Raw genomic sequence first — 172,994 nt, 5'->3', positions numbered from 1 at the left:
CTGATCGCCCCCATCGCCATGGAAGACGGCCTGCGCTTCGCCATCCGCGAAGGCGGCCGCACCGTCGGCGCAGGCGTCGTGTCGAAAATCCTCGTGTAACAACCTTCAGGGTTCGAAGAGGGAGGCCGGATGGTCCGGCCTTCCTCCTATCAACTCCAACGCCGCGAAAGGCTATCTCAATGCAAGGCCAGAATATTCGCATCCGGCTCAAGGCGTTCGACTACCGCGTTCTGGATGCCAGCACGCAGGAAATCGTCAACACCGCCAAGCGGACCGGCGCGCAGGTGCGCGGACCGATCCCGCTGCCGAACAAGATCGAGAAATACACCGTTCTGCGTAGCCCCCACGTGAACAAGAAATCCCGCGACCAGTTCGAGATCCGCACCCACAAGCGGCTTCTCGACATCGTCGATCCCACCCCGCAGACCGTGGACGCGCTGATGAAGCTCGATCTCGCGGCCGGCGTGGACGTGCAGATTTCGGTTTGAGGAGGGCAAGATGATGTTGCGCTCTGGTGTGATCGCGAAAAAAGTCGGGATGACCCGGCTTTTCATGGAAGACGGCAAGCAGATCCCTGTGACCGTCCTTCAATTGGACAAGCTTCAGGTGGTGGCACAGCGCACCCCTGAGAAAGACGGCTATTCGGCCGTGCAACTCGGTGCCGGAACCGCCAAGGCCAAGCGCACGACGCAGCCCATGCGCGGCCATTTCGCGGCGGCCAAGGTCGAGCCCAAGCGCAAGATCGCGGAATTCCGCGTGGCGCCGGAGAACCTCATCGCCGTCGGCGAGGAGATCACCGCCGATCATTACTTCGCGGGGCAGTTCGTCGATGTGTCGGGCACGTCGATCGGCAAGGGCTTTGCCGGTGCGATGAAGCGCCACAACTTCGGCGGTCTGCGGGCCAGCCACGGTGTGTCGATCAGCCACCGCAGCCACGGCTCCACGGGTCAGTGTCAGGACCCCGGCAAGGTCTTCAAAGGCAAGAAGATGGCCGGTCACATGGGGGCGGCGCGTGTCACCACGCAGAACCTCCAGGTTGTCCGCACGGATGCCGACCGCGGCCTGATCATGGTCAAGGGCGCGGTGCCCGGCTCCAAGGGCGGATGGGTCACGATCAAGGATGCGGTCAAGAAACCGTTCCCCGAGAACGCGATTCTGCCTGCGGCGCTGAAATCCGCTGCTGAAGAGGCTGCACGCGCCGCCGAGGAGGCTGCCGCTCTGGCCGCCGCCGAGGCCGAAGCCGAAGCCAAGCGTCTGGCCGAGGAAGCCGCCGCGACCGAGGAGGCCGCCCTCAAGGAGGCCGAGGCCGCAATCGAGGCCCAGAAGAAGGAAGGCGAGGAATGAAACTCGACGTGATCACACTGGACGGCGGAAAGGCCGGCTCGGTCGATCTGGGCGAAGACATCTTCGGCCTGGAGCCGCGTGCCGATATCCTGCACCGCGTCGTCCGCTGGCAGCGCAACAAGGCGCAGGCCGGCACGCACAAGGTCAAGACCCGGTCCGAGACCAGCTATTCGACCAAGAAGATCTATCGCCAGAAGGGCACCGGTGGCGCACGCCACGGCGACCGCAACGCGCCGATCTTCCGCAAGGGCGGCATCTACAAGGGCCCGACTCCGCGCAGCCATGCGCATGAGTTGCCCAAGAAGGTGCGCGCGCTTGGCCTCAAGCACGCACTGTCGGCCAAGGCCCGCGCAGGCGAGCTTGTGGTGATCGACATGGCCTCAGGCGATGGCAAGACCAAGACCCTTGCCAAGCAGATCAAGGATCTGGGCTGGAAGCGCGCGCTGATCATCGACGGTGCCGCGGTCAATGCCGAATTCGCTCGTGCGGCGGCCAATATCGAGGGGCTCGATGTGCTGCCCACGATGGGCGCGAATGTCTATGACATCCTCAAGCGTGACACGCTCGTGCTCACGAAGGCGGGTGTCGAAGCACTGGAGGCTCGGTTGAAATGAGCGCGAAACCCGAACATTACGACGTGATCCGCAAGCCGGTCATCACCGAAAAGGCGACCATGGTTTCCGAAAACGGGGCCATCGTCTTCGAGGTTGATATCGCGGCCAACAAGCCGCAGATCAAGGAAGCGGTGGAATCGCTTTTTGGCGTCAAGGTGAAGGCAGTCAACACCACCATCACCAAGGGCAAGTCCAAGCGCTTCCGTGGCATGCTTGGCCGCCGCAAGGACGTCAAGAAAGCCTATGTGACGCTCGAAGAGGGCAACACGATCGACGTGACCACCGGTCTCTGACGGTCGGATTGAAATGACAGGGGGCCCTCGCTTTTGCGGGGGTCCTTTGTTTTGGGGGGATCAGCCGCGGGCAACCTCACCCGCATGCGCCACCGCCATTTCGCCCTGCGCGCGCACTTCCCAATCCACTCCGGTCGCGCGAACCCGAAACACCGCTGTCGCCATCGTGTTCTCGTCGTCGGGATCGTCGGGCGCGGTGCGAAAGACGGGCAGGCCGGGGCCGCCCGTATCGCGCAGGATGGCAAGCGGGTTCAGGATGCCTTGGGCCAGAAGGGCCGTGCCGCGCGCCTGCCGGTCGGCAGAGGAGCGGGTGATGCTCTGCCCCTCGGGGCCAAGGTGCAGGTGGAGGGCGTGATTGGCATGGACCTGCGGTTCGCGCACCTCCACCACCGAAACCGCGCCACCACCATATTCCACGCTCAGGAGGCGTGCATCGCCCGCCTGCGCAAAGGCCATGTGGAACCCGCCGCTGTCATTGTTGGCTTTGAAATGCGCGGCCGCCTCGTCAAGGGAGTGACACCCAAGCGCCGCGCGTCCCAGTGCCATGCGCGGCACCCCGGCCACGACGCCGCGCAGCCGGATATTGTTGACCGCCTGCACCAGCCCGGCTTCGGTCATGGCGAAGGTATGGCCGGGGATAGAGCCGGGATAGCAGAACGAGGTAAAGCCGGGTGCGCCCACCGGCGTCACGTCGGCAAGGAAGACGTGGCCGTGAAACCCCGGTAGCCCGTCCTCGTTATGGGCAATCACCGGCTCCGGACCCGGCAACAGCACCGTGGTGCAGCCATCGGGCGCGTTCGAGACGAGATCGCCGCGACAGTTCCACGCGAGCACCTCCGCGAAGGGCAGGGCAAGGCCCTCGGCCAGCCCCTCAAGCTCCGCCCATATTGCCGGAAACCGCGTGCGCAGCCCGTCCCCCATGCGCGCCACCGCCGCGCGGTGGTCTGGCGCGGTGACGGCCTGCCAATAGGGCGCGCCGATCAGCACCTGATGCACCGCCGCGCGCCCCGCCTCGCCCAGGGCACGCCCCACCTCGCGCGGGGTGCCGCGCGCGGTGATGCGGCCCAACTCGGGCGCGCCGCTCATGCCATCACCGCCTCGGCCAGTCGCATCGCCCCCTGACGCACCGGGTCGGTGGCGGGCAGGCCGGTCTCGTCCTCGACGGCGCGCAACGCGGCCTCGGCCTCGGCCACGCTCAGCCGCGCGGTGTTGAGCGCGATGCCCACCACCCGCGCGGGCGTGAGAGCGCCCGCCGCGCGCGCCACCGCCTCGTTGAGGGCGATCACCTCGCGCAAGGGCGGCACGCGCACCTCGTCCAATGTATCGAGCGCTGTCATCCCCGCCCGGTGGCACAGGATCATCCGGTTGCAGCAACTGCCGCGCATCAGCGGCAAAGTTGCCGTGCTGCCCGGATGCAAAAGCGAGCCTTGCCCCTCGATCACCACCACCTCATGCGCGGCGGCCTCCATCACCATCCGCTCGACCATGCCGCCCGCGTGATCGACGCGCACCGCATCGAGCGGAATGCCGCGCCCGGTGATGGCGATGCCGGTCTGCCCGGTGGCCAGAAACGCGGCGTCGCGCCCCATTTCCTGCAAGCTGCGGGTCAGCTCCAGCCCCGCCGTCATCTTGCCGATGGCCATGTCGGTGCCGACCATCAGCACGCGGATATTGTCGAGCTTTGCCGCGCGGGCCATGGCGATCGGGGGCATGTCGCCCTGCGGCACGCGCAGGTCCCAGACCCATTGGCCCGGTTTCAGATCGGGGCCGAGAACCGGCTCCAGCCGGTCATGCATCCCGTTGACGACGCTGAGGCCATCGGCCACCGCCTGCCGCAGGATCGCCATCCATTCGGGCGGCACGCGGCCCCCCGACGGCGCGGTGCCCAGAACCAGCACCTCCGCGCCAAGCGCCTCGGCCTCCTCCAGCGTGGCCACCACCGGCACGTCGCTGTCGAGCGGGCAGAGATCACGCACGCGGCGGCCCGCCTGTGTGCTGTCGATCACCGCCGCCACCGGGTTGCGGCCATAGCGCAGGATGCCCTCGGCCATCTTGGCGTTGAGCTGGCCCATCGTGGCCTCGGCATAAAGCGCAATGGGTCGGGACGCATCAAGCATGGTTCAAGGCTCCTCCATGGCCGGGGCGGTCCTCGGGCAGGGTGACGCCATCCACGAAAGGCGCGCCCTTGGCCGGGTCCGGGTCGAGATTGAGATGGGAATCGAGGTCGATATAATCGAAGAGCGCCGAGAGCGAGGCCCCGGCGGCGATGGCGACCGAGCTTTCGCCCATGCAGCCGATCATCGTCTTGAGGCCAAGCGCGCGCGCCGTGGCGACGATGCGCAGCGCCTCGGTGATGCCGCCGCATTTCATCAGCTTGAGGTTCACCCCGTCCACGGCATCGGCATAGGCGGGAATGTCGGAGGCAAAGCGGCAGGATTCATCGACAAAAACCGGCAAGGCACGATCCTTGAAGAGGGAGGGCAATTGATCCTCGGCCCCGCGCACCAGCGGCTGTTCGACATATTCCACCCCGCGCGCGGCGAGCCAGCCCATCATGTGGCGCGCATCCGCCAGCGACCAGCCGCCATTGGCATCGACGCGCAGGGCCGCGCCGCTGCCCTCTGCCGCCTCCAGCACGGCGGCGAACATGGCCTTGTCGGCCTCACAACCCTCGGGGCTGCCCAGCTTGATCTTGAGCGCGCGCGCGCCGCGCGCGAGCAGAAGCGGCACCCGTTCGCGCACCACTTCGGGCGGGTTGATCCCCACCGTGACCGAGGACACCACGCCGCGCCGGGGCAGGCCGAGCAGGCGGAAAAGCGGCATCCCGGCCTCCTTGGCGCGCAGGTCCCACAGCGCCATGTCGAGGGCAGCCAGCGCACAGGGCGCGACACCCGCCGCCTGCGCCGCCTCCCATGTCTCATGAATCGAGCCGGGCAGGCCATTTGCGCAGAACGCCTCAAGCTGTGCCTGCCCCTCGGCCACGGTCGCGGCCCCCTCTGATGCGCCGGGGGCCATCTCGCCCCAGCCGGTCAGCGCCCCCTCGGTGACCGAAACAAAGAGGTTCTCGCCCCCCGTGATCTCGCCCCGCGAGATGCGCAGGGGGAACCGCTTTTTCAAATAAAGCGTGGTATAGCCGATCTTCATTGCGCACCTTCCGTGATGCCGGTGAGAAAACTCGTGAGGTTACGCCCGAGCGCGTCCGAGACATAGCCGCCCTCCTGCACCAGCAGAAGCGGCAGGTGAAGCCCTGCAATCGCGGCGGCGATGGCGCGGAAACCGGGGGTGGTGACGCGCAGGCCCTGAAACGGGTCATCCTCATGCGCGTCAAGGCCAAGCGCCACCACGACCACATCCGCGCCGAAATCCGCGATCCGCTCCAGCGCCGTAGCAAGGGCCGTCATATAGCCCGCATCATCGGTGCCGCGCGGCAGCGGCAGATTGAGGTTCGCGCCCAACCCCGCGCCCGTCCCGCGTTCCTGCGCATGGCCCCAGAAGAACGGGTAGAACCGCGCAGGATCAGCATGGATCGAGACGGTCAGCACATCACCGCGTGCATAAAAGATGCCCTGCGTGCCGTTGCCGTGATGCACATCGACATCGAGGATGGCGGGGCGCAGGCCGCGCGCGCGCAAGTGTTCGGCGGCAATCGCGGCGTTGTTGAGAAAGCAGAACCCCCCCGCCAGATCGCCGAAGGCATGATGCCCCGGCGGACGGCAGAGCGCATAGGCCGCGCGCGCGCCGCCCGCCAGTGCCGCCGCGCCGGAAAGCGCGGTTTGCGCCGACCAATAGGCGGCCTCCCATGTCCCGGCCCCGATCGGACAGGCGGTATCGGCCTGATGATAGCCCGCCTGCCCCACCGCCGAGCGCGGATAGCTGTCGGAGCGGCCCGCGGGGTGGACATTGGGGATCACCTCGGGCCCCGCCCCCTCGATCCGCTGCCAGCGGGTGTGGATGGAGCGCAGGAAGGTGAGGTATTCGGCGCTGTGAATGGCGGCGATCGGGCCTTGCCCGTGATCCTCGGACGCATGGATGCGCAGCCCTGCCGCCTCGGCGCCTTCGCGCAGGATATCGACGCGGGCGGGCACCTCGGGGTTGGGCAGGATGGCACCATTGGCCATGAAGTGACGCGGGTCATGGGCGGATTGGCGGGGGTCGAGAAACGCTTTCATGATTGCTCCATCAATCGGGTGAGGGCGTCGCCGGAGAGCAGCGCGTTGCGATCCGCCGCGCGGAGGACAAAGCCCAACCGGTCATAGAAAGCGCGCGCGCCCGTGTTGCCCTCATAGACAGTGAGGCGCAGCGCAACCGCCTGCCAGTGCGCCGCCCCTTCCTGTGCCGCAGCGGCCAGCAGGCGGCGGCCAAGCCCGGTGCCGCGTGCGGTCTCGCTCACCCACAGGTCCGACACGAAGGTGACCGTGCCGCCGAGCGAGGTGCTGAGATTGGGTTGCGCCAAAACGGCCCCTTGCGCGCCCGCCAGCAGGGCAAAGGCACGGGGGGAGGGGCCGAAAAGCGCCGCCTCAAGCGTCGCCGCCTCCATGCGAAAGGGATCATCGAGGTCGCGCGCGAGCGATTGCAAGGCGTGCATGAGCGCGGGCATGTCCTCGAGGTTTGCCACCCGGACCACGTCAGAACCGGACATGATCCGCTCCTTTCAGCCCCAGCATCGCGCGCGCCTCGTCAGGTGTCGCCACCTCGCGCCCCAGCCCTTCGACAAGGTCGCGCACCATCTCCACCTGCTCGGCATTGGAGCGCGCCAGTTGCCCGCGCGCGATCATCAAACTGTCCTCGAGCCCCACGCGCACATGCCCGCCCATATCCGCCGCCATTTCCGCCATCGGCATCTGGTATCGCCCGGCGGCCAGCACCGAGAAGAGATAGTCCTCGCCAAAGTAGTGATCCGCCAGGGATTTCATATGGATCAGGTTCTCGGGCAGGGCCGCCATGCCGCCCAGAACACCGAACACGAACTGAATGAAGACCGGCGCGCGCACAAGGCCACGATCCATGAAATGGCGCAGCATGGTCAGGTGGCCGGTATCGTAGCACTCGAACTCGAACCGCGCGCCGCGCTCCTCGCCCATGAGGCGCAGGACCGCCGCGATATCGCGCGGCGTGTTCTTGAACACCAGATCGTCGGAGCCTTCGAGAAACGGCTTTTCCCAGTCGAAACGCCAGTCGGTGATCCGCTCCGCCATGGGATAAAGCGCGAAATTCATCGTGCCCATGTTGAGCGAGCACATTTCCGGCTCTGCCGCCAGCGGCCCCTCAAGGCGTTCGTCAAGGCTCATGACCGCGCTGCCGCCCGTGGTCAGGTTGACGATCGCCGCGCAGCGCCGCGCGATCTCGGGCAGGAACTCCATGTAATGCGCGGCCCGCGCCGAGGGGCGGCCGGTTTCGGGGTCGCGCGCGTGCAGGTGCAGGATGGCCGCCCCCGCCTTGGCCGCCGCGACCGCCTGATCGGCGATGTCCTCTGCCCGAAACGGCAGGTAGGGCGACATCGAGGGCGTGTGGATCGAGCCGGTCACGGCGCAGGTCAGGATGATCCTGGACATGCTACAGCCCGCACTCGGCGGTGAAACGGTCAAGCGCGCGGGTGAGTTTCTCCATGATCTCGTCCACCTGTGCAGGCGTCACGATCATCGGCGGTGCGACAAGGAAATGATCGCCCTCATGCCCGCCCCGCGAGCGCCGGGAATAGATGATCAGCCCCTCGTCATAGGCCGCCTCCACCAGCCGGTCATGGGCATCCAGATGCTTGGGCAACGGCGCGCGGGTTTCGCGGTCCGCGACCAGTTCGAACGCCTGCAAAAGACCCATGCCGCGCACGTCGCCGACGATCTCGTAGCGTTGCATCAGCGCCTCCAGCCGGGACCGCAACAGATCGCCCATGGCCATGGCGTTCGCCATCATGCCCTGGCGCTCGATCTCGTCGATGACCGCCAGCCCCGCCGCGCAGGCCAGCGGGTTGCCGGCATAGGTGAACCCGTGCGGATAGCTGCCGTGGTCAAGCACCGCCTCCACGATGCTGTCACGCGCGATCAGCGCGCCAAGCGGCATGTAGCCCGCGCCGAACCCCTTGGAAATCGTGATCATGTCGGGCACCACGCCCCAGTGATCGCCCGAGAACCAGCGCCCCGTGCGCCCGCCGCCCGAAATCACCTCGTCATGGATCAAGAGCACGCCGTGCCGATCGCAAATCTCGCGGATGCGCCGCATATATCCCGCAGGCGGCATCAGCGCCCCGGTCGAGGCCCCGCCGATCGGCTCGACAATGAAGGCGAGCACCGTCTCGGGGCCTTCGCGCAGGATCTGCGCCTCCAGCATGTCGGCGTAATGCTCGCCCGTCGCGGGGTCATCGAGCGGCAGGCCGTCAAGCCAGGCGCGCGGCGCGGGGATTTTCGGCATCGCGGCCATCATCGGCGCATAGGGCGCGGTCATCGGCGCATAGCCCGTGACCGAGAGCGCCCCAAGCGTGCAGCCGTGATAGGACGGAAAGCGCGAGATCACCTTCCACCGCTGCGCCTCGCCCATGGCAAGCGCATGGCTGCGCGCGAGTTTCAGCGCCGATTCCACCGCTTCCGATCCGCCCGAGACGAAGAACACCCGCCCGAGCCCCTCGGGCGCGATCCCCGCCAGCCGCTCGGCCAGTGCCTCGGCCGGCTCGGTCTCGAAATGCAGCCGGTAGCCGAAGGTTGCCACCTCCATCTGCGCGCGCATCGCTTCGAGCACCGCCGGGTTCGAGTGGCCGATATTGCACACCATCGCCCCCGACGAGCCGTCAAGCCAGCGCCGCCCGTCCACCGCGTCGATATAGACGCCTTCCGCGCGGGCAAGGCGCGGCCGCCTGCGCCGGGAGCCGTAGAAAAGCCGCGATGTGTCCTGCATCATGCCACCCAGAAGGCCTTTTCCAGATCGGTGAAATCCGACGACGGCCCCTCGTATTTGTTGCGCCCAAGCTCCAGCACATAGACATAATCCGCGATCTTGAGCGCCTGACGGATTTCCTGATCCACGAGCAGGATCGTCAGCCCCTCGTCGCGCAGATCGGTCAGCATGTCATAGACCTCCTGCGCCAGCAGCTTTGACAGCCCCGCCGTCGGCTCATCGACCAGAAGCATTTTCGGCTCGGCCATCAGCGTGCGCCCGATCTCGACCATACGTTGCTGGCCGCCCGACAATTCGCCGGTGGCCTGCTTGCGCTTGTCACGCAGCGCCGGGAAGCGGTCGTAATTGGCCTCGATCTTGCGGCGGATCTGCGCGCGGTCGCGCCGGAACGTCCAGCCGCCAAGCTCCAGGTTTTCCTCCACCGTCATGTCCTTGAACACGCCCGGTTGCTGCGGGATATAGGCCAGTCCCTCGTTGATGCGGCGATGGGTGGGGATGTCGATGATGTTCTTGCCCTCAAGCAGCACCTCGCCCTGAAACGGCCGCAGAAAGCCGAACGCGGCCTTGAGTGCCGTGGATTTGCCCACGCCATTCGCGCCCAGAATAGTGGTGATCTGCCCGCGCCGCGCGGTCAGGTGCAGATCCGACAGGATGTTGAGATCGCGGTAATAGCCCACCGACAGGTCGCGCAGTTCCAGAACGGCCTCGGTCATGCGGCGTCCTCCTCGTCGTCGCGGCCCAGATAGGCCTCGATCACGGCGGGGTCGTTCTTGACGTCCTCGGGTTTGCCATCGGCAATCAGCTCGCCGAAATTCAACACGATCAGCCGCTCCGACAGGGCAAAGATCGCGTCCATCTGGTGCGAGATGAGGATGATCGCCTTGCCCTCGGCCTTCATCCGCCGGATATAGGCATAGATCACCTCCATCAGCTTGGGATGCACGCCCGCGAACGGTTCATCGAGGATGATCACATCGGGGTCGAGCATCAAAAGCCGCCCCAGTTCCAGCAGCTTCTGCTGCCCGCCCGAGAGCGCGCGCGCATACTCGTTGCGCAGGTGGTCGATGGTGAGAAACTCCAGCACCTCGGTCGCCCGCTCGGTCAGCGCGCGCCCCTGGCTCATATGGCCGAGCGCCAGCGCGGGCACATAGAGGTTTTCCAGCACCGTCATGCGCCGGAAACTGCGCGTCACCTGGAACGTGCGCCCCAGCCCCGCGCGCGCCACCTCGTAGGGCTGCAACTGGTCGATGCGCTGCCCGTTGAGATAGACCGTGCCCGAGGAGGGCGTGATCGCGCCGTCGAGAATGTTCGTGAGCGTCGTCTTGCCCGCGCCATTGGGGCCAAGCACACCGATCAGTTCCGGCCCGTTCACCTCCAGATTGACGCCCTTGAGGACGTGCAGCCCGCCAAAGCTCTTGTGCAGGTTGGTGACCTTGAGATGGATCATGGCTGCGCCTCCCCTGCGCGGCGTTTGGCGATGGTTTCCTCGGCCACGCCCGCGCGGGCGAAATAGTCGATGAGCGGCGCGATAAGGCCGTTGCGGAAAAACCGCAGCACCACCATGAGCAGCACCCCGAAGAACACCAGCCGCCATGTGGTCATGTCCACCGTCACCCCGCCGATGGAAAAGCTTGTGCGCATCAGCTCGAGCATGACCTGAAGAAAGATCGCCCCAAGCGCGGCGGCGACGAAGTTTTCCACCCCGCCGATCACGGCCATCGCCACGACAAGTGACATTTGCAGCAGGAACAGCATGTTGGGCGTGACGATCTGGATGTAATGCGCCTGCACCGCACCTGCCGCCGCGGCCATGGCGGTGGTGATGGTAAAGACAAACACCTTGTAGCGCGTGGTGTTGACGCCCAATGCGGCGGCGGCATCGGCATCCTCGCGCAGCGCCCGCACGAAGAGGCCAAAGCGCGAGCGGGCGAGCCATGTCAGGATCAGAAGGCACAACAGCAGCAGGCCGAACATGGCATAATAGGGCGGTATCTTGTCGGTGCGGGTGAACTCGGTGCCAAGGATCGTGACCCCGTCATCGAAGAGCGCCGGAAGCACCATCCCCGCCTGACCGCGCGTGATGTCGATCTCGGCCGAGATCACCGCCTTGATGATTTCCGAGAAACCCAGCGTGAAAAGCGCGAGATAGGCCGCGCGCAGCCGCAGCACCAGAAGCCCCACCAGCAGCCCCGAAAGTCCGCCTGCCACCGTGCCCAGCACGATCCCCAGAAGCACCGGCATCCGCCAGACCCGCACGCTGTCGCCCCATTCGGTGATCGCTTGTTGCAGGCAATCCTGCGTCAGCGTGGTCGAGGTGACGCCGATGGCGTTCTTGATCACCAGCCAGTTGCCGAAGAACGCAAACTCGGTGCAGGTGCCGGTGGGCGCGGCGGTGATGTAGAAATAATGGCTGAAAAGCGCCGCGCCATAGGCCCCGATCCCCATGAAGGCCATGTGGCCAAAGCTGAATTGCCCGGCATAGCCTGCCAGCATCGACCAGCTTGACGCGAGGATCGCGTAGAAAAAGCCGGTGATGAGGACATGCATGACATAGTCGTAATTGCCGCCCGTATAGACCAGCGGGAAGGCCGCGAAGAAAAGCACGAGGCAAAGACCGGCGATATTGGGAACCTGTCGCATCTCAGCCTCCCTGCCCGTGCATGCCCGACGAGAACCGCCGCCCGAATAGCCCCGTGGGCCGCAAGAGCAGCGTCAGCGTCAGCACGATCATGCCGTAAGCCGGAATATAGGAGGCGGCCTTTTGCGCGTCGGGGATGCAGCCCGTTCCCGCCGCCTCCACCAGCCCCACCATGATGCCGCCGACAAAGGCACCGGGCAGCGAGCCGAGGCCCCCCAGAACCACGATGACGAAAGACCGCATCGCCGGAATGGCCCCCACCTGCGGCAACCAGGAAAACGCCTGCACCAGAAGCGCGCCCGCCAGCGCCGCGATCATCCCGCCAAGCGCAAAGGCCAGCATGTTCATGCGGTTGGGATCGATGCCCGCGATGGCGGCGGCGTCGCGGTCCTGACTGACCGCGCGCAGCGCCTTGCCGGTCCAGGTCCGGTGCAGCAGGTAGAGCAGCGCCAGCAGGACGAGAATGCAGGTCACGGCTGCGGTGAAGCGCGGATTGGAGATCGAGACCGTATCGAACAGCGTGAGATTGCCCCGGCTGGTCTCGATCACCGGTGTCTCGGTCCCGGCGGGCCATTCGAAGCGCGGGAAATCGATGAACCGTTGCACCTTGACCGGGCTCGCCCCATGCACCGCCTGCACGAAATACTGCATCGTAAATGCCAGCCCGAAGGTGGCGAGGATGCCGTATTCCACCGGACGATCGATCTTGCCACTATACATCGGCGTGAGCATCGCCCGCTCGAAGAGCGCACCGATGCAGAAGGCGATGAAACAGGCTCCGAGCACGCCCATGAGCGGCCCCGCCTCGGGAAACCACACGACAGTGATGTAGTAAACGAGCATCCCGCCGATCATGTAGAACTCGCCATGTGCAAAGCTGACCACGCCAAGGATCGAGAAAATCAGCGTCAGGCCAAGCGCCATAAACCCGTAGATGATGCCGATGATGATGCCGTTGGTGATCTGGCTGGCGCGAAAGGCACCGTTGGCGACGCAGTTGTTTTCCGGATCGGCGAAGGAAAACGCCGCCGCGATCAGCACCACCGCCAGCAGTGCCAGCGCCGTGGTGAGCTTTGCGCTGAGCGCGGGCGTGCGCAGCCACAAAAGGCCAACGCCCACGGGGCCAAGGGCCGCGCCCGCCATTGCGCCCGCAAACGGCACGTTGGACGTGTCGAGATCGCGCGCGAGATAGCGACGACGCAAGAGCACCGCGCCCAGCACGCCCCAGCCGATCATCCAAAGAATGACGGTCCAGAAGATTTCGGGTGTCTGCACGGATCAGTCCTCCGTTGGCACGGTCGGCGCTTCAAGCGGAACGGTCGGGCCGGGAGGGGTTCCCGGCCCGGACCCGCTTACCGGTTGACCCAGATCGGCTCTGCGGTCTTGTAGGCCTCGGGATAGACGATCGCCGCATCGGTCGAGGCCTGCCCCTCTTTCTGGAACTGGATGATGGTGATGGCCGGATCGGGCCACTGGTGCCACCATTCATCGCCCTTGCCGTCCTCGGACGGGTCACGCTTCAACCCGTAGTCGAAATAGATCCGCCCCAGCGTGCCCTCGTGGCTGATGCTCTCCAGCGCGGTGACGATGGCATCGCCATCGGTGCTGCCCGCCTCCTCGATCGCCTGTGCCAGAACGGCGATGGAATCGTAGGCCTCCATCGCGTAGCTTTCCACGTCCGACTTGCCGGTCTTGGCCTTGTAGGCGGCGGCAAAGGCGCGGCCCTTGTCGGTGAACTGGCTTTCCGGCACGCCGATGCGCTGGACAAAGGCGTATTGCCCATCCGGCACGTTGGTCCAGTAGGTGCCCGATTCAAGTGCGTCCTGCCCGGTCTGGAACGGCAGGTCCATCGGCCCTATCCCTGCATCCGCCGCCTGCTGGGTAAAGTTGAAGGCCGCCTCGCCGGTCACCAGCGTGATGATCATGTCAGGGTTTTCCGCCTTGATCCGCTCGACGATGCCCGCGTAATCCTGCGTGCCGATATCGACCGAAAAGATCGTCGCGGCGACGCCGTTGGCCTCAAGCCCCTTGGCCGTTTCCTGGCTGGCGGGGATGCCGTAATCGGTGTTCTCGGTCAGGATCGCCACTTTCTTGACGTCCGGCAGGGTCAGCGCGAACTGCCAGTTGATGTTCGAGGTCCAGGAGGACAGCGGCGCGATGCGGAAGATGTATTTGTGCTTGTCGCCGGTGATGGTGTCGTTCCACGTCTCGGCAAAGACCACCGGCACGCCGCGCGCATCGGCCACTTCCTTGGCCGCAACGCCCACCGAACTGTGATAGCCGCCGCCGATGGCGACAACGTTGTCCTGGGTGATCAGGCGTTCGGTCACGGCGGTGGCGCGCTCGGGCAGGCCCTCGCTATCGGCAAGCACCACCTCGATGGGGCAGCCCAGAACGCCGCCCGCCGCATTGATATCGGCCTGCGCGAGCATCATGGCGTCACGCATCGCCTCGCCGCCGACCACGGTGCCCGGGGCCGAAAGCGGCGCGAGCGCGCCGATCTTGATCGGGCAGTCCTGCGCCAAGGCCGCGCCCGTGGACAGCGCAAGCGTCGCCGCTGACAGCATGAGGCCGCGCCGTGTCAGAATGCTGGTCATCTCAAGTCTCCCTGTCTGGTCCGGTGTTGGTCCCGGAATTGGGGCGCATCACGCGCCTGTGACGTCACGTTGCGGCAGTTGCCGAGGCCCTGTCTTTCGTTTATCCGTCATTTTCATCTGAAAACAGACATAAGGATGCGTTCGGGTGGACCCGTGCAGCAAGGCGAAGCCGGACGTGCCGCAATTCGAGGCACTGACGCCGCGCACCGAGACGGCTCTTTCGGTGGGTATCCTGCTCTGGCCCAGCTTTCCGATGATGTCGCTCGCGGGGCTGGTCGAGAGCCTGCGTCATGCTGGCGATCACGGCGACGATTCGCAGCCGCGCTATGCGCGCTGGCAGATCGTCGGCGCGCCGGGGTCTGCGATACGGTCAAGTTGCGGGATTCCGGTGCCCGCGACCTCGGATTACGTCCATCCCGGCCGGTTCGATCATCTCTTTGTCATCGGCGGCCTCTTGCGCGACATGGAGAGCGCGCCGCCGCGCCACCGCGATTACCTGCGCGCCGCGCGGAGGGCAGGCGTGCCGTTGGTGGGGGTCTGCACCGGCAGTTTCGTGCTGGCGCGGGAGGGGTTTCTCGATGGCCGTCCGGTCTGTGTGCATCCCTATCACCGGGGAGATTTCGAGGCCGCCTTTCCCGGCCACCGCTTTGTCACCAACCGCGATTTCGCGGCGGCGGGCGATGTCACGACGGTGCTGGGAGGCGTGTCGATCCTGCCGCTGATGAAACGGCTGATCGGCGCGCATCTGGGTCCCGATCGCGCCGCCAAGGTCGAGCATCAGATGACCTTGCCCACGCCCGAGGCCCCGCCGGTGATGATGCCGCCCGAGGGGGCCGAGCGGGGCGCGATCACCGATCCGCGCATCCAGCGCGCGCTCGTGATCCTCGACGCCGAGGCGAGCCGGACCCCCCCCATCGCCGCACTGGCGCGCACGCTTGGCCTGAGCGAACGGCACTTCCTGCGGCTCTTCAAGGCGCAGGTGGGCATGGCACCAAAGGCGTATCTGCTGGAAACCAAGCTGCGCGCGGCGGTCTGGATGCTGCGCAACACCGCGCGCTCGATCACCTCGGTGGCCTATGCCGCAGGCTTTGCCAGCGGCGCGAACCTTGCCGATCATTGCCGCAGGCGGCTTGGGAGAACGCCCGGTGCGATCCGGCGGGGGGTGGGGTAGATGCGTCTGGCGTGTCCCGTGCCTGTCTTTCGTCCGGTGGTCATGATCGCCGCCCGGCCTTGCAATCGAACGGGCCTGCACAGGCGACAGGTTTCAGAGAAGGGGCGGGGGCGGGCATGACGATATCGAGGGATCACGGCGGCAATCTTGACGCGGCGCGGCAGCGTTTTGGCGGGGCCATGGCCGAGTGGCTGGACCTCTCGACGGGGATAAACCCGGTGCCCTATCCGATGCCCTGCCTGCCCGAACGCGCATGGACCGCCTTGCCGACGCGGGACGACATGGCGGCGCTCAGCGCCGTGGCGGCGGCCTGTTACGGGACGCAGGCCGAGGTGGTGCCGCTGGCGGGCGCACAGGGCGCAATTCAGGCGGTGCCGTATCTTGGGGCGCGCGGTGCCGCGCGGGTGCTGGGGCCAACCTATAACGAACATGCCGCTGCCCTTCGCGCGGCGGGTTGGACGGTCGAGGACGTGAGCGCGCCCGAGGCGCTGGCCGGGGCCGATCTGGCGGTGGTGGTCAATCCCAACAATCCTTGCGGGCGGCGGCACACGCCCGACGCGCTTCTGGCGCTGGCGGATCAGGTGGGTCTCCTGTTGGTGGACGAGAGCTTTGCCGACCCGGAGCCGGACCTGTCGCTGGCCCCCGTGCTCCATCGCGCGGGAAACGTGATCTTGCTGCGGTCCTTCGGCAAGTTCTACGGGCTGGCGGGGCTGCGGCTGGGCTTTGCGCTGTGTGACGGGGCGCTGGCCGGGCGGCTGCGCGAGATGGCGGGGCCATGGCCCGTTTCCGGCCCGGCGATTGCGGCGGGGCGGGTGGCGCTGGGGGATACCGGCTGGCAGGCGGCGACCTGCGCGCGGCTCAGGCGCGATGCGGCGCGGCTTGATGCGATGGCGGCGGCGGCAGGCTGGCGGCTGATCGGCGGCACGCCGCTCTTTCGCAGCTATCACGTGGCGGATGCGACGGCGGCGCAGGAGAGCCTTGCCCACGCCCGGATATGGAGCCGGATTTTCCCGTGGTCGCCGACATGGATCCGGCTTGGTCTGCCGGGGACGGAGGGGGGCTGGGCGCGGCTGGACGCGGCGCTCAGCGCAGCGCGTCCCTGAGCGCGCACACGCGGTCGGCATTGTCGCGGGCGAGCCGCCCGTCAGCGTGCCAGAGGCTGTTTTCGAACCCCACGCGCAGCTTGCCGCCCGCCGCATGCGCGGCCAGAAGGCACGCGGTTTCTGACCGGCCAAAGGCGCAGACGGCCCAATCGGCGGGGGCCTCGCGGGTGCGCAGGCGGTCGAGGAAGGGGGCGAGGTCGCGCGCGTCGCTTTCCTGTCCGGCGCTGTAACGGCCCAGCACGAAGATGAGTTGCAGATCGGGGGCTGTCAGTATGTCGGGCGGCAGGAGCCGCGCGAGCAACTCGAAATCGCCGGCATCGTAAAGGATATGCTGCACGGCAACGCCACGCGCGGCGCAGGCGGCGTAAAAGCCCGGTGCCGCCTCGGCCTCGGCGGCCATTTCGCGCAGGGCGACCGAGACGAGATCGGCCCCCGCCTCAAGCGCCACGGCGCGCTGATGCGGGGGCGCGTAGAGGCCCGCGGCCTCGGTCGTGATCTGGAGCGTCATGGCGGGGACGGTTTGGCGCAATTCGTCCAGCGCTTCCCGATAGGCCCCGGCGTCAAGCAGGTGCCGCCCCGCGCCGTCCCGCAAATGCAGGTGCAGCCCGTCCGCGCCCGCGTCAAGACAGGCTTGGGCCGTCTCGACGATCTCGGGCAGGGTGACGGGCAGGGCGGGATGATCGGCCTTGCTTCGCCGCGCGCCGGTCGGGGCGACCATCAGCCGGGGCAGCGGCGTCATGGCAGGACTTTGCGCAGCGCGGTGCCGAGTTTGCCGACCAACTCCTCGATCTGGGCGTCGTCGATGATGAAGGGCGGCGCAAGCAGGACGTGATCGCCGTGCCGCCCGTCGATGGTGCCGCCCATCGGATAGCAGATCAGCCCGGCGTCAAAAGCGGCGGCCTTCAGCGTCTTGTTGATCGCACGTTCGGGGGCAAAGGGCGTCTTGGTGGCGCGGTCCTCGACGATCTCGAGCCCGCGGAACATGCCGCGCCCGCGAATGTCGCCGATATGGGGATGTTGGCCAAAGGCCTCGTTAAGGGCCGCGTTCAGCCGCTCGCCCATTTTTGCCGCGCGCGCGGTCATGCCGCCTGTCGTGAGCTTTTCCACCACCACATCGGCGGCGGCGCAGGCGATGGGATGGCCGATATAAGTATGGCCATGCTGGAAAAATCCCGTGCCCCCTTCGATGGCGGCATAGATCGCGCCCGAACATAGCATCGCGCCGATCGGCTGATAACCCGCGCCGAGGCCCTTGGCGATGGTGACGATGTCGGGGCGCACGCCGTCCTGCTCGCAGGCAAAAAGCGTGCCGGTGCGCCCCATGCCGCACATCACCTCATCGAGAATGAGCAAGATGCCGTGACGGTCGCAGATCTCGCGGATGCGCTTGAAATAACCGGGCACGGCGGGCACGGCCCCAAGGGTCGCGCCCACCACCGGCTCGGCCACGAAACCGATGACGTTTTCCGGGCCGACGCGGTGCAGTTCCGCCTCAAGCTCATCCGCCACGCGCAGGCCGTATTCCTCGGGCGATTCGCCGTCCGCGCGCCCGCGATAGTCGTAACAGGGCGCGATATGCGAGGTCTCCACCATCAGCGGCGCAAACGGCTCTCGCCGCCACAGGTTGCCCCCCGTTCCAAGCGCGCCCAATGTGTTGCCGTGATAGCTCTGCCTGCGGGCGATGAAGCGGGTGCGGCTGGCCTCGCCCTTTTCAAGGAAATACTGGCGGGCGAGCTTGAGCGCCGCCTCCACCGCCTCGGACCCGCCCGAGACGAAATAGACCCGTTCGATCCCCTCGGGCGCATGGGCGATGAGCCGGTCTGCCAACCGCTCGGCAGGCTCCGACGTGAAGAATCCGGTATGGGCAAAGGCGATCCGGTCGGCCTGATCCTTGATGGCCTGCGTCACCTCGGGGTCCGAATGGCCGAGGCACGACACCGCCGCACCGCCCGAGCCGTCGAGATAGCGCTTGCCGGTCGCGTCGATGATATAGGCCCCCTCGCCGCGCGTGGCGACGGGCGGGCGGGCGCGGGTGTGGCGGGGAAAGACATGGGTCATGGCGGCATCCTTTGATGGGTGGCACCAGTGAAACAAATGAATCAAGTGTTGACAATAGATGAAACGAATGGAACGACTTGTTTCAATGAATATCCGGGGGGACCATTCGGCGGCGTCGTTCGAGGAGCGTATTGCCCGCAATTTCGACCGCCTCAGCGACAAGCTGCGGCAGGCGGCGGAATATGTGGCGGCGCATCCGGTGGACATCGCCACGCGGTCGCTGCGGGCGGTGGCGCAGGAGAGCGGGCTTGCGCCCGCCACCTTCTCGCGGCTGGCGCGCGCGCTCGGATACGACAGTTTCGAGGCCCTGCGCGAGGCGATGCGCGCCAAGATCGGGCGGCGTGTCAACAGCTTTGCGGAGCGCGCCGAGCGGCTTCAATCGGCGCATGAGGCGGAACAGACCGGGTTTTTCGAAGCTCATATCAGCGCCTGCCAGAGCAATCTCCAGACCTTGGTGCGCGATGTGGATTTGTCCCTGCTCGAGCGCACGGTCGAGCGGCTTCACGCGGCGCGCAACGTGGTTCTGTTCGGGGCGCTTGGCTCGACCGGGGTTGTGGAATACCTGTCCTACATGGCGAATTTCTGCGCGGGCAACTGGTCGATGGCGGGGCGCATGGGGGCCTCTCTCGGGGCCACGCTGACCGGGCTGGACGGGCGTGACGCGCTGGTGATCGTGACCAAGCCGCCCTATGCTGGCCGCGCCATCGAGGCCGCGCATATGGGCGCCGCGCAGGGTGCCTTTGTGGTGGTCATCACCGACAGCCCGGCCTGTCCCGCGCTTGGGCAGGCATCGGCGGGGTTCGTGCTGCCCACCGACAGCCCGCATTTCTATTCGTCCTACGTGACCACCCTGGCCTTCTCGGAGGTGCTGGTGGGAATGCTGGTCGGGCGCGCAGGCAGCGCGGCCCGGACCCGCATCGCGCAGGTCGAACAGAGCAGCCGCCGTCTCGGAGAGGTCTGGGACGGCTAAATCTACCGTAACGACATCAATCAAAGGGAGACTATGATGTTCAACAGGTTCAAGTTCACGATGACCGGCGCGGCGCTTGTCGCATTGATGGCCCCGGCTGCCATGGCCGAGGAGTTCATCACCATCGGCACCGGCGGCGTCACCGGGGTCTATTACCCTACCGGCGGCGCGATCTGCCGGCTGGTCAACAAGGACCGCAAGACGCACGGCATCCGTTGCTCGGTCGAATCGACCGGCGGCTCGGTCTACAACCTCAAGACCATCCGCGCAGGCGAGCTCGAATTCGGCGTCGTGCAATCGGACTGGCAGCATCATTCCTTCAACGGCACCTCGGACAATTTCGCCGCCGATGGCCCGTTCGAGGAGCTGCGCGCGGTGTTCTCGATCCATCCCGAGCCGTTCACCGTGGTGGCCCGCGCCGACAGCGGCATCAAGACCTTTGACGACCTCAAGGGCAAGCGGGTGAACCTCGGCAATCCCGGCTCGGGCGCGCGCGGCACCTTCGAGGTGGTGATGGAAAAGATGGGCTGGAGCGCGAGCGATTTCGCACTGGCCGCCGAACTGCGCCCCGCCGAGCAGAGCCAGGCGCTGTGCGACAACCAGATCGACGCGATGGTGTTCACCGTGGGCCACCCCTCGGGCACGATTCAGGAGGCCACCACCGCCTGTGACAGCGTTCTGGTGAACGTGACGGGCCCGGCCATCGACGCGCTGATCTCCGAGAACGCCTATTACCGCAGTGCCACCGTGCCCGGCGGCATGTATCGCGGCACCGACGAGGACGTGGCCACCTTCGGCGTGGGCGCGACCTTCGTGACCTCTGCCAATGTCTCGGACGAGGCGGTCTATACGGTGGTCGCGGCGGTGTTCGACAATTTCGACGATTTCCGCGGGCTGCACCCGGCCTTCGCCAATCTTGATCCCAAGGAAATGGCCAGCGCCGGTCTCTCGGCGCCGCTGCATCCCGGTGCGGCGAAATACTTCAAGGAAAAGGGCCTGATCGACTGATCGGCCAATGACCCCGGCAGGGGCGGTGCGCCGCCCCTGCCGTTTGCGTTTGGGAAAATGACCCCAATCGCCTAACGTTGACAGACTGCGGACCAAACGCGGCGCGACAGGGAGATGTGACGATGACCAGCGAGACAAATGGCAAAGGCCCGCTGAGCGAGGCCGAACTACAGGAACTGGTCTCTTCCAGCGATGGCGGCGCGCGCAATCCGGCGGGTTCGGTGGGACTTTTCCTCGCGGCCATGGCTGTGATCTGGTCGCTGTTCCAGATCGCGCTCGCGTCGCCCATAGCCAATTCCCTGCTGCCCGGTTCGGTTCTGAACAATTCGCGGCAATTCCATCTGGCCTTCGCCATCTTCCTTGCGTTCATGGCCTACCCGATGTTTCGCAGCAGTCCGCGGTCCTACATCCCGGCTTATGACTGGGTGCTGGCGCTGATCGGCACGTTCGTCGCGCTTTACGGATATTTTTTCTACGACAAGATCGTGCGCAGTGGCGGGTTGGCCGATGACACCGACAAATGGGTGGCGCTGGTTGGCCTTCTGATCCTGTTTGAAGGCGCGCGGCGCGCGCTCGGGCCGGCCATGGCGCTCATCGCCACGATTTTCCTTGCCTACGTGTTCTTCGGCGCGTCCGAATGGGTGCCCGAGGTGATCCGCTGGAAGGGGGCAAGCCTGCAAAAGGCGATGAGCCACATGTGGATCACCGGCGAGGGGGTGTTCGGCATCGCGCTGGGCGTCTCGACGCGGTTCGTCTTTCTCTTCGTGCTGTTCGGCGCGCTCCTCGACAAGGCGGGGGCGGGGAATTACTTCATCAAGATGGCCTTCGGCGCGCTCGGGCACCTGCGCGGCGGTCCGGCCAAGGCCGCCGTTGTCGGCTCTGCCGCGACCGGCCTCATCTCGGGGTCGTCCATCGCCAACGTGGTCACCACAGGCACCTTCACCATTCCGCTGATGAAGCGGGTGGGCTTCACCTCCGAAAAGGCGGGCGCGGTCGAGGTGGCAAGCTCTGTCAACGGGCAGATCATGCCGCCGGTGATGGGGGCCGCTGCCTTCCTGATGGTGGAATATGTGGGGATTTCCTATGTCGAAGTGATCACCCACGCCTTTCTGCCTGCCACGATCAGCTATATCGCGCTGGTCTATATCGTGCACCTGGAGGCGGTGAAGCAGAACATGCCGACGATAGGCGACCGGGTGGTGAGCCTTGGGCGCACGGTCGGGGGGATGTTCGCGTTTTTCGCGGGCTTTGCGGCGCTGTGCTACGGGGTGCAATTCCCGATCCGTTGGGTCGTGGCGGCGGTGCCCGAGGGGTCGGCGCTGATCCTGTCGGGACTGTTGTTCCTGTCCTATCTCGCGCTTTTGTGGCTGGCGTCGGGGGTGCCGGATCTCGAGCCTGACGATCCCAACGCCGAGGAAGTGAAGCTGCCGGACGTGGGCGAGATATACAAGGCGGGGCTTTACTATCTGCTGCCTATCGTGGTGCTGGTCTATTTCCTCATGATCGAGCAGAAATCGCCCGGTCTCTCGGCGTTCTGGGCCTCGGCGCTGCTGTTTGTGATCCTGCTCACGCAGCGACCGCTCAAGGCGCTTTTTCGGGGCGAGAGCGAGATGGCCAATGCGTTCCGCGCCGGTGTCATGGACCTTGTGACGGGCCTCATCGCGGGCGCGCGCAACATGATCGGGATCGGCCTTGCCACGGCGACGGCGGGCGTGATCGTGGGCACGGTGACGCTGACCGGTGTCGGGCAGGTGATGGCCGATCTGGTGGAATTCCTGTCGGGCGGCAATCTCGTGCTCATGCTGATCATGGTGGGTCTTCTGAGCCTTGTCCTGGGCATGGGCCTGCCGACCACGGCCAACTATATCGTGGTCTCCTCGCTCATGGCGGGGGTGGTGGTGCAGCTTGGCGCGCAATCGGGGCTGATCGTGCCGCTGATTGCCGTGCATCTTTTCGTGTTCTATTTCGGGATCATGGCGGATGTGACACCGCCGGTGGGGCTGGCGAGTTTCGCGGCCTCGGCGGTGTCGGGGGGCGATGCGATCAAGACCGGCATTACCGCGTTCTTCTATAGCCTGCGCACCGTGGCGCTGCCCTTCGTGTTCATCTTCAACACCAATCTCTTGCTGATTGATGTGACGCTCTTTCAGGGGATCATCACCTTCATTGTGGCCTCGATCGCAATCCTTGTGTTCACGGCGGGCACGATGGGCTGGTTTCTCACGAAGAACCGGATCTACGAGAGCGTGGCGCTGGTGCTTGTGGCCTTTGCGCTGTTCCGTCCCGATTACTTCATGAACCGGATCCAGCCCCCTTTCGAGATCGTGGAGCCTGCGCGGCTTGAGCAGGCACTCGATGCTGCCCATGCAGGTCAGGATTTGCGAATGGTGGTGGCGGGTCCGGATTTCATGAGCGGACAACCGAAAGAGACGACGCTGGTCCTTTCGGTGACAAGCGATGCCGATGGCGCGACCCTGTTGCAGGAGTTCGGGCTGGTGCTTGTCCCCGAAGGCGACCGGGTGCTGCTGGAAGAGCCGTCGTTCAGTTCGCCCTTTGCCGAGACGATGCAGGGATATGATTTCTATGGTGACGAGCCGGTGATCATCGTCTCGGTCAAGGCACCGGTCGATCAGTGGCCGCAGGAGTTGATGTTCATTCCGGCCCTGGTGCTGTTGGCGCTTATCGCGCTGTTGCAACGCGCGCGGCTGGGCCGGGAAGAGACGGAATTCAAGAAAGGAGCCACGGCATGAGCGGTCCTGTCCTTTGTGCCCTCGACGTCAGCAACCCGCATCGGGATGACGAGGTTCTGCGCCGCGCGGCGCAGATTGCCGCGCTTGACGGCGCACAGCTTGACGTGATCACCGTGGTGCCCGACTACGGCATGAGCGTGGTGGGCAGCTTCTTTGGCAGCGGCCATCACGACACGCTGGAGGCCGAGGCCAAGCGGCTTTTGAACGCGCTTGTGATCGAGGTCCTGGGGGAAGAGGCCAACAAGACCGTGCGCCACCTCGTGAGCACCGGTAACGCCTATGACGAGATCCTGCGCGCGGCCAAGGTTGATGGGGCGGCGCTCATCGTCATCGGCGCGCACAAGCCGGATTTCAGCGATTATCTGCTTGGCCCCAATGCGGCGCGCGTGGTGCGGCACGCCAAATGCTCGGTGATGGTTGTGCGGTAGCGACGCGCCCCTCAGATCGCCGAGGAATGGCCCTCGGCGTTCATCTCGTAGGCGTCGAACTTGCGGGCGATCATCCGGGTGAGCGGACGCGCGTCGGGTGGGATGGCGAGGCCGGTCTCGTCGAGCCGCAGATGTCCGGCAAAGGCGCGGTCAACCTCCGAGAGCATCGTGTGAAGCGCCTTTGGGGTGATGGCGAAATCGCGGGTGATCTCGGCGGCCTCCACGCGGAAATCGCACATCAGCGCCTCAATGAGCCGCGCGCGCAGCCGGTCATCCTCGGAAAAGGCATGGCCCCGGGTGGTGGAAAACCGCCCGTCGCGGATCGCTGCGGTATGCGCGCCGGTGGCGGGTGCGTTCTGCGCATAGCCTTGCGGAAAGCGCGAGATGGACGAGGCACCAAGCCCGATCAGCACATCGGCGGTGTCGTCGGTATAGCCCTGGAAATTCCGCCGCAGCCGTCCGGCGCGCTGCGCCACGCTCAGACCGTCGGAAGGGGTGGCAAAATGGTCGATCCCGATCTCGTCATAGCCGTCCCAGAGAAACAGCCGCCGCGCGGTCTCGAAGAGGGCAAGGCGCTCTTGCGGGGTGGGCAGGGCATCGGACGGGATCAACTGCTGCCGCTTGGCCATCCACGGCACATGCGCATAGCCATAGAGCGCCACGCGGTCCGGGCTGAGCGACAGAAGCTTTTGCACGCTTTCGGTGATGCGCGCGCGGCTCTGATGCGGCAGGCCGTAAAGGATATCGGCGTTGAGGCTCTGGATACCGCGTGCGCGGATCTCTTCTGCCGCCTGCCGGGTGATGTCATAGTCCTGGATCCGGCCGATGGTTTTCTGGATCTCGTCGTCGAAATCCTGCACCCCGATCGAGGCGCGGTTCATCCCCGCCGCCGCCAGCGCATCGAGGCGCGGCCCGTCAATCTCTCCGGGATCGATCTCGACCGAGAATTCGGTCGTCTCGGTAAAGGGCGCGATCTCGTGAATCGCCCCGGCAAGATCGGTCATCATCGCAGGCGACAGAAGCGTGGGCGTGCCGCCGCCCCAATGCAGCCGCGACAGGCGCACGCCCGCCGGCAGGGTGCGGCCCAGCATGGCGATCTCGGTCTTGAGTGTCTCCAGATAGGCCAACACGGGCGCGTCCGATTGCGTGCCCTGCGTCCGGCAGGCGCAAAACCAGCATAGCCTGCGGCAGAAGGGGACATGCACGTAGAGCGAGATTTGCGCGCCCTCCGGTATCGCCCTGATCCAGTTGACAAAATGGGCCTCCCCGACCGCCCGGTTGAAATGCGGGGCCGTCGGGTAGCTTGTGTAGCGCGGCACCTTGGCATCAAAAAGACCCAGACTGCCCAGTTTGGTTTGCGTATCCATGCGCCAAGGATTACGTTTGAAACACCTGAAGTCCTTGACCCAGATCAATTGCGGGAGCCTGACAGTGGCAACGCTTGGAAAGATTGCGGACACGCACGCGCTGGAATGCGCCGATTGTCCGATCCGGCACCGGGCCGTCTGTGCGCGCTGCGAACCGGACGAGCTCGACCGGCTCGACGCGATCAAGTATTACCGCAGCTTCGAGGCCGGGCAGACGGTGATCTGGTCGGGCGACGCGATGGATTTCGTGGCCTCGGTGGTTTCGGGCATCGCCACGCTGACGCAGACCATGGAGGACGGGCGCACGCAGATGGTGGGCCTGTTGCTGCCCAGCGATTTCGTGGGCCGTCCGGGGCGGTCGCGCGCCGCCTATGACGTTGTGGCCACGACCGATATCGTCATGTGCTGTTTCCGCCGCAAGCCGTTCGAGGAAATGATGGTGCGCACGCCCCATATCGCGCAGCGCCTGCTCGAGATGACGCTTGACGAGCTCGACGCCGCGCGCGAATGGATGCTGGTTCTGGGCCGCAAGACGGCGCGCGAGAAGATCGCCTCGCTGCTGGCGATCATCGGGCGGCGCGATGCCGCGCTGCATCTGGGCGGCAAGCGTGGCCCGCTCACCTTCGATTTGCCGCTCACCCGAGAGGCGATGGCCGATTACCTTGGTCTCACGCTCGAGACGGTCAGCAGGCAGGTCTCCGCGCTGAAAAGGGACGGGGTGATCGTTCTCGAGGGCAAGCGCCGCGTCACCGTGCCCGACATGAACCGCCTGCTGGAAGAGGCGGGCGACGACAGCGATGGCGGGATGCTGTCCTGAGCGCCGCAATCTGACAGGTTTGTGATCTGCGTTCCTGCGCGGGGCTGTTTTTCTGGCGTAACGCTGGCGTTACAGATGCGCCAGGATCTGGAAGCGGAGAGGGACCATGGCGAAATCCACCAAGCGCCGCGTGCGCAAATCGGCGGCTCAACCCGCGGCGGACAGTCCCCTGTCGCGCCGCGCGCTCCTGTCACGGGCGGGCTATGGCGCGGCCGGGGTTCTTGTCCTTGGCGGGGCCGGGCTCTGGGGGCTGCGCCATGTGCAGGCGGTGCAGGCCGAGCATGATCTGGACCGGGTAGGGCAGGGCGTTCCCGCCATCGTGCAGGTCCACGATCCGCAATGCCCGATCTGCAACGCGCTTCAGGCAGAGGCGCGCAAGGCACTGAGCGGCATGGGCGAGGGGCAGGAGGTGATCTACCTCGTCGCCAATATCCGCACCCCCGAGGGCACCGGCTTTGCCGCGCAATACGGTGTGCCGCATGTGACGCTGCTGCTGTTCGACGGTGCCGGGAACGTGCAGGAAACGTTGCGCGGCCCGCATGAGGCCGGGGCCCTGCGCGCGGCCTTTGCAAGGCTTGCGCGTCACGGCTGAGCGCGCTCAGAGCGCCGTCTTGCGGCTCTCCTCGAGATAGATTTCCCGCAACCGGCTTGCCACCGGCCCCGGCGTCCCGGCCCCGAGCGTCACACCGTCGATCTCCACCACCGGCAGGACAAAGGCACTGGCGGAGGTCACAAAGGCCTCGTCCGCCGCCATCGCCTCGTCGATGGTAAAGGGCCGCTCCTCGACCTGCATCTGCGCCTCTTCGGCAAAACGCAGCACGGCGGCGCGGGTGATGCCGTGCAGGATGTCGTTGGAAAGCTGCCGGGTGATGATCCGTCCGCCCTTGACGATATAGGCGTTGTTGCTTGTTCCTTCCGTCACATGGCCGTCCTCGATCATCCATGCGTCATCGGCGCCGGCCTTTCGGGCCATCATCTTGCCCATGGAGGGATAAAGAAGCTGCACCGTCTTGATGTCGCGCCGACCCCAGCGGATATCCTCGATGCCGATCACCTTGATGCCGCGCCGGGCCACCGGATTATCGGCCAGCCCCGGCTTCGACTGGGTGAAGAGCACCAGCGTGGGCTCGGTCGTCTCGGGGTCGGGGAAGACGAAATCGCGGTCGCCATCGCTGCCGCGCGTGACCTGAAGATAGATCAGCCCGTCGGTGATGTCGTTGCGGCGCACCAGCTCGCGGTGGATCTCCAGAAGATCGTCGAACGCCGCCGGTTTTTTCATGTCGAGCTCACGCAAGGAGCGTTCCAGCCGCGCGACATGGCCGGGAAAATCGATCAGCTTGCCGCCCAGAACACTGGTCACCTCATAGACGCCATCGGCCATCAGGAACCCGCGATCAAAGATCGACACGGTCGCTTCGGTCTCGGGCAGGTAGTCTCCGTTCACATAGACGGTGCGCATGGTCTTATCCCCAAAGGGCCGCCTCGGGCGGGTGCACCCCGGCGGCGTCATATCTCAAAGCGTGGTCCCGGTCTTCGGCCAGAAGCAGCGGGCCGTCAAGGTCCGTCACCATCGCGCCCTGTGCCACAAGCGTCGCGGGGGCCATGGCCAGCGAGCTGCCCACCATGCAGCCCACCATCACGCCAAAGCCCTGTGCGCGCGCCGCCGCGCGCAAGCTGAGCGCTTCGGTCAGCCCGCCGGTCTTGTCGAGCTTGATGTTGACCACGTCATATTTGCCCATGAGGCCGGGCAGACTCGCCCGGTCATGGCACGATTCGTCGGCACAAAGCGGCACCGGGCGGGCGAGGCCGACAAGCGCGTCATCCTCGCCCGCGGGCAGCGGCTGTTCCACCAGCGCCACGCCAAGGCGCACCAGATGCGGGGCCAGATCGGCATAGACCGCAGCACTCCAGCCCTCGTTTGCATCGATGATGATCCGCGATTGCGGCGCGCCGCGCCGCACCGCCTCCAGCCGGGCCATGTCGTCGGGCGTGCCCAGCTTGATCTTGAGAAGCGGGCGATGCGCATGTTTCGCCGCCTGCGCCTGCATCGCCTCCGCGCTGTCGAGCGAGAGCGTATAGGCCGTGATCTCCGGCCCCGGCACGGGCAGCCCGGCCAGGTCCCAGACACGTTGCCCGGTCTGTTTGGCCGCGAGATCCCATAGCGCGCAATCCACCGCGTTGCGCGCCGCGCCGGGTGGCAGCAGGTCCTGGAGGGTGGCGCGGTCAACCCCATCGGGCAAGCCCTCGATCTGCGCCGCCACACTGTCCGGCGTCTCGCCGTAGCGGGCATAGGGCACGCATTCGCCGCGCCCCGTTGCGCCCCCCTCAGAGACCGTTACCGTCAGCACCTGCGCCTCGGTCCGCGAGCCGCGACTGATGGTAAAGACCTGCGCCAGCCGAAAGCTCTCGCGCGTTACCGTGATCTGCACGCCGCCCCCCGTTTCACTGTTCCAGAAATACTCACTCTCAGATCGCCGCCAGCGCCGCCACCAGTTTCTGCGCGCCAAAGCGGTAGGGGTCGGTGGCGGGCAGGCCCATCTCGGCCTCCACCCCGTCAAGACAGGCGCGCGCCTCCGCCTCTGTCATATGCTGCGTGTTGATCGAGACGCCCACCACCTGACAGGCCGGGTTGGCGATCCGCGCCAGCGGCAGGGCGGTGTCGCGCAACTCTGCCAGCGAGCGCAGCGCATAGCCCGGCAGGCCGCGCATATGCGCCCGTGTCGGCTCGTGGCACAGGATCAGCGCATCGGGCTGCCCGCCATGGATGAGCGCCAGCGTCACCCCCGAATAGGAGACGTGAAAGAGGCTGCCCTGTCCTTCGATCAGGTCCCAGTGATCGGGATCGTTGTCCGGCGTCAGCCATTCGATCGACCCGGCCATGAAATCGGCCACCACCGCGTCGAGCGGCACGCCGTCGCCGGTGATCAGGATACCGGTCTGCCCGGTGGCGCGGAACGTGGCCTTCAGGCCCGCCGCGCGCATTTCGCGCTCCATCGCCATGGCGGTATACATCTTGCCGACCGAGCAATCGGTGCCCACGGCAAGGCAGCGCTTGCCGGTGCGTTTCTCGCCGTTGGCGATGGGATAGGCCACCTCCGGCACCCGCACGTCATGCAGCGCGCGCCCCGTCGCCTCGGCCACGGCGGCAAGGTCAGGCTCGTCGCGCAAGAGATTGTGCAGCCCCGACGCAAGGTCGAACCCCTCTTCCAGCGCCGTGACCAGCACCTTTTTCCAGGCCGGGCTGATGACGCCGCCGCGATTGGCCACGCCCACCACAACGGTCTTGACCCCGGCCGCCTTTGCCTCTGCCAGCGTCATGTCGGGCAGGCCGAGGTCGGCCCCGCAGCCCGGCAGGCGGACCTGTCCAAGGGCGTTCTCGGGCCGCCAGTCGCGGATGCCGATGGCCACCTTGGCGGCGAGCATGTCCGGCGCATCGCCGAGGAAGAGAAGATAGGGCGTTTCGATCATGGCGGGGGCTTTCCTGTCCTGCGTTCGTGGCAAGGATGACTCAGAGTTTGCGCCATGTCCTGCCTGATTCAGGCGCGGGCGCTGGATTTGCGCATGATTCTTCGTGTAATTGGCCATTTGATCGAATATTGTGCGAACCGTCCGGGGGCCGGTTGCCGCAGTGCGGCAGATGCGGCTTGCGAAACGGGGTGCGATTGCATACCCAATCCGCGATGACATGTCCCAACCCGAAGGAACCCCCGAGATGAGCTTTCGCCTGCAACCGCCCGCGCCCGCCCGCCCCAACCGCTGCCAATTGTTCGGACCCGGCTCCAACCCCAAACTGTTCGAGAAAATGGCGGCTTCCGAGGCGGATGTGATCAATATCGACCTCGAGGATTCGGTCGCGCCCAGTGACAAGGAGATTGCCCGCAAGAACACCATCGAGGCAATCAATACGGTCGATTGGGGCAACAAGTATCTCTCGGTCCGCATCAACAGCCTCGACTCCCCGTTCTGGTATCGCGATGTGGTGGATCTTCTGGAACAGGCGGGCGACCGGCTCGACCAGATCATGATCCCCAAGGTCGGTTGCGGCGCGGATATCTACGCCGTTGACGCGCTCGTCACCGCCATCGAGGCCGCCAAGGGCCGTGCCAGGCGGATCAGTTTCGAGGTGATCATCGAATCCGCCGCCGGGATCGCCCATGTCGAGGAGATCGCCGCCGCCTCGCCCCGGCTTCAGGCCATGAGCCTTGGGGCGGCCGATTTCGCCGCCTCCATGGGGATGCAGACCACCGGCATCGGCGGCACGCAGGAGGATTACTACATGCTGCGCGAGGGGCAGCGGTATTGGTCCGATCCCTGGCATTGGGCGCAGACCGCCATCGTCGCGGCGTGCCGCACGCATGGTCTCTTGCCGGTCGATGGTCCGTTCGGCGATTTCTCGGATGACGAGGGCTTTCGCGCGCAGGCGCGGCGCTCGGCCACGCTCGGGATGGTGGGGAAATGGGCCATTCACCCCAGGCAGATCGCGCTTGCCAACGAGGTGTTCACCCCCTCCGAGGCCGCCGTGCAAGAGGCCCGCGAGATCCTGACCGCGATGGAAGAGGCCAAGGCGCGCGGCGAGGGGGCCACCACCTACAAGGGCCGTCTGGTCGATATCGCGTCGATCAAGCAGGCCGAGGTGGTCGTGAAACAGGCCGAGATGATCGCCGCGCGCTGACCCACGCCAAAAGGCCCCCCGTGTCGCGCGGGTTCCCCTTCCCACGCCCGTCATCCTCCGGCTCGACCGGAGGATCCCCGTGTGGCCGGGGACCCTCGGATCAAGTCCGAGGGTGACGGTTTTATCATGCTCCCCGTCATCCTCCGGCTCGACCGGAGGATCTCGTGCGGCCGGAGACCCTCGGATCAAGTCCGAGGGTGACGGGGAGTGGGGGACCCTCGGATCAAGCCCGAGAGGGTGACCGGGCAAGGGTGTCGCGTCACAGGTCGAGCGCGCCTTGCGCTCGCGTGTCCTGCTCGCGCGCGGCCTTCTTGTAGGGGCTGCCGTGGCGCAGGGGGGTGTTGACGGCGCGCGGGCCTTTTTCCATCGCCTCTTCCACGGTGATGATTTGCAGGCGGGGGACGGGATCGAACCCCTCCACCTGAAACGTGCCCGCGCCGCGCGCCCAATCGAGCATCGGCTTGGTCGGCGGGGTCAGCGTCAGAAAGATGCCGATCTGCGCCTTTTGCTCGGTCACGGTGGCGTCGAGATCCTTGACCATGGCGACGCCCACGTTTTTCCCGCCCTTCACGCTGACGATCGCCACATGTTCCTTGGCGGGGCCAAAGCGGAACAACCCGTCAATGCCGCCATCGGCGCCCTTCTTGCCGCCGCCCTGCGGATAGGCCTTGATCAGGCCGCAGGCCCATTTCTCGAATTCCTTCTTGGTCTTGTCGTCATCGTCAAAGAATTTCTGCGCCCCGCCGATATCCTGCGGCACGCCGTGGACGGTGAAGTCCGCCTTGCCCTCGAACGCATCGAAAAGCCGGGTCTCGATCAGGTTGATGGCCAGATGGGTGATGTCGATGCCGATCCATTGGCGGTTCAGCTTTTGCGCCGCGTGAACGGTGGTGCCGCAGCCGCAGAACGGATCGAGCACCACATCGCCCTCATTGGACGAGGCATTGAGGATGCGTTCGAGAAGCGCGACGGGCTTTTGGGTGGGGTAGCCGAGGCGTTCTTGGGCTTGGGAAGATAGAGGGCCAATATCGTCCCATATATTCCCGACGATTTGCCCCTGCATCTCATCGAGGTATTTTTTGACTCTGATCCGGCCAGTTGGCTTAGATGGAAAAATCAAACGACCGTCGGCGTCAAGTTGCTCCATTTTTTCACGGGATACTGTCCAGCCATTAGCATGAGGTTGAAATCCTTTGTATTCGTAGGTGAGATTTGGGCGCGGACTTGGACTTCGGAGATTTTCGCTTGAATATCTCCGCCCATCAGGATCCCTGAATCGAAAATTCCGTTTTGCATATTCTTTGGAGTAAGGGCGATACTGTTTATTGAAAACAGCAGCCTCAGATTTCCCGTAGAAAAATATGGTGTCCGTGAGATATGCAAAACTATTTTTGGCATCGTTGTGCGCGCTTGTCCGCTTCCAAACAATCTCATTCCGAAAGTTCTTCGCCCCGAACACCGCATCCAGCAATATCTTGAGGTAATGGCTCGCCGTCGGGTCGCAGTGCAGGTAGAGCGATCCGGTGGGGCGCAGCACCCGGTGCAGTTCCACCAGCCGCACGGCCATCATCGCCAGATAGGCGGTCATCGGGTTCTTGCCCAGAAACCCCACCATGGCGTCGAGCATCTTCGCCGCCTCCTGATAAGGGCTGTCGCGCAGCTCAATGAGCGCCTGCCCCGACACCATGTCATCCCAGTGCCAGGTGTCGTCAAAGGCCGCGATCTGCGCGCCCGAGACCTGTCCCGATTCGTCCTTGAAGAGGTGCGAATAGGTGGCGTTGGAGTTGAACGGCGGGTCGAGATAGATGAGGTCCACCGATCCGTCCGCGATATGCTCGCGCAGCACCGTCAGGTTGTCGCCGTAATAAAGGTGATTGCCCATGCTGCCCGTTCCCTGCCCGCTTTGCCCCGCCAGTCTGGCGCGATCCGGTTAAGGCCGAGTTTATGCGCGGCGGCGGGCGGCTGTCCATGGGCCTGCGGCCCCGTCATCCCGCGCGCCCGTCATCCCGCGCGCCCGTCATCCTCTGGCTTGACCAGAGGATCTGCTGCGGCAAGAGACCCTCGGGTCGAGCCCGAGGGTGACGGGAGAGAGGGAGACCCTCGGGTCAAGTCCGAGGGTGACGGGAGGGTGGGAGACCACCGGGTCAGGCCCGAGGGTGACGGGAGAGTGGGAGACCCTCGGATCAAGTCCGAGGGTGACGGGAGAGTGGGAGACCCTCGGGTCAAGCCCGAGGGTGACGGGGGAGAGGGGGGCCCTCGCCGCGCCCATTTCGCCGCAGTGCAGCATTGACAGGTGACAATCCCGCGCGCGGCCCCTATAAGGCGCGCAAATCGCACCCATCACACAGGACAGACCCCATGAGCACCCTCGTTTTCGGCCACAAATCCCCCGACACGGATTCCACCGGCTCGCCCATTCTCTGGGCCTGGTATCTCAACGAGGTCAAAGGCCAGAGCGCCGAGGCCGTGTTGCTGGGAGAGCCGAACACCGAGGCCGCGTTCCTCCTGCGCAAATGGGACCTGCCCAAGCCGCGCCTCATTGCGGATGTCGAGGACGGTCAGGCCTGCGTCGTGGTCGATACCAACAACCCGGCCGAATTGCCCGCCAATATCAACGGCGCGGATGTGCAGGCGATCATCGACCATCACAAGCTCGTCGGCGGGCTGGAAACCAAGGGCCCGATCGACATCACCATCCGCCCGCTGGCCTGCACCGCGACGCTCATGCTCGACCTGATGGGCGCGGATGCCGCGCAAATGCCCGACTGGGCCAAGGCCACGGCGCTGACCTGCATCCTGTCGGACACGCTCGAATTCCGCTCGCCCACCACCACCGGGCATGACCGCGCCGTGGCCGAGCGTCTGGCCGCCGATCTGGGCATTTCCATCCCCGACTATGCCGCCGAGATGTTCGCCGCGAAATCCGACGTCTCGGCCTTCTCCGATGCCGAACTTCTGCGGATGGATTCCAAGGAATATGAGGTCGGCGGCAAGAAATTCCGCGTCAGCGTGCTCGAGACCACCGCGCCGGCCATCGTGCTCGACCGCAAGGCGAGCCTGATGCAGAGCATGAAGACTGTCGCCGCCGAGGACGGTGTCGATCAGGTGCTTCTCTTCGTGGTGGATATCCTGAATGAGGAGGCGACGCTTCTGGTGCCGAACGATCTGGTCAAGGCGCTGGCCGAGAAAAGCTTTGGCGCGTCCGTGTCGGGCGATGCGGTGGTCCTGCCCGGCATCATGTCCCGCAAGAAGCAGATCATCCCCAATCTCGCGCTCTGAGGGCGGAACGATCCACGAAAAAAGGCCCGCGGGTGGGACACTCCCCGCGGGCCTTGTCGTGTCCGGAGGGGATGCTCAGCCCCGCCCGGCTTCGATCACGTCCTCCACCGTGCGCAGCCCGGTGCGCGGGGCCTGAACCAGCACCGCCATGTTGCCCGGCTTGTGCTCGTTGCGCATCATCTTGGTGTGCGCCTGCGGGATCTGATCCCACGAGAAAACCTCTGACATGCAGGGATCAAGGCGGCGCTCCACCATCAGCTTGTTGGCTGCCGCCGCCTGTTTGAGATGGGCGAAATGGCTGCCCTGAAGGCGCTTCTGGTGCATCCACATGTAACGCACGTCGAAGGTGCAGTTGAACCCGGACGTGCCCGCGCAGATCACCACCATGCCGCCCTTCTTGCAGACCAGCGACGAGACCGGGAATGTCGCCTCGCCCGGATGCTCGAACACCATGTCAACGCTGACGCCCTTGCCGGTTATGTCCCAGATAGCCTTGCCGAATTTCCGCGCCTCCTTGAGCCAGGCGTTGTATTCGGGCGTGTTCACCTTGGGCAACTGCCCCCAGCAATTGAATTCCTTGCGGTTGATGACCCCTTTGGCCCCCTGATCCATCACGAACTGCCGCTTGCTCTCGTCCGAGATGACGCCGATCGCATTGGCCCCGGCGGTATTGGCAAGCTGAATGGCATAAGAGCCAAGCCCGCCAGACGCCCCCCAGACAAGCACGTTCTGCCCCGGTTTCAGGTCATGCGGCGCATGGCCGAAGAGCATCCGGTAGGCGGTGGCCAGCGTCAGCGTATAGCACGCGCTCTCCTCCCATGTCAGGTGGCGGGGGCGCGGCATGAGTTGCTGCGCCTGCACGCGGGTGAACTGAGCGAACGATCCGTCCGGCGTCTCGTAGCCCCAGATCCGCTGCGTGGGCGAGAACATCGGATCGCCGCCGTTGCATTCCTCATCATCGCCATCATCCTGGTTGCAATGGATCACCACCTCGTCGCCCACCTTCCAGCGGTTGACCTTCTCGCCCACCTTCCAGACGATGCCCGACGCATCCGAGCCTGCGATGTGATAGGGCGCGCCGTGGCCGTCAAACGGGCTGATGGGTTGGCCCAGACCGGCCCAGACGCCGTTGTAATTGACGCCCGCCGCCATCACCAGAACCAGAACCTCGTGGCTGTCGATCTCCCATGTATCGACCACCTCCTGCTGGAACGAGGTTTCCGGCTCGCCATGCCGCTCGCGGCGAATGGCCCAGGCATACATCTGCTTGGGCACATGACCGAGCGGCGGCATTTCACCGATTTCATAGAGGTCCTTTTCAGGCGCGTCATAGGGGGCAATGCGGGTATTGCTGTCCAAGGCCATGCTCCGTCTCCTGTTCAATATGCCGCGATGCAGAATCGCGGCGGTCTGATCACCGGGATACTGGCGCTTTGGTAATATTGCAATAGCTATGCGGTCAAGTTTTGTAATTTTATGACCCAGCAGATGCAGAAAAATCAGTCGGTCCTCGCCGCATCTGCAAAAAGGTGGGCGATGGATCGGGCGTAATAGGCCACCATCTCCTCTTGCCCTTCGACAACCCGGATCTGCCCGCCGTCGACGTCCACCATGCCCCGTTTGCGCAGCACCTGTAATCCGAACCGCGCCGCATATCCCAGGTCGTCACGCGGCAGGTGGATATGCGCCTCGGGCACCGCCGCGAGCATCGCGGCGACGCGCGCCTCCAGTGCCTCGCGGTCCAGAGCGCCCCCCGCCTCGGTCACCGCCCGCGCCACCAGCGGCACCGGCAGCACGGGCACCACCGCGCCGATCCGCGCCGAGAGCGCGCGCGCCAGTCCGCGCACCTCGCTCATCGGTTCGCTTCGCTGAAATTCCCGCAGCGAGAGCGGCGCGCCGAAACTCACCGCCGCATAGCCATGCCGGTGATAGCGCCCGCGTAACCGCAACCAGACCTGACCCATGATGAACCGCAAAATAACCGAGATACGCGCCGGAAACCGACGCCCGCCCGCCTGCCGTGCCGCCACCAGCAGCCGGTCTTCGAACACCCTGTCGTAATTGATCGCAACCGGCACAAAGACCACATCGCGCCCGCCGGGGCTGCGCTCCTCGACGATATATTTGAGAAGGCCAAGCTTGAGCGGTTGCAAGCCGCCGTCAAGGCTGAGGCCGCCCTCGGGAAACATCGCCTGCGTGACCCCGCCATCCGTGGCCATCCCGACATAGCGCGCCAGCACCCGGCGGTAGAGATCCCCGCGCGAGCGGCGGCGGATGAAATAGGCCCCCATCGCCCGGATCATGCGGCTGAGCGGCCAGACCCGCGCCCACTCCCCCACAGCATAAGAGAGCGCCGAGCGTTCCGCCGCCAGCCACGTCACCAGAACATAATCCATGTTGGAGCGGTGGTTCATGACGAAAACCACCGTCGCCTCGGGGTCGATCTTGCGAAACGACGCCTCGTCGAAATGCCCGAGCCGGACGCGGTAGAGCGATTGGCTCAAGATCTTCGCCACGCGGATGGCAAAACCGAAATAGAGGCTTGCGCTGAAACTCGGGACGATCTCGCGGGCGTAGCGGCGGGCGCGCTCGAAGGCGACGCTCTCGGGAATGGCCTCGGCGCGGGCGTGTTCGGCCACGGCGCGCAACACGGCCGGATCGTAGATCAGCCGCTGGATCATGTCGTATCGCTGCGCAAGCTTGAACGGCTCGATGGGCCGCTCCAGCCGCTCATTGAGCTTGGCCACCGCCCGTTCCAGCCTGCGGCGAAAGAACCAGCGCACCGAGGGAAAGAGGAAATGCGAGGCAAAGGTGACGGCGGCGAACCCCACCAGCACGATCAAGGCCCAGAGAGGCATTTCCACGACACGTCCCATGCGCGTCACTCAAGCAGGGTTCGGGCGCTTGGTAAATGATCATTGAACGCACACGGCGACGCGGGTGCCCACCCCATGGTCGATGTCACGGCAGCGCCCCGCCCGCGCCATGGCGCAGGTCGCTACCCTGACACGACCCCCGATGCCCCGGCCTCACTCCGCCGCGACGCGGATGACCGGCTCCATCCGGGCGAGCGCTTCGGCAGAGAGATGGCATTTCACCTGATGGCCCGGTGCCAACTCTCGCACGGGGGGCACCTCGCGCTCGCACAGCCCCCCCGGCACCTCCGGTTTCCACCGGCAGCGGGTCTGGAACGGGCAGCCGGGCGGCGGGTTCATGGCCGAGGGCACGTCGCCCTCCAGCACGATATGGGTCTTCTTTACCCGCGTGTCCGCAATGGGCACCGCCGACAGGAGCGCCTCGGTATAGGGGTGATAGGGCGGCGCAAAAACCTGATCGGTGGTGCCCAGTTCGACCACATGGCCCAGATACATCACCATCACCCGGTCGCTCAGATAGCGCACGATGCTCAGATCGTGGGAGATGAACAGCAATGTCGTCTTATGTTTGCGCTGGATCTCCATCAAGAGATCGGTGACCGCCGCCTGCACACTCACATCCAGCGCCGACACGGGCTCATCCGCCACCACGATCCGCGCGCCGCCGGCAAAGGCGCGCGCGATCCCCACCCGCTGTTTCTGTCCGCCCGAGAGCTGGCGCGGCATCCGCCCGGCAAACTCGCGCGGCAGCTTGACCAGATCGAGCAGGCGCAGCATCTCGTCGCGGCGTGCCTCATCCGTGGCCCCAATGCCGAATACCTCCAGCGCGCGGATGATCTGGCGGCCCACGCTCATCGACGGGTTGAGCGTGTCGAACGGATTCTGGAACACCATCTGGATATCGGCGACCGTTTGCGTGTCGCGCTTCTCGATGGGGGTCTGTTCTATGTTGCGGTTGTCGAGCAGGATCGCGCCATCCGTCGCCGTCTCCAGCCCCATCAGCAGCTTGGCCAGCGTGGATTTTCCGCAACCCGATTCGCCCACGATCGCCAGCGTCTCGCTCTCCCGGGCCTCGAAACTCAGGCTTTCATTGGCCTTGACCACCCTTTTCGCGCCACCACCGCCAAAGAGCGCATTGGCCGCAACCTCATAGTATTTCCGCAGGTTCTCGATCCGCAGCACGACCTTGCCGGGCGGGGTGGCCGCGACCGTGCCGGTCTTTTCCGGTGGCGCGCTCCAGTCGATTTCGGCCACGCGCAGGCAGCGGGTGAAATGCCGGTCGTCCCCCTCGATCCGGGCCATGGCAATGTCGCTTGCATCGCACTGGCCTGCGCGGAAGTAATCGCAGCGCGGTCCGAAATTGCAGCCCTCGGGCCGCTCATGCGGCAGTGGAAAATTGCCCGGAATGGCCTTCAATGGTTGTGCGTTCTTGTCCGTCCCCGGCAGCGGAATGGACCGGAACAGAGCCTGCGTATAGGGGTGCTGCATCGCGTCGAAGACATCGCGCACGCTGCCCGTCTCCACCGCCTCGCCGGAATACATCACGCAGATACGGTCGCAGGTCTCCAGCACGAGGCCAAGGTTATGCGAGATGAACAGCATCGAGGTGCCGTATTTGCGGCCGAGATCCTTGACCAGATCGACCACCGCCGCCTCGACCGTCACATCGAGTGCGGTGGTCGGCTCATCGAGAATGAGCAGCGAGGGCTTGGACATCAGCGCCATGGCGATGACGATGCGCTGTTGCTGCCCGCCCGAAAGCTGATGGGGATAGCTCTCGAGGATGCGCTCGGGATCGGGAAGCTTGACATCGCCCACCACCTCCAGCGCGCGCGCGCGCGCCTCGGTCGCGGAAATGCCCTCGTGGATCATCGGCACTTCCATGAGTTGCCGGCCCACCCGCATCGCCGGATTGAGCGACGCCATCGGCTCCTGATAGATCATGGCGATCTCGCGTCCCCGGATGGCGCGCAATTCCGCCGCGCTCATCGTGCCCAGATCGCGCCCCTTGAAGCGCACCGTGCCGCCGACAATGCGCCCGTTCACCCCCAGATCGCGCATCACCCCCAGCGCCACGGTGGATTTTCCGCAGCCCGATTCGCCCACCAGCCCCACCGCCTCGCCGGGATGCACGGTCACGGAAAAATCCATCACCGCCGGGATTTCGTGCAACCGGGTGAAGAACGAGATCGACAGGTTCTCGATCTCGAGGATCGGTCCGTCATGCTCGACCATGCCTGTCTCCTTCACTGTTCCACAAATACTCAATCCCGCAGGCTCTCCTCGCGCAGACCGTCGGCCAGCAGGTTCAGCCCCAGCACGAGGCTGAGAAGGGCTATGGCGGGCGGCAGGGCGGGATGCAGATACATCGACAGAAGCTTGCGCCCCTCGTTGATCGTGCTGCCCCAGTCCGGGCTCTCGGGGCTGAGGCCGAGACCGAAGAAACCGAGCGTGCCCAGAAGGATCGTCGTATAGCCGATGCGCAGGCAGAAATCCACGATCAGCGGCCCGCGCACATTGGGCAGGATCTCCCACAGCATGATATACCACGTCCCCTCGCCCCGCGTCTGCGCGGCGGCGACGTAATCACGTGTCTTGATGTCCATGGTCAGCCCCCGCACGATGCGGAACACCGTCGGTGCGTTGACAAAGACCACGGCGACGAACACCACCAGCAGGTTGGGCGGAAAGCTCACCAGGCCGAACGGATCGGCGTCCCAGGCAATGCCGGCATAAAGCCATGTGCCCACAACCAGCGTCACGCCCACATAAAGATTGCGCGTCGCGGGCTGGGTATAGAAGCGGGAATTCCACAGCAGAACGAGAAAGATGATGGGAAAGACAAAGAGCACGGCGGCCATATAGACCGGAATCCCGGTCTGGATGATTTCGGGCGTGACCAGCAGGTAGAAGAGCAGGATCACCGGAAAGGCAAGGATGAGATTCGCCAGAAACGACAGGACCGTATCCAGCCGCCCGCCGTGATACCCGGCAGGCAGGCCAAGCGTGATCCCGACCATGAAGGCGAAAAGGCTGGCGAAAGGCGCGATCTTGATCACCTCCCAGGCCCCCACCACCATGCGGCTGAACACGTCGCGCCCCAGATTGTCGCCGCCCAGCAGGTAATAGGGATAGGCATTCGGGTCAGGCGTGCCCATCATCTGCGTGAAGGGCGTGCCCGGTCCCTTGTTCTTCATCGAGGCCGACTGGTCGAGCACGTCATGGGTGAGGACCAGATCGAACGCGCCCGCGAAGATCCCGGTATAGGTCCAGAACATGACAAGGCCGAAACCGGCCATGCCGATGGGGCTGTCAAAGAGCTTGCCATAGAGCCCCAGCCGCCGCTTGAACGTGATCGACAGGGCAAAGGTGGCGACAAGCGCGATCCAGACGGGCAAAAGCTGCGTAGCGATGCGCAGGATGATCTCGCCCCAGCTCAACAGCTCCATGGCAGCCTCCTGCTTGGTCCGGCCTGCCCGGCCACCGTTTTCGCCGTCATGCTCCGGCTCGACCGGAGCATCTCTTGCGGCGATGCGCGGCGCGCACGAGGGTGCCCGGTCAAGCCGGGCAATGACGGGCTTTGTGGGGGAAACCGCGCGCTCATGTCACGCTGATCCGGGGATTGAGATAGACATAACCGATATCGGAAATGAGCTGCGTCACCAGCACCACCACGACCGACACGACCGACACAGCCAGCAGCAACTCGATGTCGTTGTTGCTTGCCGCCTGCACCAGCGTCCAGCCGAAGCCCTTGTAGTTGAACAGCGTCTCGACGATCACGACTCCGTTCAAAAGCCACGGGAATTGCAGCATGATCACCGTGAAGGGCGCAATGAGCGCGTTCCTGAGCGCGTGTTTCAGCACGATATTGGGGAAACTCACCCCCTTGAGCCGCGCGGTGCGGATATATTGCGCGGTCATCACCTCGGCCATGGAGGCCCGCGTCATCCGCGCGATGTAGCCCATGCCGTAAAGCGCGATGGTCAGAACCGGCAGAAAGAAATTTTCGAATGTCGGATTGTCCACGGCACCCGTTGCCGTGCCCTTGAACCATTGCAGCCCGACGGCGGAGCTTGCGAAAACGGCGATGAAGAGCACCCCCGAGACATATTCCGGCGTCGCCGTGGTGGTGATGGCAAAGGTCGAGAGTGTGCGGTCGGTGCGCGAGCCTTCGCGCATCCCCGCCAGCACGCCCAGCATCAGCGCCGAGGGCACCATCAGCACCATCACCCAGAGCATGAGCCAAGCCGTGAGCGCCAGCTTTTCGCCGGTGATCACGCCCACATCCTTGCGGAACACGGTCGAATAACCCCAGTCACCCTGAAGGATACCGCAAAAGCGCGCCGCCTCCTCGGGGGGCTGCCCCGGTTCGATGCAGCGCCCGCGCGTCACGCCCTCCTCCTCGATCACCCAGCCGGGCCAGACCCCGATCCATCGCCCGTATTTCACCAGCATCGGATCAAGATAGCCGTTGCGTCCGAGGTAGCTTTCGACTTCCGCATCGGTCATGCGGAAATTGCCCTGCGTCTTGGCCAGCTTTTCGAGGTTGGGATAGAGGTTGGTGAGGAAAAAGACGATGAAGGTCAGGCAAAGCGCCGTCAGAACCATGACGCCGACGCGGCGCAGGATGAACGTGACCATTTCTCGCCCCCTGTTGGCGTTTTCCAGCCACGCTAGGCGACAGGGGCGGCCCGGTCCAGCAAGATTTGCGACATGACCCGTCCGAAAACGACCCCCGGCCCCTTGGCGGGCCGGGGGCAGCGGCTCAGACGAGCGATTGGGGATCGACGGTTTCAATCCCCAGCGCGTCGCCCACGGCGGCGTAGGTGAGTTGGCCCGCGTGAACGTTGAGACCATTGAGCAGATGAGGGTCCTCGGCACAGGCGCGTTTCCAGCCTTTGTTGGCCAGCGCCAGCATGAACGGCATGGTGGCATTGCCCAGCGCCAGCGTCGAAGTGCGGGCGACCGCCCCCGGCATGTTGGCCACGCAGTAATGCATGATCCCGTCCACCTCGTAGATCGGGTCCTGATGCGTGGTCGCCTTCGAGGTCTCGAAACAGCCGCCCTGATCAATCGCCACATCGACCAGCACCGCGCCGGGCTTCATGCTGGCGAACTGGTCGCGGCGCACCAGCTTGGGCGCGGCGGCACCGGGAATCAGCACGGCGCCGATCACCATATCGGCCTGCGGCAGCAACTCTGCCAGCAGACCGGCAGAGGAATAGCCGGTCTTGAAACTACCGCCGAACACATCGTCGAGATAGCGCAGGCGCGGCAGCGAGCGGTCGAGCACGGTCACATCCGCGCCCATGCCCGCCGCGATCTTGGCCGCATGGGTGCCGACAACGCCGCCGCCGATCACGATCACGCGCGCAGGCCCCACGCCCGGCACGCCGCCCATCAGCACGCCGCGCCCGCCATTGGCCTTTTGCAGCGTCCACGCCCCCACCTGCGGGGCCAGACGCCCCGCCACCTCGGACATGGGGGCGAGAAGCGGCAGGCCACCCGCGCGATCCGTCACCGTCTCATAGGCAATCGCGGTGCAGCCCGAAGCCAGCAGGTCGCGCGTCTGCGCCTCGTCGGGCGCGAGATGCAGGTAGGTAAAGAGCAATTGCCCCTCGCGCAGCATCTTGCGCTCGGCAGCCTGCGGCTCCTTGACCTTGACGATCATGTCGGCCTCCGCGAACACCTCCTCTGCGGTGGCGATGATGCGCGCGCCCGCCGCCTGATAGGCGGCATCGTCGAAGCCCGCACCAAGCCCTGCGCCGGTCTCGACAATGACTTCATGGCCTGCGCTCACCGCCTCCTGCGCGGCGATGGGCGTGACGCCCACGCGGAATTCCTGCGGTTTGATCTCTTTCGGGCAGCCGATCTTCATCTGGGTCTCCTCCCATGTCCATTGCGGACAGGGTGCCGCAGATCGCGCGCAAGGTGGTTGATATTTCTCTCGCCAGACGACGATTGTTGTGAATTAAATCCTGTTTAAGCCGTCATTCTTCGAAAGGTCTTGCGCGCATGTCCCTCGACCCAACCGACCGCCGTATCCTTCAGGTGCTTCAGCGCCGCGGGCGCATCTCCAATGCGGACCTTGCCGAAGAGGTCAATCTCTCGGCTTCGGCCTGTCATCGGCGGGTGCAGCGGCTGGAAACCGAAGGCTATATCAAGGGCTATGTCGCCCTGCTCGACGCGCGCAAGCTGCGCGTGCCCGCGGTGATCTTTGTCGAGATCACGCTGACCACGCAGGCCGAAGAGGTGCTCGAGGCCTTCGAGAAGGCCGTCGCGCGCGTGCCCGACGTGCTGGAATGCCACCTGACGGCGGGGGCGGCGGATTATGTGCTCAAGGTCGTGGCCGAGGATACCGAGGATTTCGCGCGCATCCACCGCCAACACCTCGCGCGACTGCCCGGCGTGGCCAAGATGCAGTCGAGTTTCGCGCTTCGCACGGTGTTTTCCACCACCGCCTTGCCGATTGACGCATGAAAAACCCGCTCCGGTGACGGAGCGGGCCAGGTGTCTGTTGCCGTGAGTGGTATTTCACTACTTGAATATGTCGGGGATGCCGAGGATCGTCCACCTATTCGGGCGCATAGGCTGGCTCATGTCATGCCCTGCCCGGATGCGCGATTGTGTTCCAATCAATGTTGCCAAATGCGCGGCTTTGTTCTTATTGTTGTTACAGTGCCTGTCTACGCCTCTTTTCGCCGCAACCATGCCTGATCGGCGATCAGTAGAAATAGAATGTCTTGCCACCACAACACTCGAAAGGGACCGGAGCATGAACAAACATCTTCTTGGAGCGTGCCTTGCCGCCACCACGGCGCTTGCGCCCGCCGGGGCCAGGGCCGAGATCACCATCGACTGGTGGCACGCCATGGGTGGGGAACTGGGTGAAATCCTCGAAAGCATCGCGGCAGGTTTCAACGAGACCCAGTCCGAGTATCGCGTCGTGCCAAGCTTTCGCGGGACCTATACCGAGACGATGACCGGTGCCATCGCCGCGTTCCGCGCGGGCGAGCAGCCCCATATCGTGCAGGTGTTCGAGGTTGGCACCGGCACCATGATGGCCGCCGGGGGCGCGATCTATCCGATCCATCAGCTCATGGCCGACAAGGGCGTGCCGTTCGATCCGTCGGCCTATCTGCCGGCGGTGGTGGGCTATTACACCGATCCGAACGGGAACATGCTGTCCTTCCCGTTCAACAGCTCGACCCCGATCATGTATTACAACAAGGACGCTTTCGCGGCGGCCGGGCTTGACCCCGAAGCGCCGCCGCGCACCTGGGCCGAGATGGAATCGGCCTCGGTGAAGATTGTCGAATCGGGGGCGGCACCTTGCGGGTTCACCACCTCCTGGCCAAGCTGGGTGATGCTGGAGAATTTCAGCGCCTGGCACAACATCCCGCTTGGCACCAAGGAAAACGGCTTTGGCGGGTTTGACACCGAATTCGTCTTCGACAACGACGCCGTCGCCCGTCACTGGGACAACCTCAAGGCATGGCAGGATGCGGGCGCGTTCCGCTGGGGCGGCCCCGGCTCCGGCCCCGATGCCTTCCCGGCCTTTTATGCGGGCGAATGCGCGATGGTGTTCGGTTCCTCGGCCAGCCGCGCGGGCGTTTTGCGCAATGCCGAATTCAACGTCGGCTACGGGATGCAGCCCTATTATGACGATGTGGCGGGCGCGCCGCAGAACTCGATCATCGGCGGCGCAACGCTGTGGGTGCTCACGGGCAAGCCCGACGCGGACTATGACGGCGTCGCGCGGTTCTTCGAATACCTGTCGCAGCCAGAGGTTCAGGCATCGTGGCACCAGCAGACCGGCTATCTTCCGATCACGCAGGCGGCCTTCGATCTGACGCGGGAGCAGGGCTATTATGACGCCAACCCCGGTGCCGATATCTCGATCCGGCAGATGACGCTCAACGCGCCGACGGAAAATTCCAAGGGGCTGCGGTTCGGCAGCTTCGTGCAGATCCGCGACATCATCTCGGAGGAGATGGAGGCGCTGATGGCCGGCTCCAAGACCGGCGCGCAGGCAAGCGCGGACGCGGTGCGCCGCGGCAATGACCTCTTGCGCCAGTTCGAAGCGCAGGCGCGCTGAACCGAACGACCCTGCCGCGCCCCCGGATCCGGTCCGGGGGCGCGGTCCTTTCGCTCAACGGGGCGCGCGCCGATGCAGACCAAACGCATGACCTTCCCGACGTCGTGGCTGCCCTATGCGCTGCTGGCACCGCAGGTCATCGTCACGCTGATTTTCTTCATCTGGCCCGCCAGCCAGGCGCTTTATCAATCCTTTCTGCGGCAGGATGTTTTCGGTCTGCGCACGGAATTCGTCTGGTTCGACAATTTCGAGCGGCTGCTCGCCGATCCGCTCTATCTCAACTCGCTCAAGGTCACGGCGGTGTTCAGCGTCGGCACCACGTTTCTGTCGATGTCGCTGGCGCTTCTCTTCGCGGTGATGGTCAACCGCATGATCCGCTCGCGTGATGGCTATACCACCTTCCTTGTCTGGCCCTACGCGGTTGCCCCGGCCATCGCGGGGGTGCTGTGGTGGTTCATCTTCAATCCCGCCATCGGGATTGCGCCCTATGTCTTGCAGGGTCTCGGCTATGACTGGAATCACCGTTCCAGCAGCACCGATGCGATGCTGCTTGTCATCATCGCCGCCGCGTGGAAGCAGATCAGCTACAATTTCCTGTTCTTCCTGGCCGGGCTTCAATCCATTCCCCAATCGCTGCTGGAGGCGGCGGCGATCGACGGGGCAAGCCGCACCAAGCGGTTCTGGACCATCGTGTTCCCGCTTCTGTCGCCGGTCACGTTCTTTCTGATGGTCGTCAACGTGGTCTATGCCATGTTCGACACGTTCGGCGTGATCCATGCCACCACCGAGGGGGGGCCGGCGCAGGCCACCAACATCCTTGTCTACAAGGTCTATCGCGACGGGTTCGTGAACCTCAATCTTGGCTCTTCCGCCGCGCAATCGGTGATCCTCATGGCCATCGTCGTGGTGCTCACCGTCATCCAGTTCCGCTTTATCGAGCGGCGCGTGAATTACTGAAAGGGGGCTGCGATGGTCGACAACAACCGCCTTGGCGATCTGCTCGCCCATCTTGTCCTCATCCTCGGGGTCGCTGTGGTGGTGTTTCCCGTCTATGTGGCGGTCATCGCCTCGACCCATCCGCCCGGCACGTTCGTGCGCGGGGTCATGCCGCTCTTGCCCGGGCCGAACGCGCTCGAGAACTACAAGACCGTGATCCTGGAGGGGCGCTCGCGCGCGGGCACGCCGCCCATCGGCGGGATGCTGTGGAACAGCTTTGTCATGGCCATGGCGATCACCATCGGCAAGCTGTCGATCTCGCTCCTGTCGGCCTTTGCCATTGTCTATTTCCGCTTTCCGTTCCGCATCTTCTTTTTCTGGGTGATCTTCCTGACGCTGATGCTGCCGGTCGAGGTGCGCATCGTGCCGACCTTTCAGGTGGTGGCCGATCTGGGGATGCTCAACAGTTTCGCGGGGCTGTCGATCCCGCTCATTGCCAGCGCCACGGCGACGTTTCTCTTCCGGCAGTTCTTCATGACCGTGCCGGAGGAATTGATGGAGGCCGCCCGCGTCGACGGGGCGGGACCGATGAAATTCTTTCGTGATATCCTCGTGCCGCTGTCGATCACCAATATCGCGGCGCTGTTCGTGATCATGTTCATCTATGGCTGGAACCAGTATCTGTGGCCGCTGCTGATCACCACGGACCCGGCCTATTACACCATCGTCATGGGGATTCAGCGCATGGTGACGGGCGGGGACAGCGAACCGCTCTGGCATCTGGTGATGGCGACGGTGGTGCTTGCCGCGCTGCCGCCGATCCTTGTCATCCTGTTCATGCAGCGCCTCTTCGTGAAGGGGCTGACCGAGACGGAGAAATAACGCATGGCCTCGATTACCATGGAAAACCTCGGCAAGGTCTATGCGGGCGATGTGCGCGCCGTGACCGGGGTAAGCCTCGATATCGCCGATGGCGAGATGATCGTGCTGGTCGGACCCTCCGGCTGTGGCAAGTCCACGCTTCTGCGCATGGTCGCGGGGCTGGAGACGATCACCGAGGGCACGTTGCGCATCGGCGACCGCGTGGTGAACCGGCTGGAACCGGCAGAGCGCGATATCGCCATGGTGTTCCAGAACTACGCGCTTTACCCGCACATGACCGTTTACAACAATCTGGCCTACGGCCTGAAAAACCGGCGCATGGCGCGCGCCGAGATCGAGCGCCGCGTGACCGCAGCGGCCGAGATGTTGCAGATCGGCGCGTTTCTCGACCGCAAGCCGCGGCAGCTTTCGGGCGGGCAGCGGCAGCGCGTGGCCATGGGCAGGGCGCTGGTGCGCGAGCCTGCGGCGTTTCTCTTCGACGAGCCGCTGTCGAACCTCGATGCCAAGCTCCGGGTTCAGATGCGGGTGGAAATCCGCCAGTTGCAGAAGCGGCTTGCCACCACCTCGCTCTATGTGACCCATGACCAGTTGGAGGCGCTGACGCTGGCCGACCGGCTGGTGGTGCTCAATGGCGGGCGGATCGAGCAGACCGGCACCCCGATGGAGGTCTATGCGCGGCCCGCCACCACCTTTGTCGCGGGCTTCATCGGCTCTCCGGCGATGAACATGCTGCCTGCGGACTGGCTGCGCGGTGTCGTGGCGGCGGATGCGCTCGCGCACCTGCCGGCCGGGGCCGACCTGATCGGGCTGCGCCCCGAGGACATGTCGCTTGCCCCCCCGACCGACGGGGGCCTCACGCTTGAGGCGCGGCTGATGCTGCTGGAACCGGCGGGCGCGGAAAGCCACCTGCATGTGCGTTTCGACGGGCTGGACGACATGTTCGTCGTGCGCCTGCCGCATGTGCCCGCCGTCGAGGAGGGGTCGCGGCTGGCCTTCAGCCTTGCGCGCGAGGCGTTGCATCCGTTCGACGCGACAACCGGCCTGCGGCTCTGACCGGCGCTTACTCCGCCCTGTGTCCGGGCAGGGCCGGCTCGGTTTCGGGGGCCATCTCCTCGAAATCGAAATTGTCCAGGCGCCGCGCGCGCCTGCCCGCCTTGTCGGCGGAAATCTTGATGTCCGAGATGTCCTTGGCCGCCTGATGGAAATGCCGGTCGAGGTTTTCGACGCGGTTGCCCAGCCGGTCCACATCGGCAAAGAGAAGCCCCAGCTCCCGCCGGATCGCGCCCGCCTGTTCGCGCATCCGGGCATCCTTGAGGATCGCGCGCATGGTGTTGAGCGTGGCCATGCAGGTCGTGGGCGACACGATCCAGACCCGCGCGGCGAACCCGTCGCGCACCACCTCGGGGAAATTGGCGTGCAGTTCCGCATAGACCGACTCGGAGGGCAGGAACATCAGCGCGCCATCGGCGGTTTCGCCCTCGAGGATGTATTTCTCGGAAATGTCCTTGATATGCTTGCGCACGGAGGTGCGCAGAAAGCGGGCGGCCGCGACCAGTTCGGTTTCGGTCGTGGCACGGCGCAGGGCCTCATAGGCCTCCAGCGGGAACTTGCTGTCGATGGCAATCGGCCCCGGCGGGTTGGGCAGGTGAATGAGGCAATCGGCGCGGCGACCGTTCGAGAGCGTCGCCTGAAGCGTGTAGCTGTCCGAAGGCAGCGCCTTGGTCACGATATCGGTGAGCTGTATTTCGCCAAAGGCCCCGCGCGTCTGCTTGTTGCTGAGGATGTCCTGCAAGGACAGCACATCGCCCGACAGCTTGGTGATATTGTCCTGCGCCTTGTCGATGGTTTGCAGGCGCTGCTGCAATTCGCCCAAGGATTGCGCGGTGCGGCGGGCCGAGCCTTGCAGGTTCTCGGTCATCTGGTTGCCCACCTCGGCAAGGCGTTTTTCCATCAGTTGCAACATGTGCGATTGGCTGGCCGCCTGCGCCTCGGCAACATGGGTCAGCCCGCCGGCAAGCTGGTGCTGCCCGTCCGAGAGCCCCTGCACGCGCGCGCCAAGCTGCATCATCTGCTGCGCCAGCGGCTCGGCCAGACGGGCCGAGCGGTTGGCGGCGCGCAAGGCGGCGATGAGCAGGACGAGAAAGAGCAGGAGCGCGCCCGCCCCGATCAGCCCCGCAAGCGTTGCCGGGTCGGCGGTGTCAAAGGCATAGGGACCGATCTGGATCATGTGCGCCCGAACAATCGCTCGATATCCGACAGGCGCAATTCCACATAGGTGGGGCGGCCGTGGTTGCACTGGCCGGATTTCGGCGTGCGCTCCATCTCGCGCAAAAGCGCGTTCATCTCCTCGCCCGACATGCGGCGGCCCGAGCGGACCGAGCCGTGACAGGCCATGCGCGACAGCACCGCGTCGATGCGCGCGCGCAGCGCCCCGCTATCCCCTGCGTCGCGCAGCTCATCGAGGATATCTCGCAGGAGTGCCGAGGCATTGAGCGGGCCAAGAAGCGCCGGGGTCTCGCGCACGGCGACGCTGCCCGCGCCGAAGGGCTCGATCACAAGGCCGAGCGTGGCGAGGTCCCCGGCATGATCCATAAGCGTGGCGCAATCGGCCTCGGGCAGATCGACGATTTCGGGGATGAGCAGCGCCTGCGCCGCGATGCCGCTTTCGGCCTGCGCCTTGAGGCGCTCGTAGACCAGCCGCTCATGGGCGGCGTGCTGATCGACGATCACCATGCCGCTTTCGGTCTGGGCGATGATGTAATTCTCGTGGATCTGCGCGCGCGCCGCGCCAAGGGGCAGGGCGGTGGCCGGGGTCTCTTCGCCCCCTTGCGGGGCCTCTTCAACCCGCCCGCTCCACGCTCCGGCGATCTCGGCAAAGCCCGGTGCCTGCGCCTGATAGGCAAGGCTGCGCGCCTGAGCCGAGGGGCGATCCATCTGGTAGGGCTGCGCGTGCGCGGGCGCGCGGAACGCCCCCAGCGTGGCCCCGGCCACGGTCGAGGAGGCGCGATGCCCCGCCTCGGCCAGCGCGTGGCGCAAGCCCGACACGATGAGGCCGCGCGCAAGGCCGGGATCGCGAAACCGGACCTCGGATTTGGCCGGGTGGACGTTCACATCGACAAGATGGGGATCACAGTCGATGAAGAGCGCCGCCGCCGGGTGCCGGTCGCGCGCGAGCACGTCCTGATAGGCCGCACGCAGCGCGCCCGCCAGCATCCGGTCGCGCACCGGGCGGCCATTGACGAAAAGATACTGCGCCACCGCCGCGCCGCGCGAATAGGTCGGCAGGGCAGCATAGCCCGAAAGGCGCAGCCCCTCGCGGGTGGCGTCGATGCAGAGCGCATTGTCGGTGAACTCGCGCCCCATGATCCGGGCAAGCCGGTCCGAGAGCGCATCGAAGAGATCGCCCGTCTCAGCCTCGGCGCGGAACATCACGCGCCCCTCGCCACCGCCCGAGACATCGCGCAGCGTCACCGCCACGCGGGGTGCTGCCATGGCAAGGCGCTTGACGGTATCGGCAATCGCCTGCGTCTCGGCGCGGTCCGAGCGCAGGAACTTGAGCCGCGCCGGCGTGGCGTAGAAGAGATCGCGCAGCGTGATGGTGGTGCCGGGGCCACGCGCCGCCGGTCTGACCGCGCCCAACTGCCCGCCCGCAACGGTGATTTCCGCCGCATCATGACCCCTCGCGCGCGACGTGATCGTGAGCCGCCCCACGGCCCCCAATGACGGCAGCGCCTCGCCGCGAAAGCCGAAGGAGTGTATGTCGAGCAGGTCAGAGCCGTCGATCTTGGAGGTCGCGTGACGGGCAAGCGCGAGCGGCAGATCCTCGGGCGCGATACCGCAGCCATCATCGGTGATGCGGATAAGCGTCTTGCCACCATCGGCGACCGCCACCTCGATCCGGGCGGCCCCGGCATCCAGCGCGTTTTCCATCAATTCCTTGACGGCAGAGGCCGGACGCTCGACCACCTCGCCCGCCGCGATGCGGTTGATCGCGGCGTCGTCAAGCTGCCGGATGCGCGGGGGGGCAGCGCTTATCTTGGGGGCGGGTGTGTTCATGTCACAAAACTTAGCATGAAGCCGCGCGATTCTGAAAGCGTCGCGGCCAAGAAAAACCCCGGGCGCGGACGCCCGGGGCAAGCTCTCTGAGGGGTGATCGGGAGGAGGAGAGAGGGATCAGCCCTTGGAGAATTCGGGGTAAGCCTCCATGCCCAGTTCCGCCATGTCGAGGCCGTTGATCTCTTCTTCCTCGCCCACGCGGATGCCCATGGTCGCCTTTAGGATGAGCCAGACCACCAGCGAGGCGACGAAGACAAATCCGCCGATCGCCGCGATGCCGAGGATCTGCGTGCCAAAGCTCGCATCGCCATTGTAGAACGGCACCGCCAGCGTGCCCCAGATGCCCGCAATGAGGTGCACCGGGATCGCGCCCACGACGTCGTCGATCTTCATGCGGTCGAGCATCGGCACGGTGATGACGACGATCACGCCACCGATGGCCCCGATCCACAGTGCCCCGAAGAGCGAGGGCGCCAGCGGTTCGGCAGTGATCGACACCAGACCCGCCAGCGCGCCGTTGAGCACCATCGTGAGGTCGGGCTTTTTATACATCACCTGCGTGAGGATGAGCGCGGTCACGGCACCGGCGGCGGCGGCCATGTTGGTATTGGCGAAGATGCGGCTGACATCCGTCACGTCACCGACCGTGCCCATGGCCAGCTGTGAGCCGCCGTTGAAGCCGAACCAGCCCAGCCACAGGATGAACGTGCCGAGCGTCGCCAGTGCAAGGTTCGAGCCGGGGATCGGGATGACGCGGCCCTCTTTGGAATACTTGCCGATGCGCGGCCCGAGGATGAGCGCGCCCGCTAGCGCCGCGAACCCGCCTGCGGCATGAACGAGGGTGGAGCCCGCGAAATCGGCGAAACCCGCCTCCGACAGCCAGCCGCCGCCCCACTGCCACGATGCTTCGATGGGATAGAGCACGCCGGTCAGCACCACGACGAAGATGAGGAACGGCCACAGCTTGATGCGCTCCGCCAGCGTGCCCGAGACGATCGAGGCTGTGGTGGCGCAGAACATCAACTGAAAGAAGAAGTCCGAACCGACAGAGGCATAATCGAGCGACGCCGCCGCCGCCTCGAGCCCCACCGGCTCGAGCGACGTGATCGAGAACCACGGCCCCATCCAGCCCGCGATCCACCATCCATCGCCGGGATACATCAGGTTGAACCCGATCAGCCAATACATGATCGCGGCGATGGAAAAGAGCGCGATATTCTTGGTCAACTGCATGGTCACGTTCTTGGAGCGCACGAGGCCCGCCTCGAGCATGGCAAAGCCCGCCGCCATCCAGAACACCAGAAACCCGCCGATGAGAAACAGCAGCGTGGTAAAGATATAGGGGTTGATGTCGGGCGCGGCCTCGACCGCCTCCGCCGCCTCCTGCGCCAGCCCAAGGCCGGGCAGGAGCGCCACCAACGCGGCGATGCCAAGTGTCTTTTTCAGGGTCATTTTCTTGTCCTTTCCCTCGCGCAACTCAGAGCGCGTCGTCATTGGTTTCGCCCGTGCGCACGCGCAGGGCTTCCTGGAGATCGAGCACGAAGATCTTGCCGTCGCCGATCTTGCCGGTGCGCGCGGCTCGGGCGATGGTCTCGACCACCTGATCGGCGAGGCCGTCGGTCACGGCCACCTCGAGCTTGATCTTGGGCACGAAGTTCACGGCGTATTCGGCCCCGCGATAAATCTCGGTATGGCCCGACTGTGCGCCAAAGCCCTTGATCTCGGTGACCATCATGCCGCGCACACCGATGCCGGTGAGCGCCTCGCGAACCTCCTCGAGCTTGAATGGTTTGATCGTTGCGATGATGAGTTTCACGTCTTCCCCTTTCCCTTGGGCGCGCGTGATCCGTGCGCTTTGCAGGTGCAGCAAAATCGGTGTGGGGCGTTTGGGGAAGGGAAAGCCGGGGGGCACGGGCGCGATTTCCCGCCTCGATGCGCAAAATATAGGCATATCAGATGATGTGATTGAAATTTGTGCAACAGTGGAACGCGGCGGCGCGACACCGGGTCTCTACATCCGGCGCAGGGCGCGGTAGAGTAGGGCTTCAACGACAGGGCCGGGCAGGGCAATGGGCACGACAGGACGACGCAAACCGCCACTCGTGGCGCCGAAACGCACAAGGGCCGCCAAGCCCGCCCCGCGCAAGACGCCCGCCCGCAAGCCGCGCCGCGCGGCGCGGTCGCGCAACCCGGTCGTGCGGTTTATTGCGGCGATCCTGCGCTTCGTCTGGCGGATCGTCTGGGGCATCGGCTGGCGGGTGACGGCGGTGCTCTTGCTCGTCGTGGGCATGGCCGTGGCCTATCTCTACACAGGTCTGCCGGAATATCAGGCGCTCATTGACGGGCGCGCGCGCGGCTCGGTCACGATCCTCGACCGCGAGGGCGAAGTCTTTGCCTGGCGCGGCGACCAGTTCGGCGGGGTGGTGACGGCGGATACGGTCAGCCCGCACCTCAAGAACGCCGTCATTGCCACCGAGGATCGCCGCTTTTACCTGCATCCGGGCATCGACCCCATCGGCATCGCCAGCGCCATCCGCATCAACCTGCGCGAGGGGCGCGGGCCGCTCTCGGGCAATGGCGGCTCGACCATCACGCAGCAGACCGCGAAACTCTTGTGTTTCGGTCAGAACTATGACGCCGAGAAATGGGAGAGCGAGGCCGCCTATGTGTCGTATTGTCGGCAAAGCTCGCTGCTGCGCAAGGGGCGTGAGGCGCTTTATGCACTGGCGATGGAGGCGAAATATTCCAAGGATCAGATCCTCACGATCTATCTCAACCGCGCCTATCTGGGCGGCGGGGCCTACGGGGCCGAGGCGGCCGCGCAGCGTTATTTCGGTAAATCATCGGCCAATCTCTCGCCCGCCGAAGGGGCGATGATCGCGGGGCTTCTGACCGCGCCCTCCACACTTGCGCCGACCGCCAATCTGGAACGCTCGCAGAACCGCGCGCGGGTGGTGGTGCGGCTGATGCAGGATCAGGGCTATCTGGGCGATACCGACGCCGCCGTGGCGCTGGCCAATCCGGCACAACTGTCCGAGGCGGCAGAGCGGCGCGCGGGCGGCTATTTCGCCGACTGGATCATGGCCTCGGGACCGGAATTCCTGACCCGCGACACCACCGAGGATGTGGTGATCCGCACCACGCTTGACCAACGGCTTCAGCGCGCGGCGGAAGAGGCGCTGCGCGCGGTTTTCGACGAGAAGGTGTCAGAGGGTTCCAAGGCGCAGGCGGCCATCGTGGTGATGAGCGCCGATGGTGCTGTGCGCGCGATGGTGGGCGGGCGCGACACCACCGTGATCGGGGCCTTCAACCGCGCCACGCAGGCGCGGCGGCAGACCGGCTCGGCCTTCAAGCCCTTCGTCTTCGCCACGGCACTTGAACTCGGTTACAGCTACGATTCGGAGGTGGTGGACGAACCTTATTGCCTGAATATCCCTGGCTCCGGCCGTTGGTGCCCGGAGAATTATACCCGCGATTTCAAGGGCCGGGTGACCCTGACGCAGGCACTGGCGCAATCCATCAATATTCCGGCGGTCAAGATATCGGAAAGCGTCGGGCGCGATCTGGTGCGCAAGGTTGCCTCGGATTTCGGCATCGACAGCGATCTGGCCGCCGGGCCCGCGCTGGCGCTCGGAGCTTCGGAAAGCACGCTGATCGAGATGACCGGGGCCTATGCGGGCATTCTCAACGGCGGCTCCTCGGTCACGCCCTACGGCCTGACCGAGTTGCGCCTGATGGGCGAGGACGCGCCGCTGATGACCCGGCAGAGCGGCATCGGCGAGCGGGTGATCCGCGAGGAGGCGGCGCGCGAACTGATCTACATGATGACCAAGGTGATCGAGACCGGCACCGGCGCGCGCGCGCGCCTGCCGGGGCGCGAGGCGGCGGGCAAGACCGGCACCACGCAGGCGGCGCGCGATGCGTGGTTCCTGGGCTTCACCGCCGATTACGTGGCGGGCGTCTGGATGGGGTATGATGACAACACGCCGCTCAAGGGCGTGACCGGCGGTGGCCTGCCGGCGGAAATCTGGCGCGAGACGATGCTGCGCGTGCATGAGGGGCTGGAGCCGCGCCCCCTGCCGATGCTGCGCCCTGCCCCCCGGCCTGCGCCCGCGCCCGCGCCTGTCCCGCAGCACCGCGCGCCGGTGACAAGCGGCAACCCCATCGAAAACATCCTGCGCAGCATCTTCGGCAATTGAAAACGGCACCCGAAGGGGTGCCGTTTCGCGGGATTTCCGGGGCGCTCAGCCTGCGCGCTTGATGTCCTCGATCAACGCATTGATATCGCCGTTGCGCCGGTCGAGCATGGCACCGATCTCTGTGCGTTCGCTCAGCCGCAGGCTGATCCCCTCGATGATCATGTCGAAGAACAGGTCCTTGCCCGAGCGGTCGGAGACCAGAAAATTCACCTCGAAAGGCGATTCGCCGCGCAGATAGGCCATCGACTTGACCTCGTGCCAGGACTTGACCTGCCGCACGCCTTGCACCTCGATGCGCCCGCCGATGAACTCGTTGAAGCGCTTGCCGTATTTGCGTGCGACATAGCCGCGGAACGCCTCGGTATAGGCGCGCAACTGCGATGCGGAGGCACGATTGGCGTCAGCCCCAAGGGTCGAGCGGGCGATGATGTTGACATCGGCGTAGCGCGAGAAGATGCGCTCGAAGTCCGACACCATCCGCGACAGGGGTTTGCCAGTGGCAATCACGCCGTTGATATCGGAAACCACCTGATCGATGAGGGCGCGCGCGCGCGCCTCGGTCAGGGCGAAAGCAGGCAGCGCGAACCCGCTGAGGCCGAGCGCGGCGGTGCCGGTCACAAGCAGGCGGCGACGGGTAAAATCATTCATCATACGGGTCCTCTACAAGGGCGGATGCTGGCGCACCGCCCGCTCCGTCATAGGGATCAGTATAGGTATCGTCGTCGGTGCCGCCAAGTTTGAACCGGCGATTTTGCAGGAAGATCGACCGCGACAGCGCGTAACTATCCGCGCTTTCATAGAGAATCTGATCGATCGTATCAGAGAATTTATCGCGCCGTGACAGGCCCGAGGCAACGCCTGCCGCCGTGCCGGCGAGGCTCTCGGGAGAATCGATCACATACGTGAGCGGGTTGGTGAAGAGATCGACGAACATTCCGTAGGTGTCGCGCGTGGTCGACGGGCCAATCACGGGCAGTTCGATAAAGGCCCCTTCACGCGCGCCCCAGACATGCAGCGTCTGGCCGAAATCCGTGTTGGAGGGCGCCGCCATCCCCATCTCGCTTGCCGGATCGAAGAAGCCGCCAAGCCCGACAGTGGTGTTGACGACAAAGCGCGCCGTGTCCTGGAAGGCCGCGCGCATGTTGAGTTGCAGCACGTTGTTCACGACATCGGCGGGCAACGAAAGGTTCTCGGCGAAGCGGATGACCACCGTCTCGATATCGTCGGGCACTGCCGTGGCGTAGGCATGCGCCACGGGCCGCAAAAGCGAGCGGTCGAACCCGCGGTTGAACTCGTGCATGCGCCGGTTCTCGGCCTCATGAGGGTCGAACACGTCGCGGCTGGCCGCGTCAGGCGTCGCACAGGCCGCCACAAGCACGAGGCAAAGCATCGAGACCATCCCGGCAAAACGGCGCTGGAGAGGGAATGTCATTGTCGGCAAGGTCATATCCACAGGCTCTGAGTCATCATTGGCGTTACATATCCGAATCCTGGTTCAAACCCAGTATTGATATCACATCCTTCACATTCCTGTGGCAGAATGGCGACAGGCAACGTATGGACGGATCACAAAAATTCGTGTTCAAACTGTCATTGCCCGAGACTAGAACAAGATGAGCAGAAATGCGACTTGAGAAAACGAGGATCGAGGCCGGGCGTGCGGAATTGCGCGGCGTGCGTCGCCAGAGCCGCGGGCTTTACTGGTTCGTCGGTATTTTCAGCGTCTTCGCCAACCTGCTGATGCTGACCGGACCGATCTACATGTTGCAGGTCTATGACCGCGTGCTCTCCAGCCGGTCGGTGGAGACGCTGATCGCGCTCTCGATCCTTGTTGTGTTCCTTTACACGGTCATGGGTGTGCTCGATTTCGCGCGCGGGCGGATCATGGCGCGGGTTGGCGCGCGGTTTCAGGCGGCGCTTGACCGGCGGGTCTTTGATGCGGTGATCCGCAAGTCGGCCCTGACCCCCGATCCGCGCACGGCAAGCGGGCTGCGTGATCTGGAATCGGTGCAGCGCCTGATGAGTGCGCCGGTGCTGCTGGCGCTTTTCGATATGCCCTGGGCCCCGGTCTTCATCGCCGCGATCTGGGTGTTTCATCCCTGGCTCGGGATGCTTGCCATTCTTGGCGGGGCGCTGCTGATCCTGGTGACGATGGTCAATCAGGCCGTCACGCGCCACCCGTCGCAACGCGCGGGCATGGCCGGGATGCAGTCCGAAGCCGAATCGGACCGGCTCCGGCTCGAGGCCGAGATGGTGCAGGCAATGGGGATGCGCGACGCCGCTTTTGACCGCTGGCAGAAGATCCGCGATGTGGGATTGCGCGAACAGGTCCGCGCCGCCGATCTGGGCGGCACCTTCACGAGCGGGTCCAAGGCGTTCCGGCTGCTGTTGCAATCGGCGATGCTGGGGGTGGGGGCGTTTCTGGTGCTGCGCGGCGAGCTGACACCGGGCGCCATGATCGCGGGCTCGATCCTTCTAGGGCGCGCACTTGCCCCCATCGAGATGGCCATCGGCCAATGGCCGATGGTGCAACGCGCCATGCAGGGATGGGACAATCTGGCCGAGTTGCTGGGCGAGGTCCCGCCCGAGGCCCCGCGCACCGCGCTGCCGCGGCCCAAGGCGGCTCTGGAGGTCAAACAGATCACCGTGCTGCCGCCGGGCGAGAGCGTGCCGGTGCTGCGCGGCGTGAGTTTCATGGTCGCGCCCGGTCAGGCGCTTGGCATCATCGGCCCGTCGGGGGCGGGCAAATCGACGCTGGCGCGCGCGCTCACCGGCGTCTGGCGGCCTGCGGCGGGGTCCATCCGGCTTGACGGGGCGGCGCTCGATCAGTACGCGCCATCGGTTCTGGGCGGGCTGATCGGCTATCTGCCTCAGCGGGTTCAGCTTTTCGACGGCACCATCGCCGAGAACATCGCCCGGCTTGCGTCCGCGCCCGACGATGCCGAGGTGGTCAAGGCCGCCAAACGCGCCGATGCCCACGAGATGATCCTCAAGCTGCCCGATGGCTATGACACCCGCGTGAGTGCCGCGAGCGGGCGGCTCTCGGGCGGCGAGATGCAGCGCATCGGGCTGGCGCGGGCGATGTATGGCGATCCGGTGATCCTCGTGCTCGACGAGCCGAACGCCAATCTCGACAATGCCGGCAGCGAGGCGGTCAACCGCGCGATTCGCGGTTTCAAATCCTCGGGGCGCGCCGTTGTCGTGGTGGCGCATCGCCCGGCGGTGATCCGCGAATGTGACCTGCTCCTGATGCTGGAACAGGGTCAGGCCCGCGCCTTTGGTCCGCGCGATGAGGTGCTGAAAAGCGTGGTCAAGAACCACGAGACGCTGGCCGAGGCCGAGGGCGCACGCGCGCAGGGGGGAATGCAATGAGTGCGCCCGCAGCCTGGTCGGCGCGTGGCCCGCTGGTGGCAGGGCTCATCGGCCTTGTCGTTCTGCTTGGCGGGTTCGGCACCTGGGCCGGGCTGACGCAGATTTCCGGCGCGGTCATCGCCTCGGGGCGCATCGAGGTGGATCAGAACCGGCAGGTGGTGCAGCATCCCGATGGCGGCGTGGTGGCCGAGATCGTGGTCAAGGAAGGCGACCGGATCGCGGAGGGGCAACCCCTCTTGCGGCTCGACCCGGCGGAACTTGCGTCGCGGCTTGCCATTGTCGAAACGCAGGTGGCCGAACTGATGTCGCGTCGTGCGCGCCTTGAGGCCGAGCGCGACGGGCGCGACACGCTCCGCTTCGATCCGTTGCTTCTGGAGTTGACGGCTGTCAACGAGGACGCGGCCGCGCTCATGCGCGGCCAGAAGATGCTCATGGCCGCCCGCGCCGAGACCATCGCCGCGCGCATCGAGCAGCTTGGCAAGCGGCGCGAGCAGACCGTCGATCAGATCGCCGGGATCGAGGCACAGCAGGAGGCGCTTGACCGGCAGTCGGATTTGATCGCCCGCGAGCTTGCCGATCAGCAAACGCTGCTGGATCGCGGGTTGGCGCAGGCGTCACGGGTGCTGGCGCTGCAACGCGAGGCGGCGCGGCTTGACGGGACGATGGGCGAGCTGACCTCGCAAAAGGCGCAGGCCGAGGGGCGTATCACCGAGCTTGATCTTGAAATCCTGCGGCTGAGCAGCGACCGGCGGGAGGAGGCGATCACCACCTTGCGGGATTTGCAGGTGCGCGAGCTTGAACTGCGCGAACAGCGCCGCGCGCTGCTCGACCAGATGGAGCGGCTGGAGATCACCGCGCCGGTATCGGGCATTGTCTACGATCTTCAGGTCTTTGCCCGCCGCTCGGTGATCCGCCCCGCCGAACCGCTGCTCTACATCATCCCGCAGGATCGCCCGCTCGTCATCAACGCGCAGGTGGACACGATCCACATCGACAAGCTCACTCTCGGCCAGGAGGTGACGCTGCGGTTTTCCGCGCTGGATCAGCGCACCACGCCGGAGCTTTTTGGCGAGGTGGTGCAGATCTCCGCTGACGCCTTCGAGGATCAGGCGACGCGCGTGCCCTATTACCGGGCCGAGATCGTCCTCAGGGAGGGCCAGATGGAGCGGCTGCCCGAGGGCGTGACGCTGGTGCCGGGGATGCCGGTGGAGGCGTTCATCCGCACCGAGGACCGCACGCCGATTGCCTATCTGGTCAAGCCCTTCACCGATTATCTTGCCAAGGCGTTCCGCGAGTGAGGGGGCTTTTCATTGCCCGCGCGCGCCGCTAGCGTGCGCGCGGACCGCGACAGGAGACAGCGACATGAGCCAGTTTGAATCGAGACTTGCCGAGATGGGCGTGACCTTGCCGGAGGCCCCGGCACCCGCCGCCAATTACGTGCCTTTCGTTCAGGTGGGAGACATGCTCTATGTCTCGGGTCAGGTCGCCAAGGATGGCGACACGCTGATGACCGGCAAGCTTGGTGCCGACATGGACGTGGCGGGCGGCGCGGCGGCGGCGCGGGCCTGCGCGATTGCGCTTCTGGCACAGGTCAAGGCGGCCTGCGGCGGTGATCTGGACCGGCTGGTGCGGGTCGTGCGGCTCACGGGCTTTGTCAACTCGACCGCCGATTTCACCCAGCAACCGGCGGTGATCAACGGCGCGTCGGATTTTCTGGGCGAGGCGCTGGGCGACGCGGGCAAGCACGCGCGCGCCGCCGTCTCCGCCGCCTCGCTGCCCTTTGGCGTGGCGGTCGAGATCGACGGGATCTTCCAGATCAAATGAGCGCCCTGCCCGAAGCGTTCAGACGCTTGCCGATTGCGCATCGCGCGCTCCACGATGTGACGGCGGGCCGGCCCGAGAACTCGCGCGCGGCGATCCGCGCGGCGATTGCGGCGGGCTATGGCATCGAGATCGACCTGCAAACGAGCCGCGATGGGCGCGCCATGGTGTTTCACGACTACGATCTCGGGCGGCTCACGCCCGAGACGGGGCCGGTGCGTGCGCGCGATGCGGCAGAGCTGGCGCAAATCCCGCTAAAGGGCGGCGATGAGGGCATCCCTGACCTGCCCGAGGTGCTGGCGCTGGTGGCGGGCCGCGTGCCGCTCCTGATCGAGTTGAAGGACCAGCACGGCCAGATGGGTGTGACCGATGGTGTGCTCGAAGCGGCCACCGCAGAGGCGCTCGTCGGTTACAAGGGGCTGGTCGCGCTCATGTCGTTCAACCCCGAGATGGTGGTGGCGATGGCCGATCTTGCACCAGAGCGGGCGCGCGGCATCGTCACCTGCGCCTATACGCCCGAGGACTGGCCGCTTCTGCGCGAAGAGACCCGCGCGCGGCTGCGCAGCATTCCCGATTACGACCGGGCGGGTGCCAGCTTTGTCAGCCATGACGTAACCGACCTTGCCAATCCGCGCCTTGCCGAATTGCGCGCGCAGGGGGCCGCGATCCTGTGCTGGACCGTGCGCAGCCGCGAGACGGAGGCGCGCGCGCGACAGGTGGCGGACAATATCACGTTCGAGCGGTATCTGGCGGACATCCCCGCTTGATCCAGAGCGCCTGCGCGCCAGATAGGACAGTCGGCATGACCGACACCGCGATCACCATAACGCTCCATGACCGCATCGCCGAGATCGGCGCGGCCGACTGGGACGCGTGCGCCTGCCCCGAGGCGGCGGGCGGTGCGCGGCCAGAGGATCCGTTCACCACCTACCGGTTCCTCTCGGCGCTGGAGGATAGCGGCTCGGTCGGGCGCGGCACAGGCTGGCAACCGCAATACATGCGCGCCGAGGCAGGCGGCACGGTGATCGCCGTCGCCCCGCTCTATGTCAAATCCCACAGTCAGGGCGAATATATCTTCGATCATAGCTGGGCCCATGCCTATGAACGCGCGGGCGGGCGCTATTACCCCAAGCTGCAAGGTGCGGTGCCCTTCACGCCGGTGACGGGGCGGCGGCTTCTGGCGCGTCCGGGGTTCGAGGCGGCGGGGCGCGCGGCACTCCTGCAAGGGGCGCGGGACGTGGCGGAGCGGCACGGGGTCTCCTCGGTCCACCTGACCTTCTGCACGGGTGAAGAGGTGGCGGCGGGCGAGGTGGCGGGCTATCTCGCGCGCCGCACACAGCAATATCACTGGCAAAATCGCGGCTATGGCAGTTTCGACGCGTTCCTTGCCGATCTCTCGTCGCGCAAGCGCAAGGCCATCCGCAAGGAGCGCGCCCGCGCCAACGCCTTCGGAGGCGAGATCGTGGCGCTGACCGGCGATGCCATCCGCCCCGAACACTGGCAGGCGGTCTGGGCCTTCTATCAGGACACCGGCGCGCGCAAATGGGGCACGCCCTATCTGCGCCGCGCCTTCTTCGATCTGGCGCATGAGCGGCTCCGGGGGGATATTCTGCTTTTGCTCGCGCTACGCGGCGGCCGCCCCGTGGCGGGTGCGATGAACCTGATCGGCGCCTCGGCGCTTTATGGCCGTTACTGGGGCTGCATCGAGGATCACCCCTGCCTTCACTTCGAGTTGTGCTATTACCGCGCCATCGCGTTTGCCATTGAAACCGGGCTGCAAAGGGTCGAGGCTGGGGCGCAGGGCGAGCACAAGCTGGCCCGCGGCTACCTGCCCCGGCCCGTCCATTCGCTGCACTGGCTGCGCGATCCGGGCTTTGCCGAGGCGGTGGCGCAGTATCTCGAGGCCGAGCGCGCCGCCGTGGACGAGGAAATCGACATATTGACCGGGTATGGTCCGTTTCGCAGGACCGTCATGGAGGATCACGAATGACCGAGAAACTCAGCGACACCGCGCGCAAGACCACGCTTCAACCGCTTCTGGAAAACGGCTGGGCCATGGTCGAGGGGCGCGACGCGATCACCAAGACCTATCACTTCGCCGATTTCGTCGAGGCCATGGGCTTCATGACGCGCGCGGCACTCTGGGCCGAGAAGTGGAACCACCATCCCGAATGGCTCAACGTCTACAAGACGGTGGAGGTGACGCTTGCCACCCATGACGTGGGGGGCTTGAGCGCGCTTGACGTGAAGCTTGCGCGCAAGATGGACGGGCTCGCGGGCTGAGCCGCCGGATTTGAGTATTTGCGGAACGATGAAGGACGGTGAAAGGGCCCGGATGCGCGTGATCTTCATGGGGACGCCGGATTTTTCGGTGCCGGTGCTCGATGCGCTGGTGGCGGCGGGGCATGAGGTGGCGGCGGTTTACTGCCAGCCGCCGCGTCCGGCCGGCCGTGGCAAGAAGGATCGCCCCGGCCCGGTGCAGGCGCGCGCCGAGGCGCTCGGCTTGCCGGTGCGCCACCCGGTCAGCCTGAAGGACGCCGGGGCGCAGGCGGACTTTGCCGCGCTTGGGGCCGATGTGGCGGTGGTGGTGGCCTACGGGCTCATTCTGCCGCAGGCGGTCCTCGACGCGCCGCGCGCGGGCTGTCTCAACATCCACGCCTCGCTCTTGCCGCGCTGGCGGGGGGCCGCGCCGATCCACCGTGCGATCATGGCGGGCGATGCCGAGACGGGCGTTTGCATCATGCAGATGGAGGCGGGGCTCGATACCGGGCCGGTTCTGCTGCGCGAGGCGGTGAAGATCGGAGCGCAGGAGACGACCGGGCAATTGCACGACCGGCTGTCGATACTGGGGGCGCGGCTCATCACTGAGGCGCTGGCACGGCTGCCGGACCTGGTGCCGGAGCCGCAACCCGAGGAGGGCACCACCTATGCCGCGAAGATCGACAAGGCCGAGGCGCGGATCGACTGGACACGCCCCGCCGCGGAGGTGGACCGGCGCATCCGGGGCCTGGCGCCTTTTCCCGGCGCATGGTTCGAAATCGCGGGCGAGCGGGTCAAGGTTCTGGCCTCTTGTCCGGGGCAGGGGCAGGGTGCGCCGGGAGAGGTGCTGGATGCGGCCCCCACCGTGGCCTGTGGCATCGGCGCGGTACGGCTTTTGCGCTTGCAACGTGCGGGGCGCGCGGCGCAGGATGCGCCCGAGTTCCTGCGCGGCATGATGCTCGCGCCGGGCACGCGGTTGGGGTAAGGCGATGTTCCTGCAACTTTTCGGTACGGTGGTGATCGCGGGCATCGTCGGTTACGTGAGCGAAAAGAGCGGGTTCACCCGCAATGGCTATCTGCCGTCGATCATCATCTGCGTGGGTGGCGCGTTCCTGTTCTACTTCGTCCGGATCATGTTCGGCATCCGCTTCGGTGCGCCGGGGGTGGATGCGATCCTGTCGTCGGTCGGCGCGCTGATCATCGTGCCGACCCATTGGCGAAACCGGAGGTAACGGGCATGGGCATCATCGGGCTTCTGATCGTGGGTGTCGCGGCGGGGTTTCTTGCCACGCGGCTCATGCGGGTGGAGATGGGGGTGGTCCCGACCGTTCTTTTGGGCATCGCAGGCGCGCTCATCGGTGCGGTGGTGATCCGCATGGTGCTGATGATCACCGGACTTCTGGGCGGGCTGATCGGCGCGGTGCTGGGGGCGATGTTGCTGGTTTACCTGTGGAAACTGGTCGGCGAGCGGCGCTAGGGGTGCCGTCGGGTGCGCGGTGGCGTCAACGCCGGGTCCCTCGCGCAGGGCGCGCGACAGGGACTTGCGTCAGGCGCGCGATCGGTCAGGTCATGCCGAGGGCCTGCTTGTACATTTCGAGCACCGCCTCTTCCTCGGCAATGTCGTCCTTGTCGCGCTTGCGCAGCGCGATGACCTTGCGCATCACCTTGGTGTCGTAACCGCGCCCCTTGGCCTCGGCCATCACCTCCTTTTGCTGGTCGGCGATGTCTTTTTTCTCGGCCTCCAGCCGCTCGAACCGCTCGATGAACTGGCGCAGTTCTTCGGCGGTCACGCTGTAGCTGGTGTCTGATGTCATGTCGTTCATGGGGGCCTCCGCTCGGGTCAGGAGGTAGACCTAGCCGCGCCGCGCCGCGCGCGCAAGGCTCAAGCGGCGCTTGCGCGGCGGGTCGCTTTGGCCTAGGCGACGGGCGGCGCAAGTGGAAGGAGAGCCGTCATGGAAATGCTGGTCTGGGCCGGGGCGCTCGTGTCGCTGGCCGGTCTTGCAGGGTTGGTCTGGTGCATCCTCAAGGTCTGGCGCGCGCGTCGGGCGGGGCTTTCGGATGCGGACCTGCGCGCGGCGGTGCGGGCGGTGGTGCCGCTCAACATGGGGGCGCTGTTCCTGTCGGTGATCGGGCTGATGATGGTGGTCCTCGGGATCATGCTGGGCTGATGTCCGCAGCCCTGCGCCCGAAATAACCCAGCCCCTCCTTGATCCGGGTGAGCAGCGCCGGGTGTGGTGACCAGAGCGGGGCAGAGAGCGGCGCGAGCGCCTTCATGTCCTTGAGCAGCGCCATCAGCCCGCGCGCATCCGCCTGACAGAGCGGGCCGCCCGCCTCTCGCGACTGGCCGAGCGCGTGCACGGCGAGCACGTCGAGATCGCCCGGACGCAGCACCGCGCCAGAAGTGATCAGCCGTTCGGCGGCGTTGACCAGCGCGGCGTGGAGCGCGTGTTCGGGCGACACCCCGCCGGGGAGCGGCGCTGTGCGGTCGCTGCGGGGCGCGCGCGGACCCTCGGGCGGATGGTCGTAGAAGCCGCGCCCGGAGGCGCGCCCGACCGCGCCGCGCGCCAGCCGTTCGGCCAGCGGGCCATCGGTGCCGGGGGCAGGCAGGCCGAGACGCGGCGCAAGCGCAGCAAGGCGCGCCTGCACGGCGGCGAGACCCTCGTGATCCATCAAGAGGCACGGCCCCCGGGCAAAGCCGAGTGCGGTTGCGCCTGCATCCACCTCGGCCACGCCGACCCCGGCGCGCAGGAGCGCCAGCGCGGCCAGATCGAGCGCGCCCTGCAGAACATGGCCGATGCCCGGTCCTGCCGCAGGCAGCGTGGCGCGCACAAATCCGATCTGCGCCAGCGTAAGCAGCCGTGCCAGACCGGCCACATCCGCCGCCGGAACACCCGGCGCGACGCCCAGTTCGGCAAACGGCGTCCTGTCCGAGTAGCGCAGCCACAACCCGTTCGCCGCGAACCCTGTGCCGGTATCGAGCCGCAGCCGCGCGGCTCTGGCCGGGGCGGGTGCGCCGACCTCGATCCAGAGATCGGCCCAGCCGTCGCCCGGACCCTCATCGGGCACGCGGCGAAGCTCGCAGCCCGCCGCGCCAAGCCGGTCGCCAAGCGCGCTCGGAACCGGGCCGGTCAGGGCAATCCGGCGGATCATGCGCGGGTTCGCCAGGCGCGCCTCGGGCAGGGCGCGCGCGCGTGCCTCGGCCACATGGACATGGCGCATGGCGCGCGCGCTGCGGCTTTGGGCGCGTTCCTCGAACAGCACCTCCTCGAACGCCAGGCCCTGCGGCAATGGCAGGAGTTGCGCCGCCTCGATCGCCCGCAGGATGTCGGCGGCGGCCGCGTCAACGGTGCGCAGGTGCTGGCGCACGGTGGTAATGGCCTTGTGATAGCCCGCCGGATCGGAGAGCCCGCGCGGCGCGGACGGATGGGCCATTCCCTGCGCGATACGTCTGGCGAGGGTTACGGCCGCCCCTTCGGCATCGGCGGTCACGATGCTCTCGAACATCGGGCGCAGCCGGGCATCGGTCGCGCGCACCGAGCGACCGGAGAGCATGAGTTCAAGGGCCGCCTGTGCGCCGACAAGGCGCGGCAGGCGTTGCGTCGCGCCCGCGCCGGGCATCATGCCAAGACTGATTTCCGGCAGGGCAAGGCGCGCGGCCTCATGGGCAACGCGGGCATCGGCGGCCAGCGCCAGCGACAGCCCCGCGCCGAGCGCATTGCCATGGAGGGCGGCAATCACGGGCAGGGGGCACGCGGCCACCGCGCGGCAGAGCTCCGAAGGGGATGGGGCCACCGGGGGCGCATCATATTCGGAAAGATCGACCCCCGAGGAAAACCCCTCGCCTGCGCCCGCGATCACGATGGCCAGAGCAGCACCGGAGGCCGAGGTGTCGGCCAGCGCGGTGATCAGCTCGGCGCGCAGCTCCGGTGCAAGCGCGTTGGCCAAAGGCCGATTGAGGCGCAGCACCACCACGCCGTCGCGTTCCTCGCGGTCGATATATCCATTCACCCCGGTTCCGTCCGTGACTTGGCCCCTTGTCAATTACTACGGCTTATCGGTGCGGGCGCAAGTCTGGCGGTTCGGGCGCGGTCAGACAGGCATATTGTCGAACTCGGCCTCGATGGCCTCGCTCAGCAAAGTCTCGTGCAGGGTTTTGATGCGCGCTGGCACAGCGTGGCCTTCATTGCGCAGGCTGGCAATCACGCTGCGCACTTGCGGCTCAAGCGTGTAGCGGGTGTCGGGCGCGGCGGCCCGGACGAGGGTCTGGAGACGGTCAAGCTCCGCTGTAAGATAGGTCATGGCAGTCCTCCCAAGCAGGCCTCAACCATAGCGTGTTATGGCCTCGCGCGAAACGGATATCGCATCCGCGCGACGGAATTGTGAACAGCGTCACGAAATTTGGGCAGCGCAACGCTGACAAAGCGGGGTTTCGGGCAGAATATCGAGCCGCGCGGTCGATATCTCCTCGGCGCACCGGGTGCAGGTGCCGTAACTGCCCGTGCGTATCCGGTCGAGCGCCGCGCGGATGCGCGCGATCTCCGCCTCGCCCGCCTGTCCGAGATGTTCCAGAACCTCGTCGCCCTCGCGTTCGATGGCGTCGTCGTCCCAGTCGCTGTCGCGGGGGGCGTCAAGCTCGGCCTCGATGGCGTGGAGGCGCGCGTCCAGTTGGTGCAGGCGGCGCAGAAGGGCGTCGCGGTAGATGGTGGTATCAAGCATGGCGGTCCTCCCTTTGCGCGTCAGACTCGCATGTTTGCGGATTTTCGGCCTTGACCCATGTCAACCGGGGCTCTCGGCGAGCGGTTGGGGCGCATCCTGCCCCGGTGCGGATTGCGTCACCGGCCCCGAGAGCCGCAGGGCGCGCCAGCCCTCGCGCTGGCCAAGTCGTCCCTCGGCCACCCCGTGCCCGCCCGGGGCCACAAGCTGCGCGGAGCCCAGGCTGTCACGGGGCAGGCTGAGCCGGTCCCCCGGCTTGAGCGTCATGGCCCTGCGCAGCGGCAGGTTGAGCCGGGCAAGCACCACTTCGAGCACGGCCGGGGCCGCAAGCGCGATGGTGGCCAGATCCGATGTGGTCTCCGCGCGGCGGGGTGTCGCCATGTTCCCCGCGCGCGCCGGCGGCGCAGCAAGGGCCGGGGGAAGAAGCAGGTCGAGCCGCCCGTTCCGGGTGCCCTGTTCAAGGTCGACGGTGATGCGAAAGAGGTCAAATTCGGGTGCGGGAAGAAGCAGCGCCAGCGCGCGCCCGTCATCGACCCGGTCGCCATAGCGAAAGCCGCTCGGCGGTTGGGGCGGGTGGCCCGCCGCCATTTCCGCGTCGAAGCCCGCAAGCACGGCGTCGATGAGCGGGGCGACCATGGCCGCGTCGGTGCGGGTGGCGGGGCGCGGGCGCACCGAGCCCGGCAGCACCTGCCCGATCGTCTGCACTTCGATCACCCCGGCCATGAGCGCCAGATCGAGCCGCAAGGCCCCGCGCGCGCCGCCCGTCCCGTCGAGGAGCATGAAGAGCCCCTCCGCCCCCAGTGCGCGCTCTATCTCGCCCGCCTCGATCCGGCGCTGTTCGACGGTGGCCACGGTCAGCGCGAGGCCGAACAGCGTATCGGCCGCGCGCGCCAGCGACAGGCGCAAGGCCTTCACCGGCGACATCACGCGCGGATCGCTGGATTCGCGCGTGGCGCGGGTCTTGCGTCGGAGAACCGATGCCTGTTGCAGGACCGTCATGGGCGGGGCCGTCCACATTCTGTGTCGATCCCCATCACCCTAGCGGCCAGGCCTTACCATTTCGTTTACACGGCTTCTTGCGCGGCCACGCGGTCGGTCATGAGCGGCAGGGTCACGCGAAAGGCCGCGCCCTTCTGACCCGGCAGGTAGGAAACCTCGCCGCCGAGCCGCTCCATGATCTCGCGGCAAATGGCAAGGCCGAGCCCCGCGCCGCTTGCGCGGGTCTGGCCGATGCGCGAGAATTTCTCGAAGATCACGGCGTGTTTGTCGGTGGGGATGCCGCTGCCATTGTCGACGAAATCCACCACAAGCTGACCGTCCGAGACCGTGACCCGAATATTGAGGATCGCGGGCCTGGCATCGCAATACTTGCGCGCATTGCTGATGAGGTTGATGAACACCTGCGCCAGCCGGTCGAGATCGGTGGTCAGGTCAACCTGTTCGTTCGCGCGCACCCGCCGGATGCGGAACCCGTCCCCATCGCCGCCCGCCGCGCGCACGGACCGGTCCAGCAGCGCCTCGAGCGTGCCGGTCTGGATATTGAGTTCCACCTGCCCGTTCTCCAGCACACTGAGGTCCAGCAGGTCGTCGAGCAGCCGCGTCAGGCGCACGGTCTCGTCATGGATGATGGTGGCGTATTTGCTTTGCTCGTCGGGGCTGAGATCCTCGGTGTCGCGCAGGATTTCGGAAAACGCCCGGATCGAGGTCATCGGCGTGCGCAGCTCATGGCTGATCTGGCTGAGGAAGCCGTCCTTTTGCACCGAGATCTGCGTGAGCGTCTCGTTGGCCTGCCGCAACTGGCGTGCGGTGCGGGCGAGTTCCTGCGACTTGGCCTCAAGCTGGCTGGAATATTCCATGATCTGCGCGGTTTCATCGGCCACCGCCATCAGGTCCTCGACCGAGACAGCCGCCCCGCCCACGATCTGCCCGATCATCGCATGGGCGGTCGCCGCGCCCACCGATCCCGCCAGCGCGCGCTCCAGTTCCTGAAGGAAATCGGGGCTTGGTTCGGGCAGGTAGCCCACCACGCCCTGTCGTCCGGCAGCGGCCGCAAAAAGCGCCTGCGCCTCGCGCGCGCCCATGATGCGCTGCGCCATGATCAGCAGGTCCTCGCTCTGGGCCATGCCGCCGGACCAGCCACCCGGCGCACTTGGATGGTCAAAGGAATTGACGAACTGCGCCCCTTGCAGCCGTTCGAGCGGTTGCGGAAAACTCAGGAGCGACCCCAGGATGAAGGCCGAGACATTGAGCAGCAGCGACCACATCAGCGCGTGGATCACCGGGTCCATGCCCTCGGCACCGAAAAGCGCGCGCGGGCGCAGCCAGCCTTGCCCCCAAAGCCCGTGGTCGAACACCGTCTGCGGCAGAATCGCGGACGGTCCGAAGCTGGGCAGGAACAGGCAGTAAAGCCAGACCGCCGCGCCAAGGACCAGCCCCGCCAGCGCGCCCGTGCGTGTCGCGCCGCGCCAGAACAGCCCGCCCATCAGCGCGGGCAGGAACTGCGCCACGCCGACAAAGGCGATGAGACCGATCGCCGCCAGCGCCGTGCCGCCCCCCGACATCCGGAAATAGACATAGCCCAGAAACAGCACGCCCCCGATGCTGAGCCGCCGCGCCATCAGCGCCACGGTGCGCACATCGCCCGAGACAACCGCCGCCATGCCCGAGTAATGCAGCCAGAGCGGCATCACCACATGGTTGGAAACCATCGTCGAGAGGGCGATGGCCGCCACGATCACCATGGACGTGGCGCTGGAAAACCCGCCGAGGAACGACAGGATCGCCAGCCCGTCGCGGCCCTCCATCAGCGGCAGGGTCAGCACGAAGAGGTCCGGGTTGGCCCCTGCGGGCATCATGTCGAGCCCCACCACCGCGATCGGCACCACGAAGAGGCTCATCAGCATGAGATAGGCCGGGAACGCCCAGGCGGCGGTGCGCAGGTGCTCGTCCGCCTCGTTCTCGACCACCAGCACCTGAAACATGCGCGGCAGCGTCAGAAAGGCCATGGCCGACAGCATCGTGAGGCCGACCCAGCGGCTCCCCGAAACCTCGAAACGGGCAATGGCGGAGGTCTCGATCCGGTCAAGCGTCGGCCCGATGCCGCCCGAGAGCCCCCAGACAACGAACACGCCGACCGCGAGCAGGGCAAAGAGCTTGACCACCGCCTCGAGCGCGATGGCCATGACCACGCCGTGGTGACGCTCGTTGGCATCGAGATTGCGCGTGCCGAAGAGAATCGTGAAGAGCGCCAGCCCCCCCGCGACCCAGAGCGCGGTGGATTGCATGTCCGGCAGCGTGCCTGCCTCCGGGTCTGTCCCGGCAAAGGCGGCAAACGACAGCGTGACCGATTGCAGTTGCAGCGCGATATAGGGCGTGGTGGCCACAACCGCGAGCACCGTCACCAGCACCGCAAGCAGGTTCGACTTGCCATAGCGCGAGGAAATCAGATCGGCGATGGAGGTGATGCGCTGGCTGCGGCCCACCCGCACCAGCCGCCTCAGCGTCCACCACCAGCCGACCATGACGAGGGTGGGACCGAGATAGATCGTGACGAACTCAAGCCCCGAGCGCGCTGCAAAGCCGACCGCACCATAGAATGTCCAGGCGGTGCAGTAGATCGAGAGCGACAACGTATAGACCACCGAGGAGCGTAGCCAGCTTCCCCGCCCCATCATCGCCGCACGATCCGCCGCGAAGGCGACCGTGAAGAGCAGCACCACATAGAGCAGGCAGACCAGGATCAGCAGGTTGAGAACGGTCATGCTCCACCTGGTCCCTGGTGCTCGTTGCGCGTGTCGTCACGGTCGTTCTCGTCAAGGCGCAGATGACGCGAGATGATCGCGGAGGTGAGGATGAGAATCACCCACAGGCCGAAGATATAAACCAGGGATTGCACCGTGCTGTCGGAGGCCGGCGACCCCTTCCACAGCAGCGGCAGGCAGAAAAGCACCCCGCCGATGAGCGGCAGTATCCGCGCCGCATCCGCCACGCGCCGCCGCCGATAGCTGCGCCGGGCAAGAAAGAGCGGGGTGCGCTCGGGGCTCACGTCTGTGCCAGCGCGCGCACGGCGGCGAGCATATCGGCATTGGAAAAGGGCTTGGTCATGTAACGGCTCGCGCCCGCGCGCTCGGCCAGTTCGCGGTCACGGGTCTGGCCGCGCGCTGTCAGCATCAAGACGGGTGTGGCGGCGAAATCCGAATCCTCGCGGATTTCGCCCAGGATGTCATAGCCGCTCTTGCCCGGCAGCATGACGTCGAGAATGATCAGATCGGGCGCGCGGCGGCGCACCGCCTCCATGGCGTCATGGCCATTGGCATGGGTCTTCACCTCCCAGCCGTCGCGCGACAGGATGAAACTGATCGCCTCGATGATATTGGGCTCGTCCTCGATCAGCAGAACCTTCTTGCCCATGCACCGGCCTCCCCTCCGTTGCAGGTGCGCATCGCACCCGCGCTCACTATTCTCCATTCCCGCCCGCCCTGTCAAAAGCCCTCTGACAGGATGGACGGTTCGCGCCGCGCGTCGCAGTCCCTGATCGGGCAGATGCGGCAGCTGACGCCGATGCTGCGCACCGCGCCACCCGCCTCGCCCGGATCGGGGCGCAACAGCATATGCGCCCGCATGGTCGCGGGGCGGTCAAAACTGCCCGGCCCCGAGGGTGCCGCGACCGCCAGCGCCAGCACCGTCTCGGCCCCGCGTCCGGCCTGCCGCACCCGCATTCGCAGGGGGGCCATGGGCTGTGCCATTGCCTGATACAGCGGCCAGAGCGCGCAGGCCCCGGTCAACCGGGGGATGGCAAATCCATTGACCGGCTTGCGAAAAATCATCGTGCCCGAGGCATCGCAGATCACAAGGCCGATCGGCCCCGCCACCTCTTCGGGCAGCGCGGCAAGGCGGCGGAAGATGCGCGCAAGCCCTGCACCGGTTGCCTCGGCCAGACGGTCCGGTTCGGTCCCGTGCCGCGAGATCTGCGCTTCCAGCACGGGCAAGGGCAGGGCGCGCGCGTCCTCCAGATACCGCAAGAGAACGGTCTCCAGCAGCGTTTGCGCGGGTGCCGAGAGGCCCTTTTGCGCCTTGGCCGCAACCAGCCGCGCCACATCCCCGGGCTGCGCCTCCGGGGCTTCAAGCTCGGAAAAGTGATAGCCCCGCGCCGCGAGCACCGCGTGCATCTCGTCTTGCGGCGAGGTGAGATCGGCGTCGCGGTTGGGGGCGGCCTCCAGATAGCGCACCAGTGATTGCGCGCCCTCGGTCAGCCGCCCGGCATCCTCGTTGATGTTGCGATGGAAGCGCCCCTGCCATTCGGGTTCCAGTGCCTCGGTCTCGACCAGGATCGACGAGGTGGCGCGGATGGCCGTGACCGCCGAAATCACCTCGTGGAGCGAATCAGCCAGAAATGGATCATGCGCGAGCCGGTCGGTCAGCGTGTCGATCGTGCGCTCCAGGGTCTCGGTCCGACGATGCAGATCGACCACAAGCCCGGCCCAGCCCGGAAAGCGACCGACGAATTCCTCGATCCGGTCGCGCTCTGCCGTCTCACTGTCGCTTGCGGCCTCGCGCAGCGCGCCCACCACCGCCGCTTCGGCCCCTTCGGTCAGGCGTGACGGCTCCACCTTCAGCGCCTCGGCCAGCTTCAGGAGGGTCTTGCCGCCGATTCGGCGGCGGTTGTGCTCGATAAGGTTGAGGTAGGATGGCGATATTCCCGCATGCCGTGCCAGATCGCTCTGGCGCATGCCGCTCAGCAACCGCCTTTCGCGGATCCGGGTGCCGATCATGAGCCGTTCTGGCATTCGGGGGTGTCGCTTTCCATGAGGCAGAGCGGGGTGCAATTTTTTTACAATGATGCCGTGTGGTTTGTCTAATCATTTACAGGCCAACATGCGCACGCTTTCACGTGACGGCAGGCTCGTTATTGACGAGGCCATCTTCATGCCCCAACCTCTGACCGGGTGAGAACCGCAAAGAACCCGGCAATGCCCCGAAATCACGTCGCTACGGGCGACGCAATCACCCAACGGACAGGACAGGCAGGCCATGACGCGCAGCGCCGCAATCGACACCGTTTCGGCCTATTTCGACAACAACGGCTTTCAGACCGAACTTGCCGATCTGGTCGGCTTTGAAACCGAGAGCCAGACCCCCGATCAGGCCCCCGAGCTTGCCCGCTATCTGGCCGAGGCCATGACGCCCCGGCTTGCTGCCATGGGCTTTCGCTGTGTGATCCATCCCAACCCGGTCGCCAATGCCGGTCCCTTCCTGATTGCCGAGCGGCACGAGGGCGATGACCTGCCCACCATCCTGAGCTATGGCCATGGAGACGTGATCCGCGCCCAGACCGATCAATGGCGCGCGGGCCTCCACCCGTTCAGGCTCGTCGAAGAGGGCGACCGGCTCTACGGGCGCGGCACCGCCGACAACAAGGGCCAGCACCTGATCAATATCGCCGCCCTTGATGCGGTGCTTCAAACCCGTGGCGCGCTTGGCTTCAACTGCCGGATCGTCATTGAAACCGGCGAGGAAACCGGCTCTCCGGGGCTTGCCGAGTTCTTCACCGCGCACCACGACAAGCTGTGCGCCGATGTGCTGATCGCCTCTGACGGGCCGCGCCTTCAACCTGAGACGCCGACCATGTTCATGGGCTCGCGCGGCGGTGTCACCTTTGACCTGAGCGTAGAGTTGCGCGAGGGGGCGCATCATTCGGGCAACTGGGGCGGCCTTCTCAGTGATCCGGCGATGATTCTGGCGCAGGCGCTCTCGGTCATCACCGATGCCCGTGGCCAGATCAGGATTCCCGAATGGCGCCCCGACAGCCTGACCGACGATGTGCGCACCGCCCTGCATGGCCTGCCGATCGAGGGCGGCGACGGCCCCGCCATCAACCCCGATTGGGGTGAAAAGACCCTGACCCCGGTGGAGCGGGCCTATGGCTGGAACAGCTTTGCCATCCTTGCCATGACAAGCGGCGTGCCCGAGGCCCCGGTCAATGCGATTTCCGCCCTTGCCCGCGCCACCTGTCAGTTGCGCTATGTGGTCGGCACCACGCCCGAGGACATTCTGCCCGCCCTGCGGCGCCATCTGGACGCGCATGGCTTTGACGCGGTGCGCATCACGCCGCATGACCGGGGGTTCTTCCGCGCCACGCGGCTTGACCCCGGCCACCCTTGGGTCAAGTTCGTCGCCGCCTCTCTGGAGCGGACATCCGGGCAGGCACCGCATATCCTGCCCAATCTCGCCGGGTCGTTGCCGAATGACTGTTTCGCCGATATTCTCGGCCTGCCGACCGTCTGGGTGCCGCATTCCTATCGCGGCTGCTCGCAACATGCCCCGGATGAGCATGTTCTCAAACCCGTCTGCCGCGATGCGCTGCGCCTCATGGCCGGGCTGTTCTGGGATATCGGAGAGGGCGGCACGCCGACGGGCCAGGGCGGCTGAGCGTCACCGGATTTGTGCACACAGGGCAGGTATTCGCGCCAGACCATGCCAGACGGGACAGACCTGCGCGCCCGCGCACATCCCTGTTGCACCCATGGCCGCTTGCAGCCGCGCGCGCACTGTCTAGGTTGTCGCGCAAATGCAAGGACATGCCATGCCCGCCATCGTCGAGGTGATCAACCTCCGCAAGACCTACAAGGACGGGTTCACCGCGCTCTGCGGTGTCGACCTGACGATTGCCGAGGGTGAGATTCTCGCCCTGCTCGGCCCGAATGGCGCGGGCAAGACCACGCTCATCTCGGCGCTCTGCGGGATCACCATCCCCACGGGCGGCACGGCGCGCATAGGCGGGCATGACGTGACCTCCGATTACCGCGCCGCGCGGCGTCTGGTCGGGCTGGTGCCGCAGGAGGTGGCGCTGGAACCCTTCGAGAAGGTCATCAACACCGTGCGATTCTCGCGCGGTCTGTTCGGCAAGGGGCGCGATGAGGCCCTGATCGAGCGCATCCTGCGCCAGCTCTCGCTCTGGGACAAGCGCGACGCCCGCATCCGCGAACTCTCGGGCGGCATGAAACGCCGCGTGCTCATCGCCAAGGCGCTCTGCCACGAGCCGCGCGTGCTCTTCCTCGACGAGCCGACGGCGGGTGTCGATGTCGAGTTGCGCCGTGACATGTGGGAGGTGGTGCGCGGGCTCAAGGCGCAGGGCGTCACCATCATCCTGACCACCCATTACATCGAGGAGGCAGAGGCCATCGCCGACCGCGTCGCCGTCATCAACAAGGGCGAAATCCTGCTGGTCGAGAACAAGGCCGACCTGATGCGCAGGATGGGCCGCAAGACCCTGCGCATCGACCTTGCCACGCCGGTCGCAGAGGTGCCCGCGGCGCTGGCGGACTATGATCTTGAGCGGATAGATGACGGGCATGTGTTGCTTTACCATTACGACACGCGCGGCGAGGGCACCGGCATCACCCGCCTGTTGCAGGCGCTGGCGCGCGAGGGTCTGAGCCTGCGCGATATCGAGACCCGTCAAAGCAGCCTCGAGGAGATCTTCGTGGGCCTTGTGCAGGAGGATGCGGCATGAACCTGCACGCCATCGCTGCCATCTATGTCTACGAGATGAAGCGGTTTTTCCGCACCATCTTTGAATCGCTGCTGTCGCCGGTCATTTCCACCACGCTCTATTTCGTGGTCTTCGGCGCGGCCATCGGCGGGCGCATCGACGAGGTGGAAGGGGTGAGCTATGGTGCCTTCATCGTGCCGGGGCTGATCATGCTGAGCGTGATGACACAGGCCATCTCCAACGCCTCTTTCGGCATCTATTTCCCGAAATTCATCGGCACGATTTACGAATTGCTGTCTGCCCCGATCAATTTCTTCGAAATCGTCATCGGCTATGTCGGGGCGGCGGCGACGAAATCGCTGCTCATCGGTGGGGTGATCCTGCTCACCGCCGGGTTCTTTGTCGATCTCGAGATCCGGCACCCGGTGATGATGCTGGCCTTTCTGGTGATGATCTGCATCAGCTTTGCGCTTTTCGGCTTCATCATCGGCATCTGGTCCGAGAATTTCCAGCAGTTGCAATTGATCCCGCTTCTGGTGATCACGCCGCTGGTGTTCTTGGGCGGCGCGTTCTACTCGGTCTCGATGCTGCCCTCGGCCTGGCAGGTGGTGACGCTGTTCAACCCGGTGGTTTACCTCATCTCGGGCTTTCGCTGGTCGTTCTTCGGGGTGGCCGATGTGGCCGTGGGCTGGAGCCTGATGGCCATCGCGGTTTTCTTCGCGCTTTGCCTTGCCGTGGTGTGGTGGATTTTCCGCACCGGCTATCGGATCAAGGCCTGAGAGCCGGCCATGCCCAGACCCTCACCGGCGTCTTGATGCTGTCGGGCCGGATCAGCGCAACCTTGTGCAGGATGCGGGCCTCCTCGTTGGCATCGGGGGCCGGGTCGGGATCGCCGAAGGCGGACCAGGCCGCTACCATGGCCTGCCATGTGAGCGCGCCCGTCTCGTCCATCGACGGCAACGCTGGACAGCGAGACGCAGGTTGATGTGAAGGCGCGGGTCGATCACCGTGACGTCGCCGGTCTCGGGGTCGCCCGGATCGATGCGGTGAAGGCCCGAGGTGACATCAAGGGTGAGATTCGAGGCCGTCAGCGCCCCCGGCGGCGCGCCGACATGCGGTCATCGACAGATCGACAACGATTTTCATGCCACCACCATCGCGCCGATGCCCCCGGCCGTTGTGCCCGTGGCCCAGACCCGCCTGACGCCGACAGGCAGGATCGTCAGTCAGTCAGCGACATTGAGCGAGGCGTGCCAGAGAAGGCGCGGACACTTGGCAGACACCCAAGTGTGAAAATTTTCGGACAGCCCTGATTCACCCTTTCCGCACCGGGAGAAAATCGGTATAAACATTCGCGTAACCTCAGAGGGAATTAAAAAGTCATGACCAAATTCGGGACCATCATACTCGCAACCATTTTCGGCGTGACGTCGGCTGTTTCGGTGGCGGCACAGGCGCCCGTTGTTCGTCAGGGCAATGAAACCGCCCTTCAAATGGCGAACCGGATCGGTGCCTGTGCGGATGGCAGTTCGATCGTGAGCGCCAACTATGCCGACAACGGAACGCTGCTTCAGGTGCGTTGCGCAGGTGCGGGTGGCGATCTTTCCGGCGGCCTCGGCACTGGCGGCGCTGTCGCTCTCGGTGTGGTCGGCATTGCCATCGTTGCGGCGGCCGCGTCTGGCGGCAGCAGCGGCAGCAGCACGAGCGGCACCAACTGATCCAGCATAATAGGGTTGGCGGCACCGTAATGCGGGTCGCCAGCCTTTGACCATTTCGGACTGTAAGTGTGCGGCCAGCAATGCTGCACATCTACGTTTGTGCGTTAACCAAGGGCCGTTTTCAAATCTGGTCGGTCGTTCATAGAGCGACTTGGCGGTCATGGAAGCGGTTGCGAAAATGAGCGGTTTTCTCTCGATTCGCGTGATCTCGCTATTCCCGACATCTTCCAGTACGATAACAGGACCCCGCAGGCCCGTATCGCTCAGTCGGTCAATCTGTGTGCCGCTGCTGTGCAACGCCGGATCAAGCGGATGGAAGCGGCCGCGGTGATTTCCACCAATGTCGCGGGGGTCAATCCGGTGACGGTGGATCACGGGATCACAGTCTTTGTTGAAATCGAGATGGAAAGCGAGCGCGCCGGGCAGATCGAGGCCGCCAAGCGCCTGTTCGCCACCGTGCCCGAGGTGCAGCAATGCCATCACGTCACTGGCAACACGGATTTCATCCTGCTTGTGGTGGTCCGCACCATGGCCGATTACGCGACTTTGACGCGGCGGCTTTTCTTCGGCAACAACACCGTCAAGCGTTTTCGCAGTTCTCTGTCGATGACCGGTCTTGATCAGCTTGAGCCCGAGATGACCCTCTGGCGGCACGTTTTGCACGCTTCCCGGTGCCTTCATGTCCGCCGAGGACAATTTCGAGATCGTGCTGCGGGGCATGGGGGGCATGCCGCGCGCCCCGACCAGAGCCGCGAGACGCTTGTCGCGGCCGGTGACATGGTGATGGCCCTGCAAACCCTCGTCGCGCGCCGTCTTGACCCGACCGATGCCGCCACCGTGTCGGTCACCGACGGCACGCGCAACGCGCTGCCCGGCATGGCGCGGATCCTTGGCGATGCGCGCAGCTTTGTGCCCGAAGTCTCGGCCATGATCGAAAGCCATCTGCGCCGCATCGCCCGAAGCACGGCGGCACCGGCCATGGGGTCGGAGGATTTCGCGCGTTTTCTCGATCATGTGCCGGGATGTTTCGTTTTTCTCGGCAACGGCGCGGCGTCAAAGCCGCGGCACAATCCCGGCTATGATTTCGATGACCGGGGCCTGATTCACGGCGCGCGGTTTCATGCCGCGATGGCGCGCCACCGGCTGCCGCCCGCCTGACCGTCAGAACGCCTTGAAGGTCAGCGTGGTCTCGGTCCGTTCGATCCCCTCGATATCCAGCAGGTTGTCGTTGATGAACTTGCCGATATCCTCGCCCTCGGGGATGTAGAGCTTGAGCAAGAGGTCGAAGGGCCCGGAGGTCGAATAAAGCTCGGAATGGATCTCGCGCAGCGCGATGGCCTCGGCCACGCGGTAGGACTGGCCGGGCTTGCAGCGGATATTGATGAAGACGCAGCGCATTTCGGCTCTCCCGGTCTGAGGTCACTGGCCGGAGTATTTCCGCAACGCGCGCGATTGTCCATGACCTCAGGCCGGGGTGAGGATGGGCCGCAAAAGCGCCAGCGGATGCGCGCGCAAGGACAGGCGCAACGCCGCGTAATCCTCGATCATCTCTTCGCCAAGGCTCATCTTGGGCAGGTTTGCCGCAGGCTCGTCGATCCCCTCGCCGTCAAGGTCGCGCGCGAAAAGCGGCAGCGGATCGGGGCTGCGGATCGCGCGCGCCTGCCAGAGCGCATCGCGCCGCGTGAGCCCGCAGGCGGCAAAGGCATCGGCCTCGGCCAGCCGCGCGATGAGCGCGGGCGCCAGCCCCGCGCGCCGCCACAGATCCTCGGGGCCAAGATAGCCGTTGCCGCGCGCCGCCGCGATCCAGTCAACCTCGGCGCGCGCCAGCCCCCGCACCTGCCGCAACCCCAGCCGCAGCGCCAGCCCGCCGCGCCCGTCCGGCTCTGGCGTGTTGTCCCAGCACGAGGCGTTGACGCAGACGGGCCGCACCGTCACGCCATGTTCGCGCGCATCGCGCACGATCTGCGCGGGCGCGTAAAACCCCATCGGTTGCGAATTCAGGAGCGCACAGACGAATATTGCCGGGTGATGGCACTTGATCCAGGCGCTGGCGTAAACGAGCAGGGCAAAGCTTGCTGCGTGGCTCTCGGGAAAGCCGTAGCTGCCGAAGCCCTCGATCTGTGAAAAACAGCGCTCGGCAAACGCCATGTCATAGCCGTTCTGCGCCATGCCGCGCAGGAACCGCGTGCGAAACTCGCTGACATTTCCGTGCTTCTTGAAGGTGGCCAGCGACCGGCGCAGGCGGTCGGCCTCCTCGGGGGTGAACCCCGCGCCGATGATGGCGATCTGCATCGCCTGTTCCTGAAAGAGCGGCACGCCCAGCGTCTTGCCCAGCACGCGGCCCAGCTCGTCCGAGGGGAATTGCACCGGCTCCTCACCATTCCGCCTGCGGATATAGGGATGGACCATGTCGCCCTGAATGGGCCCCGGCCGGATGATCGCCACCTGAATCACCAGATCGTAGAAGGTGCGCGGCCGCATCCGGGGCAGGAAATTCATCTGCGCGCGGCTTTCGACCTGGAACACGCCCAGACTGTCGGCACGTCCCAGCATTGCGTAAACGCGCCCGTCCTCGGGCGGCAGGGTGGCGAGGCTGTAGCGTTGCCCGCGATACTCGGCCAGCAGGTCGAACGCGCGGCGGATGCAGGTCAGCATCCCCAGCGCCAGCACATCGACCTTGAGAATGCCAAGCGTGTCGATATCGTCCTTGTCCCAGCAGATCACCGTGCGCTCGTCCATCGCCGCGTTCTCGATCGGCACCAGCTCGTCCAGCCGGTCGGCGGCGATGACGAACCCGCCGACATGCTGGCTCAGGTGACGCGGAAAGCCGATGATCTCGTCCACCAGATCGAGCGTCAGGGCAAGGCGGCGGTCGCGCGGGTCAAGCCCAAGCTCGACCAGCCGCGCCGTATCGGGCCGCCGCCCGCCGCCCCATATCTGCGAGGAGATTGCCGCCAGCAGGTCCTCGGGCAGGCCCATGGCGCGGCCCACCTCGCGGATGGCGCGCTTGGCGCGGTAATGGATCACCGTGGCGCAAAGCCCGGCGCGGTGCCGCCCGTAGCGCGCGTAAATCCACTGGATCACCTCCTCGCGGCGCTCATGCTCGAAATCCACGTCGATATCGGGCGGCTCGTCGCGGGCCTCGGATACGAACCGCTCGAACACCATGGTGCCGATCTCGGGGGAAACGCTGGTCACGCCCAAGCAATAGCACACCACCGAATTGGCCGCCGATCCGCGCCCCTGACACAGGATGCCGCGCGACCGGGCAAAACCCACCACCTCGTTGACGGTCAGGAAATAGGGCTCATACCGCAACTTGGCGATGAGGGCCAATTCGTGCTCCATCATCGCGCGCACGCGGTCGGGCGCGCCCTGCGGATAGCGCCAGCCAAGCCCCTCTTCCGCCAGCCGCCGCAGCCGCGCGGTGGGGGTCTCACCCCCTTCGGCCTCGCTGGGATAGTCGTGGCGGAGCGCGTCGAGCGAGAAGGTGAGACGGTTGGCCAGCGCGGCGGCGCGGTCCACCGCGCCCTCGTGCCCCTTGAAAAGGCGGCGCATTTCCGCCCCTGAGCGCAGCCGCCTTTCGGCATTGGGCAGGGCGTGACGGCCCAGCCGCTCCACCGTCACCCCCAGCCGGATCGCGCTCAGCACATCCGCCAGACGACGACGGTGGGCGCGGTGCATCAGGGGACTGGCAGCGGCCACCGTGGGCAGGCCCAGCCGCGCCGCGACCCGCGCCAGCCGGTCAAACCGCGCCGCATCACGCCCGTCGTAATGCGGGCGCATGAGCAGGTGCAGCCGTGCGCCAAACCGCGCCCCCAGCCGCCGCGCCTGATCCTGCCAGCCGGATGCGCTCTCGGGATGCAACAGCAGATGCAGCCCTGCCGCCCCTTCCAGCACATCGCCGAGGCTCAATTCACAGCCCCCCTTGGCCGCGCGCCGCCGCCCCAGCGTCAAGAGCCGGCAAAGCCGCGCCCAGCCCGCACGGTCCTCGGGCAGCGCGGTGAGCGTCAACCCATCGCGCAGCACCAGCCTTGCGGCGGGGATGAGGCGGGGCGTGTTGGCCCAATCGGGTGCGGTGGGGCAGGGCGCAGGCGGGCCGGTCACCCCCTCCCGCGCCTCCCACGCCTGCCGTTCGCGCACCTGCCGCGCGATCTCGCGCGCGCGGGCATGGGCACGCACGATGCCCGCCACGGAATTCACATCGGCAATCGCCACTCCCGCAAGGCCAAGGGAGGCGGCACGCTCGATATACTCCTCGGGATGGGCGGCCCCGGTGAGGAAGGTGAAATTCGAGGTGGCGCAAAGCTCGGTGAACATCGGAATCGATTCGGTCAGGCAGCGATGGAGTCAGTATGTTCACTTTTTGTTCAGATGTGGAGTCGGGCACTTCCTCACGACAGAGGATGAACAAGAAAGTTGAAAACTTTCTTGAACGGAATTTTTTGAAAATTCCGTTTGCCAACGACGCCGAAGCCGGGACGCGCCGCTACTTTCAACGCCCGTGGCTTTGGTCATAGCCGTTGCGCGCCGGGCCTTGCCAGCCGTCCAGCGCCCCGGCCCGGGGTGCGAACACCTCTACCTTGAGCGGAAAGCACGCCGCCGCATCGCTGGTATGCTCCGAGGAACAATCGCCACCGGGACAGGCGCTCAGCGCGCCCAGAAGGTCGATCTCGGCGAAAAACTCCAGATAGTCGCCGGGGCGAACGGGGCTGGCCTTCATGAAATACTGTCCGGTGTCGCGGGTAAAGCCGGTGCACATGAAGACGTTGAGCACGTCATGCACATGCGCTTCCGCCTCTGCCATCGGCACGCCCAATTCATCCGCCAGCGCGCGCGTCAGGTTCGAGTGGCAGCAATGGTGATACTGCACCCCCGAGAGAAGATTGCCGGTATAGGGATCGCAGCGCGTGCCGATCACATCATGGACCGAGCCGCCATGCTCGTCGATGCCATACCAGCCCAGCGTATCCTCGATGATCGTGGCCATGGGGCGCAGATGGGGGAAGGAGGACCAGAGCCGTTCGCCGGTGGTGACATGGGTGCCATGCAGCGCCCGTGTCTTGCCGGAATAGAACCGCTCCGACAGGTCATGTGCATTCCACAGGTTGAGATCGCCCACCTGAGGGCCGTCAACGCTCTTGATCCGAAAGAACTGCCCCGCCGCCACGCGAAAGCAGGCGGCCTCGCGCGGCGGCGCGATTGCCTCTGCGATCTTCTCCGCCCCCTCGCGCGCGGCACGGTAAAGCGCAAGATCGGGCCGTGGCAGGGTTTCGTTCGGGTAGCAGATCACCGGCGGGATCGCGCGGCGGGCTTCGGCATCGGCGGGGGCTTGGGTCATGGGGTTATCGGCTCCGGTGTGGGGCATGACAAACCCTGGGCGCGTCCCCGTCGCTTGTAAAGACCTCTGCGCCACAGGCCACGCAGTGCCAGCGCACCCGCAGATCGCAGCCGCTCAACCGGTATTCCCGCCAGCGACAGCCGCGCGTGGCGCGGTTGGAAAATATCGCCACAAGGACAAAGGCGACGATCAGCCCGATGACGATCAGCATCCGTTACGCTTTCGCCATCGCCTCGACCATCGCGCCGAATTTCGAGTAGCTGTCCGTCTGGTCCTCGGGGCGCGAGCCTGCCGCCGGATGCCCTTCGGGCGCATCGGCATAGTCGAAATTCACCCCCGTGCCCTCGATGATCCGGTTCATCATGTTGAACAGCGCGCAGACCTGCACCGCCTCATAGAGCGCGGCCTCGGACCAGCCCGCGTCATAGACCGCCTGCGCGTCCCGCTGCACCAGCTTGCTCGGCAGGGTGTTGAGCTTGGCCGCATAGGCCAGGATCGGACGCAGTTTGTCGTCCACCGGCGCCGTATCGAAATCCGCGATCAACGCGTCGATCAGATCGCCGTCGATCCCGAACACCTCGGCATAGGCCCGATGCGCCCCCGCGCAAAAGGCGCAGGCGTTGAGCGCCGAGATATAGGTGGCGATAAGCTCGCGCTCGCCCAGGCTCAATTCCCCCTCGCTGCGCAAGAGGCCGTCGGTATAGTCCATCAGGGGCCGCACATTCTGCGGAAAGCGCGCATAAAGGTCCTTGAGATGCGCGGGGTCGGGCAGGCTTGGCAAAAGCGGCATGTCGGGTCTCCTTTGGACGTGATTGACCACTGTCATACCCAAGCGGGCGCAGGATTTACAGAAGCGGGCGGGATGTTCTCACCCTTGTGATCGCGCGTGCCTGTCGGCTTGCACATGCCTGACAAATCGCTCTCGGACACCATGACGGACGATGCGACACTACTACTGACCGTTTCACACCGCGTCGTCCCGCCTGCGCCGCACACCCCACCCCCGGCGGTTTGACGCCTGTGGGTTTGAAACATTCCCTTTCGCCCGCGCAGCGCCGCCCCTATAACGACAGGCGCTCCGGACCGTGAGTCGCGGGGCTCATCGCGTTCATGGACGACAGGGCACAGGCGCATATGTCTATATTCGATAGGATTCCGAGCCTCTTCTCCTCGGACATGGCGATTGATCTCGGCACCGCCAACACCCTTGTCTATGTCAAAGGGCGCGGCATCGTGCTGTCGGAGCCTTCGGTCGTGGCCTATCACATCAAGGACGGCGTGCGCAAAGTGCTGGCCGTGGGCGAGGATGCCAAGCTCATGCTGGGCCGCACACCGGGCAGCATCGAGGCCATCCGCCCCATGCGCGAAGGCGTCATCGCCGATTTCGACACGGCCGAAGCGATGATCAAGCATTTCATCCGCAAGGTGCACAAGCGTTCGACCTTCTCCAAGCCCAAGATCATCGTCTGCGTGCCGCATGGTGCGACCCCGGTGGAGAAGCGGGCCATCCGGCAATCGGTGCTTTCGGCGGGCGCGCGGCGCGCGGGTCTCATCGCGGAACCCATTGCCGCCGCCATCGGCGCGGGCATGCCGATCACCGATCCCACCGGCAACATGGTGGTCGATATCGGCGGCGGCACGACCGAGGTGGCGGTGCTGTCGCTTGGCGATATCGTTTATGCGCGTTCGGTCCGCGTGGGCGGCGACCGGATGGACGAGGCGATCATCAACTATCTGCGCCGCCAGCAGAACCTGCTTGTGGGCGATTCCACCGCCGAGCGCATCAAGACCACCATCGGCACCGCGCGGATGCCCGATGACGGGCGCGGCACGTCGATCCGCGTGCGCGGGCGCGACCTTTTGAACGGCGTGCCGAAAGAAATCGAGGTCAGCCAGGCGCAGATCGCCGAGGCGCTGGCCGAACCGGTGCAGCAGATCACCGAAGCGGTGATGACCGCGCTCGAGGCGACGCCGCCCGATCTTGCCGCCGATATCGTTGATCGTGGCGTCATGCTCACCGGGGGCGGCGCGCTTCTGGGAGATCTCGATCTTGCGCTGCGCGAGCAGACCGGGCTTGCGGTGTCGATCGCCGAGGACAGCCTCAATTGCGTGGCACTCGGCACCGGCAAGGCGCTCGAATTCGAGAGCCGCCTGCGCCACGCGATTGACTATGACAGCTGAGACGCCCACCTTTTGCTTCGAAGGGGGAGCCATTGGCCAGCGACCGGGGACAGAGCGAGGATTTTAGCGGCCCGCTGAAGCGCCTGCTTCTGGCGGTGCTGATCCTGTGTCTTGTCGCAATCTTCCTCATCTGGCGCATCGACAGCCCGCGGGTCGAACGCTTCCGCGCGCAGGTGGTGGACAGGGTGGTGCCGCAGATGGATTGGGCGATGGCGCCTGTTACCGGGGCGGTCAAGGTGCTGCGCGATTTTCAGTCCTACCAGCGCATGTATCAGCAAAATCAGGACCTGCGCCGCGAATTGCAACAGATGAAGGCGTGGAAAGAGGCGGCGCTCCAGCTTGAGCAGGAAAACGCGCGGCTGCTTGACCTGAACAACGTGCAACTGGATCCGCGCCTGACCTATGTCACCGGCGTCGTGATGGCCGATAGCGGCTCTCCGTTCCGGCAATCGGTGCTGATCAACGTGGGCGCGCGCGACGGCATCATGGAAGGCTGGGCGGCGATGGACGGGCTGGGCCTTGTCGGTCGCATCTCGGGACTGGGGCAAAGCACGGCCCGCGTCATTCTGCTCACCGACACCTCAAGCCGCATTCCCGTCACCGTGCAGCCCTCGGGCCAGCGCGCGCTTCTCATCGGCGACAATTCCCTTGCGCCGCTGCTGGATTTCGTCGAGGCGCCCGATCAGGTCCGCCCCGGCGACCGGGTGCTGACCTCGGGCGATGGCGGGGTGTTTCCGGCGGGCCTTGTGGCGGGGCAGGTCTTTGCCGATCCGGGCGGGCGGATGCGCCTGCGCATCGCCGCCGATTATGAACGACTGGAATTCCTGCGGGTTCTGCGCAGCTTTGCCCGGGAGCGGATCGAGGATCCGGGCCACCTTATCGCGCCGCCTCAGGACGCCACGCCCGCTGAGACGGCGGAGGCGACCAATGGTTGAGACGGCAGCCCTTCACCTCTGGCTCATGCGCGCAATCTATATGGGGATCGCCGGGGCGCTTGTCTTTCTGCACCTTCTGCCACTGGACACGCGGCCGCCGGGATGGGCGGGGCCGGACCTTTTCATCGCGCTTACCTTCGCCTGGGCGGTGCGGCGTCCCGATTATGTGCCGCCTCTGCTGGTGGCGGGGCTGGCGCTCATGATGGACCTGCTTTTCCACCGGCCACCGGGTCTCTGGGCGGCGTTCACGCTGATCGGCACCGAGGCGCTCCGTCGCCGCGCACCGGGCCTGCGCGACCGCACCTTCGCGGCCGACTGGGCGGCGGTGGTCGGCGTTCTGGTGGCCGTCACACTTGGGTATCGGTTTGTGCTCACGGTGTTTGTGGTCGATCAGCCCCCGCTCGGCCTCAGCCTGATGCAACTGCTCTCGACGCTGATTGCCTATCCGCTGGTGGCGCTGGCCTCGCATGTTCTGCTGGGTGTGCGCAAACCCGCGCCCGGCGATATGGCAACGGCGCGGCGGCTGCCATGAGACGCCCTACCCGAGATACCGCCGAGAGCCATCGCCGGATCACCCGGCGCGGCCTTGTGGTGAGCGGGGTGCAACTGGCCGTGCTCGGCACGCTGCTCTTTCGAATGCGCCATCTTCAGGTGGATCAGGCCGACGAATTCCGCCTTCTGGCCGATGAGAACCGCATCAACCTCCAGCTTCTCGCGCCCGCGCGCGGGCGCATTTTTGACCGCGAGGGGCGCGTCATCGCCGAGAATGTGCCGGCCTACCGCATCACCGTCACCCGTGAACAGGCGGGCGACGTGGAGGAGGTGCTGGCCCGTCTTTCCCGTCTCGTGGCGCTCGATCCCGGCGAGCTTGAAAAAGCCCGCCGCGATCTGCGCGAATTGCGCGGTGACACGCCGGTGACGGTGGCCGACCGGGTGGATTGGGAGGCGATCAGCCGCGTCGCTGTCAACGCCCCCGCGCTGCCGGGCGTGACGCCCGAGGTGGGGCTGTCGCGTCGCTACCCGCTGGGCGAGGTCTATGCCCATACGATCGGCTATGTCGGCGCGGTGAGCGCGCGCGATATCGAGCGGCTCGATGCGCCCGAGGCGCTGTTGCGCCTGCCGCGCTTCCAGATCGGCAAGCTCGGGCTGGAGGCGCAGCAGGAAGAGCTGCTGCGCGGCAGCGCGGGCGCCCGCCGGGTTGAGGTCAATGCCGCCGGTCGCATCATGCGCGAGCTTGACCGGCAGGAGGGGCGCCCCGGTGCCGATATCCAGGTCACGCTCGACAACGCGCTGCAAGCTTATACGCAGGCGCGTCTTGCCAATGAAAGCGCGGCGGCGGTGATGGTGGACTGTGACAGCGGCGATATCGTCGTGAGTGCTTCCAGCCCGAGCTACGATCCCAACCTTTTCGTGCGCGGCATCTCGTCTGCCAATTACCGCGCCCTGCTGGAGGACCCGTTGCGCCCCCTGCCCAACAAGGCGGTGCAGGGCATCTATCCGCCCGGCTCGACCTTCAAGATGGTCACGGCCCTTGCCGCGCTCGATGCGGGGCTCATCGACTTCAACGAAACCGTCTATTGCCCCGGCCACAAGGAGGTCAGCGGGCGGCGCTTTCACTGTTGGAAGCGGGGCGGGCATGGTAATGTCAATCTTCATGCGTCTTTGCGCGACAGTTGCGACGTCTATTATTACGAGCTAGCCCTGCGCGCCGGGATCGAGCGCATTTCCGCCATGGCCGAACGGCTGGGCGTGGGGGTGCAATTCGATCTGCCAATGACCAGTGTCGCCAAGGGGCTTGCCCCGTCGCGCGAATGGAAACTGGCCAATCGCGATCAGCCCTGGGTCGTGGGTGACAGCGTCAACGCCTCGATCGGGCAGGGCTTCGTGCTGGCCTCGCCGCTGCAACTGGCGGTGATGACGGCGCGGCTGGCGACCTCGCGCAGCGTCATGCCCCGGCTCATCAAGACAATCGACGGGGTCGAACAGCCCTCGGGCCATGGCGAGCCTCTGGGCCTGAACGAAAACCACCTGCGCGAGATCCGCCGCGCCATGTTCGCCGTCAGCAACGACAATCGCGGCACCGCCTTTCGCAGTCGCATCGCCGAGGACACGCTGCGGCTGGCGGGCAAGACCGGGACCAGCCAGGTGCGCAACATCTCGACCGGGGAGCGCGCGACCGGCGTCATCAGCAATAAAAACCTGCCCCGCGAACAGCGCGACCACGCGCTGTTCGTGAGCTACGCGCCCTTCGACGCCCCGCGCTACGCCGTGGCCGTGGTGGTCGAGCATGGCGGTGGCGGGTCCACGGCCGCAGCCCCCATTGCCCGCGACATGACGCTCCAGGCGCTCTATCGGGGCGATCCACCGCTCGAGGCCTATCCGGCGGCCGACCGCCCACGCATCCGCACCCAGCAGGAAGAGTTGCGCCGCCTGATGGCGCGCCCCGCCCAAGACCCGAGCGACCGCGCATGAGCTACCTGGAATATTCCGTCAAGTCGGCCCCTGCGGGGCCGCGCAAGATCCTCTATCTCAACTGGCCTCTGGCCCTCCTGCTCGTGACCGTCGCCTCGGTGGGCTTTCTCATGCTCTACTCGGTGGCGGGCGGAACCCTCTCGACCTGGGCCGAGCCGCAGATGAAGCGCTTTGCCCTCGGCTTTGCCGTGATGATTGCGGTCGCGCTTGTGCCGATCTGGTTCTGGCGCAACATGTCGCTGCTGGCTTATCTCATATCGCTGGCGCTGCTCATTGCGGTGGCCCTTGTCGGCGTCGAGGGCAAGGGCGCGCAACGCTGGATCGACCTTGGCTTCATGCGCCTGCAACCATCCGAACTGATGAAGATTACCCTGGTCATGGTGCTCGCGGCCTATTACGACTGGCTGCCGGTCTCGCGCGTGTCACGGCCGTTCTGGGTGCTGCTTCCGCTTGCCCTCATCCTGACCCCCGTCGCCATGGTGGTGCGTCAGCCCGATCTCGGCACCTCGATCCTGCTGGTGATCGGCGGCGGCGCGATGATGTTTCTCGCGGGTGTCCACTGGGCCTATTTCGCCACTGTCGTCGCGCTCGGGGCGGGAGCGATCTTTGCGGTCTTCACCAGCCGGGGCACCGATTGGCAGCTTCTGGAGAATTACCAGTATCGCCGCATCGACACCTTCCTCAACCCCGATACCGACCCGCTTGGCGCGGGCTATCACATCACCCAGTCCAAGATTGCCCTCGGTTCGGGCGGCTGGACGGGGCGCGGTTTCATGCAGGGCACGCAATCGCGGCTCAACTTCCTGCCGGAGAAACACACCGATTTCATCTTCGTGACGCTGGCCGAGGAATTCGGCTTTGTCGGCGCGGTCTCGCTTCTGGCGCTTTACGCACTGATCATCCTGTTCTGCATCGCCACTGCGCTCAGCAACCGCGACCGGTTTTCCTCGCTGCTGACGCTTGGTGTTGCGGTCACGTTCTTTTTGTTCTTCGCCGTCAACATGGCGATGGTGATGGGGTTGATGCCGGTCGTCGGCGTGCCGCTGCCGCTGGTCAGCTATGGCGGCTCGGCGATGCTGGTGCTCATGCTGGGATTCGGCCTTGTCCAGAGCGCGCATGTCCACAAACCGAGGTAAGCCATGACTGCCAACGTCCTCTTTGCCGCCGGCGCGGAACAATGGGCCATTTACAGAGTGCCCCTGCTCGACGCGCTCGACCGTCTGGGCGTCGCGGCCCGCGTTGCGACCGACTTTCCCGCCGATGAGGTGGATTACATCGTCTATGCGCCGGGCAGTGCGGTGCAGGATTTCACGCCTTTCACCCGCGCGCGCGCCGTGCTCAATCTCTGGGCCGGGGTGGAAAAGATCGTCGGCAACCCGACGCTGCATCTTCCGCTGGCGCGCATGGTCGATCACGGTCTGACCCAAGGCATGGTGGAATACGTGTCCGGCCATGTGCTGCGCCATCATCTGGGGATGGATGCCCATATCCTGCGTCAGGACGGTGTGTGGCGGCCCGATGCCCCGCCGCTGGCCCGCGACCGCCGGGTAAGTGTGCTTGGTCTCGGCGCGCTAGGGGCGGCCTGCGCGCGGATGCTTGTCGCGCTCGGTTTCCCCGTCACCGGCTGGAGTCGACGGCCTCGGGAAATTGCCGGTCTGCGCTGTCTTTCGGGCGAGGACGGGCTGCATCGGACGCTGGCAGAGGCCGATATCCTCGTGTTGTTGCTTCCGCTCACGCCCGAGACCGAAAACCTGCTCGATGCCGCGCGTCTTGCGCTTTTGCCGCGTGGCGCGGTCATCGTTAACCCCGGTCGCGGCCCGCTCATCGACGATGACGCGCTTCTCGCGGCGCTTGACAGCGGTGCGCTCGGTCATGCCACGCTCGACGTGTTCCGCGTCGAACCCTTGCCGCCGGCGCATCCCTTCTGGGCGCATCCGCGCGTGACGGTGACACCCCACATCGCCTCCGAAACGCGCCCCGACTCGGCGGCTGAGGTCATCGCCGAGAACATCCGTCGCGGCGAGGCGGGCGAGGCGTTCCTGTATCTGGTGGACCCCGAGGCAGGCTATTGAACGCGCGTCATCCTCGGGGTTGACGCGGCTCTTGTGTCTAGCGCAAGCGCGGCGGTCGCTCGGGATCAGACCCCGGTGCGGCCGGGACAGCCGCCGCCGCTTGAGGGACATCGAACCGCAAGCCACAGCCCGCCATCCGCGCCAGAACCGGATCGTCCGCGCCGAAAAAGCCCACGTCGAGCGCCGCCGCCTCCAGCCCCGAGAAGGCCAGCACCTCCGAGACCGCCCGCGCCAGTGCGCCCTCCGATCCCGGCACGGCACCGACAAAGCCCAGCAAATGCCCCTGTGCACCGCCCTCGTAACGCGCGGCCACCAGCCAGGCACCCTCTGCCAGCCCGGCCATGCTCGCCAGCCGCGCGTCGAGCGCGCGCAGCAGTGCCTCGGGCAGGCCCTTGGGCACGCGGAATTCGACCGGGCGCGCGGCAACCTCCTCGGGCATCTCCGGCAGCATTTCCGTCAGCCAGTCCACCGCCTCGGCGGGCAACAGGATCGCCGAGGGCGCAACCCCGAGGTTGAGGCCAAGCCCCACGCCCTGCCCGCTCAGCATCCCCGCAAGCGCGCGGCCCGAGACCACGGCATAGGGCGCGGCCCCTTCGGCAAAATCCGCCAGCCGCGCCTCACCATCAAAGGCCAGCACGCACGGCGCGCCCTCAGGCTCGAATATCGCCGGGTCGATCCGGTCGCCTGTCGCCTCGCGCGCCAGCAGCAGGCACAGCTCGCTGGCCGCCAGCACCTCGTAGAAATGCCGTCGCGCGCCCTCATCCTCGGGCGCGGCCATCATCCGCGCATGGGCCTTGTCAATCGGGGTCACGTCTGCCCTCCAGCACCTGCCTCACCTCGGACCGCAGCGCCGGGAGCACCTCGGCCTCGAACCACGGGTTTTTCCTGAGCCAGGCGGTATTGCGCCAAGACGGGTGCGGCAAGGCGAAAATCCCCTTGCCGTGATCTCGCCAGCGCCGCACCGTCTCGGTCACGCCCGCCTTTGACCTCAGATGATAGCGATGCGCATGGCCGCCCACCAGCACCGTCAGGCGCACGGCACGCAGATGGGCCATGACGCGGGCGTGCCATGTCCGGCCGCAGACGGGCGGCGGCGGCAGGTCGGCCCCCTTGGCGTCATAGCCCGGAAAGCAAAAGGCCATGGGCACGATTGCCACCCGCTCGCGGTCATGGAACTCTGCCGCGCTCAGCCCGAGCCAAGCGCGCAACCGCGCGCCCGAGGGATCGTCGAACGGCTTGCCGGAGGTGTGAACCCGAAGGCCCGGCGCCTGCCCCGCGATCAGGATCTGCGCATGGGGCCGGAACCAGACCACCGGGCGTGGCGCATGGGCGGTGGCCGTGGCAGCGAAGCGGTCGGCGCAGAGGCGGCAGGCGCGGATCTCGTCACCAAGGCCGCCCGCGTCAGGCAAGCGCAACCCCCGCCGCGCGCATCGCCCTCTCTGCCGCGGCGAGCGAGCCGTCAAGGTCGATCGCGCGGGTAAGATCGCGCTGCACGGTGACGTCATATCCCAGCCGCGCGGCGTCGAGGGCCGAATAACACACGCAGAAATCGAGCGCGAGGCCGACAAGCGTCAGGGTCGTGACCCCGCGTTCCTGCAAGTAGCCGTGCAGCCCCGTCGGCGTGGTCCGGTCATTCTCGAAGAACGCGGAATAGCTGTCGATACGGGGATTGCCGCCCTTCCTGATGATCAAATTCGCCCGGTCGGTCACGAGTGCTGGATGAAAGGCCGCGCCCGCACTGCCCTGCACGCAGTGATCCGGCCAGAGAACCTGTGTGCCGTAAGCCATCTCCACCGTCTCGAACGGGGCCTTGCTCGGATGCGCGGTGGCGAAGGAGGAATGGCCCGCGGGGTGCCAGTCCTGCGTCAGGACAACTTCGGTGTAATCCTCCATCAGGGCGTTGACGCCGGGCACGATCGCATCGCCCTGCGGCACGGCGAGCGCGCCGCCGGGGCAGAAATCGGCCTGAATGTCGATCACGAGCAGTGCATGGGTCATGGCCCGCATGGGTAAGCGCGCCGCGCCCATGCGTCAATCCCGGCTCTTGCCGTGCGGGCGCGGCTTGCGTAAATCCGCCCCATGTATCGCATCGCTGCCCTCTATCACTTCACCCGTTTCGATGACCCGGCCGCCCTGCGCGCGCCGCTGCTTGCCCTGAGCGAGGATGCAGGCGTGTGCGGCACGCTCTTGCTGGCGCGCGAGGGGATCAACGGCACGATCGCGGGGCCGCATGATGGCATTTCCCGCGTGCTTGACCATATCCGCACGCTGCCGGGATGCGCCACGTTCGACTGGAAGGAAAGCACCAGCGAGGCCGCCCCTTTCGGGCGCATGAAAGTCCGCCTCAAGCGCGAGATCGTCACCATGGGCGTGCCCGATGTGGACCCGCGCGCCGGGGTCGGTCACTATGTCGCGCCCTCCGAGTGGAACGCGCTGATCGAAAGCCCCGATGTCGCGGTGATCGACACGCGCAACGCCTATGAGGTGGCCATCGGCACGTTTCGCGGTGCGGTCGACCCCGGCACCAAGAGCTTTCGCGACTTTCCCGCCTGGTGGGAGGCCAACAAGGCGCGCTTTCACAACAAGCGCGTGGCGATGTTCTGCACCGGCGGGATCCGCTGCGAGAAATCGACGAACTACCTGCTCGGTCAGGGGGTCGAAGAGGTCTATCATCTCAAGGGCGGGATCCTCAAATACCTCGAGGAGGTGCCCGAGGCGGACAGCCTCTGGCACGGAGACTGTTTCGTGTTTGATGGGCGGGTGTCGGTCGGGCACGGGCTGCGGCGGGGGCCGCACCTTCTTTGCCATGCCTGCCGCCGTCCGATCCTGCCCGAGGACCGCGCGCACCCGGACTACGAGGCGGGGGTGGCCTGTCATCATTGCGCGCAAGAGACAACAGAGGCCGACAAGGCCCGTTTCCGCGAGCGGCAGCGGCAATTGCGCTTGGCCGCCGAACGTGGTGAGCGTCATATCCGCTGGATCGCCGAGGGCTGAGCCAGGTCAGGTCACCTCGAACAGCTTGTCGCGCGATGTCTGGCCACGCACCAGCACCAGCCGCGATTTCGCCACCCCGAGCGCTTTGGCCAGCAGCGCCTGCACCGCAGCATTGGCCTTGCCATCCTCTGGCACCACGGTCACGTAGGCGCGCAACGTATCGCCCTCGACCGTCAGTCGCGTGCGCGCGGCCCGGGGCGTCACCCGCACCGCGATGCGGATTCCGGGCGCGGCGAGGTTGGAGAGATCGGGAATATCCAAGGCCAGCCACCCTTCGAGGACTGCTGTCCATGCCAACAGCCCGGACTTTACATCCGATAACGGCGCGCACCATCCAAAGCAAGCGATCCACGACCGAAACAGGGCGCGGCCTGGCAAGGCAAGGGCTAGTCATCCTCGGCCCCGGCCTCATCGGGACGGATAAGGGCAATGTCTCCCGCCGCTTCAAGCCGGCGCACGGCGTTGACCACCTCGGTTTGCGCGGCCTCGGCGTCGCGCGGTCGCACGCGGTCACGCTCGGCGATTTCCTCACGCAGGGCGTCGGCCATGCGTTTGGACATGTTCGCCAGCAGGAAGTCGGCGACCGGGGCCAGATCCCCGGCCTGCGCCCCCGCGAGCGCGGTGACGAGCGTGGACTGATCCACCTCGCGCAGGATGCGCGGCACGTCGGTGGGTTTGACACGTTCGGGCAGGTGCACGAAGGTAAAGATCGCGCGCCGCACCAGTGCCGCGAAATCCTGATCGGTCTCTTCCAGCCCCTCGAGCACCTCGTCGCGGATCGCCGCCGCCGAATAGTTCAGAATCGCGCCGACCCGGGCCACCGCGCCCTCGGCAAAGGCGGTCTCGGGCACGTCCTGCAACTGCGCGGCAAGCGCGAGGCCGATCCGGTCCACCGCCTCGGGGCTGACCGCGCCGGTCTGCGAGATCGCATAGGTGATGCGGCGCGCCACCGGTCCCGGCAATAGCCCGAGCAACTCGGCCGCGCGCGCCACCTCGAGCTTGGAGAGCATCACGGCAGCGACCTCCGCGCTCTCACCCTCGATCACCGGCACGAGCGCCGCAAGATCGGTGCGGCGCACCAGTTCCCACGGGTCGCCGTATTGGCGCACGCCCGCCTCCTTGCGCAGGCGTGCGGCGGTCTGCGCGCTGATCCGGCCATCGAGCGCCGAAATCGCGCCCGCCACGCCGCGCGGAAAGGTGAGGCCCATCCCCTCAAGCTCGCGCGCGAATTCGGCGACCACCTCGGCGAGGGTGCTGCGGTCGACATAGCGCATGGACCCCATCTGCGTGGTCAGCCGCGCCTGCAACCCCTCCGGCAACTCCTTCAGCGGCACGTCCGCCCCCTCGTTCACGAGAAAGCGCACGATGATCGCGGCCTTTTGCGCGCGGCTGAGATGCGCCGCCGCCCCTTGCCGCGCCGGGGCCTCGATCCGTGCCGGTGGTGCGCCCATGATGCCCTGTGTCCTTCGTCCGAAGATCACCTTAGACCGGCATCCCTGAACAAAGCCTTAACCCGGCCCCGGTTTCTTCTGGCCTCAAATATCCCGGGGGGTTCGGGGGGCTGGCCCCCCGGTCTCAGCCCTCTTGTTCGGCGAGCCACCGCTCGGCATCGAGCGCGGCCATGCAGCCCATCCCGGCGCTGGTCACCGCCTGACGATAGACATGATCGGTGAGATCGCCCGCCGCGAAAAGCCCCGGCACAGAGGTGCGGGTGCTGCCCGGTGCCACCTTGACGTAATCGCCGTGATGCATCTCGACCTTGCCCTTGACCAGTTCGCTGGCAGGGGCGTGGCCGATGGCGATGAACACGCCCTTGCAGGGGATTTCGGTGATGGCATCGGTCTCGACATGACGCACCCGCACGCCCTCGACGCCTTTGGGGTTGTCGGTGCCGGTGACCTCTTCGAGCGTGTGAAACCAGAGCGTCTCGATCTTGGGGTTCTTGAACAGCCGATCCTGCAATATCTTCTCGGCGCGCAATTCGTCGCGGCGGTGAATGAGCGTCACCTTGGAGGCGAAATTGGTCAGGAAGAGCGCCTCTTCCACCGCCGTGTTGCCGCCGCCGATCACGACGATCTCCTGCCCCCGATAGAAGAACCCGTCGCAGGTCGCGCAGGCCGAGACGCCAAAGCCCTTGAACGCCTCTTCGCTCTCCAGTCCCAGCCATTTGGCGCGCGCCCCGGTGGCGAGGATCACGGCATCGGCGGTATAGGTCGCGCCGCTGTCGCCCTTTGCCACGAAGGGGCGGCTTTCCACATCCAGATCGGTGATGATGTCGCCGACGATCTCGCAGCCCATGGCCCGCGCATGGGCCTCCATCCGCACCATCAGGTCGGGGCCCTGAACCTCGGTATCGCCGGGCCAGTTCTCGACCTCGGTGGTGGTGGTGAGCTGCCCGCCCGGCTCGATCCCCTGCACAAGGACGGGCGAGAGCATGGCGCGCGCGGCATAGACCCCGGCGGTATAGCCGGCAGGGCCGGAACCGATGATGAGGCAGCGGGTATGGCGGGTATCGGACATGGGGGGCCTTTCCTTGGGCGGCGGTTCGGGCGGAGATATAGCGGCGGCGCGGGCGGCATGAAACCCCCGGCCGCAGCGGGCTGATGGAAACTATCTTGCGCATGGGTGAAACATTATTGCGCATTGGCGGGCTGCTGCTATAACATCCGCGAAATCAGCAAGGGGAAAACCTATGGCGGGTGCCCGTCTCGATCCGATCGACCGCAAGATCCTGGCCGAGTTGCAGGCCGATGGCCGGATGACCAATGTCGAACTGGCCCGGCGCGTCGGCATCTCCGCGCCGCCCTGTCTGCGGCGGGTGCGCGCGCTCGAGGAACAGGGGTTCATCCGGGGCTATCACGCCGATATCGACCCGCGCGAACTGGGCTTCGAGGTGCAGGTCTTTGCCATGGTGGGCTTGCAGAGCCAGGCCGAGGCGGATCTCTCGGCCTTCGAGGCGCGGTGCCGCGCCTGGCCCTTGGTGCGTGAGTGTCACATGCTCAACGGTGAGGTGGATTTCATCCTGAAATGCGTGGCACCGGACCTTTCGACCTTCCAGCGCTTCCTGACCGAAGAGTTGACGGCGGCCGACAACGTGGCGAGCGTCAAGACGTCTTTGGTGATTCGCGGCGCCAAGGACGAGCCGGGCGTGCCGTTCGACATCCTCGAGGCGCGGCTCGATCAGCCCGCCTGAGCGGCGCGCTCAGACCAGATCGGCCAGTTCGGGCGCATCGAGCGGCAGGCGCATATGCGCGAGCGGGCCAAAATCCTGAGGTGCGGCGACGTGGGGAAAGGCGCTCATCACGTGCCGGAGCGTGGCGGGCTCAAGCGACCGCTCGAAACCCGCGCCGGGATGAAAACTCTCGGTCTCTATGCCGTTCACGGTGATCACGGCGTGCCGCCGCAAGGCGATGTGATAGAGCGTCACCGGCTGTCGTGGTGTCAGGCGAAACGCGGTCATCCCGTCAGCGAGGGCATGGGCAGGCGTCAGAACCCGCTCGGCCCCGATCCGCGCGCGCAGGCTGCGCGGGCGCGCCATCAGGCGCGCGCCCGGTCCCATCATCAGATCGGCAAAGGGCCGTCCGATCCCGTAGGCATCCGCCATGATCCGGGTCAGCGGCCCCGGCGTGTCGCTCTCCGGGTGCAGGGCGGTGCTGCCGATCCAGAGCACCGGCAGCGCGCCCTGACCTGCGGTGGAGACGCTATCGCCGGGCAGAAGGTCCTCGATGGCCGTCGGCCCGCGTGGCGTCTCGATCAGCGCGCCGCGCGCAAAGCCGCCATGCGCCGCATCGAGCAGGGGCAGCGCGGGCAGGGGACGTTCGGTCTCGCTGACCGTGCCACCGAGATCAAGCCAGAGACAGCGGTAGCGGCGCGTCGGCAGGTCGTCGGAGCGAAGGGACAAGGGGCGCGCAGAAGGCGCACCAAGGCGGGGTATCGTCATGCTCAGTCCCTCAATTCAGGCAGCCCGATGCCGCAGCGCCCCCGCAGCCGCGATCACCCGACAGAGTTCGGTTTTCCCTTCTTGACGGGCAATCTGGGCAAATCTGGTCCCGTCCCGCAGATTTTCCGTGTCACTGTCTCCGCAGACCGACCAAAGCGGTGAGAAATACAGGATTGTCCGCCAGAAATCATGCGTTGACGCCCATGCAAAAAGCCGCCCCGAGAGGCGGCTTTCGCAGGTTGCTGACAGAGGATCCCGCAGGATCAGTTCTGTGCGTAATATTCGATGACGAGATTCGGTTCCATCATCACCGGGTAGGGCACATCCGAGAGGCCCGGCTGGCGCACGAAGGTGGCGACCATCTTGGAATGATCGACCTCGACGTAATCGGGCACGTCGCGCTCGGCCAGTTGCACGGCCTCAAGCAGCACCGCCATCTGTTTCGACTTGTCGCGCACCTCGATCACGTCACCCTCTTTCACGCGGTAGGAGGGGATGTTGACGCGCTGACCGTTCACCGTCACATGGCCGTGGTTCACGAACTGGCGCGCCGCGAACATGGTCGGCACGAACTTGGCGCGATAGACCACGGCATCGAGGCGGCGCTCCAGCAGGCCCACCAGATTTTCACCGGTATCGCCCTTGCGGCGCTCGGCCTCGGCAAAGATGCGGCGGAACTGCTTTTCGGTCAGGTCGCCATAATAGCCCTTGAGCTTCTGCTTGGCGCGAAGCTGGAGGCCGAAATCGGAAATCTTGGCCTTGCGGCGCTGGCCGTGCTGGCCGGGGCCGTATTCGCGCTTGTTGACAGGCGATTTGGGGCGGCCCCAGATGTTTTCGCCCATGCGGCGGTCGATTTTATACTTGGCAGACGTGCGTTTGGTCACGGCTGGTCTCCTTCTGAGTTGTCAAAAGGGCGTTGTCCTCTGGATTGCTCCCGACAGGCATCCCCTTGCGGGGGCCACCAACACCAATGAAGCCGCGCTTATATATGTCCGCCCTGTGGTGTCAACCGTCCCTTGCGCGCGGGCGAAGGCGCGTGTTCAGATATGCGCGACACGGGATGGAGAGATAGCATGAATCTGGCAAGACTGGCGGCAGAGGCCGAGGCGCGCGGCACACCGGTGCGCGCAGGCTTGATCGGCGCGGGCAAGTTCGGCTCGATGTTTCTGGCGCAGGTGCCGACGATCAAGGGCCTCGCGGTCGCGGCCATTGCCGATCTGGACCCTGACCGCGCGCGCCGCGCCTGCCGCACCGTGGGCTGGGACGAAGGCCGGGTGGCGGCGACCGCCTTTCTTGATGACGGCGCAGCACTTGCCGTGCGCGACGATGTGGATGTGGTGATCGAGGCCACCGGCCATCCGCGCGCGGGCATCGCCCATGCGCGCGCCGCCATCGCGGCGGCCAAGCATGTGGTCATGGTCAACGTGGAGGCGGATGTGCTCGTGGGCCCCGCGCTTGCCGCCGAGGCACGGGCGGCGGGCGTGGTCTATTCGATGGCTTACGGCGATCAGCCCGCGCTCGTTTCGGAAATGGTCGACTGGGCGCGCGCCACCGGCTTTCACGTCACCGCCGCTGGCAAGGGCACCAAATACCTGCCCGCCTATCACGAAGTCACCCCCGACGACGTGTGGTCGCATTACGGGCTGACGGCGCAAGAGGCCGCAGAGGCGGGGATGAACCCGCAGATGTTCAACTCCTTTCTCGACGGCACCAAGAGCGCCATCGAGATGGTCGCCATCGCCAATGCCTGCGGTCTCGACGTGCCCGAGGCGGGCCTTGCCTTCCCGCCCTGCGGTGTCGATGACCTCGCCCATGTGCTGCGCCCGCGCGACCTTGGCGGTCAGCTTGCGGGGCGTGGCATGGTGGAAACGGTGTCATCGCTCGAACGCGACGGCCGGCCCGTGTTCCGCGATCTGCGATGGGGGGTCTACGTGGTGTTCGAGGCCCCGAACGATTACGCGGCGGCCTGTTTCCGGCAATACGGCTTACCCACGGACAGCACCGGGCGCTTTGCCGCGATGCACAAGCCCTATCACCTGATCGGGCTGGAACTCTCGGTCTCGGTGCTGAGCGCGGCCCTGCGCGGCGAACCCACCGGACAGGCGCGCGAGATGCGCGGCACCGTCGCGGCGGTGGCCAAGCGCGATCTCAAGGCAGGCGAGGTGCTCGACGGCGAGGGCGGCTATACCGTCTGGGGCAAGGCGCAGCCGGTGGCGCAGGCGCGCACGGCCCTGCCCATCGGCCTTGCGCATGGCGTGGCGATGCTGCGCGACGTGGCGCGCGGCACGGTGCTCAGCCTTGACGATGTGGCGCTTGGGGTCGATCCGGTGGCCGATCTCTATCGCGGTTTGACCGCCACCTGAAACGGCAAAGCGCCGCCCCCGGCTCAGCCCTTCCCGATCCTCGGCTCGGTGCCCGCGCGCAGCCGCGCGATATTACCCCGGTGCCGCCACAGGATGAGCGCCGCCAGCGCGATGGCCAGCACCACCGCGCCGCCCTGCCCGAGGATCAGCATCCACACCGGGGCCGTCACCGCCGCCACCAATGCCGCCAGCGAGGAAATCCGCATGAGCACCGCCGTAGCCAGCCATGTCAGGCACGCGGCCACCCCCACCGGCCACGCCAGCGCCAGAAGCAGGCCGAGGAATGTCGCCACACCCTTGCCCCCGGCAAAGCGCAGCCAGACCGGGTAGCAATGGCCGAGAAAAGCCGCGAACCCCGCGATTTGCGCCGCATCCTCGCCCGCAACGGCACGCGCCAGAAGCACCGCCACCGCCCCCTTGCCACCATCAAGCAGCAGCGTGAGCGCGGCCGCCGTCTTGTTGCCGGTGCGCAGCACGTTGGTCGCGCCGATATTGCCCGATCCGATCTCGCGCAGATTGCCCAGCCCCATGAGCCGCGCCAGCACCATGCCGAAGGGGATCGAGCCAAGCAGATAACCGATCACCGCCCAGAGCAGGAGGGCCGAGGGGGTGCTTTCGATCAGGGGCATCAGGGGGCCTCGTAAACGCAGGTGCCAGCGACATAGGTCGCCATGACCTTACCTTGCAGGCGCGCGCCGTCAAACGGCGTGTTCTTGGACTTCGAGCGCAGTGCGAAGCGGTCGAGGATGAAGGGCTTGCCCGGATCGAAGCGCACCAGATCGGCGGGCGCGCCGAGGCCGAGCCGCCCCGAGGCAAGGCCGAGCCGCTTTGCCGGGTTCAGCGACAGAGCGCGCCAGAGCGTCGGCAGGTCGAGCGCCTCGGCATGATAGAGGCGCAATGCGGCAGGCAGCAGCGTCTCGAGCGCCACCGCGCCGCTCGCCGCCTCCTCGAAGGGCAGGCGCTTGCTTTCCTCGTCCTGCGGGGTGTGCATGGAACTGATGATATCAATCAGCCCCTCGCGCAGCGCCTCGATCACCGCCTGACGGTCTTCTTCGGCGCGCAAGGGCGGCTTGACCTTGAAGAAGGTGCGGTAATCCGACACGTCCAACTCGTTCAGCGTCAGGTGATGGATGGATGTGCCCGCCGTGATATCAAGACCGTTGCGTTTGGCCCTTTGCAGGGCTGGCAGGGCACGCGCGGTGGTGATCTGATCGGCGTGATAGCGCGCGCGCGTCATCTCCAGCAGGGCGATGTCCCGATCCAGCCCCATCCGCTCGGCCATGGGCGAGACGGCGGGCAGGCCGCGCAGACTGGCGAATTTGCCGGAGGTGGCTGCCGCGCCCGCGCTCAGGCCGGGGTCCTGTGGATGGCCGATCACCAGCGCGCCGAGGCTGCGCGCATAGGTCAGCGCGCGGCTCAGAACCTTGGTGTCGCGCACCACGTGGTCGCAATCGGTGAAGGCCACCGCGCCCGCATCCATCAGAAAGCCGATCTCGACCATCTCGCGCCCCTCGCGCCCCTTGGTGAGCGCGGCCATGGGCAGGACGGTGACGGGGGCGGCCTCGTTGGCGCGGCGGCGGGCGAATTCGAGAACTTCGGGGGTGTCGATGGCGGGCGTGGTGTCAGGCCGGGTGACCATGGTGGTGACCCCCCCCGCCGCCGCCGCGAGGCCCGCCGAGCGATAGCTCTCCTTGTGCCGCTCGCCCGGCTCGCAGACCTTGACGCCGATATCGACGATACCGGGCGCGAGACACTGCCCGCCGCAGTCGATCACCGCTTCGGCCTGCGGCCTGTCCTCGCCGGTGCCCCGTCCGGCGATCACGCCCTTTTGGACCAGGAGCCAGCCGAGTGTATCCGTCCCCGCCTCGGGGTCGATCAGGCGGGCATTGGTGAAAAGGGTGGTGGTCATTCTCCGTCCTCGGCAGATATGCGCCTTAAGAGACGCGCGACATGGGGTCGGAACGTGTCATGCAGACGAATGGCGTGACGAACAAGCCATTCGTGCTGCCCTGACCAGTCGGCCTCACTACCAACCTCTGCATCAAGCGCATGACATATTCTGGCGTCCTGCTTGTCCGGCAAGGCTTGCCAGTCGAGCGCGGTCCCGAATGTCTGTTCGATCACATCCTTGTTGGCTTGCAGGGCCGCGAAATCCCGCTTTGCCCATTTTCCGGTCAGATAGATTTCGACGCGCACCCAGTTGTCCCGCGTATTCATGGCCATTCCGAGGAGCACGCCGGTCTTGCCGATCCCGTGGACAAGCCATGATTGCGCTGGGGCCGAGACCGGGCGCAGCGGGCCGCCCTTCTGGGCGACAAGTGCCTGAACCCCTTGCCAGTATCGTTGTTGCAGCGCGCGCGTCGGTGTCAGCGCCTCTTCGACCGAGCGTTTGGCCGAGGCTGTGCTCCGCGACCAGTCATTCGGCTTGCTCACCACGTTGAACTTGGGCGCGGCGGGGCTGTCGCCGATGCGCCACAACTCCACCTCCAGCGCGAAGAAGCGCACCTCGCTATCGGTGATCTCGTTGAGCCAGTCCATCGCCGCGCGGTGCTCGTCGGCCACCCGCGCGGCGATCCAGACGATGGTGACGGCATCAAGCCCCGCCGCATAGGTCATCAACTGCCCCAGATGCGTGTGATCGGTGCGCTCCAACTGGTTCTCGACCAACACCCAGCGATCCGAGAGCGTATCCTTGCAAAGGATATCGGCGCGGAACGGCCCGACATTCTGCTCCACCGCCTCAAGTTCCAGATCAATACCCAAGGTCTCACCAAGCAGCGCAAGATTATCCTCGCGCGCCAGCCAAGGCGTGAAATCCTGCGCCTCCGATTGCCAGATGTCGCGCAACTCGACCCTGCGCAGCCTGCCCAGTTCGCTCATCCCGCCAGCCAAACCATCACCACGGTCAGCGCCACCAGCACCAGAAGCGCCAGCATCGCGATCTTGCCGGACATGCGCGGGTCTTTCGGTTCCTGCATCATTCCCTCCCCATCGCCGCGCGAATCCGCGCCTCGGTTGCGGCGCGATTGGCCTGATACTTGATCAGATGCTTGTCGCCCGAGGCGGTCACCACCTGCACGGCACTGCCCAGACCGCGCACGGCTTTGATATCCGAGAGACGCACCGCGCGGGTTTGCGGGCCCAGGAGCCGCCGGTCGGTCAGATCCCAACGCGCCTTCAATTCATCCGAGGCCACGTAAAAACCGCGCACCGCAATCGCCGCAAGACCCCCCACAGCGCCAGTCCAGACATGCGGATTGCCGATCGCCCAGAGCACCGCCATGCCAAGCGCCATCGCCCCGGCCGCCAGCCAGGCATGATCGCGCCAATAGGTCGCGCGGTCGGGATGAAAACTCCGGGTCACGCGCTCGCCGTCCTCGAGCGCGGTGGTGGGCGTCATGGCATGGATCAGACCCTCGCTCATGCGCCCTCCGCCAGCCAGAGCACCAGCGCCGCAAGCACCGCGAGCCCGAGGAAGAACACCAAAGCCGCCAGGCGGGCGGCCCGTCCTGGCCTTGCGTCGCCCTTGGTGCCAGTCACGCCCGCCGCCCCGCCCGCAGGCAACGGCGCGAATCGCACCGGCGCGCGCGCTTCCTCGAACCGCCCCACAAGGCGCAGCGCCGCCCCCACCGAGAGCCGCAGCGCGCGACCCTGAAAGGCGCGCGACGGCAGCAAGAGGGCGCGCCCGCTCAGCCCGTCAAGCTGTGCGCGCATCGGCCCGATCTCGGCCTCGCCGATCCCGTGCCCCTCGGCGAGGTAAGCCGAGAGCGTCATATCCTGCAAATCCGCCATGTCGAAAAGCTCGATCTCGTCACGGGCCAGCCCGTCGGCCCCGAGTGCCGAAACCACCTCTTGCTCGGTCAACGCCTTGTCCATCACCGCGAAGACCCGCAGCACATGCGCTTCCTGCGCCGGGATATCGAGCGTGACGCTCACGCCGCGCGCCGCGCCCGCAGGCCCTGCGCCAGAAGGTCCATGGCCGCCATGCGCACCGCGACACCCATCTCCACCTGGTCCTGTATCACCGAGCGGTTGATGTCGTCGGCGATCTCGCCGTCGATCTCGACACCCCGGTTCATCGGGCCGGGATGCATCACGATGGCGTCCGGTTTCGCAATCGCCAGCTTCTCGGCATCAAGCCCGTAGCGATGGTAATATTCCCGCTCGCTGGGGATGAATCCGCCATCCATCCGCTCTTTCTGAAGGCGCAGCATCATCACCACATCGACCCCCTCAAGGCCTGCGCGCATGTCGTCGAAGACCTCGACGCCGAACTCGGCGATCCCGGCAGGCATGAGCGTGGGCGGCCCGATCAGGCGCACCCGGTTCTCCATCTTGCCCAGGAGCAGGATGTTCGACCGCGCCACCCGGCTATGGGCGATATCGCCGCAAATGGCGATGCTCAGCCGGTGCAGCCGCCCCTTGGCGCGCCGGATCGTCAGCGCATCAAGCAGCGCCTGCGTGGGATGCTCGTGCCGCCCGTCGCCTGCGTTGAGAACCGCGCAGCGCACCTTTTGCGCCAGGAGATCGACCGCGCCGGACTGGGGGTGACGCACCACAAGCAAATCGGGATGCATCGCGTTGAGCGTGAGCGCCGTGTCAATGAGCGTCTCGCCTTTCTTGAGGGAACTGGCCTGCATCGCCATGTTCATCACATCCGCACCCAGCCGCTTGCCCGCCAGCTCGAAACTGGCCTGCGTGCGGGTCGAGGCCTCGAAGAACATGTTGATCTGCGTCAGCCCCTTGAGCGCGTCGCCATGCTTGGCCGCGCTGCGGTTGAGCGTCACATAGTCCTCTGCCAGATCGAGAATGGCGGTGATGTCGCCGGGCGCGAGCGGTTCGATCCCGAGAAGATGCGCGTGGGCAAAGGTCATGCCGCCTCCTTGCGAATTCCCTCGCTTATAGAAACGCGCGCCCGCATCGGCAAGCCACGGCCCGGCTTCACTGTTCCACAAATACTCAAGCCCCGCGTGCCGGATGCGCGGCGGCGTGGCCCCTTTCGCCCGCCCGCGCCCCGGGGTAGCCTTCGGGCCATGGAATCGACCCTGACCCCGGAGGCGGCGCTGGCGAGCCTCGCCTGGCAGATCGAGCTTGGTGCGACCGAGGCGATCGGGGACGCGCCGCTCAACCGTTACGACCTGCCCGAAAAGTCCGCGAAACCGGCGACGAGGACGGCCGGTGCATCCCCCGCGCCCGCGCCACAGGCGACTGACCCCGTCGCCGAGGCCGAAGCCACCGCCCGCGCCGCACCCACGCTCGACGCGCTGCGCGCTGCCATGGCCGCCTGGCCGCATTGCCCCTTGCGGCAGGGCGCGCGCAGCCTTGTCTTTGCCGATGGCCGCCCCGGTGCGCGGGTTATGATCCTGGGCGAGGCACCGGGGCGCGAAGAGGATATCGCGGGCCGCCCCTTCGTGGGTCGCGCCGGTCAGTTGCTCGACCGGATGCTTGCGGCCATCGGGCTTGACCGGCATGCCGAGGACCCGGCGCGCGCCGTCTACATCACCAATGTCCTGCCCTGGCGGCCACCGCAGAACCGCGACCCGCAGCCCGAGGAAATCGCCATGATGCGCCCTTTCGTGGCACGCCATGTCGCACTGGCCGCGCCCGATCTGCTCATCCTCATGGGCAACATAAGCTGCGAGGCAGGGCTGAACCGACGCGGCATCACCCGTCTGCGCGGGCAGTGGGCCGAGGCGTTCGGCCGACCCGCCCTGCCGATGTTCCACCCCGCCTACCTTCTGCGCAATCCGGCGGCCAAGCGCGAGGCCTGGGCCGATCTGCTCCTCCTCGGATCGCGGCTGAGCGAGGCGGCGGAATGATTGTCGATCCGCTCACGCTCTTGGCCTTTGTGCCTGCCGGTCTTGCGCTCAACCTCACGCCGGGGGCGGACATGATGTTCTGCCTCGGTCTCGGCCTGCGGGCGGGCCCGCGCCCCGCCCTCGCCGCCAGCGCGGGCATATCTGCGGGGGGCATGGCGCATGTCACGCTGGCGGGACTGGGCCTTGCGGCCATGATCGCGGCGTTTCCGCTGGCGCTCGACGTTATCCGCTGGCTGGGCGTGGCCTATCTTCTGTGGCTGGCCTGGGGCGCACTCCGGCAGGGACCGATCCGGACGCAGGCCCGCACGATGGGCGCAGCCCGCGCGTTCCGCGAGGGTATGGTGGTCAACCTGCTCAATCCGAAGGTCATTCTTTTCGTGCTCGCCTTCGTGCCGCAATTCGTCGATCCCGCGCGCGCGATCCTGCCGCAATTCCTTGTTTTCGGGCTCATTCTGGCGGCAGGCGGGTTTGTCATCAACGGCCTCGTCGGCGTCTTTGCCGGTGGTCTGGGCCGCCACCTTGCCACCTCGCCGCGCCTCGCGCGGGCCCTGGGGATCGCCTCGGCCACGATTTTCACCGCTTTGGCCATCCGTCTGGCCGTCATGCAAAGGACCTGACCCCATGTCGCGTATCGACGAGACCAAGGATTTCATTCCCGTGCGTATCGCGCTGCTCACGGTGTCGGACACGCGCGACCTGACGCAGGATCGCTCCGGCGACGTGCTGGCCGAACGGATCGAGGCGGCGGGGCATCTGCTGGTGGACCGCATGATCGTGCGCGACGAGCGCGACCAGATCGCCGCGCATCTGCGCGAATGGATCGCCGATCCGGGGGTCGATGTGGTGATCTCGACCGGCGGCACCGGCCTCACGGGGCGCGATGTGACCGTCGAGGCGCACCGCGATGTCTACGAGAAGGAGATCGACGCCTTCGGCACGGTCTTTGCCATGGTCTCGATGGGCAAGATCGGCACCTCGGCGGTGCAGAGCCGCGCGACGGGCGGTGTGGCGGGGGGCACCTATCTCTTTGCCCTGCCCGGAAGCCCCGGTGCCTGCAAGGATGCCTGGGACGAGATCCTCCGCCTTCAACTCGATTACCGTCACCTGCCCTGCAACTTCGTCGAGATCATGCCCCGTCTCGACGAGCATCGGCGCCGGAAATAGCGCGCGCGCCCGTATTACAGGGGCGTGACTTGGTTTTCGCCCCGTCGCGGTTACATTGTCGAGGGTGCCGCATCCCGGCACCATGTCTCTAGGGTCCGCGTCATGCGCTTTCTTCGTCAGGGGCTTCTCGGTCTCTTTCTGCTCTCGGTCACACTCGGGCTTCTGGCCTATGCGGGCCAGACCCTGCGCCTTGCCGTCGAAGAGCGCGCAGGCCGCGAGGCGCGCGTGCCCGAGCGGCGCGAGCGGGTCTTTGCCGTGCGCGTGATCCGGCCCGAAGCCGAGACCGTGGCACCCACCCTGACAGCCTTCGGCCGGATCGAGAGCCGCCGCACGCTGGAAATCCGGGCGCAGGCGGGGGGTGTCATCACCGAGCTTGCGCCGGGCTTCGTCGAGGGCGGAACTGTCACGGCGGGGCAGGTTCTGGCGCGCATCGACCCCGCCGATGCAGAGGCCGCACTGGCGCGCAGCAAGACCGATCTGGCCGATGCCCGCGCAGAGGAGCGCGAGGCGGTGCGGGCGCTGGACCTGGCGCATGACGAACTGGCCGCACGGCAGGAACAGGCCGAGATCCAGACCCGCGCGCTGGCGCGGCAACGCGATCTGGAATCGCGCGGCGTGGGCACGCTGACGGCCATCGAGGCCGCCGAATACAACCTCGTTCAGGCGCGGCAGGCAGTGTTGGCCGGTCGGCAGGCGCTGGCGCTGGCCGAGGCGCGCATCGATCAGGCCGCCACCGCCACCGCCCGCGCAGAGCTTGCCCTGTCGGAGGCCGAGCGGCGGCTGGCCGAGACACGCATCACCGCCGGATTTTCGGGCACGCTGAGCGAGGTGAGCGTGGTCGCGGGCCGCCTTGTCTCGGCCAATGAACAGCTTGCGCTTCTGGTGGACGGGCGCGCGCTCGACGTGGCGTTTCGCGTCTCCAACGCGCAATATGCCGAGTTGATCGACAAGAGCGGCGCGCTGCGTCCCGCCCCCGTCACCGTCACGCTCGAGAGCGGCGCGGCGCGGATCACAGCCACAGGGCGCGTCGCGCGCGAGGCCGCAGCGCTGGCCGAGGGCGAAAGCGGGCGCATGATCTTTGCCACGCTCGATGACGCGCCCGCGATGAAGCCGGGCGATTTCGTGACCGTCACCGTGAAAGAGCCACCGCTTGGGGATGTCGCGCGCCTGCCTGCCTCGGCGCTTGGCCCCGATGGCGCTGTGCTGGCGCTCGGTGCCGATGACCGGCTGGAACGGGTGCCGGTGACGCTGTTGCGGCGTCAGGGCAATGACGTGCTTGTGCGCGCCGGGGACGTCGCGGGCCGCGAGATCGTGACCGAGCGCAGCCCTGCCCTCGGTGCGGGTCTCAAGGTGCGCCGCCTCACGCCCGAGGCCGCCACGTCAGGGGCGGAAGAGGGCGCGGCCAGCAGCGCCGCGCGCCGCGAGCCCCGGATGGGGGGATAGCCGGGTGGCGGGCATCCTGTCGTATTTCACGCGCCACCGCACGGCGGCCAACCTGCTTCTGGTGGTGCTGGTGGCGCTTGGCCTTCTGTCCCTGCCCAAGATGCGGGCGCAATTCTTTCCCGATGTGGTGGTCGACAATGTCACCGTCTCGATCACCTGGGAGGGGGCCAGCGCCGAGGATGTGGACAGCGCCATCGTCCAGCTTGCCGAGCCCGCGCTCTTGTCGGTCGAGGGGGTGACGCGGGCGCGCAGCACCTCGCGCGAGCAAAGCGCCAGCATCGTGCTCGAGTTCGAGCCGGGCTGGGACATCGGCCGCGCCGCCGACGAGGTTCAGGCCGCGCTCGACCAGATCACCACATTGCCCGAGGAGGCCGAGGAACCGGTGGTGCGGCGCGGAGCCTGGCTTGACCGGGTGACGGATGTGGTCATCACCGGGCCGATGGAGGCACAGCAACTGGCGCGCATCGCCGATGAATTCGTGGCCCGTCTTTTCGCCGTTGGCGTCACCCGCGCCACCATTCAGGGTGTCGCCGCGCCCGAAACGCTGGTCGAGGTCCCCGCCCGCGCGCTCATCGCCCATGACGTGACCATGGCCCAGATCGCCGCGGCCATCGCCGCGCGCGTCGATGCCGATCCCGCAGGCGATGTGACCGGTGCAAATGCGCGGCTGCGCACCGGCACCGCCACGCGCGGCGCGCCCGAGATCGCCGCCATTCCGCTGCGCCTCAACCCCGACGGCAGCGCGCTGACCATCGGCGATGTGGCGACCGTGCGCGGCGGCGCGGTCGACCGGGGGCTGGCCTATTTCGTGGGCGACCGCCCCGCCATCACCGTGCAGATCAGCCGCTCGGCGCAAGGCGATGCGCTGCGCATTCAGGCACAGGTCGAGGAGGTCGCCGCCGAGATGCTGCGCGCCCTGCCCGAAGGGGTGGAGATCGGCCTCGTGCGGACGCGCGCCGAGGCGATTTCGGGCCGTATCGCCATGCTGCTCGACAATGCCGCCATGGGTCTGGCGCTTGTCGTCGGGCTGCTCTTTCTCTTTCTCAACGCGCGCACCGCCTTCTGGGTGGCGGCGGGGATTCCGGTGGCGATGCTGGCCGCGCTGGCGATCATGTATGCCGCCGGTCTCACGCTCAACATGATCTCGCTCTTCGCGCTGATCATCACGCTGGGGATCGTCGTGGATGATGCCATCGTGGTGGGCGAACATGCCGATGCGCGCCACCGCAAGCTGGGCGAGCCGCCGATGGTCGCCGCCGAACGCGCCGCCGGGCGCATGGCGCTGCCGGTCTTTTCGGCCACGCTGACCACGCTGATTGCGTTTTTCGGGCTGGCGGTGATCGGCGGGCAGTTCGGAAGCCTGATCTATGACATTCCCTTCACGGTCATCGCCGTGCTGGCGGCCAGCCTTGTGGAATGTTTCCTGATCCTGCCCAACCACATGGCCCATGCGCTGACCCATTCCGTCAAAGAGCACTGGTATGACTGGCCAAGCCGCGTGGTCAATCGCGGCTTCGGAGCCTTTCGTGACCGGGCCTTTCGCCCGCTCATGGCGCTGGTGATCCGCGCGCGCTATGCGGTCATTGCCGGGGCGATCCTGCTTCTGGCGCTGCAAGTGGGGGCCTTCCTGCGCGGCGATGTCACCTGGCGGTTCTTCAACGCGCCCGAACAGGGCAGCGTGACGGGCAATTTCGCCATGGTGCCGGGGGCCACGCGTGCGGATGCGGTGGCGCAGATGCGCGCGCTGCAAGAGGCGGTGCTCGCGCTCGGGGCGGCGTATGAGGCCGAACACGGTCTCAACCCCGTCGAGCATGTCATGGCGCAGGTGGGTGGGGCCGCGGGGCGCGGCATGGCCGGGACCGACACCCGCGACGCCGATCTGGTGGGGGGTATATCCATTGAGCTGATCGACCCCGATCTTCGCCCCTATTCCAGCTTTGCCTTCGTCGCCGACCTTCAGGATCGTGTGCCGCGCCTGCCGCTCACCGAAGAGCTGAGCTTTCGCGGCGCGCGCTCGGGCCCCGGCGGCGACGCGCTCGACATCGCCCTTTACGGGGCCGAGGCGGAGGTGCTCAAATCCGCTGCCGAGGCACTCAAGACCCGGCTCGCGCGCTACCCCGAGGTCTCGGCGCTGGAGGACAACCTGGCCTGGGACAAGGCCGAACTGGTGCTGGAACTCACCCCTCACGGGCAGGCGCTCGGGTTCAGCATCGACGAGTTGGGCCGCACCCTGCGCAACCGCGTGAACGGCATCGAGGCCGCCACCTACCCGGACGGGCCGCGCTCTGCCGCGATCCGGGTGGAACTGCCCGAGGCGGACCTCTCGGCGGATTTCCTCGACACGATGCAATTGCGCAGCACCAGCGGTTATTACGTGCCGCTTGCCGATATCGTCCATGTCACCACGCGCACCGGCTTTGCCACCGTTCGGCGCGAGAACGGGCTGCGCCATGTCAACGTGACCGGCGACATCTCCGAGGACGACCCCGAGCGCGCCGCCGAGATCATGCGCGTGCTCGAGGCCGAGATCCTGCCCGAGATCGCGGGCATCCATCAGGTGGAATACCGCATTGGGGGGCTCTCGGAGCAGGAAAACGAGTTCCTGTCGGACGCACGGCTTGGCCTGATGCTGACGCTTCTGGGCATCTATCTCGTGCTGTCGCTGGTCTTTGCAAGCTGGACGCGGCCCATGGTGGTGATGGCGGTCATCCCCTTCGGCCTTGTGGGCGCGATCTGGGGGCATATCCAGTGGGATGTGCCGCTGTCGATGTTCTCGGTGGTGGGGCTTCTGGGGATGACCGGCATCATCATCAACGATTCCATCGTGCTTGTGACCTCGATCGACGACCATGCGAAGGGCCGTGGCCTGATCCCCGCCATCATCGAGGGGGCGGCGGACCGGCTGCGCCCCGTGCTGCTGACCACGCTGACCACGGTGCTGGGGCTGGCGCCGCTTCTCTTCGAGCGCTCGACACAGGCGCAATTCCTCAAGCCGACGGTGATCACGCTTGTTTACGGTCTGGGCTTCGGCATGGTGCTGGTGTTGCTGGTGGTGCCGGCACTTCTGGCCATCGGGCGCGATCTGGCGCGGCCATGGGCGGCGCTGCGCCGGGGCTGGCGGGTGCCGGGGGCGGCTTTGGTGCTGCGCGGGGCGGCGGCGGGGCTAGCGCTGTGGTTCGCCGTCACGCTTGGCCCGGTTCTGCTCACGGGTGGCTTGCCCGAGGCGCTCGCAGTCTTGCCGCTCTCGCCGCTGGCGGGGGCGCTGGCCCTCTTCGTCACCGGTGCGGCGGTGCTGCTGGCGCTCCTCGCGGCGGGCATCGCGCTTCTCCCCGGATCGGTCTTGCGCCGGTCCTGATCCGGCGCTACCCCTCGATCATGCGGATCCTGCGCGACCACAGCTTTGCCACAGGCACCGATCGGGGTGCCTCGGTTGCCATCGGCAATTTCGACGGGGTGCATATTGGCCACCGCTCGGTGATCGAGCTTGCGCGCAAGGCGGGCGCGGCCGTTGGCGCGCCGCTCGGCATCCTGACCTTCGAGCCGCACCCGCGCGAGTATTTCGCCCCCGACGCGCCGCCCTTCCGGCTGATGAGCGCCGAGGCGCGCGCGCACCGGCTGGAAAAGCTGGGGGTCGAGTGGCTCTATGAGTTGAGCTTCAACGCCGCCATGGCGGCGCTCTCTCCCCGCGCCTTCGCGCAGGAGGTGCTGGCCGACGGGCTTGGCATTGCCCATGCGGTCGTGGGCGCGGATTTCTGCTTTGGCAAGGGGCGGGCGGGCAATGCCGCGATGCTGCGCGATTTCGGCGCGGACATGGGCTTTGGCGTGACCATCGCCACGCTGCTGGAGGGCGAGGGCGGGCAGGTCTCCTCGACCGCGATCCGGGCCGCACTTGGGGACGGCCGCCCGCGCGACGCCGCCGCCATGCTGGGTCACTGGCACCGCATCGAAGGGCCGGTGGTGGGCGGCGAACGGCGCGGGCGCACGCTTGGCTATCCGACCGCCAACATGTCCATCGCCGGTCTGCACCCGCCCAAATTCGGCGTTTATGCGGTGCTTGTCGATGTGCTCGACGGGCCGCACAAGGGGCAGTATCACGGCGCGGCCTCGCTTGGCGTGCGGCCGATGTTCAAGGGCGAGGCGGCCAATCTGGAGACATTTCTTTTCGATTTCTCGGGCGATCTCTATGGCGCGCATCTCTCGGTGGGCCTTGTCGACTATCTGCGCGCTGAGGAGACATTCCCGAGCCTGGAGGCGTTCATCGCGCAGATGGATGCCGATTGCGCCCGCGCTCGCAGCATATTGGCCACGATATGAGCGATCCCATCGACCGCAGCGGCCTCCGGCCCCGCTACTGGGAGACGGTGCCGCTTGCCCGCATGACGCAGGCGGAATGGGAGGCGCTTTGCGACGGATGCGGCAAATGCTGCATGAACAAGCTTGAGGATGACGAGACCGGCGAGGTTGCATTCACCCGCGTCGCCTGCCGCCTCTTCGACGATACCACCTGCCGCTGCGGGCAATATCCGATCCGCCATCAGTTCGTGCCGGAATGTATCTCATTGAAGCCCCACACCATCGAGCGCCACGCCTATTGGCTGCCCGAGACCTGCGCCTACAAACTGCTCCATCAGGGCAGGCGGCTTTATGACTGGCACCCGCTGATTTCGGGCACCGCGCAGAGCGTGCATGATGCGGGCGTGTCGATGCAGCACCGCACCCTGCCCGAACACGAGGTCCCCGAGGAGGACTGGGAAGATCACATCATCGAGGAGCCAATCCCATGAATTTCGCCTCCGACAATGCAGGCCCCGCCCTGCCGCAGGTCATGGATGCCATGATCGCCGCCAATGAAGGCTTCATGCCCTCTTACGGCGAGGACGCGCTGATGGACCGGGTGCGCGACCGGCTGCGCGCGCTGTTCGAGGCCCCGCAGGCCAGTATCTACCTTGTCGGCACCGGCACGGCGGCCAACGCGCTTGGCCTCGCCACGCTGTCGCAGCCCTGGCAGACGGTGTTCTGCACGCCGCTCGCGCATATCCATGTGGACGAGTGCAACGCGCCCGAATTCTTTACCGGCGGTGCCAAGCTCAGCCTTGTGGGCGAGGCCGACAAGATGACGCCCGCCGAGTTGCAGGCCGCCATCGCCGCCTGGCCTGCCGGTGACGTGCACGCGCCGCAATACGGCCCGCTGGCGCTCACGCAGGCGACGGAACGCGGGCGGCTCTATAGCTGCGCCGAGATCGCCGCGCTTTGCGACGTGGCGCGCGCGCACGGGATGCCCACCCATCTTGATGGCGCGCGTTTCGCCAATGCCATCGCCGCGCTCGGCTGCACCCCCGCCGAGATGACCTGGCGCGCGGGGATCGACGCGGTCAGCTTTGGCGGCACCAAGAACGGCTGTCTGGGGGTCGAGGCGGTGATCTTCTTCTCGCCCGAGAACGCCTGGGAGTTCGAGCTGCGCCGCAAACGCTCGGCGCACCTGTTTTCCAAGCACCGGTTTCTGTCGGCACAGATGCTGGGCTTTCTCGAGGGCAACACCTGGCTTGACGCGGCGCGCACCGCCAATACCCGCGCCGCCTATCTGGCCGAGGGGCTGCGCGGGGTGGCCGAGGTCGATTTCGCCTTTGAGCCGGAGGTCAACATGATCTTTGCCCGCCTGTCGCGCGCCACCCACCGGCGGCTGCGCGCAGCGGGGGCCACCTATGCGCTCTACGAAGGGCCGCTCGACGAGGGCCCCGGCGACACGCCGCTTCTCGCGCGATTCGTCTGCGACTGGTCGATCACCGAAGAGACCATCGACCGGTTTCTGGCGCTTCTGCGCGGCTGAAAGAGCTCAGGCCGCGCCGTATTCCACATCGGTGACATGGGCGAGCCAGTCCGCCGTGCGCCCGTCCTCGGCCTCCTGGATCGCCAGATGGCACATCATCCGGTCAGGTGCCGCGCCGTGCCAGTGCTCTTCGCCGGGCGGAATCCAGACCGTGTCGCCCGCGCGGATCACCTCCACCGGACCGCCCCGCGTGCCGATCAGCCCGAAGCCCGAGACGACATGCAGCGTCTGGCCCAGAGGATGCGTGTGCCAGGCGGTGCGCGCGCCCGGCTCGAACGTGACCCGCAGCGCCCGCACCCGTGCGGGGGCAGGGGGCGCGCTCACCACCTCCTGCCAGACCCTGCCCGTGAAATAGGCCGGTTCGGCAAGGCGGCTGGCGACGCTTTCGGTCCTGATGATTTCCATGGCTCTCTCCACTGTGCATATGTGGCGATCCTAGAGCGCGGGCGCGCCGATGCAATGCGCGTATTTCACGCCCGAATCCCTTGACGCCCCCCGGCTTTGCGCCTAAAGACCGCTGACGGAATTCGGGGCGCTGCCTGTGGCGGTGCCCGTTTGTGTTAAGAAGGGCCTGCACGCGCCCTCACCCCAGGACGAGGATGACCCCATGTCGCGCCGCTGCGAACTGACCGGAAAAGGCCCGATGACGGGCAACAACTCCAGCCATGCCAACAACAAGACACGTCGTCGGTATCTGCCGAACCTCAACGATGTGACGCTGCAATCCGAGACCCTGAATCGCGGTATCAAACTGCGGATCTCGGCCCATGCCCTGCGCAGCGTCGATCATCGCGGCGGGCTCGACGCCTTCCTTGCCAAGGCCAAGGACGACGAACTGTCGGCCTCCGCGCTGAAGGTCAAGAAAGAGATTGCCAAGGCGCAGGCCGCCACCGCCTGATCGCTCCCGGCACGTCATGACACAGCCCTGCCGCACTGCGGCGGGGCTGTTTCGTTTTGTCGCTTGGCAGTGCGCCACGCGCGGGCCTATACCTGTCGCGATGATCCGCTTGCGCCTCCTCACGGCCCTCGGCCTCTGCCTCTTTCTGGCGCTGACCAGTGTCACGCTGGCCGTGGCGCGGGGCACGCCGCTGCCCGTGGGCGAGGTCGTGCTCTGCACCGGGGAGGGCACCCTCACCGTCCGCGTCGATGCCCAGGGTGCGCCCGTGGCCCCGCCGCATATCTGCCCCGAGTGCCTTCTGGCCTTTCACGCCACCACCCCGCGCGATCCGCTGCCCGCGCCGCACCCGGCCGTGACCTTCGCGCGCTATCCGTTTGCCGGGGCGGCCCATGTGATCCCGTTGCTCCCGCCCCCGGTGCGCGCGCGCGCGCCGCCCCGACAGGCCTGATCCTCTTCTCTCATCATCAGACCCAAAGGAGCGACATCATGTCCCTGAAACTCAGTCTTGCCGTCACGCTCGGCCTTGTCCTTGCCACGCCTGCCCTTGCGCAGGAAATCCACATCCTTGACACCTATGCCCGCGCCGCCAGCCCGATGGCCAAGACCGGCGCGGCCTTCATGCTGATCGAGAATATCGGCGATGCCGGTGACCGGCTGATCGGCGCGAAATCCCCCGTCGCGAAAATGGCCCAACTCCATACGCATCGTGAAGAAGGGGGCGTGATGAAAATGGTTCATGTCGAAGAGGGCTTCGATCTGCCCGCCGGGGAAACCCTCGTGCTGCAACGCGGCGGGAGCCATGTGATGTTCATGGGGCTGACCGAGAGCTTCGAGCAGGGCAAGGAAATTCCGCTCACCCTGATCTTCGAGAAATCCGGCGAGATCACCGTCGATGTTCCCGTGGACCTCACGCGCAAGGCCGAAGGGCACGGGCACGGCAACTAACCGTCGGACAGGAGCCCGGCAACCCAGCCGGGCACCTCTCTTGACGCAGGGCCCTGCCGCCGCTGGTGGAAATCGCCCGCGACGGCGGAGGGCTCCGGATTGATCTCGATGCACTGCGCCCCTGCGCGCGCCGCCTCCTGCGCGAAACCGGCGGCGGGCCAGACCTGACCCGAGGTGCCGATGGCCGCGAAGAGCGACGCCTGTGACAGGTGGCCCAGGACCTCCTCCATCCGGTAGGGGATTTCGCCGAACCAGACCACATCGGGGCGGCAGGCGTGCGCGCCGCAGTCCGGGCAGGCGTCGCTCGTGGACATGGCCAGCGGGGCCTGCCAGCGATGGCCGCAGACGGCACAGAGCGCACGGGAAAGCTCGCCGTGCATGTGGATCACGTCGCGGGTCCCTGCCGCCTCGTGCAACCCGTCCACGTTCTGCGTGATGATCAGGACCTTGGCGCGCGCTTCGGCCTGCAACCGGGCAAGCGCCAGATGCGCTTCGTTGGGCCGCGCCTGCGCCGCCTGCGCACGGCGTGCATTGTAGAACCGGTGCACGAGAGCAGGGTTGCGGGCAAAGGCCTCGGGCGTGGCCACGTCCTCGATCCGGTGCTGCGCCCAGATCCCGCCCGCATCGCGGAAGGTGCCAAGCCCGCTCTCGGCGGAAATGCCCGCGCCGGTGAGAATGACGATCTTTTCCATCGTGCCCTCCTACCCTATCTGTGGCAAAGCGGAGGCCCCATGACCACCCGGATTCTGTTCGTCTGTCTTGGCAATATCTGCCGCTCGCCCGCCGCCGAGGGGGTGTTTCGCGCGCTTGCCCCCTGGACCGTCACCGACAGCGCGGGCACCTCGGGCTGGCACGAGGGGGATCCGCCTTACGGCGCGATGCAGGAAGCCCTGCGCGCTCGGGGGATCGACATCTCGGACCTGCGCGCGCGACGCGTGCGGGCCGAGGATTTCGAGCGGTTCGACCTGATCCTTGCCATGGATGCCGAGACGCACGCCGACACCGAGGCGCTGCGCCCTGCGGGCAACACCACGCCCTTGCGCCTGTTCAACGCTTACGCGCCGGATTGGGGCGCGGATCATGTGCCCGATCCTTATTATACGCGCGATTTCGAGGGGGCGCTGGACCTGATCGAAGCGTGTGCGCGCGGGCTTCTGGCCGATATCCGGTGCTGACCGGGCAAGACCAGGAAAATCGGGGAATTTTCCTGGTTCTGCCTTGGGGCAGGGGGGTGATTTCGGATTTTCCGAAACCCCGCTTCACGGCTTGCAAAAACCCCGTCATGATCGCGGCAATGTCCTTGCCGCGCGGCCTGTGTCCTTCCATCCATAGGGCAGAGGAGCCTGTGCCATGACCATCACCTATCTCAAGACCGCCACCGAGACCCCGCCCGAGACCCAGGCGGATATCGCCGACACGGTGCGCATCATGCTGGCGCGGCTGCGGGTGGGGGGCGCGCAGGTGGCGCTGGAATATGCCCGGGTCCTTGACGGCTGGCAGGGGGCTGTCACCGTCAGCCGCGCCGAGATCGAGGCGGCAAGCGCGCGGGTGCCGCAGGCCCTGCGGGAGGATATTGCCTGGGCGCATGACAACATCCGCCGCTTTGCCGAGGCACAGCGCGCCACCGCGCGCGACATGGAGATCGAGCTGCGCCCCGGCCTGATCGCAGGCCAGAAACAGATCCCCGTGCAGGCGGCGGGGTGTTACGTGCCGGGCGGGCGCTATAGCCACATCGCCTCGGCGCTCATGTCCATCGCCACGGCGCGCGCGGCGGGCGTGCCCGACATCACCGCCTGTTCGCCGCCCTCGGGCGGGGCGGGCATCCCCGATGCGCTGCTTTACACGATGCACCTTGCCGGCGCGTCGCGCATCCTGTGCATGGGCGGGGTGCAGGGCATTGCCGCCATGGCCTTTGGTCTTTTCGGTGCGCCGCGCGCCGATATCCTTGTCGGTCCCGGCAATGCCTACGTGGCCGAGGCCAAGCGGCAGCTTTTCGGCCCCGTCGGCATCGACATGGTGGCGGGGCCCACCGACAGCCTGATCCTTGCAGATGACAGCGCCGATCCCGGGACCGTCGCCGCCGATCTTGTGGGGCAGGCGGAGCACGGGGCCAATTCGCCGGTCTGGCTCGCCACCACGCATCGCCCGCTTGCCGAAGCGGTGATCGCCCGCGTGCCCGCCCTCATCGCCAGCCTGCCCGACCCCAACCGCAGCGCGGCGCAGGCGGCCTGGGGTGATCTGGCGGAGGTGGTGCTCTGCGATACGCCCGAGGAGATGGCCGCCCATGCCGATGCCCGCGCGCCCGAGCACCTGCATGTGCAGGCCGAGGGTCTCGATTGGTGGCTTGGCCGCCTGACGGCCTATGGATCGCTCTTTCTCGGTGAGGCGACCACTGTGGCCTTCGGCGACAAGGCGGCGGGGCCGAACCATGTCTTGCCCACCTCGGGGGCGGCGCGCTACACAGGGGGGCTGTCGGTGCACAAGTTCCTGAAAACCGTCACCTGGCAGAAGGTCGCGCCTCAGGCGCTTGACCAAATCGCCGGTGTGACGGCGCGGCTGAGCCGTGCCGAGGGGATGGAGGGGCACGCGCGCAGCGCAGATATCCGCATGGGCGCGGGCCGTCGTGCCCTCTCCTCAACGGGCTAGGACACGCGCATGAAGACAGTCGGGATTCTTGGCGGCATGGGACCCGAGGCCACCATCCTGCTGATGCAAAAGGTGCTGGCTGCGGTGCCCGCGCACGACGACGCGGATCACGTGCCGCTTCTTGTCCATCAGAACCCGCAGGTGCCGAGCCGCATCAAGGCGCTGATCGAGGGCGGCGGAGACGATCCCGGCCCGACGCTTGCCCGGATGGCACGCGATCTGGCCGCAGGCGGCGCAAAGGCCCTCGCCATGCCCTGCAACACGGCCCACCATTATGCGCCCGCGATCCGCGCCGCGTCCGACCTGCCCTTTCTCGACATGCTGGATCTGACCGCCGCGCATCTGACGCAGAGCGGCGCGCGGCGCGTGGGGATGCTGGCCTCGCCCGCAACGCGGCTGGCGGGGGTGTTCGACGCGCCTTTCGCCACCCGTGGTCTGACACCCGTCTTTCTCGAGGACGACGCGGCGCTTCTGGGAATTATCCGCGCCGTCAAGGGCGGCACGCCGCTCGGCCCTTTGCGCCCCCGTCTCCGGGCCGAGGCCGAGGCGCTTTTGTCACAGGGGGCCGATCACCTGCTCATCGCCTGCACCGAATTGTCGCTGATGACCGATGCGCTGCCCGAGGGGGTTTCGAGGACCGACAGCCTCGATTGCCTGACATCCGCAATTGTGGATTTTGCCCAAGGCTGAGGCCGGTCTATTCCGCCGCGCGGCCCGCGACCTTTTCGAGATGCAATCGCAGATGCTCGGCCTCGTAGCGGGCTTCGCGCAGTCCCTCCATGGTGGCCGACAATTCCGCCTCCGCCTGGCTGAGCTGATTGGTCAGTTCGGCCTCGCGCTGTTGCAGATAGGTGATGGCCTGATCGCGGGTTTCCTCGGCCTCGTGCAGTTCCTGCGCCAGCCGCTCCAACTCTCCCACATCCGACGCCTGCACCCGCACGAAACGGTGCACCAGCCAGTTGGCGAACCACCCCATGCAGAACGCCACGAAAAGCACGATGGCCGTGGCGATGATGAATTCAGTTCTGTTCATCCGCGGATGGGTCCTGACTGTCCGTGACGACTGCGCCTTCTTCCCCCGTATCCTCGAGGCTTTCAAGCCCTGTCTGCACCTCGGCCACGGGCTCGGGGCGAATCACCCGAAATTCGATCCGACGATTGGTCTCGCGCCCCTCTTCGGTGTCGTTATCGGCAATCGGGCGGCTCTCGCCATAGCCTTTCGCGTCGATCATGGATGTCAACACGCGGCGCAGGCGCAATTCATCGAGCACCGCGCGCGCGCGCTCGAGGCTCAATTGTCCGTTCATTTCCTCGCGGCCCTGGCTGTCGGTATGGCCGCCGATTTCCATGCGGATCTCGCCACAGGCCTTGAGGATGTCGGCGATGGCATCGAGGATCACGGCCCCTGCGCTGTCGATCCTGGCCGAGCCCGGCTCGAAGCCGATCTTCTGCGCGCTCTGCACCTCGGCGACCTGCGTCTCGCATTCCTCGGGGGTGGGCAGGCTTGCCAATGGATCAAGTTTTTTCTGATAGGTCACGTCGATGGAAAATTTCTCGGTTCCGTCAAGGCGGTCGGCCAGCAGCTGCGCAATCTCGGACCCGGCGGATTTGCGCCCGGTCTTGCCCGTTATGTCCAGCCGCTCGGGGGTGACGGTCACGGCGCCGTTCTCGAGGTGGCTAAGCGCCTCAAGCGCCAGAAGCACCCGCATCGGCCAATCGCGTGGCAACCCCTCGGCCACCCGCGCCGTCGTGTGCACGGCACCGGAGGAAAACCGGGCGCGCGCAAAACTCGTGACCGTCTCGCGCATCCGTTCGCTGTCCACGCGCCCGCGCAACAGCACCTGCCCTTCGGGCGAGAGCGTGGCGATGAATTCGGGTGCCAGCGGCGCGCTTGCGTCCGGCAGCGGCGGCAGCGTGGCATCGAGCGCGAACACCTCGGGCAAGGCCACCTCGAGCGCGCCCACCACATCATCAAAGAGGACCTGATCGGTCCCCGCCTCGGCCAGCAGCGCAATATCGGCATCGGTGAAGGTTACACTGCCCGCGCCCAGCTTTGCCAGTGCGGCAATCGCCTCTTCGGCGGCGCGCGCCCATTGCGGTGCCGGCACGCCCATGCCCACGACACATTCCGCGCGCGCGCTCAGCCCGACGCGCCCGGCCGCGCGCAGGATGCGGTCGCGCGCCTCGTCGGTATCGGCAGAGCACGCATCGAAGCGCGCGCCGCGCTCGTCGATCACAAAGCGCAGGGTAAAAGGCGTGATCACCGGGCGGGGGGCGGAGATGTCGAGCGCAAGCACGACATTCTCGGGGGGGCGGCGGGCCAGATCGATCTCGACCCGGTTCTTCTCGGCGGCGCTGTCCACCATTGCGGTGATCTCGACGCGCTCGGCGGTCACGGAAATCTTGCTCCGCGGCAAAAGCCCGAGCGAGCGCACGGCATAGCGCAGCGCGGGCCGCCATGTGGCGGGCGCGGGATAATCGGCGGCATCGAGCAGATCGGCCACCGGCGCGCCATTGGTCGCCTCGGCAATATCTTCCATGAACTTTTGCCGGTCGAGGGTCGCAGGCACGAGACCGATCAGGGAAATTCCCCGCTCGTTGCGCAGGATCTCGATGGCGAATTGTGGCGTGGCGAGCACCTCGCCCTCTGCCACCACGGTCTGATCGAGCACGCGCGCCGCGTCCACCACCGACCCCGCCACCGAGAGCGCGGCAAAGCGCGCGGCCTCGCTTGGCGCGGTGCCGGCCAAAAATACCTGAAGCCCGTCGGAGCCGACCTCGGCCCAGTGCATGCCGCGCGCGTCGAGCGCATCACGCACCGCGCTGCGGGAGCCGTCCTCGATGGCGCTCACGGCAAAGCCTGCTGCCACGACACAGAGCACGCCCGCCCCGAGAAACGTCCCGCCGATGGTCAAGAGAGTGGAGAGGCGCATGCGCGGCGGCCTTGGTCGTTGAAACACGTCCCGTCTTAGGCGCGCGTCCGGCCAAGCGCAATCAGACCAGAAGCGCACCGGCGAAAAACAGCACAGGCAGAAGCCCTGCATCGCGGTTGGAGCGGAAAAGATGCAGGAGGCGCGCTGTATCGTCGAGCCTGAGCCGGCGCAATTGCCAGTGCATGTGCCATCCCATCGCCCAGACCCCGCCAAGCGCAAGCATGAGCGCCACGGGGTTCGGCGGGCCTGCCAGAATGATCGCCACCGCCATGAGCGCCACCGTCGCCACCAGAAACCGCCGCAGCCAGCGCGGAGAATTCTCGCCAAAAAGCCGTGCCGTGGATTTCACCCCGATGAGCGCGTCATCCTCGGCATCCTGATGGGCATAGATCGTGTCATAGAAAAGCGTCCAGGCGATCCCGGCGAGATAGAGCACCACCGATGGCACCTCCAGCCGCCCCGAATGCGCGGTCCAAGCCAGTAGCGCGCCCCAGTTGAACGCAAGGCCAAGAAATACCTGCGGCCACCACGTAAACCGCTTGGCGAAGGGATAGACCGCCACCGGCAAAAGCGCGAGCACGCCAAGCGCAATCGCCGCCGTGTTGAACGTGAGCAGGATCAGGAACGCCACCAGCGCCTGCGCCCCCATCCATAGAAGCGCGCCGCGCACGCGCACCTGTCCCGAAGGGATGGGCCGCAGGGCGGTGCGCGCCACAGAGCCGTCGATGTCGCGGTCGGTGATGTCGTTCCAGGTGCAGCCCGCCCCGCGCATCAGCACCGCGCCGATGCCGCAGCCCGCGAATATCCACGCGTCATGCCAGCCCGCGCGCCCGTCTGCCAGCATCGCCAGCAACAGCCCCCACCAGCACGGCAACAGCAACAGCCACGTGCCGATAGGCCGGTCGGCGCGGCTGAGCCGGAGGTAGGGGCGCGTGGCCTCGGGGGCGCAGCGGTCCACCCAGTTGCCCGCATAGGCATCGGCGACGGCCTTTGTCGCCTCTGGTGTCCGGTTTCCCTCGCTCATATGCTGGCCTCATGACAGGGGACAAGATCAGGCTTTATCTAGAGCACCCGCTGGGGGAAGGGCAAACCCTTCCTCTGAGCCAGCCGCAGGCGCATTACCTCTTCGGGGTGATGCGGCTGGGGCCGGGGGACGGAGTGCGCGTGTTCAACGGGCGCGACGGCGAATGGCGCGCGGTGGTGGCGGAGGCGGGAAAGCGCGGCGGGCTTCTCACCTGCGACGTGCAGACCGCGCCGCAGCGCAACCCGCCCGACCTGTGGCTGATCTTTGCGCCGATCAAGAAGGCGCGCACCGATTTCATCGTCGAGAAAGCCGCGGAGATGGGGGCCGCGCGCATCTTGCCGGTGCAGACCGATTTCACCAATTCCGAGCGTATCCGGCAGGACCGGCTTCAGGCCCACGCCGTCGAGGCCGCCGAGCAATGTGGCGGCACTTTCGTGCCCGAGGTGGCCGATCTCACGCGCCTTGACCGGCTGCTTGTGGACTGGCCCGAGGACCGGCACCTGATGTTTTGTGACGAGGCGCTTGTGGGCACCGCGCCCGCCTTGCCCGGTGGCACCGGCGGTGCGTGGGCCGTGCTGATCGGCCCCGAAGGTGGATTTTCCGGGGCCGAGCGCGCGCGCCTCCACGCCTTGCCGCAGGCCCATGCCATCAGCCTGGGGCCGCGCATCCTGCGCGCCGATACCGCCGCCGTTGCCGCGCTCACGCTCTGGCAACTGAGTTGCGGGGACTGGGGATGAGCCTTGTGCGCCCCGGCGCGTCCCATACCCTGCGCCGCTGGCGCGAGGTGCTGGTGGCGCTTGGTCTGGCCGCGCTTGGCCTGTGGTGGGCGCTCACCGGCTTTGGCCTCCTGGCATGGCTGGGCTGGGCGTTGCTGGCCGCGGCCGCCGCGCTTGGCCTCGCCGGGGTGCAGCGGGTGCGGTTTCGCCGCGGTGCGGGCGGGCCGGGGGTGGTGGTGGTGGATGAGGGGCTGATTGCCTATCTCGGCCCTGTCACCGGCGGCGCAGTGGCACTGTCGGAGATCACCGCGCTGGGCCTCGATCCCGAGGGGCCGCATTGGGTGCTCAGCCAACCGGGTCAGCCCGCATTGCGTATTCCGCTCGATGCCGAAGGGGCGGAGGCGCTTTTCGATGCCTTCGCCGCGCTTCCCGGCCTGCGCACCGAGCATATGCTGGCGCGGATGCGCCGCCCCGGCCCCGCGCCCGAGACGATCTGGCAGCGGCACATGCGTTCGACATCCTACCCAAGGCTGCATTGACACCCGCGCGGAATACCGCCAACTCTGGCCCCCGACAAAAACGCACGCCGTTCAGGAGACCCGAGCATGTCCATTCCCCAATCCGGCGGCGGGCCGATCGAGCATCAAAGCCAGCTTGCCGAGTATCTGGCGAGCGGGTGCAAACCCAAATCCGACTGGCGCATCGGCACCGAGCACGAGAAATTCGGCTATTGCAAGGACACGCTGCGGCCTCTGCCCTATGAGGGGCCGCGCTCGATCCTTGCCGTGCTCGAGGGGCTGCGCGACGGGCATGGCTGGACCCCGGTCGAGGAGGGGGGCCACCTCATCGGGCTGGAAAAGGACGGCGCGAACGTGAGCCTCGAGCCGGGCGGGCAACTCGAACTGAGCGGCGCGCCGCTGGAAACGATCCATCAGACCTGCGACGAGGTGAACGATCATCTGCGCGACGTCAAGGACATCGCCGACAAGGTGGGGGTGGGCTTTATCGGCCTTGGGGCAGCCCCGATCTGGATGCATGACGACATGCCGCTCATGCCCAAGGGCCGTTACAAGCTGATGGACAGCTATATGCAAAAGGTCGGCACCATGGGCCGCAGCATGATGCGCCGCACCTGCACCGTGCAGGTCAATCTCGATTTCTCATCCGAGGCGGACATGGTGCAGAAATTCCGCGTGGCGCTGGCGCTGCAACCCGTGGCCACCGCGCTTTTCGCCAATTCACCTTTTTTCGAGGGCAAGCCTAACGGGCACAAATCCTGGCGCGCGCGTGTCTGGCGTGACCTCGATGCGGCGCGCACGGGGATGCTGCCCTTTGTCTTTGACGAGGGCTTCGGGTTCGGGGCCTATGCAGAGTATGCGCTCGATGTGCCGATGTATTTCGTCTACCGCGACGGGCGTTATATCGACGCCTTGGGGCAAAGCTTCCGCGATTTCCTGCGCGGCGAGTTGCCTGCCCTGCCGGGTGAGAAACCCACCCTCAGCGATTGGGCCGATCACCTCACCACCATTTTCCCCGAGGCGCGGATCAAGAAATTCATGGAGATGCGCGGGGCCGATGGCGGACCGTGGCGCAGGCTTTGTGCGCTGCCGGCCTTCTGGGTGGGGCTGATGTATGACCAATCCGCGCTCGATGCCGCCTGGGACCTGTGCAAATCGTGGGATGCCGAGACCCGCGACAACCTGCGCGTCGCGGCCAGCGTGGACGGGCTTCAGGCGAAGGTGGGGGGCATCGACATGCACAGCCTCGCGCGCGAGGTGGTGGACCTGTCCCATGCCGGGCTCAGGGCGCGGGCGCGGCCCGGTGGCGGCGGCATGATTCCCGACGAGACCCATTTCCTCGATGCGCTGCGCGAGAGTGTCGAGAGCGGCCGCACCCCCGCCGATGACCTTCTCGCCCGCTATCACGGCGACTGGCAAGGCGATCTGAGCCGCATCTATGCCGATTACAGTTACTGAGCGCGACTCGCGGCCGCGCGGCGCAATGCCGCAACTGCGAAATGGCCGATTCAGGGAAAATCTTGCGTGAAAGTCACTAATCTGTAGCATTTCAATCCGTTCGGCTTGCGAAACGGTCGATTCCGGGAAAATCGTGAGGCGAATCCCTGTTAGTTTTGAATACCGGGCCTTGAATACCCGGATGACGAAACAAACGAGGGAGACCCCAGAATGTCCGATAAATTCGTCGTCGGCTACGACGGCAGCGTGTCGGCGCGGCGCGCGCTGGAATTCGCTGTCGAGCGGGCCCGCGCGCAGGGCGGCACGATCGTGATCGCGCATGTGCTTGAATGGTCGCCGTATTCCTTCCTGAGCGCCAGCGAGCTGGAAGAGCGCCACAAGCGCCGCCGCGAAGAGATGGCCCGCGCCGAGGAGATGCTCAACAAGACCGTGGTGGCCGAGCTGAAAGACGCCGGGATGCCGGTCGAGGTGGTGATCCGCTACGGCAGCACCGGCTGCAATCGCTTTATCGGGGATTTCACGCTTACCGGCGAGGGGCTCGCGTTCGGCGCGCTTGGCTCGACGCTGATGGCCTGTTCCGACGCGCTTATGGCGCAAGAGCGGCAGATGCTCGACGCGCTCGAAAATGTCCGAAGGTTCGATCTGGGCGCTGACGGTGCGCTGCATCTCATTGGCGGGCCGCGCGACGAGGTGTTGATCGAGGTCGTGCGCTGAGGCGCATGGCTGCGACTGGCCCGCGCCGGCGCATGATCTGACGGGGCAGCGGTTGGCGTCGCCGATGTTCACATGACCGGGATCGGTATTCTTGCCCTTGTCGCGCCGATGCGATTTTGGAATAAGACATGCGTCAGGCTCAGGAGAATGTCATGCCCGCGCGCATCTACAAACCCGCCCGCAACGCAATGCAGTCGGGCACCGCCAGGACCAGGCATTGGGTTCTCGAATTCGTGCCCGCCAAGGCACGCGACGTCGATCCGCTCATGGGGTGGGTGTCGTCCGGCGATACCCAGGCGCAGGTGCGGTTGCGCTTCCCGACGAGGGAGGCCGCGCTCGAATATGCCAAGGATCACGGCATCGATGCCGTGGTGCAGGAACCCAAGCCCCGCAAGCCCAATATCCGCCCCGGCGGTTACGGCGAGAACTTTGCCACTTCGCGGCGGCAGGTCTGGACGCACTGAACCGATTCCCATGACCGATTTCCGTGCGGCCGGGACCGGCGTCGCCCTGTCCGCCTGCCGCGTCAGGGGGCGGGCGCCGGGGGCGGCCCGCCCCCGGCGCAGGAACGCACAACCCGCTCAGGCGAGGCTGCGCGTGACCTCCTCGCGCTCGAAGATCTCGATGACATCGCCCTCGCGGATATCGTCGTAATTTTCAAAGGCCATGCCACATTCCTGACCGGACTGCACCTCGGCCACCTCGTCCTTGAACCGCTTGAGCGTCTTGAGCGTGCCCTCGTGGACCACCACGTCGTCGCGCAGAAGGCGAACACCGGCCGAGCGGCGCGCCACGCCCTCGGTGACGAGGCAACCCGCCACCTTGCCCACGTTGGAGACCTTGAAGACCTCCTTGACCTTGGCGTAGCCGATGAATTTCTCGCGGATCTCGTTGCCCAGAAGGCCGCTTGCCGCCGCTTTCACATCGTCCACCAGGTCGTAGATCACCGAGTAGTAGCGGATTTCCACGCCCTTCTGGTTGGCGCTGTTGCGGGCGGGCGCGTTGGCGCGGACGTTGAAGCCCAGAACCGGCGCGCCGGACGCCTCGGCCAGACCGATATCGGATTCGGTGATCGCGCCGACGCCGGAATGAAGCACGCGGACGCGCACCTCCTCGTTGCCGATCTTTTCCATCGCCTGAACGATCGCCTCGGCAGAGCCCTGCACATCCGCCTTGACGATAATCGGCAGTTCCTTGACGTTCTTGTCTTCCCTGGCCTTGGCCAGAAGCTGCTCGAGCGAGGCGCCCGCCCCGGCGGCGGCGCGTCTCTCCTTGGCCTTCTCGTGGCGGTAAGTGGCGATCTCGCGCGCCTGCGCCTCGGTCTCGACCACGTTGAGAACGTCACCCGCCTCGGGCGTGCCGTTGAGGCCCAGCACCTCGACCGGTGTGGATGGACCGGCCTCCTTGATGCGCTCGCCCCGGTCGTTGACCAGCGCGCGGACCTTGCCGTATTGCTCGCCCACGACGAAGATATCGCCCTGCTTGAGCGTGCCTTTCTGAACCAGAACGGTGGCGACAGGGCCGCGGCCCACGTCAAGCTGCGCCTCGATCACGGCACCTTCGGCGGCACGATCCGGGTTGGCCTTCAACTCCAGGATCTCGGACTGAAGCGCGATCGCCTCGAGCAACTCGTCAAGACCCTGCCCGGTCATGGCCGACACCTCGACATCCTGCACGTCGCCCGACATCTTCTCGACCACGACCTCGTGGCGCAGAAGATCCGAGCGCACCTTGTCGGGATCGGCGGCGGGCAGGTCGATCTTGTTGATCGCCACGATCATCGGGACGCCTGCGGCCTTGGCGTGGTTGATGGCCTCGATGGTCTGCGGCATCACCGCATCATCGGCGGCCACGACCAGCACGACGATATCCGTCACATGCGCGCCGCGTGCGCGCATCGAGGTAAAGGCGGCGTGGCCCGGCGTGTCGAGGAAGGTGAGCAGTGTGCCGCTGTCGGTGGTGACCTGATAGGCCCCGATATGCTGGGTGATGCCCCCGGCCTCGCCCGCGACGACCTTGGCATCGCGGATTGCATCGAGAAGCGAGGTCTTGCCGTGATCCACATGGCCCATGATGGTAATGACGGGCGAGCGCGGCTTGAGATCCTCGGGCTTGTCGTCGACCGCGTCGATCACGTCCTCGACATCCGAATCACTGACCCGCACGATGCGGTGGCCGAATTCCTCGATGATGAGTTCGGCGGTATCGGCGTCGATCGGTTCGTTCTGCGTCACCATCATGCCCATCTGCATGAGCGACTTGACCACGTCGCCGACGCGCTCGGCCATGCGGTTGGCAAGCTCGGAAACGACGATCACCTCGGGCAGTTGCACGTCGCGCACGACCTTTTCGCGCTCCTGCATCCCGCCCATGGCCTTTTGACGCGCACGCTCCTGCTTGCGCTTCATCGCGGCCATGGATTTGTGGCGACCGCCTTCGCCCGCAAGCGCCTGATTGAGCGTGAGCTTGCCGGTGCGGCGGCCATCGTCGCCTGCTGTCCGGCTCTTGTTGCGGCGATTGTCGCGGTCATCTTCTTCGCGGCGGCGCGGGGCAACCGGGGTCGGCCCCTTGGCCGGGCCGGGACGCTCTCCGGTATCGGGCGCGGGGGCGGGGGCGCTCTCGCGTGCCTTGGCCTCGGCGGCCTCGCGCACGCGGATCTCGTCTTCCTCGGCTTTCTGGCGCGCGCGGTCCTCGGCCTCGCGCTGCTCGCGCTCCTTGGCTTCGGCCTCTTCGCGGCGGCGCTGGCGGTCTTCCTCGCGGGCCTTTTCCTCCGCCTCGCGGCGGATGGCATCCTCGGCCTCGCGTGCCTTTGCGGCGGCGAGTGCCTTCATCCGGCGTTCAAGCTCGGCATCGGAAATCCCCGCAGGGCGCTTGGTGGCCCCGGAGGCGGCGACGGAGGGTGAGCTGCCCACGCCCACGGACGCGCCCGGCTTGGGCACGACCACGCGCTTGCGTTTGGTTTCCACCACGACGTTCTTGGTGCGTCCATGGCTGAAGCTTTGCTTCACGTTCCCCGCACGGGGACCGCCACGCACACCCAAGGGTTTCTTTCCGTCGTTGTCGCTCATTTGCTCTTACTTTCCTTTCCGGCGGGCAGTCCCGCCGTCCGAGACGCGCAGACCTTTCAGTCTTGCCGCCTCCTCTACAACACGTTGCGCCAAACCTCCATAGCCCAGCACGGCGTGGATCGTGGTTTGACGGCTGAAGGCCTGACCAAGCTCGTCGGCGGTCAGCCAGCCGATATAGGTGCCGCCTTCGGGCGTGCTCAGGCCCGATTTGCCGCGCTCCGAGCCATCGCTGGCCTGAAGCAGAACCCGCACCTCTTCGCGCGCGAGCCGGTCCTTGACCTTCTCATACCCGGCCACCGCGCCCCCGCCCTTGCGCGCAAGGCTGATGAGGTCGATCACCCGGCGCGCGATCAGCGCCTCGACCTGCGCGGCCAGCCCCTCGGGCACCGTCACCGGCTGTTTCGCGGCGCGCGCGAAAAGCCCCTTGGTCGCCGCGCGCTCGATGGCGGCGCGGTCCGGCACCACATAGATGCCACGCCCCGGCAGCTTGGCCGCGATGTCGGGCACCACCGCGCCATCAGGCCCGATCACGAAGCGCACGAGCGCCGATTTCGGGCGCACCTCGCCCGTGGCGATGCACTTGCGTTCGGGACCGTCCGCGCGATCCTTTGGGTGCCCGCCGCGACCCATGCCTGACCCCGGAGCCTGACGGATCAGGCCCCGGCCTCCTCTTCGCCGCCCTCGACCGCTTCGGTCTCGGGCAGAAGATCATCGGGGTCCACCCAGCCCAGCATCACGCGGGCGGTCATCACCATGTCCTGCGCCTCTTCCAGCGAGATGTCGAAGGGCTCCAGTATCCCGTCATCCTTGACGCGCGCGCCCTCTACCGTCGTCCAGCCGCCGGCCAGTTCCCAATCGGCGCAGGTGGCGAAATCCTCCAGCGTCTTGACGTCGTCCTTGGCCAGCGCCAGCACCATCTGCGGGGTCAGCCCCTCGAAGCCGATCAGGCTGTCCTCGGCCCCAAGGGCACGCGCCTCCTCAAGCGCCGCCGCAGCCTGCGCCTCGATCACGTCGCGCGCGCGCGCCTGAAGCTCTCCGGCGGTCTCTTCGTCAACCCCGTCGATGACCAGAAGTTCGTCGACCTCCACATAAGCCACCTCTTCGAGATTGGTGAACCCCTCGGCCACCAGAAGCTGGGCAAAGAACTCATCCAGATCGAGCGTGTCCATGAAGAGCCTGGTGCGCTCCTCGAATTCCTTCTGGCGGCGCTCGCTGTCCTGCGCCTCGGTCACGATGTCGATGTCAAGCCCGGTCAGTTGGCTTGCCAGCCGCACGTTCTGCCCGCGCCGCCCGATGGCAAGCGAAAGCTGATCCTCGGGCACCACCACCTCGATGCGCTGCGCGTCCTCGTCGATCACGACCTTGGCCACCTCGGCGGGTTGCAGCGCGTTGACAAGGAACGTGGCCTGATCCTCGTTCCACGGGATGATGTCGATCTTTTCGCCCTGAAGCTCGTTCACGACGGCCTGAACACGGCTGCCGCGCATCCCCACGCAGGCGCCGACCGGGTCGATCGAGCTGTCATAGCTGATCACGGCGATCTTGGCGCGGCTGCCGGGATCACGGGCGACAGCCTTGATCTCGATGATGTTGTCGTAGATCTCGGGCACTTCCATCTTGAACAATTCGGCCATGAATTGCGGATCGGTGCGCGACAGGAAGATTTGCGGCCCGCGCTGCTCGCGGCGCACATCCTTGACATAGGCGCGCAGACGTTCGCCGGGACGATAGGCCTCGCGGCCGATCTTTTCGTTGCGGCGCAGAACCGCCTCGCCATAGCCCTGAAGCTCGACGATGATATTGCCGTATTCCTCGCGCTTGACCACGCCGTTGATGATGGTGCCTGCGCGATCCTTGAACGCCTCGTATTGGCGGTCGCGCTCGGCTTCGCGGACCTTTTGCAGGATCACCTGCTTGGCGCTCTGCGCGGCGATGCGGCCCATTTCCACCGGCGGCACGGCCTCGTGGAACGTGTCGCCCACCTGCGGCGTGCCGGCCTCAACGGGGTCGATGCGCACGCCGTCGCGCATCCAGAACTCGTCACGCCCCGGCGTTGCGGCGATGAAATAGGCCTTGGCCTGCTCAGGCGTGAATTCGGCCTGATAATTCTCCAGCGCCGCTTCCTCGACCACGGTGCGCACGCGGGTAAAGGCGGCGCGGCCCGTCTTGCGGTCGATCTTTACATGGATGTCCATTTCCGAGCCGTAGCGGCTCTTGGCGGCGCGGGCGAGGCTCTCTTCCATGGCTTCGATCACGAGGCCGGGGTCGATCATCTTTTCGCGGGCCACCGCCTCGGCGGTCTGCAACAGCTCAAGCTGGTTGGCGGATGTGATTGCCATGGTCTCAGTCCTCCTCGGAACCGCTCTCGGTTTCTATCTCGTCAAATTGCGTCTCGTCGATCACGCCTGCGGCCTTGCGCGCGCGCAGCATCTCGCGGATCAGCTCGTCGGTCAGGATCAGCTTGGCATCGCTCAGCCAGTCGAAATCGAGGCCGATGGTGCCTTCCTCGATATTGATCAGCACCTCGTTGCCCTCGACCCCCGCGAGCACGCCCTTGAAGCGTTTGCGCCCGTCGATCAGTTCGGCGGTTTCAAGCCGCGCCTCATAGCCCTCGAAGGCCTCGAAATCCTTGAGCCGGGTCAGCGGCCGGTCGATGCCGGGGCTCGACACTTCCAGCGTGTAGGCGTCAAGGATGGGGTCCTCCACATCGAGGACGGCGCTGATGGCGGTGCTGATGGCGGCGCAATCGTCCACCTCGATACCGCCCTCGGGCCGGTCCGCCATGATCTGAAGCAGGTGGGTCTTGCCGCCCATGAGGCGCACGCGCACAAGCTCGAAGCCCATGTCCTCGATCACCGGGGTGATGATCTCTGCCAGCCTTCGGTCAATGGCGGCCTTTGCGATGAGGTCGTTTGTCATGTCGTCCAAGCACAAAAAAACGGGCGCGCGGCCCGTCCTGTTTCCCGGTGGAACCATCGGAGACCCCGAGGTGCCGCTGTTGAACGTTCATATAGGCCCCCGTTCCGGGCTTTGCAAGCGCCGATTTCACGCGGGCGCGCCCCAGCCGTCTGACTGCATTTCGCGCAACCGGCTGGCGGTGCGCTCGAACTCGAAAGAGCCTTCGCCCTCGATATAGAGAAACTCCGGGTCCGCCGCCGCCGAGCAGATCACCTGCACGCGCGCCTCGTAAAGCGCGTCGATGAGGGTAACGAATCGTTTCGCCTCGTTGAAATTCGTTCGGCCCAGTTGGGGGATGTTCTCCAGGACCAGCAGGCGAACCGACTGTGCGAGCGCGAGATAGTCGGCAGGGCCGAGCGGGCGGCCGCACAGATCATAGAACGCGGCGCGCGCAACACCGTTGTGAAAGGCGGGGACCTCCACTGCGCGCCCCTTGACGATGATCTCGTGGGGCGCGGCCTGACCGCCGGTCATGTCCTGCCAGATGGTTTCGATCACGGCCCGATTCGCGGACGTGAGCGGGGTGAACCATGTCTGCGCGCCCGCCAGCCGATTCTGGCGGTAATCGGTGGCGCTGACCATTTCATGCACGACCATCCGATCTTTCAGCAGCGCGATGAAAGGCAGGAAAAGCTGCCGGTTCAACCCGTTTTTGTAAAGATCGTCGGGCACGCGGTTGGATGTGGTCACCACCACCACCCCGGCGGCGAAAAGCGCCTCGAAGAGCCGCCCCACGATCATCGCATCGGTGATGTCGGTAATCTGCATCTCGTCGAAGGCCAGCAGGCGAACGGATTTCGCCACTTCGGCCGCCACCGGGGCCAGCGCGTCGGCCTCGCCCCGCGCGCGCGCGGCGTGAAGGCCCGCGTGTATCTCCTGCATGAAGGCGTGGAAATGCACCCGCCGGTTGGGCACGTCCAGCGTATCGACAAAGAGATCCATCAGCATCGACTTGCCGCGCCCCACGCCGCCCCAGATGTAAAGTCCCTTGGGCGGGTCTGGCGCGCGGCGGAACCATCCCTTGGGCGGGGTCTCGGCAAGGGCGGCGCGGATGCGTTCGAACTCGGGCAGGAGGGCCTCTTGCGCCGGATCGGGCGTGAGCTTGCCCTCGGCGACAAGCCGGGCATAGAGATCGGGAAGCGTTTCCATGAGCGTTCGCATACCGCGATGCCTCTTGGGCGGCAATGCTCAGCCGCGTTCCGCGAGTCGCCGCATGACGCCCACAAGTTCGGCGCTGATCCCCGGCTCCGAGAGGGCGTGACCGGCGAGCGGCACCATCCGCAGATCGCAGGCAGGCCAGAGCGCGGCCAGCCGGTGCGCGGCGGCGGGCGGGCAGATCATGTCATAGCGTCCCTGCACGATGGTGCCGGGGATATGGGCGATGCGGCCCATGTTGGCATGGATATGCCCGTCCTGATCGAGAAAGCCGCGATTGAGGAAATAGTGATTCTCCAGCCGGGCGAAGGCACGCGCGTAATCGGCGGGACTGTCGCCGCCCACCCCGGTGGAATGGACGGTGGCCAGTGCGTTTTCCCACGCCGACCACGCCTTGGCATGGGTGATCTCCTGCGCCATGTCACCGGAAAAGAGCCGCTTGTGATAGGCGCCAATCATGTCGCCGCGCTCGACCTCGGGGATGAGGGTTATGAACCGCGCCCATGTCTCGGGCCAGAAGGCCGCAGCCCCCCCGCCATAGAACCACTGAAGCTCGGCCTCGGTCATGGTAAAGACGCCGCGCAGGATCAGGTGGCGCGCGCGGTCGGGATGGGTCTGGGCATAAATCAGCGCCAGCGTCGCGCCCCAGCTTCCGCCGAAGACGAACCAGCTTTCGAGCCCGAGCGCCTCGCGGATGCGCTCGATATCGGCCACCAGATGCCATGTCGTGTTGGCCTCGACGCTGGCATGGGGCTTGGATCGACCACAACCGCGTTGATCGAAAAGCACGATCCGATACACCTCGGGGTCGAAATAGCGCCGCATCGCCGGGCTTGATCCGCCCCCCGGCCCGCCATGCAGCACCACCACCGGCAGGCCGTCGCGCCGCCCCGACTGTTCGACATAGATCGAATGGCCGTCGCCCACATCGAGCATCCGCCGCTCAAAGGGCTCGACGGGGGGGTGCAGATATTGCACTGCGCTTTTATGGCCCGAGACTTTGTCCATGGATGTCCTATATATCGCCCGTCACCAATTGAGCCACACGGAGACCGGAATGCAAGTCGCGCAGAGCACAATCGATCCCGCCGAGGTCGCCAAATTCGAGGCGATGGCCGCCGAATGGTGGGACCCGAACGGCAAGTTCAAGCCGCTGCACATGCTCAACCCTTGCAGGCTCGACTATATCACATCGCAGATCGCCGCCGAGTTCGACCGCGACCTCGGCACCGCGCGGCCCTTTGACGGGCTGCGCCTGCTCGATATCGGTTGCGGTGGCGGCCTGCTGAGCGAGCCGATGGCGCGGCTTGGTGCCGATGTGGTGGGGGCCGATGCCGCGCCGCGCAACATCCCCGTGGCGCAACTCCATGCCGAACAGTCGGGCCTTGTCATCGACTACCGTCACACCACAGCCGAGGACATGGCCGCAGCCGGAGAGCGGTTCGACGTGGTGCTCAACATGGAGGTGGTCGAACATGTCGCCGACCCGCTGACCTATCTGCGCGCCTGCCACGATCTGTTGAAGCCCGGCGGGCTGCATATCTGCTCGACGATCAACCGCAATCCGAAAAGCTTTGCCATGGCCATTGTCGGCGCGGAATATGTCATGCGCTGGCTGCCCAAGGGGACGCATGACTGGTCGAAATTCATCACGCCCGATGAGCTTTACGATCTCTTGCGCAAAGCGGGTCTCGATCCGGTGGACCGCAAGGGGTTCGTCTTCAACCCGATCACCTGGCAATGGCGCCTGTCCGCGCGCGACCTGAGCGTGAATTACGTCACCGCCAGCCTGCGGGCGGCCTGAGCCGCCCGTCAGGGGTGCGCCCTACTTCTTGAGCGCGTCGCGAATTTCCATGAGGATATCAAGCTCGCTCGGGCCGGGGTCTTCTGCCGGGGCCGCTTCCTTGGGCTTGGACGCCACATCCTTGGCACGGTTGACCAGCTTGACCAGGATGAACACCACCCAGGCGATGATGAGGAAATTGATCACCGCCATGATGAAGCGGCCATAGGCAAAGACGGCGGCACCCGCCTCTTCGGCGGCGGTGATGGAGGCATAATCGCCCGAGCCGAGAACGATATAAAGGCCCGAGAAATCAATGCCGCCAAGAAACAGGCTGATGATCGGGTTGATGAGATCGGACACCATCGAGCCGACAATCGCGGTGAACGCCGCGCCGATGATGATGCCCACGGCCATGTCCATGACATTGCCCTTGGCGATGAATGCCTTGAATTCCTGAATCATGTCCGTCCCTCTTGTGACACTGATACCGGGTGACTTCGTCCACCCACGGCGCGTGTTTAGCATATGTCACACAAGGGCCAGCGAAAAATCTTGCCGCGCGGGCAGGGGAAAGATCGCGCCGCGCTCACCCTCTTGCACGCGCCCCGACCCTCGCCTAGCGTGCGCACGGACGCCCTGACGGAGATCGCCATGCACCTTCCCCTGACCGAGACCGACGCGCTTTTCTACCTTCACCATGGGCCGTCGCGGGATGGGGCCGCCACCTTCGTTTTCGTCAACGCGCTGACGGGGTCCACCGATGCCTGGGAAGCGGCGGTAGCGCCCGCGCTGCGCGCGCAGGGCTTCGGCACGCTGAGCTACAATTTTCGCGGGCAGGCGGACTCGCCCTTCGATCCGGCGCTGGCGCTGACCGAAAGGGTGATCGTCGCGGATCTGGAGCGGTTGCTGGCCGAGGTTTCCCCCGCGCGGCCCATCCTTGTGGGCCTCTCCATCGGCGGGCTTTACGCCGCGCGCGCGGTGCTGAACGGTGCGCAGGTGCAGGGTCTCGTGCTGCTCAACACGTTGCGCGAGATCGGGCCGCGCATCGACTGGGTCAATACCGCCATGGCGCAAATCGTCGAACATGGTGGCGTGTCGCTCTTTCTTGACGCGCTCTTTCCGCTGCTGGTCAACGGCGATTTCGCCGCGAAGGCGCGGGGCAATTTTCTCAAGGGCGGCTATGCGCCGCTGCCACCCGAGCATGGCCACATGAACCTGATGCGCAACGCCGCCCATGCCGACTGGGCGCTCGATTACAGCACCCTCACCCTGCCGGTTCTGGTCATCACCGGGCTTCAGGACCGCGTCTTTCTGGACCGCGAGGTGGTGGACAGGCTCTATGCCACCCTGCCCGATGCACGGCGCGAGGACTGGGCCGAGGCGGGCCACCTGCTACCACAGGAAGCGCCCGACCGGCTGGCCGCAAGCCTTGCGCGCTTCGGCGCGGAGACCTGCCAATGAACATCCCCGAGAAATGGGCCTATCCGGCGGTGATGATCGGCGTCGCGGGGCATGCCAGCAGCGAGTTTTTCGCCAAGCTTTCGGGCGTGGCAGGGCCGGAAACAAGCGTCTGGCGTTACCTGCTGGGCGGCTTCGGCCTCATCCTCTGGGCGCTCTGGGACCGGGACAGCCGCGACCTGATCACGCCGCTGCGCAAGGAGGGGCTCAATATCGTCTGGCTGTCGCTGATGGGCGTCACCGTCACCTATCTCTTCTTTCACTGGGCGCTCGATTACGCGACCGTCATTCAGGTGGCCACGGTCACCACCACGATCCCGATCTTTGTCGGCATCGCCAACTGGGTGGTGAACGGCGTGCATCCCGGCACGGTCAAGATGATCACCGGCCTGCTTGCGGTGCTGGGCATTGCGGTATTGCTGACCGATGGCGCGCTGGCCGCGCTGGCGGGCGAGGCGGGCACGCTGCCGGGCGTGCTTCTGGCCATGGGCTGCGCCGCGCTCGGCTCGTTTTACGCGGTGCTGATCAAGCCGGTGATGGGGCGCCACGGCGGGCTCAAGATCATCGCGCTCACGATGATGATCGGCGGCATCGGCCTGTGGTTTCTGGTGGGCGCGGCCTGGGGGACATGGGTCAACCCCCTCAGCATCGTTGAGAAACCGGCACTTGCGGCCTGGTCGCTGGTGGTGCTCGCGCTCTGGAACACCACGATCACGCAACTCATGTGGTTCGGCGGGCTGTCGGCGGCACCCGACATCACCCGCGCCTCCTATCTCTTCTTTCTCAAGCCGATCATCGCGGCGGCGCTGGCGGTGCTGATCCTCGGCTCCTACCCGACGCTGTTGCAGGTGCTGGCCATCGTGCTCGTCACCGCCTGCGTGGTGGTCGAGCTTTACTGGCCACGCCTGCGCGCGCTCGGGCGGTCCTGATCGTCGCGTGACACAAGCTGCCCTGTGCTGTGCACTGGGCCGCTCTTGGGCTGAAGGGGAACGATGCGCGGCGGCGCGTTCCGCGCCTTTGTTCCGCGCGAAGGCAAGACGTCAACGACAGAAACAGGCTATTCACCCCGTCAGCACGCGCGCAAAACGCCTTGTCTCAGGCCGCCCGCGTCTCGATCACCGCGCTTTGCTCCAGCGTGCGGTGGACCGGGCAGCGGTCGGCGATCTCCATCAGGCGCGCGCGCTGTTCCTCGCTCAGGTCGCCCTCAAGCCGGATGGTGCGCACGAAACGGTCCACCTTGGCCTCGGCGCGGCTGTCGGCGTCCTGCGCATGAACCTTGTGGTGGCAGATATCGACGCTGACATGGGCAAGCGGCCAGTCCTTGCGCCGCGCATACATGCGGATGGTCATCGAGGTGCAGGCCCCCAGCCCCGCGGCGAGAAACCCGTAGGGCGACATGCCGCGATCGGTGCCGCCATAGGCCGCAGGTTCATCGGCCAGCATGTGATGCGAGGGGCCCGCGTTCACGTCCTGCAAGAAACCCTGCGCGTCGGCCTCGCTCACCCGAACGATCCCTTCGGGTGCGCCGGGCGGAGGGGCGGGCGGCGCAAGGTCGAGATACCGCGTGGCCCAGGCTGCGATCACCTTTGCTGCGTATTCGGCGTCACCGGCATCGGTGATGAGGTGGTCGGCATCGTCGAGGGTGACAAAGCTCTTGGGGTGTTTCGCGGCCTTGAAGATCTCGGCGGCGTTCTCGACGCCGACGGTGGCGTCGCGCGGCGCGTGCATCACCAGAAGGGCGCGGCCCAGCCCCGCGATCTTGTCGCGCAGGGTCTCGGCCTGCACATCGCGGACGAAATCCCGGCCAATGCGGATGGGCCGCCCGCCAAGCGTCACCTCGGCCACGCCATCCTCTTCGATCCGCTCAAGCGCGCCTGCGAAATTATGGGTGACATGGCCGGGATCGAAGGGCGCGCCGATGGTGACGACCGCGCGCACGCTCTTGATTCGTCCCGCCGCCGCCAGCACCGCCGCGCCGCCAAGGCTGTGTCCGACAAGCAAGCCGGGGGCCATGCCGCGCGCCGAAAGTGCCTCGGCGGCGCGCTCCAGATCCTGCACGTTCGAGGTAAAGGACGTGTTCTCGAACTCGCCCCCCGAATGGCCCAGCCCGGTGAAGTCAAAGCGCAGCACGGCAATGCCCGCCCCCGCGAGCCGCGCCGCGATGCGCCGCGCGGCGGGGATGTCCTTGGAGCAGGTAAAGCAATGCGCGAAAAGCGCCGTTGCCAGATGCGGCCCCTCGGGCAGGTCGAGACGGGCGGCAAGTTCGTGGCCGTCATGGCCGGTGAAGGTCAGGCGTTCGGTGGGCATTGCGCATCCTTTGTCGCTTGTCGTCCGGGAGAGTAAGCAGCCCGCCCCGCGCCCGCCACCCTTGGCCCCCGCAGGTCACGCGATGGTGAGGGATGCCGGGGATTCGCTTCAAATCCTTGGCATTTCGCGGGCGGCGCGCCACCCGCTGTTAACCTGCTTCGGCCATCCTGAGCGCGGGTCAAAGGAGAGGGCGGGTCATGTCCTGGCAGGTGCGCACGGGTGCCGATGTCTGGCGCTTTACGGCGGTGATCTCGGGGGTCGTTCTTCTGGGCAGCATCGGGTTGCGCTTTACCGTGTTGCCGATGGATCTGGCGACGCGCACGCTTTTGCCCGGATCGGCCATGGCGCTTGTGCTCGCGGCCCCGATCGCGTGGTTCGTGGGCCAGCGGATGCGCGAGGTGGCCCGCCTGGGTGACCGGCTCGAACATGCGCTGCATCACGACATGCTGACCGGGGTTCATACACGGCTCAGCTTTTATCAGCGGGCCGGGGCAATGAACGGCGGCACCTGCGCCGTGATCGTCACCGATATCGACAATTTCAAGGGGTTCAACGACCGTTACGGCCATTTCGCGGGCGATCAGGCGCTGCGACAGTTCGCGGCCATGCTGACCGCCAATTGCCGTGCCGCCGATCTTGTCGCGCGCTTCGGCGGTGAGGAATTCGTCATCGTCATCATGGGGGCCGGGGCCGATGAGGGGCTTGCCGTGGCCGAACGTCTGGCCGCGCGTGTGCGCGCGAGCCCGATCTTCTTTGGCGAGCATACGCTGCGCCTGACGGCGAGTTTCGGGGTTGCCACCCTGCCGCCCGGCGGCGACATGGACAGTGCCATCCAGCAGGCCGACCGCGCCCTTTACCGCGCCAAGCATGCGGGGCGCGACCGGGCCTTCATGTTCGATCCCGCGCAGGACGGCGCGGCGATCCCGATGGGCACGGCGGCGGAATAAGAGGATCAGCCTCCATCAGCCCCGGCCCAGCAACGCCTGATCGAACGGGTAGCGCGTCAGGTTCTCGTATCCTGTTTCGGTGATGAGGACCTGATCCTCCAGCTTGATCGAGAAATCGCCACCGACCTCGCCCACCAGCGCCTCGACACAGAGCACCATGCCCGGCTCGAGCACGTAATCGAACGCCCCCGGCACGGCCATGTCGGGATAGGCGACCAGTGGCCACTCGTCGCACAGACCCACACCATGCATCATGCAGCCATATTTCTGCGCCTGGTATTTTTCGGCCAGTCGGTGACAGTTGGCGCTCAGCTCCGGGATGCCGATGCCGGGGCGGAGCAGGTCCATATTCGCCATGATATGCTCATGTGCGTGCTGCATCGCCGCGACCATGTCGGGCCGGGGCGCGGCATCGCCGATCCACCATGTCCGGCTGATATCGACGCAGATCCCGTAGCTGCCGATCAGGTCGGTATCGAAGGCCACGATCTCGTTCATCTTCACGACACGCGGCCCGCATTCCTGAAACCACGGATTGGTGCGCGGCCCCGAGGCCAGAAGCCGCGTCTCGATCCATTCGCCGCCGCGCCGGATGTTCTCGGCATGGAGCACGGCCCAGATATCGTCTTCGCAGGTCCTGCCGTCGCCGACAGTCGCGCGGGCGAAATCCTCCATCGCGCGCACGGCGGCCTCGCAGGCATGGACCGCGCAGCGCATCGCCCGGATCTCGTCGGGATTCTTGACGGCGCGGGTCTTTTCGGTGACCTCCTCGCCCTCCATGATCATGAGCCCCTGCGCCTCGAGCGCGCGCAGCCCGTGCAGCATCACCTTGTCCACCGCCAGCCGCCGGTTGCCGGGGCTATGCTCGGCCAAGAGCGCGGCAACCTCGCGGGCAAAGATGTCGGCGGCCACATCCACCTTGTCGCCCCGGTCGAAATAGAAAAGATCCGCGCCCGAGCGCACCTCGGCCACGAGCGGGTTGAAGGACGAAAGAAACGGCGCGTTCTTGTAATCCCAGAGCACCATATGCCCGTCGGCGCACAGGAGCAGCGCGCGAAACGGGTTGTGCGTGTTCCAAAGCTGCATGTTGGTCGAATCGGTGGCATAGCGGATGTTGAGCGGATCAAAGAGCAGGAGACCGGCGTAGTCGCGCGCCACAACCGCCGCCGTCAGCCGCGCCCAGCGGTGCCGGCGCATCGCCTGCAAATCGGGCAGCTCCAGTCCTGCCACCGCCCATTCGTCATAGGCCAACCGCGTCGGCCCGATCTCGACCCGGTCGGGATCGTCAGGCGTGTTGTCGCCCCGGCGCGGGCCACATGTCGGGTCGATCTTGCGCGTATCGCGGTAAGGGGTGTTCATGACAGGGCCTCCCCCGGCCATGGTCGGACGGTCGCGCGCGGCCCGCATCCCCGGTTGCGACATGGCGAGGGGTCGTTTTCGGCGCAGGTGACGCAGGGTCGCGCTTGTGCCGCGGCGCGGGGCGGAGATGATCGCGGCCGAGACCCGAAGGGAGAGGACCATGACCACCATAATCGAGGACTATGTGACGCGCCTCACCCCGCTCGCGCGCGGGCGCATCAAGGGGGTGGCGCGGCTCGACATCGCGGGTCACGGCAGCGTTCTTCTGACCGAGGCAGGCGCAGAGGCCGGGGACGGCCCCGCCGATGTGGTGCTGAGCGCGCGCGACGAGGTGTTCCGCGCGATCCTTGCGGGCGAACAGAACCCGGTGATGGCCTACATGTCCGGCAAGCTCAAGGTCGAGGGCAACGTGCAGCGCGCGCTCAAGGTATCGGGCATCCTGACGGCGGGCTGATCCGTTGCGTCACCGGTCCTTGCCATCATCCGCGCCGCCTGAAGACGCGCCCGTCCGGCACCGGGACGCGATATCGTTTCAAGGCGGCGGCCACTCTGACCGCGCGCGGATCGCGCCTGTTTCGGTTTGCCGAGACGGGGACGCGCAAGGCTTGCCCTTCTGCCCTGCACACGCGACACTATCGCCGAAGAGGCAAGAGGTGACACATGGCCGGGCTGGAAGAACGGATCGCGCAAGCGCGGGGCGACGTGCCCGCCGATCTGGTCTTGCGCGGCGGCACGGTCTTTGACCTTGTCACCGGGGCGATGATCGCGGGGGATGTGGCGATTTGCGACGACACGATCGTGGGCATCGGCGCGGACTATGACGGTCTGCGCGTGATCGACGTGGCGGGCCTCATCCTTGTGCCGGGTTTCATCGACACGCATCTGCATGTGGAAAGCTCATTGGTCACGCCGCTGGAGTTTGACCGCTGCGTGACGCCCCATGGCGTGACCACGGTGATCTGTGACCCGCACGAGATTGCCAATGTGCTGGGCGTGGACGGCATCCGCTATTTTCAGGAGGCAAGCACGCGGACGGTGATGGATCTGCGGGTGCAGCTATCGTCCTGCGTGCCCTCGACGGATATGGAAACCTCCGGCGCGGCGATCGGGGCCGAGGATCTGCGCGCCCTGATGGGGCATCCGTCGGGTATCGGGCTGGCGGAGGTGATGAACTATCCCGGTGTGATCCACCGCGATCCCGGCATGATGGCCAAGCTGCGGCTCTTCGAGGGGGGGCATGTGGACGGCCATTGTCCGCAGCTTTCGGGGCGCGATCTCAACGCCTATTGCGCGGCGGGCATCCGGACGGAGCATGAGGCGACGACAGAGCCCGAGGCGCGCGAGAAGCTGCAAAAGGGGATGCGCGTGCTGATCCGGGAGGGCTCGGTCAGCAAGGATCTGGAGGCGCTGAGCGGTCTGCTCACGGAGGTGACGGCACCCTACATGTGCCTGTGCACCGATGACCGCAATCCGCTCGACATCGCCGAGGAGGGGCATCTCGACCACATGATCCGGGCGCTCATCGCGCGTGGTGCAAGCCCGCTGGCCGCCTATCGCGCGGCGTCCTTGTCGGGCGCGGAGGCGTTCGGGCTGCGCGACCGGGGGCTCATTGCGCCGGGGCGGCGGGCGGATATCGTGGCCGTGGGGTCGCTTGCGGCCTGCGACGTGCGGCGGGTGATCTGCGGCGGCGTGGTAGCGGATGCGGCGGCTTTTGCCGCGCGCGGGGACGTGACCCCGGTGGGGCGGCACTCGGTGCGCGCGCCGCGCGTGACCGCAGAGGCGTTCCGGGCGGCGGGCAACCGCGAGGCGACGGATGTGATCGGCATTCTCGAGGGCAAGATCCTCACCGCGCATCTGCACGAGGATGTGCCGATCAGGGATGGCGACAAGTGGCCGGACCCGGCCCGCGATCTGGCGCGCATCACCGTGATCGAGCGGCATGGCAAGAACGGCAACATCGCCAACGGCTTTGTGCGTGGCTTCGGGTTGCAGGCGGGGGCGATAGCCTCGACCGTCTGTCACGATCACCACAACATCGCCTGCGTGGGGGTGGATTACGCCGACATGGCGCTGGCGGCCAATCGCCTGTCAGAGATCGAGGGCGGTTTCGTGGTGGTGCGGGACGGCGCGGTGCTGGCGGAATTGCCGTTGCCGGTGGCGGGGCTGATGAGCCTCGCGCCCTTCGAGGAGGTGCGCGACCGGCTGGTGGACCTGCGCGCGGCGGCGGTGTCGCTGGGCGTCACCTTGCGCGAGCCGTTCCTGCAACTGGCCTTTCTCGCGCTGCCGGTCATCCCCGCGCTCAAGATCACCGACCGGGGGCTGGTTGATGTGGTGCGGTTCGAATTGATCGGGTAGCCCCCGCCGCGCATGGCACGGCGGGGCCGCTGCCTCAATTCGGGATCTGCCCGGTGATCCCCTCGACATAGAAATCCATGCCCAGGAGCGTGCCGTCATCGGCCACTTCGCCCTCGGCGAGCCACACGCTGCCGTCCTGTTTGTTGAGCGGGCCGGTGAAGGGGTGATACGCGCCGCTTGCCATGGCGTCTTTCAGCGCCAGCGCCTCGGCCTTCACATCCGCGGGCACGGCGTCGGTGATCTCGCCGATGCCGACCATGCCGGGGCCGATGCCGTCCCAGGTCTCGGTCGTCTCCCACGTCCCGTCGATCACCGCCTGGGTGCGGGCGATATAGTAGGGGGCCCAGTTGTCGATGATCGAGGAGACGCGCGGGAAGGGCGCGTATTCGGCCATGTCCGAGGCCTGCCCGAAGGTCACGACATTGCCGGCCTTCTCGGCGGCGGCCTGCGGGGCGGTCGAATCGGTATGTTGCAGGATCACGTCTGCACCCTGCTCGATGAGTGCCTGCGCGGCGTCGGCCTCTTTTGCCGGATCAAACCACGTATAGGCCCAGATGATCTTGAACTCGACATCGGGGTTGACCTTCTTCGCGTGGATATAGGCCGCGTTGATGCCGCGGATCACCTCCGGGATGGGATAGGAGGCGATATAGCCGATGATGTTGGATTTGGTCATCTTGCCCGCGATATGGCCCTGCACCGCGCGCCCCTCGTAGAACCGCGCCGAATAGGTGCTGACATTGGGCGCGGTCTTGTAGCCGGTGGCGTGCTCGAATTTCACATTGGGGAATTTCGCGGCGGTGGCCAGCGTCGGCTCCATGAAACCGAACGAGGTGGTGAAAATCAGGTCCGCGCCCTGAAGCGCCATCTGCGTGATCGCGCGCTCGGCATCGGCACCCTCGGGCACGCTTTCCTGATAGACGGTCTCGACGGCATCGCCGAAATGCGCCTCGACGGCGAGGCGGCCCTTGTCATGCTCATAGGTCCAGCCGCCATCGCCGATGGGGCCGACATAGATAAAGCCGACGCGGGTCTTGTCTTGCGCGACCGCCCCGGTCGCTAGGCCAAGCGCAAGCGCGGCGGTGGTGAACAGGCGGGTGATGGTCATGTGGGGTCTCCTTGTTGTGGTCATTGCGAGGCGTGAAAGCTGCGGCCCAAGGATGCGGGCGCGCGGGATTTGTCGCGGGCCATGATGACCAGCACGAGGATGGTGATCAAGTAGGGCGACATCGAAAGATATTCGACCGGGATGGCAAGCCCCGCCGCCTGAAGGTTGAGCTGCAACACCGTGACCCCGCCGAAGAGCCACGCCCCGAGCAGCACGCGGCCCGCCTTCCACGACGCGAACACCACCAGCGCCAGCGCGATCCAGCCCGCGCCCGAGGTCATGCCCTCCGTCCATTGGGGCACGCGGATGAGGCTGATATAGGCCCCGCCCAGCCCCGCGCAGGCCCCGCCGAAGAGGATCGCCAGCACCCGCACCCGCACCACCTTGTAGCCGAGCGCATGGGCGGCGTCGTGGTTCTCGCCCACCGCGCGCAGGATCAGCCCGGCGCGGGTATATTTCAGCACCGCCCAGACCACCGCGACCAGCGCCAGCGCCAGATAGACCATCAGATCGTGGGAAAAGAGCACCCGCCCCAGAAAGGGCAGGTCGCTGAGCGGCCCGAAATCGAGCCGGGGCACTGGCGGCGGCTTGATGCCCTGATAGCCCTGCCCCAGAAGCGACGACAGCCCCAACCCGAAGAGCGTCAGCGCCAGACCGCTCGCCACCTGGTTGGCCAGCGCCAGTTGCGTGAGCGCCGTGAACAGCAGCGCCAACACCGCGCCGCCCGCCGCCGCCGCCACGAAGCCCATCAGCGGCGAGCCGGAATTGACCGCCACGGCAAAGCCGCAGATCGCGCCGGTGATCATCATCCCCTCGACGCCGAGATTGAGCACGCCCGCGCGCTCCACCACCAACTCGCCAAGCGCGGCGAGCAGAATGGGCGTCGCCGCGACGATGATCGCTGCAAGCAAAAGGGCCGGGTCGATCGCGCCCATCACGCCGCCTCCCTCTTGTGCATACGGATGCGGTAATTCGTCAGCAGGTCCACCGCCAGCAGGAAAAACAAGAGCATCCCCTGGAAAAGCTGGATCGCGGCGGCGGGCAGGCCCAGCGTCGATTGCGCCATCTCGCCGCCGATATAGGTGAGCGCCATCAACAGCCCCGCCAGCGCGATCCCCACCGGGTGCAAGCGGCCCAGAAAGGCCACGATGATCGCGGTAAAGCCATAGCCCACGTTGAAATCAATGCTGATCTGGCCTGCGGGGCCTGCCACTTCGAACATGCCCGCCAGCCCCGCGAGCGCCCCCGCCGTGCCAAGGCAGAACACCACCAGCCGACCGGGGCGCACACCTGCAAAGCGCGCCGCGCGCGGGGCCTGCCCGGCCAGGCGGATGTGAAAGCCAAGGCTGTGACGCGAGAGCAGGATATAGGCCGCGATCACCGCGATAAGCGCCGCGGCCACCCCCCAATGCATCCCCGTTCCGGCGATCAACTCGGCATTATGGGCGCTATCGTATTGGCGCAGGTTGCGCGAACCGGGAAAGCCGCGCCCCTCGGGGTTTTTCATCAGCCCGAGCGCCATGGCGGCCAGCAATTGTTCGGCCACGTAGACGAGCATCAACGACACGAGGATTTCGTTGGTGCCAAAGCGCAGCTTGAGCAGGGCCGGGATCATCGCCCAGGCCCAGCCGCCGAGCGCGCCCGCCAGCACCATCAGGGGAAAAATCAGCGCGCTTTCATACGGATAAAAAGCCAGCGCCACGCCCGCGCCCGCCAGCGCGCCGACGATGTATTGCCCTTCAGCGCCGATATTCCAGATGCCCGCCCGAAACCCGAGGCTGAGACCGATGGCGATGAGGATGAGGGGGGCGGCCTTGATCAGGAGTTGCGGGCGGTAATAGAACGAGAACTCGCCGAAGAGCGGCTGCCAGAAGATCGTGGCGATGGCCTCGACCGGGTCCTTGCCCAGCGCGGCAAAAAGTGCGCCGCCCGCGATCATGGTGATCAGCACCGCCAGCGGCGGGGTGGCGAAGGTCCAGAGCCGCGAGGGCTGCGGGCGTTTCTCCAGCCTCAGCATGGCGCGGGCCTCGTCGTCGCAGGGGGGCGCTGCCCCCGTCGCCCTGCGGGCGCCTCCCCCGGGATATTTCGGGCCAGAAGAATCCGGGCGCGGGCATGGCGTTTCTTCTGGCGGCAAATATCCCCGCCGGAGGCCCCGGTCTCTTTGTGCAAGAGCTCAGACACGCGCCACCTCCATGCCATGCGCGCCGCCCATCATCAGGCCGATCTCGTCGAGGCTCAGGCTGGCGGTGGGCCGCGCCTCCGACAGGCGCCCCTCGTTGAGCGCGGCAAAGCGGTCGGTGATTTCCAGAAGTTCGTCGAGATCCTGGCTGATGCACAGGATCGCAGCCCCTTGCGCCGCGAGGTCGATCAATGCCTGACGGATGGCGGCGGCGGCGGCGGCATCGACGCCCCAGGTGGGCTGATTGACCACCAGCACGCGAGGGCGTTGCAACACCTCGCGTCCGATCACGAATTTCTGGAGGTTGCCCCCCGACAGCGCCCGCGCCGCCGTCTCCGGCCCCGGCGTGCGCACGTCGAATTCCGCGATCACGCGGGCGGCAAAGACGCGCGCCGCCCCCCAGCGGATAAAGCCGTGGCGCGTGAGCTCCTCGCGCGTGGCGGCGCTGAGCAAGGCGTTTTCCGTCAGGCTCATGTCCGGGGCGGCGGCGTGGCCGAGGCGTTCCTCGGGTGCCGCAAGAAGGCCCCGTGCCCGGCGCGCGTTGGGACCAAGCCGACCGATGGGCGCGCCGTCAAGCCGGATCGTGTCCGCTTCGGTCAGCCGTTCGCCCGAGAGCGCGGCCAGAACCTCGTCCTGGCCGTTGCCCGCCACCCCGCCGATGCCGAGGATCTCGCCCTGCCGCAGGGTGAAGGACACATCGCGCAGCGCGGTGCCGAAGGCCGAAGGGGCGGGCAGCGAGAGCGCGCTGACCTCCAGCGCGATCTCGCCCGTGCTCTGCCCCGCGCGGCGCGGCGCGGCGAAACTTGCGCCCACCATCGCCTCGGCCATGTCGCGCGCCGAGGTCTCCTGCGGCACGCAGGTGCCGACATTGCGACCATGGCGCAGGATGGTGGCGGCGTCGCAGAGCGTGCGGATTTCCTCGAGCTTGTGCGAGATGTAGAGGATCGCGACCCCCTCGGCTGTCAGTTTGCGCAGGGTGGCAAAGAGGATCTCCACCTCCTGTGGGGTCAGGACCGAGGTGGGCTCGTCCATGATCAGAAGACGCGGGTCTTGCAGCAGGCAGCGGATGATTTCGACCCGCTGCCGTTCGCCCGCCGACAGATCGCCCGTGAGGCGCGCGGGATCGAGCGGCAAGCCGTAGGTCTGCGATACCTCGCGGATTCGCGCGGCGAGGGTGCGCATGGGCGGCGGGCGCTCCATCCCCAGCGCCACGTTCTCGGCCACGCTGAGCGCGTCGAAGAGCGAGAAATGCTGAAACACCATCGCGACCCCCGCCGCCCGCGCCGCCGAAGGATTGGCGGGCGCATAGGGCGCGCCGCGCAGGGTCATCGTGCCGCTGTCGGGTTTGACGAGGCCGTAGATCATCTTGACCAGCGTGGATTTGCCTGCGCCATTCTCGCCCAGAAGCGCGTGCACCTCGCCTGCGCGGATATCGAAGGACACCGCGTCATTGGCGATGACACCCGGATAGGCCTTGGTGAGGCCATTGATGCTGAGCAAAGGCGTGGTCACGCGCGTCTGTCCCCGCCCCTTGGCGGGGCCGCTCCCTGTGTTTGGCAGACCCTAGACCAGCCTTTGGGGGTTCGGCAATGGATTGTGGTGCAGGCAGGCTTTCGTTCCCGCAAGGCTGCGGCTAGTCTGCCCATATGTCCGGCAACCCCCGATTCATTCACCTCCGGGTGCATACCGAATATTCGCTCCTCGAAGGGGCGGTGCGGCTCAAGAAACTGCCGGGTCTTTGCGAAAAGGCGGGGATGCCCGCCGTCGCCGTCACCGACACCAACAACATGTTCGCCGCATTGGAATTTTCCGTCGCGGCGCAGGGTGCGGGCGTGCAGCCGATCATGGGCTGTCAGGTCGATCTGGCCTATCAGGAGGCGGCACCGGGCGAGCGCGCCAAGCCGCCTGCGCCGGTGGTCCTGCTGGCGCAGAACGAGGCGGGTTACGGCAACCTGATGAAGCTCAATTCCCGCCTCTACCTGCGCGGCGATGGCAGCCTGCCGCATGTGACGGCGGAAGAGCTTGCCACCCATGCCGAGGGGGTGATCTGCCTGACGGGCGGCCCCGATGGCCCGGTGGGGCGGCTCTTGCAGGGCGGGCAGCGTCCGGCGGCGGAAGCGCTCATGGCGCGGCTCAAGGCGGCGTTCGGCGACCGTCTTTACGTGGAGGTGCAGCGCCATCCCGGCGAGGGCGGCGCGCCGGAGGCGGAGCGGCTGAGCGAGCGGGGCCTGATCGAGATGGCCTATGCCATGGACCTGCCGCTTGTCGCCACCAACGATGTCCATTTCCCCGAGGCGCGCATGTATGAGGCGCATGATGCGCTCTTGTGCGTGGCCGAGGGGGCCTATGTCGACCAGAGCGCGCCGCGCCGCCGCCTCACGCCGCAGCATTATTTCAAAAGCCAGGAGGAGATGGCCGCGCTTTTCGCCGACCTGCCCGAGGCGCTGGAAAACACGGTCGAGATAGCGCGGCGCTGTGCCTTCGGTGCGTATAAGCGCGATCCGATCCTGCCGCGCTTCGCCGATGACGAGGTTGACGAATTGCGCCGTCAGGCGCGCGAGGGGCTGGCGGCGCGGCTCTCTGTCATCCCCCATGCCGCGCCGGTGGAAGACTATGAAAAACGGCTCGAATTCGAGCTGGGGGTCATCGAGGGGATGGGCTTTCCGGGCTATTTCCTGATCGTCGCCGATTTCATCAAATGGGCCAAGGAGCAGGATATTCCCGTGGGTCCCGGGCGCGGCTCGGGCGCGGGCAGCCTCGTGGCCTATGCGCTGACCATCACGGACCTTGACCCGCTGCGCTACAGCCTGCTCTTCGAGCGGTTCCTGAACCCCGAGCGCGTGTCGATGCCCGATTTCGACATCGATTTCTGCATGGACCGCCGCGAGGAAGTGATCCGCTATGTGCAGGAGAAATACGGCCAGGACCGGGTGGGGCAGATCATCACCTTCGGCGCGCTTTTGTCCAAGGCGGCGGTGCGCGATCTGGGGCGGGTCTTGCAGATGCCTTACGGCCAGGTGGACCGGCTCTCGAAGATGATCCCCGTCGAAGGGGTCAAGCCCGTTTCCATCGAGAAGGCCTTGGCCGACGAGCCGCGCCTGCGCGACGCGGCGCAGGCCGAGGAGGTGGTCAAGCGGCTTCTGGACTATGGCCAGCAGGTCGAGGGGCTGCTCAGGAACGCCTCGACCCATGCCGCGGGCGTGGTGATCGGGGATCGCCCGCTCGATGATCTGGTGCCGCTCTACCGCGATCCGCGCTCGGACATGCCCGCGACGCAATTCAACATGAAATGGGTGGAGCAGGCGGGGCTGGTGAAGTTCGACTTTCTCGGCCTCAAGACGCTGACCGTCATTCAGAACGCCATTGCGCAGATCCGCGCCGGGGGGCGCGATCTGCATATGGCCGCCGATGGCAGCACGATCTATCAGCCCGCGCCGGGGGCCGAGAACGATATCGGGCAGATCCCGCTCGATGATGCAAAGACCTACGAGATGTATGCCCGCGCGCGCACCGTGGCGGTGTTCCAGGTGGAAAGCTCGGGCATGATGGACGCGCTCAAGCGGATGCGCCCGACCTGCATCGAGGATATCGTGGCGCTTGTCGCGCTCTACCGGCCCGGACCGATGGAGAACATCCCGACCTATTGCGAGGTCAAGAACGGGCTGCGCGAGATCGAAAGCATCCATCCGCTGATCGACGATATCCTCGAAGAGACCCAGGGCATCATCGTCTATCAGGAACAGGTGATGCAGATCGCGCAGGTCATGGCGGGCTACAGCCTTGGCGGCGCGGACCTGTTGCGCCGCGCCATGGGCAAGAAGATCAAGGAGGCGATGGACGCCGAGCGGCCCAAGTTCGAGGCCGGTGCCATGGCCAATGGCGTGGACAAGCGCAAGGCGCGCGAGGTCTTTGACCTGCTGGAGAAATTCGCCAATTACGGCTTCAACAAGTCGCACGCCGCGGCCTATGCGGTGGTGAGCTATCAGACCGCGTGGCTCAAGGCCAATCACCCGGTCGAGTTCATGGCCGGCGTGATGAATTGCGACATTCACCTCACCGACAAGCTGGCGGTCTATTTCGAGGAGGTGAAGAAGGGGCTGGGCCTGCCCTGGGCGCCGCCTTGCGTGAACCGCTCCGAGGCCGTTTTCGTGGTGCGCGCGGGTGTGCTGCACTATGCGCTCGGCGCGCTCAAGAATGTCGGTGTCGAGACGATGCGCCTCATTGTCGAGGGGCGGGGCGAGAGCGCCTTTGCCACGCTGTACGATGTCGCGCGGCGCGTCGATCTCAAGCGGGTGGGCAAGCGCCCGCTGGAAATGCTGGCGCGGGCAGGGGCGTTCGATGTGCTCGACCGCAATCGCCGCCGCGTGTTCGAGAGCATCGAGGCGCTGATGAGCTATTCGGCGGCGATCCATGAGCAGAAGGCATCCGATCAGGTCTCGCTCTTCGGCGAGGCGGGGGACGATCTGCCCGAGCCGCGTCTGGCCCCCGTCGAGGACTGGCTGCCCGCCGAGCGTCTGACCGAGGAGTTCAAGGCGGTGGGCTTTTACCTCTCGGGTCATCCGCTCGACGATTACATGACCGTGCTCAGGCGGCAGGACGTGCGCGCGCTCGACGAGGTTCTGGCGCGGGCGGCGCAGGGGCCGTGCATCGTCAAGATGGCCGGTGTCGTGGCCGGTCGGCAGGAGCGCAAATCGGCGCGCGGCAACCGCTTTGCCTTTGCGCAACTGAGCGACCCGACCGGCGGCTACGAGATCACGCTCTTCTCCGAAGTGCTGGAGAAGTCGCGCGACTATCTGGAAGCCGGCGCGCAGGTGGTGATTCAGGCCGAGGCGACGATGGAGGCGGAACAGCTCAAACTGCTCTGTCGCTCGGTGATGCCGGTGGACGGGATGGTGCAGGATGCGGGCGCCGTGGGCCTGCGCATCTTTGTCGATCAGGCCGAGGCGATTGCCTCGGTCGCGGCGGTGCTGAACGGCGCGGTGCGGGCCGTGCGCGGCACGCGCCCCGGCCCGATCCATTTCCGCCTTCTGGGCGCGGGCCTGCCCGGCGAGGTGGAGATCGACAGCGGCACCGAGTTTCCCGTCACCCCGCAGGTCAAGGGCGCGATCCGAAGCCTCTCCGGCGTGGTCATGGTCGAGGAAATCTGAACGCGGTTAAGCCGGTGTTAACCGGGTTTGTGCCTCAGTCGGGCGATGCGCTGGATTGTCGTTTTCCTTCTCGTGGCTGCCTGCAACGTGCCAAGCCCCGCCTTTCGCGGGTTGGCCCCCGAGCGGGTGAGCGTGGGCGGCAGCGTGTTCGATATCCGCATCAAGGGACGGCACGCGCAGGCGATCCGGATCAACCGGGAATGGGCACCGCGCACGGGTTCGGTGGCCCCTCGCGCGGCGGCGGCCATCGCGGCGCTGAGCGGCTGTGACGCACCCCGCCTCTGGGGCGATCAGGCGATGATCGAGGCGGTGCTCATCTGCACGGCAGAGGCGCGCGCCCATCGTGGCGTCGCGCGGCCCCATGTCTGCCGCGCGGTGCCCACGCAGCGGCGGCTGACCGAAATGGCCTGTCAGCCGGTGGCGAGCGGCTTTTCCATGAAAAGCGAACTTGGCGCGTCCGGGTAATTACCGAACGGCCCGCGCAGGGCAAAGCCGTGGCGGGCATAGAGCCGCTGCGCGTCGAGGAGCAGATTGCCCGTCTCGAGCCGCAGGCAGGGCAGGCCGTGTGCGCGCGCCTCGGCCTCGATCCGGGTCAGCAGCGCGCCCGCGACGCCCTGCCCGCGCGCCTCCTCGGCCACGAACATGGATTTCACCTCGCCATAGCCCTCGCGCAGCGCAAGTGCGCCGGTGCCGAGCGTCTCCGCGCCCCGCCTTGCCACGAAAAAGCGGATGTCGGGGGCGGCGAGCGCGTTGACATCGAGAAAGAAATTGTCCTCGGGCGGGAAGAGCGCCCGCATCAGGGCATGGGACCGGTGCAAAAGCGCGGTGGCCCCCGCGTCGTGCGGGTCGGCTGGAGACACGGTCAGGGCGGGCTGGGTCATGGCGGCTTTCCGACGGGGTGGCGGCAGGCTAGGGCCACCCGTGTGCTTGCACAACCCCGCAATATGCTGTGTATAAGGGCGTGATCCCGCCCATATGCTGTGGTTGTGTGTTGACACCCCAGCCCCTCGCCCTGCACTCTGACGAGTCAACGGAATCACCTAACCCGGACCCGCGCGCGTGCAGTTCACCAAGCTCAGACTGACCGGCTTCAAGAGCTTCGTCGATCCCACCGACCTTGTCATCTCGGGCGGGCTGACGGGGGTTGTGGGGCCCAATGGCTGTGGCAAGTCGAACCTTCTGGAGGCGCTGCGCTGGGTCATGGGCGAGAACCGCGCCTCTGCCATGCGCGGCGACGGCATGGAGGACGTGATCTTTGCCGGGGCGGCGACGCGGCCTGCGCGCAATTTCGCCGAAGTGGTCATGCACATCGACAATTCCGAGCGTCTGGCTCCGGCCGGGTTCAACGAGGCCGACCATCTCGAGATCACCCGCCGGATCACCCGCGATGTCGGCAGTGCCTACAAGGTCAACGGCAAGGAGGTGCGCGCGCGCGATGTGCAGATGCTTTTCGCCGATGCGTCCACGGGCGCGCATTCGCCCGCGCTGGTGCGGCAAGGGCAGATATCGGAACTGATCAACGCGCGACCCAAGGCGCGGCGGCGGATTCTGGAAGAGGCGGCGGGCATTTCCGGCCTCTACCAGCGACGGCATGAGGCGGAGCTGAAGCTGCGCGGCGCGGAGACGAACCTGACCCGCGTCGATGATGTGGTCGAGCAGATGGCGGCGCAACTGGCGCAACTGGCGCGACAGGCGAAACAGGCGGCACGCTATCGCCAGATCGGCGAGGAATTGCGGCTGGCCGAGGGCCTCTTGCTCTGGCGGCGCTGGCGCGAGGCGGAAGAGGCGCGCAGTCAGGCCGCCGAGGCGCTGCGTGCCCGCACGGTCGATGCCTCGCGCGCCGAAGGTGCTGCGCGAGAGGCCACGCGCGCCCGTGTCGCCGCCGACGATGCCCTGCCCGCCAAGCGCGAAGAAGAGGCCATCGCGGGTGCGATCCTGCAACGGCTGACGGTGCAGCGTGACACATTGGCCCAGCAGGAGGCGGGCGCGCGCGAGCGCATCGCCACGCTGAGCGCGCGCATCGCGCAGCTTGAGCGCGACATGGAGCGCGAGGCGGGCCTCAACCGCGATGCCCATGACACCATCGCGCGGCTTGACTGGGAGGCGGGCGAGCTTGCCAAGGGGGCCGAAGGGCACGAGGCGCGGCTGGCGGCGGCGCAGGACGAGGCGCGCGATGCGGCGCGCGTGTTGCAAGAGCGCGAGAGCGATCTGGGCCAGGTAACCGAGGACATGGCGCGGCTCTCGGCGCGGCACCAATCGGCGCAGCGCCTGATCGAGGATCACCGCAAGACGCTGGCGCGCAGCGAGGCCGAGGCCGAACGCGCCCGCGCCGCGCGCGCGCAGGCGCAGGAGGCGCTGACGCGCGCCGAGGCGGATCACGCCGGGGCATTGCGGGCCGAGACCGAGGCGCACGAGGCGGCAGAGGCCGCCGAGGCGGCGCTGGCGGCAGCGGACGAGGCGCGCAGCTTGACCGCCGCGCGCGAGGCCGAGGCGCGCGCCGCCCGATCCGAGGCCGACGGCGAACTGGGCGCGCTGCGCGCCGAGGCGAACGCGCTGTTGCGGCTTGTCGAGCGCGACACCGCCGAAGGCGGGCAGATCATGGACCGGCTTCAGGTGCAGCACGGCTTTGAAAAGGCGCTGGGCGCGGCGCTGGCCGACGATCTGCGCGCGCCCGAGGTGGCGGCGGACGGGCCGTCGGGCTGGGCGCTTCTGCCCGGCTATGGTGTGCCGCAGCCGCTGCCCGAGGGGGTTACGGCGCTGAGCAATCATGTCTCGGTGCCCGAGGTGCTGGCGCGGCGCATGGCGCAGATCGGCCTTGTCGAGCCGGAGGATGCCGCGCGGCTGCAACCGCTCCTGAAACCCGGTCAGCGGCTGGTGAGCCGCGCGGGCGACCTGTGGCGCTGGGACGGGTTCCGCGCCTGGGCCGAGGATGCGCCGAGCGCGGCCGCCCTGCGGCTCGAACAGATCAACCGGCTGGAGGCGCTCAAGCAGCAGCTTGAAGACGCGAGCGCACGGGCGGACGGGGCGACGCGCGCGCATGAGGCGTTGCGCGCCGATCTGAGCGCCCGCACCGAGGCCGACCGCGCCGCCCGCGCCGCGCGCCGCGAGGCCGATGCGGCGGTCAATGCCGCGAGCCGTGCGCTGAGCCGGGCCGAGGCCGACCGCAACCTTGCCGCGTCCCGGCTCGACTCCTCTGGCCTTGCCGTCACCCGCCACGAGGATGAGGCGATGGCCGCGCGCACCGCGCTGTCGGAGTCCGAGGCGGTTCTGACGGGTTTGGATGATCTGACGGCGGCGCGGGCTGAGCTCGAAGATATCCGCATCACCGTCGAGGCCGCGCGCATGACGATGATGACGCGGCGCTCGGCGGCGGAGGAATTGCGCCGCGAGGGCGAGCGGCGCACCGCGCGGCGGCAGGAAATCGCCAAGGAGGTCAGCGGCTGGCGGCACCGGCTGGAGACGGCGGAAAAGCGCAGCGCGGAACTGGCCGAACGCAAGGCGGCCTCGGAAGCGGAGTTGAGCGCGGCGCGCGACGCGCCCGACCTGCTCGCGGCCAAGCGTGCGGAGTTGTCCGATGAAATCGCCCGCGCCGAAGCACGGCGCGCGGCGGCCGCCGATGCTCTCTCGACGGCCGAGGGCGTGGCACGGCAGGCGGCGGTAACCGAACGCGAGGCCGAGCGGCTGGCATCAGAAGCGCGCGAGGCGCGGGCGCGCGCCGAGGCGCGGGCAGAGGCCGCCCGCGAGACCCGCGATCTGGCCGCCGAACGCATCTCCGAAGCGGTCGAGATGACACCCGACGCGCTGCTTGAAAGCCTTGGGGCCGATCCCGACACCCTGCCCGCCTCGGAGGCGATCGAGGCCGATGTGGCGCGGCTCCGGCGGCAACGCGAGGCGCTTGGCGCGGTCAACCTGCGCGCCGAGGAGGATGCCCGCGAGGTCGAGGCCGAGCATAGCGCGCTGGTCAAGGAAAAGACCGATCTGGAAGAGGCGATCCGCACGCTGCGCAACGGGATTGCCAGCCTCAACCGCGAGGGGCGCGAGCGGCTCTTGACCGCGTTCGAGCAGGTCAATTCCAATTTCACGCTGCTGTTTCGCCATCTCTTCGGCGGCGGCGAGGCCAATCTGGTGCTGGTCGAGAGCGACGATCCATTGGAGGCGGGGCTGGAGATCCTGTGCCAGCCGCCGGGCAAGAAGCTCTCGACGCTGAGCCTCTTGTCGGGGGGCGAGCAGACGCTGACGGCGCTGGCGCTGATCTTCGCGGTGTTTCTGGCCAATCCCGCGCCGATCTGCGTGCTCGACGAGGTGGACGCGCCGCTTGACGATGCCAACGTGACGCGGTTCTGCGACCTTCTGGACGAGATGTGCCGCCGCACCGCGACGCGGTTCCTCATCATCACCCACCATGCCGTGACGATGAGCCGGATGGACCGGCTTTTCGGTGTGACCATGGCCGAGCAGGGGGTGAGCCAGCTTGTCTCGGTCGATCTGCGCAAGGCCGAACAAATGGTCGCCTGAGGTGGCGGGCGGGCCGGATTTCAGCCACGAGCAGGCCGCGCGCGCGCTTGGTCATCTTCGCATCGCCGGTGTGGACGAGGTCGGGCGCGGGCCGCTGGCGGGGCCGGTGACGGCGGCGGCGGTGATCCTCGATCCTGACAACATTCCCGAGGGGCTGAACGATTCCAAGGCGTTGAGCGCGGCGCGGCGCGCCGTGCTTGCCGCGCGGATCCGCGCCGTGGCGGAGGTATCGGTCGCCCATGCCTCGGTCGAGGAGGTTGACCGCCTCAACATCCTGCGCGCCGCGCATCTGGCGATGGAGCGGGCCATCGCGGGCCTCGATCCGGCGGCGGATTTCGCGCTGATCGACGGCAATCTTGTCCCGCGTAGCCTCATGCTTCCGGCGCGGGCAATCGTGAAGGGCGACGCGCTCTGCCTCTCGATCGCGGCGGCCTCGATCGTGGCCAAGGAGGTGCGCGATGCGCTGATGCGGGATTTGGCGCAACAGTGTCCCGGCTATGGCTGGGAGAAGAACGCCGGTTACCCGTCAAAGGCGCATAAGCAGGCCCTCCTAGATTTGGGGGCGACCCCCCATCATAGGCGTTCGTTCCGGCCCGTCCACAATATCTTGTATCAAGAAAAATAACTAACCATCTGATTCAAAAAAGAAATTGACCGCGAATCAGGTTTGACTCATTCTCTGACCCAACGACCAGAGCGCCAAAGCGCCGGGACAGAGGCAGAGAATGACAATCATGACGAGACCCAAGGGCGCGCCCGCGCTCCCCCTCAACACGATCCTTTCCGGCGATTGCATCGAGGCGATGAACGGCCTTCCCGAGGCCAGCATCGACCTGATCTTTGCCGATCCCCCCTATAATCTTCAGCTCAAGGGCGATCTTCACCGGCCCGACAACAGCGCGGTGGACGCGGTGGATGACGCCTGGGACCGGTTCGACAGTTTCGCCACCTATGACCGGTTCACGCGTGACTGGCTGGCGGCGGCGCGGCGGCTGCTCAAGCCCAATGGCGCGCTCTGGGTGATCGGGTCTTATCACAATATCTACCGCGTGGGGGCCGCATTGCAGGATGCGGGGTTCTGGATCCTCAACGATGTCGTGTGGCGCAAGGCCAACCCGATGCCGAACTTTCGCGGCAAGCGGCTGACCAATGCGCATGAGACGCTGATCTGGGCCAGCCGCGAGGAGGGGGCGAAATACACCTTCAACTACGAGGCACTGAAATCGCTCAACGAGGGGGTGCAGATGCGCAGCGACTGGGTGCTGCCCATTTGCACCGGGCACGAACGGCTGAAGGACGCGCAGGGCGACAAGGCGCATCCGACGCAAAAGCCCGAGAGCCTGTTGCACCGGGTGATCGTGGGCACGACCAATCCGGGCGATGTGGTGCTCGATCCGTTCTTCGGAACCGGCACCACCGGCGCGGTCGCCAAGATGCTGGGGCGCGATTATATCGGGATCGAGCGCGAGGCGTCCTATCGCGCCGTGGCCGAGAAGCGGCTGGCGGCTGTGCGCCGCTATGACCGCGAGGCGCTTTTGGTGTCCGCCTCGAAGCGGTCGGAACCGCGCGTGCCCTTCGGCACGCTGGTCGAGCGCGGGATGCTGCGCCCCGGCGAGGTGCTGACCTCGGTCAATGGCAAGGCGGCGGCCAAGGTCCGCGCCGATGGCACGCTCGTGGCCGATGGCGTCAACGGCTCGATCCATCAGGTCGGCGCGCATCTCGAGGGTGCGCCCTCGTGCAACGGCTGGACCTATTGGTGTTTTCGCCGCGACGGCAAGAGCGTGCCCATCGACGTGCTGCGCCAGCAGATCCGCTCGGAGATGGGCGAGCGGCCCAACTGATCCGGAAACACCGCCGATGTCCGGGGCCTGACTTTCCCGGACATCCTTACCTCACCCCGTCGCGCCGGTCGTGACGGGGCTTTTTCGTGGCCTCAGACCGCCGCCAGCCGTCGCGCGGCCAGCCAGCTTGCCAGCGCCATGACCCCGGCCGTGGCAAGGCAGAGCGGCAGGCCGCCCGCCTGATAGCTCAGGCCCGACAGGAGCGTGCCGATGAGCCGACCGGCGGCGTTGGCCATGTAGTAGAAGCCCACATCGCGGGTGATCCGGTCCGCCGCGCCGAAGGCGAGGATCAGATAGGAATGGACCGAGGAATTGATGGCAAAGACAAAGCCGAAAAGGAGAAGCCCGGCCACCAACGTGCCCGTGAGCCACGGTGCCGGACCACCCGCGAAGAGCGCGCCAAGCGCCAACGCAAAGGGGATCGGCACCAGCCACCCCGCCCAGCGGATCGCGCGCGCGGTGATCGCGCTCTCGGGTTGTGATCTCGCCCCCAGAAGGCGGGGGGCAAGCGCCTGCACCCCGCCATAGGCGATGATCCAGAGCGCCATGAAGCCGCCCACCAGAAAGAACGCCTCGCGCCGCCCCGCGTCGGTGCCGTCCGACAGCACCATCTGGAAATAGACCGGCACGCCCACCACGAACCACACGTCGCGCGCGCCGAAAAGGAACATCCGCGCAAGGCTGAGCCGGTTGACGCGCGGATCGGCAGAGCGCCAGCCGCCCCAGGCCTCGGCGGATTTCATGCGTCCCGGCAGACCGGCGGGCAGGAAGAGCACCACCGCCGCAAGGATGACCGCGAGAAGAGCGGCCATGCCCCAGACGGCCGCGTTGAACCCCGCAAGGCCGAGGAGCGCCGCGCCAAGGAAAAAGCCCGCGCCCTTGACCGCGTTCTTGGAGCCGGTGAGCCAGGCCACCCAACGGAACAGCCCGCCGTCGCCCGAAGGTGCCAGCAGCTTGACGGCGGATTTCGAGGACATCTTGGCCAGATCCTTGGCCACGCCCGAGATGCCCTGCACCGCCATGACGAAGGCGACCGAGGCAGCGATGCTCCATGCCGGGTCAAGCTGTGCAAGGGCCACAAGCGCGCCGATCTGAAGCGCAAGCCCGCCATAGAGCGTCGCCGCCAGCCCGAAGCGCGCGGCAAGCCACCCCGCCGCAAGGTTGGTCACGATCCCCGCCACCTCGTAGAGCAGGAAGAGCCAGGCCAGTTGCACAGGCGTGAAGCCGAGCGTGTTGAAATGCAAGAGAACGAGCATCCGCAGCGCGCCATCCGACAGCATGAAGGCCCAATAGGCCGCCGTGACGGCCGCATAGGCGCGCAGCGGATTGGCGGTCTGCGTCACAGCGTGGCCGCGACCATGCGGGCGATGTCGCCCAGACGGCAGGCATAGCCCCATTCGTTGTCATACCACGCATAGACCTTCACCTGCGTGCCGTTCACGACCATGGTCGAGGGCCCGTCTATGACCGAGGAGCGCGGATCGTCGGTATAGTCGGACGACACGAGCGGGCGCGTCTCGAATCCGAGGATACCGGCAAGCGGCCCGTCGGCTGCGGCCCGGAAGAGCGCGTTGACCTCTTCCACGGTGGTTTCGCGGGCCATCTCGAACACGCAATCGGTCAGCGAGGCATTGAGCAGCGGCACGCGCACGGCATGGCCGTTCAGGCGCCCCTTGAGGTCGGGATAGATGAGCGTGATCGCCGTGGCGCTGCCGGTGGTGGTGGGAATGAGGTTGGTGAGCGCCGAGCGCGCGCGGCGCATGTCCTTCGCCGGGCGGTCGACGATGGTCTGGGTATTGGTCACGTCATGTATCGTGGTGATCGCGCCGTGACGGATGCCGATGGCCTCGTGCAGGACCTTGACCACCGGTGCCAGGCAATTGGTGGTGCAGGAGGCGGCGGTGATGACGCGCTGCGTGCCGTCGTAAAGGTGATGATTGACGCCATAGACAAGGTTGAGCGCGCCGCCGTCCTTGACCGGGGCGCTGACCACAACCTTCTTGACCCCGGCGTCGAAATAGGGGGCGAGTTTCGCCCCGGCCTTGAACACGCCGGTGCAGTCGATCACCAGATCGACGCCCATCTCGGCGAGCGGCAGGGCCGCGATGGCCCGCTCATGGGTGAGGCGGACGGTCCGGCCATCCAGCACCAGGGCACCGGGAGCATGGCCCACCGGGGTGCGCCAGCGGCCATGGACCGAGTCGAACTCCATCAGGAGGGCGTGCTGTTCGGCATCGCCCACGGGATCGTTCAACAGCACGATCTCGCCACCGCTGCCGCTGTCGATCAGGTCGCGCAGAACAAGCTTTCCGATGCGGCCAAGGCCGTTGAGGGCAATCCGGGGCATGGGATGTCAGGCTTTCTCTTGGGTTGCGGCGTCGGTGCCGATCTCGTCCACGCGGGCCTGAAGCGCCAGGCGGCTCAGGCTCTCGAAGGGCAGTTCGACAAAGGCGGTGATCCGGCGGCGCAGCGCGGCATAGGTCTGGGCAAAGACCAGCGCCTTTTCCGCCTCGGTGCCGGTGGCCTTGACCGGGTCGGGCAGGCCCCAATGGCCGGTGATGGGCTGGCCGGGCCAGGGCGGGCATTCCTCGCCCGCTGCCGTGTCGCAGACGGTAAAGACGAAATCCATCACCGGCGCGCCTTCGGCCTGAAACTCGGAGACATGCTTGGAGCGCATGTCCTCCACGCGGTGCCCGTTGCGCCGCAGGATGTCGAGCGCCAAGGGGTTGAGCGTGGAGTTGGGGTTGTAGCCGGCGGAAAACGCCTGAAACCGACCCTTGCTCAGATCGCGCAGCAGCGCCTCGGCAAAGATCGAGCGGGCCGAATTGCCCGAGCAAATGAAGAGGACGTTGAACCTGTCGGTCATGGGGCTGTCCTTTGTGGCGAGGAGGGGGGCGATGAGATCGGGCCGCGCGCGTCCCACATCGAGCGCGAGATAGCCGATCAGCGCCTCGGTGGCGTCAAGATCGACCGAATAGAGCAGCGTGCGCCCCTGCCGTCTGGAACGGATCAACCCGCAGGCGGCAAGGTCGGAGAGGTGATGCGAGAGGGTGTTCTGTTTCAGGCCAAGCGCCGCGGCGATATCCGTGGGGCGCTGGCCGTGCGGCGCAAAGCGCATGAGTAGCCGGAACACCGCAAGGCGCGCCGGATGGCCAAGCGTGGCGAAGGCGAGAGAAGCATCATTTATTTCCATAATTCCCGATTAATGGAAATCAAACATGTTTCAAGTGAAGGTTTCGTGACATCACGCCCCTGGCGGCGGTCCGAGCGAGGCGCGGCAGGCGATGCTTGTCTCCAGTTTCACGCTCGGCCCCGGATCTTTGCCCGCGCAAAGCGTGATAAGCATCTGTGCCGCGCGGCGGCCCATCTGGCGGTGGGGCACATGCACCGTGGTAAGCGCGGGCGTGACGATCCCCGCCAGTTCGATATCGTCAAAGCCGGTGACCGAGACATCGCCGGGAACCGACAGCCCCATCTCGCGCGCGGCCATCAGCGCGCCCGCGGCAAAGACATCATTGCCGCAGAGCACGGCGGTGGGGCGCGGCCTGCGCGCCATCAGCCGACGAAACGCGGCGGCACCGTTCTCGATGGAATAGGCCATTTCCTCGACTGCGAGCGCGCCGGCATCCTGCCCCCTTGCGCGCATCGCCGCCCCGATCCCATCGAACCGGGCGCGGGCGCGGTCATTTTGCGCACGCGGCGCGGTGATCGCGGCCAGGTGGCGATGCCCCAGCCCCAGCACCTTTCCCGCCAGCGCCTGCATGGCGGCCCGATTGTCGAACCCGATCGACAGGCGCGGCGAGGCCGGGTCATGCACCCAGGCGGCAAGATAGGGAATGCGCCGCCGGTCAAGCAGGTCATAGGCCGCTTCTGTGCGGTCATGGCCGATCAGCAGAAGCGCATCCGCCCCGCGTGCGACGAGGGCGCGGATCTGCTCCTCTTCGAGAGCGGGATCGTAGGAGGAGGACGCCACCAGAAGGGTGATGCCGTTGCGGCCCAACTCCTCCTGAAAGGCCTGAAGCCCGCGCGCGAAGATCGCGTTCTCCATCGTCGGGATGATCGCGCCAAAGGTGTTGGTGCGCCTGGCGGCCATCACGCGGGCGCCGAAATTGGGGGCATACCCAAGCGCCTCGACCGCCGCCATGACGCGCGCGCGCGTGGCGGCGCTGACAAGGGTGGGGGAGTTGAGCGTGCGCGAGACGGTGGCGGTCGAGACGCGCGCGCGTGCGGCCACGTCTTCGAGCGTCGGCGCGGCGGTGGTGGCGTCGTCTCGCTGGCGTGGCACCTCGGGCCTCCATCGTTCAAGTCCTTGGCTGCACGATAATGTAAAGGCTTGCATGGTGCAATGTAAGCTCTTACATTTGACGGGACTCATGTCCGCATCGGGAGGAGACGACATGGTTCTTGCGATTGCCGCGCTGCTCTTTGCCGCGTTCGTGCTCGATGTGGCGCTGGGCGCGCTGGCGGGCGCCGCGCTCCTGAGCGACGTGCAGGCGATGCTGCTTTTGCTGGCCGCTTCGGTGGCCTTTGTGGTGGCGATCCTGCGCCGTGAGGCGGAGGCCAGAAAATAATCAAACGCTTATAATAATGACGCTCAACAGGGAGGAGCATGATGACACCGATTGAAAACGGGCTTGCGTCCGAGGAACGCCGGAATTTTCTCAAACTCGCGGCCAGCGGAGGCTTTACCGCCGCGATGGTGGCGGGTGCGGCGGGGGCGCTGTGGTCATCCGAGGCCGCCGCCCAGACCCAGCAGGAAGAGCGCGCGCGCGAACAGGCGGCCGAGCATGTGATGACGATTGCCACGGCCTATGTGCTGGGCACGTCGCGCAGCTATCCGATGATGCAGCTTGACCTCAAGGAGAACATCCAGAACGCCACGGCAGGCAAGGTCTATGTCAAGCTTGCCCCCGGCGGGCAGCTTGGTGCGGGCGGCGCGCTGGTGCAGGCGGTGCAGGGCGGCACGATTCAGGCGGCGCAGCATTCGCTGTCGAATTTCGCGCCCTTTGCGGCGGCGGTCGATCTCATCAACCTGCCCTATTTCTGCGGCTCCAACCAGCGGTTCACCAATCTGGTGTCATCGGATGTGTGGACATCCGAAGTGCATCCCAAGGTTGAGGCGGCGGGGTTCAAGCCGCTGTTCTACGTGGTGATCGACCCGCGCGTGGTGGCGATGCGCAAGGGCGGGGCCGGGCCGGTGCTGACGCCCGGCGATCTCAAGGGCGTCAAGTTCCGGGTGCCGGGCTCAAAGATGCTCCAGCAATATTACCGGATGGTGGGCGCCAACCCGACGCCCGTGGCCTGGGGCGAGACGCCTTCGGCGATCAAGCAGGGCGTGGCCGATGCGCTCGACCCGTCGGTGGGCGCGCTTTTTGTCTTTGGCTTCAAGGACATCCTGAGCCACATCACCTTTACCCAGGCCGTGCCTGACAGTCAGGTCTATTCGGTCAACCTTGAGTGGTTCAACGGCTTGCCGGGCGATGTGAAAGAGGGGATCGAATGGGCGGGCGAGATGACCGCGCATCAGAACCTTGCCAAGGTGCCCTCGGCGCGTGCCCATGCGATGGCCGAATTGACCGCTGCCGGGGTGCAATTCCACAGCCTCTCCGACGATCAACTGGCCGAATGGCAGGCGACCGGCGGCTATCAGCGCAGCGAATGGGACCCGTTCAAGCTGGAGCTTGCAGGCTCGATGGAGACCTTCGAGAAGCTGGCCGAGGCGGCGGGCACGCAGGGCAAATATTACGTCCACGACGCCTGAGCGATGCGCGGGGCCGGTCGTGAACCGGCCCTGCCTCTCTGAGCGACGGAACGACCGCAGCACGCCGCGCCGCGTCGCGCGGTCCTGAAAGGAGCGTGGCCCATGAAACTGCTCAAGACCCTTGATCGCAATGCCGAACGCTGGGCGCTTCTGGTGTTTTACGTGTTGCTGGTGGCGACCATGTTCATCGAGGTGCTGCGGCGCGAAGTGCTGTCCTATTCCTCGATCTGGGGCGAGGAGATCGTGCGCTATGCGTTCATCTATCTGGCCTGGATCGGGGCCGCGGCGGCGGTGCGCGAGCGCGCCCATATCCGCATCGACGTGATCCTTGAATATGTCGGGCCTCGGGTGAAGGCGGCGTTTTATATTTTCGGCGATCTGGTGATGTTCGCGGTCGCCATCGTGGCCTTTTACTGGTCGCTGGAGACGGTGCTTGTCTCGGCCAAGTTCGGCTCGGTCACCCATGGGCTGCGCATCAGCCAGGTCTGGTTTCTCGCTGCCGTCCCCATCGGGTTCGGCCTCATGATGCTTCGCCTCGTGCAGTCCTTCCTGCGCGACCTGCACGACCTTCGTCACGGGAACCCCGTCTACGAAGGCGGCAAGATGTTCGACTGAGGGGGCGCGTCATGCTTTGGAACCAGATGCAACAGACGGTCGAGCTTGGCTGGGATTTCTACGGTCCGGTTCTCTTGTTCGTGCTGCTGGTGGCGCTTGCCGTGCCGGTCTGGGCGGCGATCGGCGCGTCGGCGATCATCATGCTGATGTGGTCGGGCGCGCTGCCGCTCAGCCTTGTGGGCGAGAGCCTTTTCCACGGCATCGACCATTTCGCGCTCACCGCCGTGCCGCTTTTCATCCTGACGGGGGATGTGCTGGTGCGCACGGGGCTCAGCCGCAAGTTTCTCGACGTGGCCGAGGCGCTGACGCAATTTGCCAAGGGCGGGTTCGGCTCGGCCACGGTGCTCGTGTGCGGGATGTTCGCGGCCATTTCCGGCTCGGATGCGGCGGGGGCGGCGGCGGTGGGGCGGATGACCATCAACCGGCTGGTGGAGTCGGGCTATCCGCGCCCCTATGCCTGCGCGCTGGTGGCGGCGGGGGCCTGCACCGGCATCCTCATCCCGCCCTCCATCGCCTATATCGTCATCGGGCTGGTGCTGGGCATCTCGGCCTCGACGCTTTTTCTGGCGGCGGTCATTCCCGGCATCGCCATCCTGCTGTCGATCCTTGCCACCAATATCATCATGAACCGGCTTTACGGCTGGGAGGGCGGCGGCAACATGTCGTTCTCCGAGTGGGCGAGGCGGCTTGGCGTGGCGCTCAAATCCGGCTGGTATGCGTTCATCGTGCCGGGGATCATCTTCTACGGTATCTTCTCGGGCCAGATGACCCCGACCGAGGCGGGGGCCACGGCGGTGGTGGTGACGATCATCATGGGGTTCATCCTCGGCACGCTGAAGCTCAGCGATTTTCCGTCGATGCTGATCTCTTCGGCCAAGGTCAACGGGGTGATCCTGCCGATCATCGCCTTCTCGCTGCCGCTGGCGCAGGCGCTGGCGATCATGGGCGTGCCGCAGGGCTTTGTCGCGGCGGCCACCTCGGTCAGTGAGGAGCCATGGGTTTTGATCCTGATGATGGTGCTCATCCTGATCGCGGCAGGGCTGGTGATGGAGACGACGCCCAATATCGTCATCCTCGCGCCGATCCTGAAGCCATTGGCCGACAATATCGGCATGAACGAAATCCAGTTCTGCATCATGATGATCACCGCGCTGGGCGTGGGCTTCATCACGCCGCCCCTGGGCCTCAACCTCTTTGTTGTGGCCGGGCTGACGGGCGAATCGATCCTGCGGATCGCGTATCGCGCCATTCCCTTCGTGTTCTTCATGTTCGTGGTGACGCTTTTCATCGCCTATGTTCCGGCGATTTCCACCACGCTGCTTCCCGACATCTACAAATAGGAGTCATTCATGCCCCGCGACTATCTCAAGAAAGCCCCCCGCCATTCGCGCAGCGACGCCTCCGAGACGCGCGACATCGTGCGCGGCATTCTCGATGATATCGAGGCGCGCGGGGATGCCGCCGCGCTGGAATATGCTGCGAAATTCGACAAATACGACGGCGACCTGATCCTGACGCCCGAGGCGATTGCGGCAGCCACCGCGCTTGTGCCCGAAAAGCTGCGCCGCGATATCGACTTTGCCCATGCGAATGTGCGCAAATTCGCCGAGGCGCAGAAAGCCACCGTGGCCGATTTCGAGGTCGAGGTGGTGCCGGGGCTGATTGCCGGGCAAAAGGCGATCCCGGTGCAGGCGGCGGGCTGTTACGTGCCGGGCGGGCGCTATAGCCATATCGCCAGCGCCATCATGACCGTGACCACGGCCAAGGTGGCTGGATGCAGCAATATCGCCGCCTGTTCGCCGCCGCGCCCCGGCGTGGGCATCGCGCCCGCCATCGTCTATGCCGCGCATGTCTGCGGGGCCGATCAGATATTGGCGATGGGCGGCGTGCAGGGGGTGGCGGCGATGACCTTCGGCCTGTTCGGTCTGCCGAAGGCCAATATCCTTGTCGGTCCCGGCAACCAGTTCGTGGCCGAGGCCAAGCGGATGCTCTTTGGCCGCGTCGGAATCGACATGATCGCGGGCCCTACCGACAGCCTGATCCTTGCCGACGGCAGCGCCGATCCGATGATCGTCGCCACCGATCTGGTGGGCCAGGCCGAGCATGGCTACAACTCGCCCGTCTGGCTGGTGACCGATGATCGCGCGCTGGCCGAGGAGGTGATGCGCCTCGTGCCGCTCCTGATCGACGATCTGCCCGAGGTGAACCGCGACAACGCCTTTGCGGCTTGGCGCGATTATGCGGAGGTGATCGTTTGCGCCGACCGTGAGGAGATGGCCGCCACATCGGACGATTACGCGCCCGAACACCTGACGGTGCAGGCCGCTGATCTGGAGTGGTGGCTGGCGCGGCTCACCTGCTATGGCTCGCTCTTTCTGGGCGAGGAGACCACCGTGGCCTTTGGCGACAAGGCGGCGGGCACCAATCACGTTTTGCCCACCTCCGGCGCGGCCAATTATACCGGGGGCCTGTCGGTGCATAAATACATGAAGATCGTGACATGGCAGCGCGCCACCCGCGAGGGCTCGCGCCCCGTGGCAGAGGCCACCGCGCGCATCTCGCGGCTGGAGGGGATGGAGGGGCATGCGCGCACCGCCGATATCCGCCTGCGCAAGTATTTCCCCGGCGAGAATTTCGACCTCTCGGCAGAGGGCTGAGGTGGCGGGCGATCTCTTTTCCGTCGCGGGGCGCGTGGCCTGCGTGACCGGCGCAAGCTCTGGCTTGGGTCGGCGCGCGGCGTTGGTGCTGGCGCGGGCGGGCGCGCGGGTGGTGGGCGTGGCGCGGCGGCGTGCGGCGCTGGATGACTGGTGCCAAGAGGCGGGCGGCGAGGTGGCGGCGGTGGCGGGTGATGTCGCGGTGGGCGACATGGCCGATCTGGCGGCGCGCGTCGCCGCGCCCTTTGGTGCGCCCGATATCGTGGTGAACGCCGCCGGGCTGAACCTGCGCCAACCCGCCGATGATGTCACGCCAGAGGGCTGGGAGGCGACGCTGGCCGTCAACCTCACCGCGCCCTTCTTTCTGTCACAGGCCCTTGTGCCGGGGATGCAGGCCAAGGGCTGGGGCCGCATCGTCAATTTCGCCTCGCTGCAATCCTATCGCGCCTTTCCCGCGGGCATCGCCTATGGCGCGTCCAAAGGCGGCGTGGCGCAGATGACCCGCGCCATGGCCGAGGCCTGGTCGCCCCATGGCATCACCGCCAACGCGCTCGGGCCGGGGTTTTTCCCCACCGAACTCACGGCGGCGGTGTTCGACGATCCCGAACGCGCGGAGCGCAACGCGGCCCAAACCTGCATCGGGCGCAACGGGCGGGCCGAGGACATGGACGGGCCGCTGCTCTTCCTGTGCTCCGACGCGTCACGCTATGTCACGGGGCAGATATTGATGGTCGACGGGGGGTTTACGGCACGATGAAAGCATTGGTCTATACCGGCATCGAGACCCTCGATTTCCGCGATGTGCCCGACCCGGAGCCTGCGCCCGGCGAGGTGCTGATCGCGGTCGAGAGCGTGGGGATCTGCGGCTCGGACATGCACGCCTATGTTGGCCATGATGCGCGGCGGCCCGCGCCGCTGATCCTTGGCCACGAGGCGGCGGGGGTCATCAAGGGCGGGCCACGGCATGGCGAGCGGGTGACGGTCAACCCGCTGGTCACGTGCGGTGCCTGTCCGGCCTGCACCTCGGGGCGCGAGAACCTGTGTCCTGCGCGGCAGATCATCTCCATGCCGCCGCGCGAGGGGGCCTTTGCGCAGGTGCTGGCCATGCCCGAGCGCAACCTTGTGCGCGTGCCCGATCATATCCCTTTTGAGATCGCCGCGCTGGCCGAGCCGCTGGCGGTGAGCTGGCACGCCGCGCGGCTGGCGCTTGGGGCGCTCCATGAGGCCGACGCACGCCGCGCGCTGGTCATCGGTGGCGGGGCGATCGGGCTGGCGGCGGCGCTGGCGCTGCGGGCCATGGGCTGTGCCGAGGTGGTGGTGGCAGAGCCGAACGCCGCGCGGCGCAGCTATCTGGCGCTGCATTGCGATGTAACGGCGGTGGCCGCGCCCGAAGGCGCGTGGCCGCTGGTGATTGACGCCGTGGGGCTTGCCGCGACGCGCGCCACCGCCTCGGCGTTGGCCGCACCCGGTGGTGTGATCGCCCATATCGGGCTGGGCGAGGATGCGGGCGGGCTGGATATCCGCCGCATGACGTTGCAGGAGATCACCTTTATCGGCACCTATACCTATACAGGCCAGGATTTCCGCGACACGGCGGCGGCGATGTTCGAAGGCCGCCTTGGGCCGCTGGATTGGGCCGAGGCGCGGCCCCTGTCGGAGGGCGCACGTGCCTTTGCCGATATCCGCGCGGGCCGCGTTGCCGCGCCCAAGATCGTGCTCAGGCCGTAGGGTTCGGGGCGGCCTTGCGCCTTGCCGCTTGATTTGCCCTGCATCCGCGGTTATACGGCCCCCTGTCAACAAGGCGGAATCGCCACGAAGCAGCAGAGATCGAGCAGGGTCGGCACCACCGGCCCTCTTTGTTTTGTGCCCCGCCCGACCAACGACGCACCCAAGACCGGCGGAGACAACCGCTCGGCCCGAAAACAGATGTAAAGGAAAACGACGCCACATGGCTCAGAACACATCCATGGAGGAATTCGAGGCCCTCCTTAATGAAAGCCTCGAAATGGACACGCCCGATGAGGGCTCTGTCGTCAAGGGTCGGGTTATCGCCATCGAGGCGGGCCAGGCCATCATCGATGTCGGCTACAAGATGGAAGGCCGCGTCGATCTCAAGGAATTTGCAAATCCCGGTGAGCAGCCCGACATCAAGGTCGGCGACGAGGTCGAGGTCTTCCTGCGCTCGGCAGAGAACTCCCGCGGCGAAGCCGTGATCAGCCGCGAGATGGCCCGCCGCGAAGAGGCATGGGACCGTCTCGAGAAGGCCTATGCTGACGAAGAGCGTGTCGAAGGCGCGATCTTTGGCCGCGTCAAGGGCGGCTTTACCGTCGACTTGGGCGGTGCCGTGGCCTTCCTGCCCGGCTCTCAGGTCGATGTGCGCCCCGTGCGCGACGCAGGCCCCCTCATGGGGCTCAAGCAGCCGTTCCAGATCCTCAAGATGGACCGTCGCCGCGGCAATATCGTCGTGTCGCGCCGCGCCATCCTGGAAGAGAGCCGCGCCGAGCAGCGCGCCGAAGTCATCGCCAACCTCACCGAGGGGCAGAATGTCGATGGCGTGGTCAAGAACATCACCGAATACGGGGCCTTCGTGGACTTGGGCGGTGTCGATGGCCTTCTGCACGTCACCGACATGGCCTGGCGGCGTGTCAACCACCCGTCCGAGATCCTGTCGATCGGCGAGACCGTCAAGGTTCAGGTCATCAAGATCAACAAGGACACCCACCGTATCAGCCTGGGCATGAAGCAGCTTCAGGAAGATCCGTGGGATGTGGTGGGCGCGAAATATCCGCTCAGCTCTGTCCATACCGGCCGCGTCACCAACATCACCGATTACGGCGCCTTCGTGGAGCTGGAACCGGGGGTCGAGGGCCTTGTGCACGTCTCGGAAATGTCCTGGACGAAGAAGAACGTGCATCCCGGCAAGATCGTCTCCACCTCTCAGGAGGTCGAGGTCATGGTGCTGGAGATCGACGGCGCGAAACGCCGCGTCTCGCTCGGTCTCAAGCAGTGCATGCGCAACCCGTGGGAAGTGTTCGCCGAACAGCATCCGCCGGGTTCCGAGGTTGAGGGTGAGGTCAAGAACATCACCGAATTCGGCCTCTTCATCGGCATGGATGGCGATATCGACGGCATGGTCCATCTCAGCGATCTGAGCTGGGACGAGCGTGGCGAGGACGCGATCCAGAACTACAAGAAGGGCGACGTGGTTCAGGCGGTCGTCTCCGAGGTCGATGTCGAGAAAGAGCGTATCTCGCTCTCGATCAAGGGGCTTGGCGGCGACAAGTTCGCCGAGGCGGTGGGCGGCGTGAAGCGCGGCTCGATCATCACCGTCACCGTGACCTCGATCGAGGATGGCGGCATCGAGGTGGAGTATGAAGGCGCGAAATCCTTCATCCGGCGCTCCGATCTGTCGCGCGACCGTTCCGAGCAGCGCCCCGAGCGGTTCTCGGTGGGCGACAAGGTGGATGTGCGCGTGACCAACGTGGACAGCAAGACCCGCCGTCTGGGCCTGTCGATCAAGGCGCGCGAGATTGCCGAAGAGCAGGAGGCCGTCGCACAATTCGGCTCGTCCGATTCGGGGGCGTCGCTGGGCGACATCCTCGGCGCGGCGCTCAAGGGCGACAAGTAAGCGAAACGGCTCCGTCAGGACCGGTGAGCGGCCCCGCCTTCGTGCGGGGCCGTTTTGCGTTCACCGCCTGCGCCGCGCGCCGGGGGTTTTCGAGTGGAAGTCGGGCCGCCGCCTGGCCACCCAGTCGATGAAGCGCGCCAGACGCGGATGGGCGCGCAACGCCTCGATCGTGTCATAGTTCCGCGCCAGGTCCGTCTCGGTCAGGGTGGCGTGGATCTCGTTATGGCAGATCTGGTGCAGGCGCACGACGGGCCCGCCCTTGCCGCCCTTCAGCTTGGGCACAAGGTGGTGCAGGCTCTGCCGCGCCCCGGACGGGATGGGCCGTCCGCAAAGCGGGCAGATCGGGTCCGTGTCGGGTTTGGCTTGATCCATCGCCCACCTCCGGGCAAGAGAATGGCGCGCAAGGGTGGCCTGGCAAGGGGTGCGGCATGGGTGGGCAGTCGGAGATACTGGAGCAGGCGCTGGGCTACGCGCTTCAGGGCTGGGAGATGGCCAGGATCTGGTTGCTGAGCCCGGCCGCCTGGTCGCAATTCGCTGTTCTGGTCGCGGCCTTTCTGCTGGCGGTGGCGATCAACCGTCGCCTGTGTCCGGTGATCACCCGGCTGATGACGCCGCCCAAGGGGCAGGACAATGTCATCGCCACGGCGCGGCGCTTCGTGCTGATGTTCCTGCCCCTGCTCATGCCGCTGCTGGCCTACGGGCTGACCGGCATCGGCGAGGGGGTGACGCGACAGGTTTTCGGCACGGGCGATGTGATCGCCTTCGGCAAGCGGCTGTTCCTGTTCCTTGCCGTGCGGCTTTTCGTGCGCGACATCCTGCGCGATCCGTTCCTGCGGGTGCTGGGCCGCTTCGTGCTCATGCCGGTGGCGCTGCTCTATCTCTTCGGCCTGCTCGGCCTTGCGCACGAGCGGCTGGCGGCGATTTCGGTCGATCTGGGCAATATCTCCTTCTCGCTTCTGGCGCTCATTCGCGGGGCGGTGGCCGGCGCGTTCCTGTTCTGGCTGGGGCGCTGGTCCAACAGCCAGTCCGAGGAGTTCATCCGCAAGCAGAACGAACTGCGCCCCGCCACCCGCGAACTGGCAATGAAGGCCAGCCAGATCGTGATCTTCGGCGCGGCCTTTCTCTTGCTCATGTCGATCATGGGCATCGACCTTACGGCGATTGCCGTGCTGGGCGGGGCGCTTGGCGTGGGCATCGGCCTTGGCCTGCAACAGATCGCGGCGAATTTCGTGTCCGGCGTGATCCTGCTTCTGGAAGGTCAGACGACGGTGGGCGATTATGTCGTGCTCGATGACGGCTCCGAAGGCACCATCGTCAAGATGACCGCCCGCGCCGCGATCCTGGAAACCGTCGATGGCCGCTGGATCGTGGTGCCGAACGAGGATTTCATCACCTCGCGGGTGGTCAATTATTCCGATGCGGGCAAGCGGCACCGGTATGAGGCCGCTTTTTCGGTCAGTTACGACACCGATATCAACCGCATCCCCGACATGATCGAGGCCGCCGTCGGTGCGCTCGACTGCGTGCTGACCGAAGGCAGGCAGGCCCCGGAATGCGAGCTCAAGGCCTTTGCCGACAGCGGGGTGGAGTTCTCGGTGGAATATTGGGTCGAGGGGATCGAGGACGTCACCGGCAAGTATCAATCGGACGTGCTTTTCGCGATCTGGAACGCGCTCAGGGCCGAGGGGGTCGAGATCCCGTTCCCGCAGCGGGTGCTGCATCACAAGGGTCTGTCGACGGCATCATGACCGAGGCGCTGGTGATCGGGGCCGGGCCTGCGGGCCTCATGGCGGCGGAGGCGATGGCCGGGGCGGGGCTGCGGGTGGTGGTGGCCGAGGCCAAGCCGTCCGTGGGCCGCAAGTTCCTGATGGCCGGGAAATCCGGCCTCAACCTGACCAAGGCCGAGCCCTTCGAGACATTCCTCAAAGCCTATGGCGACCGGGCGGAGCACCTGCGCCCGATGCTCGCGGCCTTTGGCCCGGAGGAGGTGCAGGGCTGGGCCGAGGGGCTGGGACAGCCGCTCTTCACCGGTTCGACAGGGCGGGTTTTCCCCAGTGCGATGAAGGCCTCGCCGCTCTTGCGGGCCTGGCTCGGGCGGCTTGACGGCATGGGCGTGCGTATCCGCACGCGCTGGCGCTGGCAGGGCTGGGACGGGGGCGCGGCGCTCTTCGACACGCCCGAGGGGGAACACCGGCTTTGGCCCGCCGTCACCGTGCTGGCCTGCGGCGGGGCAAGCTGGGCGCGGCTTGGCTCTGACGGGGCATGGGCGGCGCAGTTTGGCGCACAGATCGCCCCGTTCCGCCCCGCCAATATGGGCTTTCTGGTCGCATGG

170 protein-coding genes and 1 pseudogene (1 of these 171 only partly in view) are annotated in these 172,994 nt (G+C 66.4%); 86 read left to right on the top strand and 85 right to left on the bottom strand.

Annotated elements, in window-relative coordinates; translation table 11 throughout:
- The 5 genes from ACSSV8_RS06235 to ACSSV8_RS06215 form a co-directional block, all read left to right on the top strand.
- A partial coding sequence (locus ACSSV8_RS06235; protein ID WP_454281868.1) for an EF-Tu C-terminal domain-related protein occupies positions 1-99 on the top strand: 99 nt, incomplete at its 5' end.
- Between the two features lie 80 nt (positions 100-179).
- Positions 180-488 carry a 30S ribosomal protein S10 gene (gene rpsJ / locus ACSSV8_RS06230; RefSeq protein WP_354537562.1) on the top strand — a complete coding sequence of 103 codons (309 nt, stop codon included), beginning with the start codon at positions 180-182 and terminating at the stop codon, positions 486-488.
- A 13-nt stretch (positions 489-501) separates the two neighbouring features.
- On the top strand, positions 502-1,344 hold the full coding sequence (gene rplC / locus ACSSV8_RS06225) for a 50S ribosomal protein L3 (protein WP_354537819.1): 843 nt from the start codon (positions 502-504) through the stop codon (positions 1,342-1,344).
- A complete protein-coding gene (gene rplD / locus ACSSV8_RS06220; RefSeq protein ID WP_354537561.1) occupies positions 1,341-1,958 on the top strand; it encodes a 50S ribosomal protein L4 in 618 nt (205 codons plus the stop codon). The genes rplC and rplD overlap by 4 nt, the downstream gene beginning before the upstream one ends.
- The gene (locus ACSSV8_RS06215) at positions 1,955-2,251 is read left to right on the top strand and encodes a 50S ribosomal protein L23 (protein ID WP_454281864.1); all 297 of its coding nucleotides are present in this window, start codon (positions 1,955-1,957) and stop codon (positions 2,249-2,251) included. Before rplD ends, ACSSV8_RS06215 begins: the two co-directional genes overlap by 4 nt.
- Positions 2,252-2,311: 60 nt before the next feature.
- Here the strand turns inward: ACSSV8_RS06215 and ACSSV8_RS06210 are convergent, their stop codons facing one another.
- The 12 genes from ACSSV8_RS06210 to ACSSV8_RS06155 all read right to left on the bottom strand — a co-directional run bounded on the left by ACSSV8_RS06210 (position 2,312) and on the right by ACSSV8_RS06155 (position 14,371).
- A complete protein-coding gene (locus tag ACSSV8_RS06210) occupies positions 2,312-3,337 on the bottom strand; it encodes a C45 family autoproteolytic acyltransferase/hydolase (RefSeq protein ID WP_454281863.1) in 1,026 nt (341 codons plus the stop codon).
- Positions 3,334-4,368 carry a DUF1611 domain-containing protein gene (locus tag ACSSV8_RS06205; RefSeq protein ID WP_354537558.1) on the bottom strand — a complete coding sequence of 345 codons (1,035 nt, stop codon included), beginning with the start codon at positions 4,366-4,368 and terminating at the stop codon, positions 3,334-3,336. The genes ACSSV8_RS06210 and ACSSV8_RS06205 overlap by 4 nt, the downstream gene beginning before the upstream one ends.
- A complete protein-coding gene (locus ACSSV8_RS06200) occupies positions 4,361-5,395 on the bottom strand; it encodes a dipeptide epimerase (RefSeq protein WP_454281862.1) in 1,035 nt (344 codons plus the stop codon). The genes ACSSV8_RS06205 and ACSSV8_RS06200 overlap by 8 nt, the downstream gene beginning before the upstream one ends.
- A complete protein-coding gene (locus ACSSV8_RS06195; RefSeq protein WP_454281861.1) occupies positions 5,392-6,420 on the bottom strand; it encodes a histone deacetylase family protein in 1,029 nt (342 codons plus the stop codon). The genes ACSSV8_RS06200 and ACSSV8_RS06195 overlap by 4 nt, the downstream gene beginning before the upstream one ends.
- A complete protein-coding gene (locus tag ACSSV8_RS06190) occupies positions 6,417-6,890 on the bottom strand; it encodes a GNAT family N-acetyltransferase (RefSeq protein ID WP_354537555.1) in 474 nt (157 codons plus the stop codon). The genes ACSSV8_RS06195 and ACSSV8_RS06190 overlap by 4 nt, the downstream gene beginning before the upstream one ends.
- On the bottom strand, positions 6,877-7,803 hold the full coding sequence (locus ACSSV8_RS06185) for a 3-keto-5-aminohexanoate cleavage protein (protein ID WP_454281860.1): 927 nt from the start codon (positions 7,801-7,803) through the stop codon (positions 6,877-6,879). The genes ACSSV8_RS06190 and ACSSV8_RS06185 overlap by 14 nt, the downstream gene beginning before the upstream one ends.
- Position 7,804: 1 nt before the next feature.
- A complete protein-coding gene (locus tag ACSSV8_RS06180; RefSeq protein WP_454281859.1) occupies positions 7,805-9,139 on the bottom strand; it encodes an aminotransferase family protein in 1,335 nt (444 codons plus the stop codon).
- Positions 9,136-9,849, bottom strand: coding sequence for an ABC transporter ATP-binding protein (locus ACSSV8_RS06175; RefSeq protein WP_454281858.1), 714 nt, complete (start codon positions 9,847-9,849; stop codon positions 9,136-9,138). The genes ACSSV8_RS06180 and ACSSV8_RS06175 overlap by 4 nt, the downstream gene beginning before the upstream one ends.
- The gene (locus ACSSV8_RS06170) at positions 9,846-10,583 is read right to left on the bottom strand and encodes an ABC transporter ATP-binding protein (protein WP_454281857.1); all 738 of its coding nucleotides are present in this window, start codon (positions 10,581-10,583) and stop codon (positions 9,846-9,848) included. The genes ACSSV8_RS06175 and ACSSV8_RS06170 overlap by 4 nt, the downstream gene beginning before the upstream one ends.
- The gene (locus ACSSV8_RS06165; RefSeq protein WP_454281856.1) at positions 10,580-11,776 is read right to left on the bottom strand and encodes a branched-chain amino acid ABC transporter permease; all 1,197 of its coding nucleotides are present in this window, start codon (positions 11,774-11,776) and stop codon (positions 10,580-10,582) included. Before ACSSV8_RS06165 ends, ACSSV8_RS06170 begins: the two co-directional genes overlap by 4 nt.
- A 1-nt stretch (position 11,777) precedes the next feature.
- The gene (locus ACSSV8_RS06160) at positions 11,778-13,049 is read right to left on the bottom strand and encodes a branched-chain amino acid ABC transporter permease (RefSeq protein WP_454281855.1); all 1,272 of its coding nucleotides are present in this window, start codon (positions 13,047-13,049) and stop codon (positions 11,778-11,780) included.
- A 77-nt stretch (positions 13,050-13,126) separates the two neighbouring features.
- Positions 13,127-14,371: an ABC transporter substrate-binding protein gene (locus ACSSV8_RS06155; protein ID WP_454281854.1), complete on the bottom strand. Its 1,245-nt coding sequence runs from the start codon at positions 14,369-14,371 to the stop codon at positions 13,127-13,129.
- Between the two features lie 145 nt (positions 14,372-14,516).
- Here ACSSV8_RS06155 and ACSSV8_RS06150 point away from each other — a divergent pair, with 145 nt between their 5' ends.
- Both ACSSV8_RS06150 and cobD read left to right on the top strand, forming a co-directional pair.
- Positions 14,517-15,542 (top strand): GlxA family transcriptional regulator, encoded by a 1,026-nt coding sequence (locus tag ACSSV8_RS06150; protein ID WP_454281853.1) that lies wholly within the window; start codon positions 14,517-14,519, stop codon positions 15,540-15,542.
- Positions 15,543-15,658: 116 nt separating this feature from the next.
- The gene (gene cobD, locus ACSSV8_RS06145) at positions 15,659-16,645 is read left to right on the top strand and encodes a threonine-phosphate decarboxylase CobD (RefSeq protein ID WP_454281852.1); all 987 of its coding nucleotides are present in this window, start codon (positions 15,659-15,661) and stop codon (positions 16,643-16,645) included.
- Here cobD and ACSSV8_RS06140 read toward each other — a convergent pair.
- Both ACSSV8_RS06140 and ACSSV8_RS06135 read right to left on the bottom strand, forming a co-directional pair.
- Complete coding sequence (locus ACSSV8_RS06140) at positions 16,626-17,384, bottom strand: 3-keto-5-aminohexanoate cleavage protein (protein WP_454281851.1); 759 nt, start codon at positions 17,382-17,384, stop codon at positions 16,626-16,628. The two genes, cobD and ACSSV8_RS06140, sit on opposite strands and share 20 nt — an antisense overlap.
- Positions 17,381-18,703: an aspartate aminotransferase family protein gene (locus tag ACSSV8_RS06135; RefSeq protein WP_454281850.1), complete on the bottom strand. Its 1,323-nt coding sequence runs from the start codon at positions 18,701-18,703 to the stop codon at positions 17,381-17,383. The genes ACSSV8_RS06140 and ACSSV8_RS06135 overlap by 4 nt, the downstream gene beginning before the upstream one ends.
- Before the next feature lie 67 nt (positions 18,704-18,770).
- On the opposite strand from ACSSV8_RS06135, the gene ACSSV8_RS06130 reads away from it, so the two are divergent.
- From ACSSV8_RS06130 to ACSSV8_RS06115, 4 genes are all read left to right on the top strand, one after another.
- A complete protein-coding gene (locus ACSSV8_RS06130; RefSeq protein WP_454281849.1) occupies positions 18,771-19,673 on the top strand; it encodes a MurR/RpiR family transcriptional regulator in 903 nt (300 codons plus the stop codon).
- Positions 19,674-19,709: 36 nt separating this feature from the next.
- The gene (locus tag ACSSV8_RS06125; protein ID WP_454281848.1) at positions 19,710-20,681 is read left to right on the top strand and encodes a TAXI family TRAP transporter solute-binding subunit; all 972 of its coding nucleotides are present in this window, start codon (positions 19,710-19,712) and stop codon (positions 20,679-20,681) included.
- A gap of 122 nt (positions 20,682-20,803) precedes the next feature.
- On the top strand, positions 20,804-23,431 hold the full coding sequence (locus ACSSV8_RS06120) for a TRAP transporter permease (RefSeq protein WP_454281847.1): 2,628 nt from the start codon (positions 20,804-20,806) through the stop codon (positions 23,429-23,431).
- A complete protein-coding gene (locus ACSSV8_RS06115; RefSeq protein WP_354537540.1) occupies positions 23,428-23,859 on the top strand; it encodes a universal stress protein in 432 nt (143 codons plus the stop codon). The genes ACSSV8_RS06120 and ACSSV8_RS06115 overlap by 4 nt, the downstream gene beginning before the upstream one ends.
- A gap of 11 nt (positions 23,860-23,870) precedes the next feature.
- On the opposite strand, the gene hemN is transcribed toward ACSSV8_RS06115, so the two are convergent.
- The gene (gene hemN / locus ACSSV8_RS06110; RefSeq protein WP_454281846.1) at positions 23,871-25,226 is read right to left on the bottom strand and encodes an oxygen-independent coproporphyrinogen III oxidase; all 1,356 of its coding nucleotides are present in this window, start codon (positions 25,224-25,226) and stop codon (positions 23,871-23,873) included.
- A 64-nt stretch (positions 25,227-25,290) separates the two neighbouring features.
- Between hemN and fnrL the strand changes: the two genes are divergently transcribed.
- Positions 25,291-26,043, top strand: a complete 753-nt coding sequence (fnrL, locus tag ACSSV8_RS06105; protein WP_454281845.1) for a transcriptional regulator FnrL — start codon at positions 25,291-25,293, stop codon at positions 26,041-26,043.
- Positions 26,044-26,149: 106 nt separating this feature from the next.
- Positions 26,150-26,635: a hypothetical protein gene (locus tag ACSSV8_RS06100; RefSeq protein ID WP_454281844.1), complete on the top strand. Its 486-nt coding sequence runs from the start codon at positions 26,150-26,152 to the stop codon at positions 26,633-26,635.
- Positions 26,636-26,641: 6 nt separating this feature from the next.
- On the opposite strand, the gene ACSSV8_RS06095 is transcribed toward ACSSV8_RS06100, so the two are convergent.
- From ACSSV8_RS06095 to dgcN, 3 genes are read right to left on the bottom strand one after another with little or no spacing between them, the layout of a single operon-like run.
- Positions 26,642-27,502 carry a D-amino-acid transaminase gene (locus ACSSV8_RS06095; protein WP_454281843.1) on the bottom strand — a complete coding sequence of 287 codons (861 nt, stop codon included), beginning with the start codon at positions 27,500-27,502 and terminating at the stop codon, positions 26,642-26,644.
- A gap of 4 nt (positions 27,503-27,506) precedes the next feature.
- On the bottom strand, positions 27,507-28,472 hold the full coding sequence (gene dgcA / locus ACSSV8_RS06090) for an N-acetyl-D-Glu racemase DgcA (protein WP_354537536.1): 966 nt from the start codon (positions 28,470-28,472) through the stop codon (positions 27,507-27,509).
- 37 nt (positions 28,473-28,509) lie between these two features.
- The gene (gene dgcN / locus ACSSV8_RS06085; protein ID WP_454281842.1) at positions 28,510-29,511 is read right to left on the bottom strand and encodes an N-acetyltransferase DgcN; all 1,002 of its coding nucleotides are present in this window, start codon (positions 29,509-29,511) and stop codon (positions 28,510-28,512) included.
- 244 nt (positions 29,512-29,755) lie between these two features.
- Here dgcN and ACSSV8_RS06080 point away from each other — a divergent pair, with 244 nt between their 5' ends.
- Positions 29,756-30,715, top strand: a complete 960-nt coding sequence (locus ACSSV8_RS06080) for an L-malyl-CoA/beta-methylmalyl-CoA lyase (protein WP_354537817.1) — start codon at positions 29,756-29,758, stop codon at positions 30,713-30,715.
- A gap of 259 nt (positions 30,716-30,974) precedes the next feature.
- On the opposite strand, the gene ACSSV8_RS06075 is transcribed toward ACSSV8_RS06080, so the two are convergent.
- Positions 30,975-32,597 carry a DNA methyltransferase gene (locus tag ACSSV8_RS06075; protein WP_454281841.1) on the bottom strand — a complete coding sequence of 541 codons (1,623 nt, stop codon included), beginning with the start codon at positions 32,595-32,597 and terminating at the stop codon, positions 30,975-30,977.
- 476 nt (positions 32,598-33,073) lie between these two features.
- On the opposite strand from ACSSV8_RS06075, the gene ACSSV8_RS06070 reads away from it, so the two are divergent.
- Entirely contained in the window at positions 33,074-33,994 is a 921-nt protein-coding gene (locus tag ACSSV8_RS06070; protein WP_454281840.1) for a manganese-dependent inorganic pyrophosphatase, read from the top strand.
- A 75-nt stretch (positions 33,995-34,069) separates the two neighbouring features.
- Here ACSSV8_RS06070 and ccrA read toward each other — a convergent pair whose 3' ends face one another.
- The 6 genes from ccrA to ald form a co-directional block, all read right to left on the bottom strand.
- Entirely contained in the window at positions 34,070-35,359 is a 1,290-nt protein-coding gene (gene ccrA / locus ACSSV8_RS06065; protein WP_454281839.1) for a crotonyl-CoA carboxylase/reductase, read from the bottom strand.
- Between the two features lie 134 nt (positions 35,360-35,493).
- On the bottom strand, positions 35,494-36,870 hold the full coding sequence (locus ACSSV8_RS06060) for a 1-acyl-sn-glycerol-3-phosphate acyltransferase (protein ID WP_454281838.1): 1,377 nt from the start codon (positions 36,868-36,870) through the stop codon (positions 35,494-35,496).
- A gap of 153 nt (positions 36,871-37,023) precedes the next feature.
- Complete coding sequence (locus ACSSV8_RS06055; protein ID WP_454281837.1) at positions 37,024-39,105, bottom strand: dipeptide ABC transporter ATP-binding protein; 2,082 nt, start codon at positions 39,103-39,105, stop codon at positions 37,024-37,026.
- A 29-nt stretch (positions 39,106-39,134) separates the two neighbouring features.
- Entirely contained in the window at positions 39,135-40,319 is a 1,185-nt protein-coding gene (locus ACSSV8_RS06050; RefSeq protein WP_454281836.1) for an ABC transporter permease, read from the bottom strand.
- A gap of 151 nt (positions 40,320-40,470) precedes the next feature.
- Positions 40,471-41,514, bottom strand: a complete 1,044-nt coding sequence (locus ACSSV8_RS06045) for an ABC transporter permease (protein ID WP_454281835.1) — start codon at positions 41,512-41,514, stop codon at positions 40,471-40,473.
- 124 nt (positions 41,515-41,638) lie between these two features.
- Positions 41,639-42,751 (bottom strand): alanine dehydrogenase, encoded by a 1,113-nt coding sequence (gene ald, locus ACSSV8_RS06040; protein ID WP_454281834.1) that lies wholly within the window; start codon positions 42,749-42,751, stop codon positions 41,639-41,641.
- A 137-nt stretch (positions 42,752-42,888) separates the two neighbouring features.
- On the opposite strand from ald, the gene ACSSV8_RS06035 reads away from it, so the two are divergent.
- The 5 genes from ACSSV8_RS06035 to ACSSV8_RS06015 all read left to right on the top strand — a co-directional run bounded on the left by ACSSV8_RS06035 (position 42,889) and on the right by ACSSV8_RS06015 (position 47,842).
- The gene (locus ACSSV8_RS06035; RefSeq protein ID WP_354537526.1) at positions 42,889-43,353 is read left to right on the top strand and encodes an Lrp/AsnC family transcriptional regulator; all 465 of its coding nucleotides are present in this window, start codon (positions 42,889-42,891) and stop codon (positions 43,351-43,353) included.
- A gap of 295 nt (positions 43,354-43,648) precedes the next feature.
- The gene (gene ugpB, locus ACSSV8_RS06030; RefSeq protein ID WP_354537525.1) at positions 43,649-44,971 is read left to right on the top strand and encodes a sn-glycerol-3-phosphate ABC transporter substrate-binding protein UgpB; all 1,323 of its coding nucleotides are present in this window, start codon (positions 43,649-43,651) and stop codon (positions 44,969-44,971) included.
- 72 nt (positions 44,972-45,043) lie between these two features.
- Complete coding sequence (gene ugpA / locus ACSSV8_RS06025) at positions 45,044-45,928, top strand: sn-glycerol-3-phosphate ABC transporter permease UgpA (protein WP_454281833.1); 885 nt, start codon at positions 45,044-45,046, stop codon at positions 45,926-45,928.
- Positions 45,929-45,940: 12 nt separating this feature from the next.
- On the top strand, positions 45,941-46,789 hold the full coding sequence (ugpE, locus tag ACSSV8_RS06020) for a sn-glycerol-3-phosphate ABC transporter permease UgpE (RefSeq protein ID WP_354537523.1): 849 nt from the start codon (positions 45,941-45,943) through the stop codon (positions 46,787-46,789).
- Between the two features lie 3 nt (positions 46,790-46,792).
- Positions 46,793-47,842 carry a sn-glycerol-3-phosphate import ATP-binding protein UgpC gene (locus ACSSV8_RS06015; protein WP_454281832.1) on the top strand — a complete coding sequence of 350 codons (1,050 nt, stop codon included), beginning with the start codon at positions 46,793-46,795 and terminating at the stop codon, positions 47,840-47,842.
- Between the two features lie 7 nt (positions 47,843-47,849).
- Here the strand turns inward: ACSSV8_RS06015 and ACSSV8_RS06010 are convergent, their stop codons facing one another.
- The 4 genes from ACSSV8_RS06010 to ACSSV8_RS05995 form a co-directional block, all read right to left on the bottom strand.
- The gene (locus ACSSV8_RS06010; protein WP_454281831.1) at positions 47,850-49,016 is read right to left on the bottom strand and encodes a DNA recombination protein RmuC; all 1,167 of its coding nucleotides are present in this window, start codon (positions 49,014-49,016) and stop codon (positions 47,850-47,852) included.
- Entirely contained in the window at positions 49,013-50,845 is a 1,833-nt protein-coding gene (gene mutL / locus ACSSV8_RS06005; RefSeq protein ID WP_454281830.1) for a DNA mismatch repair endonuclease MutL, read from the bottom strand. Before mutL ends, ACSSV8_RS06010 begins: the two co-directional genes overlap by 4 nt.
- Before the next feature lie 117 nt (positions 50,846-50,962).
- Positions 50,963-52,297, bottom strand: a complete 1,335-nt coding sequence (locus ACSSV8_RS06000) for an ammonium transporter (protein ID WP_454281829.1) — start codon at positions 52,295-52,297, stop codon at positions 50,963-50,965.
- Positions 52,298-52,322: 25 nt separating this feature from the next.
- Entirely contained in the window at positions 52,323-52,661 is a 339-nt protein-coding gene (locus ACSSV8_RS05995) for a P-II family nitrogen regulator (RefSeq protein ID WP_354537518.1), read from the bottom strand.
- 253 nt (positions 52,662-52,914) lie between these two features.
- On the opposite strand from ACSSV8_RS05995, the gene ACSSV8_RS05990 reads away from it, so the two are divergent.
- Positions 52,915-55,044, top strand: a complete 2,130-nt coding sequence (locus ACSSV8_RS05990; RefSeq protein WP_454281828.1) for a transglycosylase domain-containing protein — start codon at positions 52,915-52,917, stop codon at positions 55,042-55,044.
- Positions 55,045-55,089: 45 nt separating this feature from the next.
- Here ACSSV8_RS05990 and ACSSV8_RS05985 read toward each other — a convergent pair whose 3' ends face one another.
- Complete coding sequence (locus tag ACSSV8_RS05985; RefSeq protein WP_454281827.1) at positions 55,090-55,695, bottom strand: MlaC/ttg2D family ABC transporter substrate-binding protein; 606 nt, start codon at positions 55,693-55,695, stop codon at positions 55,090-55,092.
- On the bottom strand, positions 55,685-56,476 hold the full coding sequence (locus ACSSV8_RS05980) for an MlaA family lipoprotein (protein WP_354537515.1): 792 nt from the start codon (positions 56,474-56,476) through the stop codon (positions 55,685-55,687). The genes ACSSV8_RS05985 and ACSSV8_RS05980 overlap by 11 nt, the downstream gene beginning before the upstream one ends.
- A 191-nt stretch (positions 56,477-56,667) precedes the next feature.
- On the opposite strand from ACSSV8_RS05980, the gene ACSSV8_RS05975 reads away from it, so the two are divergent.
- From ACSSV8_RS05975 to ACSSV8_RS05935, 9 genes are all read left to right on the top strand, one after another.
- Positions 56,668-58,416, top strand: a complete 1,749-nt coding sequence (locus ACSSV8_RS05975; protein ID WP_354537514.1) for a type I secretion system permease/ATPase — start codon at positions 56,668-56,670, stop codon at positions 58,414-58,416.
- The gene (locus tag ACSSV8_RS05970) at positions 58,413-59,714 is read left to right on the top strand and encodes an HlyD family type I secretion periplasmic adaptor subunit (protein ID WP_454281826.1); all 1,302 of its coding nucleotides are present in this window, start codon (positions 58,413-58,415) and stop codon (positions 59,712-59,714) included. The genes ACSSV8_RS05975 and ACSSV8_RS05970 overlap by 4 nt, the downstream gene beginning before the upstream one ends.
- Before the next feature lie 64 nt (positions 59,715-59,778).
- Positions 59,779-60,240 carry a RidA family protein gene (locus tag ACSSV8_RS05965; RefSeq protein ID WP_354537512.1) on the top strand — a complete coding sequence of 154 codons (462 nt, stop codon included), beginning with the start codon at positions 59,779-59,781 and terminating at the stop codon, positions 60,238-60,240.
- The gene (locus ACSSV8_RS05960) at positions 60,237-61,004 is read left to right on the top strand and encodes a glycerophosphodiester phosphodiesterase family protein (protein ID WP_354537511.1); all 768 of its coding nucleotides are present in this window, start codon (positions 60,237-60,239) and stop codon (positions 61,002-61,004) included. The genes ACSSV8_RS05965 and ACSSV8_RS05960 overlap by 4 nt, the downstream gene beginning before the upstream one ends.
- Before the next feature lie 35 nt (positions 61,005-61,039).
- Positions 61,040-62,227, top strand: coding sequence for a GNAT family N-acetyltransferase (locus ACSSV8_RS05955; RefSeq protein WP_454281825.1), 1,188 nt, complete (start codon positions 61,040-61,042; stop codon positions 62,225-62,227).
- On the top strand, positions 62,224-62,520 hold the full coding sequence (locus tag ACSSV8_RS05950) for a 4a-hydroxytetrahydrobiopterin dehydratase (RefSeq protein ID WP_454281824.1): 297 nt from the start codon (positions 62,224-62,226) through the stop codon (positions 62,518-62,520). Before ACSSV8_RS05955 ends, ACSSV8_RS05950 begins: the two co-directional genes overlap by 4 nt.
- A gap of 52 nt (positions 62,521-62,572) precedes the next feature.
- The gene (gene fmt / locus ACSSV8_RS05945; protein WP_354537508.1) at positions 62,573-63,481 is read left to right on the top strand and encodes a methionyl-tRNA formyltransferase; all 909 of its coding nucleotides are present in this window, start codon (positions 62,573-62,575) and stop codon (positions 63,479-63,481) included.
- A gap of 4 nt (positions 63,482-63,485) precedes the next feature.
- The gene (locus ACSSV8_RS05940; RefSeq protein ID WP_354537507.1) at positions 63,486-63,728 is read left to right on the top strand and encodes a hypothetical protein; all 243 of its coding nucleotides are present in this window, start codon (positions 63,486-63,488) and stop codon (positions 63,726-63,728) included.
- A gap of 5 nt (positions 63,729-63,733) precedes the next feature.
- Positions 63,734-63,973 carry a GlsB/YeaQ/YmgE family stress response membrane protein gene (locus ACSSV8_RS05935; RefSeq protein WP_354537506.1) on the top strand — a complete coding sequence of 80 codons (240 nt, stop codon included), beginning with the start codon at positions 63,734-63,736 and terminating at the stop codon, positions 63,971-63,973.
- Positions 63,974-64,058: 85 nt separating this feature from the next.
- Here ACSSV8_RS05935 and ACSSV8_RS05930 read toward each other — a convergent pair whose 3' ends face one another.
- On the bottom strand, positions 64,059-64,319 hold the full coding sequence (locus ACSSV8_RS05930; RefSeq protein WP_354537505.1) for a DUF2312 domain-containing protein: 261 nt from the start codon (positions 64,317-64,319) through the stop codon (positions 64,059-64,061).
- A gap of 129 nt (positions 64,320-64,448) precedes the next feature.
- Between ACSSV8_RS05930 and ACSSV8_RS05925 the strand changes: the two genes are divergently transcribed.
- On the top strand, positions 64,449-64,664 hold the full coding sequence (locus tag ACSSV8_RS05925; protein WP_354537504.1) for a hypothetical protein: 216 nt from the start codon (positions 64,449-64,451) through the stop codon (positions 64,662-64,664).
- On the opposite strand, the gene ACSSV8_RS05920 is transcribed toward ACSSV8_RS05925, so the two are convergent.
- From ACSSV8_RS05920 to ACSSV8_RS05885, 8 genes are all read right to left on the bottom strand, one after another.
- On the bottom strand, positions 64,651-66,504 hold the full coding sequence (locus ACSSV8_RS05920; RefSeq protein WP_354537503.1) for an enoyl-CoA hydratase-related protein: 1,854 nt from the start codon (positions 66,502-66,504) through the stop codon (positions 64,651-64,653). The two genes, ACSSV8_RS05925 and ACSSV8_RS05920, sit on opposite strands and share 14 nt — an antisense overlap.
- Before the next feature lie 81 nt (positions 66,505-66,585).
- Positions 66,586-66,795, bottom strand: coding sequence for a hypothetical protein (locus ACSSV8_RS05915; RefSeq protein WP_354537502.1), 210 nt, complete (start codon positions 66,793-66,795; stop codon positions 66,586-66,588).
- 90 nt (positions 66,796-66,885) lie between these two features.
- Entirely contained in the window at positions 66,886-67,212 is a 327-nt protein-coding gene (locus ACSSV8_RS05910; protein WP_454281823.1) for a TraR/DksA family transcriptional regulator, read from the bottom strand.
- Between the two features lie 60 nt (positions 67,213-67,272).
- On the bottom strand, positions 67,273-68,208 hold the full coding sequence (locus tag ACSSV8_RS05905; protein ID WP_354537500.1) for a FliM/FliN family flagellar motor C-terminal domain-containing protein: 936 nt from the start codon (positions 68,206-68,208) through the stop codon (positions 67,273-67,275).
- 65 nt (positions 68,209-68,273) lie between these two features.
- Positions 68,274-70,970 (bottom strand): ATP-binding protein, encoded by a 2,697-nt coding sequence (locus ACSSV8_RS05900; protein ID WP_354537499.1) that lies wholly within the window; start codon positions 70,968-70,970, stop codon positions 68,274-68,276.
- Positions 70,967-71,254: a hypothetical protein gene (locus ACSSV8_RS05895; RefSeq protein ID WP_354537498.1), complete on the bottom strand. Its 288-nt coding sequence runs from the start codon at positions 71,252-71,254 to the stop codon at positions 70,967-70,969. The genes ACSSV8_RS05900 and ACSSV8_RS05895 overlap by 4 nt, the downstream gene beginning before the upstream one ends.
- A complete protein-coding gene (locus ACSSV8_RS05890; protein WP_354537497.1) occupies positions 71,251-71,619 on the bottom strand; it encodes a response regulator transcription factor in 369 nt (122 codons plus the stop codon). The genes ACSSV8_RS05895 and ACSSV8_RS05890 overlap by 4 nt, the downstream gene beginning before the upstream one ends.
- A 71-nt stretch (positions 71,620-71,690) precedes the next feature.
- Positions 71,691-72,995 carry a helix-turn-helix domain-containing protein gene (locus ACSSV8_RS05885; protein WP_454281822.1) on the bottom strand — a complete coding sequence of 435 codons (1,305 nt, stop codon included), beginning with the start codon at positions 72,993-72,995 and terminating at the stop codon, positions 71,691-71,693.
- 244 nt (positions 72,996-73,239) lie between these two features.
- Between ACSSV8_RS05885 and ACSSV8_RS05880 the strand changes: the two genes are divergently transcribed.
- From ACSSV8_RS05880 to ACSSV8_RS05870, 3 genes are all read left to right on the top strand, one after another.
- Positions 73,240-74,637, top strand: a complete 1,398-nt coding sequence (locus ACSSV8_RS05880; RefSeq protein WP_454281821.1) for a M20 family metallopeptidase — start codon at positions 73,240-73,242, stop codon at positions 74,635-74,637.
- Between the two features lie 154 nt (positions 74,638-74,791).
- Complete coding sequence (locus tag ACSSV8_RS05875) at positions 74,792-75,721, top strand: ABC transporter ATP-binding protein (RefSeq protein WP_354537494.1); 930 nt, start codon at positions 74,792-74,794, stop codon at positions 75,719-75,721.
- On the top strand, positions 75,718-76,479 hold the full coding sequence (locus tag ACSSV8_RS05870) for an ABC transporter permease (protein WP_354537493.1): 762 nt from the start codon (positions 75,718-75,720) through the stop codon (positions 76,477-76,479). Before ACSSV8_RS05875 ends, ACSSV8_RS05870 begins: the two co-directional genes overlap by 4 nt.
- On the opposite strand, the gene ACSSV8_RS05865 is transcribed toward ACSSV8_RS05870, so the two are convergent.
- Both ACSSV8_RS05865 and ACSSV8_RS05860 read right to left on the bottom strand, forming a co-directional pair.
- Positions 76,469-76,651 (bottom strand): hypothetical protein, encoded by a 183-nt coding sequence (locus tag ACSSV8_RS05865; protein WP_354537492.1) that lies wholly within the window; start codon positions 76,649-76,651, stop codon positions 76,469-76,471. The genes ACSSV8_RS05870 and ACSSV8_RS05865 overlap by 11 nt on opposite strands.
- Before the next feature lie 191 nt (positions 76,652-76,842).
- Positions 76,843-76,917 carry a hypothetical protein gene (locus tag ACSSV8_RS05860; protein WP_454281867.1) on the bottom strand — a complete coding sequence of 25 codons (75 nt, stop codon included), beginning with the start codon at positions 76,915-76,917 and terminating at the stop codon, positions 76,843-76,845.
- A 165-nt stretch (positions 76,918-77,082) separates the two neighbouring features.
- Here ACSSV8_RS05860 and ACSSV8_RS05855 point away from each other — a divergent pair, with 165 nt between their 5' ends.
- From ACSSV8_RS05855 to ACSSV8_RS05845, 3 genes and pseudogenes are all read left to right on the top strand, one after another.
- The gene (locus ACSSV8_RS05855; protein ID WP_354537491.1) at positions 77,083-77,418 is read left to right on the top strand and encodes a hypothetical protein; all 336 of its coding nucleotides are present in this window, start codon (positions 77,083-77,085) and stop codon (positions 77,416-77,418) included.
- Positions 77,419-77,559: 141 nt separating this feature from the next.
- Positions 77,560-77,727, top strand: a pseudogene (locus ACSSV8_RS05850) (AsnC family transcriptional regulator); the annotation flags it as partial.
- A 3-nt stretch (positions 77,728-77,730) separates the two neighbouring features.
- Complete coding sequence (locus tag ACSSV8_RS05845) at positions 77,731-78,576, top strand: M20/M25/M40 family metallo-hydrolase (protein WP_354537490.1); 846 nt, start codon at positions 77,731-77,733, stop codon at positions 78,574-78,576.
- Between the two features lie 3 nt (positions 78,577-78,579).
- Here ACSSV8_RS05845 and ACSSV8_RS05840 read toward each other — a convergent pair whose 3' ends face one another.
- The 5 genes from ACSSV8_RS05840 to ACSSV8_RS05820 all read right to left on the bottom strand — a co-directional run bounded on the left by ACSSV8_RS05840 (position 78,580) and on the right by ACSSV8_RS05820 (position 83,549).
- Positions 78,580-78,816, bottom strand: coding sequence for an Lrp/AsnC ligand binding domain-containing protein (locus ACSSV8_RS05840; protein WP_354537489.1), 237 nt, complete (start codon positions 78,814-78,816; stop codon positions 78,580-78,582).
- 66 nt (positions 78,817-78,882) lie between these two features.
- Positions 78,883-81,738, bottom strand: a complete 2,856-nt coding sequence (locus tag ACSSV8_RS05835; RefSeq protein ID WP_454281820.1) for an error-prone DNA polymerase — start codon at positions 81,736-81,738, stop codon at positions 78,883-78,885.
- 175 nt (positions 81,739-81,913) lie between these two features.
- A complete protein-coding gene (locus ACSSV8_RS05830) occupies positions 81,914-82,759 on the bottom strand; it encodes an urea carboxylase-associated family protein (RefSeq protein WP_354537487.1) in 846 nt (281 codons plus the stop codon).
- A gap of 4 nt (positions 82,760-82,763) precedes the next feature.
- Positions 82,764-82,970 carry a hypothetical protein gene (locus tag ACSSV8_RS05825; protein ID WP_354537486.1) on the bottom strand — a complete coding sequence of 69 codons (207 nt, stop codon included), beginning with the start codon at positions 82,968-82,970 and terminating at the stop codon, positions 82,764-82,766.
- A 3-nt stretch (positions 82,971-82,973) separates the two neighbouring features.
- Positions 82,974-83,549, bottom strand: coding sequence for a carboxymuconolactone decarboxylase family protein (locus tag ACSSV8_RS05820; protein ID WP_454281819.1), 576 nt, complete (start codon positions 83,547-83,549; stop codon positions 82,974-82,976).
- Between the two features lie 344 nt (positions 83,550-83,893).
- Here ACSSV8_RS05820 and ACSSV8_RS05815 point away from each other — a divergent pair, with 344 nt between their 5' ends.
- Genes ACSSV8_RS05815 through ACSSV8_RS05790 form a run of 6 tightly spaced genes read left to right on the top strand, consistent with a single transcriptional unit; the run spans position 83,894 to position 90,419 of the window.
- Entirely contained in the window at positions 83,894-84,940 is a 1,047-nt protein-coding gene (locus ACSSV8_RS05815) for a rod shape-determining protein (RefSeq protein WP_354537484.1), read from the top strand.
- 32 nt (positions 84,941-84,972) lie between these two features.
- The gene (mreC, locus tag ACSSV8_RS05810) at positions 84,973-85,875 is read left to right on the top strand and encodes a rod shape-determining protein MreC (protein WP_454281818.1); all 903 of its coding nucleotides are present in this window, start codon (positions 84,973-84,975) and stop codon (positions 85,873-85,875) included.
- Positions 85,868-86,407: a rod shape-determining protein MreD gene (locus ACSSV8_RS05805; RefSeq protein WP_454281817.1), complete on the top strand. Its 540-nt coding sequence runs from the start codon at positions 85,868-85,870 to the stop codon at positions 86,405-86,407. The genes mreC and ACSSV8_RS05805 overlap by 8 nt, the downstream gene beginning before the upstream one ends.
- On the top strand, positions 86,404-88,347 hold the full coding sequence (gene mrdA / locus ACSSV8_RS05800) for a penicillin-binding protein 2 (RefSeq protein ID WP_454281816.1): 1,944 nt from the start codon (positions 86,404-86,406) through the stop codon (positions 88,345-88,347). Before ACSSV8_RS05805 ends, mrdA begins: the two co-directional genes overlap by 4 nt.
- Positions 88,344-89,483, top strand: a complete 1,140-nt coding sequence (gene rodA / locus ACSSV8_RS05795; RefSeq protein ID WP_454281815.1) for a rod shape-determining protein RodA — start codon at positions 88,344-88,346, stop codon at positions 89,481-89,483. The genes mrdA and rodA overlap by 4 nt, the downstream gene beginning before the upstream one ends.
- A gap of 3 nt (positions 89,484-89,486) precedes the next feature.
- Positions 89,487-90,419, top strand: a complete 933-nt coding sequence (locus tag ACSSV8_RS05790; RefSeq protein ID WP_354537479.1) for a 2-hydroxyacid dehydrogenase — start codon at positions 89,487-89,489, stop codon at positions 90,417-90,419.
- A gap of 37 nt (positions 90,420-90,456) precedes the next feature.
- Here ACSSV8_RS05790 and ACSSV8_RS05785 read toward each other — a convergent pair whose 3' ends face one another.
- Genes ACSSV8_RS05785 through pncA form a run of 3 tightly spaced genes read right to left on the bottom strand, consistent with a single transcriptional unit; the run spans position 90,457 to position 92,417 of the window.
- Complete coding sequence (locus tag ACSSV8_RS05785; protein ID WP_454281866.1) at positions 90,457-91,200, bottom strand: SseB family protein; 744 nt, start codon at positions 91,198-91,200, stop codon at positions 90,457-90,459.
- 16 nt (positions 91,201-91,216) lie between these two features.
- Positions 91,217-91,828, bottom strand: coding sequence for a uracil-DNA glycosylase family protein (locus ACSSV8_RS05780; protein WP_354537478.1), 612 nt, complete (start codon positions 91,826-91,828; stop codon positions 91,217-91,219).
- Positions 91,821-92,417, bottom strand: coding sequence for a bifunctional nicotinamidase/pyrazinamidase (pncA, locus tag ACSSV8_RS05775; RefSeq protein ID WP_454281814.1), 597 nt, complete (start codon positions 92,415-92,417; stop codon positions 91,821-91,823). Before pncA ends, ACSSV8_RS05780 begins: the two co-directional genes overlap by 8 nt.
- A gap of 81 nt (positions 92,418-92,498) precedes the next feature.
- Between pncA and trhO the strand changes: the two genes are divergently transcribed.
- Positions 92,499-93,413 (top strand): oxygen-dependent tRNA uridine(34) hydroxylase TrhO, encoded by a 915-nt coding sequence (gene trhO / locus ACSSV8_RS05770; RefSeq protein WP_454281813.1) that lies wholly within the window; start codon positions 92,499-92,501, stop codon positions 93,411-93,413.
- 6 nt (positions 93,414-93,419) lie between these two features.
- Here trhO and ACSSV8_RS05765 read toward each other — a convergent pair whose 3' ends face one another.
- From ACSSV8_RS05765 to trxB, 3 genes are all read right to left on the bottom strand, one after another.
- Entirely contained in the window at positions 93,420-93,674 is a 255-nt protein-coding gene (locus tag ACSSV8_RS05765; protein WP_354537475.1) for a DUF167 domain-containing protein, read from the bottom strand.
- Between the two features lie 125 nt (positions 93,675-93,799).
- Positions 93,800-94,864: a flagellar motor switch protein FliG gene (locus tag ACSSV8_RS05760; protein WP_354537474.1), complete on the bottom strand. Its 1,065-nt coding sequence runs from the start codon at positions 94,862-94,864 to the stop codon at positions 93,800-93,802.
- A gap of 124 nt (positions 94,865-94,988) precedes the next feature.
- Positions 94,989-95,933 carry a thioredoxin-disulfide reductase gene (gene trxB / locus ACSSV8_RS05755; protein WP_354537473.1) on the bottom strand — a complete coding sequence of 315 codons (945 nt, stop codon included), beginning with the start codon at positions 95,931-95,933 and terminating at the stop codon, positions 94,989-94,991.
- A 172-nt stretch (positions 95,934-96,105) separates the two neighbouring features.
- Here trxB and ACSSV8_RS05750 point away from each other — a divergent pair, with 172 nt between their 5' ends.
- Positions 96,106-96,606, top strand: a complete 501-nt coding sequence (locus ACSSV8_RS05750) for an Lrp/AsnC family transcriptional regulator (protein WP_354537472.1) — start codon at positions 96,106-96,108, stop codon at positions 96,604-96,606.
- A gap of 9 nt (positions 96,607-96,615) precedes the next feature.
- Here the strand turns inward: ACSSV8_RS05750 and ACSSV8_RS05745 are convergent, their stop codons facing one another.
- Together ACSSV8_RS05745 and rpsD are read right to left on the bottom strand one after the other, a co-directional pair.
- Positions 96,616-97,353: a Hint domain-containing protein gene (locus ACSSV8_RS05745; protein WP_454281812.1), complete on the bottom strand. Its 738-nt coding sequence runs from the start codon at positions 97,351-97,353 to the stop codon at positions 96,616-96,618.
- Positions 97,354-97,616: 263 nt separating this feature from the next.
- Positions 97,617-98,237, bottom strand: a complete 621-nt coding sequence (gene rpsD, locus ACSSV8_RS05740; RefSeq protein ID WP_354537470.1) for a 30S ribosomal protein S4 — start codon at positions 98,235-98,237, stop codon at positions 97,617-97,619.
- A 189-nt stretch (positions 98,238-98,426) separates the two neighbouring features.
- Between rpsD and ACSSV8_RS05735 the strand changes: the two genes are divergently transcribed.
- Positions 98,427-99,716 carry an NAD(P)H-dependent oxidoreductase gene (locus ACSSV8_RS05735; RefSeq protein WP_454281811.1) on the top strand — a complete coding sequence of 430 codons (1,290 nt, stop codon included), beginning with the start codon at positions 98,427-98,429 and terminating at the stop codon, positions 99,714-99,716.
- Between the two features lie 23 nt (positions 99,717-99,739).
- Here the strand turns inward: ACSSV8_RS05735 and plsY are convergent, their stop codons facing one another.
- The 6 genes from plsY to ACSSV8_RS05705 all read right to left on the bottom strand — a co-directional run bounded on the left by plsY (position 99,740) and on the right by ACSSV8_RS05705 (position 104,590).
- A complete protein-coding gene (gene plsY / locus ACSSV8_RS05730; RefSeq protein WP_454281810.1) occupies positions 99,740-100,345 on the bottom strand; it encodes a glycerol-3-phosphate 1-O-acyltransferase PlsY in 606 nt (201 codons plus the stop codon).
- Positions 100,345-101,625: a dihydroorotase gene (gene pyrC / locus ACSSV8_RS05725; RefSeq protein WP_454281809.1), complete on the bottom strand. Its 1,281-nt coding sequence runs from the start codon at positions 101,623-101,625 to the stop codon at positions 100,345-100,347. The genes plsY and pyrC overlap by 1 nt, the downstream gene beginning before the upstream one ends.
- On the bottom strand, positions 101,622-102,596 hold the full coding sequence (locus ACSSV8_RS05720) for a DUF4268 domain-containing protein (RefSeq protein WP_354537466.1): 975 nt from the start codon (positions 102,594-102,596) through the stop codon (positions 101,622-101,624). The genes pyrC and ACSSV8_RS05720 overlap by 4 nt, the downstream gene beginning before the upstream one ends.
- A gap of 97 nt (positions 102,597-102,693) precedes the next feature.
- On the bottom strand, positions 102,694-103,140 hold the full coding sequence (locus ACSSV8_RS05715) for a hypothetical protein (RefSeq protein ID WP_454281808.1): 447 nt from the start codon (positions 103,138-103,140) through the stop codon (positions 102,694-102,696).
- Positions 103,137-103,652 (bottom strand): hypothetical protein, encoded by a 516-nt coding sequence (locus tag ACSSV8_RS05710; protein WP_454281807.1) that lies wholly within the window; start codon positions 103,650-103,652, stop codon positions 103,137-103,139. The genes ACSSV8_RS05715 and ACSSV8_RS05710 overlap by 4 nt, the downstream gene beginning before the upstream one ends.
- Complete coding sequence (locus ACSSV8_RS05705; protein WP_454281806.1) at positions 103,649-104,590, bottom strand: aspartate carbamoyltransferase catalytic subunit; 942 nt, start codon at positions 104,588-104,590, stop codon at positions 103,649-103,651. The genes ACSSV8_RS05710 and ACSSV8_RS05705 overlap by 4 nt, the downstream gene beginning before the upstream one ends.
- A gap of 159 nt (positions 104,591-104,749) precedes the next feature.
- Between ACSSV8_RS05705 and ACSSV8_RS05700 the strand changes: the two genes are divergently transcribed.
- The 8 genes from ACSSV8_RS05700 (at position 104,750) to ACSSV8_RS05665 (ending at position 113,969) form a co-directional block, all read left to right on the top strand.
- Positions 104,750-105,535: a uracil-DNA glycosylase gene (locus tag ACSSV8_RS05700; RefSeq protein ID WP_454281805.1), complete on the top strand. Its 786-nt coding sequence runs from the start codon at positions 104,750-104,752 to the stop codon at positions 105,533-105,535.
- Complete coding sequence (locus tag ACSSV8_RS05695; protein WP_454281804.1) at positions 105,532-106,152, top strand: LysE family translocator; 621 nt, start codon at positions 105,532-105,534, stop codon at positions 106,150-106,152. The genes ACSSV8_RS05700 and ACSSV8_RS05695 overlap by 4 nt, the downstream gene beginning before the upstream one ends.
- Positions 106,153-106,156: 4 nt before the next feature.
- Complete coding sequence (gene moaB, locus ACSSV8_RS05690; protein ID WP_454281803.1) at positions 106,157-106,699, top strand: molybdenum cofactor biosynthesis protein B; 543 nt, start codon at positions 106,157-106,159, stop codon at positions 106,697-106,699.
- A 102-nt stretch (positions 106,700-106,801) separates the two neighbouring features.
- Entirely contained in the window at positions 106,802-108,142 is a 1,341-nt protein-coding gene (locus ACSSV8_RS05685) for an efflux RND transporter periplasmic adaptor subunit (protein ID WP_454281802.1), read from the top strand.
- Positions 108,143-108,146: 4 nt separating this feature from the next.
- The gene (locus ACSSV8_RS05680; RefSeq protein WP_454281801.1) at positions 108,147-111,497 is read left to right on the top strand and encodes an efflux RND transporter permease subunit; all 3,351 of its coding nucleotides are present in this window, start codon (positions 108,147-108,149) and stop codon (positions 111,495-111,497) included.
- A gap of 20 nt (positions 111,498-111,517) precedes the next feature.
- Positions 111,518-112,456 (top strand): bifunctional riboflavin kinase/FAD synthetase, encoded by a 939-nt coding sequence (locus ACSSV8_RS05675; protein ID WP_454281800.1) that lies wholly within the window; start codon positions 111,518-111,520, stop codon positions 112,454-112,456.
- Positions 112,453-112,926 carry a YcgN family cysteine cluster protein gene (locus tag ACSSV8_RS05670; protein ID WP_354537456.1) on the top strand — a complete coding sequence of 158 codons (474 nt, stop codon included), beginning with the start codon at positions 112,453-112,455 and terminating at the stop codon, positions 112,924-112,926. Before ACSSV8_RS05675 ends, ACSSV8_RS05670 begins: the two co-directional genes overlap by 4 nt.
- Positions 112,923-113,969 (top strand): threonine aldolase family protein, encoded by a 1,047-nt coding sequence (locus tag ACSSV8_RS05665; RefSeq protein ID WP_454281799.1) that lies wholly within the window; start codon positions 112,923-112,925, stop codon positions 113,967-113,969. The genes ACSSV8_RS05670 and ACSSV8_RS05665 overlap by 4 nt, the downstream gene beginning before the upstream one ends.
- Before the next feature lie 6 nt (positions 113,970-113,975).
- Here the strand turns inward: ACSSV8_RS05665 and ACSSV8_RS05660 are convergent, their stop codons facing one another.
- Entirely contained in the window at positions 113,976-114,374 is a 399-nt protein-coding gene (locus ACSSV8_RS05660; RefSeq protein WP_454281798.1) for a (R)-mandelonitrile lyase, read from the bottom strand.
- A gap of 202 nt (positions 114,375-114,576) precedes the next feature.
- Between ACSSV8_RS05660 and rpmB the strand changes: the two genes are divergently transcribed.
- Genes rpmB through ACSSV8_RS05645 form a run of 3 tightly spaced genes read left to right on the top strand, consistent with a single transcriptional unit; the run spans position 114,577 to position 115,812 of the window.
- Complete coding sequence (gene rpmB, locus ACSSV8_RS05655) at positions 114,577-114,867, top strand: 50S ribosomal protein L28 (RefSeq protein ID WP_354537453.1); 291 nt, start codon at positions 114,577-114,579, stop codon at positions 114,865-114,867.
- 16 nt (positions 114,868-114,883) lie between these two features.
- Positions 114,884-115,315 carry a hypothetical protein gene (locus ACSSV8_RS05650; protein WP_454281797.1) on the top strand — a complete coding sequence of 144 codons (432 nt, stop codon included), beginning with the start codon at positions 114,884-114,886 and terminating at the stop codon, positions 115,313-115,315.
- A gap of 38 nt (positions 115,316-115,353) precedes the next feature.
- Positions 115,354-115,812: a copper chaperone PCu(A)C gene (locus ACSSV8_RS05645; RefSeq protein ID WP_454281796.1), complete on the top strand. Its 459-nt coding sequence runs from the start codon at positions 115,354-115,356 to the stop codon at positions 115,810-115,812.
- Here the strand turns inward: ACSSV8_RS05645 and ACSSV8_RS05640 are convergent.
- Positions 115,809-116,504: an NAD-dependent deacylase gene (locus tag ACSSV8_RS05640; protein ID WP_454281795.1), complete on the bottom strand. Its 696-nt coding sequence runs from the start codon at positions 116,502-116,504 to the stop codon at positions 115,809-115,811. The two genes, ACSSV8_RS05645 and ACSSV8_RS05640, sit on opposite strands and share 4 nt — an antisense overlap.
- A gap of 39 nt (positions 116,505-116,543) precedes the next feature.
- On the opposite strand from ACSSV8_RS05640, the gene ACSSV8_RS05635 reads away from it, so the two are divergent.
- From ACSSV8_RS05635 to ACSSV8_RS05625, 3 genes are all read left to right on the top strand, one after another.
- Complete coding sequence (locus ACSSV8_RS05635; protein WP_454281794.1) at positions 116,544-116,987, top strand: low molecular weight protein-tyrosine-phosphatase; 444 nt, start codon at positions 116,544-116,546, stop codon at positions 116,985-116,987.
- 175 nt (positions 116,988-117,162) lie between these two features.
- Entirely contained in the window at positions 117,163-118,458 is a 1,296-nt protein-coding gene (gene hisD, locus ACSSV8_RS05630) for a histidinol dehydrogenase (protein ID WP_454281793.1), read from the top strand.
- A 9-nt stretch (positions 118,459-118,467) separates the two neighbouring features.
- Positions 118,468-119,148 carry an aspartate/glutamate racemase family protein gene (locus ACSSV8_RS05625; protein WP_454281792.1) on the top strand — a complete coding sequence of 227 codons (681 nt, stop codon included), beginning with the start codon at positions 118,468-118,470 and terminating at the stop codon, positions 119,146-119,148.
- Between the two features lie 7 nt (positions 119,149-119,155).
- Here the strand turns inward: ACSSV8_RS05625 and ACSSV8_RS05620 are convergent, their stop codons facing one another.
- The 3 genes from ACSSV8_RS05620 to ubiA all read right to left on the bottom strand — a co-directional run bounded on the left by ACSSV8_RS05620 (position 119,156) and on the right by ubiA (position 122,415).
- Complete coding sequence (locus tag ACSSV8_RS05620; protein WP_354537446.1) at positions 119,156-119,491, bottom strand: hypothetical protein; 336 nt, start codon at positions 119,489-119,491, stop codon at positions 119,156-119,158.
- The gene (locus ACSSV8_RS05615) at positions 119,478-121,391 is read right to left on the bottom strand and encodes an OmpA family protein (protein WP_454281791.1); all 1,914 of its coding nucleotides are present in this window, start codon (positions 121,389-121,391) and stop codon (positions 119,478-119,480) included. Before ACSSV8_RS05615 ends, ACSSV8_RS05620 begins: the two co-directional genes overlap by 14 nt.
- 61 nt (positions 121,392-121,452) lie before the next feature.
- Entirely contained in the window at positions 121,453-122,415 is a 963-nt protein-coding gene (gene ubiA, locus ACSSV8_RS05610; RefSeq protein ID WP_354537444.1) for a 4-hydroxybenzoate octaprenyltransferase, read from the bottom strand.
- An 11-nt stretch (positions 122,416-122,426) separates the two neighbouring features.
- Here ubiA and ACSSV8_RS05605 point away from each other — a divergent pair, with 11 nt between their 5' ends.
- The 5 genes from ACSSV8_RS05605 (at position 122,427) to ACSSV8_RS05585 (ending at position 126,285) form a co-directional block, all read left to right on the top strand.
- Positions 122,427-123,152 (top strand): 16S rRNA (uracil(1498)-N(3))-methyltransferase, encoded by a 726-nt coding sequence (locus ACSSV8_RS05605; protein WP_454281790.1) that lies wholly within the window; start codon positions 122,427-122,429, stop codon positions 123,150-123,152.
- Complete coding sequence (locus ACSSV8_RS05600; protein WP_454281789.1) at positions 123,149-123,670, top strand: hypothetical protein; 522 nt, start codon at positions 123,149-123,151, stop codon at positions 123,668-123,670. Before ACSSV8_RS05605 ends, ACSSV8_RS05600 begins: the two co-directional genes overlap by 4 nt.
- Before the next feature lie 66 nt (positions 123,671-123,736).
- Entirely contained in the window at positions 123,737-125,107 is a 1,371-nt protein-coding gene (locus tag ACSSV8_RS05595; protein ID WP_454281788.1) for a glutamate--cysteine ligase, read from the top strand.
- A 210-nt stretch (positions 125,108-125,317) separates the two neighbouring features.
- The gene (locus ACSSV8_RS05590; protein WP_454281787.1) at positions 125,318-125,821 is read left to right on the top strand and encodes an META domain-containing protein; all 504 of its coding nucleotides are present in this window, start codon (positions 125,318-125,320) and stop codon (positions 125,819-125,821) included.
- 152 nt (positions 125,822-125,973) lie between these two features.
- Positions 125,974-126,285, top strand: a complete 312-nt coding sequence (locus tag ACSSV8_RS05585; protein WP_454281786.1) for an ETC complex I subunit — start codon at positions 125,974-125,976, stop codon at positions 126,283-126,285.
- 117 nt (positions 126,286-126,402) lie between these two features.
- On the opposite strand, the gene infB is transcribed toward ACSSV8_RS05585, so the two are convergent.
- The 6 genes from infB to pip form a co-directional block, all read right to left on the bottom strand.
- Complete coding sequence (gene infB / locus ACSSV8_RS05580) at positions 126,403-128,889, bottom strand: translation initiation factor IF-2 (protein WP_454281785.1); 2,487 nt, start codon at positions 128,887-128,889, stop codon at positions 126,403-126,405.
- Positions 128,890-128,895: 6 nt separating this feature from the next.
- Positions 128,896-129,519, bottom strand: a complete 624-nt coding sequence (locus ACSSV8_RS05575) for an RNA-binding protein (protein ID WP_354537437.1) — start codon at positions 129,517-129,519, stop codon at positions 128,896-128,898.
- 23 nt (positions 129,520-129,542) lie between these two features.
- A complete protein-coding gene (gene nusA / locus ACSSV8_RS05570) occupies positions 129,543-131,228 on the bottom strand; it encodes a transcription termination factor NusA (RefSeq protein ID WP_454281784.1) in 1,686 nt (561 codons plus the stop codon).
- 4 nt (positions 131,229-131,232) lie between these two features.
- Positions 131,233-131,808 (bottom strand): ribosome maturation factor RimP, encoded by a 576-nt coding sequence (rimP, locus tag ACSSV8_RS05565; RefSeq protein ID WP_454281783.1) that lies wholly within the window; start codon positions 131,806-131,808, stop codon positions 131,233-131,235.
- A 126-nt stretch (positions 131,809-131,934) separates the two neighbouring features.
- Entirely contained in the window at positions 131,935-132,996 is a 1,062-nt protein-coding gene (gene zapE / locus ACSSV8_RS05560; protein WP_454281782.1) for a cell division protein ZapE, read from the bottom strand.
- Positions 132,997-133,035: 39 nt separating this feature from the next.
- Positions 133,036-134,010 (bottom strand): prolyl aminopeptidase, encoded by a 975-nt coding sequence (pip, locus tag ACSSV8_RS05555; RefSeq protein ID WP_354537433.1) that lies wholly within the window; start codon positions 134,008-134,010, stop codon positions 133,036-133,038.
- A 49-nt stretch (positions 134,011-134,059) separates the two neighbouring features.
- Here pip and ubiG point away from each other — a divergent pair, with 49 nt between their 5' ends.
- The gene (ubiG, locus tag ACSSV8_RS05550) at positions 134,060-134,806 is read left to right on the top strand and encodes a bifunctional 2-polyprenyl-6-hydroxyphenol methylase/3-demethylubiquinol 3-O-methyltransferase UbiG (RefSeq protein ID WP_454281781.1); all 747 of its coding nucleotides are present in this window, start codon (positions 134,060-134,062) and stop codon (positions 134,804-134,806) included.
- 21 nt (positions 134,807-134,827) lie between these two features.
- Here the strand turns inward: ubiG and mscL are convergent, their stop codons facing one another.
- Positions 134,828-135,250 carry a large conductance mechanosensitive channel protein MscL gene (gene mscL, locus ACSSV8_RS05545; RefSeq protein ID WP_354537431.1) on the bottom strand — a complete coding sequence of 141 codons (423 nt, stop codon included), beginning with the start codon at positions 135,248-135,250 and terminating at the stop codon, positions 134,828-134,830.
- A gap of 189 nt (positions 135,251-135,439) precedes the next feature.
- Here mscL and ACSSV8_RS05540 point away from each other — a divergent pair, with 189 nt between their 5' ends.
- Positions 135,440-136,249, top strand: a complete 810-nt coding sequence (locus ACSSV8_RS05540; RefSeq protein WP_354537430.1) for an alpha/beta fold hydrolase — start codon at positions 135,440-135,442, stop codon at positions 136,247-136,249.
- Positions 136,246-137,175, top strand: a complete 930-nt coding sequence (locus tag ACSSV8_RS05535) for a DMT family transporter (protein WP_454281780.1) — start codon at positions 136,246-136,248, stop codon at positions 137,173-137,175. The genes ACSSV8_RS05540 and ACSSV8_RS05535 overlap by 4 nt, the downstream gene beginning before the upstream one ends.
- 166 nt (positions 137,176-137,341) lie before the next feature.
- On the opposite strand, the gene ACSSV8_RS05530 is transcribed toward ACSSV8_RS05535, so the two are convergent.
- Positions 137,342-138,553 (bottom strand): bifunctional alpha/beta hydrolase/OsmC family protein, encoded by a 1,212-nt coding sequence (locus ACSSV8_RS05530; protein WP_454281779.1) that lies wholly within the window; start codon positions 138,551-138,553, stop codon positions 137,342-137,344.
- 197 nt (positions 138,554-138,750) lie between these two features.
- Here ACSSV8_RS05530 and ACSSV8_RS05525 point away from each other — a divergent pair, with 197 nt between their 5' ends.
- Positions 138,751-139,500 carry a GGDEF domain-containing protein gene (locus ACSSV8_RS05525; RefSeq protein WP_454281778.1) on the top strand — a complete coding sequence of 250 codons (750 nt, stop codon included), beginning with the start codon at positions 138,751-138,753 and terminating at the stop codon, positions 139,498-139,500.
- Between the two features lie 15 nt (positions 139,501-139,515).
- Here ACSSV8_RS05525 and dddP read toward each other — a convergent pair whose 3' ends face one another.
- On the bottom strand, positions 139,516-140,859 hold the full coding sequence (dddP, locus tag ACSSV8_RS05520; RefSeq protein ID WP_454281777.1) for a dimethylsulfonioproprionate lyase DddP: 1,344 nt from the start codon (positions 140,857-140,859) through the stop codon (positions 139,516-139,518).
- A 160-nt stretch (positions 140,860-141,019) separates the two neighbouring features.
- Here dddP and ACSSV8_RS05515 point away from each other — a divergent pair, with 160 nt between their 5' ends.
- Both ACSSV8_RS05515 and ade read left to right on the top strand, forming a co-directional pair.
- On the top strand, positions 141,020-141,313 hold the full coding sequence (locus tag ACSSV8_RS05515; protein ID WP_354537425.1) for an SCP2 sterol-binding domain-containing protein: 294 nt from the start codon (positions 141,020-141,022) through the stop codon (positions 141,311-141,313).
- Positions 141,314-141,519: 206 nt separating this feature from the next.
- Positions 141,520-143,214 (top strand): adenine deaminase, encoded by a 1,695-nt coding sequence (gene ade, locus ACSSV8_RS05510; RefSeq protein WP_454281776.1) that lies wholly within the window; start codon positions 141,520-141,522, stop codon positions 143,212-143,214.
- 34 nt (positions 143,215-143,248) lie between these two features.
- Here the strand turns inward: ade and ACSSV8_RS05505 are convergent, their stop codons facing one another.
- From ACSSV8_RS05505 to ACSSV8_RS05490, 4 genes are all read right to left on the bottom strand, one after another.
- On the bottom strand, positions 143,249-144,322 hold the full coding sequence (locus tag ACSSV8_RS05505) for a BMP family ABC transporter substrate-binding protein (protein ID WP_454281775.1): 1,074 nt from the start codon (positions 144,320-144,322) through the stop codon (positions 143,249-143,251).
- Between the two features lie 20 nt (positions 144,323-144,342).
- Positions 144,343-145,257, bottom strand: coding sequence for an ABC transporter permease (locus tag ACSSV8_RS05500; RefSeq protein ID WP_454281774.1), 915 nt, complete (start codon positions 145,255-145,257; stop codon positions 144,343-144,345).
- Positions 145,257-146,339 (bottom strand): ABC transporter permease, encoded by a 1,083-nt coding sequence (locus ACSSV8_RS05495; RefSeq protein WP_454281773.1) that lies wholly within the window; start codon positions 146,337-146,339, stop codon positions 145,257-145,259. The genes ACSSV8_RS05500 and ACSSV8_RS05495 overlap by 1 nt, the downstream gene beginning before the upstream one ends.
- 156 nt (positions 146,340-146,495) lie before the next feature.
- Positions 146,496-148,013, bottom strand: coding sequence for an ABC transporter ATP-binding protein (locus ACSSV8_RS05490; RefSeq protein ID WP_454281772.1), 1,518 nt, complete (start codon positions 148,011-148,013; stop codon positions 146,496-146,498).
- Between the two features lie 134 nt (positions 148,014-148,147).
- Between ACSSV8_RS05490 and dnaE the strand changes: the two genes are divergently transcribed.
- Positions 148,148-151,648, top strand: a complete 3,501-nt coding sequence (gene dnaE, locus ACSSV8_RS05485; RefSeq protein ID WP_454281771.1) for a DNA polymerase III subunit alpha — start codon at positions 148,148-148,150, stop codon at positions 151,646-151,648.
- A gap of 45 nt (positions 151,649-151,693) precedes the next feature.
- Complete coding sequence (locus ACSSV8_RS05480) at positions 151,694-152,113, top strand: hypothetical protein (RefSeq protein WP_354537418.1); 420 nt, start codon at positions 151,694-151,696, stop codon at positions 152,111-152,113.
- Here the strand turns inward: ACSSV8_RS05480 and ACSSV8_RS05475 are convergent.
- Positions 152,059-152,529 carry a GNAT family N-acetyltransferase gene (locus ACSSV8_RS05475; RefSeq protein ID WP_354537417.1) on the bottom strand — a complete coding sequence of 157 codons (471 nt, stop codon included), beginning with the start codon at positions 152,527-152,529 and terminating at the stop codon, positions 152,059-152,061. The two genes, ACSSV8_RS05480 and ACSSV8_RS05475, sit on opposite strands and share 55 nt — an antisense overlap.
- Positions 152,530-152,707: 178 nt before the next feature.
- On the opposite strand from ACSSV8_RS05475, the gene ACSSV8_RS05470 reads away from it, so the two are divergent.
- The 3 genes from ACSSV8_RS05470 (at position 152,708) to ACSSV8_RS05460 (ending at position 158,004) form a co-directional block, all read left to right on the top strand.
- Positions 152,708-156,163, top strand: coding sequence for a chromosome segregation SMC family protein (locus tag ACSSV8_RS05470; RefSeq protein ID WP_454281770.1), 3,456 nt, complete (start codon positions 152,708-152,710; stop codon positions 156,161-156,163).
- 1 nt (position 156,164) lies between these two features.
- Positions 156,165-156,788 carry a ribonuclease HII gene (locus ACSSV8_RS05465; RefSeq protein WP_354537415.1) on the top strand — a complete coding sequence of 208 codons (624 nt, stop codon included), beginning with the start codon at positions 156,165-156,167 and terminating at the stop codon, positions 156,786-156,788.
- A gap of 100 nt (positions 156,789-156,888) precedes the next feature.
- On the top strand, positions 156,889-158,004 hold the full coding sequence (locus tag ACSSV8_RS05460; RefSeq protein WP_354537414.1) for a site-specific DNA-methyltransferase: 1,116 nt from the start codon (positions 156,889-156,891) through the stop codon (positions 158,002-158,004).
- 92 nt (positions 158,005-158,096) lie between these two features.
- Here the strand turns inward: ACSSV8_RS05460 and arsJ are convergent, their stop codons facing one another.
- Genes arsJ through ACSSV8_RS05440 form a run of 4 tightly spaced genes read right to left on the bottom strand, consistent with a single transcriptional unit; the run spans position 158,097 to position 162,289 of the window.
- The gene (gene arsJ, locus ACSSV8_RS05455) at positions 158,097-159,347 is read right to left on the bottom strand and encodes an organoarsenical effux MFS transporter ArsJ (RefSeq protein ID WP_354537413.1); all 1,251 of its coding nucleotides are present in this window, start codon (positions 159,345-159,347) and stop codon (positions 158,097-158,099) included.
- Positions 159,344-160,351: an ArsJ-associated glyceraldehyde-3-phosphate dehydrogenase gene (locus ACSSV8_RS05450; protein WP_454281769.1), complete on the bottom strand. Its 1,008-nt coding sequence runs from the start codon at positions 160,349-160,351 to the stop codon at positions 159,344-159,346. The genes arsJ and ACSSV8_RS05450 overlap by 4 nt, the downstream gene beginning before the upstream one ends.
- A 6-nt stretch (positions 160,352-160,357) precedes the next feature.
- On the bottom strand, positions 160,358-161,197 hold the full coding sequence (locus tag ACSSV8_RS05445) for a metalloregulator ArsR/SmtB family transcription factor (RefSeq protein ID WP_354537411.1): 840 nt from the start codon (positions 161,195-161,197) through the stop codon (positions 160,358-160,360).
- A 51-nt stretch (positions 161,198-161,248) separates the two neighbouring features.
- The gene (locus ACSSV8_RS05440) at positions 161,249-162,289 is read right to left on the bottom strand and encodes a LacI family DNA-binding transcriptional regulator (protein ID WP_454281768.1); all 1,041 of its coding nucleotides are present in this window, start codon (positions 162,287-162,289) and stop codon (positions 161,249-161,251) included.
- Between the two features lie 112 nt (positions 162,290-162,401).
- Here ACSSV8_RS05440 and ACSSV8_RS05435 point away from each other — a divergent pair, with 112 nt between their 5' ends.
- The 8 genes from ACSSV8_RS05435 (at position 162,402) to rpsA (ending at position 170,662) form a co-directional block, all read left to right on the top strand.
- Positions 162,402-162,575, top strand: a complete 174-nt coding sequence (locus tag ACSSV8_RS05435; RefSeq protein ID WP_354537409.1) for a hypothetical protein — start codon at positions 162,402-162,404, stop codon at positions 162,573-162,575.
- A gap of 41 nt (positions 162,576-162,616) precedes the next feature.
- Positions 162,617-163,765, top strand: a complete 1,149-nt coding sequence (locus ACSSV8_RS05430) for a TRAP transporter substrate-binding protein (RefSeq protein ID WP_454281767.1) — start codon at positions 162,617-162,619, stop codon at positions 163,763-163,765.
- 102 nt (positions 163,766-163,867) lie between these two features.
- Positions 163,868-164,380: a TRAP transporter small permease gene (locus ACSSV8_RS05425; protein ID WP_454281766.1), complete on the top strand. Its 513-nt coding sequence runs from the start codon at positions 163,868-163,870 to the stop codon at positions 164,378-164,380.
- A gap of 11 nt (positions 164,381-164,391) precedes the next feature.
- Entirely contained in the window at positions 164,392-165,720 is a 1,329-nt protein-coding gene (locus ACSSV8_RS05420) for a TRAP transporter large permease (protein WP_354537406.1), read from the top strand.
- Positions 165,721-165,729: 9 nt separating this feature from the next.
- A complete protein-coding gene (gene hisD / locus ACSSV8_RS05415; protein WP_454281765.1) occupies positions 165,730-167,037 on the top strand; it encodes a histidinol dehydrogenase in 1,308 nt (435 codons plus the stop codon).
- A 1-nt stretch (position 167,038) separates the two neighbouring features.
- Positions 167,039-167,791, top strand: a complete 753-nt coding sequence (locus tag ACSSV8_RS05410; protein WP_454281764.1) for an SDR family NAD(P)-dependent oxidoreductase — start codon at positions 167,039-167,041, stop codon at positions 167,789-167,791.
- A complete protein-coding gene (locus ACSSV8_RS05405) occupies positions 167,788-168,762 on the top strand; it encodes an alcohol dehydrogenase catalytic domain-containing protein (RefSeq protein ID WP_454281763.1) in 975 nt (324 codons plus the stop codon). Before ACSSV8_RS05410 ends, ACSSV8_RS05405 begins: the two co-directional genes overlap by 4 nt.
- A gap of 220 nt (positions 168,763-168,982) precedes the next feature.
- Complete coding sequence (rpsA, locus tag ACSSV8_RS05400; protein ID WP_354537402.1) at positions 168,983-170,662, top strand: 30S ribosomal protein S1; 1,680 nt, start codon at positions 168,983-168,985, stop codon at positions 170,660-170,662.
- A gap of 60 nt (positions 170,663-170,722) precedes the next feature.
- Here rpsA and ACSSV8_RS05395 read toward each other — a convergent pair whose 3' ends face one another.
- Positions 170,723-171,034, bottom strand: a complete 312-nt coding sequence (locus ACSSV8_RS05395; protein WP_454281762.1) for an HNH endonuclease — start codon at positions 171,032-171,034, stop codon at positions 170,723-170,725.
- Positions 171,035-171,090: 56 nt separating this feature from the next.
- Here ACSSV8_RS05395 and ACSSV8_RS05390 point away from each other — a divergent pair, with 56 nt between their 5' ends.
- Positions 171,091-172,410, top strand: coding sequence for a mechanosensitive ion channel family protein (locus ACSSV8_RS05390; protein ID WP_454281761.1), 1,320 nt, complete (start codon positions 171,091-171,093; stop codon positions 172,408-172,410).
- On the top strand, positions 172,407-172,994 hold the 5' portion of the coding sequence (locus ACSSV8_RS05385) for a TIGR03862 family flavoprotein (RefSeq protein WP_454281760.1). It continues 582 nt past the right edge of the window; only the first 588 of its 1,170 coding nucleotides appear in the window; it begins with the start codon at positions 172,407-172,409; the stop codon falls past the right edge of the window. The genes ACSSV8_RS05390 and ACSSV8_RS05385 overlap by 4 nt, the downstream gene beginning before the upstream one ends.

The sequence above is a fragment of the Roseovarius sp. MBR-79 genome (genome assembly GCF_053628555.1).
Note: the sequence above shows the minus strand (reverse complement) of the source record. Positions and strands in the feature narration are given on the sequence as shown.

Bases quoted from the DNA above. Each gene is read 5' to 3' on its own strand.
- rpsJ (WP_354537562.1), top strand. From the start codon at position 180: ATGCAAGGCCAGAATATTCGCATCCGGCTCAAGGCGTTCGACTACCGC.
- rplC (WP_354537819.1), top strand. From the start codon at position 502: ATGTTGCGCTCTGGTGTGATCGCGAAAAAAGTCGGGATGACCCGGCTT.
- rplD (WP_354537561.1), top strand. From the start codon at position 1,341: ATGAAACTCGACGTGATCACACTGGACGGCGGAAAGGCCGGCTCGGTC.
- ACSSV8_RS06215 (WP_454281864.1), top strand. From the start codon at position 1,955: ATGAGCGCGAAACCCGAACATTACGACGTGATCCGCAAGCCGGTCATC.
- ACSSV8_RS06210 (WP_454281863.1), bottom strand. From the start codon at position 3,337: ATGAGCGGCGCGCCCGAGTTGGGCCGCATCACCGCGCGCGGCACCCCG.
- ACSSV8_RS06205 (WP_354537558.1), bottom strand. From the start codon at position 4,368: ATGCTTGATGCGTCCCGACCCATTGCGCTTTATGCCGAGGCCACGATG.
- ACSSV8_RS06200 (WP_454281862.1), bottom strand. From the start codon at position 5,395: ATGAAGATCGGCTATACCACGCTTTATTTGAAAAAGCGGTTCCCCCTG.
- ACSSV8_RS06195 (WP_454281861.1), bottom strand. From the start codon at position 6,420: ATGAAAGCGTTTCTCGACCCCCGCCAATCCGCCCATGACCCGCGTCAC.
- ACSSV8_RS06190 (WP_354537555.1), bottom strand. From the start codon at position 6,890: ATGTCCGGTTCTGACGTGGTCCGGGTGGCAAACCTCGAGGACATGCCC.
- ACSSV8_RS06185 (WP_454281860.1), bottom strand. From the start codon at position 7,803: ATGTCCAGGATCATCCTGACCTGCGCCGTGACCGGCTCGATCCACACG.
- ACSSV8_RS06180 (WP_454281859.1), bottom strand. From the start codon at position 9,139: ATGATGCAGGACACATCGCGGCTTTTCTACGGCTCCCGGCGCAGGCGG.
- ACSSV8_RS06175 (WP_454281858.1), bottom strand. From the start codon at position 9,849: ATGACCGAGGCCGTTCTGGAACTGCGCGACCTGTCGGTGGGCTATTAC.
- ACSSV8_RS06170 (WP_454281857.1), bottom strand. From the start codon at position 10,583: ATGATCCATCTCAAGGTCACCAACCTGCACAAGAGCTTTGGCGGGCTG.
- ACSSV8_RS06165 (WP_454281856.1), bottom strand. From the start codon at position 11,776: ATGCGACAGGTTCCCAATATCGCCGGTCTTTGCCTCGTGCTTTTCTTC.
- ACSSV8_RS06155 (WP_454281854.1), bottom strand. From the start codon at position 14,371: ATGACCAGCATTCTGACACGGCGCGGCCTCATGCTGTCAGCGGCGACG.
- cobD (WP_454281852.1), top strand. From the start codon at position 15,659: ATGACGATATCGAGGGATCACGGCGGCAATCTTGACGCGGCGCGGCAG.
- ACSSV8_RS06140 (WP_454281851.1), bottom strand. From the start codon at position 17,384: ATGACGCCGCTGCCCCGGCTGATGGTCGCCCCGACCGGCGCGCGGCGA.
- ACSSV8_RS06135 (WP_454281850.1), bottom strand. From the start codon at position 18,703: ATGACCCATGTCTTTCCCCGCCACACCCGCGCCCGCCCGCCCGTCGCC.
- ACSSV8_RS06130 (WP_454281849.1), top strand. From the start codon at position 18,771: ATGGAACGACTTGTTTCAATGAATATCCGGGGGGACCATTCGGCGGCG.
- ACSSV8_RS06125 (WP_454281848.1), top strand. From the start codon at position 19,710: ATGTTCAACAGGTTCAAGTTCACGATGACCGGCGCGGCGCTTGTCGCA.
- ACSSV8_RS06120 (WP_454281847.1), top strand. From the start codon at position 20,804: ATGACCAGCGAGACAAATGGCAAAGGCCCGCTGAGCGAGGCCGAACTA.
- ACSSV8_RS06115 (WP_354537540.1), top strand. From the start codon at position 23,428: ATGAGCGGTCCTGTCCTTTGTGCCCTCGACGTCAGCAACCCGCATCGG.
- hemN (WP_454281846.1), bottom strand. From the start codon at position 25,226: ATGGATACGCAAACCAAACTGGGCAGTCTGGGTCTTTTTGATGCCAAG.
- ACSSV8_RS06100 (WP_454281844.1), top strand. From the start codon at position 26,150: ATGGCGAAATCCACCAAGCGCCGCGTGCGCAAATCGGCGGCTCAACCC.
- ACSSV8_RS06095 (WP_454281843.1), bottom strand. From the start codon at position 27,502: ATGCGCACCGTCTATGTGAACGGAGACTACCTGCCCGAGACCGAAGCG.
- dgcN (WP_454281842.1), bottom strand. From the start codon at position 29,511: ATGATCGAAACGCCCTATCTTCTCTTCCTCGGCGATGCGCCGGACATG.
- ACSSV8_RS06080 (WP_354537817.1), top strand. From the start codon at position 29,756: ATGAGCTTTCGCCTGCAACCGCCCGCGCCCGCCCGCCCCAACCGCTGC.
- ACSSV8_RS06075 (WP_454281841.1), bottom strand. From the start codon at position 32,597: ATGGGCAATCACCTTTATTACGGCGACAACCTGACGGTGCTGCGCGAG.
- ACSSV8_RS06070 (WP_454281840.1), top strand. From the start codon at position 33,074: ATGAGCACCCTCGTTTTCGGCCACAAATCCCCCGACACGGATTCCACC.
- ccrA (WP_454281839.1), bottom strand. From the start codon at position 35,359: ATGGCCTTGGACAGCAATACCCGCATTGCCCCCTATGACGCGCCTGAA.
- ACSSV8_RS06060 (WP_454281838.1), bottom strand. From the start codon at position 36,870: ATGGGACGTGTCGTGGAAATGCCTCTCTGGGCCTTGATCGTGCTGGTG.
- ACSSV8_RS06055 (WP_454281837.1), bottom strand. From the start codon at position 39,105: ATGGTCGAGCATGACGGACCGATCCTCGAGATCGAGAACCTGTCGATC.
- ACSSV8_RS06050 (WP_454281836.1), bottom strand. From the start codon at position 40,319: ATGGAGCTGTTGAGCTGGGGCGAGATCATCCTGCGCATCGCTACGCAG.
- ACSSV8_RS06045 (WP_454281835.1), bottom strand. From the start codon at position 41,514: ATGGTCACGTTCATCCTGCGCCGCGTCGGCGTCATGGTTCTGACGGCG.
- ald (WP_454281834.1), bottom strand. From the start codon at position 42,751: ATGAAGATCGGCTGCCCGAAAGAGATCAAACCGCAGGAATTCCGCGTG.
- ACSSV8_RS06035 (WP_354537526.1), top strand. From the start codon at position 42,889: ATGTCCCTCGACCCAACCGACCGCCGTATCCTTCAGGTGCTTCAGCGC.
- ugpB (WP_354537525.1), top strand. From the start codon at position 43,649: ATGAACAAACATCTTCTTGGAGCGTGCCTTGCCGCCACCACGGCGCTT.
- ugpA (WP_454281833.1), top strand. From the start codon at position 45,044: ATGCAGACCAAACGCATGACCTTCCCGACGTCGTGGCTGCCCTATGCG.
- ugpE (WP_354537523.1), top strand. From the start codon at position 45,941: ATGGTCGACAACAACCGCCTTGGCGATCTGCTCGCCCATCTTGTCCTC.
- ACSSV8_RS06015 (WP_454281832.1), top strand. From the start codon at position 46,793: ATGGCCTCGATTACCATGGAAAACCTCGGCAAGGTCTATGCGGGCGAT.
- ACSSV8_RS06010 (WP_454281831.1), bottom strand. From the start codon at position 49,016: ATGATCCAGATCGGTCCCTATGCCTTTGACACCGCCGACCCGGCAACG.
- mutL (WP_454281830.1), bottom strand. From the start codon at position 50,845: ATGAACACACCCGCCCCCAAGATAAGCGCTGCCCCCCCGCGCATCCGG.
- ACSSV8_RS06000 (WP_454281829.1), bottom strand. From the start codon at position 52,297: ATGACCCTGAAAAAGACACTTGGCATCGCCGCGTTGGTGGCGCTCCTG.
- ACSSV8_RS05990 (WP_454281828.1), top strand. From the start codon at position 52,915: ATGGGCACGACAGGACGACGCAAACCGCCACTCGTGGCGCCGAAACGC.
- ACSSV8_RS05985 (WP_454281827.1), bottom strand. From the start codon at position 55,695: ATGATGAATGATTTTACCCGTCGCCGCCTGCTTGTGACCGGCACCGCC.
- ACSSV8_RS05980 (WP_354537515.1), bottom strand. From the start codon at position 56,476: ATGACATTCCCTCTCCAGCGCCGTTTTGCCGGGATGGTCTCGATGCTT.
- ACSSV8_RS05975 (WP_354537514.1), top strand. From the start codon at position 56,668: ATGCGACTTGAGAAAACGAGGATCGAGGCCGGGCGTGCGGAATTGCGC.
- ACSSV8_RS05970 (WP_454281826.1), top strand. From the start codon at position 58,413: ATGAGTGCGCCCGCAGCCTGGTCGGCGCGTGGCCCGCTGGTGGCAGGG.
- ACSSV8_RS05965 (WP_354537512.1), top strand. From the start codon at position 59,779: ATGAGCCAGTTTGAATCGAGACTTGCCGAGATGGGCGTGACCTTGCCG.
- ACSSV8_RS05960 (WP_354537511.1), top strand. From the start codon at position 60,237: ATGAGCGCCCTGCCCGAAGCGTTCAGACGCTTGCCGATTGCGCATCGC.
- ACSSV8_RS05955 (WP_454281825.1), top strand. From the start codon at position 61,040: ATGACCGACACCGCGATCACCATAACGCTCCATGACCGCATCGCCGAG.
- ACSSV8_RS05950 (WP_454281824.1), top strand. From the start codon at position 62,224: ATGACCGAGAAACTCAGCGACACCGCGCGCAAGACCACGCTTCAACCG.
- fmt (WP_354537508.1), top strand. From the start codon at position 62,573: ATGCGCGTGATCTTCATGGGGACGCCGGATTTTTCGGTGCCGGTGCTC.
- ACSSV8_RS05940 (WP_354537507.1), top strand. From the start codon at position 63,486: ATGTTCCTGCAACTTTTCGGTACGGTGGTGATCGCGGGCATCGTCGGT.
- ACSSV8_RS05935 (WP_354537506.1), top strand. From the start codon at position 63,734: ATGGGCATCATCGGGCTTCTGATCGTGGGTGTCGCGGCGGGGTTTCTT.
- ACSSV8_RS05930 (WP_354537505.1), bottom strand. From the start codon at position 64,319: ATGAACGACATGACATCAGACACCAGCTACAGCGTGACCGCCGAAGAA.
- ACSSV8_RS05925 (WP_354537504.1), top strand. From the start codon at position 64,449: ATGGAAATGCTGGTCTGGGCCGGGGCGCTCGTGTCGCTGGCCGGTCTT.
- ACSSV8_RS05915 (WP_354537502.1), bottom strand. From the start codon at position 66,795: ATGACCTATCTTACAGCGGAGCTTGACCGTCTCCAGACCCTCGTCCGG.
- ACSSV8_RS05910 (WP_454281823.1), bottom strand. From the start codon at position 67,212: ATGCTTGATACCACCATCTACCGCGACGCCCTTCTGCGCCGCCTGCAC.
- ACSSV8_RS05905 (WP_354537500.1), bottom strand. From the start codon at position 68,208: ATGACGGTCCTGCAACAGGCATCGGTTCTCCGACGCAAGACCCGCGCC.
- ACSSV8_RS05900 (WP_354537499.1), bottom strand. From the start codon at position 70,970: ATGACCGTTCTCAACCTGCTGATCCTGGTCTGCCTGCTCTATGTGGTG.
- ACSSV8_RS05890 (WP_354537497.1), bottom strand. From the start codon at position 71,619: ATGGGCAAGAAGGTTCTGCTGATCGAGGACGAGCCCAATATCATCGAG.
- ACSSV8_RS05885 (WP_454281822.1), bottom strand. From the start codon at position 72,995: ATGCCAGAACGGCTCATGATCGGCACCCGGATCCGCGAAAGGCGGTTG.
- ACSSV8_RS05880 (WP_454281821.1), top strand. From the start codon at position 73,240: ATGACGCGCAGCGCCGCAATCGACACCGTTTCGGCCTATTTCGACAAC.
- ACSSV8_RS05875 (WP_354537494.1), top strand. From the start codon at position 74,792: ATGCCCGCCATCGTCGAGGTGATCAACCTCCGCAAGACCTACAAGGAC.
- ACSSV8_RS05870 (WP_354537493.1), top strand. From the start codon at position 75,718: ATGAACCTGCACGCCATCGCTGCCATCTATGTCTACGAGATGAAGCGG.
- ACSSV8_RS05865 (WP_354537492.1), bottom strand. From the start codon at position 76,651: ATGGACGAGACGGGCGCGCTCACATGGCAGGCCATGGTAGCGGCCTGG.
- ACSSV8_RS05855 (WP_354537491.1), top strand. From the start codon at position 77,083: ATGACCAAATTCGGGACCATCATACTCGCAACCATTTTCGGCGTGACG.
- ACSSV8_RS05845 (WP_354537490.1), top strand. From the start codon at position 77,731: ATGGAAGCGGCCGCGGTGATTTCCACCAATGTCGCGGGGGTCAATCCG.
- ACSSV8_RS05840 (WP_354537489.1), bottom strand. From the start codon at position 78,816: ATGCGCTGCGTCTTCATCAATATCCGCTGCAAGCCCGGCCAGTCCTAC.
- ACSSV8_RS05835 (WP_454281820.1), bottom strand. From the start codon at position 81,738: ATGTTCACCGAGCTTTGCGCCACCTCGAATTTCACCTTCCTCACCGGG.
- ACSSV8_RS05830 (WP_354537487.1), bottom strand. From the start codon at position 82,759: ATGACCCAAGCCCCCGCCGATGCCGAAGCCCGCCGCGCGATCCCGCCG.
- ACSSV8_RS05825 (WP_354537486.1), bottom strand. From the start codon at position 82,970: ATGCTGATCGTCATCGGGCTGATCGTCGCCTTTGTCCTTGTGGCGATA.
- ACSSV8_RS05820 (WP_454281819.1), bottom strand. From the start codon at position 83,549: ATGCCGCTTTTGCCAAGCCTGCCCGACCCCGCGCATCTCAAGGACCTT.
- ACSSV8_RS05815 (WP_354537484.1), top strand. From the start codon at position 83,894: ATGTCTATATTCGATAGGATTCCGAGCCTCTTCTCCTCGGACATGGCG.
- ACSSV8_RS05805 (WP_454281817.1), top strand. From the start codon at position 85,868: ATGGTTGAGACGGCAGCCCTTCACCTCTGGCTCATGCGCGCAATCTAT.
- mrdA (WP_454281816.1), top strand. From the start codon at position 86,404: ATGAGACGCCCTACCCGAGATACCGCCGAGAGCCATCGCCGGATCACC.
- rodA (WP_454281815.1), top strand. From the start codon at position 88,344: ATGAGCTACCTGGAATATTCCGTCAAGTCGGCCCCTGCGGGGCCGCGC.
- ACSSV8_RS05790 (WP_354537479.1), top strand. From the start codon at position 89,487: ATGACTGCCAACGTCCTCTTTGCCGCCGGCGCGGAACAATGGGCCATT.
- ACSSV8_RS05785 (WP_454281866.1), bottom strand. From the start codon at position 91,200: ATGATGGCCGCGCCCGAGGATGAGGGCGCGCGACGGCATTTCTACGAG.
- pncA (WP_454281814.1), bottom strand. From the start codon at position 92,417: ATGACCCATGCACTGCTCGTGATCGACATTCAGGCCGATTTCTGCCCC.
- trhO (WP_454281813.1), top strand. From the start codon at position 92,499: ATGTATCGCATCGCTGCCCTCTATCACTTCACCCGTTTCGATGACCCG.
- ACSSV8_RS05760 (WP_354537474.1), bottom strand. From the start codon at position 94,864: ATGGGCGCACCACCGGCACGGATCGAGGCCCCGGCGCGGCAAGGGGCG.
- trxB (WP_354537473.1), bottom strand. From the start codon at position 95,933: ATGTCCGATACCCGCCATACCCGCTGCCTCATCATCGGTTCCGGCCCT.
- ACSSV8_RS05750 (WP_354537472.1), top strand. From the start codon at position 96,106: ATGGCGGGTGCCCGTCTCGATCCGATCGACCGCAAGATCCTGGCCGAG.
- ACSSV8_RS05745 (WP_454281812.1), bottom strand. From the start codon at position 97,353: ATGACGATACCCCGCCTTGGTGCGCCTTCTGCGCGCCCCTTGTCCCTT.
- ACSSV8_RS05735 (WP_454281811.1), top strand. From the start codon at position 98,427: ATGAATCTGGCAAGACTGGCGGCAGAGGCCGAGGCGCGCGGCACACCG.
- plsY (WP_454281810.1), bottom strand. From the start codon at position 100,345: ATGCCCCTGATCGAAAGCACCCCCTCGGCCCTCCTGCTCTGGGCGGTG.
- pyrC (WP_454281809.1), bottom strand. From the start codon at position 101,625: ATGACCACCACCCTTTTCACCAATGCCCGCCTGATCGACCCCGAGGCG.
- ACSSV8_RS05720 (WP_354537466.1), bottom strand. From the start codon at position 102,596: ATGAGCGAACTGGGCAGGCTGCGCAGGGTCGAGTTGCGCGACATCTGG.
- ACSSV8_RS05715 (WP_454281808.1), bottom strand. From the start codon at position 103,140: ATGAGCGAGGGTCTGATCCATGCCATGACGCCCACCACCGCGCTCGAG.
- ACSSV8_RS05705 (WP_454281806.1), bottom strand. From the start codon at position 104,590: ATGACCTTTGCCCACGCGCATCTTCTCGGGATCGAACCGCTCGCGCCC.
- ACSSV8_RS05700 (WP_454281805.1), top strand. From the start codon at position 104,750: ATGGAATCGACCCTGACCCCGGAGGCGGCGCTGGCGAGCCTCGCCTGG.
- ACSSV8_RS05695 (WP_454281804.1), top strand. From the start codon at position 105,532: ATGATTGTCGATCCGCTCACGCTCTTGGCCTTTGTGCCTGCCGGTCTT.
- moaB (WP_454281803.1), top strand. From the start codon at position 106,157: ATGTCGCGTATCGACGAGACCAAGGATTTCATTCCCGTGCGTATCGCG.
- ACSSV8_RS05685 (WP_454281802.1), top strand. From the start codon at position 106,802: ATGCGCTTTCTTCGTCAGGGGCTTCTCGGTCTCTTTCTGCTCTCGGTC.
- ACSSV8_RS05675 (WP_454281800.1), top strand. From the start codon at position 111,518: ATGCGGATCCTGCGCGACCACAGCTTTGCCACAGGCACCGATCGGGGT.
- ACSSV8_RS05670 (WP_354537456.1), top strand. From the start codon at position 112,453: ATGAGCGATCCCATCGACCGCAGCGGCCTCCGGCCCCGCTACTGGGAG.
- ACSSV8_RS05665 (WP_454281799.1), top strand. From the start codon at position 112,923: ATGAATTTCGCCTCCGACAATGCAGGCCCCGCCCTGCCGCAGGTCATG.
- ACSSV8_RS05660 (WP_454281798.1), bottom strand. From the start codon at position 114,374: ATGGAAATCATCAGGACCGAAAGCGTCGCCAGCCGCCTTGCCGAACCG.
- rpmB (WP_354537453.1), top strand. From the start codon at position 114,577: ATGTCGCGCCGCTGCGAACTGACCGGAAAAGGCCCGATGACGGGCAAC.
- ACSSV8_RS05650 (WP_454281797.1), top strand. From the start codon at position 114,884: ATGACACAGCCCTGCCGCACTGCGGCGGGGCTGTTTCGTTTTGTCGCT.
- ACSSV8_RS05645 (WP_454281796.1), top strand. From the start codon at position 115,354: ATGTCCCTGAAACTCAGTCTTGCCGTCACGCTCGGCCTTGTCCTTGCC.
- ACSSV8_RS05640 (WP_454281795.1), bottom strand. From the start codon at position 116,504: ATGGAAAAGATCGTCATTCTCACCGGCGCGGGCATTTCCGCCGAGAGC.
- ACSSV8_RS05635 (WP_454281794.1), top strand. From the start codon at position 116,544: ATGACCACCCGGATTCTGTTCGTCTGTCTTGGCAATATCTGCCGCTCG.
- hisD (WP_454281793.1), top strand. From the start codon at position 117,163: ATGACCATCACCTATCTCAAGACCGCCACCGAGACCCCGCCCGAGACC.
- ACSSV8_RS05625 (WP_454281792.1), top strand. From the start codon at position 118,468: ATGAAGACAGTCGGGATTCTTGGCGGCATGGGACCCGAGGCCACCATC.
- ACSSV8_RS05620 (WP_354537446.1), bottom strand. From the start codon at position 119,491: ATGAACAGAACTGAATTCATCATCGCCACGGCCATCGTGCTTTTCGTG.
- ACSSV8_RS05615 (WP_454281791.1), bottom strand. From the start codon at position 121,391: ATGCGCCTCTCCACTCTCTTGACCATCGGCGGGACGTTTCTCGGGGCG.
- ubiA (WP_354537444.1), bottom strand. From the start codon at position 122,415: ATGAGCGAGGGAAACCGGACACCAGAGGCGACAAAGGCCGTCGCCGAT.
- ACSSV8_RS05605 (WP_454281790.1), top strand. From the start codon at position 122,427: ATGACAGGGGACAAGATCAGGCTTTATCTAGAGCACCCGCTGGGGGAA.
- ACSSV8_RS05600 (WP_454281789.1), top strand. From the start codon at position 123,149: ATGAGCCTTGTGCGCCCCGGCGCGTCCCATACCCTGCGCCGCTGGCGC.
- ACSSV8_RS05595 (WP_454281788.1), top strand. From the start codon at position 123,737: ATGTCCATTCCCCAATCCGGCGGCGGGCCGATCGAGCATCAAAGCCAG.
- ACSSV8_RS05590 (WP_454281787.1), top strand. From the start codon at position 125,318: ATGTCCGATAAATTCGTCGTCGGCTACGACGGCAGCGTGTCGGCGCGG.
- ACSSV8_RS05585 (WP_454281786.1), top strand. From the start codon at position 125,974: ATGCCCGCGCGCATCTACAAACCCGCCCGCAACGCAATGCAGTCGGGC.
- infB (WP_454281785.1), bottom strand. From the start codon at position 128,889: ATGAGCGACAACGACGGAAAGAAACCCTTGGGTGTGCGTGGCGGTCCC.
- ACSSV8_RS05575 (WP_354537437.1), bottom strand. From the start codon at position 129,519: ATGGGTCGCGGCGGGCACCCAAAGGATCGCGCGGACGGTCCCGAACGC.
- nusA (WP_454281784.1), bottom strand. From the start codon at position 131,228: ATGGCAATCACATCCGCCAACCAGCTTGAGCTGTTGCAGACCGCCGAG.
- rimP (WP_454281783.1), bottom strand. From the start codon at position 131,808: ATGACAAACGACCTCATCGCAAAGGCCGCCATTGACCGAAGGCTGGCA.
- zapE (WP_454281782.1), bottom strand. From the start codon at position 132,996: ATGGAAACGCTTCCCGATCTCTATGCCCGGCTTGTCGCCGAGGGCAAG.
- pip (WP_354537433.1), bottom strand. From the start codon at position 134,010: ATGGACAAAGTCTCGGGCCATAAAAGCGCAGTGCAATATCTGCACCCC.
- ubiG (WP_454281781.1), top strand. From the start codon at position 134,060: ATGCAAGTCGCGCAGAGCACAATCGATCCCGCCGAGGTCGCCAAATTC.
- mscL (WP_354537431.1), bottom strand. From the start codon at position 135,250: ATGATTCAGGAATTCAAGGCATTCATCGCCAAGGGCAATGTCATGGAC.
- ACSSV8_RS05540 (WP_354537430.1), top strand. From the start codon at position 135,440: ATGCACCTTCCCCTGACCGAGACCGACGCGCTTTTCTACCTTCACCAT.
- ACSSV8_RS05535 (WP_454281780.1), top strand. From the start codon at position 136,246: ATGAACATCCCCGAGAAATGGGCCTATCCGGCGGTGATGATCGGCGTC.
- ACSSV8_RS05530 (WP_454281779.1), bottom strand. From the start codon at position 138,553: ATGCCCACCGAACGCCTGACCTTCACCGGCCATGACGGCCACGAACTT.
- ACSSV8_RS05525 (WP_454281778.1), top strand. From the start codon at position 138,751: ATGTCCTGGCAGGTGCGCACGGGTGCCGATGTCTGGCGCTTTACGGCG.
- dddP (WP_454281777.1), bottom strand. From the start codon at position 140,859: ATGAACACCCCTTACCGCGATACGCGCAAGATCGACCCGACATGTGGC.
- ACSSV8_RS05515 (WP_354537425.1), top strand. From the start codon at position 141,020: ATGACCACCATAATCGAGGACTATGTGACGCGCCTCACCCCGCTCGCG.
- ade (WP_454281776.1), top strand. From the start codon at position 141,520: ATGGCCGGGCTGGAAGAACGGATCGCGCAAGCGCGGGGCGACGTGCCC.
- ACSSV8_RS05505 (WP_454281775.1), bottom strand. From the start codon at position 144,322: ATGACCATCACCCGCCTGTTCACCACCGCCGCGCTTGCGCTTGGCCTA.
- ACSSV8_RS05500 (WP_454281774.1), bottom strand. From the start codon at position 145,257: ATGGGCGCGATCGACCCGGCCCTTTTGCTTGCAGCGATCATCGTCGCG.
- ACSSV8_RS05495 (WP_454281773.1), bottom strand. From the start codon at position 146,339: ATGCTGAGGCTGGAGAAACGCCCGCAGCCCTCGCGGCTCTGGACCTTC.
- dnaE (WP_454281771.1), top strand. From the start codon at position 148,148: ATGTCCGGCAACCCCCGATTCATTCACCTCCGGGTGCATACCGAATAT.
- ACSSV8_RS05480 (WP_354537418.1), top strand. From the start codon at position 151,694: ATGCGCTGGATTGTCGTTTTCCTTCTCGTGGCTGCCTGCAACGTGCCA.
- ACSSV8_RS05475 (WP_354537417.1), bottom strand. From the start codon at position 152,529: ATGACCCAGCCCGCCCTGACCGTGTCTCCAGCCGACCCGCACGACGCG.
- ACSSV8_RS05460 (WP_354537414.1), top strand. From the start codon at position 156,889: ATGACAATCATGACGAGACCCAAGGGCGCGCCCGCGCTCCCCCTCAAC.
- ACSSV8_RS05450 (WP_454281769.1), bottom strand. From the start codon at position 160,351: ATGCCCCGGATTGCCCTCAACGGCCTTGGCCGCATCGGAAAGCTTGTT.
- ACSSV8_RS05445 (WP_354537411.1), bottom strand. From the start codon at position 161,197: ATGGAAATAAATGATGCTTCTCTCGCCTTCGCCACGCTTGGCCATCCG.
- ACSSV8_RS05435 (WP_354537409.1), top strand. From the start codon at position 162,402: ATGGTTCTTGCGATTGCCGCGCTGCTCTTTGCCGCGTTCGTGCTCGAT.
- ACSSV8_RS05430 (WP_454281767.1), top strand. From the start codon at position 162,617: ATGACACCGATTGAAAACGGGCTTGCGTCCGAGGAACGCCGGAATTTT.
- ACSSV8_RS05425 (WP_454281766.1), top strand. From the start codon at position 163,868: ATGAAACTGCTCAAGACCCTTGATCGCAATGCCGAACGCTGGGCGCTT.
- ACSSV8_RS05420 (WP_354537406.1), top strand. From the start codon at position 164,392: ATGCTTTGGAACCAGATGCAACAGACGGTCGAGCTTGGCTGGGATTTC.
- hisD (WP_454281765.1), top strand. From the start codon at position 165,730: ATGCCCCGCGACTATCTCAAGAAAGCCCCCCGCCATTCGCGCAGCGAC.
- ACSSV8_RS05405 (WP_454281763.1), top strand. From the start codon at position 167,788: ATGAAAGCATTGGTCTATACCGGCATCGAGACCCTCGATTTCCGCGAT.
- rpsA (WP_354537402.1), top strand. From the start codon at position 168,983: ATGGCTCAGAACACATCCATGGAGGAATTCGAGGCCCTCCTTAATGAA.
- ACSSV8_RS05395 (WP_454281762.1), bottom strand. From the start codon at position 171,034: ATGGATCAAGCCAAACCCGACACGGACCCGATCTGCCCGCTTTGCGGA.
- ACSSV8_RS05390 (WP_454281761.1), top strand. From the start codon at position 171,091: ATGGGTGGGCAGTCGGAGATACTGGAGCAGGCGCTGGGCTACGCGCTT.